The organism is Flavobacterium aquidurense (genome assembly GCF_031458035.1).
Classification (GTDB): Bacteria; Bacteroidota; Bacteroidia; order Flavobacteriales; family Flavobacteriaceae; genus Flavobacterium; species Flavobacterium aquidurense_C.
Window position 1 is genome coordinate 519,043 of sequence record NZ_JAVDXR010000001.1, and the last position, 230,686, is coordinate 749,728.

Below are 230,686 nucleotides of genomic sequence, written 5' to 3' on the forward strand. Positions count from 1 at the left end.
GAAACAAAAATTTTCTTAACATTCTGTTGTATTTCTCAAAATTAACTAATAAATAACCGGACTATAGTAATTATGAGGTTTGACATTGTTTCATTTTATAAAATGGAACGTTAAATATGTTTTATTTTGCTCCACAGTGTTTCATTTTATAAAATGAACCTCGTAAAAAACATGGAACCAGTGAGTTATATTTAAAATTTTATTCTGTTATATTGATGATTTTGGAATAAAATTCTTTGTTTAAAAAGTTATTTTTTAATTTTTCAAAAATGATATCATTTTTTGACCATTTATTGCTCCAAAAATCAAATTTGTTTAAGGTTTAGATGGTAAATTTGAACACATTGCGCCAATAAAACAGGAAAATACTTATTTTATGTAGTTACTTAAAACCCATTTTAATTTAAAGGATTTTTAAACTGAAAGAGAAAAAAACCGTTTTTCAGATTTTCAGAAGAAGAAATATTTGGACAAAAAAAAGCCGTCAAATTATTTTGACGGCTTTCAATTTTATAGTAAAAAAGAAACTATTCTATCTCAGAAACTCTCATGGTGTTTACCATTCCTTTATCTTTAATTGGCATAGCTGCAAGGTTGATCAAATAATCCCCTTTTTCAACATATCCTTTTTGTTTTGCAATTTCGTTAACATCAGTTACTGTATCATCAGTACTTTCGTCTTTATCATAGAAGTAAGATTTAACTCCCCATAATAAATTCAATTGTGTTAAGATTCTTTTGTTTGAAGTAAATACCAAAATATGCGATGATGGTCTCCAAGCCGAAATTTGGAAAGCTGTATATCCGCTATTTGTTAAAGTACAAATTGCTTTTGCTTTGATTTCGTTCGCCAATAAAGCTGCCTGATGACAAACTGTTTTAGTAACAAAACGCTTCGTTTTAATTTGTGGTGTATTTTGTGGAACCTGAATAAGCGGAGAATCCTCAACAGCCTCACAAATTTGAGTCATTTTTTGGATAACCTGTACCGGATAATTTCCTGTAGCCGTTTCTCCAGACAACATTACAGCATCAGCTCCATCCATTACAGAGTTGGCAACGTCATTTACTTCAGCTCTTGTTGGAGTTAAACTTGTAATCATTGTCTCCATCATTTGTGTTGCAACGATAACCGGAATTCTAGCCGTTTTAGCTCTGCGAATCAAATCTTTTTGTACCAATGGTACTTCGTGTGCAGGAAGTTCAACCCCTAAATCTCCACGAGCCACCATAAGACCATCACAATATGCAATAATTTTATCGATGTTCTCCAAAGCTTCCGGCATCTCAATTTTAGCAACGATTGGAATTTTATAATCAGAATGCTTAGCAATCAATTCTTGTAAATCCTGTAAATCGCGAGGTGTTTTTACAAACGAAAGTGCGATCCAGTCTACTTTTTGTTCGATAGCAAAAATAGCATCTGCAATATCTTTTTCAGTTAAAGCCGGTAAAGAAATTTTTGTGTTTGGAAGATTAACCCCTTTTTTAGATTTTAATTCTCCACCCTGAATAACCTTAGCAACAACTTCTGTCTTTTTATCAGTAGAAATAATTTCGAAAATAAGTTTACCGTCATCAAGCAAAATACGCTCTCCAACATTTACATCATTTGGAAAATTTTGATATTTCATGAATGCTTTTTGAGCTGTTCCGATAATATCTTCTGCAGTTGTAAATGTAATTAAATCACCATCGTTCACTACAGTTCCTTCTTCCATTACACCCACTCTAAGTTTTGGTCCCTGCAAATCGCCAAGGATTGCAGTTGTATAACCAAACTCTTCGTTTAGATCTCTAATAATATTTATTTTTTCTTTTACTCCTTCGTAATCAGCATGCGAAAAATTGATTCTAAACACATTAACCCCAGCTTCGATCATATCTTTGATAATCTCTCTCGTACTACATGCGGGACCTAGCGTAGCAACAATTTTGGTTTTCTTGTTTGTTAGCATTTTTTTTAAAAAATTAGATTGTTTTTTGATTTTATTTTGTTGGTATCGACAGCATATATTGCTGCAATACTTTCTATTGAATTTAGTTTTTGCTGAATTTCTGAAAAATCGACAGCCTCATCGCTATTGTCTATTTTCAGGAAAAAATCTACCTTTTTGAATTCAGGAAGTAAATGAATTGCTGTTGAAACCTCACTTGTTTCATTAGAAAACAAATTCTGGAAATCATTCGTACTCACAGAAATGATCTCATTTTTATTCTGAATCAAATTCCAGGAAATGGCTTTTTCGGAATCATAATAATAAAACCTGGAAAAATTTGCTTCGCCTTCCTTAGTTTGAGCATGGATCTCGTTTTTGCTCTTACTTAAGTTGATCGGAAGGTTTTTATTGATAAAATAGGCTAGTCTGTAATCTTCTAAAGAAGTATGAATTGCCATTAAATAATAATCAATCTCGTCAAATTCGTCTAAATCCAATCTATGAATAGCCATATCATGAAAAATCAAGTTGTAAATATACTATTTCTAACGGAGCATCAATAATTAAGATGTGGTTGTTTTTGTTAATTTATAAACGAAAACGTTATAGCTTTAAGAAAGGAACCGTATTTTTGTAGTTATTTCTTATCTATTTTTTCCTGAAATGCAAAATAAGCTCGTTGTGATGCTTTTTCTTCTGCCTTCTTTTTTGAAGTTGCTCGCGCTCTTGCGATTACTTTATCGTCTATACTTAATTTGACACCAAACAGGCGTTGTCCATCAATACCGTTATCTTCAAAAATATCATAATGAAATACTCTCTTCTCTTTCTGACACCATTCGATAACCAAACTTTTGTAACTAATTACCTTTCCTTCAAGTCGTGCAATATCGACGTAAGGGATAATAACTCTTTTTTGTATAAATTTTTCGCAAAATGAATAACCCTTATCCAGGTAAATAGCGCCAATAAGCGATTCGAAAATATTACCATGAATATTTTCTCCAAAATGCTGAATAGGCACTTTACTCTCGACAAAGCGCACTAAATTTAAATCTTTACCTAATTCATTCAAATGCTCACGGCTTACAATTTTTGAGCGCATTTTTGTTAAGTAACCTTCATCTCCGTTTGGTGCTTTGTTAAACAAATGTGCAGCAATTACGGCACTTAACATAGCATCACCTAAAAACTCTAATCGTTCATAATTAATTGGATGTCCTGCTTCATCAAGCTTGTTTGAAGATCGGTGGGTAAATGCTTTCTTATAAAAATCAACATTTGCAGGCGAAAAACCAAGTATTTTCTGAATAGTGTCAAAAAAAATCCCGTCTTCTAGAGAACGGGATTTAGAAAATATTTTTTTGATAATATTCATATACAGAAATTAGTCAACTAATTTTTTAAACAATACACAAGCATTGTGACCTCCAAAACCAAATGTATTACTCATAGCAACATTTACCTCTCTTTTTTGAGGTTTGTTTAAAGTAAGATTTAAGGCTGGATCAATTTTCTCATCAACAACTGTGTGGTTAATCGTTGGAGGAACAATTCCGTGTTGCATTGCCAGGATAGAAGCAATTGCTTCAATAGCTCCGGCAGCACCAAGTAAGTGGCCTGTCATAGATTTTGTTGAGTTGATATTGATGTTTTTTGCATGATCTCCAAAAACAGCACTAATAGCTTTCAATTCAGCTACATCTCCTAGTGGAGTAGAAGTTCCGTGAGTATTGATATGATCAATATCTTCAGGATTCATTCCTGCATCTCTCAATGTATTTTTCATTACTGCAATAACACCAATTCCTTCCGGATGTGGAGCTGTTAAATGGTAAGCATCAGATGACATTCCGCCACCACCAATTTCGCAATAAATTTTTGCGCCTCTGGCTTTAGCATGTTCATAATCTTCAAGAACTAAAGCTCCTGCTCCTTCTCCTAATACGAAACCATCTCTGGTTCCATCAAAAGGTCTTGAAGCTGTTTCCGGACTTTCATTTCTTGTTGATAAAGCGTGCATAGAGTTAAAACCTCCCATACCAGCAATGGTAATAGCAGCTTCTGAACCACCTGATACAATAACATCACACATTCCTAAACGAATGTAGTTGAAAGCATCGATTAATGCATTTGCAGAAGATGCACATGCAGAAACTGTAGTATAATTTGGACCCATATAGCCATTACGCATCGAAATGTGCGCAGGAGCAATATCGGCAATCATTTTAGGTATAAAAAACGGATTGAATTTTGGAGTTCCGTCACCTTTAGCGTAGTAAATTACCTCTTCCTGAAAAGTTTCTAAACCACCAATTCCTGCTCCCCAGATAACACCAACTCTTGTTTTATCGATATTATCGTTTGTAAGTCCGGCATCTTTAATAGCTTCATCACTGGCAGCAATTGCATATTGAGCGAATTTATCTAATCTACGAGATTCCTTGCGATCCATGTAATCTTCAATGTTGAAGTTTTTTACTTCGCAGGCAAATTTCGTTTTATGCTTCTCTGTATCATAATATGTAATAGGAGCCGCTCCGCTAACCCCATTCACAAGTGCATCCCAATATTCCTGGATATTATTCCCGATAGGAGTAAGAGCACCTAGTCCTGTTACAACAACTCGCCTTAATGCCATAAATATGTATTTTGTACTTTAAACAAATAAAACCCACGCTTTCTTAACAGTATTGTTACTTAAGAGCCATGGGCATTACAATATAAATATATCTTTTTGATTGAAAATCAATCGAAATTTAAATTTTAAAAAAATAATAACACCCGATCCTTAGAAATTACAAAAATCAAAAGTCAAATTCCAATTGGAATTTGGAATTTCAAAAATTGGCATTTTTAGAAACCGGGTGCAGTATTATTATTTTTTAGCTTCTTCGATATAAGAAATAGCTTGACCAACAGTAGCAATGTTTTCTGCTTGATCGTCTGGAATTTGAATATCAAATTCTTTTTCGAATTCCATAATAAGCTCAACAGTGTCTAATGAGTCAGCTCCTAAATCATTAGTGAAGCTTGCTTCTGTTACAACTTCGTTTTCGTCAACACCTAATTTGTCTACGATAATCGCTTTTACTCTTGATGCAATGTCTGACATAATCTTTAATTTTAGAATTTAATTTGTTGGCAAAAATAAAAAACTTTATTTTAAAACAACGATTTAGTTTATAAATGTAACACTAATTTATAAAATTAATTTCAAGAAAGCCCTTTTAATACTATTTATTTTCGATTTTTATTCCGTTTTTTGCATTCTCAAAATAAATTCGATTATGAAAAAAATTATTGTTTTTGCCTCAGGATCAGGAACTAATGCTGAAAACATCATAAAATATTTTGCAAAAACCAAAATTGCGACCGTTGTTTCCGTGTTTACAAATAATGCAGCAGCAAAAGTGATCGAAAGGGCAAAAAATCATCAAATTCCAGTCGAAATCTTCTCAAAAAACGAACTTTTAGAGCGAAATGTATTACAAAAAATACAAAAAATCGACCCGGATCTAATCGTTCTTGCCGGTTTTTTGCTGAAATTCCCCGAAAATATAATCGAGAAATATCCTAACAAAATAATCAACATCCATCCGGCACTTTTACCTAATTATGGAGGAAAAGGAATGTACGGAATGCACATACACAGGGCTATAATCAACAATAAGGAAAAAGAAACCGGAATTTCTATTCATTATGTAAATGAAAATTATGATGAAGGCGGTATTATTTTCCAGAAAAATGTGGCCCTCACAGAAGAAGACACCCCGGAAACTGTAGCCGAAAAGATCCATGAACTGGAACAAAAGTATTTTCCGGAAATTATAGCTAGATTATTAGATTGTTAGATATAAGACTTCTTAGACATAAGACTTTTTAGATTCTGGATTTATATTTTAAATAATTAGAATCTTGAATTTAAATAATTTTGAATTTAAAAATCTAAGAAGTTATAATATCTATTATCTAAGAAGTCTTATGTCTAACAATCTAATATCTAAGAAGTCTAACGTCCAAAAATCTAAGAAGTCTAAATGAATCACGAAGTACACATATATACAGATGGCGCTGCAAAAGGGAATCCCGGAAACGGCGGTTATGGTGTTGTGATGGAATTGGTAGGGACTCCGCATAAAAAAGAATTCTACGAAGGTTTTCGCCTGACGACTAATAACAGGATGGAACTTTTGGCTGTAATTGTTGGTTTAGAGAAATTAAAAAACCCAAATATGAAGGTTTTAGTTATTTCGGATTCTAAATACGTTGTCGATTCTGTTGAGAAAAAATGGGTTTTAGGCTGGGAGAAAAAGAAATTTGCCGGCAGAAAAAATGCCGATTTATGGCAACGCTTTTTAATTGTTTACCGTAAACACCAAGTCAATTTTAAATGGATTAAAGGTCACAATAATCATCCTCAAAACGAACGTTGTGATCAATTGGCCGTTATGGCATCCATGCAGCCCAAACTATCGGTTGATGTTTATTACGAAACTATCGGCTCAAAAATGGAATAAAAAAATAACGCATCAGGAAAATTCCCGATACGTTATTAAAGTTACTAACTTAAAAAATCTTTATTCTTTATCTAAATCTTTGGCAGTTCTAAATCCAGCCAATAATCCAGCTCCGGCCATTATGAAAATAATAGAAGGATAAACCGCATCATCGTCTAAAGAAGTATAGGTTGTAATTAATAAGGCTAGAAAAATACCAATGCCGCTTCCTATTAATAAGAAAGCTAAATTCACAACGAAAACTTTCCACGCAGAGCCTTTTCCGGCTCCCTTTAAAAAGATGCTGGCATCAACGCCTTTTTCTATTAGAGCCATACGCTCCCTGTTTCTGGTGGAGAAAAAAAGATAGACAATCCCGAAGATCATCAGAAATAGACTAACTGGTATTAAAACTTGTGGTCCCATAATTTCATTTTATTTAATTGATTGATACTCCATATGACGAGAGGTTTTTTATTTAGGTTACAAGAATTTGAAAATAAATTCCAAATTTTTTAAACTCCAAATTCCAATTGCATTGATTATCAGTTAATTTTGAGTATTAAATTTCTTTTTATAAACTACAAACTTTGTCAAAGCTGAAATTACTTATCTGAAAATTGGAATTTGCATTTTTTTTATTGGAATTTAATTTTTTTAAAATTCCTTGTAACCTAAACCGTATAACTTTCGTCCTATATAATATGAGTGCAATCAGTGATCAACATTATATCGATAAAATTCTGCAGGGCGAGACTAATTCTTTTGCCGTGCTGGTAGATCGTTATAAGGATATGATTTTTACATTGGCACTGAAAATGATTAAAAACAGAGAAGAAGCAGAAGAAGTTGCACAGGATACTTTTATTAAAATTTACAGTTCACTGAGCAAGTTTAAGGGCGATTCAAAATTTTCGACCTGGATTTATAAGATTGCTTATAATACGTGTTTAGATCGTTTGAAGAAAAATAAAAAAGAAGACCTTAATATATCGATAGACGAATTTTCGGCACATTTAATTAAAACGATGGACAACGCTTTGAGTGCTTTGGAAGATAAAGAACGAAAGCAAACGATTCAGAATTGTTTGAATTTATTACCGAGTGATGAGAATTTCCTGCTCACTTTATTTTATTTTGAAGATCAGAGTTTAGAAGAAATCGGGAAGATTATGAGCATTAATGCTAACAATGTCAAAGTAAAATTATTTAGAAGCCGACAGAAATTAGCCGTAATTTTGAGAAAGCAATTAGAACCAGAAACAGTAGAGAGTTATGAAAGAGGAAGATAAAAATATCGAAAAACTTATTGATAAAATGATGGCCGAAAACACTTTGGAGTCGCCATCTTTTGACTTTACTTCAAAAATAATGACGCAGGTTTTAGTGGCTGAACAAAGCAAAATTAAAACCTACAAACCTTTAATTTCTAAATCAATATGGATTATTATTGGTTTGGGCTTAATTGGTTTAGCAGTTTACGCATCACTTTTTTCAGGAAATGAATATAATCTGGGAATTGATAAATCGTATACAGAAAAATTCTCAGCTGTATTTTCAGGAATTCATTTTTCTAAAAACATTTTATACGCGATTTTAATTGTTCCTTTTATGATTCTGATTCAGATTGGGTTATTGAAGAATTATTTTGATAAGAAATATCAGTTGTAAAATTTACTAAAAAAAAACTAATTATGATTGAAGATGAAAGTGAACAAATTGGAAGAGATTTATCCGAAGAAGAATTTACACGTTGGATTGAAATTGCTGAAAAATCCCCAACAATGTCTTTAGAAATGTTTAATAAAAAATGGGAAGAGAAAAAGCTGAAAATCTTCGAATTCTATCAACTATAATTTATTTAAAAGAATCTTCTCTTTTCCAAATATAATATGCAGCGTTGTAATCATCAAAACCAACATCATATCTATTTTTATATAAAAGGTATTTTATTGTTGAAAGCTCATTTTTCTGAATAATTGATTTGTTAAGTCTAAGCTTTTCTTTTCCAACATTATCTTCTGAATACTTTTTTAAAAATTTATCAAATCCTAAACTGATATATTCTTTCTGTATTTTTTGATCTAATTTAAAAGAATATGAGTCGTCTAAATTTTCATCTAAAAGATAATCTTGATTTAAGACGACATTTAAAAACTTTTCAAATGAAATAAATTCTTCAACATAATCCTTTTTATAATAAGAGAACAAATCATGATTGTTTGTTTTATAAATTTCTTTGCCACTTTTCCAAACGTATAAATCAAGCCCTAAATATCTAGATGGCAATAAACCTAATTTTGGATCTTCTTGCATATACGCCAATTTCTCAATCATTTCTTTAGAAAAGTTTGGTTCTTTTCTTTCACAAGAAATCAAAAAACAAAACAACAATAATAAGGTAAGGATTTTCTTCATGAATTAGATTTTGATATTGAGACAAATCTAACGAAAAACATTCAAAGCTTTTTTCGAAAATAAATCTTGCACTTTAAATCCAAAAAACCTATTTTAATCCTTCAAAAGATTCAAATATAAATCTCTCATTTACAATAGTTTTAGCCCCGCAAACGTTATTGTTTTTTTATGAAAATTTTGAGAACTTAAACCATTGCAATATTGCAACTTATGAAGTATCTTTGCACCCTAATTCGAAATTCATAAAATGAATAAATTATTGATTGTTGGAACGGTTGCTTTCGACGCGATTGAAACTCCTTTCGGAAAAACAGATAAAATATTAGGTGGTGCTGCAACGTACATTGGTTTATCAGCATCCTTTTTTAACTTGCAATCGGCCATTGTTTCTGTAGTTGGCGACGATTTTCCTCAAGAACATTTAGATTTATTGACTTCAAAAAATATTGATATCTCTGGTATCGAAATTGTAAAAGGCGGAAAAACCTTTTTCTGGAGCGGTTTATACCACAACGATCTAAACTCAAGAGATACTTTGGTTACTGAACTAAACGTTTTGGCAGATTTTCAGCCAAAAGTTCCTCAAAACTTTAAAGATGCTGATGTTGTGATGTTAGGAAACTTACATCCGTTAGTACAAAGCAGTGTTTTGGATCAAATGGAAAAGAAACCAAAATTAGTAGTTTTAGACACTATGAATTTTTGGATGGACTGTGCTCTTCCTGAATTATTGGACGTAATTAAACGTGTAGACGTAATTACTATCAACGATGAAGAAGCAAGACAACTTTCAGGAGAATATTCATTAGTAAGAGCTGCAAACAGAATTCAGGAAATGGGACCAAAATACGTGGTGATCAAAAAAGGAGAACACGGCGCACTTTTATTCCACAATAGAGAAGTATTCTTTGCACCAGCTTTACCGTTAGAAGATGTTTTTGATCCGACAGGAGCCGGAGACACTTTCGCAGGAGGTTTTTCTGGATTCATTGCGCAAAGTGAAAACATATCATTTGGCAACATGAAAAATGCAATTATTTATGGTTCTAATTTAGCTTCATTCTGTGTAGAGAAATTTGGAACTGAAAGGATGGAAACATTAAGCAAAGCTGAAGTAGCGATTCGATTACAGCAATTTAAGTCGTTAACTCAGTTTGACATAGAAATATAATGCCCTAAAGCCTCGATAACACGGGGCTTTTTTATTACGTTAATACACACAACTTACAACAACACAAAATACAAAACACAATGAGCGACGCGTTAAAACACGAATGTGGTATAGCCTTAGTTAGACTTCTTAAACCGCTTGAATATTACAAAGAGAAATACGGAACTGCTTTTTACGGGATACAAAAAATGTATCTGATGATGGAGAAGCAGCACAACCGTGGTCAGGATGGTGCTGGTTTTGCGAGCATCAAATTTGATGTTGAGCCTGGTGAGCGTTATATCAGCAGAGTTCGTTCGAATCATGCACAGCCAATTCAGGACGTTTTCAAACAAATCAATGAGCGTATTAATGAGGAAATGACAAGTCATCCTGAATACGCAAATGATGTTGCAGCTCAAAAAGCGAACATACCTTATATAGGTGAATTATTTTTAGGACACGTTCGTTACGGAACTTTCGGAAAAAACAGTATTGAAAGCGTTCACCCATTTTTACGTCAGAGTAACTGGATGCACCGTAATTTGATTTTGGCCGGAAACTTCAATATGACGAATGTTAAAGAGCTTTTCGAAAATTTAGTAGAGCTTGGACAGCATCCAAAAGAAATGGCGGATACTGTTACCGTAATGGAAAAAATTGGTCACTTCTTAGATAAAGAGGTGATGTCATTGTATCAGGATTGCAAAGAAGAAGGCTATTCTAAAAGAGAAGCTTCTCCAGTAATCGCTGACCGTTTGGATATCGCAAAAATACTAACACGCTCAGCAAAGAATTTAGACGGAGGTTATGCAATGGCCGGATTATTAGGTCATGGTGATGCTTTCGTTTTTAGAGATCCTGCCGGAATTCGTCCAGCTTATTTCTACCAAGATGACGAAGTGGTTGTTGTAGCTTCTGAAAGACCTGTTATTCAAACTGTATTTAATGTACCATTTGAAAGTGTTCAGGAAATTGAACCAGGAAATGCTTTGATCATCAAAAAAGACGGAAAAGTTTCTATGAATCAGATTTTGGAACCAACCGTTAAGAAAGCTTGTTCATTCGAAAGAATTTATTTCTCAAGAGGGAGTGATGCTGAAATTTATCAGGAACGTAAAAATTTAGGAAAATTAATTTTACCTGCCGTTCTTAAATCAATTGACAGCGATACAGATAACACCGTATTCTCTTACATCCCGAATACTGCCGAAACTTCTTTTTATGGTTTAGTGGAAGCTGCTCAGGACTTCTTAAACCAAAGAAAAAACAATTATATTTTAGAAAACAGAAATACACTTACGGCTGAAACTTTACAAGAATTATTAGCTGTAAAAATCCGTACGGAAAAAGTTGCTATTAAAGATGCTAAACTTAGAACCTTTATTACTGAAGACAGCAGCCGTGATGATTTAGTAGCTCACGTTTACGACGTAACGTACGGAGTAATCAAACCAACTGATAATCTGGTTATTATTGATGACAGTATTGTTCGTGGTACTACTCTTAAAATGAGTATCATTAAAATGATGGATCGTTTGAAACCAAAACGTATTGTAATCGTTTCTTCGGCACCGCAAATTCGTTACCCTGATTGTTACGGAATTGACATGGCGAAGCTTGAAGGTCTTGTTGCTTTTAGAGCAGCATTAGCTTTATTGAAAGAAAGAAATTTATATCATATCGTAGACGAAGTTTATGCAAAATGTAAAGCTCAGGAAAATTATGTTGACACTGATGTTGTTAATTACGTAACAGCAATTTATGATCAATTTACTCCAGAGGAAATTTCAGATAAAATTGCAGAAATGTTAAGTTCACCTGAAATTAATGCCGAGGTAAAAATAATTTTCCAAAAGGTAGAAGATTTACATATTGCGTGTCCTAAGAACTTGGGTGACTGGTACTTTACAGGAGATTATCCTACCCCTGGAGGGAATCGTGTAGTGAACCGTGCATTCATGAATTTTTACGAAGGAAAAGACGCCAGAGCGTACTAAAAGTATTAACAAAAGGTTAAATTATGCATTTCATCGGTTTTTTTTGCCGTTAATCCTATATGTTTGGCAAAACCGAAAAGCTAAATTACTTTTGGAAGACCATAACATTAGTAGGTTAAGTTTATGGTAGATTTGGGGCAAAAAGGGTGGGAGAAATTCCACCTTTTTTATTGGAATAAAGTCAAGGATTTCAAAAACAAGAAATTACCGTCACTTAATCGGATATATTTGCCATTCATCTAAAAAGTTTTTTTCATTAAAATAGCTGTCTTACATTTACAGAACCATAACATTAGTAGGTTAAGTTTATGGTAGATTTGGGGCAAAAAAGGCAGAAGAGATTCTGCCTTTTTTATTTTTATTTCTAGAGGATAGAAGAAAGAGAATAGAGCAAAGAATAAAGATTGTTGAACATAGCCTCTACAGATTACAACAAAAGATCAAAGAAGAAAGAATAAAGATTGTTGAACATACTTTTATAGACGACAACAAAAGACGGACAGCCTATCAGGCCATCCGTCTTTTTTATTTTCCCTTTATATTCTATCCTCTATATTCTATCCTCTATATTCTATCCTCTATTCTCTATTCTCTATTCTCTATTCTCTATATTCTATTCTCTATTCTCTATATTCTATTCTCTATATTCTATTCTCTATATTCTATTCTCTTCCATCTTTGCTCTTTCATCTTTGCTCTTGATTCTATCTTCATACTTACTTCATCGGATATATTTACCTTTCATCTAAAAAGTTTTTTTCATTAAAATTGCTGTCTTACATTTACAGAACCATAACATTAGTAGGTTAAGTTTATGGTAGATTTGGGGCAAAAAAGATAAAAGAACAAAGATTATAGAATAAAGATTAAAAGTATAGGCAAAAAAAATAGACGAATAACCTTAAGTCATCCGTCTATTCTCTATATTCTTTATTTTATTATCTCTTAAAAAGACTATTTGTCTAAAGCATATCTTCTTGCAACTTCTGTCCAGTTAATGACGCTGAAGAAAGCTTCGATATAATCTGGTCTTCTGTTTTGGTAGTTTAAATAGTAAGCATGCTCCCAAACATCCATTCCTAAGATTGGAGTTCCACCGTTACCAGCAACTTCTGGCATTAATGGATTATCCTGGTTTGGAGTACCTACAACTTCTAATTTTCCTCCTTTTTGTACTGTTAACCAAGCCCATCCTGAACCAAATTGTGTAGCACCGGCTTTAGCAAATTTTGCTTTAAATTCTTCAAAAGTTCCAAAAGAAGACTCAATTGCAGCTAATAAATCACCTGTTGGTAATCCGCCACCGTTTGGAGACATTACAGTCCAGAATAAATTGTGGTTGTAGAAACCTCCACCATTGTTACGAACTGCAGCGTTTGATTTATCTAAGTTGATTAAAATGTTTTCGATTGTTTTCCCCTCTAAATCTGTTCCTGCAATAGCAGCGTTAAGATTTGTTGTATATGCATTATGATGTTTAGAATGGTGAATTTCCATTGTACGGGCATCAATATGTGGTTCTAATGCATCATATGCATAAGGTAATTGTGGTAATTCAAAAGCCATGATATTATGATTTTATGATTTATAATAATTTATTCCAAATTTAAACATTTAACTTTGGAATAGAAAATACTATTTCGTTATAATTGAATTAAATTAATTAATAAATTGATTATTTAATAGCTAAATAGCTGAAAATCTTTATTTTCCATTAAAAGTAGTCATTGTATTTTCTAATCCGGCCGTTCCGAATGATCTGATAATTTCTGAAGATATTTCTAAGCGTTCCGGTAATTTTGCTTTTTCTTCTTCATCCCAATCTCCCAAAACATAATCAATCTGTTGTCCTTTTTTGAACTGATCACTGATTCCGAATCTGAAACGGGTGTATTGCTGCGTATTTAAAACAAGATTAATATTTTTTAATCCGTTATGACCTCCGTCGCTTCCTTTTGGTTTGATTCGAATGGTTCCGAAAGACAGGTTTAAATCGTCCGTAATTACCAGAATGTTTTCTAAAGGAATATTTTCTTTGTCCATCCAGTATTTTACAGCTTTCCCGCTTAGGTTCATGTATGTGTTTGGTTTGAGCAGTAAAAAGGTTCTTCCTTTGAATTTATATTCGGCAAGCGCTCCCAGTTTTACGGTTTCGAAAGAAAGGCTTTCTTTTTTAGCCAAAAAATCAAGGACTTTAAATCCGATGTTATGTCTTGTGTTTACGTATTCAGCTCCAATATTGCCCAGTCCTACGATTAAATATTTTTTACTCACGCTTTTTATATTGTTTTTTGGCTGTTCGTGAACCTCCGGTTTCATATTGTCTGTGTTCTCTTCTTTTTGTGTTGATGAAAACAGTTTTGTAATCCATTTTATCATGATGCAAAAATAGGGTTAATGTTGGTAATTAGAAAATGTGGCAATTAGATAATTAGGAAATGTGTTAATTAGATAATTTGATTTATATTGTCATTAACCGCAAAGAACGCAATCCCGATAGCTATCGAGATACGCAAGGTGCGCTAAGAATGGAACGCGGATGACACGGATTTAAACTGATTCACGCCGATTTTTTATTACAATTTATCCCATTGACGCTAGAGTACTTTGTCCTTTGAACCTTTGAACCTCTTTCTTATAGAAATGAATCATTCTTGCTAGCCCTGACAGCAGCGGTATCCTTTTTCTTGCTCCTTTAGCAAGGAAAAGATATAGCGGATGGCAGGAAGGTCACGTCTTGAAAAACCTGAAACTTCTGCTCCCGAAAAATTAGAAAATTAGAAAATGTGGCAATTAGATCATTACTTTTAACCGCAATGTGGTGTAAGAATGGCACACGGATGATGCGGATTTAAACTGATTAACACGGATTTCATTTATACTTTGTGTTCGCTTGGTTTGAGTTAAAGTAAAAGCACTTTGTCCCTTTGCAACTTTGAACCTTTGTACTTTTTCTCAGAACCTTAGCATCTTAGAACCTCAGAACCTTTAAAAGCAAAAAAAAGCACCAATCTTTCGATTGATGCTTTTTGTATTGATTTGAAAAAAATTATTTTTTCTTTCCTTTTGCAGGAGCTTTTGCAGCTTTTGCAGCTTCTTGAGCAGCTTTCATAGCAGCACGAGAAATTCTTACCTGAGCAACAACTGTATTCTCTGGGTGCATCACTTTGTATTCTGGAGCACCAACTTTAGTAACGTATAATTTGTTACCCATTTCAAGTGGAGTAATGTCAGCTTCAACAAAATCAGGAAGATTTTTAGGTAAAGCTTTAACTTTTAATTTACGAGTGTTTAAACGTAAAACACCACCTGCAAGAACACCTTTAGATGTACCAACAACTTTTACAGGAACTTCCATAGTGATTTCTTTGTCATCAAATAACTGGAAGAAGTCAATGTGTAAAATTTTGTCAGATACAGGGTGTACTTGAATGTCTTGCAAAATTGCATTGAATGATTTTCCTTTTCCAAGTTCGATCACAACTGTGTGAGCGTTTGGAGTGTAAACCAAGTTTTTGAATGCCGCAGCGTCCGCTGAGAAATGTACTGCCTGATTTCCTCCGTATAACACGCAAGGAACCGCTCCAGCATTACGTAAGGCTTTAGTTGACACTTTGCCCACGCTTTCTCTTTCTGATCCTTTAATTGTAATCGATTTCATTGTAAAAAAATATAGTTATTAATAAATATTCTAATTTGCTTTAAGCTTTAGGCCATAGGCTTTAGGCTTTTTCTGCACTAAGTAATAAAGCTTATAGCCTAAGGCTTAAAGCTTACTGCTTCTTACATTATAAATTTTCCACTGATGGAATTGTTGTGGTGCACCATGTGCATAACTTCAGCAAAAAGAGGTGCACAACTCACTACTCTAATTTTGTTTGATTCTTTCTTTAATGGGATTGAATCGGTAACTATTAATTCGCTTAATTTTGAATTTTCAATTTTTTCGTAAGCGCCACCTGATAAAATAGCGTGTGTACAAATTGCTCTAACGCTTAATGCTCCTTTTTCGATCATTAAATCGGCAGCTTTTGCTAATGTTCCACCCGTATCGATCATGTCGTCTACTAATATTACGTTACGCCCTTTTACTTCACCAATAAGCTCCATAGTGTCGATAACGTTGGCTGCTTTTCTTTGTTTGTAACAGATTACTACATCTGATTCTAGAAACTTAGAGTAAGCATATGCTCTTTTTGAACCACCCATGTCCGGAGATGCAATAGTCAAATTTTCCAATTTTAAACTCTGCACGTATGGCAAAAAGATTGTAGATGCAAATAAATGATCTACTGGTTTTTCAAAGAATCCCTGAATTTGATCTGCGTGCAAATCCATTGTCATGATTCTCGTTGCTCCGGCTGCAGTTAATAAGTTAGCTACTAACTTTGCTCCAATCGGAACTCTTGGTTTGTCTTTTCTATCCTGTCTTGCCCAACCAAAATAAGGCATAACAGCTGTAATATGTCTTGCTGATGCGCGTTTTGCTGCATCGATCATTAGTAACAATTCCATCAAATTATCGGCCGAAGGGAAAGTTGAGCACACGATAAAAACGCGTAATCCTCTTATTGATTCTTCGTAAGATGGTTGAAATTCTCCATCACTATACGTTGACATCGTTACTTTGCCTAACGGAATTCCGTATTGTTCGGCAATTTTTTCTGCAAGATAGACACTTTGTGAACAAGCAAAAATTTTAGCTTCTGGTTCTAGGTGCGACATTATAATTTGTTGTTTTTGCTCCGTTGCGCCTGTACAATTTGGCTTGACCTTTTTTGGTAAAACAAAACGTGTATAAATGCCTCGGGTGTAGTTAGTTGTGTGTGCGTCGTTTTAACGAGGTGCAAATTTAGAAAATTTATTGGACACTGAAAGGAAAAATTTAAGTATTTTTAGTAGAACATTTAATTTAATTTTTTACATTTGCACCGTGTTAAAGGAATAAGCACAGTTATGACATCATAATTTCTTATTCTATTGCGTTAAAATAACTGATTTATTGGTTGTTTTTTCGTCTGCTAAGCCCGGATGGCGGAATTGGTAGACGCGCTGGTCTCAAACACCTGTGGGAAACCGTGCCGGTTCGACTCCGGCTCCGGGTACTTAAAACCTCTTCGAAAGAAGAGGTTTTTTTGGTTTTAGGAAAAAAGATCGAGCCTAAAGTTTTAATTTTTTAGGATTTTGATAGGTATTCCAGAATCTTAAAAGTTCAATGTCATTGCTTTTTAAAACTTTATAATACAATGTTATCTGCTTAGAAACAGGAACCTGAAATACATTTTTGTAGTTTGTCAGTTTAAAAATTAAATTTTCCTTTGATAACAACTCTATTAAAGACTCTGTTTTGTCAATAAAATTATAGACATCTTGCAAAGTCCATTCATTTTCTAAATATTCAATATTTTTCCAATAGTCATTTTTTGCAGCCTGAGTCCAAATTATTTGGGCCATAAATTATCTATTGAATAAGTGAGGAAAACGCTTTTTAGTTTCATCCATAACATCTTGATGAGATTGCACTCTCCCGTTTGCTACATCATCCAAAGCTTTATCTATTGCTTGTTTTTGCTCATTACTTAGTAAAGAGTTATCATCTTCATCATCTAAAGGAATAATTACAAAGGATTTTCCTTTACCTCTATGTATGACAAGTTTCTCAGATTCAGCAATATCAAGATATTTTTTAATATTTCCTCTAAACTCTGTTACACTAACTGTTTTCATAATAATAAATTTTTACAAATGTACGCTTTTCTGTACATGTGTAAGCAATTCGCTCATTTTTCATGCTAAAACAGCCTCACAACTCGCCTCATGCAAAACAGGAAAATTGCACGAATTAGCAATAAAACACAATTGATTTGCTTTTTTATGAAACTCGATTGCCAATTCAATTTTATCCGAATTTGAGATTTTCACTTTAGGTTTCAATCTAACCTCAACAAAACGCCCGCTTCCATCAGGAGAAACTTCCAGTGTAGCTTCGGCATTGTCTGAATATTCGAGAACTTCTATTCCGTTTTGAGCGCATACATATATATAGGACATCATGTGACAGGAAACCAAACTGCTCAACAATAAATCTTCAGGATTGTATAATTCCGGATCCCCTTTGAAAGCTTTCGCTGCGGAAACATTTAAAACAGGCTTCCCTTCAATTATAATTTTATGGCTTTTGCTGTAAAATCTCTTCGTTGAATCTTCCTGAATTTGGTTTAAAGTCCATTTTGCTTCTGCTTTAAAAAGATGTTTCATTTTGCTTTCGTTTTACCTTGCAAAATTAAGCTTTTTAAAGAGTTGTAAATGAATTAATCGCGCAAAGCCGCAGAGTCGCAAAGTTTATGAACAAAGCTTAAAAAACTTTGCGACTCTGCGGCTTTGCGTGCAATTCTTTCCAGTTTCCTCATAAAAAAACCTCGAAAGCATAACTTTCGAGGTTTCTCAGAGAATTACTAACTAATAAACATAATTCCAAAACTATTTTTTCACAGAAAATTTAAAAGTAGTTTTAGTTTTATAATTTTCTCCCGGGTTTAAAACCGTTGTTGGGAAGTTTTTCTGGTTTGGAGAATCAGGATAATGTTCTGTTTCTAAACATAAAGCAGATCTGTGAGCGTATGTTCCGCCGTTGCGCATTGGCAAAGTTCCGTCAAGGAAATTTCCAGAGTAAAACTGAATTCCAGGTTCATCCGTAGTCATTTCCATAACTCTTCCGCTTGATGCGTGATATACTTTTGCAATAATTGTTTTTCCTTTTTCAGGATTATTCAGCACCCAGCAGTGATCATAACCTTTTCCTCTTTCTAATTGTTCGTTTTTAACTTCGATATCTTTTCCAATTAATTTTGGAGTTCTGAAATCGAAAGGCGTATTGGCAACATCTTCTAATTTTCCAGTCGGAATTAAAGTTGCATCAACCGGAACTAATTTGTCTGCATTTAAGGTCAATTCGTGATCTAAGATTGTTTTAGAAAAATCTCCTGATAAATTGAAGTACGTGTGTTGTGTTAAATTAACCACAGTTTTCTTATCTGTAGTCGCTTCATATAAAACTTCTAACTGATTGTCATTTGTCAAAGTATAAGTAACAATAACCTTTAAGTTTCCAGGATAACCTTCTTCCATATCTTTACTTAAATAAGATAATTTCAAAGATGCTGAATCTTCAGATTTTACTTCTTCGGCTTTCCACACAACATTAAAAAAACCTTGTGGCCCACCGTGCAAAGCATTTGGAGCATTATTGATAGCCAATTGATATTCTTTTTCGTCTAAAGTAAATTTTCCTTTCGCAATTCGGTTTCCATATCTTCCAATCAAAGCTCCAAAAAATGGATTCTCTTTTTCGTATTGTGCCAAAGAATTAAATCCGGTTACTACATTTTCAGAAACACCTTCTTTATTCGGTACTTTCAAATCTGTAATTCTTCCGCCAAAAGTGATGATATCAACTTCCATCCCATTTTGGTTTTTCAATTTATAACTGTCGACTTTTTCTCCTTTTGCAGTTGTTCCGTATGCTGATTTTTCGATAGAAACAACATCTTTTTTATCTGAAGCAACTGTTTCTGTATCTGCTTTTTTATCGCTTTTACACTGAACTGAAATCATAGCCAAACTCATTAGGCTCATTCCGAAAACGCAACGTTTTAATACATTCATAATTGGTTATTTTTTAGTTAGTAAAGTCTTAAAGTCAAAAGTCTTAAAGCCTTTTCTCCAAAGTAACTAAAACTTTCGGACTTTATGACTTTCGACTTTTGACTAATTTATAGTCCGTGTTGAAACAAATGATAATATGCTTCATTCGCATTAATCTTATCTTTAAAGTCTCTAACGGTAGTTTTTTCATCAATCACTAATAATTCGATTCCGGCGATATCAGCAAAATCTTCCATATATTCTGTTGTTAACGACTGGCTGTAAACTGTGTGATGCGCTCCTCCGGCTAAAATCCAGGCAGTTGCAGCAATGTCAAGGTTTGGTTTACAATCCCATAAAACTCTGGCAACCGGTAATTTTGGCAACTCAGCCATTGGTTTAATCGCTGTAACTTCGTTTACGATTAAACGGAAACGCGTTCCCATATCTACCAAAGAAACATTGATTGCTTCTCCAGCTGGTGAATTAAATACCAAACGAGCCGGATCTTCTTTTCCTCCAATTCCTAAAGGATGTACTTCACAAGAAGGTTTTCCGTCAGCAATTGATGGACAAATTTCCAACATATGCGATCCTAAAACATATGATTTTTGAGGTGTAAAATGATAAGTGTAATCTTCCATGAAAGAAGTTCCTCCTTCAAGACCAACGTTCATTACTTTTAAAGCACGAACCATTGCAGCTGTTTTCCAGTCTCCTTCTCCACCAAAACCGTAACCATCAGCCATTAATCTTTGTGTTGCAATTCCAGGTAACTGTTTCCAAGCACCTAAATTTTCAAACGTATCTGTAAAAGCGCCAAAACCTCCTTCTTCAAGGAAAGCTCTTAAACCTAATTCTATTTTTGCCGCTTCCGCTAATGAACTTCTTTGCGCTCCGCCTTCTTTTAAAGCATCAGTCAAAGTATAAGATTGTTCGTAAACAGCCAATAAATCATTTAATTCTTTGTCTGTAACTTTCTCAATATACTTCGTAACATCTGATGAATCGAATCCGTTCACTGACATTCCGAAACGAATTTGAGCCTCAACCTTATCACCTTCTGTAACGGCAACTTCACGCATATTGTCTCCAATACGGGCCACTTTTAAGTTTTGAAGTTCATCCCATCCTAAAGCTACTCTTGTCCAGATACCTAATTTTTTCTGAACTCTTTCGTCTTCCCAGTGTCCAACAACCACTTTGCGTTTTTTTCGCATTCTAGACATGATAAAACCAAATTCACGATCTCCGTGAGCTGATTGATTCAGGTTCATGAAATCCATGTCGATTGATCCCCACGGAATTTCAGCGTTGTATTGTGTATGTAAATGACATAATGGTTTTTTCAAAATACTTAATCCGCCGATCCACATTTTTGCTGGTGAAAAAGTATGCATCCAGGCAATAATTCCGATACAGTTTTTAGCAGAATTTGCAGCCAAACAAACATCTAAGATTTGAGACGGTGATTTTACCACATCTTTGTAAACCACTTTCACTGGAATTTGAGATGATGCATCAAGTCCTTTTGCAATTATTTGTGAATGCTCGGCTACTTTTCTAAGTGTTTCTTCACCGTATAATTCCTGGCTTCCTACTACAAACCATACTTCTTTTTGAGCGATATCTATCATTTTTTTTATTTTGTTTCAGGTTTTCTTTGTTTCAAGTTTTTGAAATTTCGAAAATCTTTGTTCTTTATTCTTTCTTCTTTCCTCTAAAATTATTGTCCGTAATACGAATCTTTTCCGTGCTTGCGGTTGTAATGTTTCTTTATTAAGGAATCTTTTAATCTTGGTGCGTTCGGGTTTATTTGTAAAGTTAGATAGGCCATTTCGGCTACGACTTCTAAAACCTTGCTGTTGTAAACTGCTTTTGCGGCATTTTTCCCCCAGGCAAACGGACCGTGATTTCCAATCAGAATCATTTCTACTTCTTCATAAGAAAGGTTTTTTTCTTTGAAGCAATCCAAAATCTGAATACCTGTATTGTGTTCGTAGTTCCCTTCAATAAGCGAATCTGCCATTGGCGGAGCACATGGAATATCCGCAGTTAAATGATCCGCATGTGTTGTTCCAAAAATTGGAATATCTTGCTGCGACTGCGCCCAGGCAACCGAATAGGTTGCGTGCGTATGCGCCACACCACCGATATTTGGCCAGTTTTTATATAAGTATGCGTGTGTTTTTGTGTCTGATGACGGACGCATTGTTCCTTCAATAACATTATTATCAAAATCAACAATTACGATGTCTTCCGGTTTTAAATCTTCATAAGGAACGCCGCTTGGTTTGATGGCAAAAACACCATTTTTTCTGTCCACAGCACTCACATTTCCAAAAGTATATACGACCAAATTCAATGCATTTAACTGCATGTTGGCTTCGTAACATTCTTGTTTTAAATCTTTATAAAGAGAGCTCATGTTGTGATGTTTTAATTGTTGGATCTTCAAAAGCACTTAATTGATCGTAAGCAATCAGCAATTTATTGTAAGCTGCTACTTTGTCTAATTGAGGGAAATATTCTCCGTCGAAATCACTTCCGATTTTCTGACTTGCTTCAATTACATTTGGATAAATTCCGGCTGCCACTGCTGCATAAATCGCTGCTCCTAAAGCAGGAGTCTGATCTGAAGCTGCAATTTTAATCGGCTTATTTAAAACATTAGCCAAAGTCTGCATGATAAAAGGTGATTTTCTGGCAACGCCGCCAATTCCGATAACGCTGTCAATTTTTACTCCTTCTTCTTCAAAACGATCTACAATTTTCTTTGCTCCAAAACAGATGGCGTTTACCAAAGCTTTAAAAATATGAGGCGCTTTTGTTCCTAAAGATAAATTAGAAATGGCACTTTTTAATTCCTGATTGGCATCCGGAGTTCTTCTTCCGTTGATCCAGTCCAACGCAATTGGAAGGCTTTCTGAAACCGGAATTTTCTCCGCTTCTTTTGTCAATTCCACAATTAATTTATCGCTGAATTCTTCTCTCAATTGTTCTTTTTGAGCATCATTTAAAACAGTAGAAGCTGTTAATAAATGATCAGTCGGCCACATTAGAAGTTCTTTGTACCAGGCTAATAAATCTCCAAAAGCAGATTGCCCTGCTTCAAGACCAATAAAGCCCGGAATTACAGATCCATCAACTTGTCCGCAAATTCCGCGAACTGTTTTTGTTCCAACTTCATCATAAGAACCAACCAAAATATCGCAGGTTGAAGTTCCCATAACGCGAACCAAAGTATTTTCTCCAATTTTAGCTCCAACCGCTCCAGAGTGTGCATCGAAAGTTCCAACTGCTACAACTGTATCTGTAGAAAGTCCTAAACGATCTGCCCATTCCTTGCTTAAATTTCCGGCAACTAAATCAGAAGTATACGTTTCATCGTATAAATTTCCGCGAAGCGTTGCCAAATACGGATGCAGTTTTTCTAAGAATTCAACTGGAGGAAGTCCGTTCCAGTCTGCATGCCACATTGCTTTGTGACCCGCTGCGCAACGGCTTCTTTTAAATGATTTTAAATCTTTATCTTCAATTAATAAATACGTCATTAAATCGCAGTGCTCCATCCAGGTGTGCGCAGCATTTCGAACGGCTTCATCTTCTCTTGCAATGTGCAGGATTTTTGCCCAAAACCATTCTGATGAATAAATGCCGCCCACATATTTTGTTACGTTTTCGCCGCCCCAGCTTACCGCCAATTCGTTGATTTCATTTGCTTCGTTGATAGAAGTATGATCTTTCCAAAGTACCATCATCGCATTTGGATTCTCTTCAAAACCTTTTGTCAAAGCCAATGGAATTCCGTCTTTCGTTACAGGAACCGGCGAAGAACCAGTGGTATCAATACAGATTCCGCGCACTTGCGAAGGATCTACTTTGCTTTCTTTTATAACGGTTTTAATCGTAATTTCCAGACCCTCAATGTGGTCTAAAGGATGCTGACGAAACTGATTTATAGATGCGTCACAATATTGTTTGTTTTTCCATCTTTTGTAATGAGAAACATTTGATGCCAATTCCTGCCCATTTTCAGTATCTATTAGCACCGCCCGAACAGAATCTGTTCCGTAGTCCAATCCTATAACGTAATTTTTCATTTCGAAATTCATTTTAAATAGTGACAAATATAAATATAATTAATTCATAAGTGTATAAAAAACACTTAACAAAAAGCGACTCTTGAATTTTTGCAGATAATGCATCAAAACAATGGTTTGCAAACAAAACAGAAAATAAACGTAGGTTATACATTTATTCTGTTGCGATTATTTCATCTTTATTTTTAAAACAGTAACCGAGTACGCCGGAAAATCATATTGAACCTGACTTCCTTTCACTTTAAATTCGCTTTCTTTCGGACTGATTTTCATCGGAGCATCAAAAGAATTCTCATCATTTATTCCATCTCCTTTTAGGATTATTGCTGTTCCTTTTGTGTCTAATTTTGCTCCTTTTACATCAATGGAAACATTTTGTGCCGATGAAGAAGTGTTCACAATTTTCAGAATTACTTCTTTCGAATTCACATCTTTCACTGCCGATGCAAACAAATCATTTTGACCCGTAACTGCTTTTCCGTCTTTCGTAATCGTGATTAAATCGGTTCCTTTATTGTTTGAGAATAACTTCTGAACATAATAATTTGGCGTTCCGTATGATTGTAAATTATTGAACCAAATCATGTCCGGTGTCCATTGCCAACCCTCTACGTGAGCCAATAATGGCGCATAAGAAGTCAACTGAACAACCTCAGCATTACGCTCCATTCCGGTCATGAAAGCGGCTTCAGAAAAAGCACATTCCCAGTTGTTTTTGTTTAACGGACTTGCAATTGCAACACTTTGCGCCGCATATTCCCCAGCAAAAATCTTTGGTCCTTTACGATCGTAATTGTCGTAGCGCGTTACATTTTTACGAAACCATGCCGGATCTTTATAATAATGTTCGTCAATAATTTCGGCGTTCAATTTTTTAAGTTCGGCTGTTCCATAATCAAAGAAATCTCCTTCTGGAAATGGCCCTGAACCTGAAACAATGGTAATGTTTGGATATTTTGCTTTGATTGCTTTTTGAAACACTTTGAAACGCTCAATATAATCTGGTCCCCATTGCTCATTTCCAACTCCGATGAATTTTAAATTGAATGGTTTTGGATGGCCCATATCTGATCTCATTCTTCCCCAAGCTGTTGTAGCATCGCCATTTGCGAATTCAATTAAATCTAAAGCGTCCTGAACATACGGATCGATTTGGTCCATCGGAACTAATTCTCCTGTGTTGAACTGACAAGCCATTCCACAGCTTAAAATTGGCAGTGGAGAAGCTCCAATATCTTCAGAAAGCTGGAAATATTCGAAAAATCCTAAACCAAAACTCTGAAAATAATCCGGTGCCGGTTTATGATCAAACTCGGTATTCCAACGGTTGATCATCGTTTCTCTGTCTTCTACATTTCCAATCGATTTTTTCCATTGATAACGCAATGCCAGCGTTTTTCCTTCCACAATACATCCTCCCGGAAAACGTAAAAACCCCGGTTTCAAATCGTATAATAATTGTACTAAATCAGAACGAAGTCCATTTTTTCTTCCTTTCCATGTGTCTTCCGGAAAAAGTGAAATAACATCTAAATCGATCACTCCGCTTCCTTCAAAAGTGATTCTGATTTTCGCTTTTGCTTCGGTTGCTGTTGCCGTTAATTGAGCAGTATAATTGGTCCACTCTTTTGAGGCTGGCGTAATGGAAGTTTCGCCTAAAACCTTTTTATTTTTATCAATAAACTGAATCTTGATTTTAGAAATATTCCCGGATTCTTTTAACGCTTTTAAAGACAAATTGTATTTCAGGTCTTTTTTAATTCCCATTCCCCTGAAACCTTCATTGATCATTTCGTAACCATTTGGATCGTTTACCGAAACTCTGCAATAATTGTGGTTGGTTCCTTTTTGAGAATATTGAACAATTTTTGCGATTCCGGATTGCTCGTTTAATTTATGTCGGTCGCTGTTTGGTTCGCTCCAGCCCATCATCGGAAGTTCAAATTCAAACGATCTGTTTTTAATCATTTCAGCATATAAACCACCATCGGCAGCAAAATTGATGTCTTCGAAAAATACTCCGTACATCGTAGGCTGAATTTTGGTTACTGTTTTTGCAACATCAACCTGAAGATTATTTTTTTGTGCCGAAGCATAAATGCCGTTAAGCAATAAACCGCAAAGGGTAATTTTGGTAATTAAATTGGACTTCATTTTTTTTATAATTAATGTGTTTTATAGCACGCGGATTACACTGATTCACTAAAGTGAAAACGCGGATAAAAACGGATTTTTATTTGTTTTTCTCGCAGATTCCGCAGATTGAGCAGATTTTTTTCTAATACTTTTAATCTTTAATCCAGGGAAAATCTTGATTCTTTCTTCTTGACTCTATTTTCTATTTTCTATGTTCTATTTTCTATGTTCTATGTTCTATTCTCTATATTCTATTCTCTACTTATAATCCAGCCAAACTTTCATTTTCCCCACTCCTCTGTTTGACCAGCTGTAATAGGGAATCGCTTTGAATTTTGAGTTTTCGATTACGTTAACACCCTGCAATAAATTGGCTTCTTTTTTTACTTTAAAAGTATCTGTTGAAGTCACGTCGATTTTATCGAAATTGGTTTTGTTGTCAATTTCTTCAACCGCATAAACTATTGGTCCATATTCTAAAGAGACTTTATTTTTATTGGTTTCTACTTTCGAATTCGTTTCTACTTCCTGAACTTCCATGGGGAAATTAAGGTTGATTTTATCGCCCTTTTTCCAGTTTCTGCTAATGATGAAATATCCATTTTCCGGTTGAATCGCTAATTTTTCTCCGTTAAGAGTAATAGTTGCTTTTTGAGTCGAAGCTTTTTTATAAGTGTATAAATCGCCCGGCAACACTTCATTTCTTGCCCAACCCGGAACACGGAGTTTAATCGTGAATTTGCTCTCTTTTTTCGGATTAACACCGATGGCAACTTTTCCGTTCCAAGGATAACCGGTTTGTTGAGAAATCTGTAAATCGGTTTTTCCGACTGTGAAAGATGCGTTGTTTGAAGCATATAAATTGACATATAAAACATCATTCGATTTAGAGTAAATCAACCCTGGAATCGAAGGCACAAAACGAATTAAATTCGTCGGACAACAAGAACAATCAAACCATGCTTGTCTTGTGCAAGAACCTCGGTTCGATTTAAAAACACCATCAGCTTCTAAGGCATTTGGGTAGAAAAATTGTTTACCGTCTAATGAAATTCCGGAGATTAATCCGTTGTACATCGTTCTTTCGATCACATCAAAATACTTTGAATCTCCCGATAAATTATGCAATCTGTGATTCCAATATACATCTCCAATCGCAGCACAAGTTTCGTTGTAAGCGGTTAAATTTGGTAATTCGTAATTTTTCCCGAATGCTTCTCCGTCATGTCTTGAACCAATTCCGCCTGTGATGTACATTTTCTTGTTCACCATATTCGTCCACAAATTATTTATGGCGTCGGTATAACCTTTATCTTTTGTCATGGCGGCAATATCGGTCATCCCTGCATACATATAAACCGCTCTCACGGCGTGACCAACCACTTCATTTTGCTGAATTACCGGAATATGATCCTGCGCATATTCGCCATATAATTTATGATTGTTCGGATTTCCGCGATTGTCCAAATAATATTTTGCGAGTTTTAAATAACTTTTGTTATCTGTTATCTGATACAATTTAATCAAACCAGTTTCTACAATCTGATGTCCCGGAACACCTTTTACCTGACCCGGTTCATCACCAAAAGTACGCACTAACATATCGGCATTTTTGATGGCGATGTCAAGGAAATTTCTTTTTCCTGTTGCTTCGTAATGCACGACAGCAGCTTCGATTAAATGTCCTGAATTGTATAGCTCGTGACTAATTTGAAGTGATTCCCAACGTTTTCCTTCAATAACCGGAACCCATGTACAAGGCGGTTTTGCCGGATTTATAGTTCTCCACGTTGTTAAGTAACCGTCTTTTTCCTGACCAATTTTTACAATTGCAATCAAAGAATCTAAAACACGTTCTAATTTTGGATTTGGTGCGCTGATCAAAGTATTTGAAGCACCTTCGATAATTTTGTAAACATCGGTATCGTCAAAAGGCATTTGACCTTTTACTGTTCCGGTTTTTTGTTTTCCTGCGATTAAAAAATTCTCGAAACGGCCTTCTTCATTACATTTCTGAATCGCATAAGCAATCGTAACTTCCTGCACTCTTTTGATAATTGGAAGCCAAAAAGAATCTGATAATTTTACATTTTGAATGTTTACAGGCTCAATTTCATAGCCCGCTTTTACTGCAGATGTCTTATTGGATTGTACTGCATCATTTTTGGTTTCTTTACAGGAAATCAAAATCAGAAGTGACATGAAAATCGTTACAATATGGAAAGTGTATTTTTTCATTATTAAGAATGTTCTATTTTAAAACGGGCCATAAATCGGCATCCCATTGCATTTCTTTAATTACTAATCTTGGCGTTCCATTGGTTTTCTTTTCATATGCGTGGTAAAAAATATAATCTTTCCCGTCAAAAGTGTAGGCGCTGTTATGGCCTACGCCAAAGTAATTTTCGTCACCCTGAACCACTATGCTCCCGCCGCCTTCGGTTAATAATTTCCCTTCTTTGTCAACGTACGGTCCGGTTACATTTTTTGATCTTCCCACCACAACTTTATAAGTGCTTTTTTCTCCGCGACAGCATAAATCCCAAGAAAGAAATTGATAATAATAACCGTTTTTCTTAAAAATAAAAGGAGCTTCAAGTGCGCCGTCGCCCGGATCAGAATCCGCTAATTCAAAACTTCTTTTGCGTTTTGCAATCGTATGCCATTCCTGAGGCTGTGCAATCGATTTTAAATCGGCGTTTAATTTTACCATTTTCAATCCTTCCCAAAAAGAACCAAATGATAACCAAGGCGTATTGTTTTCATCAAAAATTAAATTCGGATCAATGGCATTCCACATATCACGATTGGGTTGCGACTGGATAACAATTCCCTGATCGACCCATTTGTAATTTTTGTCTTTTGGATCTAAAGTAGTATTCGTCGCGACGCCAATTGCCGAAGTATTTTTGGCGAAAGCCGAAACCGAATAATAAAGATAGTAAGTATTGTTGTGAAATGAAATATCCGGTGCCCAAATGTGGTTTTTGAAATCAGCCGCAACGCCATCTGCCCAAACAGGTTTTTCAGCAAAAACGGGTGCTTCTTTATTCCAGTTTTTTGAATCTTTAGAACTGAAAACGCTGATTCCTTTTCCGGTGCAAAACAAATAATAGGTATCTTTTTGCTTGATGACAACCGGATCGTGTACGACAATTTCCTGTGCAAATGACGCTGAAACAGTCAGCATCATTAAAACAGAAAGGATATATTTTATGTTTTTGTAAACCATATAAGTGATATAAGAAAATTTAAGTTTGGTCTATGAACTTGCTCATTATTTAAACACATAATCTAGCTTTGTGTGAGAAACTTGTTTCTTTTTGTATTCTTTTTTCATAGCCAAATCTATGTTTCTATGTGTTTAAATTTGAGTCTGAAAGCTGTGACTGCGACTGAAAACTTTTTACTGAATTCCTTCAGAAGTCATTACGACACGTTTCATTGTTCCGTCTTTATTGTAATATAATTTATCGACACAAACCGATCGTCTAAAACTTCCTCCGTCTGGTATCGTTGCTCCGTTGTGATAAATAAAATAGGATTGTCCTTTAAAATCAATTATTGATTGATGATTTGTGTTGCTGTTTCCGGCCAATTCATTCAAAATTCCTTTAAACTCCCACGGACCTGTAATGGACTTGCTCATGGCGTAGGCGATTTTCTCCGGAAATTCATAAGCATACGATAAATAATACCAGCCTTTGTGCTTGTGAATCCAAGGTGCTTCGGTAAAATGAGGCAAATCTATGGTTTGGATTGGTCCGTCTAATTCGAGCATATTTTCTTTTAATTTAGCGTAATGACAAACGGTGTTTCCCCAAATTAAATACGCCTGACCATCATCATCAATATAAACTGTCGGGTCAATGTCGTCCCAGCTAATTTTGGTTTGCGTGGTCATATCATTAGTTACTAACGCTTTTCCTAACGCATCTTTAAAAGGCCCGGTTGGACTGTCTGACACTGCTACGCCAATTGATTTTCCTGGAATAGTTCCATGCGAAACCGTTACATACCAATAAAATTTTCCGCTTCTTTCAATCACCTGCGAAGCCCACGCATCGTTTTTTGCCCAAACAAAATCGGTTACTTTTAACGGCACCGGATGCGACTCCCACTTTTTCATATCCGAAGAAGAATAGACTACCCATTCGTTCATCTTATAAAAATTAAAATCTTTGGCAGCTTCGTCATGACCGGCATACAAATACACTTTGTCTTTGTAAACCAAGGCAGCAGGATCGCCGGTATACTGATCTTTAATTATTGGATTATTGAATTTCGCCGGATCAATTTGAGTTGATGATTGCGCTACAGCTGTTGAGCAGTACGCGATCAGAACTAAAAGTGAAAGGCTTGTAATTAGGTTTTTCATTATGGTTTCTTTTAAGACATAATTTCTATGCGTTAAATGTTTTTCACACAGATTTTTATCTTTTAATTTCGTATTTTTTTAATCTTCATAAATAAGTCCCAACGGGACGGAATGTTTATAGAAATTATATTTGTTTTTTCACAAGAACCCCATCGGGGTGACATATTAGCAATCTAAAAAGAACTTACATATCGCTCCGCTGGAGCTTTTATTCAACGACAATAATAATTGGCTATAAACATTATGCTCCTCTGGAGCTTTTATCAATCCAAGCCAGTTTCTTAAAATCTGTGCTATTGTTTATTTTTGGAATTTGGAATTTGGAATTTAAAAAAATTTGGAATTTTAATTCTTTTCCTAATTCACTTTTTTACCCCAAACCGGTAAGCCAGAAGCGGTCAAACCAGAATAGCCCAGCGTTACTTTTCGCGTTGCCAATTCCCAATCCCAGGCATCAGACACATTACATTTTACCCCATTTACGGTTAAGATTTTTTTGGCACTGTCATACGACCATGTTCCCGTTGCATCACCGCTCACTTTTTTATCGGCAGTTAAATAAATTGTTACTGCTTTTTGAATGGTCTTGTATTGATAATTCATTGTGATCTGTTCCCATGTTCCAATGAAATTTGCCTCTGTAATTGTAGTTGTCGGTACTCCGGCGTAACGCTCAGATTCAACAACTGGCCAGCCATCTTCCGTCCATTGAATTCCGCGAACATGTCCCATCATTACTGCATTTGACGCGTTAATTCCCGGAACTCCTTCTGGCAAACGCGCCTGCGAAGCATAATACCATTGTTTAGTTGTTGGGTTTTGAAAAATTCCACAATGCGAAAATCCAACCCAGCCTGTATGATTTTTGAATGAATATGGATGCGTCAACATTGGAAAACATTCTGCTCCGGTTGTAATACTGCTTCCGCTGCTAGTAAGATAGGGTCCTAAAATATTTTTAGAACGAGCTACACGTGTGTTATAAGCCACCGATAATTCATCATAAGCCAAAAACAAATAATAATATTGCGTGTCCGGATTGTAGATAATTTCAGGTCCTTCAAGGGCTTGCCAACGATTGCTACCAACATTTCCACGTCCGGCGATACGAACTCCGTAATCATCAATTGTTTTTAATTTATCCGGTTTTCCGGTTGTCGGATTTAGTTTTAAGGCTGCAATTCCGGAATGCCATGAACCGTAAATCAGGTATTGCTCACCTTCTGGAGTTTCGATGAAACTCGGGTCGATTGCATTGAATTTAAAATATGCATCCCAATCGTTTCCTCCGTTTCGAACATAACTTTTTACACCATCCGGTTCAGAACAAACCACCATTCCTTTATCAACCCAATTGTTTGAAGCCAAATCATCCGTTTCGGCAAGACCTATAAAAGCACGCTCGCTCCATGATGTATTGGTGTCTGTTCCTACAATTGGATTTGTAACCACAATGCTGTAATACATTCTGAATTTATTTCCCACTTTGCGAACGCATGGCGCCCAATATCCGTAATTCGGATTTGTAATTGGAGGCAAAGCCGGTGACATTCTGGCTCTTTTATTGTTCAAAGAATCTTTTACCCAAGCCGGAGCCTGAGTCATTGAAGATCCCATGAATTCCCAATTGATTAAATCTTTTGATCTTCTATAGAAAAAATGCCCGTTTCCTTCGTGCGCATTTCCGTAAGAGGCATCGGTTTGATACATATAATAGTATTCTCCGGATTTTTCTACGGATGGATCATGAACGTTGGCCAAATTCCATTGCGATCTGCTTCCCCAAGATGCAATTGATGTATAATTATCAGCATACGTTGGCCCCGGGAAATCTGGTATAACCACAACTGGAGGCACAACCACCGGCGGATCCGGAGTTACAGGTGTTGCAGGATCATCACTTGAACAACTAGTTGAGGCAAGCGCAACTAAAAAGATTCCGAAGTACGAAACTGTTTTTAAAATGGAAATTGATTTTTTCATTTTGTGTTATTTTTATTTTCCTTCTAAAACAACAACTGAGAAAGGAGGAATAGTGATTTCAAGTTTTCCTTTTTTGTTTTCGAAACCTTTATAAACTGTTGGTACAATTTTATTTGGTGTGTCAAATGAATTGTAATCCTGCAATTTTGCCGCTGTTAAAATCGTTGCTGTGAAACTTTTCACTCCAAGATCTTTTACATCAATTTCTATTTTGTTTTTATTTTTTGCGTCAACATTTACTACTGAAATATGCACCGCACCACTATTATCTTTTGAAGCCGAAGCCGATACCGCAGGAAGTGTTTCTCCGTTAAAAGTATAGTTTGGCGACTGGAAACTTACAGGCAATAATTTAGCATCCTGATGCACACTGTACATTTTCATTACATGATAAGTTGGCGTCGTAATCATTTTCGCTTTATCAGTAAGGATAACTGCTTGTAAAACATTAACACATTGTGCCAGGTTTGCCATACGAACCCTGTCTGCATGATTATTGAAAATATTAAGGGTAGTTCCGGCCAAAACCGCATCTCTCATTGTATTTTGCTGATATAAAAATCCAGGGTTTGATCCTTGTTCTACTTCATACCAACCTCCCCATTCGTCAACCATCATTGCCACTTTTTTCTTTGGATCGTATTTGTCCATAATCGCGCTGTGTTTGGTCACCAGCTCTTCCATTTTTAATGCTGACTGCATGGTTTTGAAATAGCCTTCTTCTGTATAATTAACAGCATCGCCTTTTTTACCCCAGTCGATTACGGCATAATGATGTACTCCAACTCCGCCTAACATATTTAGCGGAATATTTTTCATTAAAACTTCTGTCCAGTTATAATCGGCACTGTTTGATCCTGAAGCGATGCGGGTTAATCCACCTGTATTTTCCCAATCTGACATGAAGGTTGCAAATTTGCGGTATTCTCCGGCGTAATATTCAGCCGTCATATTTCCTCCGCATCCCCAGGCTTCATTTCCGATTCCCCAGAATTTAACTTTCCACGGTTCTGTTCTTCCGTTCTTTTTACGCAAATCACTCATCGGGCTTTTGCCTCCAAAATTGGTGTACTGAACCCAGTCCGCCAATTCCTGAACAGTACCGCTTCCTACGTTTCCTGACAAATAAGGTTCTGCGCCAAGCAATTCACACATGTTTAAGAAATCATGTGTTCCGAAGCTGTTATCTTCAGTAACTCCGCCCCACCATTTGTTTACGATAGTTGGTCTTTGTTCTTTTGGTCCAATTCCATCTTTCCAGTGGTAAGTATCAGCAAAACATCCTCCTGGCCATCTTAAATTTGGAATTTTTAATTCTTTTAAAGCAGCAACAATATCATTTCTCACTCCATTTGTATTTGGAATTTTTGAAGTATCTCCCACAAAAAAACCTCCGTAAATACAGCGTCCTAAATGTTCTGCAAAATGTCCGTAGATATTTTTGTTGATGGTTGGAGCATCGACAGTATTTTTTATAGTAATAACTGTCGTTTCATTTTGAGCGAAACTTGCCTGATTACAAAGGGTGACAAGAAATGTAATTAAAAGTGCTTTTTTCATAAGTGGTTAATATTTGTTTTTTTATTGGAATATGGAATCGTCATTCTTTATTATTATTTTTTATTTGGATCATGGCGATTTCATAATGTTTTAATGTTATAATATCATGTGAAGGTTTTTAAGCCCTCACATGATATTAAGAATTCTAACTAACTCAAATAAAATTTTAGTCTCGGTTTTTTAGTCACAGCCTACACTGAGACTGGGACTGAAAAATTTTTAAACAGCTATTTTTAGTAACTATCATTTTGAACTGTTCCCGGATTGTTGTCCATTTCTAATTGCGGAATTGGGAAATATTCTCTTCCAGGAGCATATGAATTAAATTCAACATCTCTTGATTTCAGCCATGCTAATTTTGTAGCATCCTGTAACCAACCCCAACGACGGATATCATCAAAACGATGTCCTTCAAGAGGGAATTCCAAAAATCTTTCATGTCCAATCTGATCTCTCATTTGTGCTTGTGTCATTCCTGGTTTCGTCGTTGCTAAATCTGGTAAATTAACTCTGTCTCTAACCTTTTGGATATAAGTATAAGCACCCGGAGTATCACCAGTTTCATTTAAACATTCAGCATACATTAACAAGATATCAGCATAGCGTAACAAACGCTCGTTAATTCCTGAACGCCAATCGTATTCGTCTGCAAACTGACCATCAGAGTTTTCATATTTTCTACAAAATATATCATTTAAATCGGCTGGACTTGTAGCATAAAATGTTGCAAAATCTTTTCCGTACAATTGCATTCCACCTGGTTTATTATAGAAGATAGTAGCATCTAAACGAGGATCTACATCTCCTGTTTTTGTTTTTTCCTGTTGAAATTCATTAAACAATGTCCATGAAGGCTGTACGTCTGTCCATCCAAAAGCTCTTGGTGCATAAGTAATTGCTCTTGCAGATGTTTTCCCCCAGCCTGAAGCCGGAACTCCACCCCATCCTAAATCAACACCACCTGCATCTCTGCTGAATTGTACTTCAAATAGAGATTCTGAATTGTTTTCATTTGCTGTAGTAAAGTTATCACGATAGTTTGAAACTAAAGCGTAAACACCTAAATCTATTACTTGTTTAAAAGTTGTTTTCGCATTGGCAAAATCTTTAGTAAACAAATATGCTTTTCCTAAATATCCTAATGCTGCTCCTTTTGTAGCACGACCTTTTTGACCTGCATCAAGTCCTGCAATACCATTATATGTCGTTGGTAATAATTCAGCTGCTTTCTTAAAATCTGCAATAACCTGTGCCCAGCCTTCAGCCTCTGTTTTTTGTGGCGTATAAAGCACAACTTCTGTTGGCAAAGGAACTTTTTTAAACATATTTACCGCATGGAAAAAATACAATCCTCTTAAAAAATAAGCTTGCCCTAAAATTCTGTTTTTAAGTGCTGCATCGGTCATTTCTATGTTTGGAACATTTGCCAAAACCTGATTTGCACGATAAATTCCCTGATAGTAAGTCTCAAAAGCCCATCCGTAAATTGCCGGATCTGTTGGGTTTGAGTTGAAACGCCCCACATTGTACATTGCTCCCCAAGGGCTGTTACTACGTGTATCGTCTGCTTTTAAATCTAACAGAAGCGGCGTACTTCTCATGTAAGTTCCATCTGTCAATAAACTACCGTAAACTGAGTTTACACCTTCAATAGCATCCTGATCTGTTTTCCAAAATGACGCTGCAGTTTCAACATTAGGGTCAACTTGATGCAAGTCTTCATTATCAACGCAGCTTGTAGTTACTACCGCAAGTGAAAAGAAAACTGTTATATAATTAAATATTTTATATTTCATTTTAATTCGTTTTTAATTGGTTAGGCTAGTTTAAAAAGTCACTTCAACACCCAAAGAAACTGTTCTCGGATTTGGAAAAGATCCAGCATCATATCCTCGAGAAAATAATCCGTCATTGTAATTGAAATCAGGATCATACCCTTTATATTTACTGATAATCAGTAAATTTTGACCATTTACATACAATTTTGCATTTTTAATGAATAGATCTTTTGGTACCGGAATCTGGTATCCAATTTCCATAGTTTGTAATTTGATGTAATCTCCACTTTCGATGAATCTGTCAGAATCTCTTGCATTACCATTTGGATCTCCAATAATCGGACGAGGAACGTTTGTATTTGTGTTTGTTGGCGTCCAATAGTTTAATGCATCAACACTGCTGTTTCCGTATTGCTCCGTCATTAAATTACGGTACAATCCGTTAAATACTTTGTTTCCGCCTGCACCTTGCCAAAACATTGAGAAATCCCAATTTTTATAATTTGCACTAAAATTAAATCCGTAGCTGTATTTAGGAATCGCAACTCCCATATACTGTCTGTCTGCATCTGTAATAGCACCGTCACCGTTTAAATCTTTGAATTTAACATCACCAACACCTGCATTTGTTTGTGTTGGAGAAGAAGCTAAATCAGCTGCGTTTTGAAAAATCCCTGCTGTTTGATAGGCATAGATTTCCCCAATAGATCTTCCTACTTCCGTTTTTGAAGCTGCACCATAAATTGGATTTCCGTTTAATCCAATTTGTAAAACCTCATTTTTCAAAGTTCCTAAATTGGCAGAGATGTTGTATTTAAATTCATGATGATTATTGTTATACGTTGCTGTAAACTCTAAACCATTGTTTTTTACAGCCCCCGCATTTGTTGTAATACTTGCAGGAAATGCTCCTGTTGAGTATGGCAATGGAACACCAATTAATAAATCGGTAGATTTTTTTTGATAGTATTCAGCAGTAATTTGTAAATCATTATCTAAGAAACCTAACTCCACTGCAATGTTTGAAGTTGCTGTTTTTTCCCAATGCACATTAGGATCAATTGCACTAATTACTGTTGTTCCAGGTGCCAATGCATTGTTGAAATCGTAACCCGCAAAAGCATTAATTGTAGGAGAATAAGCGTAAGTTCCGATTGTGTTATTACCTAATTCACCATAACCTCCTCTTATTTTAATCGTATTCCACCAGTCTGGTAAATGCAAAAACTTCTCATTGCTTAATTTCCATGCTCCGGAAAAAGAGTAGAAGTTCCCCGTGTTATTTTCTTCACTAAAAAGAGATGTTTTATCTTGTCTGAAGTTTCCGGTAATAAAATAACGGTCATCATAAGCGTAATTCAAACGGCTTAAGTACGAGATATTGGTAACTGTATTTTTATATTCTCCTGCACTTGTAGCGTCAGCATATTGAATCTGGCTGATTTCTCCCGGCATATAACCAACACCTCTTGACCAGTGTCTGTAATAATCATTTCTTTCCTGAATCCATCCTGCCAAAGCATCGATCTTATGTTTCCCTAATGAAATTTCGTATGTCAATAAATTATTTACGAATGTTCTGGATTGGTTTCCATTATCAACATCTAAAGAAGCTTCATCATTTGTTGTGATATAATACCATCCTAAATCACTTGGCGGAATAAATTTTCTGTTTTGAAAATCCAATCTGTCATAACTTAAATCTAATTTATATTTTAAGCCCTGAACAATTTCAAGTTCTCCCCAGATATCACCAATAAAACGGTTTCTTTTTCCATTATTGGTAATCAAATTATTGTACCCAATAACGTTCATCGAAATAGCTCGTTGCGTTAAGTTATCGGTTCCGCCATATCCTCCAAGTCTTTTTGGATCGTAAACCGGCATTGTTGGAACAGCACCTAATAAATCTACAATTGCAGATTCTCCTGCATTATATTCATTAAAGTTTTCTTTGTCTGATTTTGTGTAACCAAGTTTAGAACCGTATTTAAATTTTCCTTTTTTTCCGTATAAATTCAAATTAGAAGAGAATCTTTCGTAATCCTGAGGCGAATTCAAATAACTTGTATTTTTGAAATAATCCACATTCATATTATAACCCAGACTTTCTGCACCTCCGTTAAAAGTTAAAGATTGATTTTGTACAATTCCTGTCTGGAAAGCTTCATTTTGCCAGTTTGTATCTACATTACTTATGTAAGATGGACTTTTTGGATCATTTCCCGGAGCCACTGTTAATCCAGCATTTAACTCCGCAGCGGTAGTGATTTTTTGATATCCTACACGGTCTGTTAAGTCCCATTTTCTTGCTACATTCTGGAAACCTACAAGCGACTTGAATTTAATGTCTAATTTTCCGCTTTTACCTTTTTTAGTAGTAATAATTACAACTCCATTTGCTCCCTGAACCCCATAAATCGCAGCCGAAGATGCATCTTTTAAAACCTGCATCGATTCAATATCTCCCGGCGCAAAATCATTAGGATTAGAAACAATCATTCCGTCTATAACAAAAAGAGGATTATTATTCGTGAATGAATTTATACCTCTAATCTTAACATTTACAAATCCTCCAGGCTCACCTGATGATTGTACTGTTACCCCCGCAACCTGACCCTGAAGCATTTTTGCAGGATCGTAAGTCACCGTTTTTTTAGCAGCTTCCATATCAACCACACTAATAGAACCTGTAAGATCAGATTTCTTTTGTGTACCGTAACCTACAACTACTACTTCATCTAATTTATTAGCGTCTTCGCTTAATGTTGCATCAATTCTGGATTGGTTTCCTATTGTTATTTCCTGATTTTTAAATCCTATAAATGAAAAAACTAAAACATCATTTGCAGATGCTTTAATCGTATACTCTCCATCAAAACCAGTTGTAGTAACTGTTTTGGTTCCTTTTATCATAATATTTACTCCTGGCAAAGGCAATTTATCCTGAGCCGAAGTAACAACTCCATTAATAACTTTGTCCTGAGCGGACATTGTATTAACAGAAAATAATAGCATTAATAATGCTAAAAGCCATTCTTTTTTTGGCAATAAAAAATTGCAATAAAAAAATAATTTTTGGTTTGTTATCATACTGGTTTTTTTAAGGTTGGTTAGTGTGCAATTATAAGTGTTATTTTTACATTTGTAAATTTAACTAAAAAAAAACCTTAAAAACAAATTAAAATCATAAAAAAAGTAGTGAAAAAAAATACATATCATAAATTAAGTGTAAAACCAACATTAATAAATTAATGTTTTTTTCAAAAAAAAGACCTTTTTTGAATGTTATTTGTGTAAAATTTACACTTTTTGCAAAAAAGCAACTTTTTAAGCAAAAAAAGAGGTCTGAAAAAATTTCGAAAACGATGTAATTTGGAATCAACTCACGCGAGAAAAAATATTATTTTTGTAAAAAAAATCCTGTTTTGGACTTTCTTTCTTTGATTGAAATTAGCTTCTTTTTTTCAAAAATCAACTCATTTTAATTCCGAAAACGTTTGAAAATCTAAAATGTATGTTAAATTTGATGTTGGAGAACTAATTCCTTTAACTTTCATTTCAATCCAATTATTCGGTTTAAGTGTTCAAACTACATTAATAAATTATGAAACGTATTAGGAAGTTTATATATTTACCAATAAAATATTTAATATGCTAAACAGTTATAGCTCTGCCGATAAAGTTCTCTTAGCAGTAGATTGTATCATTTTTGGATTTGACCATGAGGGATTAAAAATACTTTTAATTAAAAGGGATTTTGAGCCTGAAAAAGGAAAATGGTCTCTAATTGGAGGGTTTTTAAAACGCGATGAAATACTGGATAACGCCGCAATCAGAATATTGCACACCTACACCGGGCTAAACGATATTTACATGGAGCAGTTATATGCCTATAGCGAAATTGATCGTGACCCAGTCGAAAGAACCATATCAGTATCCTATTATGCTTTAATTAATATTGAAAACCACAATACGGAATTGATCAAAAACTATCATGCACAGTGGTTTAGCATCACCGACGCTCCGAACTTAATTTTTGACCACAACCAAATGGTACAGCACGCCATTAAAAGATTACGTTACAGAACTTCGATAAAACCAATTGGTTTTGAATTACTGCCTGAAAAATTCACCATGCGCCAATTATTAGAATTATACGAAGCAATTTTGAGTAAAGAACTAGACAAACGAAACTTCATCAGTAAAATTAATTCATTAGAAATTCTGAATAAATTAGATGAAAAAGACATGCAGTCGTCCCGTAAAGGATCTTACCTCTACACATTCAACAAAGAAAAATACGAAGAAAAATTACTTAACGATTTTGTTCTGAATTTATAAAAATTTTTAGCCACAGATTAAAGGATTAACACCGATTTTTAAAAATCATTTTAATCCTGTAATCTGTGGCTATTTTTTCTTTTAAAATAAAAAACCCTGAAAACTTCACACTTTCAGGGTTTTTACTTCAATAAAACTACTATTAAAAACTAAACAAATTTTCTTTTTGAAAAAAAATAATCCCCCGCAGATTTGGCAGATCGAGCACATTTACTTTAGTTTAGAATCTGCGAGAAAAAAAAATCTTAGCTATTTCCTTTTTGATAATCTGCAAGGAAAGTAGCCAGTCCAATATCCGTTAATGGATGTTTCAGTAAACCTTCAATTGCGCTTAAAGGCCCTGTAATAACATCAGATCCTGTTTTTGCACAATTAATAATATGCATTACATTTCGAACTGAAGCCGCCAAAATTTGCGTTTCAAAACCATAATTGTCATAAATCAATCTGATTTCTTCGATCAAATTCATTCCGTCCGTCGAAACATCATCAAGACGACCAATAAAAGGCGAAACATAAGTCGCTCCGGCTTTTGCAGCCAATAACGCCTGACCTGAAGAAAACACCAACGTACAATTCGTCTTAATTCCTTTGTTTGCAAAATATCTAATTGCTTTTACACCATCTTTTATCATCGGAATTTTTACAACAATCTGCGGATGCAAGGCAGCTAATTTCTCTCCTTCGGCAATCATGCCTTCAAAATCTGTCGAAATTACCTCAGCACTTACATCTCCATCTACTAAATCACAGATTTTTATATAATGATCCAGGATATTTTGCGCTCCCGTAATTCCTTCTTTTGCCATTAATGACGGGTTTGTGGTTACGCCATCTAAAACTCCTAAATCATTGGCTTCTTTAATATCTTTTAAATTTGCTGTATCTATAAAAAATTTCATATTTCTCTTTTTTTGATATTTTAATAATTTGATTCTGTCGACTTTTTTTACTTCAAATGAAATGATTTTGCAATTCTGAAGTAAAGCAAAAAATAATAAGTGTAAAAATTACATTTGCAAATGTAGATAAAATAATTTCACATAAACAAGAAAAATTTCTTATTTTTTTAATTAATAATTTGTCGATTTATTAAACAAAAATAGATTTGATTGTGATATGACTAATATCGAAAGAAAAACAGTTTTAAACTTCTACAAAGAATTTCGCATAATAAGAGACGATTTGTTTTCGATTTTTTCGTTTCTTCCTTTGATGACCATCTCGGCCAAAATTTTTCCCATCATTTCAAAATGAGTTGAAATTGTTGTAATTCCGCTTGCCACAACTTTTTTCAGCGGCGTTTCATTGTAGGATATAATTCCGAAATCTGATCCCAATTTCAGGTTTTGATTGCTCGCATTTTCTATTACACGAACCAAGTCACGGTCGTTCGGAATAATATATAGATCACCAAGCGTAATTTCACGATCACCGAATTCCGTAATAATTTCAGACTCAAAATGATATTCGGAACAAAAAGCTTCAAAACCTAATTTCATTCCGAGCGGCTCTCTGAATCCAGGGAAAATTAAAATTAGTTTTTGGTATTTGCTTAATCGGGCTTTCCCTTTAACCAATCCTTCAAAAATATCTTTTTTATGATTTTGATAAATCGCCGGATACGATTTTAAGTCCGGATTGGTCTGGTCCAAGATAATTACATCGTTTACTGGTAGGGTTTTTATCAAATTGACTATATCGTTTAAGTCGGTCGGCATGATAATGTATTTCGTGTAATTTCCGTTGCTGTCATTTATCAGTTTTTGAAAAACCTGAACATTAAAATGGTGAAAGAAAATATCTACCTGAACATTTTTTCCAATGTTATTTAAAAATGAATTATAAATATCTTCCTTAAAAATATTCAACTCGTCAAAAAGTAAAAATATCTTCTGTTTTATTGCAATTTCAACGCTTTTCACGTAATAGCCTTTTCCGGGAATAGCGTAAATAATTCCTCTTTTTTTGAGTTCATCGTATCCTAACAAAACCGTATCGCGTGATAATGAAAACGCCAAACAAACTTTATTTACTGACGGAAGACGGTCTCCTTTTACCAGTTTTCCTTCTTCGATTGCTTTTTCTATTGAAAGAATTATCTGCTTATATTTTGGTAAACCGAGATTGTTCTGAATTGAAATGATATTCATAAAAATAGAATTTTGATGCAATATACAAAAAACTGGTAGGTACTGGTATGCAAACCTCAATAATGTTTTTACTTTTGAATTTCACATTTTGTAAAAATATTATGGAAATAAAACATATATCTCATTTTCAAGACCAGTCTAATTATAAATTGTTTGGTTTAATGCCTGACAACGAAGAAATTCACTCTTTTGAACTGACCAATAAAAACGGAATGAAAGTTCAGTTTATCAATTATGGCGCAACGGTAACTTCCTTACAAATTCCGCTTGTTTCAGGAAAACTAGTCGATGTTGTTTTAGGTTTTGATACTTTAGAATCTTACTTGTCATCTTATAATTTACCAAGTGCTCCTTATTTTGGAACTACTGTTGGGCGTTATGCAGGAAGAATCAGCAAAGGAAAATTTACCTTAAATGATGAAACTTTTCAGCTAGTGGGCAATAATAATGGCAATACTTTGCATGGCGGAAATATTGGTTTTGGAAGAAGAGTATGGAATGTAACTGACATCACAAACGGAGAAAATCCATCAATAACTTTTGGACTTTTAAGCGAAGACGGAGATGAAAATTTCCCGGGAGAAATGCACGTTTACCTGACGTATACTTTAACTGAGGCAAACGAATTAAAATTAGATTACAAGGCGACAACGACAAAAGACACGGTTATTAATTTGACACATCACAGTTATTTTAACCTTGACGGACATGACGCTTCAGTATTAAATCAGCAAATGTTTATCGATGCTTCTAAAATGGTAGAAACGGATGCTGATAATATTCCGACCGGAAAATTTACGGATCTTTCTAATCATGATTTTGATTTTAGAACGGTTAAAAATTGTCCTTTTCCAATTGATAATTCTTTTGTAATTGATTCTAACGATAAAGTTGCCGCGCAATTATTCAGTGAGAAAAATAACTTAAAAATGAGTGTTTACACAGATCAGCCGAGCGTTCATATCTATGTGGGAGGAAATTGTTTTGATATTCTGAAAGGAAAAGAAAATGCAGTTTACCATCCAAACAGCGGAATTTGTTTTGAAACTCAAAATTTTCCGGATGCTCCAAATCAGGCGCATTTCCCGAATTCAGTTTTGAAAAAAGACGAAGAATATAATCAGACGACTGTTTACAAATTTGAAAAATTAAAGTAAATTATAATATTAAGTAATAATGAAAATTTTACCATTAAGAAATTAAGAAAGTTAAGCTTAATGAAACTTAATCTCTTAATGGTTAAAAAGATAAAAATGAAATTAATTTTTAAAAATATATTCTTCTTATTCCTTATCACTTTTTCTTTTGGAAAAGCACAGGCACAATCGCGTACGAAAGTAAATTTTGGTGCTGATTGGGAATTTAAAAGAGAAGAAACCTCAACATCAGATTGGAAAAAAGTAACAATTCCGCACACAGCACGACTTGAAAAATTAGTTGTCATCAAACAGTTTCAGGGAACTTCTTGGTATCAGAAGAAATTCAGTATTACAGCATCAAAAGACCAAAAAACCTTTATTTATTTTGAAGGTGTAATGCAGGAAGCTGATGTTTGGATCAACGATAAAAAAATCACCAATCATAAAGGTGGTTATTTGCCCTTTACGGTTGATGTGACACCTTATTTAAATGCAAATAACGAAAACACCATTAAAGTAAAAGTCAACAATGAAGACAATCCGGATTTCTTGCCGGGGAAACCTTTGAAGGATTTAGACTTTAATTATTACGGCGGAATTTACAGAAATGTTTATTTGCTTACCACTTCAAAACTTCATATAACCGATGCTGTTAATGCGAACAAAGTAGCAAGTGGCGGAATTTATGCAAACTTCAGCAACATCAACAAAAATGAAGCTTTAGGAACTGTTCAGGTTCATGTTAAAAATGAATTTGAAAGTGATAAAACTGCTTCCCTGAAATTTATTCTGACGGATAATAAAGGCAAAAAAACCGAATTTAAATCGGAGAATTTTACGGTAAAAGCGAATGCTGATTTTGCTTTAACGCAGAAAATTTCGATAAAAAATCCAAAATTATGGTCAATTTATAATCCGAATTTATATCGTTTAGAAGTTCAGATTATTTCTGATAAAAAAGCGATTGATTCTTATTCAGAAAAAATCGGAATCAGAAAATCAGAATTAAGAGCGGACGGTTATTATTTGAATGACGAAAAAATTTACCTCAACGGAACCAACGAGCATCAGGAATATCCTTATTTGGGTTATGCACTTTCAGACGAAGCGCAATATCGTGATGCCGTAAAAATTAAAAATGCCGGTTTTGATTTTGTGCGTATGTCACATTATCCGCATGCAGAAGCTTTCTTAAATGCTTGCGACGAACTTGGAATTTTAGTGATGAACAGCTTAACGGGCTGGCAGTTTTTTGGAGGTGAAACCTTCCAGAAAAATGCATATCAGGACATTCGCGATATGGCAAGAAGAGACCGAAATCATCCGAGTATTATTTTTTGGGAAGCTTCGCTAAACGAAACTAACATGAGCAAAGAGTTCATGAAAGAAGCGACAAAAACGCTTAAAGAAGAATTACCTTTTGAACATAATTATACAGCAAGCTGGATCGATAACGAAAATTATGATTTGTTTATTCCGGCACGTCAACATGGAAAAGCACCGGATTACTGGACAAAGTACAACAAAGGAAATCGTAAAATTTTCATCGCAGAATATGGTGACTGGGAATATTATGCTCAAAACGCGGGTTTCAACCAAACGGAATTTGCGAACTTAAAAGAGGAAGAAAGAACGTCCCGCCAGTTAAGAAGCGCAGGAGAAAAAAGGCTTTTACAACAAGCTTACAATTTTCAGGAAGCTTCTAACTCAAACCGAAAAGGAGCATCAACAATTGGAGAGGCAAATTGGGTAATGTTCGATTATAATCGTGGTTACAGCCCGGATTTAGAGAGTTCAGGAATCAGTGATATTTTCAGAATTCCGAAATTTGCTAACTATTTTTATCAAAGCCAGCGCGATGCGAATGTAGTTTTGGATAAAAAATTATTCTCTGGACCAATGGTTACTATTGCGAATTTCTGGACTCCGGAATCGCCATTAAATGTTACCGTTTACAGCAATTGTGACGAAGTAGCTTTATACTTAAATGATGTTTTGGTTTCGAAAGAAAAACCATTAATCAATACTAACAGTGATAAGCTGGAACATGCTCCGTTTATTTTCAAAATGGCGGCATTCAAAGCCGGAACTTTACGTGCAGAAGGATTTATCAACGGAAAAAAAGTGGCTTCAAACAGTGTCAAAACTCCTGAAACAGCTTCGAAAATTGAATTGAGTTATGATCTTTCATCAAAACAAATCAATCCTGATTTTCCGGATATGGTTTTCGTTTATGCTAAAATCACAGACGCAAATGGAACGGTTATTCCAACGGCGACAAACGAAGTAACTTTCGCTTTAAGCGGAGGGAATGCTGAAATTATCGGAGAAAATCCTGTAAAAGCCGAAGCCGGAATTGCGACTATTATTCTGAAAACAAAAAATTTAAAAAGCAAAATAATACTAAAAGCGACATCAGATAAATTACAAGACAACACTATTACAATTACAAAATAATGAATGACATTTTAATAAAAGACACCACGGCATTTTTTGAGAAATCTTTCGGATCAGCTCCCCAGAAAATTGTACTTTCTCCAGGAAGAATCAACATCATTGGAGAACATATCGATTACAACGACGGTTACGTTTTACCGGCTGCAATTGACAAAGTAATTTGTTTTGCTTTCGAAAAAAGCAACAGCAAAAAATCTAAAGTAATCGCCATTGATTTAAATGAAGAATTTGAAATTGATTTGACTGATAAGGTTGAATTAAGCGATGTTGTCTGGACAAATTATATTCGTGGCGTTATCAAACAGCTTCAGGACAACGGATTTTCTTTTGAAGGTTTCAACTGTGTTTTCAGCAGTAATATTCCGGTTGGTTCTGGTTTGTCGTCTTCGGCAGCCTTGGAATGCGGAATGCTTTTCGGAATTAAGGAACTATTCGATTTGAAAATTGAGAAGGTTGATGTTGCTTTGATGGGACAAAAAGCGGAACATTGGGTTGGTATCAACTGCGGAATCATGGACCAGTTTTCGAGCGTTCACGGACTTGAAAATAAAGTAATCAAATTGGATTGCAATACTTTGGATTTTGAATATCACGATGCTGATTTCAAAGATTATTCGTTGATTTTATTTGATAGTAACGTAAAACATTCACTGTTTACATCTGAATATAACAATAGAAGAATAGAGTGCGAACAAGGTTTGGCAATCATAAAAAATCATTTTCCTGAAGTTAAAAGTTTCAGAGACTGTTCTGAAGAACAACTTTTAAGCATTCAGGATCAATTTACTCCTGTTGTTTTTAAAAGAGTACATTTTGTAGTGAAAGAAATTAACCGTGTTATAAAAGCCTGTGTAGCTTTAGACAACGGAAATATAGAACTTTTAGGACAATTGCTTTTTGAAACACATTATGGTTTATCACAAGAATATGAAGTAAGCTGTGAAGAATTAGATATGCTGGTAGACACTGCAAAAGCTGATGATGCCATTATTGGTTCGCGTGTAATGGGAGGTGGTTTTGGTGGCTGCACTATAAATTTGGTTAAAAAAGGAAATGAAAATGAGGTTAAACGTAAATTTTCAAAACTTTATTTAGATACATTTGGAATTGAATTAAAATTCTATGATGTAAAAATCTCAAACGGAACCACACTACTTTAATACCAGACAATTATTACAATGAAAAATTTTGACATTAACGAAGATCCACACAGACGTTTCAATCCTTTAATTAACGAATGGGTATTAGTTTCACCGCACCGTGCAAAACGCCCGTGGCAGGGACAAAATGAAACTGTTGCCACCGAAGCGTTACCAAAATATGATTCAACTTGTTATTTATGCCCGGGCAATGTTCGCGCCAACGGAGCAAATAATCCTAAATACGAAAGCAGTTTTGTTTTTGAAAATGATTTTGCTGCCATGAAACAGGAAGAAATTATTTTTGAAGAAGATATTAAACACACGTTTTTTAAAGCAAAACCGGAACAGGGAATTTCAAGAGTGGTTTGCTTTTCGCCACGACACGATCTTACATTACCGGAAATGGATCTTGGCGGAATTGAAAATATTATAAGAACCTGGCAAAAAGAATACACTGATTTAGGAAGTATCAAATACATCAATCACGTTCAGATTTTTGAAAATAAAGGAAGTGTAATGGGATGCAGTAATCCGCATCCGCATGGACAAATCTGGGCACAATCATCACTGCCAACTCAGGTTGAAAAAACACACAATAGTCTGAAATCATACTTCGATAAAAATAAAAGAACACTTCTTGAAGATTATCTTCAGGCCGAATTAAAATCGGGACATCGCATCGTTATCGAAAATGATCATTTTGTGGCTTTAGTTCCGTTTTGGGCAATCTGGCCTTACGAAACGATGATTTTGAGCAAAAGAGCGATTTCAAAAATCACTGATTTTACAGCTGATGAAGTCAGTTCTTATGCTGTGATTTTAAAAGAACTTACTACGAAATACGATAATTTATTCAGCACTTCGTTTCCATATTCTTCAGGAATTCATCAGGCACCAACTGATGGCTTCGATCATCCGGAATGGCATTTTCACATGCATTTTTATCCGCCTTTGCTTCGATCTGCAACGGTTAAAAAATTCATGGTTGGCTATGAAATGCTTGGCGAATCGCAACGTGACATCACACCTGAAAAAAGCGCCGAAATTTTAAGACAGCAATCAGTTGTGCATTACAAAAGCAAAGAAACTATCAGCGATAAAGTGGCATCAAAATAAAAAAACGATTAAAATTTAACATTACAAGCCGTTTATAAATGTAAAAAACACATTTGTGCGTAGTGTTAATATCAATTTTTATTATACTTTTGGCTTTCGTTCTTATTTTGACAAAAAAATAACATAAATAAAACACATATCGTATTTTTAGTCAGACAAAACAATCAAAAAGCTGATTTTTAAATTTAAAAAACAAACAATCACCTATAATTAATTTTAAAATACTACTAACAATGAACCAGAACCTCGCTTTCGCAGATTATGCGGTTTTTATCATCTATTTTATCGTGGTCTCGGCCTACGGTTACTCCGTTTACAGTAAGCGTAAAAAAGACGAGCACGATGCAAAAGCTTACTTTTTAGCTGAAGGAAATTTAACTTGGTGGGCTATTGGAGCTTCATTGATTGCCTCAAATATTTCAGCAGAACAATTTATTGGAATGAGCGGTGAAGGTTTCTTTTTAGGAATTGCCGTTGCTGCATACGAGTGGCTTGCTGCTGTTGCTTTAATTATTGTAGCCGTTTGGTTTATTCCTGTATATCTTAAAAACAAGATTTACACGATGCCTCAATTCTTAAAAACACGTTACAACGAATCTACTGCATTGATTATGGCAGTTTTCTGGTTGTTTTTATATGTTTTTGTAAACTTAACTTCAATCTTATATTTAGGAGCTGTCGCTATTAATGGTCTTGCTGGTGGAGAATATCTTCACGTAATCATGGTGGGCTTGGCCGTTTTTGCTTTAATTATCTCTCTTGGAGGTATGAAAGTTGTTGCTTATACTGACGTTATTCAGGTTGCTGTTTTAATAATCGGTGGTCTTGTAACTTCTTATATTGCATTAACTACTGTAGGTCAATATTTTGGAGTGGGTGAAAATGCCATTGCTGGTTTCAAAGTATTAATGAAAGAAGCTCCTGAGCATTTCAAAATGATTATCCCAAGACCAACGGCTACTTCATCTCAGCTTGAAATCGATAAATATTTAACTTTCCCGGGTTTGATGTCTTATGTTGCCGGTATCTGGATCATCAACTTAAACTACTGGGGATGTAACCAATATATCACTCAAAGAGCTTTAGGTGCTGACTTGCAAACGGCTCGTACAGGTATTTTATTTGCCGGTATGTTAAAATTATTAATGCCTTTAATCGTAATGTTACCTGGTATTGCTGCTTTTGTTTTATACCAAAACGGACATTTACCACAATTAGTTGGAGGAAAAGATGGCGCTTATTCTGCTGTGTTGACATTCTTGCCAACAGGTTTAAAAGGACTTTCTGTAGCTGCATTGACTGCTGCAATCGTAGCTTCATTAGCTGGAAAAGTAAACAGTATTTCTACTATTTATACTTTAGATATTCATAAAAAATACATCCAAAAAGAAGCTGGTGAAAAACAACAGGTAAATATTGGTAGAATTGCCGTCTTTGCTGCAATGCTTCTAGCTGTTTTATTTACTTGGAATGATGTTTTAGGAATTGGCGGAGTGGGTGGATTCACTTACATCCAAAAATATACAGGTTTCATTAGCCCTGGAGTTTTCGCAATGTTCTTCCTTGGTATGTTTTGGAAAAGAACAACTGGATCTGCTGCAATCGTGGGTGTAATTTTAGGTTTTGTATTATCCGTATTATTCAACGAATATGCGCCAATGTTATTCGGAAACGAAACATTGTTATACACTGCTTATCCTAACGGAAAAGGTGCTTTCGAAATTCCTTTCCACATTTGTATGGGATTATCATTCTTCTTTACAATGTTAGCGATGATCGGAATCAGTTTCGCTGGTCCTAAAGTGAATCCAAAAGCGTTTGAAATTGACTCTGAAATGTTCAAAGTAAAACCACAAACTACAGTTTTAATCGTAATTACATTATTAGTTATTGTAGCTTTATATGTAAAATTCTGGTAGTATAATTTTTTACTATATTATTTTTTGAAGAAAAAAAGAGGATGCCATTTGGTATCCTCTTTTTGTATTTTAAAACTAAAAGTTGTCACGTTTTTATTATTGACTAGCCTCCTGCTTTAGCTGGAGGAATTTAATAAGTGGCATAATATGGCTTTAGCCAAATCATGTGTTTTTGGCTAAAGCCATTCAAACTGATTTATATAAACTCTCCAGCTAAAGCTGGAGTCTATTCAAAAAAGGTGAAGCTCTTTACAAGAAGTTTGTTCAATACAGTATTCAAGAAATGCTCCTTAACTTAATAATATTGCACTAACGCCAGCATTCTTAAATTTAAAAACCTTGATTTTCTTTTTCTTCTTTTTGCATATTCAGTAGATAGGCCATATTCTGAATCACATGATCGTGTTTTTTTACAAAAGGGTTTTCTTCATTCCAAACATATCCAGCTAATACCGAACAAATTTTCTCTTTCACATCCAGATTTTCAGGTTGATGAAAAAACAAAGTCTGAAGGTTTCCGGTGTACCATTCTTTCACGTAAGTGGTAAAAACCGCAATTCCTTTTTTCATGTAAGCTGTAAATTCAGTTTCCCAATCAACTTCAATTCCCTGCGATTCTTTGATATATAATTTTGCGGCCAACATTCCTGATTCCGTAGCAAAAGCAACTCCCGACGAAAAAACCGGATCTAAAAATTCAGAACTGTTTCCCGTCAACGCAAAACCGTCGCCGTACATTCTTTTTACCGCTCTCGAATAATTTTCCAGTTTCACCGGTTCAAACAAAAACTCGGTTCCTTTAAATCTTTTAATATAATAATCCGATTGCTGAATCGCATTTCGCAAAGCCTCGGCATTGTCTTTATTTTCGGATAATGAATTGATAAAATCAGTCGGGCCGACAACACCTAAACTTGTATTTCCATTCGAAAACGGAATTACCCACAGCCAAACTTCGGTTTCCAGAATATCAAATGAAATTTGAGTTCCTTCTTCGCCTTCTGGTCGGTTAATATCTTTTACGTGTGTGAATATCGAAGAATGCGGATCTAATTTTGAAGGCGTATCCAAATCCAAAAGTCTTGGCAAAACACGCCCGTATCCGCTGGAATCAATGATAAATTTCGCGTGAATTTCTTTTAAATTTCCAGCTGCATCTTTTACAATGGTTTTCGAATTTTTTCCTTCAAAAGAAACCTCCAAAACCTCTGTTTCAAATTCTAAGTCAATTCCTTTTCTAATAACCTCCTGCGCCATCGTGTTGTCAAAATCAGCGCGCGGTACTTGCCACGTCCAATCCCAGCCTTCACCAAATTTCTGACTGAAGTCAAAAACACAGATTTCTTCTCCTCTGATAAAACGAGCGCCGAGCTTTTTTTCAAAATTCATCGCATCGAGACATTCAAAAAGTTCAGCTTCGGCAAAATGATCCATCACTCGCGGAATAAGGCTTTCGCCGACCACCAGTCTGGGGAATTTTGCTTTTTCCACCACTTTTATCTTGATATTATTTTTATGAAGATATGATGCCGAAACGCATCCTGAAGGTCCTGCACCAATCACTAAAACATCAACAAACTCCTTTGTCATATTAAAAATGTTATTGATTATTAACTTACATTTGCCTTCATCAAAATAACTACATTTATTTTGATAAATAAAATTAAATTAGCACAATCAAAACCGATTTAATGAATACAATTAATGAATATTTAAGTTTAGCCGAATTCGAATCCATCATTTTTGGAAATAATAAAGTTGCTATCAGTGATGTCGTTCTAAATCGGGTTAACGAAAGCTTTAACTTTCTGAAAGAATTTTCAGGAAATAAAATCATATATGGTGTAAATACTGGTTTTGGACCGATGGCTCAATATAGAATTAAAGAGTCAGACCAAATTCAGCTGCAATATAATTTAATCAGAAGCCACTCATCAGGAACCGGAAAACCATTAAGTCCGGTTTGTGCAAAAGCAGCTATTTTAGCTCGACTAAACACGCTTTCATTAGGAAATTCAGGAGTTCATCCTTCTGTTATCCACTTGATGGCTGAATTAATTAATCGTGATATTACGCCTCTAATTTTTGAACATGGCGGTGTTGGAGCGAGCGGCGATTTAGTACAATTATCACACTTGGCTTTGGTCTTAATTGGAGAAGGCGAAGTTTTTTATAAAGGCGAAAGAAGACCCACTCCGGAGGTTTTCGAAATTGAAGGTTTAAAACCCATTCAGGTAGAAATTAGAGAAGGTCTGGCTTTGATTAACGGAACTTCGGTTATGACTGGAATTGGCGTTGTCAATGTGCATCATGCCAACAAATTATTAGACTGGTCTTTAAAATGTTCTTGCGCCATCAACGAATTGGTTCAGGCATATGACGATCATTTCTCTGCAGAATTAAACCAAACCAAACGTCATAAAGGACAGCAGGAAGTAGCGGAAAGAATGCGAAAAAATCTTTCTGACAGTACCTTAATCCGTAAAAGAGAAGACCATTTATATTCTGGAGAAAACACCGAAGAAATCTTCAAGGAAAAAGTTCAGGAATATTATTCTTTAAGATGTGTGCCTCAAATTTTAGGTCCGGTTTTAGAAACGATCAACAATGTTGCTTCTATTTTGGAAGACGAATTTAACTCGGCAAACGACAACCCGATTATCGACGTAAAAAACAAACATGTTTATCACGGAGGTAATTTTCACGGCGATTATATTTCGCTTGAAATGGACAAACTAAAAATCGTAATTACCAAATTAACAATGCTGGCAGAACGTCAATTGAATTATTTACTGAATTCAAAAATCAACGAAATTCTTCCTCCATTTGTCAATTTAGGAACATTAGGATTTAATTTCGGAATGCAGGGTGTACAGTTCACAGCAACCTCAACAACTGCCGAAAGCCAGATGTTATCCAACCCAATGTACGTTCACAGTATCCCGAACAACAATGACAATCAGGATATTGTAAGCATGGGAACAAATGCAGCGGTGATTACCTCAAAAGTAATCGAAAATGCTTTTGAAGTTTTAAGCATCGAAATGATCACGATTGTTCAGGCGATTGATTATTTAAATCAAAAAAATAAAATTTCATCAGTTACCAAAAAATGGTACGATGATGTTCGAAATATAATTCCGGAATTTAAGGAAGATCAGGTAATGTATCCGTTTGTGCAACAAGTAAAAGATTATCTGATAAACAGTTAAATTATGAAATGTGTATTAGTAACAGGCGGTTCAAGAGGAATTGGAAGTGCTATTTGTAAAAAATTAGCCGTTGAATCCGATTATCATATTCTGATTAATTATCATTCGAATAAAACAGCTGCCGAAGCAACACTTTTGGAAGTACAAAAATTAGGAGCAACCGGAGAAATTTTAGGTTTTGATGTTTCTAATTTTGAAGAAGTTCAAAATGTTTTAACAAAATGGCAGGAATCCAATCCAGAAGCTCTTGTTGAAGCCATTGTAAATAACGCCGGAATTACAAAAGACGGCCTTTTTATGTGGATGACTCCCGAAGACTGGAACGGCGTTGTGAATACAAGTTTAAACGGATTTTTTAATGTGACGCAATTTTTCATTCAAAAAATGCTTCGCAATAAATATGGCCGAATTGTTAATATGGTTTCGGTTTCAGGTGTAAAAGGAACGGCTGGACAAACCAATTATTCGGCTGCAAAAGGCGCGATTGTTGCCGCTACAAAAGCATTGGCACAAGAAGTTGCGAAACGAAATATTACGGTAAACGCTGTGGCCCCGGGTTTTATAAGAACCGACATGACGAGCCAGTTAGACGAAAAAGAACTGCTAAAACTTATTCCAGTGAATCGTTTTGGCGAAGCCGAAGAAGTAGCAGATTTAGTGAGTTTTTTGATTTCGAAGAAAGCCAGTTATATTACCGGGGAAATTATCAACATAAACGGAGGAATATATTCTTAAAAAAGATTTTAAACACATAGAAACATAGATTTTATGTGCAAAAAGAATACAAAAAAAGAAATATATTTCTTTCACATAGCCAGCTATGTTTTTTCAAGGAAGTGAAACGCCTTTTTGAGTTTACAAAAGCTATGTTTCTATGTGTTAAAAACATTTAAACTTAAGGACTAAAAATTACTTTAAAACACCATGAATAAGAGAGTTGTAATTACTGGAATGGGAATTTATTCTTGTATCGGAACTTCTTTAGATGAAGTAAAGGAATCTTTATACAACGGAAAATCTGGTATTCAGTTTGATGCTGACAGAAAAGAATTTGGTTTTCAATCGGCTTTAACGGGCGTGGTTCCAAAAGCAGATTTGAAAAATTTACTGACCCGAAGACAGCGTATGAGCATTGGTGAAGAAACCGAATATGCTTATATGGCTACTATTGAAGCATTGAAAAATGCTAACATTGACGATGCTTTTTTTGAGGAACGAGAAGTGGGAATCATGTACGGAAACGACAGCGTTTCTAAAGCTATTATTGATGCCACAGACATTGTCCGCGAGAAAAAAGATACGGCATTAATAGGTTCCGGAGCGATTTTCAAATCGATGAATTCGACGGTAACCATGAATCTTTCTACCATTTTTAAACTTCGAGGCATTAATCTAACGGTAAGTGCGGCCTGCGCGAGCGGTTCACATGCTATCGGATTGGCTTATTTTTTAATAAAAAGCGGTTTTCAGGATATAATTATTACAGGTGGAGCTCAGGAAATCAACAAATATGCGATGAGCAGTTTTGATGGTTTGGGCGTTTTTTCAAACAGAGAAAATGAGCCTGAAAAAGCTTCAAGACCTTTTGATGCTGATCGCGATGGATTAATTCCGTCAGGCGGAGGAGCCACTTTAATTCTTGAAAGCTACGAATCGGCAATTGCCAGAGGCGCTAACATTATTGCCGAAGTTGTAGGGTACGGATTCTCATCAAACGGTGGACATATTTCGACCCCAAATGTCGAAGGACCCTCGATAGCCATGCAACGCGCACTTGACGATGCTCAGTTAAAAGCTACAGATATCGAATATATTAATGCGCATGCCACTTCAACTCCTGTTGGAGACGGAAATGAAGCTAAAGCAATTTTTGAAGTTTTTGGAGAAAAAAATCCATATGTAAGCTCCACAAAATCAATGACTGGCCACGAATGTTGGATGGCCGGAGCAAGCGAAGTGATCTATTCTATCATCATGATGCAAAATGATTTCATTGCGCCAAACATCAATTTAGAAAATCCTGATGAAGATGCTTCTAAATTAAATTTGGTCAAAACTACTTTAAACAAAAAATTTGACATATTTTTGTCCAATTCTTTCGGTTTCGGAGGAACCAACTCTGCGTTGGTGGTTAAAAAGTTTAAATTAAACAATGAATAAAGAAGAGATTATAACAAGAATTAATGGTTTTTTGGTTGATGAATTTGAAGTAGATAATGATGAAATTGAACCAGATGCTAATTTAAAAGATACACTTGGGTTAGACAGTTTAGATTATGTTGATTTAGTAGTTTCAATTGAATCTAATTTTGGTGTAAAACTGGTTGAAGCTGATTTTGTTGGAATCGCGACTTTTCAAAACTTCTATGACCTTATCGAAACCAAATTAAAAGCTAAAACTGCTTAATGAGTCAATGGGATGGCAAATCAAAAGGAACAGTTTTAGGCTATAGAATATTCGTTTTTTTGATACAAAAAGCGGGTGTCAAGGCTGCTTATGTCGTACTTTATTTTGTCGCTTCTTATTACTTTCTGTTTCTAAAAAAAAGCAATCGCGCTATTTTTTATTACTTTAAAGAAAGACTTAATTTTTCCTATATCAAATCCAAAAAAATGGTTTTCAAAAGTTACTATACTTTTGGACAGACTATTATTGATAAAATTTCGATTTCTGCAGGAATGCGAAACAAATTCACTTACGAATTTGACGGCGTTGAAATATTGAAAAAACTTTTGGCCGAGAAAAAAGGCGGCGTTTTAATTAGCGCGCACGTTGGAAATTTTGAAATCGCCGAACATTTTTTCGGTGAAATCGATCTTGATTTTCAAATCAATTTGGTCACTACTGACTTAGAACATTCGGCCATAAAAAATTATCTGGAGAGTGTTTCACAAAAACCGACTATAAAATTCATCATTATCAAAGACGATTTGACTCATATTTTTGAGATCAATGCGGCGCTGGCAAATAATGAATTAGTCTGCTTTACCGGAGACCGCTATTTTGAAGGCGTCAAATTTCTTTCTGCAGAAATTCTGGGCAAAGAAGCCAACTTTCCGGCTGGTCCGTTTTTAATTGCTTCAAGATTGAAAGTTCCGGTTGTGTTTGTTTATGTAATGAAAGAACCTAATCTACATTACCACTTATACGCCAGAGAAGCAACCGTTAAACATCGGGATGAAAAAGGGTTATTACAAGAATATGTAAAAAGTGTCGAAAGTATTCTGAAAAAATATCCCTTGCAATGGTTCAATTATTTCGATTTCTGGAATGATTTGAAATTCTAAAAAATTCGCCACGAATTCACGAATTTATTTTTTTAATAGCTATGAGAATTTGAGCCTCTTTTTTTATAAAAATTCGTGAATTCGTGGCGAAAAACTTTTTCAACATTCCACTATAAAACGAATTAATAAACAAGAAAATTCGTTTAAATAAATTTACTTATTTTTGTTTTCAACCAAAGCCTTCAAACCAAATGAAAAATGTGCTCGTTATTTTTTATTCTCAATCCGGGCAACTAGAATCGATTGCACGAAATATTTCAAAACCCTTTTTAAACGCTGAGGATATAAAGGTAACTTTTCACGAAATTGAATTAGAAAAACCATTTCCTTTTCCTTGGAATAAAACTACTTTTTTTGATGCTTTCCCAGAATCTTTTCTACAAATTCCGACAGCCTTGAAACCGGTTTCTGAAGAAATCCTAAACACAAAATACGATCTTGTGCTGCTGCATTATCAGGTTTGGTATTTGTCGCCTTCGATCCCGATGAACTCTTTTCTAAAAAGTGATGCTGCAAAAACCATTCTGAATAATACGCCTGTCATTACAATAAATGGTTCCCGAAACATGTGGATTATGGCGCAGGAAAAAGTCAAAGTTTTATTGCGTGATGTAAATGCAGAATTGGTTGGAAATGTCGCTTTAGTTGATCGTGTTGGAAATTTAATCAGTGTGATTACGATTGTACACTGGATGTTTTCCGGAGTGAAGAAAAGATATTTAGGTTTTTTTCCGTTGCCGGGAGTTTCTGACGAGGATATTAAGGAATCAGATAAATTTGGAAAAATCATGCTTTCGGAATTCAATCAGAATAAATTAGATGAATTACAACCGAAATTAGCCAAAATCGGTGCTGTAAAAATCAGCTCGTATTTGGTTACCGTCGATAAAACAGCGAATAAAATTTTTAATAAATGGTCTAACTTCATTCATAAAAATCAAAAAAATAGAAAAACACTTCTTAAAATATTTTATGTTTATTTATTCTTAGCTATATGGCTAATCTCGCCAATAGTCTATATATTGCATATTATTACTTATCCATTTAAGTTTAAAAAAATAAAAAAAGAAACTCAATATTATCAGGGAGTTTAGAAGAGGAAATTAAATTATGTTTGACGTATATATTACCAAAGCCGCAAAATATTTGCCAAATGAAGCTGTTTCAAATGATGAAATGGAAAACTATTTGGGACTTATAAACGATACTGCCTCAAAAGCAAGACGCATTATTTTACGTAATAATAAAATTACAAGCCGATATTACGCTGTTGACAAAGAAGGTAAAAGTACACACAGTAATGCCGAATTAACCCGAAATGCTGTCGTACAATTATTTGATGCAAAGTTTTCAGACCAGGATGTAGAAGTACTTTCCTGCGGAACTTCATCACCTGATCTTTTTGCGCCTTCACACGCCGCAATGGTTCACGGTTTGCTGAAAAATAAATCGGTAGAATTGAATTCTTCAACTGGAATCTGCTGTTCCGGAATGAATGCCCTGAAATATGGTTTTCTTTCGGTAAGATCCGGGAATTCTCAAAATGCCATTTGTACAGGTTCTGAAAAAGTTTCAACCTGGCTTTCGGCTCAAAAATACAATCACGAAATCATCAATTTAAAAAATCTGGAAGAACAGCCTATTATTGCTTTCAAAAAAGATTTTTTACGTTGGATGTTATCTGACGGAGCCGGTGCTTTTTTATTGGAAAATAAACCAAGCGGAGACATTTCATTAAAAATCGAATGGATGGAATCGTATTCTTATGCATACGAATTAGAAGCCTGCATGTACGCTGGGGGTGATAAACTAGAAAATGGCGATATCAAACCATGGAGCGATTACAAACCTGATGAATGGTTAAACGAATCGGTTTTTGCTGTAAAACAGGATGTAAAATTACTCGATCAATTTATTTTGCCAAAAGGTGTTGAAAGCATGAGCGATGCCATGGCAAAGCATAATGTTACAGCTGAAGAAGTTGATTATTTTTTACCACATGTTTCTTCTCACTTTTTTGTCGAAGGATTAAAAAATGGTTTAAACGAAAAAGGAATTGTAATTGCCGACGAAAAATGGTTTATGAACCTTTTAAGAGTTGGAAATGTCGGATCGGCCTCAATTTATATTGCCCTTGAAGAATTAATGTACTCCGGAAAATTAAAAAAAGGAGATCGTATTTTATTGTCGGTTCCTGAAAGCGGCAGATTCTCATTTGCATACGCGTATTTAACTGTTCACTGATGGAAACAACTATTGTTTTAGAAAAAGAAGCTGTTGAAAACCTGTTGCCGCAAAAGTTCCCTTTTGTAATGGTCGATCGCATGTTTGCTTATTCTGAAACATCATTAATTTCTGGACTGAACATCAAAAAAGACAATATTTTCGTTGACCAAAATATTTTTTTAGAAGCCGGATTAATCGAACACATGGCGCAATCTGTGGCTTTGCACACGAGTTATCAGTTTTTTTTGAAAAACGAAACAGCACCAACTGGTTATATTGGTTCTCTTAAAGATATTGAAATAAAAAAATTGCCTGAAATTACCGATACGATTCAATCAACGATAACAATTTTACAGGAATTTGCCGGCATTACTATGGTAAATATTGTAACTACTTTGAATGATGAAGAGATTGCTAAAGGGCAAATGAAAACAGTTTTGGCTAAATAATATGATAATGAAAACTGAAGTTGACATCCAAAATTATTTACCTCATCGGGCTCCGATGCTTATGGTTGATTTGATTTTAGACATCGATGCCAATTTCGTAGAAACCATATTTTTGATTAAAGAAGACAATGTTTTCGTTGACAACAAAACTTTCATAGAAGCCGGATTAATCGAAAACACCGCACAAACCTGTTCTGCAATTGTTGGAAAAAAGTATTTTTTTGAGGAAGATGGTACAGAAAATGAAAATGTCAACGTTATAGGTTTTATAAGCGCCATTAAAAATTTAAAAATACATTCGCTTCCAAAAGTGGGTCACACGATTATTACCAAAGCAAATTTAGTGTCAAAATTTGTTGGCGAAGATTATACTTTATGCACGATGAGCTGTGAAAGCGCACTCGGAGACAAAATACTTTTAGAAGGTGAAATCAATTTGTTTATTCAAAAAATAATTTCCGCAACAACATAATTCTAATCGAAATTTAACCGTCATGGAAAAAGAAAATGTACCTCAGCACGATGGAAATTTAAGCAAAAAGAACCTCAAAGAACTCGTTTATGCTACCGATGAAAACGGCAATTATACCACCGCTTTAAGTACGGGCTGGGAACCAAAAGCAATTGCACTTTCGAACGCGATCGACGATATAAAGGAACGTGCCGAAGAAGCAAAACTAAAAGTTCAGATTGGTGAAGTGAGTCCGATTTGTTATTATATGGAACTCAATAAAATGGATCTTACGATTCTTGCAGGTTATGTTGACATGTGGAAATGGCGTGTAAAAAGACATTTTAAACCAACTATTTTCGCTAAACTAAACGACAAGACTTTACAAAAATATGCCGACGCTTTTGACATTTCAATAGCCGAATTAAAAAACTTTAAAACAGATTAATGCAAGTTACATTTACACACCATCAATCTGCTCATTGTGAAAATGGAGTAGCGTCAAATTTGCTAAAAAACAGCGGACTGAACATCAGCGAACCGATGGTTTTCGGAATTGGTTCCGGACTTTTGTTCGTGTATTTGCCTTTTATAAAAGTAAATCATGCGCCGGCCATCAGTTACAGAACTTTGCCTGGACAAATTTTTAATAAAGTTGCAAGCCGTCTAAATCTTAAAATAAAAAGACAAAAATTTTCTTCTGTTTCAAATGCCGCTCAGGCTTTAGACGAAAATTTAAAAAATAATATTCCAACCGGATTGCAAGTTGGCGTTTACAACCTTACTTATTTTCCGGATGAATACCGTTTTCATTTCAACGCACACAATTTAGTCGTTTACGGAAAAACCGAAACCGATTATTTAATCAGCGATCCTGTGATGGAAACCGTTACAACTTTAACCCATGATGAATTAGATAAAGTACGTTTTGCCAAAGGGGCGTTTGCGCCAAGAGGACAAATGTATTATCCAATTCAGGTTCCGAGTGAAGTTGATTTTAAAAGTGCCATCATCAAAGGAATCAAAGATACGTGCCGCACTATGTTGGCGCCAATGCCAATTGTCGGTGTTCGCGGAATTAAATTTGTTTCGCGCCGAATCAGAAAATGGCCTGCAAAACACGGTGTCAGAAAAGCCAATCATTACCTGGCGCAAATGGTGCGCATGCAGGAAGAAATTGGAACCGGAGGCGGTGGTTTCCGTTTTATTTATGCCGCATTTTTACAAGAAGCTTCAGTTATTCTTGGGAATGAAGAATTGAAAAATCTTTCGAAAGAAATGACCAAAATTGGAGATTCCTGGAGAGATTTTGCCGTAGAAGCTTCCCGAATTTACAAAAACAGAAGCGCTAAAGAAGACGCTTACAACGCCATCGCCAATGAGCTTTTGGACATTGCGAATCGCGAAGAAATCTTTTTCAAAAAACTAAAAAAAGCGATCAGCTAAAAGTTTAGTATATTTAGTTTCATTTTTAAAATCCAGAAATTAAATAACAAAAAACTACATTTGTACAATGTCTGATTTGAGCAAAATTTATTTATATAGAATGACTCATATTGAGAATATCTCACATATTCTTGAATATGGAATTACACATATCCGTTCTCAAAATGCAAATTTAGATTATGTTGCTATTGGTGATAGTACTTTAATAAGTACTCGTAACGAGTTTTTATTAGAAAACGGCAACAAACTTGGAGATTACATTCCTTTTTATTTTTGCATCCTCACACCAATGTTATATGTAATTCAAAAGGGATACAATGTAAAGAAGATTAATCCTGAAGACATTGTATATTGTGTTTCATCAGTTCAAAAAATTATAGACTCCAATATTGGTTATATCTTTACGGATGGACATGCGATTGAAACTATAAGTACTCAATTTAATTCTGAAAACATAGAAGATATTGAAAATCTGGTTGACCTTAAAATTTCTAAAGATCCTAATTTTAAGGATCTTAATGATTTAGATAAGAAAAGGAGAAAACAAGCCGAGTTTTTAGTTGATAATGACATTCCAACTAATGCGATATTAGGATTTGTAGTTTTTAATGAAAATGCAAAGAATAAATTACTCGGTTTAGGAATTGAAGAACGAAAAATAAAAGTCATTAACCGTTACTATTTTTAAAACATGATACAATATAAAAACGATAATTTATTAGAAAGCGAAGCAGAAGCTTTAGTAAATACAGTAAATACCGTAGGTATTATGGGTAAAGGAATTGCATTGCAATTTAAAAATCAATATCCTAACAACTATAAATTGTATAAACAAGCATGCAAACTAAATGAAGTTAAAGTAGGGAAAATGTTTGTTACTGAAGAATCTTCATTATTAGGAGGAAAGAAAATAATTATTAATTTCCCAACCAAAACAGACTGGAGAAAACCTTCTGAATATGAATATATTGAGTTAGGTTTAAGGGATTTAGTTGAAATTATTAAAGAAAAAAAAATAAAGTCCGTTGCCATTCCACCTCTTGGTGCAGGTAATGGTGGATTAGATTGGAATAGGGTAAAAAATTTAATGGAGCAATATTTAAAAGATATCGATTCTACAATATTTATCTATCAACCAAATTCAACAGTTTTGGAGGTATTAAAAAAGGAAAGAGTAAAATTAACACCCGCAAGAGCAATGCTTTTGTCTGTTTTATTTGATCTAGTAAAAAATGGCGAATTTGTTTCTGAATTCACATCTGAAAAAATTGCATATTTTTTACAAAGATTTGGAGCCAAAGAAGAATTCAAATTAGAATTTCAACCAAATTTTTATGGCCCTTATTCTGGAAAAGTAAAACATGTTTTATACTATTTGAATGGCAGTTATATTTCGGGATATAGTTCAAAAGATAAGAAACCATTTGATGAATTGGAAATAATGTTGGATGCAGAAAAAGATGTAAATGAGTATTTGGAAAACAATGACAATAAAAAATATAATGATATTGTAAAAAATACAAAAGCTTTTTTATCTGGTTTTTATGCTGATTTTGGCTTAGAATTACTCTCTACAATTGATTTTATAATGATGGACAAAAATACTAAATCTATAAATGAAATTGTTTCCTATCTGGAAAAATGGAGTGATCGAAAAAAGACAATGTTTACCAATCCTAAATTCATTACTATAGCCATGCAAAATATTGAAAAACATCTTGCTTAGCCATAAATGAATATTCCCATTATAAAAATAGAATCCCTATCAAAAAAGTACAAAGACGCAGAAATGTTTTCTTTGAACGACGTTTCGCTGGACATAAATGAAGGTCAGATTTTTGGTTTACTTGGACCGAACGGCGCCGGAAAAACCACTTTAATTTCGATGCTCTGCGGATTGATCAAACCAACTTCAGGGCATTTTACGATTAATGATCTGGATTATTCGCATCATTCTTCCAAAATCAAAAAAATAATTGGTGTTGTTCCACAGGAATATGCGCTTTATCCAACCTTAACGGCGCGCGAAAACCTGCATTATTTTGGAAGTATGTACGGTTTGAAAGGTTCCGATTTAAAAGATAAAGTAATCGAAGCTTTAGATCTTTTGGGACTTTTAAAATTCGCCGATAAACGCATTGAAACCTTTTCGGGCGGAATGAAACGAAGAGTCAATTTGATTGCGGGAATTCTGCACAATCCGAAGGTTTTATTTTTAGATGAACCAACGGTTGGTGTTGATGTGCAATCTAAAAATGCCATTTTGGATTATCTAAAAGTATTAAACCAAAACGGAACTACGATTATTTATACCTCGCATCATTTGGCGGAAGCCGAAGATTTCTGCGACACGATTGCCATTTTAGACCGCGGCCAAATTTATGCCCAAGGCACGCCTTCAAATTTGATTGCGTCTGTTGAAGAAGCCAGAAATCTCGAAGAAGTTTTTATTTCATTAACCGGTAAAGACTTTAGAGATGCTATATAAAATTTGGATGTCGATAGTAAAAGAATTTTTACTACTTAAACGTGATTTAGGCGGTTTGATCATTCTGTTCATCATGCCTCTGATCCTTGTAATCACCGTTACTATCATTCAGGATAGTACCTTTAAAACCGTAAGCGACAATAAAATTCAGATTTTATTGGTGGATAACGACAAAGGTTCAGTTTCAAAAACGGTTTTTGATAATCTGCAAAAAAATGATGCATTCGATGTTGTAACACAAATCGACAATCAACCCATTACGGAAGAAGTTGCCAAAGAAAATGTTTACAAAGGAAAATTTAAATTAGCGATTGTAATTCCGAAATATTTAAGTGTTGATTTACAGGCCAAAATTGATCAGAATGTACAAAACATTGTGAGTAAAATGGGTTTTACCGATTCTGTTGCCAAACCGGAAACTTCAAAAATAATTCAGCAAAAAGAAGTCAAATTGTATTTTGATCCGGCCGTTCAAATGAGTTTCAAAACTTCGGTAATGAACGCTATCGACAAAATGATTTCTCAAATTGAAACCAAGTCCATTTACACGACTTTCCAAAATCAATTAGGAGAAGAAAATACCCAATTTGAACAAAAGAGTTTCATCACTTTCAAGGAGATTATTCCGAGAATAAACAACAAAGAAGTATTACCGAATTCGGTTCAGCACAACGTTCCGGCCTGGACACTTTTTGCGATATTTTTTATTGTGATTCCGTTGTCTATCAATATTGTAAAAGAAAAATCACAGGGAACATTTGTACGTTTATTGACCAATCCAACTTCGAATTTAATTATCATCATCGGAAAAACCATTACGTATTTACTGATTTGTATGATTCAGTTTTATATGATGGTGGCGGTGGCGATTTTCCTTTTTCCGCATATTGGCTTGCCATCCTTAAATGTTGAAGGGCATTTGTTTTTAATGAGTGTTGTGGCTTTATTTTCAGGTTTTGGTGCCATTGGTTTCGGAATATTATTGGGAACTATTGCGAGTACTCAGGAACAATCAGCTCCGTTTGGCGCAACGAGTGTAATCATTTTAGCCGCCGTTGGTGGTGTTTGGGTTCCCGTTTTTGCGATGCCAAAAATTATGCAGATTATCGCCAAATCATCACCTATGAATTGGGGATTGGAAGCTTTTTATGATGTGTTATTGCGCAACGGATCATTCGTCGAAATCATCCCAAAAATAAGTTTGCTATTTTTGTTCTTTATAATCACAACTTCCATTGCCTTATTTTATGACAAAAAGAAAAGAACAGTATAACGAAGCCACTTCCCTAACCGTTTCGCACGAAATCAGAATTCGTTTTAACGAAACTGATCCGCTTGGAATCGTTTGGCACGGCAATTATATTACCTATTTTGAAGATGGAAGAGAAGCCTTTGGACGCGAACACGGACTTACCTATTTAGATATTGCTGCAACAGGTTATACAACACCAATTGTAAAATCAAAATGCGAGCACAAATTGTCTTTGCGTTACGGCGATGTTGTAACGATTGAAACAACCGTTGTCGATACACCGGCCGCAAAAATGATTTACCGTTTTAAAATCATAGATGAAAAAGGCGAAGTGGCCTGCACCGGAGAAACTGTTCAGGTATTTTTAGATAAAGAAGGAAACTTAATGCTAACCAATCCTCCTTTTTATGAGGAATGGAAACGTAAAGTGGGATTGTTGTTGTAAACACGAATTACACCAATTTACACAAATTAAAAAAATCCGCGTTAATCTGCTTTAATCTATTTAAATCTGCGTGCAATAAAATCATGCAGAAATAAAATCACAAAATGACAAGAGAAGTATATATAAATGAAACCAATTGTATCACGCCTTTAGGTTTTGATGTTGACTCCAACATCGAAGCGATTTTGCGTGGCGATTCCGGAATTCAGTTGCATCAGGATATTTCCTTGATGCCGAATCCGTTTTATGCTTCTGTAATTGCTGATGAAAAATTAAACAGTGCTTTTGAAAAAATCAGCACTGACACCAAATATTCCCGTCTAGAGAAAATGATGATTTTGGCTTTAGAGCCGATGATCAAAAATTCCGGAGTTGAATTAAATTCGAAAACCGCTTTTATACTTTCAACTACAAAAGGAAATGTTACCGCTTTAAAAGAGAATTCTGAAGCCAGTTTTCAAAACGCACATTTAGATGTTTTGGCTCAAAATATTGTCAATTTCTTCGAATTTCAAACAACACCAATCGTAGTTTCGAATGCTTGTGTTTCTGGAATTTTAGCGATTTCAGTTGCTAAAAGAATGATTCAGTCGGAGCTTTACGATAACATTTTCGTCGTTGCCGGCGACGAAGTTTCAGAATTTGTTTTGTCTGGTTTTAATGCTTTTCAGGCGATGAGCGATTTGCCTTGTAAACCCTATTCTAAAAACAGAACCGGCGTAAGTTTGGGCGAAGCAACAGCAGCAGTTTTAGTTTCGGCGGAAGCCAGAAATGCTAAAATAAAAGTTATTGGCGACAGTTCGATAAACGATGCCAATCATATTTCGGGTCCTTCAAGAACAGGCGAAGGTTTGTTCCGAAGTATTCAGAATGCGATGAAAGAAGCGAAAATCAATTCCAATCAAATCGATTATATTTCAGCGCACGGAACCGCAACTCCGTTCAATGACGAAATGGAAGCGATTGCCTTAAATCGTTTAGATTTACAAAACGTTCCTGTCAATAGTTTGAAAGGATTTTATGGTCATACTTTAGGGGCTTCAGGATTATTAGAAACGGTAATTGCGATTGAATCAGCCAATCAAAATACACTTTTTGAATCGAAAGGTTTTGATGAAATCGGCGTAAGCGAAAAGATTAATGTTATAGAGAAAAATGAAGACGCAAATATTGGAATATTTTTGAAGACGGCTTCTGGGTTTGGGGGTTGTAATACGGCTGTGATTTTTGAGAAGATGAAATAAAATTGAAAATTATTCTTCTATGAAAAATTCTTTTCCTTCTATTTCTTTTTCTTCTAAAATAGTCTCGACAATTTTAATAATTTTTATTTTTGAAACCTGTTGATCTTCTAAAGACATTGTAGAAAATACTGTATTGACAAGAATTCTTGACAAAAAGTTCTTGTCTTTTAATTGCGGATATTTTTCATAGAATTTCATGAGATATCAAATCTATAAAATTTAATTCTAACTTGTAAGGAAAATTTACAAGTTCAATTTTTATATTTAAAAAATGAGTTTTTCTAATACGAAAGAAATAGATATTTTAATAGATGGACACTTTAGTGAATTTACATCAGCTAAAGCTGTTTTAGATCTAATGACTAAATGTCAAAATTTAATCTTTGAAAAAAAACAACTAAAACCATTTGAAAGCAAAATATCTCAACTAAAACTTCTTTGTTTTCTATCTGCATCATTTAATGATCTTTTGTGTACTCTTAAAGGGTTTTATAATTCAAGCACTGAATGGGAAAAAATTCATTTTTCGAAAACTGGTTATCTTCTTATTTATGAAATAATTAAAAATTATGAAACCAATAAAAGACCATTATTCGATAGTGTAAAAAATGACATGCCTTCTTTACTTCCTATCTTTAACAAAAGTGCTGAACTACTTAAAGATTTCAAAAAAGAATTTAACTACGAAGGTAAAATAAAAAATATAAGACATAAATCTTCCGGTCATATTGATAAAGATTTTTTGGAATATTACAATGCTATTTCTTTAATAAGCTCCGAAGAATGTAAATTAGCAATTGATAAATGCTTAAACTTTCTCAAATTATTAATGATGATTTTACATGATTTGGCTTTGGTAACAACAGAAGAAGAAGTTATCAATCCCAATAATCCGAATTTAGAATATTGGGAAATGGTAAGAGAAGAAATGATAAAAGATCCTCTCCTTAGTAAGTATGTATAAATTTATTCCGTATTGAATGAAAAAATGATTAAAAAAACACACATACAATCCTACATCACCATCCAAAACAACGAAATTGTTTTGAACGGAACTTCTGTATTCAAAATAGAACCGACCAATTTTGCTGATTTCTCCAAACAAGCGTATCGCAATTTTGACATTCAATATCCGAAATTTTTTAAAATGGATGCTTTGAGCAAATTGGCTTTTTTAGGTGCCGAATTGCTTTTGAGTCCGATTACTTCTTCTGAGGAAGAAAATAATATTGCTTTGGTTTTGGCCAATAAATCATCGAGTTTAGATACCGATGTAAAATATCAGGAATCCATTTCAGACAAAGAAAACTATTATCCGAGTCCGGCAGTTTTTGTTTATACGCTGCCAAATATTTGTCTGGGCGAAATAAGTATCCGACATCAGTTGAAAAGCGAGAATTCTTTCTTTATATTTGATGTTTTCAACACCGAATTTATGTCGAATTATTCGAATATTCTACTAAATTCAGATAAAGCAGATGTTGTGCTTTGCGGTTGGGTAGAATTTTTTAATGACAATTACAAAGCGTTTATTTGCACGATAAGCAAGGAAGAAAACACAAAATATACGAACGAGACTATCAATACATTATATAATAACTCATCATGGAAGCATTAAAAGAAGAATTAAAAAATAAAATTATAACGACTTTAAACTTAGAAGATATCGCAATCGAAGACATTGCTGATAACGATCCTTTGTTTGGAGACGGTTTAGGTTTAGACTCGATTGATGCACTTGAATTAATCGTGATTTTAGATAAAGATTACGGAATTAAACTGGTTGATCCGAAAGAAGGAAAATCAATTTTCCAGTCGATTGAAACTATGGCCGCTTATATTAGCGCGAACAGAACAAAATAGACTTGCTTAGACTTGCTTAGACTTACTTAGATTTGTAGACTACTTAGACAATGCTTTCCAAAAATCTAAGAAGTCTAATGTCTAAAATTCTAAGCAAGTCTAAAAGGAAAAATCTAAGAAGTCTAATATCTAATAATCTAAGCAAGTCTAAAATGAAAGGTGTCGCAATAACCGGAATGGGAATTATCTCTTCGATTGGAAATTCAGTCGAAGAAAATTATATTTCGTTGATCGAAAATAAAATTGGTATTTCCAAAATCCAAAATATTCCGACTGTTCATGCTGATGTGATTAAAGTTGGCGAGATCAAAAAAACCAACGAAGAATTGGTTGCCGAATTACAGCTTTCTGAAAATAACAATTTTTCGAGAACGGCTATGATCGGAACTTTGGCAGCTAAACAAGCGGTTGAAAATGCCGGAATTACCTCGATAAACGAATTTAGAACCGGATTGATTTCGGCTACAAGCGTTGGCGGTATGGACATGACTGAAAAACATTATTACGATTATTTCGAAAATCCTGATCTTGTAAAATACATTGCGTGTCATGACGGCGGCGACGTTGCTGAAAAAATCGCTTCAGAATTAGGTTTAAAAGGAATGGTAACTACAATCAGTACAGCCTGTTCATCGGCAGCGAATGCGATTATGCTGGGTGCGAGATTGATTAAAACCGGAAAATTAGATCGCGTTATTGTGGGTGGAACTGATGCTTTGGCAAAATTTACCATCAACGGATTTAAGACTTTGATGATTTTATCTGACGATTACAACAAACCTTTTGACAATACCCGAAAAGGATTAAACTTAGGCGAAGCGGCTGCTTTTTTAGTTTTAGAATCAGATGAAATGGTTCAGAAATATGACAAAAAAGTGCTGGCAAGAGTTTCAGGTTACGGAAATGCAAACGACGCTTTTCACCAAACTGCTTCTTCAGAAAATGGCGATGGCGCTTATTTGGCGATGAAAAAAGCTTTTGAAGTTTCGGGCTTAAAACCGTGTGAAATTGACTATATCAACGTTCACGGAACAGCCACTCCCAATAATGATCTATCTGAAGGAAGAGCTCTACTCCGAATTTATGAAGATGGAAATGTGCCAGATTTTAGTTCGACCAAACCTTTTACAGGTCACACTTTAGCGGCAGCAGCAGCAATTGAAGCCGTTTACAGCGTTTTGGCGATTCAGAATAGTGTGGTTTATCCAAATTTGAATTACGAAATCCCGATGGAAGAATTTGAATTGAAACCTCAAACTTCCCTAAAAATGAAAAATATCGAACACGTTTTATCAAACTCTTTTGGTTTTGGAGGAAATTGTTCAACCCTTATATTCTCTAAAAGCTAATGAAATCGTCATGATTCCAATAAAAACTAAACTATTTAAGACGTAAAGTCGATGGTACAGTCGGAGGACTTAAAGTCTGCAATACTAAGTAAAAAAGCTTAATTTTAACCACAAATTACACAGATTTACACAAATTAATTGGCGAAAATTTGTGTAATTTGTGGTTAAAAAATTTTTAGAAGCTGAAAACAAAATCCGCTAAAGTACATAGTTTAAACTATTTTCGAACCAATAATAAGAATGACGATACCACATTCCTTTAAAAAAACAAATATAATCTTCGTATGAAAAAAACATATATAAATGGAGTAGGCTGTATTTCGACTCAAAAAACATTTGATACTGTTTTTTTAGAAGAAGCTGTTTACAATCAAAATGAAACAATACTTTCAATCATTCCTCCGGTTTACAAAGATTATATTTCTCCTGCTGCGATTCGCCGAATGGCAAAAGGAGTAAAAAACGGAATCGTAGCTTCCGCTTTGGCTTTAAAAGATGCGAATCTCGAAAATGTAGATGCAATCATTACCGGAACTAGTTTAGGATGTATTGAAGATTCTGAAAAATTCCTAAAAAACATTCTCGATAATAATGAAGAATTTTTAACGCCAACATCCTTTATTCAATCAACACACAATACGGTAGGCGCCCAAATTGCTTTATCACTGCAATGCAAAGGTTATAATTTCACGTATGTAAATGGAGCTGTTTCTTTTGAGTCGGCACTTTTAGATGCTAAAATGCAGATCGAAGAAAACGAAGCCAATTCGATTTTAGTTGGCGGCGTTGATGAAACCGGCGAATATACCATGTCGCTTTTTAAATTAGAAGGCCGTATCAAAAAAGAAAATGACGAGCCTTTTGATCTTTTAAATTCAACTTCAACAGGTGTTGTTTATGGCGAAGGTGCTGGATTTTTCGTTTTAGAAAATGAAAAAAAAGACAACACTTACGCTGAAATTCTTGATGTTGAAATTATTAATTCATTAGAAGAAAACGAAATTCAAACTTCAACAATCAATTTTCTAAAAACAAATAATTTACAGATTTCAGATCTTGATGCCGTAGTATTAGGTTTCGGAGGAAACACAAAATCTGATGTTTATTTCAAAAATCTGGCGGAAAATGCTTTCGCAGAAACACCTCAATTCTACTACAAACATTTGAGCGGAGAATACGATACAGCTTCGGCTTTTGCTTTGTGGATGGCGTCAAAAATTATCAAAACTCAGGAAATTCCTGAAATTATAAAAGTAAATTCGGTTACAAAACCATCTTATAATACCATTTTATTATACAATCAGGTAAATGGAAAAAATCATAGTTTTACGTTACTTTCAAAATGATAACGCATAAAAACATATCTCAGGTTTTTATTTTTTTATTGCTTTTATTGTTTCTTCTGAATCTTTATATGGCAATAAATTTTTGGTGGTTTGTTTTGATTGTTTTGATTTGGATGGGAATAAATGCTTTCGGTTCTGCCCGAATTTCTTCCAATTATCATGTAAAAGCTTTCTGCAATAATCCGGTAGAAACTGAAAAAAAAATTGCCTTAACTTTTGATGACGGCCCGAGCATTTTTACTTTAGAAGTTTTAGAACTTCTGAAAAAATACAACGCAAAAGCGACTTTCTTCTGCATCGGAAAAAATATCGAAACACATCCCGAAATTCTAAAACAAGTTATTGCTGAAGGTCATTTGGTTGGGAATCATTCCTACAGCCATTCAAAGTTTTTCGATTTTTATCATGAAGACAAAATAACGGATGAACTTCGAAAAACAGATGAACTTCTTGAAAAATTTACTTCAAAAAAAATAAACTTCTTTCGTCCACCTTATGGAGTTACGACGCCTTCAATTCGCAGGGCTTTAAAAATTACCGGACATAAAGTAATTGGTTGGAATATCCGTTCGCTTGACGGAGGAACAAAAGACCAAAATTTAATTTTCAATCGCATAATAAAACGGGTTTCTCCCGGCGGAATTGTACTTTTGCACGACACAGGATCACACTCTGTTTCAGTATTGGAACAGTTTTTGCAATTTTTACAGCAAAACAATTACAAAGTGATTTCTCTGGAAGAACTTTTGAATCTTAAAGCTTATGAAAATTGAACGCGGATGAAACGGATTAGCTAATGCGAAAACGCGGATAAAAACGGATTTTTCTAATCATTTTAATCTGTGGAATCTGTGGCAAAAAAATTTCAAAGCATAATCTTAACAAAATATGAAAACTAAAATAGCACTACTAATTCTATTTATTTCTGCCAATTTGTTCGCACAAGAACAAAAAATGACGGATGCCGAAATTGCCACTTTCAAACAGGACGTAAATGTTGTCTCTAAAAAAATCAAAACTTTAAGTACTGATTTCGTTCAATATAAACATATGGATTTCTTATCCAAAGACATTGAAACATCCGGGAAAATGATTTTTAAAGAACCGAATCTTTTGCAATGGCAATACAAAAAACCATACAATTACAGCATCGTTTTTAAAAACGGAAAAATCCTGATTAACGACGAAGGAAAGAAAAGCGCGGTTGATATTGGCAACAGCAAAATCTTTGGACGCATCAATAAATTAATTGTGGGGAGTGTGAGCGGCAATATGTTTGACGACAAAGAGTTTGCCATTTCGTACTTCAAATCAAAAGGACAGAATATCGCCAAATTTGTTCCGAAAGATGCTACACTGAAAAAATACATCAAACAAATCGAATTAACTTTCGACAAGGAAGAAGCAACAGTCGTTCAGGTAAAACTCCTGGAATCATCTGAAGATTATACCCGAATTGTACTTAAAAATAAAGTAATCAATGCAAAAATCGACGATTCAGTTTTTACTAATTAATTGCATTTTAGCAATGGTTTTGGTTTCCTGTGGTTCGGTGACCAAAAATTATACGCCCAAAAAATTAGACAAAACCGTTATAGAAGTTCCTTATTTTAAAGATTCCAAAACCGACTATGTTTATAAAACCAACATTAAAGTTTATGGTCACGAAATGTCCGGAATTTTTATCGCCAAGAAAATAAATGACACCACACACCGCGTAGTTTTCACAACTGAATTTGGTAACAAATTGTTAGATTTTGAGATTTCTGAAACCACGTTCAAAGTCAATTCTATTGTTTCGGAACTGGATAAAAAAATCCTGATCAATACTTTAAAAGAAGATTTTCGACTGCTTCTTAAAAAAGATTATTTGATTCAGGAGCAATTCGAAAACGAATCGGATAACATTTATAAATCGGCAGACGGGAATCGTGACAACTATCTTTTCATCTCCAAAAAAGATCAGAAATTAGAAAAGGTTGTTCATTCTTCTAAGACAAAAGAAAAAATAACACTTACATTTGATTCGGAAAACAATATTTTTGCTGAGAAAATTCAGATTAATCATCAAAATATCAAACTGAATATTGCGTTAAATTATTTTAAATCAGAATAGAAAACTTAAACTTAGCATAAAATTAAATCAAACTAAAAATGAGAAAATTAACCTTAATTGCATTTGTTTTATTTATCGGACTTGCAACGACACAAGCACAAGTATCAGTCAGTCCCGGAATTCGCGGCGGTTTAAATCTTACGAGCTTAACCAATATTGACAATAACAGCATGAAAAGTGATTATTATGTGGGTGGTTTAGTGGAGATCAAATTCAACAAATTTTTTACACTTCAGCCAGAAATAACATATTCAAGACAAGGTGCTAACGGACGTGAATATTTTAACCAGTCAAACACTTTTCAGGATACAAAATATGAATTGAATTACGTAACGTTTGGTGCTGTTGGAAAATTTTATTTTCACGGAAGTGGCTTCCATGTATTGGCTGGCCCATCTTTGGATATAAAAACAGACGATAATTTTGGGCAATTTGGTTACGACCCGATTGGTACAGATTTGGCTTTTGTTGGCGGACTTGGTTATACTTTACCAATCGGATTAACGTTTGAAGCCAGATTTAAACAAGGATTAATTGATATTTACGGTTATGACGGACTTGACTCCGGCGACTATAATTATTATAACGATATTATTTTAAATCAAGTGTTGCAGTTTGGTATCAGTTATACTTTTAAAGTAAAATAAATATTTTGAAGTACAGAAAATTGCTAATCGTTGCAATCGCTTTTTTGGGATTTCAACAAACTTGGTCGCAAGTATCATTTAACCCGGGTTTAAGGGGAGGTTTTTCATTTTCGACTATTTCAGAAACACGTTCCAGCTATAAAACTGATTTTTATGTTGGGGGATTTGGAGAAATAAACATTACAAAAAAATATGCCCTCCAACCTGAAATAACATATAGCAGACAAGGATCTAATAATGTTGGATATTATGTGAGTGATAACAATCAAAACAAAATAGTAAAATTTCGTGATTTGCAATTGGGTTATTTATCCTTTACACTACTTAATAAGTTGACATTTGGACCTGGAATTCAAATTCAATTTGGGCCGGCGATAGATGTTCTTGTAAATGATAATTTAGACAAAGTAGAAACATATAATGATTTGGCGCTTATAAGTGGTATTGCCTATCGGTTGTCTTCGGGGGTTACTATTGAAGCCAGATTAAAAAAAGGTGTACTTGATGTATTTGATAGCTCCTATTATAATGACCGAAATGATTATTATTTATTTGGAAGTTATAATACGAATGTCAATTTTCAAGTAGGTCTTTCTTATGCCTTTGGAGAAAAAAAATAGAAAAATGGTTTTAAAAGATTTTTACAAAGTTCTTTCAGAAGAAAAAACAGGTGATTCTAAATATACGATTACGATTTTGATCAATGAAAAACATGAAGTTTTCAAAGGTCATTTTCCGGGCAACCCGATTATGCCGGGCGTGTGTATGATTCAGATTATTAAAGAACTGACCGAAGCGATTACTAAAAGTACTTTAATGATTCAGACGCTTGCCAATGTAAAATTTATGGCGCTGATTAATCCGGAAGCAACTCCGGAACTGCGCTTAGAACTTGACGTTACAACAACTGATGAAGGTTTGGTAAAAGTAAAAAACACCACTTACTTTAACGATACCGTTGCCCTGAAATTGAATAATGTTTATAAAAAAATTGACCTATGAAACTGCTGTTAACATTATTATTGTGGATTAATTTTTCTGGCACTCCAGACTTGGCTACCATCAGAAAAATGTATACTGACGTTACAAAATCGGAAAGCAATGCCAAAGAATTTTCCCAAAAATTGGCAGATGTTTCTAATTCTGACGATAAAGTTTTAGTGGCCTACAAAGCAGCTTCAATACTACTAGATTCGAAGTTTCTGAAAAAATTACAGGACAAGATTGACCGTTTTAAAGAAGGCGCAAAATTGCTTGAATCAACCATAAAAAGCGAACCTAATAATATCGAAATCAGAATGATCCGACTGAGTATTCAGGAAAATGTTCCGGGAATTACGGGTTATAAAAAGAATATAAAAGAAGACAAAAAATATCTTACTGATCATTATGCAGAGCAAAATAATGCTCTGAAAGACTACTTAAAAGACTTTATTTTACAATCTAAAAGTTTCTCCGACAAAGAGAAACAATTCGTGAAGTAAGCGAAAGCCAGACTCCCAATGAAACCAGAAATACCACAGCACGATCTTCTAAATTCCACTTCTTTTTGTGTTATTGTACCCACGTACAACAATCACAAAACGCTGAAAAAAGTGCTGGATTCTGTTCTGGAATTCACTTCAAATGTGATTGTAGTTAATGACGGTTCAACGGATGAAACTTTCGAAATTCTAAAATCATATTCTGAGCTTACTCAAATTCATCATCCAAGAAATATTGGAAAAGGCCGCGCACTCAGGAACGGATTTCGCAAAGCCATCGAAATGAAATTCGAATATGCAATTACAATCGATTCGGACGGACAGCATTTCGCTACTGACATTCCGAAATTTATTGCCGAGATTCAAAACGAGCCGAATTCTTTGTTGATTGGAAGCCGAAATATGACACAGGAAAATGTGCCAAAGAAAAGCAGTTTTGGGAATAAATTCTCAAATTTTTGGTTCAAATTCGAAACAGGAATTAAACTTGACGACACACAATCTGGTTTTCGCCTGTATCCTTTGAATTTAATTCCGAAGCAATTTTACACCAACAAATTTGAGTTTGAAATTGAAGTTATTGTTAGATCTGCATGGAAAGGAATTACGGTAAAAAATATTCCGATTCAGATTTTGTACGATCCTGCAGAACGCGTTTCGCACTTTCGTCCTTTTAAAGATTTCACCCGAATCAGTATTTTAAATACGGTTTTGGTCACTAATGCTTTGTTGTACATCAAACCCAGGGATTTTTTCAGAAGAGCAAAAAAAAAAGGATTAAAAAAGTTTTTCCTAGAAGATATTTTAGAAAGCAAAGATTCTAATTTCAAAAAATCAGCTGCCATTGCGCTAGGCGTTTTCATTGGAATTTCTCCATTTTGGGGATTTCAAACTATTTTGCTTTTTACTTTTGCCGCTTTGTTCAGGCTCAATAAAGTCATTGCTTATCTCGCTTCAAATGTGACTTTTCCACCTTTTATTCCGTTTGTCATCTACGTTTCTTTGAAAGTGGGAAGCTATTTTGTGTCTAATGATGTTCCTTTAGTTTTAAACAGTTCGATTACACTTGATGATATTCAAAAAAATGCTACGCAATATATCGTCGGAAGTCTTATTTTAGCATCCGCTTCGGCACTGTTTTTTGGTCTGTTGAGTTATGTGCTTTTGACCGCTTTTAATAAAAAACATTCTGAATAAATATCTGACACCGATTACAGGATTAAAATGAATTTTTTTCGCCACGACCCGAGCGATAGCGAACTGGAGAAGCAATTCACGAATTATTATAAGCTAATTCGTGAATTCGTGGCAAACTGACAAAGTTTTTAAATCAATTTAATCCTGTAATCTGTGGCAAAAAACAATAACTAAATCATGCATCACTATTTCTACGCCATTCATTTATTTGTAAACCGACGAAAATCTTTATCGGTATTATTGGCTATTCTGATGCTTTTTGTGTTTGGATTTTTCGCTTCTCAAATTAAATTTGAAGAAGATATTACCAAATTAATTCCGACAAATGACAAAGCTGATGTCACAGCAAAAGTTTTAAAACAATTAAATTTTGCCGATAAAATTACCGTGATTTTCAAACTCGAAAAAAACGGTTCTGATGAAGATTTAAAAGAAATGGCAACTGCGTTTTCAGACAGCGTTGCCAAATCCTGTAAACCTTACGTTACTGGAATTCAGGGAAAAATTGACGAAGAAAATATTCAGGAAACCATTGATTTTGTTTACAATAATCTGCCTCTTTTTCTGGAAAATAAAGATTATGAAACGATCCAAACAAAACTGCAAAAAGACAGCATCGCGTCGACAGTTCAGGGAAATTACAAATCGATTATTTCGCCATCCGGATTTATTACCAAAGATTTCATACTTCAGGATCCGCTTGGAATTTCGTTTATCGCTTTAAAAAAATTGCAGCAATTAAATATTGGCGACGATTTTACGCTCGACAATGGCTTTGTCATGACGAAAGATAAAAAGAAATTATTGCTTTTTATAACATCCAATCTGCCTTCAAGCGAAACCGAAAAAAACACCATTTTTGCGGCAAAACTCAAATCGATTCAGGAAAATCTAAATCAGAAATTCAAAAGCAAAACTTCGATCAGTTATTTCGGCTCGGCTTTGATTGCCGTTGCCAATGCTAATCAGATTAAAAGCGATATTGTTTTAACAACAACAATCGCGATGATTACGCTAATGCTGATTTTGATTTTGTTTTACCGAAAAGTATTGATTCCGGTGATTATTTTTCTTCCAACAGTTTTTGGCGCTTTGTTTGCCGTGGCGTTTTTATATTTTGTAAAAGAACAAATCTCAGCCATTTCACTCGGAATTGGTTCTATTTTACTCGGAATTACAATTGATTATTCCATTCATATTCTCACGCATTACAAACACAACTCTGATGTAAAAACGTTATACAAAGACATTACGATGCCCGTAATCATGAGCAGTTCGACTACGGCTGTTGCCTTTTTATGTTTGCTTTTTGTAAAATCTGATGCGTTGAATGACTTGGGAATTTTCGCCGCCGTTATCGTAATGGCTTCAGCATTTTTTTCGCTTTTAATTGTGCCGCATTTGTACAAACCGAAGGAAAACAATTTTGAGCACAAGAAAAATGTGATCGATAAATTGGCTCATTTCTCGTTTCATAACAATAAAATTCTAATTGGTTTTTGCGTTTTAATTACCATCATTTGCTGTTTCACTTATAATAATGTTGGCTTCAATAATGATTTGTCACAGTTGAATTTTGTTCCGAAGGAAATTAAAGCCGCTGAAAAAGAACTTGAAGAAAGCTCGAGTTTAACTTCAAAGACCATTTATGTTGCTTCGTACGGAAATAGTATGGAAGAAGTTTTGCAAAACAACAGCCAGCTTTTCTCCGATTTATCGAAGGAAAAACAACAGCAAAAAATATTAAATTTTAGTTCGGTTGGAGGAATTATGCTTTCGCAGAAAGAGCAACAACAAAAGATTGAAAAATGGAATTCATTTTGGGATGCCAATAAAAAACAGCTTCTACAATCTGAATTAATTGCTGAAGGTTCAAAATTCGGTTTTAAGCCAACCACATATTCCGCATTTTTTGATCATTTGAATTTTAATTTCAAACCTATTTCAGCCCAGGAATATTTAAAAATTCAGGCGTTGCAACTGAAAGAATTTGTAACCGAGAAAAATGGTTTTTATACCATTTCTACTTTGGTAAAAGTAACTCCGGAACAACGCGATTCTTTTGTGAAATCGGCTTCAGCCAAAAATAATTTAATCGCAATTGATCGCCAGCAAATGAATGAAACGTTTTTCAGCACTTTGAAAACCGATTTTAATTCGCTTGTCAATTATTCATTTATAGCTGTCATTTTAATTCTCTTTTTCTTTTTCAGAAGAGTCGAATTGGTTATTGTAAGTTGTATTCCAATTGCCTTAACCGGAATCGTAACCGCAGGAATTATGGGGCTATTTGGTATTCAAATGAATATTTTCAGTATGATTGTGTGCACTTTGATTTTTGGTCACGGTGTCGATTTTAGTATTTTCATGACGAGTGCACTTCAAAAAGAATATTCGACCGGAAAGAATGAAATCGCAATTTACAGGACTTCGATTATTCTTGCAGTTATTACGACGATTCTAGGAATTGGCGCCATGATTTTTGCACAACATCCGGCTTTGAAATCGATTTCTTCCGTTTCATTGATAGGAGTTTTTGCCGCGCTGATTATAACGTTTATCTTCTACCCGATTCTTTTCAAATTGTTTTTATCGAATCGTCCTAAAAAAGGAAATGCACCTTTTGAGCTTCGAACGTTTTTTCATGGTGTGGTGTCGTTTTTCTATTACGGACTTGGTGGAGTTTTAATGTCGCTTTTCATCTTAATCATCATGCCGATTATTCCGATAAAAGCTGAAAAGAAAATGAAAGGTTTTCGATATGTGATTTCAAAATTCATGAAATCCGTATTGTATTCGAATCCGTTTATTCATAAAAAAGTCGTTAATAATTTTAATGAGAATTTCGAAAAACCAGCCATAATTATCGCCAACCATTCATCTTTTACAGACATTTTGGCGATGGGAATGCTGAGTCCAAAAATTATTTTTTTAGTGAATGATTGGGTTTACAACTCTCCTATTTTTGGTGCAACCGTTAGAAAAGCAGGTTTTTATCCAGTTTCAGAAGGTATCGAAAGCGGCGTTGAACATTTGCGGCAAAAAGTAAAAGAAGGCTACTCGCTAATGATTTTTCCGGAAGGAACGCGTTCCGAAAGCAATCAGGTGAGACGCTTTCATAAAGGTGCTTTTTATCTTGCCGAAGAATTTAATTTAGACATACTTCCGGTTTTGATTCATGGTGCATCAGAAGCCATTCCGAAAGGCGATTTTGTCATTCATCACAGTCATCTTACAGTTTCAATTTTAAAAAGAATTTTGCCTGAAGATCTTTCTTTTGGAAAAAATTATAGTGAAAGAACGAAATTGATAAGTACTTTTTTCAAAGCTGAATTTAGAAAAATCCGTCAGCAATTAGAAGGGCCCGATTACTTCAAACCGATGCTGATTCATAGTTACGATTATAAAGAAATCGAAATCATCAATAGTGTCAAAAGCGATATAAAAAATCATTTAGAAACCTACTTTCATCTCAACAAATATCTTTCGGCGAAAGCCAAAATTTTACATTTAGCCAATAATTACGGGCAATTAGATGTTCTGTTGACTTTGCAGGAACCACAGCGAAAAATACAATCGTACATTTTTGATGAAGAAAAACGAGACGTTGCCAAAACCAATTATCTTGCTAAAAAGAGAAAAATCGCTTATATCGAAAATCTAGAAAGTATTTCAGCAAATCAATATGACGCTGTTTTAATTTCGAGTGAAATTTATCAGGAAGAAATTGAAAAAATTATTGCCGTTACTTCCATTGTAATTTTAGTTGATTGTTCGCATTTAAAAAACACTTTGATTAACTTTGGCTTTGAGCCTGTTTTAGATGAAAACGGCTTAATTGTATTTAAGAAAAATTAAAATGAAGGAGCATTACGATGTAGTAATTGTCGGCAGTGGTTTGGGCGGATTGGTTTCGGCTATTATTCTGGCTAAAGAAGGCTACAGCGTTTGTGTGCTCGAAAAAAACAATCAATACGGCGGAAATCTACAGACTTTTGTTCGCGATAAAACCATTTTTGACACCGGAATTCATTACATCGGAGGTTTAGGCGAAGGCGAAAACCTGTATCAATATTTCAAATATTTAGGAATTATCGAGCAATTGAATCTCAAACAATTGGACGAAAATGGTTTTGATATTATTTCATTTGAAGATGATAAAACCGAATATCCGCATGCACAGGGTTATGAAAATTTTGTTCATCAACTCGAAAAATATTTTCCTGAAGAAAAAACAAATATTCAAAATTACTGCGAAAAATTAAAATCAATCTGCGACTCTTTTCCACTCTATAATTTAGAATGGGAAGGAAAATACGATAACGAAATTTTGACGCTCAACGCCAAAGAAACCATTGATGCCTTTACTCAAAATGACAAGCTAAAAGCCGTTTTGGCCGGCTCTAATTTTTTGTATGCAGGAATTCCTGACAAGTCACCGTTTTACGTTCATGCGCTTATTGTGAATTCTTATATCCAGAGTTCGTGGCGTTGCATTAATGGCGGAAGTCAGATTACGAAACAACTTTTGAAACAGCTTAAAAAACACGGCGGTGAATTTTATAAACATAAAGAAGTTACCCGTTTTGATGTTGAAAATCATAAAGTCAATTCGGTTCAGATGAAAGACGGATCTCAAGTTTCCGGAACGTATTTTATTTCGAACATTGAACCTAAAACTACTTTGAAAATGGCGGGTGAAGAAAACTTCAGAAAACCATTTTACAGCCGAATTCAAAGTCTGGAAGGTGTACTCTCCGCTTTTAGTTTGTACATTGTTTTTAAACCGGAAACTTTCAAATATATCAATCATAATTATTATCATTTTAAAAATAGTTCCGAGGTTTGGTCGGCACATGAATACGATGAAAGTTCCTGGCCAAAAATGTATATGGCTTCTATGAATGCTTCTAAAAAAGAGGAGATTTGGGCTGATGGAATGACTTTTATTACCTACATGAAATTCGACGATGTTTTGCCCTGGACGGAAACTTTTAATACAACCGTTCAAAAAAATGATCGCGGAGAAAGGTACGAGGAATTTAAATCTCGAAAATCTTCTAAATTTTTAGACGAAATTGAAATAAAATTTCCGGGCATTAAAGATTGTATTCAATCCATACATACTTCAACACCACTCTCTTATCGGGATTATATTGGCGGTGATAACGGTAATATGTATGGTTATGTTAAAGATTCAAACAACCCGCTGAAAACTTTAATTCCGTCCAAAACCAAATTAGAAAATCTATATCTTACAGGTCAAAGCATCAACATGCATGGAGTTTTAGGCGTTACGATTGGAGCCGTGGTAACTTGCTCAGAAATTGTTGGAAAAGAATATCTAATTACAAAAATCAATAAGGCATCTGAATAAATGGATTATGAAAAACCGAATTACATACCTTCTTTTCATCGGTTTTTTAGGAATTCTGTTTTCCTGTGGTACATCAAAACAAAAAAATCATCAGCCCGATATTTCCAGTTATAATGCGACACGACCTGTTGTGACAAAACTTTCAGACAGTGTTTTTATCTCTGGAAATAATTCGCTTTTAAAAAACAAACAGGGTCTTTGGGAATTATATGCGGAAGGCGATCCATTAGAAATTGGCCTTAATACCGGCGCTTTATCCGACTCCCTTTTAGAACGTCAACAGCAAATATTTTTCTCGAAAATTAAGGATTTGGTGCCATCAAAATTTGAGCAAAAAATACTTCGTCAATTTCTAAAATGGTACAATCGAAAATTATATTCGAATGTTGCTGCAGAATATCAAACGGAAATTTTTGGTATTTCGCAATATGCTTCACATGATTTTGATAACATTGCACCACAATATCAGCGCAGTTTATATTTGCATGCGGCGCATGATATTGGGCACGCCTTGCAGGATCTGGCTTTGGTTGGATGTTCGTCTTTTGCGGTCTGGGGAGAAAAATCTGAAGACGGAAATCTAATTCTGGGGCGCAATTTTGACTTTTATGTGAATGACGCTTTCGCGGAAAACAAAATAGTTGCCTTTATAAATCCGAAAGAAGGTCATCCGTTTATGACGATTACCTGGCCCGGAATGATTGGTGCCGTTTCCGGAATGAATTTAGAAGGTTTGACGGTAACAATTAATGCTAGTAAATCGAAAATTCCCATGAGCGCCAAAACCCCGATTTCGATTTTGACCAGAGAAATTTTACAGCACGCTTCAACTATTGACGAAGCCATCGCTATTGCAAAAAAAAGAAAAGTTTTTGTTTCTGAATCCATAATGGTGGGAAGCGCTCTGGATAATAAAGCCATTTTAATTGAGGTTTCTCCCGAAAAAATGGGCGTTTACGATCCAAACAGTAATCAATTAATTTGTTCGAATCATTTTCAAAGTGATGCTTTAAAAGATAATGAGCGTAATTTATCGCAAATTGCCAACAGCCATTCTAAATATCGATTTGAAAGAATGCAGGAACTTCTTTCTGAAAACAAAAAAATAAATCCAAAAATTGCTTCGGAAATTCTTCGTAATAAGGAAGGGCTGCAAAATATTTCCCTCGGTTTTGGCAACGAAAAAGCGCTCAATCAATTGCTGGCACATCATGGAATTATCTTTAAACCGAAAGAAAAATTAGTGTGGGTTTCGGCCAATCCGTATCAAATGGGCGAATTTGTCTGTTACAATTTAGATTCTATTTTTAAGGAAAGAAAATCTGATTTTGTAGTTTCATTTGAAGAAGAAAATTTAAATATTGCCAAAGATCCTTTTTTAGAAACTCCCGCTTTTAAAAACTATCAGAAATTTAAAATTGAAGACGACAAAATGGATTTGTACCTGAAAAACAAAGAGACCGTTTCTTTTGAATTTATTCAGCACTATCAATCTTTAAATCCTGATTATTGGGTTGTATATTATAAAGCAGGGTTGTACTTTTATCAAAAAAAATACTTTCAGCTGGCTCAATCGAACTTCGAAAAAGCATTAACGAAAGAAATTACAACTGTTCCTGAAAAAGAAACAATTGAAAAATATTTAAAAAAACTCAGAAGAAAATGAACATGATTCCATCAATAGAAAAAGATTCTTTAGCAGAAATTAAAGTTTTTCAGGAGCAAAAATTAGCAGAACTTTTAAAATATATCAGCGAGAATTCTCCTTTTTACAAACGTCTTTTTGCGGGAAGAAATATTGATATTTCGACAATAAGAACGCTTGAAGATTTACAATATTTACCTGTTACAACAAAAGAGGATTTACAGCAATATAACGATGACTTTTTGTGTGTTCCGCAACATAAAATTATTGATTACGCCTCAACTTCAGGAACTTTAGGTGATCCGGTAACTTTTGGTTTAACCGATTCTGATTTGGATCGACTGGCGTATAATGAAGCAATTTCATTCGCGTGCGCCGGAATTGAAGAAGGCGATGTCGTACAATTAATGACTACAATCGACCGAAAATTCATGGCTGGTTTGGCTTATTTTCTAGGATTACGAAAATTAAAAGTAGGCGTTATTCGCGTTGGTGCGGGAATTCCGGAATTGCAATGGGATTCGATTTTGAAATACAAACCTTCGTATTTAATTACGGTTCCGTCCTTTCTTCTGAAATTGATTGAATACGCTGAAATTCAAGGAATTGATTATAATAATTCGAGTATAAAAGGTGCAATTTGCATTGGAGAATCTTTGAGAAATCAGGATTTTACGATGAATACGCTTTCCAAAAAAATCACAGAAAAATGGAATATTAAGTTGTTTTCGACTTATGCTTCTACCGAAATGAGCACTGCTTTTACGGAATGTGAACACGAAATTGGAGGTCATCATCATCCCGAATTAATTATTGTGGAAGTCCTGGATGAAAATAATATGCCTGTAAAAAATGGCGAAGCCGGCGAATTGACTTTTACCACTTTGGGAATTGAAGCCATGCCGTTATTACGTTTTAAAACGGGTGATATTGTGCAGCTTCATGATGAACCTTGTTCTTGCGGCAGAAATACTTTGCGCGTTGGTCCCGTAATTGGCCGTAAAAAACAAATGATAAAATACAAAGGAACAACACTTTATCCGCCAGCGATGAATGATGTTCTGAGTGATTTTGACAATATCGAAAATCATATTATCGAAATCTCAACCAATGATTTGGGCACAGATGAAATTCTGATAAAAATTGCCGTAAAAAATCAAACTCCTGAATTTTTGCAGGAAATCAAAGATCATTTCAGAGCAAAATTACGAGTTACTCCAAAAATTGAATTCGCTTCAAAAGAAACTTTAAATCCGTTGGTTTTTAATCCGATGAGCCGAAAACCTATTCGGTTTTTTGACTATAGAACGTAGTAGAGGTACAAAGTTACAAAGGTTCAGAGGGACAAAGGCTTAGCTAATTGTCTGATAAAAAAACCTTTGAACCTTTGCCTCTCTGAACCTTTGCCCCTCAATTTGGTACAAATTGAACTAAAAAGTTGTAATTTTGCACAAAATATTGAAGATGGTCAAGATTGGCAACATAGAATTACCCGAATTTCCCTTATTATTAGCACCGATGGAAGACGTGAGCGATCCGCCGTTTCGCAGATTATGCAAAACGCACGGCGCTGACTTAATGTATTCTGAATTTATTTCGTCGGAAGGATTGATTCGTGATGCGATCAAAAGTAGAATGAAGTTGGATATTTTTGATTACGAACGTCCGGTTGGAATTCAGATTTTTGGTGGCGATGAAGAAGCAATGGCACTTTCGTCTAAAATTGTTTCTACTGTAAAACCAGATTTAGTGGATATCAATTTTGGATGTCCGGTAAAAAAAGTAGTTTGTAAAGGTGCAGGAGCCGGTGTTTTGAAAGATGTCGATTTGATGGTTCGTTTAACGAAAGCCGTAATCAGAAGTACAGATTTACCAGTTACCGTAAAAACACGTTTAGGCTGGGATGAAAGCTCTATTAATATTGATGAAGTTGCAGAAAGGCTGCAGGATATTGGAGTTCAGGCTTTGACAATTCACGCCAGAACCCGTGCACAAATGTACAAAGGCCATGCCGATTGGTCGCATATTGCACGTGTTAAAAACAACCCTAGAATTACAATGCCAATTTTTGGAAATGGTGATATCGACAGTCCTGAAAAAGCATTAAAATATAAAAATGAATACGGTATCGATGGTATCATGATTGGTCGTGCTGCGATTGGTTATCCGTGGATTTTTAACGAAATTAAACATTTCTTTAAAACCGGAGAACACTTGCCTGCACCAACGGTTATTGATCGTGTTGAAGCTGCCAGAAATCACTTAATGTGGTCTATGGAATGGAAAGGGGAGCGCTTAGGAATTGTTGAAATGCGTCGTCATTACACCAATTATTTCAAAGGAATTCACTCTTTTAAAGAATACAAACAAAAATTAGTTACCACAGATGCTCCTGAAGATTTATTCGCGATTATGAAAGAAATCGAACAGGTTTATGCTGGATATGAGTTTGTTTAAAACGTAAAAAAAGACCTCCAATTGAAGGTCTTTTTTTATGTTAGTCGTCATAATGAAATCGACATTGTATTATAATACATTTTTGATCAGCACCTTTCGTTCCTGAAACTTTGTAAACCAGACGATGTTCGCCATTAATTCGTCTTGACCAAAAACTTTTTAGATCATGTCTCAAAGGTTCCGGTTTTCCAATTCCCTTAAAAGGATTTTCTCTTATTGATTTTATTAATTCTTTTATTTTTATCGCAGTTTCTTTATCATTTTCAAGCCAATATTCAAATTCTTCCCAACCATTTTTTGTAAAACAAATATCCATACAATCTAAAGCTCATCTAAATTAAAATTTACAAGATTTCCTTTTTCCATTTGTTCTATAGATTCTGAAAGTCTTTTTCTATTTTGTTTAGTTGATAACAAATGCTGGGTTTCTAATATAGAATTATATTCTTTCATTGAAATTATTACAACGGCATCTTCTTCTGTGTTTCTGGGAACAACAATTATTTCTGATGATTCTGATACTTCATCGAAATAGTTTTTTATATTTTTTCTTAATGTAGAAATTGTAACGGCTTTCATAATCAATGTTTTTACGTACTTCAAATTGTACGCTCAAAAGTACAATATTTTACAATAAATAAATGTACTTATAAAATATTTAACTTTTAAACATAAAAAAAGACCTCCTATTGAAGGTCTTTTTTACTTTAAATTCTCTTTCTTTATTTTACAGCTTCCAAAATTTTGGCAGCAATTTCGTCTTGCCCTTTTTCACTGGTAATATAGTTTCTGTCATTTTGATTCGATAAATATCCAACTTCTAAAGTCATTGCGGGAAAGTTGGAATTTTTCAAGATATAAAAAGGTGCTTCACTTATATTTCGTTTTTTAAGATTTCCTGTCGAAGCCAACTTATCAACTACAATCTCAGCAATTTCTTTTGATTGATCATAAAGTTTTTTGTTAGATGGAACATAGGCTCCTACTCCATTAGCTTTGATGTTACTATTAGAATTAACATGTAATGAAATAACTAAATTTGGCTTTAAATTGTTGATGATTGAAACTCGTTCGCTTAATTCCATAAAATGATCACCTTCGCGAAGCAAAACAATTTCTAAATTGCCGCCTTTATTCTGACTTTTAATTTTTCTAGCAATGGTTTCAGTAATTATTTTTTCCTGTAAACCTTCGATATTTGCTCCCAAATCATCTCCGCCGTGACCAGCGTCAATAACAATTACTTTTTTAGTTTCTAATGACTTAAAAGCAAAAAGTCCAAATAATACAAAGCTTAAAACTACTAAAATTTTAATGTTGGTTTTCATGTGAATCTGTTTTTGGTTATTAAGAATCAACGGAAATATTTAAGAAATATTGTACGAAATAAAACCCTAAACCTGAATACGTTTCCACTTTCCTCTTTTATAAAGCATAATTCCTGCTAAAGTAATGGCAGTTTATTCAATTATCATCTTTTACCAATTCTTGTGGCAGTATGTCAAAAATCTTGCAGATCTTTTTAATATGCCCTGCCCAAGACCCACTTTCTCCATTTTCTATACGAGCATAAGCTGATTGCGAAATTGCAAGCAAATTTGCCATTTGCTTTTGTGTTAATCCTCTTTGGTTACGCAATTTCTTTAGTTTATTACCAACAATTACATTCATGACTTTAAAGTTATTGAAATTATAAATTTAATAAAAAAAATGATAGTTTATAAGATATTACCTTTATTATGCAAAAATAGAGTAAGAATAATCTTTAAATTTAATTCAATACTTATATCTTCGCCATATTATTAACATATAAAATTTAATTATGAAAAAATTATTATTTGCATCAATACTGATGTCTGCATTAGGTTCTGCAGCCTTCGCAAATGATTGTTCGAAATTACTGAACGATTGTTCAGATTTAGCTTCGTCAGAAGCAAATTGGGATGAAGTTGATCACGGATGCCTAAGTGATGCTGAATGGCATCAAGCATATTGTGGTTATTATAATGACTGTATATCTCATTAATTACAATTAAAAACCTACGCTCCTTAATTGGAGCGTATAACTTAAAAAATTATGAAACACAAAATATCCATTTTATTCCTTTTACTTTTTGTCAATTTACATTCTCAAAGCATGCAAGATTCAATATCATGTGTAACCTATAAAATGGGATTAATACCAAATGAAACTATCGACAACAAAGTTAGAAGTATTGAAGAAAAAAAAAGATTCGAAGAGCGCAAAGCTGCGAGCGAACTAATAGAATGCAAACTATATTTCACTAAAGACAAGAGTATTTCCTCAATGGTAGAAAAATTAGATGTTGAAAACCCGTTTGTTTATAAAATAATGGCAATCAGAGCACAAGGGGTTTACTTCAAAGATATTACTACAAAAGAAAAAATTGAACAAACAAGTTTTGGTGGAATGCTAAATATTATTCATCCTTACGATGAATATAAATGGGAAATAACCAATGAAACCAAAATGATCAGTGGATACAAATGTTATAAAGCTATTTGTACCTATCAAGAATTTAGTATTAAAAGGAATAAAATGCTCACTTTTAATCCGGAGGTCTGGTTTGCTCCAGAACTTTCATTCCCTTTTGGACCTAAAGGGCTTGATGGTGTACCGGGCTTAGTTTTAGAAGCCAGTTTCAATTCCAGAACATATTTTTATGCTTCTAAAATTGAATTTAATATTAAAGGTGCACCCATAAAAATTGAAAAACCAAAGAACGGACGATACATTACACAAGAAGAATATAATAGACAGCTTTAATTTTTGTCGATGAATTTAAATAATAAAACAAAAATATAAGTGCGATTCTATATTCCTATTCTTCTATTACTTATGCCTGTTTTTTGTTTTTCGCAGGCAAAGAAAATAAACGGCATCGTTTTATCAGATGACAATATATCTTTAGAACATGCAAATATTATTGCTGTTCCTAGAGCAAAAAATAACGGAATAAAATTTACAATCACTGATAATAAGGGGCGATTTAAATTAGAATTGGAAAGCAACGAAGGATATGAAATAACAATTTCTTATTTAGGTTTCACAGAAAAAGTCCTTACAATAGAACCCGATTCAAAATTAGATTATTATCAAATTAACTTAAAACGAAAAGAAGAAAATTTAAAAGAAATTATAATAAAACATACTCCAATAACCATAAAAAAAGACACACTAACTTATTCTGTTAAAAGTTTTGCAAATGGACGTGAACGGAAAATGAAAGAATTACTGGAAAAATTACCCGGTGTAGAAGTAGACAAAAATGGCGAAGTAACTGTACAAGGAAAAAAAGTAACACAAATGTTAGTAGAAGGTAAACCATTTTTTGGCGGTGGGTCAAAACTAGCTGTAGAAAATATTCCTGCAGATGCACTTGATAAAATAGAGGTTATTGACCATTTTAATCAAGTTGGGTTACTTAAACAAGTTTCTGACAGTGATGAATTAGCTATGAATGTGAAATTAAAAGAAGATAAAAAAAAATTCGTTTTTGGAGATATTGAAGCTGGTGTCGAAGCTGGTAATGATGACAATAACTTTTATTTAGGTCATGCAGCGTTATTTTACTACAGTCCTAAAACAAATATTAGTTTTATTGGAGACTTAAATAATGTGGGGAAAAGAGTATTCACTTACCAGGATTTAACTAGATTTCAAGGTGGGGCCAGTACTTTTATAGAAAAGAGAAAACCATTAACCAATCTATTCTCTTTTACTAGAACAGACAATGATGTTATTTTAAACAAATCACAATTTGGTGCTTTTAATTTTAGCCATGATTTTTCTTCTAAATTAAATGTCTCTTCGTTTGGAATTTTTTCAAAAATTTTCACAAACTCAAAATCTGAAATCAATAATCAATATTTGGAGAATAATAATTCCTCGTTTGAAAATAAATTGCAAAAAGGAAATAATGAATCCATTCTTGCTATTTATAATCTAAAATTGGATTATTTACCAAATAAAAAAAATAATTGGTTTTATAATATTCAGTATCAAACTAGTACAAACAATTTAACACAAGTAATAAATTCTATTACAACTTCAAACTCAACCCTCTTTGAAACTATTCAAAAAGCCGATAATAAATCTTTTAAACAATATTTGGAATGGCATAAAAAATATAACACATCTCATACTACAACATTAGCTATAAATCAACAATACGAACATAATACTCCTATAAGTAATTGGATAACAAACCAGCCATTTTTTCAAGGTATTATTCCAATTGAAAAAGACAGTATATACTCAATTAAACAACTCAAAAGAATTCAAAATAATAATGTCGATGTTTTATTTAAACATTATTGGATTTTGAATGATTTCAATCATATATATACTTCCATAGGAAACAATTTTGAAACTTCTCATTTTCTGACCAATGAGATGCAAAATCTTACCAATGGAACAAACAAGAATTTTTCTCAGAATAGTTTTGAAAACGATATAGAATATAAAATGAATGATAGCTATTTAGGAATAGAATATAAAAACAAAATAGGAAAACTTAAAAATAGAATTGGTCTATTTTTACATCATTATCAATTAATTACTGATCAATTCTCTGGTGAATCGGCATATTCACAAACTAAACTTCTTCCGCAATTAAATAGTGAGTATCAATTTAATAATTCAGAATCATTATCTCTTACATACAAATTAGCTAATAATTTTCCTACTGTAAACCAGCTTGCGGATCAATATACTTTACAATCTTACAACTTGATTTACAGGGGTAATGCCGATTTAAAATATGAGCAATATCATTTTGGAACTTTGAGGTATAGCAAAATGGACACCTACAGAAAAATCACATTGGATGCAGGATTAAGTTTTAATCAAAAAATAAAAACAATTCGTAACGAAGTTGTAATAAATGGGATAAATCAATACAACACTCCTATTCTAACTAACAATCCAGAAACTAATTATAGTTTCAACGCTTCTTTTGGAAAAGACATCTATCGCTTTAATATCAAATTAATATCCAATATCAACTGGTTTAATTATTTGCAAACATTAAACAAAATTACCTCGTCAAATAATAGAAACAATCAAAAAATTGGAATCTGGTTTAAAACTACATATAAAAAATGGCCCGATTTTAAATTAGGATATACTAAGGGATTTGGTCAATTTTTAGGATTAACAAATTCTAGTTTTAAAACAACATCTATAAATTCAGATTTAAATTTTCAATTACTCCCATCATTGAATTATCGTTTTTCTTACGATAGCCAAAAAAACATTAATAGCAATCACCAAAATAGTTTTTATAACATTATCAATACCTCATTAAGTTATCAAAAGAAGAACAGCCCTCTTTCCTTTGAACTTTCAATTAATAATTTTTTCAATAATAAAACTAAAAATGAATTTTCATTTTTAGATTATGCTGTAAGTGAACGAATCACTTATATTATGCCACGAGTAATATTATTCACATTAAATTATAAGTTATAATAACATATGAAAAATTTATATATGCTCTTTTATGCCTTCATTTTTGTATTGATAAGTTGTGAAGATGAACCAAAACCAAAAGCTTCTTTCTATTATTGGAAAACCATTTTCAATTTAAATAATGAGGAAAAGATTATGTTAAAAGAAAATAATATCAACAAAATCTATATACGATATTTCGATGTCGCTTTAAAAGACAATAGTCCTTTACCTCTCTTACCTATAATATTTAAAGAAAAACCAGAAAATTTAGAAATTGTTCCCGTCGTTTTTGTAAAAAATGAAGTTATGCTTAATCAATCTTTAAATATATCTGACTTAGCAGATAAAATTCAAAATTTGATTGAACAAATAAACAAAAAGAACAACTTACATATAAAAGAAATTCAATTTGATTGTGACTGGTCAAAACAAAGCAGAGATAATTATTTTGCTTTCCTGTCACTTTTTAAAACAAATTTTAAAGGTAGCTTATCTGCAACGATTCGTTTACATCAAATAAAATTTTTAAAATTGGCAGGTATTCCAAATGTTGACAGAGGTGTCTTAATGTATTATAATATGAGTACTCTTGATTCTAATGACAATTTAATTTATGATAGAAACATTGCCAAAAAGTACATAAAAAATTTAAAAGATTACCCTTTGAAATTAGATTTAGCTCTTCCTGTTTATTCTTGGATTATTCATCGAAGAAATAATAAAGTACTTGCCTTATATAGCAAAACAGATACCGAACAATTCTATTTAGGAAACAACTTCAAAGTTGTTAGAAAAAACCAAGTTATTGCTAAAAACAATTTACTTAAAGATGGTATATTTTATAAAAAAGGAGACATTATACAAATTGATGCTGTTCAAAAAGAAGATTTATATGAAATCATTAAAGATCTAAGTCCTAAACTAAAAAACACTCCAAATGAATTAATATTTTACGACTTAGATCCCATAAATTTAAAACCCTTTTCAGATGAAAAAAGATTCTTTCAAAAAATATGCAATTCTTTTTAGTTTTATCAGCGTTATTACTGCGGTATTCTTTCTACATAATTCATCAAATACTAAAGCTCCGTTTTTAAATAATAAAATTTCCGAAAAATCATTATCTCCATTTTTATTCAGACAAGAAATTAAATATTATGATATTAATTTTAATACTAGTTATAATACTCGATATAATAAAATTATTTTAACTGAATGGTATAATTATCTGGAAGGCAAGGTAAAAGTCGATACAGTAGAATATTTTTTATTAAATGAAAATGCTGAAAAGAAGATAAAAGAAATTTATAGTTCAAATCAGCATAAAAGGAAAACTCAATTAAAATTCGACAAAAATTTTAACTTTTTTGAATTCATCTATTTTGCCAAGAAAATAGAGAAAAGCAGCGTTTCTTCCAAATATTCCTGGAATTATAATGATACAAGTATTCCTTTAGTCAATCATAAGGTTATAGATGAATTACTTTTAAAATACAAAAGTTTAGAAGATCCTTTTCTTAGAAACCGATATTGGTTTCAAATTATAAAAGCATACTTTTATAGTGACCAAAAAGATAATTTACTTTTGTTTTTTGATAATACTAAAAATTTAGAACCAAAAAATGAGCTTTATTATAGAGCATTATCATATTGTGCTGGTATATACAAACAACAAAATAATCAAGTAAAAGCAAATTATTTATATAGTATTATATTTGAAAATAATCTTGAAAATAGAGCTGAAATAGCAAACAATTTCCATATTAAAGATAACGAGTCTTTTAATGGTTCTTTGTCACTTGCAAAAACCAATAATGAAAAAATTGCATTATGGGCTTTATATGGTTTCACAGCAGATAAAAAAACAGCAATAGCAGAAATTTATAAACTCAATCCCAAAAGCCCTCATTTAGATTACCTATTACCAAAATTGATTGATGAAGAAGAAACAAGAATTAGTAGTTTAATGACTTATCCGATTTTATTAGATAAAAAGAAAACAAAAGAAAATATTGATATGGATGTTGTTTTTCTTGTCAACAAAATTGATAGTGAACAAAAAACATCAAATCCTTATCTATGGAAATTAGCTTCAGGTTATTTATCAATATTTTATAACCCTTCTCTTGCTAAAAGTCAATTCCATGCTCTGACCATACATAAAAATACTAAAGATGAAATACGAGCACTAAAATTACTGTGCAGAATTACCGAATTAGGGGCGGAGAAATCTTCTTATAAAACTATTTATTCAGAATTAGATTGGTTGTTTAACACAAAAAATAAATCACCTAATCTAAAATACATTGAAGAATATTGTTTAACGCACATGAATTATATTAACTATTCAAACAAAAAGACCTTCAATTGAAGGTCTTTTTTATTTTAATTATACCTGAATACGTTTCCACTTTCCTCTTTTATAAAGCACAATTCCGGCTAAAGTAATTGCGGTTTCTGCAACCGGAATTGCAATAAAAACGCCTGTTGGTCCCATATTAAAATGTTTCGCCAAAATATACGCTAACGGAATCTGGAACAGCCAAAAACCGAAGAAATTAATTCCGGTTGGTGTCCAGGTATCTCCTGCCCCATTGAAAGTATTGATCAAAACCATTCCGATTCCGTAAAAGACAAATCCTACACTCATAATCTGCAAAGCTTCAATCGCAACTGTTTTGACCATTTCATCATTGGTAAAAAATGAAATAATGTACTTTCCAAAAACTAAGGTAATGACCATAATTGTCGCCATGAAAATAACATTGTATTTTGCGGTTGTAAAAACCGATTTCTCGGCGCGATCTATTTGTTTAGCTCCTAAATTCTGACCCACCAAAGTTGCAGCGGCATTACTGAGTCCCCAAGCGGGAAGAATAAAAAACATCATTATTCGCAAAGCTGTCTGATAACCTGCCGAACCATGATCGCCACCCGTTGTCGCTACTAATTGCGCCAGAAAAATCCAGCTGCAAGACGCAATTACGAATTGCAAAATTCCTGGTGCAGCAATTTTAATTAAAGCTTTCATCTGTTTGAAGTCAGGAACCAAATAAGCGATTTTAATTTTTAAAACCCCGTTTCCAAAAAACAAATGATACACCTGATATAAAACCCCAATGCCTCGTCCCAACGTTGTTGCCAATGCCGCACCAATCAATCCAAACGCAGGAATTGGACCCAAACCATTAATCAAAATTGGGCATAAAATAATATTGCAAATATTAGCCAGCCAAAGACTTTTCATAGCAATTGCAGCATTTCCGGCTCCACGAAATATTCCGTTTACCAAAAATAAAAGCATAATGCACAAACTGCTTCCAATCATAATTTGTGTAAATCGGTAACCGTGTTCTGCGGCATCTGAGGAAGCGCCCATCAATAACAGAATATCTTTGGCATAAATAACGCCCAAAATACTCATCAAAGTGTTGACTGCAAATGCAATAATAATAGCCTGCATTCCGGCTTTCGCGGCAGCGACTGGATCTTTTTCTCCAATTCTGCGTGCCACAACTGCGGTGGCCGCCATACTCATTCCGATGGCGATCGAATAAATAATCGTCAATACAGATTCGGTTAAACCGACTGTCTGAATTGCAAAACTACTGTGCTCTAAATGTCCAACGAAATATAAATCGACCAAGGCAAAAACCGATTCCATCATCATTTCTAAAACCATCGGAATGGCTAATAGTATAACGGCTTTTTTAATGCTTCCGGCAGTATAATCGAAGGATTCATCACCTTTAACAGCTTGTTTTATTGTATTGAAAATTCGGGAAAGTAAACTTTTTTGTATTGTTGTTTCTGTCATGATATATTAGGATAAATGATAAAATTGATTCAGATTGAAGAATCTGAACGCGAGAAAAAAACTGAAGTATCCTAATTATTTGAAAAATAAAATAGGATTAGGCAGAAACAATCATATACTTAAAATTTTTAAGGAGATAAATATAAGTAATATTTTTTAGGAAGAAATATTAATCTAACAGCTTTTTACTCACTCGGCTGCTGGCAATTAAAGAAGCCACAAAACCAAGTGAAATAATAGTTCCCATCACGATAAGTACATTTTCTAGAGTGAAAACGACAGGATACGCTAAAGTTGGCGTTAACATAATCAGGTTGTATTCCTGTTGCAAAACAACCAAAATAATTCCGAGGACAAGACCAATAATTCCTCCAAAAACACTCAACAAAGTTCCCTGAAGCAGGAATATTTTTCGAAGACTGTTGATTTCTGTTCCAAGGTTAAAAAGGGTTTTCAGGTTTCCTTTTTTATCCAAAATCATCATAATCAACGCGCCAACCAAATTAAAAAGTGCTACAATTATCACCAAAGTAAAAATCAAATAAACCGCAATATTCTCGGTGTTGAGCATTTTATACAGAGATTCATTAAGCTGTGCCCTGTTCTTGATTGTCATTTTATTTTTGAAAATTTTTTCCAGTTGAGATCTGATGGTGCTTTCATTTGCATTGTCTTTCAACTTGAATTCTACACCAGAAATCTGGTTCGGTTTGTACATCAATAATTCCTGAGTCAATCCTAAATCGGCAAACACATATTTGGAATCTAAATCTTCACTGATCGAATAAATTCCGACAGGCAAAACATCGGTTTTATTAAAGGCATCTTCAGGATTTTCGATACCGCCTTTTCCGGGTTTTGGAGCGAATATCTGCAATGGGTTTTCGAAATCAAGAATCCCCATCGAAAAATCCCTCGCAATTCCGTACCCGACTACAACCTGATACGTATCCGGTTTAATCCATTGTCCGTTAAAAAGTTTTTTCTTGATATCGTTTACTACAGGATAAAGACTGTCAACTCCTTTTAAGTAAGTAACTTGCTGTTTGTCCCTGAATAAAAATAAAACACGCTCTTCGATAATTTTGGTGTACGAAGCAACGCCTTCCATTTTTTTAATCTGACTTTCCTGATCTGGTGTAATTAAAAATGATTTTCCGTAGGTACTCGTAATTTTTAAGTCCGGATCGATTTCATTGGTAAAAGAAAGACTGAACACTTTTAGTCCGCTAAAAACAGACAAAACCACAAACAAAGCCATCGTGCCAACAATAATTCCCATGCTGGCAATGCGATTAATAATATTGATAGCATTGTTTTTACTTCTGCTAAAAATGTAACGTTTGGCTATGTAAAGGGGGAAATTCAATTTATGATTTTCTTCTTTTTTCTAAAAGATCACGGTTTTCAATTGGGTTTTCTCTGTTTGATAAAGCGTTGTCAATTTTTTCGATATAATCTAATGAGTCATCGATAAAAAATACCAGGTTTGGTACACGACGCAATTGCAAACGAACACGCTGCGACAAGTCGTGTTTAATTAAGGTCGTATTAGATTTTATACCTTCTAAAGTTTCCTTTGCTTTTTCTTGCGGAAAAATACTTAAATATACTGTTGCCACAGATAAATCTGATGTAACGCTAACTTTGGATACGGAAATTACCAAGTTACTAACTCCGTTTTTTCGCACTTCACCTTGCAAAATATCAACCAAATCTTTTTGGATGACACCGCCTATTTTTTTCTGTCTATTTGTTTCCATAGTGCAAAAATACTATTTTTAAATTTCACTCGATACAATTTCAATTGAACAATGGAATGATTTTTACATTCTTACCTCTTTTTACTCCGATTTTGATTGTGATTTTGTAACTGGTAAATCAACAGAATTATAATCACGATAATAATTACAAGTAACTTTTGAAGATTAGGAGTAAGTCTCACAATAAGAAAAACTGCTGTTTTTATTGTAGCTGTGCAGTGTCTGTTAAATAGTTTCTTTCTCTAATAATTATATTCAAGGGTTTCTTTACTATCAAATACTCTTCAAAATCAAATATGTTTTTTTGAAAGGCACATATTTTAAATCATATTTTCTTGATAAAAAACCTATTCTCGTGTTAATATGCCTTATTGTGGTCATCTGGTTCTTTTTTTAGTGTTTATTTTTATTAAATTTTCTAAAATAGCCAAAGAATAACTTATTATGGGAATGACGTCCAATTATTATTTGATTGAAAACAAGACTAATCTATGCATAAATGGGATTGAGTTTAACTATAAAGGTGAATTTGAAATTTTTATAGACAAATATAAAAATAAGACCTATGACATTCTTATAAATAAATTTAACAGAGAAGCCTTCGGAACCCCAGTCGATTGTGAATTTAATCAATTGTCTAAGCAATCAACCAACACTTTGTTACCAATATCACTTTTAATAGAAGAAGATGCGCTACAAATAAAAAATGGGCGAAACCGGAGTATAAAAGCGCTGGATAAAAACCAGAATGTTGTGGATTGCCATGGTATTGACTTTGAGTATATCAAGCAACATTTTTCCAGTGAAGTAGATACGATCGAAAAAATATAAGAGTATGGGGCTTATTTAAACATCGTAAAAGCCCTAAGTATTTCATTGCAAAAACAAGAAGATTGCCAAAACCATAAAACCGACTGGGGCATGGCTCCAATTGCACATACCTATTGGAATGATGTGCAAACACGATATGACAAGGCGAAAAATAGTTTAAAATCGATTTCTCATAGTATAGATAAAGATAAATTAATCGAAGGTATAAATGTAAAATGTTTAAACAATCAACTGCCTATTACTGAAATATTAGAGAAAGATAAAATAAAATTGACGTCAACCTATGAGCATTTTGTCCAGTATAGAACGTCAGGGTTAGATTTTATCGATTCCAAAACCTCTGTAGAAATTGCAATTGATGATCTTATTCATTTTAAAGAAACAATTTCAATATACGCAAGATCAGAACCATGAATTCTAATATAATAATTATGAGTACAGAAGAACCAACTACGTAATAATGTAGTCTAATAATTATAATATGAATTTAAAAAAAGTAAAATTTAATACCAATTTCGATTTGGATTTTGGCGCATCAAATCAAACCAGAACTTACGGATTTACCTATGAAAATCTTGAAAATGATGTTCTTAAAGAACAAATTTTTTATGAAACAGAACTTAATTTCATGAGCGACCGATATGGTCATAATTGTGTTTTTGAAATTAACCGAAAACAAATTTTTATCAATAATAAATCATCTTATTCTAAAATAGAACAGATCGCAAATACTGCGGCTGAAACTATTTTTCCAATTAAAATAAAAACTAAAATAAATGGTGAGATTGAGAGTATTCTGAATCATGATGAGATTGTAAAACGTTGGTCTGATACAAGAAAAAATATTTTAGAATATTATAAAGGAGATAATATCCTAAAAGTTGTTGCCAAAATAGACGCATTAATGTTAAACAATAGAGTACTACAAAAATCAATTAATCAAAATTGGTTTTTCCACTTGTTTTTCAAACCTCTTTATGTGAGTTATTCTGAAAAATTAAGCTGCAATTTTATTTGGGAATCCCCAATATTTGGAAATCAATCCATAAAATACGGTGTTGTTCAGTCTATCGATCAGTTATGTTCATCTGATGATAAAATAAACATCACCGCTAATGGAATTGCTATTGACGAAAGAAACATTTCTGAAATAATAGCCGGATATAATTTGCCAAAATCCGAATCATTCGAATCTAAATCAGAATCTGTTGAATCTAAAATGAATGTAGATTATAAGCTATATAACGAAGATCGAAGCATTTTTTCTGTTTTAGGAACATTTGAAACCAAAATTGACGAAAAAACACAACAAAAAATTCAATTAGAAATATACCATCTTACACCAAGCAGTTCTTACCGCCCTTGGAGTGATGCTTCACATAAAGAAAACCAACGAATATTTGAATCATGGCAAAAGATAGAGAGAGATTATGGTAAATATGATTATTTCCACGATTTAAGTAAGGAAATTAAAAACAATCCTGTTCCAAAACTCCCGAAAAACCCTTTGTATACTGAAAAGATAATAGAATTGTTTGTTGAAGAAATTTTTCCGAAAAAGAAAATAAGTATCTGGAGCAGAATAAAATCAGTTTTCAAAAAAAATAAGGAAGTCTAAATAAAAAAATAAAGTGATGGCAGAAAAACATTTTGTTGTTCAGGGAGCAACGTGTCAATGTAAATTTAGTGAGGCACCAGAAACTGATATTTTATTGGTAAAAACACATTCAAAACATTATGCAAATGACAGTGATGGAAAAGAAAAATTAATTGCAACTGATAAAGAAGTCAAACAAACAATGCAGAAAAATACTTTTGGAAAATGCAAAAATCAGCCTTCGCCAAGTGGCCCGTTACCTTGCGTGATAGACATAACCCAGTGGTCTGGTGTTGACGAAAAAGCAACTTATTCGAATAAAGGTAAAGCATTGCTTGAAGATAGTAAAGCGACTTGTAAAATGGGAACTCCAGATTGTATAACGATTAAAAATCATGGCCAGACCGCAAATTTAACAGAAAAAAACATTAAAAATAGCTCGCCACAAATATTGGCTGAAATATTGCCGGGAGTAAATTTTCATGATTTGGATGATGAAGTATTAATGATTAATAATACACAAAATGAGTAAGAGTTTGCACATTAAACCAAAAGAGCCACTCGCCGAGGGGCAAAAATGGAATACGGGAGCAGGATGTTTAACACTTTCTAAAGCAGGAATGTTTACGGTTGAAATTGTACAGACAGATGATTTGTACAAAGATGGACCAAAAAAATTACCACCTTTTAACCGTTTAACTCAAGAACAGGTTTGGGAAATAAAAGATTACGATAATAGATATTGGGTCGTACAGGCACATAATAAAAGAGACAAAGAAGAAGCTGAATATAACAAACAGAAAGAAGTATTTAATAAAAAACTGGAAGCCGAATTAAATCGAATGAGTTGGTGTTGGCAAGCCGTTGGCAAAGGAATGGCAGGCAAAGCAATGACTCACAATGCCTCTTTTTCAATAGGACTGCCTCATAGTTTAAGCAAGCAAATACGTTTTCCAAAATTACTTGAAGGCCGAGGTCCTGCATGGCTCGAAGTTTTTACCCAAAATGACCCTGCAACAGGTGAAATCCCACACGGAATATTTGTAAATGCAATAGGAACACCAAAAGTTATTGCCGCAGAGTGGCGCGATTATACCGGCAGGAAAATAACCGAAGAAATTGCATTTGGCTCTACTGTTTATTTACACATTTATACAGAAGCTTTGTATGGGCAAAATATAAAAATACAACTAGCCGATGATGGCTTTTTTACAGATACAAACTTAACGCCAACGCCCAGTGACAAAGACGGCAACCCAATACAAAAACTTGACCCAAAGGCTTTAACCGAATTTACACGTCTAGTAAACATTCATAAATACAACACAATTACAAAACCTCCAGAAGGAGCAATTGTAGATGCCATTGTTACCGACAAAGGAAAAGAACAAACATCGAGTGCTAATGTGCAAAAATGTGTTTTCCCAATATTTATAGAACATGCCTGGCAGTTTCAGGCAGCGGGAAGTTTCAACAGTGGTACAAAACTGAGCCTAAAACCTATTATACACCACCCAAAAATTGAAAAACAAGAAAAAGATTTAGATAATTGCATTTTAAAAATATCCCGAAACGGAATTTTAATGCAAGGCGAACTCTCGGGCAATAACCCTTTGGTACTGGGAGAAAAAGAAGAAAAGACAGGTGTACCCGATGACCAAAAAAAAATTGATTTTACGTTTGGGGTTTTTATTGATGGAACAAACAATAACAGATACGATACCATTGCCCGTACCGATTGGGAAGAAAAACGTATTGGAAGAATTGCTACAGATAACAACCCATATACTAACGAAGAACGCTTAAATGTATATGCCAAAAGCAATGATGATTTAACTAAAAAAGATAAAATAAAATACAAATACGGTGAAGGAAGTTATGAAAATGATCTCTCTAACGTTGCTATTTTATTTGATAATTATATAGAAGATAAAGAGAGCAGAACTTTTAAAATTTATACTGAAGGAATGAACACTAATACTTTGGGCGATGAAAACCTAAATGTAAGTGAATATGAAACGGATGATTTTTTTATGGGAGGGGCTTTTGGTGCAGGCAACTCAGGTATTGTAGACAGGGTACGTCGAGCAATAGAACAGATGACGCAAAAAATTATGCCCATTATGGCGAAACAGGAGAACAAAAAAATAGACTCAATTACTATTGATGTTTTTGGCTTTAGCCGTGGGGCTGCATCAGCGCGTCATTTCGTCCATGAAATTACATTGCCATCGTATTATACCGAGGTAAATCGAGACCGCTATGGCCGTAACATAGATGTTAAATATGCAAATACCCGAATGCCTTCAAACGGTCATTTCGGTTATTTGCTTACCGAAAAAGGAATAACATTTAACCGATTAATAATTCGCTTTGCCGGATTGTATGATACTGTCGCGCATCATGGTTTGGTACAATTTAATGATATCAAAGATTTAGGACTCAACTCCATCAGTAAAGCCAAACATGTTATACACATGGTAGCAGCTGAGGAACATCGAAAAAACTTTAGTTTATCGCCCATTATCAAAAGTCAAAATCATGTAGAATTGTATATGCCCGGTGTACATTGCGATGTTGGTGGTAGTTATCCTGAAGGCAGACCCGAAGGCATAGCACATGGTGTCGCCCCAGATCCAGATGGCGAACATGTGCTGGCAACAGATTATTGTGATAACACATTTGCAAGTTCCAGATTAAGCAAGTTTAGAGATATTCTTATAGATGAAGGCTGGTTTACCAAAGATCAAATTACAATATGTGATGCCTATGGCAAACCTCATAAAACTAATTATAGCGCAAACTCTTTATATGACACACAAAAACTGATTTCACAAAGAGCTTACATTAGTAATCAGTACAGCTTTATACCCTTGCACATGATAAAACAATTTGCAGAAAAGCAAAACATTAAGTTTAACAATACAACCATGAGTAAATATGTTTTTACACAAAATATTTTTACAGACAATATTGATTTTTTAAATAAGATAAAAAAATATATAGAAGATTATGCTGCCGAAGCGATTGCTAATCCATTAGACGTAATCAATCATAAGATACCTGATGCCGATTTGAAACAACTGCGCAATCATTATTTGCACTACAATGCAACAGCTACTCTAGTAAATGCGCCAGAACCGGAACGAAAAAGGTTTATTGTAAAGCATTAATATTAAGATCATGAAAAATAAATTTAAACTAATTATACTATTTGCACTATTAGCCTGTAATAACAAAGAAGATATGAGTACAAAAACTGATTTTAGTTGGGGAGCCACAGTAGCCTCTGTAAAAGATTATCCTATAGAAGTCCATAAAGGTTATCTAGCCACGCAAGATAAATTTATTACAAATCTACATGGTGCCGGAATTGAAGATGATGGCTGGGGATATGACGGTACTGATATTGGAGCTGGTGGAAATATTATACCAACAATGCTGTCGCTTACATGGGTAAGTTATGCCGAGAAAAAATTCTGGAAGATCGACACAAACATAGATCAAACTACACAAAATAAAATGCTAGCCTTGTTTCGTGAAGGATTTTATAATTGGAATAGCGTAACCAATCTGCCTGAGCATGAAACGTATAATCATATTACTATTGCTGTTGTACCAGGTGGTATGGTTGTGCTTTTTATAACAGGTGCAGCACACCGTGTAGAAGTAGCAAGATACCAAGCGAAAGAAACTTATGTCGATTTAAATACTTTTCTTCCTGTACCGGGAGCTTTCAAAGACTTGGAAACTTTTTATGATATTTTTTACAAAGGCGCTGTTCCTAAATACCTTCAGCAAAAAATTTACAATTCTGGTATTCCTTATGGGATTTGGGATACGTATCGCGAAAAATACAACTGGCGTTTTCAAACTTCTTTTTATAAAGAAGACGATTCCCTTCACCACTATTCTATTATCTATATAAATGGAGAAGAAGATAATATTTATCAAGAGGTAATAGATAAAGCCTTATTCAATCATGTACCATTGCCTCTTACTATTTCTTTTTATTTTAAAATATACAATGGCGAAGCAAAATTTGATGAAGATGAAATTGTGGCCGCTTTTAAGAAAATGAAAAAAAATCATCCAGATGCAACCATTGAGATAGAAATTAGACCTGCCTTTATGTATAAAACCACAAGTTTTACTGTAAAATGTGGAGGAGAGGAAATTTTATTAGAAAAAACGATTGTAAAAATGTATAAGAATTAATGAGACAATATTATATCATAAGGATTTGTATTTTATTCCTTTTTGTTTCCTGTAATAACAAAGAAAATATGAGCAATAAAACTGATTTTAATTGGGGAACATCGGTAACCTCCGTGAAAGATTATCCTGTAGAAGTGTACAAGTTTTAGCATTATTGATTTTTATATACGAAAAAACAGATAACAAAAAGGGAGCTTCAAATAGCTCCCTTTTTGTTATCTGTTTTGCAACCATCCTTCCGGATTATTATTTGATGTATTTTGAAGAATCAAAAACTTAATGATTGTTTTTCCGGTATCTCCACTCGTTCTTACTTTTCCGATACTTTGTTTGATATTTACCTTATCTCCTTTTTCTACAAATACCTGACTTAGATTTTGGTACACGGTAAAATAATCTCCGTGCTGAATCATAACCGCTCTGTTGATTGGTGATAAAACGATTACACTCGAAACGACACCTTCAAATACTGCTCGTGCAGTTGCTCCGGCTTCTGTTGTAATCTCAACTCCAGAATTATGAACTGTTAAAGATGGATAAAGCGGGTGTGGCTGATCTCCGTAACCTAACGAAATAAATCCTTTTTCAACAGGCCAGGGTAATTTTCCTCGGTTGGCTTTAAAATCGGCAGCAAGAATTTTTCCTTCTGGTGTTAACGCAATTTTAGATGATGAAACCGGAGCAGTTGATGCTGTCGATCCTGGATTATCTTTTGCTCTTTCTGCAGCAGCTTTTCTATTTGCTTCAGCAATAGCTTCACGAATCAAACGATCGATTTGTCTGTCAATTCTTTTCGCTTCTGCTTGTTTGTTCCTGGTATCAGCAATGATTTTGTTTTTATCTTTTTTGATAGCATTCACCAATTTTTGCTGTTCTTTCTTTTCTACTTCTAAGCTTTGCTTTTCCTTTTGATTTTCAGCAATAATCTTTTTCTTAACCTGTCTTTGTCCATCTAATTTGGCATTAAAATCAACTAGTTGCGCCGTTTTAGATTGAATTTCTAAACCTTGATTTTTTCTGAAATTCGTATATTGTTTTAAATATTGTGCTCTTTTATACGCTTGTAAAAAACTTTCAGAAGATAAAATAAACATCGCTCTACTTTGTTCTGAACGGCTTTTATACGATTTCAGGATCATTTTAGCATAATCTTCTTTCAGAACTGCCAATTCTTTTTTTAGCTTATTAACCTGAACCTGATTAATATACATATCATTACTGATAAGCTTTTCTTGTTTTGCTGTTGTATTAATTAGTTTTTCTTTCAGTTTAATTTTATTAGCCTGAATTAAAAACACATTTACTGCCGATTTTTCTTTTTTCTTTACAGATTGCAACATTTTTTCGTTGTCTCTAATTTCCTGCTGAATCTGAGCTTTTCGCTGTTCAAGTTTTTCTTGCTGCGAATCTTGCGCCCACATAAATGTAGTGGCACATATAAAAATTAGGCTTAGTAGAAATTTCGGCATGTTTTTATTTTCTTTTTGCAAATTTACTTAATTATAACTTCCTTGTAACCACTCGGTACACTATATGGAAAAGAAAGTTCTTCGTTAAATGAAATATTATTATAATTTAAATTAATATCTGTCTTTCCTTTTGGCTGAATGGCATTAATTTCAATACTTGTCGGAAGTACACCCTGATCAAAAGTTTTGTTGTCAGAATATTTAATTTCTAACATTATATTTTCTTTTGTCTGTGAAATTTGTTCTTTTTGAAGCAAATATTTATCCGAATCTAAAAAGAAGCTTTTCTTAACATTCGTCTCTTTCTCCTCTTCCAGACGAATAAGATTTTCAACTATCGTTTGTGTATATTTTCCTTTTCTTAAATCGTCCAAAGCTTCACCAACCAATAAATTTTGAACTTTACTATAATCCAGTTCTGTTCCCAGCCATTTACTTAAACTTGTAAAATCACCCTCGTAATAACTGCCTTTTATTTTTTCGTAATAACTTACAGTTGTTGGCGTAATCAACGCTTTTGCCATTGTGATACCAAGAAAACGAACACTTACTAAAATCTGTTTATCCTTTTCAATTTTAATTTCTACAGAAACATTCTGACTCTGTTTTTCGTCAACATATTTAGCACTTGCTTTTATATATAATGTTTTAAAGTCTAGTTTATTATCGTAATGCTTTTGAATCGCTTTTTTGTCTTCTTTTGGCGCTTCCAGAGTTTTGTCCGTATTTTGTACTGCGACAGCTTTCGATTTACACGAAATCACAAAAACCGACATCACTATTAATGCTATATATTTTTTCATCTGAATTTAATCTTTACCTTTTCTTTTTTAATAATTCATTTGCCTTCAAAAAGTATTCCTCTTTTTTCTTTGCATCTCCTAACCCATTAGATGCCTCACCTAACTGAATATTAAAATTCGCCTCCAATGCCGTATCATCAACAACATAATCGAGCCCCATTTCTAAAACGGTTTTTGCGTTTTTAAATTGTTGTAACTGATTGTTTCCTAAACCTGCATAATAATAAAACTGAGGCTGGCTTGGATAAACTTCAATCATATTCATCGCTCGTTTAGTCATCGGCTCAAACTGTTTTGCCTGTGTATAAGCTTCAAGCAAAAGCAAATTCGTTTCGCGGTCGGTATCTGAGTTTGATTTTAAATCCTTTTCATAATACTTAATCGCATTCTCAAACTGATTTTTACTGTGATAAAATTTCCCCACTTCTTTCGCTACATCTACATTCGGATCGTTGTCAAAATAAGCAATTGCTTTTTCTAAATCCGGCGCATACTGCGGGTTTTTATTCACATAAATCAAAAACTCATTTAGCGTACGATGTTTTATTTTTGAATCGATTTTTGGGCTTGACAAAATCACATTCATCGATTTAATAGCTTTATCAGCCTGATTTGCATCTAAATACACTTTGAAAAGACTCACCTGAGCCCATTCTGAATTTGGAATTTCTTTCGCCAATTGTTTTGCAACTTCTAAAGCTTTATCCGTTTCTTCCGCTTTCGAATATAAAAAAATCAGATTTACATAATTTGATTCGTCTTTAGGATTTTGCTTAATCTGGTCAAGCAAATTAGTAATCTCAGCATTTTGATATTTTCCCTGTGATAAAATTTGCATTTTATAACGATCCCGATCTTCTGATTTTCCGAATTTATCGTTCATTTCATTAATCGTCGAAAGTGCTTTATCGTATTGATTCGTCAACATATACAACGAAATCAAATCGTCCTTATATTCTTCGTCAAACGAAATAATTTTCTGAATCGTTTCTATCGCCAAAGGATAATTTTTGGTTTCATAACTTACATCATAAATTCCCAACCAATACCATTTGTTTTTTGGATCTAACTGAGTTGCTTTTTCAAAAGAACTCTGAGCACTACTATATTGCTTTAAAGAAAAATAATTTTTTCCCAATTCAAAATAAGCAACTGCATCATTAGGTTTGAGCTTTATGCATTTCTCTAATGATACGATAGCCTTATCGTAATTTTCGATTCCTTTTTGTTTCAACGATTCATAAAAAGAGTCCTGATATTCATCGGTTGCCATAGCAATATCTTCCGGTTCAGTCTGAGCCATAACCGATGCAGCATTGCAAAGCCACGCGAAAAATAAAATTACTAAAACTCTTCTTTTCATCATTTACATAATTTCATTTTAAAATATAATTTTTATTCTAAAACAGAATAATCTCCAATGCTGATGCTTGTAAACTTACCATCATAACTAACGTGATTTCCAATCATCGCATTGTCTAAGGTAGCATTTTTTATTTGAGAATAAGTCTGCACCAAACTGTTTTTTATAACACTATCTGTTACATGACAACCTTTTCCTAAAGAAACATTTGGTCCAACTGTAGTGTTTTTCAGCACTACATTTTCTCCAATATAACAAGGCGGAATTATTACTGAATTTTCTAATGTGACACTGTAATCAACTAAATGCTCTCCATCATTATGTAAAAATCCAAGCATTCTTGAATTTGTTTCAACAGTAACATCTTTATTTCCGCAGTCCATCCATTCATCAACACTTCCGGTTTTGAAAACTTTTCCGTTGGCCATCATTGCTTTGATTCCGTCATTGATTTGATACTCTCCACCATTTTGAATATTATTATCCAAAACGCCTTGAAGTTCTTTCTTCAAATCACCAACCTCTTTAAAATAATAGATTCCGATAACTGCTAAATCACTCACGAATTCTTTTGGTTTTTCAACCAATTCTATAATTTCGTTATTAGCGTTTAATTTTACAACGCCAAATGCTTCCGGCTGATCTACTTGTTTTACCCATATTACAGCATCAGCAGCAGGATCTAATTCAAAATCAGCTCTGATTAAAGTATCTGCGTAAGCAATTACCGCTGGTCCTGATAAAGATTCTTTGGCACACATAATCGCGTGACCTGTTCCCAAAGGTAAATCCTGACGGTATATTGAGGCCTTTGCACCTAAACCTTTTGCTAAATCTTGCAGGCTCTCCACAACATCATCCCCAAAGAAGGCTTCATCACCTAAAATAAAGGCAACTTCTTCAATTGGTTCTTTTAATATTTTGGCAATATCTTCTACTAAACGATGAACGATAGATTTTCCTGCAACCGGAATTAATGGTTTAGGAACAGTTAAAGTATGTGGTCTAAGTCTTGATCCGCGACCCGCCATTGGAACGATTATTTTCATTTTTTTTATTGAAAAGATTAAAAGATTGCAAAATTAAAAGATCTCAAAAATCTTTAATTATTCAATCTTTAAATTATTAAATTTTCTATTTTACTCCCGTACTTCCAAACCCGCCTTCGCCTCTTGATGTTTCAGTTAATTCTTCCACTTCAATCCATTCAGCTCTTTCGTGTTTTGCGATAATTAATTGTGCAATTCGTTCTCCGTTTTCGATTACGAATTCCTCATTTGATAAATTTACTAAAATTACCCCTATTTCTCCTCTGTAATCAGCATCGACTGTTCCTGGTGAATTTAAAACTGTAACTCCTTTTTTTGCCGCCAAACCACTTCTTGGACGAACTTGCGCTTCGTAGCCAATTGGTAATTCAATAAAAAGTCCTGTTTTTACAATGGTTCTTTCTAATGGTTTTAGGGTTATTGACTCCGTTAAATTTGCACGTAAATCCATTCCTGCTGAAGCAATTGTTTCGTAGTTAGGTAATGCGTGCTGTGATTTATTGATAATTTGTATTTTCATTTTTTATTTTAAGGCTTAAAAAGCAGTATTATTTTCTATTCATTATTCCTTTTATAGTGTCTTTTTCGTTATGATAAACAAAATAGATGAAGCCTAAAAGTAGCGGAATTCCAACAAAATAATTTTCTCTAAATCCATAAAAAGAGATAGCCGAAAATACAATTGAAATTCCTAGATAAGCACCAATTTTATTCATATCATAAGGTATCGGGTAGTACTTATTTCCTAAAATATAAGATATTAACATCATACTTCCATACGCCGAAATAGTAGCAATTGCCGAACCGTAATAACTGTATTTTGGAATTAAAATATAATTTAAAACCAAAGTAACAATCGCTCCAACAATTGAAATATAAGCGCCTATTTTTGTTTTATCTGTTAGTTTATACCAAACCGAGAGGTTATTGTAAATTCCTAAAAAGAAGTTCGCCAGAATAATTAGCGGAACTACTTTCATAGCTTCCCAATAGGCTTTATCATGCAGTAATAAAAATTTCAAAATATCTGCAAAAACGATCACGCATAACAAAATTAAAGAGCCTAAAATGACAAAATATTTTGTGATAACGGCATAAGTCTGTGGTGCATTTTCATTTTTTGCATGGCTGAAAAAGAAAGGTTCGATACCTAATCTAAAAGCTGTTGCAAACAAAACCATAAAAAGCCCAAGTTTGTAACAGGCTGAATAAGCGCCCACTTCAGATTTAGCCAGATTTTCAGGTAATAAATACCCCAAAAGGATTTTATCAAAATGTTCATTAACCGCAAAAGCTAATCCGGCAATCAGGATTGGCAAACCGTATTTCATCATTTTCTTCCAAAGTACCGGGTCGAATTTTCTTCCTAGTGAAAGATAGTTTGGCGAAAGCACAACAAAAGTGGCCAAACTTGCCAGAAGATTTGCAATGAAAATATAAGCGATCTGAAAGTTTTCTACATATAAATTATCCCAAACTGAATTTGGGCTTGAAGCTGCAAGTTTTGGCAAATACATTAAAAAGAAAATATTCAGCAATAAGTTGATGAAAACATTTCCAATTTTAATTGCAGCATACACCATTGGTCGCTGATTCGCCCTCAGTTTAGAAAATGGCACCAAAACTAATGCGTCTAAAACTAAAATCCAAACCGAATAGGTAATGTATTGAACATCGACTTCTGCCCATGCAGCTAACGTGTTTCTAAAAATTAAAGCAACAAACAAGAAAATAATAGACGACCAAAATATCGATATTGTAGACGTGGCAATTACATTTTTCTTATCTTCTTCGGCACTGTAGAATCTAAAAAATGCTGTTTCCATTCCGTAAGAAAGTACAACATTGAAAAAAACCATCCAGGATAAAACAATCGAGACTTCTCCGTATTCTGCAGTCGGTAAAATATCCGTATATAATCTCACCAATAAAAAACTCAGCATTCGCGGTAAAACCGTAGCAAGTCCGTAAATCGCAGTTTGTTTGAATAGATTCTTATATAATCCCAAAATATATGTGTAATAAGGTTTGTAAAACAAAAATAACCATTTCTTTTGTTTAATATTGAATTTGTTGATTCAATCAGAAAACTTAGAAGCTATTTTATTGTGTTATTTTATTTTCGTCTAAAATTTTCACAAAATGAAATCCTTTCGGCCCATAGCCCTGATTATAATAAAATCGATGTGCAGAAAAATTTCCGGTAAAAGCATCCAAAACAATACTGCTGCACTCTAATCTCACTGCTTTTTCTTCAATGTGATCAGTAAGTAATTTTCCAATTCCTTTAGAACGATGATCTGGGTTTACTACAAAATTATCTATTTCAAGATACTTTCCTGTCCACAATTTTGTTGCGGACCAACAACCAGTTATTCCCAAACAAACATCGTCATCAAAAACACCAATCTGAATATAATTGTGCGGAACCATTTCTGATAGATAAGCTTCATATTTCTCAACTGAAAGGTTAGGATACAGAAATCGCATGGTGCCAATTTGAGCCACCATTTCTTCGATGGCTGTAAGTTCTTTTATTAGTAATTTCATTGGAAAAAAAATAGACTTCAAAAATACTCATTTTTTTCCATTGCCTGAAAATTACTTAAAAACTAAGCGCATGTGAAATCTATAATGATAGCATAAAAATTATGTAACGTTCAGTTAATAGTCTGTTCTTAAATTTGTTGCACAGGGATTGAGAAAAGCTAGAAATACAACCCGTATAAAAAAGAAAAGCATTGGGACTAATAAAGCTAGTTTGTTCCCACAAAAGACAAAGCAAAAGGGGATTGATTCTGCTGTATTGTAACCCTCAAAAAAACAGAGCACCGGGACCGATAAAGCTAGTTTGTTCCCATGAAAGACAAAGCACTGCAGATTACTTTCTGCCTACAATTTATAAAATGGTATTTGATTCTTGACTTTTGAATAACGTCAAGAATCACCATTTTATAACTTTCTTCTAAATTCTTACCGAACGAAAATTACATTATAAAAAAAGAGCCAACAAATATTTGTCGGCTCTTTTTTGTATGTCTAAAATAAATTATCCGTTCAAAGCTTCTGCTCCACCAACGATCTCTAAGATCTCGTTTGTAATAGCCGCCTGACGTGCTTTATTATATGTCAATTTCAATTGGTTTCTCAATTCAGTTGCGTTGTCAGTTGCTTTATGCATAGCTGTCATACGTGCTCCGTGTTCTGAAGCAAATGAATCACGAATACCTTTGTATAATTGTGTTTTCAATGATTTAGGAATCAATGTTAATACAATCTCTTCTTTTGATGGTTCGAAAATATAATCAGCAGCTGAAACTGGTACATCAGATTTAATTGGTGCTAATGGTAAAAATTGCTCTGTCTGAACAATTTGAGTTGCAGCATTTTTAAACTGATTGTAGATCAATTCGATTCTGTCATATTCTCCAGATAAGAATTTTTGAGTCAAATTATCAGCAATTGCAGCAACATTCTCAAAAGTCAAATGATCAAAAATTGCATTATGATGACCGTGAACTGTGTGAGTTTTACATAAAGCATCATTTCCTTTTTTACCTATAGGAAAAACATCTACTTGTTTTCCAGCATAAAAAGCAGAACGATTTTTAACTTCTTTAATAATATTTGAATTGAATGCGCCACATAAACCTCTGTTAGAAGTTATAGCCACAAGCAATACCTTTTTAACTTCACGTTGTGTTGTATAATCTCCTCCAACTTCACCATCAAGTGTAGCAGAAAGATTTTGCAACAACTCCGTTAATTTCTCGGCATAAGGGCGCATCGCAGTGATTGCATCTTGTGCTTTCTTAAGCTTTGCAGCAGAAACCATTTTCATAGCCGATGTAATCTGCATCGTCGATGAAACGGAAGTAATTCTATTACGGATTTCCTTTAAATTTGCCATCTTTTCTAATTAGAAAATTTGATAATTAGTCAATTAGATAATTGGGGAATCTTAAGATATCTCCAATTATCTAATTATCTAATCGTCTTATTAGTTATATTTTGCTGAAATTTCTTTTGCTGCTTTTTCGATAACATCAGTAATATTGTCATCTAACTTACCAGCTTTCAACGCATTAAGCGTATCTTTATGTTTGCTGTTTAAGTAAGCTAAGAAATCAGCTTCAAATTCTTTTACTTTATTTACTGGAACACTTTTCAATAAGTTTTTAGAACCAGCGTAAATAATAGCTACTTGATTTTCCACAGGATAAGGGTCGTTCAAACCTTGTTTCAAGATTTCAACATTTCTTTTTCCTTTTTCAATTACATTTAAAGTAACTGAATCAAGGTCAGAACCAAATTTAGCGAAAGCTTCTAATTCACGGAATTGAGCCTGGTCTAATTTTAAAGTTCCAGAAACTTTTTTCATTGATTTAATTTGAGCATTACCCCCAACACGAGATACAGAGATACCTACGTTGATCGCAGGACGAACTCCAGAGTTGAACAAATCTCCATCAAGGAAAATCTGACCATCTGTAATCGAAATTACGTTTGTTGGGATATATGCAGAAACGTCACCAGCCTGAGTTTCGATAATTGGTAAAGCAGTTAATGAACCACCACCTTTTACGATAGACTTGATAGAATCTGGTAAATCGTTCATGTTTTTAGCAATTCCATCATCAGCAATTACTTTACAAGCACGCTCTAATAAACGAGAGTGTAAGTAGAAAACGTCTCCAGGATAAGCCTCACGTCCCGGTGGTCTTCTTAATAAAAGAGAAACCTCACGGTAAGCAACAGCTTGTTTAGATAAATCATCATACACAATAAGTGCAGGACGACCTGAATCTCTAAAGTACTCTCCAATTGCAGCACCTGCGAAAGGAGCATAAACTTGCATTGGAGCTGGATCAGAAGCATTAGCTGCAACAATAACTGTATAAGCCATTGCACCTTTTTCTTCTAACATTTTAGCGATTCCTGCTACAGTTGATGCTTTTTGCCCAATTGCAACATATATACAGAATACAGGTTTTCCTGCATCGTAAAATTCTTTTTGATTTAAGATTGTATCGATACAAACAGTTGATTTACCTGTTTGACGGTCACCAATAACAAGCTCACGTTGTCCACGACCAACCGGGATCATAGCATCTACCGCTTTCACTCCTGTTTGTAATGGCTCAGTAACTGGCTGACGGAAGATAACTCCAGGAGCTTTTCTTTCTAAAGGCATTTCGTATAAGTCTCCCCCAATTGGTCCTTTTCCATCAATTGGAAAACCAAGAGTGTTTACTACACGTCCTACCATTTGCTCACCTACTTTAAGAGAAGCGATACGTTGTGTTCTTTTTGCTGTTGATCCTTCTTTGATTCCTGTTGATGGACCTAAAAGTACCACACCAACATTGTCTTCTTCAAGGTTCAATACAATAGCTTCAAGTCCGTTTTCAAATTCAACTAACTCACCATATTGTACATTCGATAGCCCGTAAATACGAGCAATACCATCTCCAACTTGAAGTACCGTTCCTACTTCCTCTAGCGTAGCACCAGATTCAAAACCTTCTACTTGCTTTCTTAATATTGCTGAAATTTCAGCAGGTTTGATTTCCGCCATCTTAATTTATAATTTAGACACTTTTATGTGTAATAAAACTAATTACTTAACTCTCTTTTTAATACTTGTAATCTGTTTGCAACAGAAGCGTTGTATTGTTGATCACCTATTGTTAAAATAAATCCTCCAATGATTGATGGATCTACTATATTTTCAATTGTTATTTTCTTATCTGATAAAGTAGCCACTTTTGCCAAAACTTTAGCTTCTAAAGCTGCATCCATTGGAATAGCTGTTGTAACTTTCGCTACTTCAACACCATTGCTTTCGTCAAATAATCTTTTATATTCTAATGCAATTCCTTCTAAAATTTCGAATCTTTTGTTTTCGAATAATAAATGAAATAAACCTTTAGTTACACCATTTACATCTGTAAAAACTTCTAAAAGAGCACTTTCTTTAACTTCAACTTTTGTAGTTGGGTTTTGGATAAAGGTACTCAATTCCAAATTGCTTTCAATTGTAGAAGCAATTGATTTCATATCGTTGTTTACAGCTTCGGCAACACCTTTAGAGTTTGCTAAGTCTAGAATTGCTTTTGCATAACGAATTGCTGCTCTTGTACTTGCCATAATCTTAGTTTAACTTTACGTCACCTAACATTTTCTCTACTAATTTAGTTTGAGATTCTTTGTTAGATAATTCTTCTTTCAATAATTTTTCAGCAATGCTTAATGATAAAGTTGAAACTTGTAATTTCAATTCAGCCATAGCAGCATTTTTTTCACTTTCGATTGCTGCTTTAGCCTGCTCGATCATTTTTAGACCTTGCTCTTGTGCTTCGTTTTTAGAATCAGCAATCATTTTCTCTTTCATTTCACGAGCTTCTTTCAACATCGCGTCACGTTCTGCACGAGCTTCATTCAAAATTCTTTGATTGTCAGCTTGTAGGTTTTCCATTTCTCTCTTTGCATTTTCAGCAGAAAGTAATGCATCCTTAATACCCTCTTCTCTTGCAGTGATAGATTCCATAATTGGTTTCCATGCGAATTTTACTAAAAGTAAAATCAAAACCAACAAGATTAAAGCTTGCCAAAAGAATAAACCGAATGAAAAATCGTTAATTAACTTATCCATTTTATAACTATATTAAAATATTTAATTTCTTTGTTTAAAAGTAACAACACCTTTAACCAACCGTTAAAGATGTTGTTATTTTTCTCTTTATTATTTTCCTAAGATTAAAGCAGCAAATGCTAAACCTTCTAATAAAGCCGCGATAATAATCATCGCAGTTTGAATTTTACCAGCAGCTTCTGGCTGACGAGCAATCGCGTCCATAGCAGATCCACCGATTTTACCTAAACCTAAACCTGCACCGATTACTACTAAACCTGCACCTACTAAAGTTGGAATTGTTCCCATAACTATTTATATATATAAAATTAAACTTCTAAATTAGATAATTGCTGTTTCATCTTCGTGGTGGTGCGCATGATCATGATCCTGAACTGCCATACCAATAAACAATGATGATAACATTGTAAAAATGAAAGCCTGTAAAAATGCAACTAAAACTTCGATAACCGAAATAAATAATGTTAATCCTAAAGAGATTGGCAAATCTGCAGCTAAATTTTTACCCACAAAAATCATCGCGATCAAACTCATGATTACTACGTGACCCGCAGTGATGTTTGCATACAAACGAATTAATAAAGCGAATGGTTTTGTTAACGTACCAAGGATCTCAATTGGAGCTAAGATAATTTTCATTGGAACTGGAACTCCCGGCATCCAGAAGATGTGCCCCCAATAATCTTTGTTTGCACTAAATTGTGTAATGATAAATGTAAAGGCTGCCAAACAAACTGTAATAGCAATGTTTCCTGTAACGTTAATTCCTAGTGGAGTCATACCTAAAAGATTTAACAACCATATAAAGAAAAATACAGTTAAAAGATAACCCATATATTTTCTGTATTTTTTCTCGCCAATATTTGGAACAGCGATTTCATCTCTGATAAAAATAATAAGTGGCTCTAATATTCTACCAAATCCAGTTGGGATTGGTCCTTTTTTATATGACTTGGCTAATCCAGTAAACATTAAAAATAATAATACTGAAACGAAAAGCATTGACACTACATTTTTTGTAATAGAAAAATCTAATGGCTTTTCATTTTCAGGATGTCCTTCCTCATTAAAATTAATTGTTCCGGCTGCATCTGTTTTATAGATTTTACCGTGAACCAATTTGTAAAAGTTTCCGTCAACTTCTGCAACTGCTTCACCATGGTGTAATTTTGAAGAGGAGAAAATTTTCAAACCTCCGTCGATAAGAATTACTGGTAATGGGAAACCATAGTGTTTGTTTTCCTTCTCATCAGAAAAGAAAACAAAATCATGAGAATCCTGTAAGTGATGATCAATAAAAGCATCCACTTTTGCTTTTGGATCAAGAGCTACATGCTCTCCTTCCGCAGGGGCATCGTGTGAAATTACTTTCTCTTCATGAGCTACCTCAGTTTGTACATGAGTTGAATCGTTCTCTGAATTTGCAAAACTCATTACTGGAGAACAAGCAACTAAAGCTGCAAGAATAAATTTGAGTGGTTTGTTTGAAATCACCATATTGTTGAAAATCTTATTTTTTACGTTTCTAAAATTTGGTGCAAAGGTACATTTTTTATTAATATTCAAAAGGATATGAAAAATTATTTTTGAACCTTGTTTTACAGAATCCTTATTTTAACGCTTTTCGTTTAATAATCGGACAGTTAAAAGCGTTTCAAATAACAAAAACAAAATAAATGTTATAAAAAAATTCACTTTTTCAACCATACCCTCTCCAGACTTGTTTTCTAAAATTGGCCTTAAAATTAAATATGCTATTAACATTTGCGTGAAGGTTCCGAATAAGAAAGCCATCCCGACGATTTCAAAATTCTTCTTTTTTACTATTAATAATATAAGGTATAACAATGCGGATATTCCGAAAAACACTAAATACAAAAATTCTATACTGTAATAAAAGTTCTGGGGATTAACTTCTAAAACTAAAAAAGCTGCTTTGTGCAAAATATAAACAGCCAAAGCAAATATGAATAATTGTAAAAAGGGTTTGTAATTTTTTAAAAGCATTTGAAATAATTTTTATGCAAAGATGCAACTTTTATTTAAAGCTGTTTAAAACATAAACTTACTTCGTTTTATTGATTTCGTTAACCTGACGAATTACATTGTATAAAGCCAGACCAACACCAACCATTACAAAAATGGTATTATAATAAACTTTTGGACTGGGATGGTTCTCATCCAGCCAAGTACCAAAATAGGAAAACAAAAAAATAATGATCCCCATCTGAACAGGAATATTAATAAGCGGCATCCACTTATTTCTTCTATTTTTGTTCGGCTCCTTTTCCATTTTTTAAAGTTACATCTTTTGTGTTTGCAAGCATGGTGCAAGTTGCGGTAAATTCTGCTCCAGGTTCTATAGACAATTTTCCAACAGCTATTTCTCCATGAATATGTGCTGTGGCTTTTATATTAAGGACTTCTAAGACTTTTAATTTTCCTTGAAATTCGCCTTCAATATCAGCATTGTGGCAAATAATTTCGCCTTTCACTATTCCTGAGGGACCAATAACCAGTTTTCCCTGCGAAGTAAAGTTTCCAATCAGTTCCCCATCCAGTCTAAAATCGGCTTTAGAAACAATATCACCTATAATAGAGGTGCCTTCAACAATTCTGTTGGTTTTTCCTAAAAGTTCTGTGCCGTTATTTTTGACTTTTTCAAACATGATTATGGATTTTTAGGCGCTAAATAGGCTTCCAGATTTTTTTTAATTTGAATCACTTTATAATTATCACTTGATATAATAATTGCCGGATGCGTGATTTTATACTTTTTATCGTCTCTTAAAACTCCTGAAACATCTTTAGCATAAGCCTCCGATTTTACTCCATGAATAACTACAAAACTTTCTGTTTTATTGTACTTATCAAATGAAGTTGTCAGTTTTTCGAAGTTCTCAACTTCTAAAAATTTCTTGATCGCGTCTTCAATTTGTTTGGCTGTTTTTGTGTCTTCTTTTGGAATCGCATAAATGATTTTCCAGTTTTTACCGTCAACTGAAGTAAAGTCAAGCTTTTCTAATGCCGGAATTTGTTTTTCTAAAATTTCACGTGCATTTTTTCCTTCTTCACTATTAGGATAATTATCTGCAACAGATTCCAAGCCTTTTTTATAGGCCGCCAAACCATTTACTTTTCCTAATGTATTTGCTTTCAACAATTCATATTTAGAAACTATTTCGTCACCAGAATATTGATTAATTAAATTATCAATATTGTCTAAAACCACATCAAATTGCTCCTGCTCGTACAATTTATACCACTTCTGATATTCTTTTTCCGGCGAAGCCAAATCACCACCATTGGTATTGCTTAAAATTTGAGCATATCTCGACGTTGGATAATTTGAAGTAATATCAGACTTTATTTTTTCTGCTTTTGCAGGATCTGTAATTTGATATATTTTATACAAATTATACATTGTTGGCAAAACCAATTTTTCCTCAGGATTATTTTTTAATAATTGTTCAAGTTTATCACTTGCCAAATTATACTCCTTAAATTTTTCTTTATAAATAAGTCCTAACTGATAGTACGCAAAATTACGCTCTTTACCAATACTGTCCATAGCAACCTGAGTTGTCGGGAGCTGTTTTTCGTAGAACTCTGTGGTATATTTTTCAATAACAACAGAATTTTGTAATGCGTTTAGAGAATCCTGACGAATACTTAGTGAATCTTTTATTGCCGGATTAATAATGTTTTTTGAAGCACTAAGGCGCCAATTACCCCCTATAACCCGGGTACCCCACATTTTTCTGAATTGTACTTTTCCATAGGCAACTGTTGTTGGATTATAGAAATAAAAAGTACTCGCCTGATCATTTCCAGATGGAGGATTAATTCCACCAACTCCTGGCAAATCATTTGGCTGTGCCTGTGGATTTACTGCCGTTGGATTATTACTGGCTTTTGAGTTACGCTCTATATTTTCCAGTTGCTCTTGTTCTTTTTCTTCTAAAATACGTTTTGCATCATCCTTCTTCTTCAGTTCCGCAATGTAAATTTCAAAATATAATTTTCTTTCCGCTTCTGGCAAACCGTGAACCATAATAATACTGTCATTGCGTTTTGCAATTCCTTCGTATTTAATTACATTATCAAGATTTTTTCGGTTTTTTTCTATAAAAGCAAATTCCCTGCTTTTTGGATCTAATTTTACCAGGGTGCTATCATAATATTTGGCAGCCATTGTGTAATCTGCATTTTTAAAATACATATTTCCAATATTTCTGTAAGTTGAAGCAACCAAATAAGGGTCTTTGGATTTTCTGGCTAATGATCTGTTATAAAATTCCAATGCATTTTCCTGCTCTTTATAATGGTCGAAAAAGACCCCCATTTCATAAAAAAGAATATCGTAATAAGGTCTGTTTTCACGATCATCTACTAATCTGTTGTAGGTGTCGATAAACATATTCTGATCATCATTTTCATAATCAAACATCTGCGCTTTTTTGGCGTAAGCATGCATCATGTATTTTCGATCTGCCTTACGGTTCATGTCGATAACACCATTATAAAAATAAATGGCACTGTCTCTTTTTCCTGCTTCCTGATACATTTGTCCCAGAATAAAACGATACCTGGCTTTGTCTTCGTTTATTTTCGAATAATCTTCAGCAATTTTAAGTTTTGTAACTGCGCTGTCTCTTTGTTCTAAATTTAAAAATGCCGCTGCCAAAAGAGCATTAGCATCTGAAAATGTTTGTTTGTCCAGATCTGTGTTCTTCAATAACAGATTTATGTTTTTTACAACAATAGCATCATTTCCTAAGCGCATATTGGTTTTTTCACGCCAGATTTTGGCGGTATAAATATTACTGCTATTTGGATATTTGTATAAGATATAATTGAATGCTTCAAGAGCCGGAATAAAACGCTGATCGTAGTAACGGGCTTTTCCAAGCATTAAATAAGCTTCGTCAATTTGGGAGTTTTTTTCTCTTCCTCCAATATTCATGGAGTGTTTCTGAATCGCCTTTGTAGCTTTTGTTTCTGCCAATTCAAAGTCGGGGTTTTTTGCTTTTTCTTCTCCTGAATAGTTTTCGTCAACCTGCATTTTTTCAATTGGCAATATTTTCCAAAAATTATCCTGATCATTAGCATAAATAGATTTTAAGCCTTTATCAAGACCAATGCCGCCATTATACAAAATGTTATATTTTGTACTTAAGGCATGGGAATTTCTGGACACAAAAGTATTTTTTTTGGTAGAACAGGCTATCAAAAAGAATAAAAAAACGAACGGGAAACAATATTTTAGAGTATTCTTATTCAATAGAAATGAGTTTAAACCATTAACTTACAAAAAGGCCTTTTAGTATAATGACTTGTAAAAATACGCTTCTTTTTGAAATATATAAACTTATACGGCAAAAAACGATTCTAACTCCTGAAGAGTCTCCGTTGATGTCTGAATGTCTTTTACTATTTCTCCTTTATTCAGTGCTACAATTCGGTCACAAACTTCTACCGTATGCTGCAAATCATGGCTTGAAACCAGAACTGTCACATTTGGATTTTCTGCTAAATCTTTAATGATTTTTTTTAATCGACTAACGGTTGTCGGATCTAAATTAGCAAAAGGTTCATCTAAAATTACTACTTCCGGATTTCCAATAAGTGTGGCGATGATGCCCACTTTCTTTTGATTTCCTTTAGATAAATCACGCAAGTACTTTTTGTTGTTCAGAATTTCTCCATTAAAAAATTCTTCATGCTGCGCCAATAAGGCATCAATATCGGCTTTGTTTTGATGACGTAAATCACCAATAAAATAGAAATATTCTTCGGGAGTTAAATATCCGATCAAAAAACTTTCATCTAAAAAAGAACCTGTAAACGATTTCCACTTTTCATTGGTGTTTACCTGAATATTATTGCTTGTAATATGTCCTGTTGATGGCTGAATCAAATCTAATAATAAGCTGAAAAAAGTTGTTTTTCCTGCTCCGTTATTGCCCACTAATCCAAAACTTTGTCCTTTTGGAATTTCAAGATTATTGATGTTTAAAACTGTTGTGCCGTTATATTTTTTTGAAAGTTGATTTACTTGTATCATGGTAATTTTAGATTTTAGATTGTTGATTTTAGATTAAGTCAATTGATAAAAATTATCTTATTATCAAATTGGCATATTTTCTAATTTTAATTTTTCTGTTTGTAAGCACTTATTGTACTGTATTTTTCAAGCTTATATCTTTTTTCAATTAATGAAAAAACAGCATTTCTAAATACAAAACCTAAAACTCCTGCTCCGGCAACCAACAATAATCCCAGAGTTTTATCTCCTAAATAAAGTCCGATACCGTAGAGCGCCAAAGGCAATAATAATTTTGGCAAAGTCAATAACATTGCGCTTACATTGAATGCCTTTTTATCGCCAAAAGCCCCTCCAGCATTGCTTAAATCGATTGGGGTTTTGGTAAATGCGCCACCCAAAAGCACTAAATGTGAATTCACACCGATATTATAAATTGCTCCAACAACAATTGTCAGATAAACTTCCCAACCATAAAGAAGATAAAACGATGCTAAAATAGTCGACACAAATGTTGCAATTACAACTAGCCACCATTTTGAGGTAATGTAGCCGCGATACGGAATGTTTTGTGTCATCATCAATTGGTAATATGAACTGTCCCAGCTTGGTACAAATTGTCCGAAGACAAATAAAAATCCGCCCGAAACAAATATTCCTGCAAAAATATGCATCACAGCAGGCTGGTGTGCGTTTCCAAAAAAGATCAATCCGTAAAACAAAAAGAGAACACTCATGACAATGGTTGTTTTTGATCTTTTGTTTCTTTTGATCAATTTAATATCATTTTTAAGAAATGTTCCTAAAGTTCCAAATTGGTTTAACCATGAAAGATTTTCGGTTGTCGCAATATCTTCTTTTTTAGAAAGTCCTGCATCCAGAAACAAATTATTTTTAAAGTATTTAAAGGTAAACAGATACAATCCGATCAACACCAAAACCGGAATTAAAAATAATCCCTTTTTATCATAAAGTCCTTCAAAAAAAGGCGTTGTAAAAATCGTAATGTCAAACAATTTATAATATTGTGCAGCTCCTAAAGCCAATGCAATTCCAATAAAAACAACAAATAATTTATCGATATTACTCAAAATGATATTCAGAAAATTATTGATATAAACCAATGAAAAAATAGCTAAAAGCCAAGAAATAATTCCAAGTACGTCATAGCCTTCTATCGCCAATACAATCGAAAACGGCAAAAAGAAAAGAGCATGTACCCAATTAAAAAATGACAAAGCCGTTTTGCCTAATGAGAAATGAACAATAGTCGGTTTTTTGAATGGCAAGACTAACAGCGGCTTGATATTTAATACCGGAATTGCCTGCATCAGCAATCGAACCACCAAATCAAACAAAAAGTAATAAATCAAAAATTTATTAATGGTTATCAGAGGTTCCAAATTCATATCTTTTAGAATATAAAATGCTCCTACTCCTGTTCCAATAAAAATTATTGAAAAGTAAATCATTAGAAAACCAATTAAAATTTTCATTGCAAGATTAGCACCAAACGATGCAGATCTTGTAAAGGCTTTCCATTCGAGATAAATAAACTTTTTAATCATGGTTAATTGGTTTTGAGTTATGTAGTAAGAGATCAAATGTAAGAAAATGTTACAAAAAAAGTTAAAAAAAATAATTTAGTGTCTGTCGTTTAACTGCCGTTTGCTACTTTTGCATAAAATTTTAATATCATGCCTTCATTTTTAAAACTCATAATTAAAGAGGTAAAACGCGAAACTGCTGACGCTGTTTCTGTCCTTTTTAATGTTCCAGAAGAACTAAAATTAGATTATAAATTTATAGCAGGTCAATACATAAATTTAAAATTAACACTTGATAATCAAGAGATTCGTCGTGCTTACTCTCTTTGCTCAGCACCCGAAAGCGGAGAATTAAGAATTGCTGTGAAAGCGGTTAAAAATGGTTTATTCTCTCAATTTGCAAATACAAAACTTAAAGCTGGTGATGTCCTTGAAGTAGGTCATCCAGAAGGAAAATTTACTTTTGAACCGGATGCTGAAAGACAAAAAAATTATGCTGCTTTTGTAGCAGGGAGCGGAATTACTCCTGTTCTTTCTATCATAAAATCAGTTTTAAAAAGCGAACCAAAAAGTTCATTTGTATTGGTTTACGGAAATAAAACTCCTGAAGAAACTATTTTTTACCAGGAATTACACGATTTACAATTACAATATGTAGGACGTTTTTTCGTACATTATGTGTTTAGTCAGGCTAAAGCTGAAAACGCTTTGTTTGGAAGAATCGAAAAATCGGCCGTTAATTTTGTCTTGAACAACAAACACAAAGAACTTCAATTTGATAAGTTTTTCTTGTGCGGTCCGGAAGAAATGATCAATACTGTTTCTGGAATTTTGAAGGAAAAAAACGTGAAAGAATCAGCGATTAAGTTTGAGCTTTTCACTTCATCATCTCAGGAACATGAAATAAAAACTTCGTTAGAAGGGCATACAAAAATCACTGTATTAGTAGATGATGATGAAGTTTCTTTCGAAATGTCTCAAAAACAAACTATTCTTGACGCAGCTCTAAAACAAGGCATTGACGCTCCATATTCTTGCCAGGGCGGTATTTGCAGCAGCTGTTTAGCGCGTGTAACTTCAGGAAGTGCAGAAATGACCAAAAATTCTATTTTAACGGATAAGGAAATTGCTTCAGGATTGATTTTAACTTGTCAGGCGCACCCAACTTCAGAGTCGATTTATATTGATTTTGATGATGTATAGAGGTTAAATTCCAAAAAAATATAAAATTCCAAATTCCAATATTTTACAATTGGCATTTGGAATTTTTTTTATGAAATATTTCTTTATAAAAAACGCAAAATAAATAATAGGCAAATAAATATGCAACTTTGTGAGGATGTTTTAAAAAAAGTGCCAAAAATTTACTATATTAGTATTGTAATTAAATTGTCAACACTTTTAAAAAATAAATATTATGGCAATGCATCACTATCTTCGTCTAACTTTTATATTACTTTTTGTAATAACATCTTGTTTTTGTGTCTATTTTATAATTAAAAAAAGAAGAAGCAGAAAGAGTCCTAAGCTAATTTCAAAAGAAAAATACTACACATCAATGATCGGAGAAATGAAAGAAATATCAATCTCTAAGGATAGTTTCTTCAATATTTGGCCCTATATAAGTGAATTAAAAGCAGCCAAAATTTTATCGGATAAAGTTAAAGAATCAGAATTGATACATAAAGTTTACCGAAATTCAACCGAGAATTTTGAACACATTTTACTAGCTACTGAAAAAGAAAATCATTTTGTAAAAATTGTTGTTGATAGAAACAAAAAGAAACCAATGGGATTTCTTTTTCTTGAATTATAATAAAATTAAATTCCAATAAAAAATTCCAAATCCCAACTTTACAATTGGAATTTGGAATTTTTTTATTTAGACAGTTTTGGAATTTTTCCTATAAATACGACTGAATACTGTTAACTATTTTTTCGGGAGAAATTGTTCTCATAGCCTCTTCATAACCCTCCACAATCTTATTTCCATAAACGGAAGTGGGTAGTTTTGGATATTGATTTCTGTCTGAAGTTAAGGCGTTTTCTAAACTTTGATTAAACGGTAAAAATCCTGCGTACGGATGTGTTGCACCCCAAAGTGTTACGACTTTTACGCCTAACATTGCGGCAATATGCGCGTTTCCTGAATCCATCGAAAGCATGACATCGAGATTGCTAATTAAGTGTAATTCTTGTTGGAATTTTATTTTTCCAGCCATATTAATTACGTTTTTAAAAGGTTTTGAAAGCGAATCCAATACTTCAATCTCCTTCTTTCCTCCACCAAAAAGCAAAATTTTATTGTTTGGGTTTTGTGCCAAAGCTTCGATAACTTCCTGCATCAAATCGATTGGATACACTTTAGAATCATATTGAGCAAAAGGTGCAATTCCGATTAATTTTTGATTCTGATCTCCAATAATTTCTAAAATAGCTGAATCTAATTTTGCGTTATCAGGAAATATCGGATGCGATAAATCTAAAGGAAAACCAAGTTCTGCGAACACTTTGGCGTGTCTTTCGAACATTGTTGGCAATTGCTTGAAAATTTTATTTTCAGGTCTTGTTAATTCTTTTTTTCCGTCTCTTCCTTTATCAACTGTAGCTCTTTTTTTTCCGCTGAAAGCGAAAAGCTGACTCACAATTTTTGATCTTAAAACATTATGCAAATCGGCAAAAGCATCAATTTTGAATTTTTTTACGTCTTTGTATAATCGTAAAAGCCCTGGGAAACCTTTGTGTCTTTCTTTTTCATCAAAAGCAAAAAATTCAAGATTTGGGATTCCATCAAAAAAAGGTTTAAAAAAAGGACGCGAAATAACCGTCAATTTTACCTCTGGATATTGTTTTACAAATGCGCGCAAAACAGGAACCGTCATGGCGACATCTCCCATTGCGGATAGTCTCATGACGGCTATATGCTTAATTTTATTGGACAATTCTGCCAAATTATTTTTTGTTTTGATATAAAACCGGATTTAATTCATCGTCATTGTACATTTTCATTTGTTTGTACACTTTCATGAATTTATCTCCATTTTCAATGTCTGTCAATAAATCTTCAATTGCTGTAGATAAATCGCTTCTTTGCTCTAAAAGAACATTTAGTTTCTCCTGACATTTATCTCTATGCTCTTGCGAAGCCTCTGCACGAGTTGCTTCTTCCTGCATATGATAAATTTTTAATGCTAAAATAGATAATCTGTCAAAAGCCCATGCAGGACTTTCAGAGTTTATTTTTGCATCATTTTTTGGTTGTACAGTACTATATTTCTGTAAAAAGTAACTGTCAATATATTCCACCATATCCGTACGCTCCTGATTTGAAGCATCAATTCTTCTTTTTAAAGTCAAAGCTGCTACCGGATCAATTTGTGGATCACGAATAATATCTTCAAAATGCCATTGAACAGTGTCAATCCAGTTTTTTAGATATAATAAATGTTCAAATTTATCTTTTGGATAAGGATTATTTATGGGTTGATCAACATTATCAAATTGGTGATAATCTTTGATGCTTTGTTCGAAAACAGAATACGCTAATTTTGAAAACATGTCTTTAATTATTAGAGAGACAAAGATACTTTTTATACTTTTATAGTGTGAAAAAAACGGTTGTTTTTTCATTTTAGTATCGCAAATCTTTGATAATTCTAAAAAATCCATATGAAAATTCATTATATCTCTGAAAATAACAGCGTTTTAAATCATTTCTTAGGTCAAATCAGAAATATAAATGTTCAGAACGACAGTATGCGTTTTCGAAGAAATATCGAAAGAATTGGTGAAATTATGGCTTACGAATTAAGTAAGAATCTTTCGTATAAAAGTGTTGAAATTCAAACACCGCTTGGCATTAAAAAAACCACTGAAATAGAAAGTGATTTAGTTTTGTGTTCGATTTTACGAGCTGGATTACCACTTCATAACGGTTTTCTAAACTACTTTGATGCTGCTGAAAACAGCTTTGTTTCGGCTTGCAGATATCACCCAAATAACGATCATGAATTTGAAATTAGAGTTGAATATCAAGCTCTTTCGGACCTAAATGATAAAACGGTCTTACTTCTGGATCCAATGTTGGCAACAGGTCAATCAATAGTTGCTGTGCATGAAAAATTAGTTCAGAATGCTACTCCAAAAGAAATTCATATTGTTGTGGTCATTGCTGCTCCAGAAGGCGTGGCACATCTCGAAAAAAATCTTCCTGACAATTGTCACTTATGGGTTGCGGCTTTAGATGAGAAATTAAACGAGAAAAATTACATTGTTCCCGGACTTGGTGATGCTGGAGACCTTGCCTACGGAAGCAAATTATAATTGAGCAAAAAAGGTAAATAAACTGCAGCAAATCAGAACATAAAATACAATTTCGTTATTCAGTTTTTGTTGTACATATTCAACGTGACTTGATGCCATAATTGTTAAAGGCGTAATGCTAAACAGCAGTAAATCATTGCTTTTGTCAGGAGAAATAACATATACCACAGCCGCAATAAAGAAACAAGCCACAACTTTTTTATACGAAGTATGTACAATTTGAGGTCTGTTTGATAGGGTTGTAATCATAGAAACGACAAAAAATAAAGCGACCGCAACATATATTGAAAGGGCTCCATTCTCGTAATTATTCTTAAAATAATCAATTCTAAAATCAACCACGGCTCGTTTGTCGAAAAACTCAAAAGCATTAAAATGAAATACCAAAGACACTAATAAAAAGATCAAAGCAACTGCCAAAAGTGCTATAAAAGGCAAAACCCAGTTTCTATAATCGCGCGAAACGTGGAAAATTATTGATATAAAAACCAATATCAGGAAAAGAATACACCAAAATTGAAATAAAGAGGCTACTAAAATCCAGAAAGAAGCATCAAATATTTTTTCTTTGGAAGCTTTTAATGATTGCAATGAAATTAGTCTGCGAAGCGCCAACAATAGAAAAAAGTTAGCATATATAACATTTGAATTATTGAATATTGTGGGAAAAAATAAAATAAACAATAAGTAGAAAAATATCGTATATCCGTTGTCTTTACTAAGGCCGTTCTTTTTAACGATGAAATTTATGAGAAAAAAAGAAGCCAAAATAAAACACAGTAAACTCAGTTTTTGGAATCCCAAAAAATAAGAACTTATCCAAGATGGTTCTTGAATTTGAAACAGAAAAAAGAAAACCAGTATTAAAATTACGACCAAAGAATAATTTAATGGCGTAGATTTTTTAAAAACACTTGTTATCATAAGGATATTTTATACTTTTGTGATTGTAAATATAATACTTGTTTAAAAAGGAAAACCCAACAAGTTGAAAAAAGATTCTATTATCTGAATTTTGTCTTCAATGCGTTACAAAACAATAAATAACATATAATTTTATAAATTATGACAGCTTTTTTCGAAGGAATACAATACTTATTCGTTAACATTTTGTTTGCTCCTCTTGACTTTTTACGTCGTTTGGAACTAGTTAGCTGGTTTGCTGCAAGCACAATTAACTGGATTTTTATGATCATCTGCGCATGCGCAATCGGTTATTGGATTAAACAATTACGCATATTTGATGACGCCGGAACAGAAAACCAAGATACTACAGCTCACTCTTTCTTAAAGTAAGTCGAAGCCGATATCTTTTCTAAAATACATCTTATCAAAATTTAGTTTATCTATGTTTTGGTAAGATTTTTTTATGGCCTGTTGGAAATCGTCTCCGTATGATGTTACAGTTAATACACGTCCTCCATTACTAACGACATTTTCGTTATCTAATTTTGTTCCCGCGTGAAATACTATAGAATCTGTAATATTTTCTAAACCTGTAATTATTTTTCCTTTTTCAAATTCTTCCGGATATCCACCAGAAACGACCATAATTGTAGTCGCACTTCTTGGATCAACTTCTAATTCGAAAGTATCTAATTTTTGATCTGCAACAGACTGAAACAATGCAACTAAATCAGATTTTAATCTTGGCACTACAACTTCAGTTTCAGGATCTCCCATTCTCACATTGTATTCAATAACAATTGGTTCATTCTTTACATTGATCAAACCAATGAATACAAATCCTTTATATTCGATCCCGTCTTTTTGGAAACCTTCAATTGTTGGTTTTACGATACGTGTTTCAATTTTTTCCATCAAAACAGCGTCAACATAAGGAACTGGAGAAACTGCTCCCATTCCACCTGTATTTAATCCTGTGTCGCCTTCGCCAATTCTTTTGTAATCTTTAGCCGTTGGAAGGATTTTATAGCTTTTTCCGTCCGTCAAAACGAAACAGCTTAATTCTATTCCGTCCAAAAATTCTTCGATAACCACTTTTGAACTTGCTGCTCCAAATTTTTCGTGAACCAACATATTTCTTAATTCCGTTTTAGCTTCTTCAAGATCGTGGATAATCAAAACTCCTTTTCCAGCTGCTAAACCATCAGCTTTTAAAACGTAAGGTGGCTGTAACGTTTCTAAAAACTCACACCCTTTCTCTACTGTTTCAGCGGTAAAACTATCATAAGCTGCTGTCGGAATATTGTGTTTCATCAGAAATTCTTTAGCGAATTCCTTGCTTCCTTCTAATTGTGCACCTAATTTTGATGGGCCGATTACCGGAATATGATTTAAACTTTCGTCGTTTTTAAAATAATCGTAAATACCTTTTACCAATGGATCTTCAGGTCCAACGACTACCATTTTTACATTTTCTTTTAGTACAAATGCTTTTATGGCATCAAAATCGGTTGGAGACATTGCAACGTTTGTAGCAATTCCAGCCGTTCCCGCGTTTCCTGGTGCAACAAAAAGTTTTTCGCAAAGCGGACTCTGAATCATTTTCCACGCAAAAGCATGCTCTCTTCCGCCTGATCCCAATAGTAAAATTGTCATGGTATAGTTGTATTTAGTTGTGGTGCAAAAATAGTGGGTTTTAACCTTAAATAATAATTTTTTTTACTTACTTTTGACGTTAGTAATGTAAAAGGTATGATAATTTCATTTGGCTCAAAAGAAACTGAAAAAATTTGGAATGGTTTTGTTGTTAAAAAACCTTCTATTGAAATACAGCAAATTGGCAGAAGAAAACTTAGAATGTTACACAATTCATTAAATTTAATAGATTTAAGAATTCCTCCTTCAAACCGTTTAGAAAAACTAACAGGCAATTTAAAGGATTTTTATAGCATTAGAATTAACAATCAATGGCGAATAATTTTTTGTTGGGAAGATGGAAATGCTTCTGCTGTAGAAATTGTAGATTATCACTAAAGTGAACTAAAAATGGAAAAATTAAAAAACATACATCCCGGAGAAATTTTATTAGAGGAATTTTTGATTCCTTTGAATATAACCGCATATCGTTTGTCAAAAGATTTGAAAATTCCGCAAACCAGAATTTCAGAAATTACAAAAGGAAACCGCAGGATAACTGCCGACACTGCTTTACGTTTAAGCCAATATTTTGGAAATTCTGCTAAATTTTGGCTAGGTCTTCAAGACGATTTTGATATAGAAGAAGAAGAATCAAACAAAGGTCAGGAATTAAGATCGATCAAACGTTTTGATTTAAAAGAAGCAGTTTAATGATTTCTCTTTTTGATATTTCACTTCAACTAAATGGTTTTCCGATAAAGAAAGCTAAAGCTGAATTGAACCGAATTGTGAATTTATCCGAAGAAGATTATGCTGCTTTCCTTCAAAATAAAAAAGAAGAAATAGTTGATTTTCATTTAAAAAACAACGCTTTTTATCAGGAATTGGTTGGAAATAAAACTGCTCCAAAATGGGAAGATTTACCGATTCTGAATAAACAAAATTTACAAAAACCGCTTGAAGACCGGCTCTCAAAAGGGTATTCAAAAAAGAATATTTACCTCAACAAAACTTCCGGATCCAGCGGAACTCCATTTGTTTTTGCCAAAGACAAATATTCTCATGGCTTAACCTGGGCTTCGAATATTATGCGTTTTGGATGGTTCGGGATCGATTTTAATTATTCCTACCAAGCTCGTTTTTACGGCATTCCGATGGATTTTGTTGGCTATCAAAAAGAACGATTTAAAGATTTTTTGAGCCGCCGTTTTCGTTTTCGGGTTTTCGATTTGTCAGATGACGTTTTGGAGAAATTCCTAAAAAAATTCAAAACCAAAAAATTCGATTACCTCAACGGTTATACGAGTTCGATTGTTTTGTTTTCTAAATATTTAGAACAGAAAAATATCATTCTAATAGAAATCTGTCCGACATTAAAAGCTTGTTTTGTTACTTCGGAAATGCTTTTTGAATCGGATAAAAAACTTTTGGAAAAACAATTCGGTATTCCGATCATCAACGAATACGGTGCTTCAGAATTGGATTTAATTGCTTTTGAAAATCCAGAAGGTGAATGGCAAGTTAATGCCGAAACCCTTTTTGTAGAGATTTTAGATGAAAATAATAATGTTCTCCCTTATGGGGAAGAAGGCCGGATTGTGATCACTTCTCTCTTTAATAAAGCGCATCCTTTTATCAGATATGATATTGGCGACGTGGGAATTTTAGATGAAAAAAGTACCCCTAAAAAACCAATTTTAAAGAAATTAATTGGAAGAACAAACGATGTCGCGATTTTGCCAAGTGGCAAAAAATCACCCGGATTGACTTTTTATTATGTTACCAAAAGCATAGTTGAAGATGATGGAAACGTCAAAGAGTTTATCATCAAACAAACCAAATTAGATTGTTTCGAAATTGAATATGTTTCTGAAAATGAATTAGATTCGGAACAAATTCAAAAAATTGAAAATGCTATTTCATTGTATCTTGAACCGAATTTAAACTTCACTTTTACCCGAAAAGAGGTTTTAGAAAGAACTAATCGAGGTAAATTAAAGCAATTTAAATCTTTTTTATAATATAAATAAAATCTTACATTTGTTTTTTTACAATTAAAAACTTATGGACGATCAATCTTTACTTTCAGAAGAAACTATTTCAAACAAAATATATTTTATACGCGGTCAAAAAGTGATGCTAGATAGTGATTTGGCATTGCTGTACGGCATTGAGACAAAAGTTCTAAAACAATCAGTAAAAAGAAATTTATCCAGATTTCCAGAAGATTTCATGTTTGAACTTACTAAGATAGAATATGATTCTTCAAGGTCACAAATTGTGACCTTGAAGAATGGACGAGGATCTAATTTGAAATATCTTCCTTATGCATTTACTGAACATGGTATTTTAATGCTTTCAAGTATCTTGAAAAGCGACAAAGCCATTCAAACCAATATTCAAATCATGCGCATTTTCACGAAAGTGAGACAAATGCTTTTGGATACAACCGAAATTAAAGTTGATATTTTACAGATTCAGAAAAAGTTAGAAAATCATGATAAAAATATTGAGTTGGTCTTTTCCTACTTGGATGAATTGACAGAGAAAAAAGAAAACGAGAGTGAAAGAGTAAAAATTGGATATAAAAAATAATTGGAGGTCGCAAATTGTGATCTCCAATTTTTAAGTATGATTTCTAAGGTCAAGATTTAACAAGCCATATTAAAATTCTTTAAGATCACAATTTGTGACCTTAGAGAATTGAATTCGCAATCTTGAGGTCACAAATTGTGACCTCAAGATTTAACTATATCAAGAATTCTTCTTTATATATCGGGGTTTGATAATCAACTGTGTGAATAAAAATCGGACCATCAACAAAACTGAAAGCACAAAATTAAACCCGTGAAATTCTCTATAAACTCCAAAATTGTGTTTGATCAATTTAAATTTTGATGATGAAATCGAATTCTTTCTGATTCTATAAAATGCTAAAGTTTCCGGAACTGGTTTTGTAACCTGAATTTGTTTTAAAATCGTAAGCCACAAACGCCAATCCTGTCTTTTTTGTGTGGCTTCTAAAATGATTTTTCCAAAATAATCAACGTCATAAATGGCGGTCAAATTGCCAACGTAATTACAAAAGAATAATTGGTTGTAAGTTAGGTTTATTGGTGCTTCAACTCGTCTGTTAAAAGCGTTTCCTTCTTCATCAATACAATCGTAAAAGCTGAAAGTAAACGGCAAATTATTGGTTTTCAAAAACTGAATCTGCTTTTCAAGCTTCATAGGAAACCACAAATCATCGGCGTCTAAATAAGCAATATATTTTCCGACTGCTTTTTCTAAAGCGATATTTCGGGCAAAGCCATTTCCGGAATTTTTTTCTAATTTAAACAGTTTTATTCTACTGTCTTTTTCAGCAAAATCAGAAATAATTTTTACGGTTTCATCCGTCGAAGCATCATCAACCAAAATCATTTCCCAACTTTGGTACGTTTGATTTTGAACTGATTTTAAAGTTTCCCGAATGAACTTTTCAGCATTGTAAGTTGGCGTTATAATAGAAACTAATTCACTCATTAACGCTCGAGATTATTTTATATAACTTGAAAAGTCTTTATGTTCTTCTTTTGAAAGTTCTTCTTTTGAAAGGGATCTGAAATAATCATAAGTAATTTTCATTCCTGCAGAACGGCTTACTTTGGCTTCCCAACCTAATAATTCCTTTGCTTTTGTAGTATCTGGCTGACGCTGCAATGGATCATTTATTGGCAAAGGATGATACACCACTTTTTGGTTGATTCCTGTCAATTTAATGATTTCTTCTGCAAAATCTTTGATGGTTATTTCATCTGGATTACCAATATTTACAGGATAAACATAATCAGAATGCAATAATCTGAAGATACCTTCAACCTGATCGTCTACGTAACAAAATGAACGGGTTTGCATTCCGTCTCCAAAAATCGTTAAATCTTCTCCACGAAGTGCCTGACCAATAAAAGCCGGAATTACACGTCCGTCATTTAATCGCATTCTTGGTCCGTAAGTATTAAAAATACGGACGATCCTAGTTTCTACGCCGTGAAAAGTATGATACGCCATTGTAATAGATTCCTGAAAACGTTTGGCTTCGTCGTAAACGCCTCTTGGACCAATTGTATTTACATTTCCGTAATATTCTTCGGTTTGAGGATGAACCAGCGGATCTCCATAAACTTCAGATGTCGAAGCTATCAAAATTCTTGCTTTTTTAACTCTTGCCAATCCTAACAAATTATGTGTTCCTAATGAACCGACTTTTAAAGTCTGGATTGGGATTTTTAAATAATCGATTGGACTTGCAGGCGAAGCAAAATGCAAGATATAATCTAAATCACCTGGAACATGCACAAATTTGGTGATATCGTGATGGTAAAATTCGAAGTTTTCTAATTTAAATAAATGCTCAATATTTTTAAGATCTCCCGTAATTAAATTGTCCATTCCGATAACAAAATAGCCTTCTTTAATAAATCTGTCACACAAATGCGATCCTAAAAATCCTGCTGCTCCGGTAATAAGTATTCTTTTCATAACAATTGTCTATTCATCGCAAATGTAATTGATTTGAAAATTATAAAAACCATTCTTAAAAAAAAACTGCCCAAAATAAATCAGACCATTTTATAAATATTACAAAAGAAATTATTATTGGTAAACTATCATCAACAATTCAAATAAACTATCTGTTTTTTAATACTTCACACTTTTCGTTGACAAAGACTTCCATCTCATTTTCAAACCTTTCCCTAGAAAATTTAGTAGCATGTTCTCTAATCTTCTGAGGACTAAATATTATTTGTTCGAAAGTAATCACTGCTTCCTTTATTTTTTGGGATGTCTGCTCATAAAAGAAAATTCCCGTCTGGTTTTCGACAACCGTTTCAAGAGCACCACCCTTTCCAAAAGCAATAACCGGTGTTCCACAGGCTTGGGATTCAGCTGGAATAATTCCGAAATCTTCTTCCGCAGCAAAAACAAAACCCTTCGCTTTTTGAAGGAGCGACCTTAATCTTAAATTATCAATAAAACCAACACATTCTATGTTGGCGTTTGCCATTTTTTGCAGCTTTTGAAACTCAGGGCCGTCCCCTGCCACTATCAATTTTAAATGGGGCATTTGATTAAATGCCTCAACAATTAATTGTGTCTTTTTATACGAAACCAAACGGGAAGCAGTAAGATAATAATCTTCTTTTTCTTCTTCTAAAGTAAAAAAATTAACATCAACCGGTGGATAAATAACTGTAGAATCCCGATTATAAATTTTCCGGATTCTCTCGGCTATATGATTCGAATTTGCAATAAAAAAATCAACATTTTTTGAATTGGCAACATCCCATTTCCCTATTTTTTTCAAAACATATTTGGCATAAATCGCTTTCAAACCTGTATTTAGGCCAGCATCTTTCAAGTATTGCTCCTGAAGATCCCAGGCGTACCGCATAGGGGAATGGCAATAACAAATATGCAACTGATCTTTTCGAGTAAAAACACCTTTTGCCACTGATGAGGACGAACTGATAATTAAATCGTATTCATTTAAATCAAATCTTTCAATCGCTGATGGAAACAATTGCAGGTATTTCCGATGGTTCTGCTTCGATCCGGGCAGCATTTGAATGAAACTTGTTTTTACCTTTTTACCATTTAAAATAAAATCACGATCCGGCTTACTCAAAAAATCAATTAAAGCAAAATGATCAAAATCATCCCAAATTGAATTTATAGAATGAATTACTTTTTCAGCTCCACCATTTATATAATACCAATCGCTAATTAAGGCTTTTTTCAAAATAACTTGTTCGTTTTATAAAAAAAAGAGAATTAAAGAAAGTGAAAAATACGATCCCAACCTGTCTGTCAAGTATATTTTCGGTTAACATTGCCATTATTATTAAAAACAAAAAAATTAAATAGGAATAATTTGTATTGGAAATGCCCCAGAATAAAAAAACAAAAAACAAGGCTAAACCAAAAATACCATATTTAAGTAAAATGTCCAAATATTGGTTGTGGGAGTTGTAATCTATTTTAGAATAATCATCATAATTTTTATACGTATAACCACTATAACAAGTATTTAAATCTTTTTGTACGTTTCCCGGTCCAACTCCTGTAACCCAATTTTCTCTTAAGATTAAACTTGCACAATGATAAATTCCATATCTAAAATTAACTTCTTCTGATTTTTGATTTTTGTTAGGTAATATAAGCTTGGTGTTGCAAATTTCATCGATTCTCTTTTTAGAAGACGGAATTGCAAATGCTAAAAGAACAACGAATATCAAACATCCAATAAAAATGAACTTGCTCCAAACTGAAGTTGCCATTTTAAATAATAAAAAAAGCGAAATTAATAAAAATAAAATAAGAGCTAATCTTGCGGCAAAACTTATGACAGAGAAAATCAATAAACCAATACCAAAGCATCTGAGAATATTTAAATAAGTGATTTTTATGGTGCTGGAAAAAACATCTCGCAACAAGATCAAACTTGAAAAGACAAATAAAACACCCAAATAAGGCAAATGAATTTCGGAAATATCACTAAAAAAATTTCTAATAATTGGATTATAATAAGTGTCAGATTCCATTACTTTTAAGTATCCTTTAGAAAAAATGACAATCCAGATATAAATAGCTAAAATGATATTTGACAGAATAAAAACCTGTATTGCTTTTCTTAAAGTATCTTTATGAATCAAATTTTTATTTGCAATCATAAAAACAGGAAAAATCAAAAAAGAAATATTCTTTTCTAAAAATTTAGTCGCAAGAATTTTATCATCTATAAGGAAAAAACTAATTACAAATCCTAAAAAATAACTGGATAAAACTAACATATCAATTTTATCTTTTTTTTGAATCGATCGATATGTTTTTTCGGAAAATAAAATAATAAGCGAGAAAACCGACCATAATATAATGGCTAAAGACGTTTTTTTAAGCCCTAATATGGGAAACGATGCTAAAAACATCGTTGCATAGTTATAAAAGTCTACTTTACTTTTCTTCATCCTGAATTTCCTTTTTTAAAATAGACAAATAGCTATTTTGACTTAAAAAGTTTTGACCATTCTCAACAATGGTCATTTTGTCTTTAATTTTCATATTAAAAACTTCTTCGATAGCATTTGCAAAATCATTTGGGGTATTGGCCTCAAAATACATTTCATTTTTTATTAAACCAATACCTTCTACTCCTGTCTGTGAAGAAACCAAAATCAATCCGTTTTGGATTGCGTTTATCGTTTTTAGCTTTACTCCTGCTCCGTGTAACATCGGGTTAACAAAAACCGTTGCATCTGAATAATAGTTGCTTAATTCTTTTTGGTTTAAGTAAACCTCAACATTCGAATAGTTTGCAAATATTTTTTTATATTTTTCTGGTTCAAATTCGCCCGTACTTCCAACAATGATTAATTTATAATTTTTATTTTTTAGTAATAAAGAATGTACCTTTTTTAGATACCAGACAATAGCTTCCAAATTATTCGGAACAAATAAAGCACCTATGTAAAGTACAGTTTTTGTGGATAATTTCTGGTTTACAAATGTATGATCAACAGATGCCGGAAGATGTATTGATTTGTATAATAAATTCAAATCGATTGTATTGTTTATTTCTTCATTCGATATAAACCATAAACGATCAGATCGCTTAAAAATATTCATGGAATAACTTTTAAATTTTAACGATTCAAGATAATAGTATATTTTATTTTTGGTTTTTTTTGTGCTTTTTGATAATTCTTTAAAGTAATTTGATTCGTTGTTGTGAACTCTAACAATGATTCTTTTTGCTTTTAAACTTTTATTATCAAGTATTTTTCCAACGCTTTCAGATTCTAAAATGGCATAATCATATTGACTTTGAAATGTTATCTTTTTAAGTGATTTTCTGGAAACTGCCTGAAGTGGCTCAAAATAAAATATATAAACTGGTTTATTTTTTCTTAGAACAATTATGAGTTCATTTATGAACTGCTTCATAAAAAGAATACTTTTCTCGTCTGGATTTTCTTTACAAGTACAAACCAAATCTACATCATGGCCTAACAATTTTAATCCTTTGATTCGCTCCAAAACATCGTTAGCACCTCCAAAATAAGCCGGATAAGGAAAAAAACTAGCTACAACGACTATCTTCATCTTTATTCAGGTTTTTATTAATCATTTGACTCTGCAAAACATCTAAAAAGGCCATTAGAAACCAAACTTCATATTTTATATAATAAGTAATGTAAATAACTCCTGCCAAGATGCAAAATAATAAAGGAACTTTTACAAAAAATAGATTTTGCTGATTGAATTTTGAAAAGAAAAAATATCTTTTAATAAAAAATTGATAGTAAAAAATGACAAATGCGATACCTCCATACATTAAATTATCAAAAAAATCAGTTTTGGTAGATAATGCTTTTGTAGTGGTTAAATAGCCTTTTACTTCGGTTAAATCTAATGTACTTACCCATGATGTATTAATTACATCCCTAATTGCTTCAGGAAAATAATAAATAAATCCGCTGCAGCCAATTCCAAAAGGATGTGTTAAAAAGACTTCGATCGAAGAAATATATGATGTAAATCTTGTGCCAAACGTTATACTTGAATGTAATTGTGCGTCTATATTTTTTTGTAATATTATAGTTATAAAAATCATAGCTGCAGTAAGTATTGGAAACCCTATAATCAAAACTTTCCTGAGTTTACCATGTTTATACATAGAATGAATTGTCAAGGGTAAAACTGAAATAATTAGCAGTAATAAATATCCTTTTGACTCGCTAAATAAGGTGTAAAACAAAAATATAAAAGCCGAAATTATATACACACTACTTTTTGTTTTTTTAGGTTTATCTAAATAATTGACCAAAAATATAGGTACAAAAATTAGAAAAGTCAATATGGTACCAATCCAACTTTCCTCATATGTCAACAACCTGACTCTATAATATTTAATATTGTCTGAATGAAGAAATGAAGCGAAAATTGTGGTCTTTTTTAAAAAAAATATTTCGAAAATCAAGTAAATTCCAATTAAAATCTGAATACTAAAAACGGCATTAAAGAGAGAGTTAAAACTATTTTTTCCGTTGCTAAGTAATGTATAAACAAACTGATAAAAAATCAAAATTGAAATGGGATAAACGAATAGTTTGATAGATTTAATAACTATATTTTCTTTTAAAACTAAAAATGACCCATTAAAATAATAGACAATCGGAATGAATATTACTGTTATTATAATCAAGTATAACAAATAATAAATGAAATATCTGGTATACTTTGAAAGTATCAATTTTTGATTCATCAATAAGTATAACAACATTGGCAGCGTTAAAAAAACTATAGGCGAACGTGCAATTTCTCCAAAGACATTTACCAAAGGGAAATCCTGATATAAGGCCATTAGAAGAACAATAAAAAATACTATTGTTTTTACACTTATTTTCATTTTCCAAAAGTAATCTTTAACAATTCTAATCCCAATTTAAGTTTCCCTTTTCTGACTCTGTTTAAAATCAATAAAAAACTAGATAAATAAAATCGTGAACTCAATTTGTAATATTTTTTGACAAAAATTTTTCTGCTTTGAAAAATATTTATCTCTGAGAAAAAAGATTTCTGTTTTGACTTATAAGATGATCCTATGCTAGCACCCACTTTATGAAAAATAATGGAATCCTGACACCAGTCTATATTCCAATTATGTTTTTTTGCCCTTTTTGCCCAATCTAATTCTTCATAATAAAGAAAAAAATCTTCGCTTAAAGTGCCAACTTCTTTTAAAAACTGATTCCGCACTATCATTGAAGCTCCTATTACATAGTCAATTTCAGGAAATTCTTCTTTAGATTTAATTATTGACTCTTGCTCTCCAATATGTGTTGAGATATAAAATGTTTCATTGAACTTTCCTCCAATTGCCTGTATTTTATCCTGCTCGAAATAATAAATTAATTTACTTCCTAAAATTCCAATTCGTTCGTTTTGCTGTTTCAACAAATATGAAATCTGATTTTTTAAAGATTCTTTCTCAACAACAGTATCATTGTTTAGTAGCCAAACATAATAATCAAATCCAGAAACTTTTAAAATAGCATTAAGAGCAATATTATTTCCTGCTGCAAAGCCATTATTTTGTTGCGCTTTTACAAAAATAAATTGATTTTGAAATGCAATAAGATCAAACTCTGATTCTGTGGTTTGGTTAAATTTCATCTGTTTTAGAATTGCCCAATTTAACAACGTTTCAAAAGATGCGTTTGTCGGGCTATTATCAATAACTAAAACCTGATAATTTGGATAATTTAATTTTTGCAAACTTTCTAAACATTCTATCGTGTCCAGCGCTCCATTATAATTTAAGAGCACAATGTAAACCTTAGAATTCAAAAGAGCTGTATCTAAATTAACCGAATTCGTTGACTTATTCATTTTTTTTAAGTGATAAACTAGCTATTATAATACAAACTGTTATAAATGTTTCGACAATATATATTGAAATTATACTTCCTTTTAAATTAAAATTCAATGATAAAAAATAGCAGCTAACCAGCATTATAAGGGCACCCAAAAAAGAGATTCTTGCAATACTTTTTTGTCGGTTTTTTAGTATCAGTAACTGATAAAAAGGTATGTTTAATGCAATGATCAAAGAGATAAATAAAAAGTTTGTACAAAATAAAAATGATTCTTTGAGTTTGTCACTGATATCAAATCTATAAATGAAGAAAAATGAAACAAAGTATAAAACAATGATCATAAGTGTCAAAAGACTAATATTAACAATGTTTATTTTCTTCAAATACAAAATTGCATCTTTTTTGTTCATCGCATAGAGGTTGCAAAATTTAGGGAAACTTACGTTAAAAAAAACAACTAAATAACTTCTTAATATGCTCAAAAACATATCACCAACTTTATAAATTCCGGCATAAAAATCTCCTAAAAGAAATTTTATAATCAAAATTGGAAAATTTGTATAAACTGATATTGACAAATTTGAAATTACAATCGGAAATTCTTTTTTTACATTGACAATCAATTTATCCATAGAAACTGACAATAATGATATACCGTGGGTCTTGCTTATTTTAAAATAATAATAGGAATAAACCAGTGTATTTGATAATCCTAATAAAAAAACCACGTAAATATAATCTGATTTTTCCTTGATAATTAAATACACTAAGAGTATGTAAACTGCTTTGGATAAAACTATTATTTTATTTATCCGCTTAAAATTTTCAGTTCCGACATAAAACCAAATTGGATTAAAAAATTGCGCAATCAAACTCCATAAACCCAACGAATATAGCTTAAAATCTAAATTCGGACACACAATAAGAAACAAAACACAACTCGCAGAAATACACAATAAAACGATTAAACGAAATGCGTAAGTAATGTTTAGATAGTTTCGAATGTGTTCCTGATTATTTTTATTAGAGCTTATTTCTTTAACTCCCAAAAGCTGAGAGCCAAAATCAATAAAGATTCCCAGAATTATATAAACAGAAGTCGCCGCACCTATTTTTCCCCATTGCTCAATTCCACAAACTGAAATTACATAAGGAGCTATTAATAAAGGTGATAACAAATTAACAAACTGACCGGAGCCGTAAATAATGTAATTCCGAATCTCTTTAAATTCTATTTTTTTTAAATTCATTAGCTTTATTAATATACTCAAGCAATAAAATATGATTATATAATTAATCCTGTCTTTAAAGAGATCGAATGTAAACTAAACAACGGCTGTTTTACAAAAAAAAGTTAATTCTACAATATGTTTAAAAATTAACGTCATCGCTTATTTTAGCTAATTCTACTATCATTTCATCATTTCCCATTAAAAAAGGATCGTATTTATCATTTACTACACTTAATTTATATCCAAAATAATTAGGGTCCCAGGTTACAAACTCATTTGGGTAAAAGTATTTGGTATATTTTTCTAAATCACCATTAATCACTTTTGATTTATGTCTTATAGAAATGTTTTTAATGGTTACGTTTGATTGTGTAGGATTAAAACCTAAATCAACACGTACATTTTCAGGAACTATTTTTTCAGGAAAATGCAGTACAATTTTTTGCATTTCATTTGATGCATAAACAGGTTGTGAAACCGAATTTTTATCGTTCCATTCACCACCATTTAATAAATAAAAAACCTGAATTTTATCGTTTTTTAAAAATACCCCTTCGATTGTAACAGAATAATCATTCCTGACTACAGTCTTTTTTTCTTCTTTACAGGAAGAAAAAATTAACATTAAAATAAGTGTGGTAATTGCAATTTTTATTTTCATATTGATGTTTTTGATAAAATATTCTACAATGTTAAATACTCGTTAGTTGTTTTTGTTTTTTATAAAAAGAGTTAAAAAACTTTATAAATACAAAAAGGAGAATAAACAAAACCGGCAAAATAAATTTTAATTTTCCGTTGATGGATTGCGTGTTTTTTATGTTTAAACTCGAGTTAACTTCTTTAATAATCTGATCAGAAGTTAGTAATTGAAGTCTGTTTTTTCCTTGTTCATTCACAAGAAATTGTTTGGTTTTTATAATGTCATTTAGTTGTGTGTTTTCATTGTAATAAACCAATTTGTCATTTTTATTGGTGTTTTTTACCGTATTAGAAAAGCCATTTAAAACATTATCAATTTGAACTATAATAGTATCATTTTGGGAAATTTGCTGTTGCAGGTTTTTGATTACTGTTTTTTGTACTCCTTTAAAATAGTCTGAACTATTTAGGTAATTAAATAACGGTTCTATAACTGTTTTTTCGTCAACCAACTTGTTTGTAATAAAAGAAATATTATGGTGTGGATAATTTTTACTCGTAACATTATCAGCTAAAACCTTATTGACGTCGCCATCCTCAGCCATTAATTTTATAAGTTCAAAATTCAGTTCTTTATCTTCAACAAATCCAAAAGCATCAGAAATAGGTTTAATTTCAATTTTTTTTATCGTTTTTGGATGCGAAATTCCAACCACATCTTTTAAGAAAACAGTATCTCCGGAAATAATTTTCGCCTCAATTAAATCAATTTTTGAGTATAAATAATCAACGCTTCCAAAATTTGGTGTAACAATAATTTCATTGTTATATAATTTCTTGGCGGTATCTAAATACCATCCTAAACAAATACCAAATAAAATAATGCCTAGTGCCAAAATCCAGTTTTGAACAAAAAAATGAATTAATCTAAAAATAGAGGTGTTTATTCTATCAAAAAAACGACCAATAGCTTTAGAAATCTGAGCCAAATCAACTTCCTGATCGGTGGTATTTTGGGGTACTTTTGTACTCATTTAGGATTTATTTTACGTTGAAGATTTGCTCTAAAATTTTAATCGTAATCAAATACGTAGGTTTTACACCAGTTGTTCCCAAACCTCCAGAAGCCAATGTACTTCCTGTTTCTAAAGGATTATCTGATGCATAATAAGCATAACGAACCTTGATGTCGTGCGGCACGCTTTTTCTAATTTTTGATGCCGACTGAATTGCCTTTTGATAATAAGAACCTTCCATTTCCAGACCAATTACACCCCAGGTAGATTCATGAAAGAATTTCAGCAAATCTCTGTTTTGTAATGATGTTCCCAAAACGGTAACCATCGCCCCTTCAAAAACTGCAATGTCATTTCCTTCAAACATATTACCTGTTAATTCATTTTCGAAGAAATAGTTATCTGCGGTTCCTTCATTTATATGCGCGGTCGGAATCATAATATCGCCCTTTCCTCCTTCAAGAATTCCGGCTTTACCCATTATAGAAACGGACTGAACATTCAGTAGCGTTTCTTTTTTATATGGTTTCAAAAGTTCGTCGATAGTTTCATAAGCCTGCTCGCCGAAAGCATAATCCATTACAATAATAACCGGTTTTGCTTCGTCGGGTTTTGCTTTCGCGAAAGCGGTTTTTGCCCAGTCAATCTTGGCTGTATCAAAAATCTGAACGTCAATATTTGTTCCCGAAGTATCAGGAAGCGAAATCATTCCGTTTTTCAACGCTAATTCCTCAACAACACCTCTAATATCTTTTGCGCCAGATTTGCTTAATTCTTCATAAATAAAGAAATCCGATTTGTCTTTGAATTTCGTTTTCAACAACGGTGTTGCAAAAATCGAATTCATTACACTGTGCATGTTGGCACTTATCACGTGAATTGGTCGCTTTAAAAGATCATTTGCCTTTAAAACTTCCTTGATATTTGTTGCCCAGATTTCACCGTGAATATGGTGTCCTAAACGTTCTCTTAAAACCGGACTGAAAGTTATGGTACGTTTATTATTTTCGATTACTTCTTCAATCGCTAGTTTTCCTAACCAATAAATAACGTGCAGAAAACGATCAGGAGCATTTTCAGATCCGAAAGCATCATAAATATCTAAAACCTCTTCAAATGTTCTTCCTAAAATATTAGCAACATGCGAAATTGCTTTTTCTTTTTCGATTAGAGCCAGCTTTTTGGTTTGTGTTACGGCTTGTTCCAATTTCATCCAATCACGTGACACCTCACCCCCATCATCTAATAAAACCCTGTTTTTAATTTTATGCGATTCGATGAAAATAAAAGTCAAATGCGTCAAAATATCGTAGATGTCAGAACGTCCACGCGTGATTTCGACATTCATTTGTTCTTCGTCGATACGGTAACAATTTCTTCTTCTTTTTGGAGGAACAATCGGCTGAAAATGCGATTTAGAATATCCTTCATCTGAAGTTAAATTAATAAAACGACATTGTTCAATTCCTATCGGAAGGCGTTCTATAACGTATAAAAGTCCATTTAGTTCAACTTTTTCTTCTCCTATATTTCCGTAAATCTCCGGACGTAATGCCAATAATGATTCACGTAAGCCATCACCTGAAACTCCCATTGGTTTATAAAAACCTCGGTTGAATAAATGGCGCATTGTAATGTACATTCTTTCGATCGCTGCAGATGATTCCTGCGCTCTTGATCTTGATATATGTTTGGTTTCTTTCATTCTTTTTTATTTTGTAATTCAAATGTAAGGAAATACAAGGCGTGCCTTGTATCTACAGCATTATTTTTTAAAAAATCATTTTTATATATCTTCTCTTTTAAACTTATCCTTTGTCCAATTTTCCGGATTTGAAACAATATAATCAGAAATTCTTTGGTAATCATTATTGTTTCTAATGATGTTGTCATAAAATAATTTTTGCCATTGATGCGGATATCCTAATCTATTAGCATGTTTGGTTACCGCAGATTTATATGACCCAACAATTGACGAAATGGTATTTTTTCCAATATTTTGAAAACGTTGCGAACCTGGTTTTGATAACGACGGCGGGGGTGATGACGGTAGAGACAGGGCATGCCCTGTCTCTACACGCCCTGCCTCTACAATATTCACATTATCAACATCTATATTATCCAATTTTTTATCGATAATCAAAATTCCGTGAATATGATTTGGCATAACCACAAAATCACCCAATTCAACGTTTTTATGGTGTATTGGAATTTGATGCCACAATATATCGGCAATAATACCCACCTCTGACAAAACCATTTTATCATTTTGAATTTCTCCAAAATAATGTTCTCTGTCTTGTGTGCAAATTGTTATAAAATAGGCTCCGTTCCAACCATAATCCCACCATTGAGCTCTTATTGAAGAAGTACGGTATTTATTTTGAAACTTTCCTTGACTCATTAATTTTAATAACTATGCATCCTATTCATAAGGATAATAATGCTTTAACCTTGTAAATTATCAAAAGTTATTTCAAATTGTCCGCAATCTTTCTGTCATTCGACAATCTCGGAGTTTTATTCTGCCCACCCAATTTTCCCTGCGATTTCATATATTCCTGAAAACCATTTTTAGAAACTTTAGTGATAACGACTTTTCGCAAAACGCTTCCGGTAATCAAATCATCGTAATAAATGTTTTGTTTTCGCATTGAGTTGTCAATTGCCTCGGCAAAAACTTCCATGTTTTCTGGCTCCGTTTCAAATTCAACAAACCATTCATGATACGGCAATCCGCTTGACGGATTAATTTGTGGCGCAACTGTAAATTCGTTAATAACTATTGTAGTTCCTGCCGTGGCTTCCTTCATCGCGTTTTCTACTTCATTCGCAATTACATGTTCTCCAAAAGCAGAAATATAATGTTTGATTCGGCCCGAAACGATTAATCTATGCGGAAACAAAGAGGTGAACTGAACAGTATCTCCAATATTGTAACGCCAAAGTCCAGCATTCGTAGAAACGATCAAGGCATAATTTACACCTACCTCAACTTCGCCAATCGTATAGCTTTTTGGATTTTCTTCGAAGAATTCTTCTGTTTTGATGAACTCGTAGAAAATTCCCGAATTCAAAAGTAATAACATTCCTTCTTCATTTTTGATCCCGAAATTTCGGGACTGATAAGCAAAAAAACCTTCAGAAGCCGGAAACAATTCGATGCTGTCAACTTTTTTGCCAATCATTTGTTCAAATTTGGCGCGGTACGGTTCATAATTAACTCCGCCGTAAATAAACAAATTAAAGTTTTTAAATATTTCGCTTATTTTTTTTCCACCGCTTTTTTCCTGCAAACGCTCAAAATACATTTGTACCCAAGACGGAATTCCAGAAATAACCGACATATTTTCATTAATGGTTTCGCCAACAATTGCATTTACCTTAGTTTCCCAGTCTTCAATACAATTCGTTTCCCAGGATGGCATTCGGTTCTTTTGAAGATATTTAGGAACAAAATGAGCTACAATTCCGGATAGTCTGCCAAATTTAACTCCGTGTTTTTCAGTTAAAATTGGGCTTCCCTGCAGGAAAATCATTTTTCCGTCTACAAAATCGGCGTTTTTGGTTTCGTGAATATAATGCAGAATAGCGTTACGAGCCGCATTTACATGCGTAGGCATAGATTCTTTGGTAAGTGGAATATATTTTGCGCCAGATGTTGTTCCTGAAGTTTTAGCAAAGTAAAGCGGTTTTCCTTTCCAGAGAATATTTTCTTCACCTAACTTAACTTTTTCAATATAGGTTTTCAAATCCTCATAATCGCGAACAGGAACATTCTTTTGAAAATCTTCAACTGTTTTTATAGTGCCAAAATTATGATCTTTTCCGAATTCAGTATTTTTAGCGTCTTTAATTAAGCTCTTAAATACATGTTGTTGAGTTTCGACCGGTTTATTGGCCCAAGCCAAAGTTTCAGAATATATTTTGCTCGCAAATAATTTTGCTGCTACAGATTTAATAGACATTTTTTGTGTTATTTTTTCTTGTCACTTTTGTTTTTACTTTGGGTTTTTTCACCTGACTCCTGCTCCATTTTTGCCACTTCTTTCCTCAATTTTATTTCTTCTTCAGATGCTTTCATGTTTACTTCTTCCGGTTCATCAATATCTGCTAAAATAGAATCTTTGTTGAATTTAGCATATTCCAATTCGCCTCGTAATACCTTTTGAACACCTTTAATATAGACTTCGTTTTTCTTTAAAGCTCTTTCTAAAGAATCTGATTTTATCGCTAACTGAGTTGCATCTCTTTTTAATTTTGAAGAAGAATAACCTGGGATAAATTCGCGCAATGGCGTAAAGGCTATAATAAAAGTCGTAATTAAAATTAAGAATATACTTCCCAAAGATAAAACTACAAATACATTCATAAGATTGAGTTTGAATGAAAAAATTTCTTCAAAAGTATTTTCGTTCAAAATTACCAGTCGGTTTTTGATGAATAATTTTCTTCTGAGATCAGATTTTTTCTTAGTCATTTCGCTTCTTTATTGGAACAAATATAATAATTAATCGCCTTGTTGATGCTTGTCAAAACTGTACGGATTCACTTATTTTAAGATTTTATACAATATTTAACGTGGCCTGAAACAAATATTTTAATCCAAAAACACTTCTTGTTCGTATATTTCTATATACCTTTGCGGTAGAATTTAGAAAAACAATTTGCTTCGGCATTAAATATACAATCATGGGAAGATTAGGGCTTACAGAAATCCTTGTTATAGTAGGTATTGTGATTTTACTTTTTGGAGGTAAAAAAATTCCAGAATTAATGAAAGGTCTAGGAAGCGGAATTAAAGAATTCAAGAACGCTGCCAAAGACGATCAACCTGCTGCCAAAAAAGAAGAGGAAGAAGTAAAATAATAATTACAGCTTTTAAAATTTAAAATCCCAAATTACAATTGTAGTTTGGGATTTTTTTTGTTAGAAATTATCTATGTGTAATTTGGAATTTTATTTTTTTAGAATTTTACAAAACCATCGTCAACTGAATTCTCTTTCTGTCTTCGTCAACCTCAGTAACTTTTACATCAACATGCTGGTGTAATTTTACCACTTCGTTTACATCACTTACAAATCCGGCTTTCAATTGTGAAATGTGAACCAATCCACTTTCTTTGATTCCGATATCAACAAAACAGCCAAAATTGGTGATGTTATTTACAATTCCAGGTAAAATCATACCCGTTTTTAGATCTTTAATCGATTTTACATTTGCATCAAATTCGAAAACTTTAGCCGATTTCCTCGGGTCTAATCCTGGTTTTTCAAGCTCTTTAATGATGTCTTTTAACGTAAGTAAACCAATTTCAGGCGTAATATAGTTTTCGGCTTTAATAAGCGCTGTTTTCTCTTTGTTTGCAATCAAGTCGTTTACCGAAATTTTCAAATCTTTTGCCATTTTCTCCACAACCGGATAGGCTTCAGGATGTACTGCCGAATTATCCAATGGATTTTTAGCATTTGAAATTCTGATAAAAGCGGCACCTTGCTGATACGCTTTATCGCCCAAACGAGGCACTTTTTTCAGTTGTTTTCTGTCTTCAAAAGGACCGTTTTCTGAACGATATTGTACAATGTTTTCTGCCAGCTTCTCCCCGATTCCACTCACGTAACTTAGTAAATGTTTACTTGCCGTGTTGATATTGATTCCGACCGAGTTCACGCAGCGAATTACCGTGTTATCTAATTCTTCTTTTAATTTCGTCTGATCAACATCGTGTTGATATTGGCCTACGCCGATTGCTTTCGGGTCGATTTTAACCAATTCAGCCAAAGGATCTGAAAGTCTTCTTCCGATAGAAACCGAACCACGCACTGTAACATCATAATTAGGAAATTCTTCTCTCGCAATTTTTGATGCAGAATAAACCGAAGCTCCAGCCTCAGAAACAATAAAAACCTGCAAAGGTTTGTCGAAAGCGATTTTTTTGATGAAAAATTCTGTTTCTCTCGAAGCCGTTCCATTTCCAATAGAAATCGCATCAATTTGATAGGCATTTACCATCGAACGGATTTTTTTAATCGCCATTCCTTCCTCATTTTGAGGCGCGTGCGGATAAATCGTCTCGTTGTATAATAAATCGCCTTTTTCGTCCAGGCAAACTACTTTACAACCACTTCTGAATCCCGGGTCGATCGCTAAAATTCGTTTTTCTCCCAAAGGCGGAGCCAATAATAACTGTCCTAAATTGTTGGCAAAAACCTGAATAGAATTGGCATCAGCTTTTGCTTTTGCTTCCTGCAACGTTTCATTTCCAATCGCAGGATTCAGCAAACGTTTGTAACTGTCCTCAATCGCTAATTGCAAATGTGCCGTAGTGCTGTTTTGTTTTTTGATGATGATTTCGTCAATAATATCATACGCTTCATCTAAATCAACATCAACTTTCATCTTCACAAATCCTTCATTTTCTGCACGAAGCATTGCCAATAAACGGTGTGAAGGTGCTTTTGTCAAAGGCTCTTCCCAATCAAAATACTGACTGAATTTTTGTGCTCCTTCTTCTTCCGCTTTCTTTTTAACCACTTTGGTTCCAATAGTTGCTTTTCGCTGAAATAATCTTCGCAATTGCTTACGAACATAAATGTTTTCATTAATCCATTCCGCAACAATATCTCTTGCGCCTTGCATTGCGGCTTCTTCGTTAATTACATTCTCATTGATATATTGTGTCGAAACAAAATCGACATCAACATTACTTTCTGACATGATAATTTTTGCCAATGGCTCTAAACCAAATTCACGTGCAACATCGGCTTTTGTTTTTTTCTTCTTTTTAAAAGGCAGATAAAAATCTTCAATTTCCTGCAAGTCAAAACTTTGTTCTATTTTTTGCTTCAATTCCGGCGTAAGCGATTTTTGTTCTTCGATAGATTTTAGAACCGCTTCTTTACGTTTTACAATCGTTTCATATTCTTTTTGAAGTTTTGCAATTTGCTCAATCTGAACTTCATCCAGATTTCCGGTTGTATCTTTTCGGTAACGGGAAATAAACGGAATCGTACAATCTTCTTCTAATAATTGAACCGTTTTTTGAATGTTGATCGCTGCTGTTTGAACAGACTTGGCAATGAATTGTATGTTAGTCATTTTATTAATGAGATAATGTGTCAATTTGAAAATTAGGTAATTATATCCCTCTTTTGCACTTATTTAAACGGATTAATTATATCGCTAAAATAATATCTTTGTTTCTAATTTTAAGCCAATGGAAATTTTATTATTGTATTTTTTAGTTATAAGTATATTCGTTTTTATTCTTGCTGGCTATGATAAATATTTAGCCAGAAAAAATAAACGAAGAATTCCTGAAAACACGTTATTTTTCCTCGAAGCTTTTGGCGGAACAATTGGTTTATTACTCGCCATGTTGCTATTTAGACATAAAACGAGTAAAACCTCTTTTATTGTGAAGTTTTCTGGGATTTTTTTGATTCAGATTATGTTAATTTACCTAATACTAACTGATAAAATCTAAATAATTAACTTTATTAATAACATTAAAATCAGCTTCTGGATATGCTTTTGCAAAAGCAGTTGGAATTTTTGCTTTTTTCTTTTCATTCCATTTAAATTCAAATCCTTCAAGCTTATCTCCTTTTTCTTCTAACCAATCCAATTCTTGCTGATCGTATGTTCTCCAGAAATAATTATTAGTTTTTATTTTATTATAATGCTGTTTCTTAATTCGCTCACAGGCTAAATAATTCTCCCATAAATCTCCAATGTCATTTCTTAAATCTAAAGTATTGAAATTGTTAATAATGGCATTTCGAACACCATTATCATAAAAATACCATCGGCTTGATTTCACGATTTCTTTACGCAAATTTCGGCTAAAACCTTCAATTTTAAAAAGAATAAATACTTTAGAAAGTAGATCTAAATAATTTGAAACGGTATTTTTTGACAATTGCAATTGATTGGCCAATTCTTGTATAGAAACTTCTTTACCAACTTGATAAGCAATTAAACGAAGTAAATCGTAAATTTTATCAGCATGTTTGATTCCTTCAAAAATCAAGATATCTTTTAATAAATACGAATTAATAATTTCAAAAAGGTATTCTTTTTTATCCTCCCAATTATCATATTGAATTAGTTCTGGGTATCCTCCAAAAAGTAATCGTTCTTCTAAGTTTTCAAGCGTTTGTTTATGATTTTCATTTTCAGAAAATTCGATTTGCGCTAACGGAAACAAATAAATAGTGTTTTTTCTTCCTACTAAGGGTTCGCCTAGCTTATTACTCAAATCAAACATTGAAGATCCAGTAGCAATAACTCGAATTCCTTCGATTGTGTCTACAATTAATTTAAGAATTAAACCAATTTCAGGAACATTTTGAGCTTCATCAATTACCAGTAAATCAATACCTGAGAGTAATCTTTTATAGTTATTAACAGAACGTTCTTTTAATAAATTGATATCATTTATATCCTCTCCATTAAGTTGCAAATAACTTTCAGAGGAAACTTCGTTTAAGTAACTTTTTATTAATTCTGTTTTACCAACACGACGTGACCCAAGTAAAATTAAAACCTTATTTGGTACCAATTTCTTTCTAAACTCAGCTATTACAGCTCTTTTTAAATATTTTTTCATTCTAATTGGCTTAAAATTAGAATACAAATATACAGAAAAAACGTTAATTCAGTCAGTATGTTGACTAAATTTACATTAATTCAGTCATCGTGTTGACTAAATTTACATTAATTCAGTCACCCGAAAATATATTAAATCAAAAAACCGGACAAATTTAAAAATCCGCCCGGTGTGTTTATATTTTTTAGGTGCGCAGCACCCGATTTTTTTTTTACTTCTTATGAACAAGCGATTTTATTCACTCTGTTTTGGTGTCTTCCACCTTCAAATGCAGTTGTTAAAAAGGTTTCTACCATTTCTACCGCTTGCGGAATAGAGGTAAAACGCGCCGGAATACTTATAATATTAGCATCATTATGCAAACGAACTAAAGCTGCAATTTCTTTAGTCCAGCATAAACCAGCTCTCACTTTTGGGTGTTTGTTAACTGTCATTGCAATTCCGTTTCCGCTTCCACAGATTACGATTCCAAAATCAGCTTTTCCTTCAGATACATCATTCGCAACCGGATGACCAAAATCCGGATAATCAACAGAATCTTCAGAATCTGTTCCGTAATTCGTTACTTCATATCCTTTTGCTTTAAGCATCGCAACAATTGCTTTTTTATAATCTGGTCCTGCGTGGTCGTTTCCTATCGAAATTTTCATTGTAAAATACTATTAAGTTGTGTCCTGCAAATTTACTTAAAGAATTTTGTAGCGATGCATGAATTAAGAAAAAGTTAGCCACGAATTGCACTAATCTCCACGAATTGTATCTTTTCGAATAATTGCATTTTGAATTCGTGAAAATTAGTGCAATTCGTGGCCAAAACTTTGTGCACTTTTGCCACAGATTACGAGATTTAAAAGATTCAAACTTTATTAACTTCTCGTAAAAACTTTGTGTTCTTTGTGGTTATATAATCCTTATTTTTAAGTCACTTTGTATCAAAAACTTAGCGTTATTAACAATTTTAATATCTCTATAATAAGCTGAGGATCAATTAGAAATAAACAGTGTTTTTGTTAAAATTTTAGAATGTTAATACCAAAATGTAATTCATTGATATTCAGTTAACTTTAAATTAACATTATTTGTTAATAAGTTCAGAAAGAAAATTAGAAGTTTTTTTTGGTTGTGTTAAAAAAAAACCTAATCCAAAACCGGAATGAAATAACCTAATAAAGTTTGATGAATTTTTAGAAAAGTTATCAATATCAAAAATGCTATTTTTAACAAATATCAACATATGAACTTATCTACAAAATGAATCTATTTTTAGTTGTCAACCGTTGTTAATTAAAATACAAAAAGTCTTAAAAATTAATCTTTTAACTAAATATAAGTATGTTGATAACTCTATATAAATAAGCAAAACTTCATTTCAATGCATTTAAAAATAAAATTATTGCACATATTAACAAGCTATAATAACAACCATAAATTAATTTAAATTAAATTTTTCTTTTTGTTGTATTTAATATATGTTGACAACTTTGAAAGTTTAAAAAGGAAAAAAATTTTGAGATTGAAAAAAATAGAACGGTTTACACGATTTTGAGTGGACTATTTAGATTGTCCAGAATTTGTTGAACTTCTTCGAAATCGTTTGGATGTACTTTGAGTTTGATTCCACCCAGCGCTGCAGAATACATTGGAACGACAGAAAGTGTCATTTCGTTTTCAAAAAAATAAGGAATCTCCTCCTGGTCTAATAAGTGTTTCAGAACAACTGTTTCGTGCGTATAATTGAATACCGCAATGGTTTTAAAGCTTTCCATATTAGGTCTTTTTGTAAAGATACGAAGTTATATTTTTAATAATTTATTTGTTAAAATCTATAATCTGATATCTTATTTGTAATTTTAACTTTTTAAGAAAAGATATATGAGTAAGAAAATTAGAAAGCCGATAAAAAATGAGAAAGATTTCTCAAGCAAAATAGTAAAAATTTTATCACAAAGCCCTAATAAAGCATTTAATTACAAACAGATAGGAGCAAAACTTGAACTTGACGATACAAAAAGCAGAAACCAGATTATAAAAGATTTAAAAATTCTGGCTGCTTCAAAGAAAATTATAGAAACAGAACCTGGTAAATATTTAGTAAAAGCCGAAAGTCAGGATTACTACGAAGGAACGATTGATATGACCAGCAGAAAAACGGCCTATTTTATTTGTCCTGATTTTACTGAAGATGTTTTTATTCCGACAAATAATTTGAATCGCGCTTTAGATAAAGACAAGGTCAAAGTTTACGTTTATAACAGAAGAAAAGGAAAAAGACCTGAAGGAGAAGTAATTGAAGTTTTAGAAAGAAATAAAACAGAGTTTGTTGGAGTAATTGATATTCAGGCAAATTTTGCTTTTGTATCTACCGCAAATCCTAAAATGTATACCGATATTTTTATTCCGAAAGATAAAATAGGAGAAGCAGAAAATGGAGATGTTGTATTAGTTACGATCGAAGATTGGCCTAAAAGAGCTGATAGTCCGTTTGGATCTGTTACAAAAGTTTTAGGAAAACCTGGAGAACACAATACTGAGATTCATGCTATTTTGGCTGAATACGGTTTACCGGCAGATTTTCCGGTAGAAGTAGAGGTTTATGCACAAAAAATAGATACTTCCATTCAGGAAGCTGAAATTGCTAAACGTCGTGATATGCGTGATACGCTTACGTTTACGATAGATCCAAAAGATGCAAAAGATTTTGATGATGCCTTGTCTTTCAAAAAGTTAGAGAATGGAAATTACGAAATTGGAATTCATATTGCCGATGTTTCATATTATCTGGAGGAAGGAACAATTTTAGATGATGAAGCTTATCAGCGTGCCACTTCTGTTTATTTAGTAGATAGAGTAGTGCCAATGCTTCCGGAAGTTTTATCTAATTTTGCGTGTTCATTGCGTCCGAATGAAGAGAAATATACATTCTCTGCTGTTTTTGAGGTTTCTCCAACATCACAGGTTATTAACCAATGGTTTGGAAGAACAGTAATTTATTCAGATCAGCGATTTGCTTATGAAGAAGCGCAATATATCATTGAAACAAAAGACAATACGATTCCGGTTGATATTTCAATTACTGGAGAATCTTATGTAGTTTCAGATGAAATTGTCGAAGCTACTTTAAAATTAGATGAATTAGCTAAGATTCTAAGAAAGAAAAGAATGGCTAATGGCGCTATTTCTTTTGATAAAGTAGAAGTTAAATTCAACTTAGATGCTGAAGGTGAACCAGAAGGCGTTTACTTTAAAGTTTCAAAAGATGCCAATCACCTGATTGAAGAATTCATGCTTTTGGCTAATAGAAAAGTAGCGGAATACATTGGTAAACAAAAGAAAACTTTTGTTTACAGAATTCACGACGAACCAAATGAAGACAAATTAATTGCAATGGCAACAGTAATTGCTAAATTTGGATACAAAATAGATTTCAGAAACAAAGGCGATATTTCAAAATCATTAAACGCTTTAATGGAAGAAGTTAATGGTAAAAAAGAGCAGAATTTAATTGATACTCTTGCTATTAGAAGTATGAGTAAAGCCAAATATTCGACAGAAAATATTGGTCATTATGGTTTAGCTTTTGATTATTACAGCCATTTCACTTCGCCAATTCGTCGTTATCCTGACGTTATGGTACATAGATTACTGCAATATTATTTAGATGGAGGCAAATCTGTAGATGAAGAAGTTTATGAAACGAAATGTTTACATTGTTCCAATATGGAAAGTTTAGCCACAAATGCTGAACGTGACAGTATCAAGTACATGCAGGTTAAATACATGCAGGATCACCAGGACGAAGAGTTTTTGGGTGTTATTTCCGGTGTTACCGAATGGGGAATTTATGTTGAAATTGTTTCAAATAAATGCGAGGGAATGGTGAGAATCAGAGAGATAAAAGATGATTATTATACTTTTGATGAAAAACAATATGCTTTGGTCGGCGCGACTTCAAACAGCATATTGCAATTAGGAGACGAAATTTATGTTAAAGTAAAAAATGCCGATTTAGTTAAAAAACAACTGGATTTTCATTTTTTAAGAAGGGCAGAATAGTTGTTTAATTAAAAAATTAGAAATATGAAAAAGTTATTAATTGGAGTTGCATTGTTATTAGTACAGATGTCATTTGCGCAGATTACTAAAGAGTTAGGTGATTTTGATTCGGTTAAGGTTTTTGATAAACTGCATGTAAAATTAGTTCCGTCTTCAGACAATAAAATTGTTATAAAAGGAGCTCGTGAATCAGAAGTAGAGGTTATCAACAAAAAAGGTACTTTGAAAATAAGAATGAATGTATCTAAATTATTATCGGGAGATGATTTAGATGTTACTTTGTATTACAAACATATTGAACTTATAGATGTGAATGAAGGCGCTCTGGTTAGCAGCACAGAACCTATAAAATCGACAGTTTTTAAAGTAAGCGCTCAGGAAGGTGCTAAAATTAATGTAAATCTGGATGTTGATAAACTAAATGTAAGTTCAGTGTCAGGTGGCGAAATCACGTTAGCTGGTAAGGCTGCGAATCAGGATGCCGATTTAGGCGCTGGAGGATATCTTTTAGCAAGTAAATTAGTTACCTCTCAAACGAAAGTAAGCGTTTCTGCCGGAGGAAAAGCTGATGTTAATGCAACGACCCTTGTTGATGCAAAAGTTAGCGCAGGAGGCTCTATTTACATTTATGGTAAACCGAGACAAATTAATCAAAAAACTGTCCTTGGAGGTAAAATTGAGGAAGTAAAATAACAAAGTGAATTTGAATGATAAATGATATTTTAGCTGGACTGCCATGGGGACTTTTCTTAAGTTTTATGGTAGGTCCAGTATTTTTTATACTATTAGAAACCAGTATTACAAAAGGATTCAGAGCTGCTTTTGTTTTTGATTTGGGAGTAGTTCTGGGGGATATTTTTTTTATAGCAATTGCGTATTTAGGAAGTTACAGATTAATTCAGAGCTTAAAAGATAAACCGTCACTTTTTATTTTTGGCGGAATTATTATGCTTGCTTATGGTTTAATTTCTTTCGTGAAATTAAAAAAAGAAGAAAAAATAAATGACGAAGAAATAGATCGTGATATTATCAAAAGAAACTACGCCAGTTTATTCGGAAAGGGTTTTTTACTGAATGTAATTAACATTGGAGTATTAGGATTTTGGCTTGCCGTAATTATTTCTGTCGGACCAAAATTAGAAATGCAAAACTCAAGAATGATTACTTTTTTTGCATCAGTTATTATTACCTATTTGTTGGTTGATTGTATTAAAATTCTATTAGCCAAACAATTAAAATCTAAAATGACACCAACAAACATCTTAAAAATAAAAAAGATAATTAGCATTGTTTTGATGGTTTTTGGAGTTGCATTAATCATTCAGGGTTGGTTTCCAAAAGAAAAAGAAATGGTTAGAAATGCTTTTGAGAAGATTGAGAAGTAGTTGTTAATAACTAGAAAATATAATTTTAAGCCTTTGAATTTCAGAGGCTTTTTTATGTTTATAAGTTACATTAAACTTCTAGTTTGTCATTCCGAGGAACGAGGAATCCCCGCAAGTAACTCTACAATCAAAATCGTCAATCTTTGTCGAGCTTCTCGCGGGGATTCCTCGTTCCTCGGAATGACAAACTGCATGTTATAAAAATAAAAAGAGATGTATTTATGTAGATTTTTTAGAAGCATCATCAGGATTCGAACATAAACTTTATCTAATATTTTCTAAAAATTAACCATAAAAAAAACCTTCAAATTGCTTTGGAGGTTTTTAAAGGCATCGTCCGGATTCGAATATAAACTTTATCTAATATTTTCTAAAAATTAACCATAAAAAAAACCTTCAAATTGCTTTGGAGCTTTTTAAAGGCATCGTCCGGATTCGAACATAAACTTATCTAATATTTTCTAAAAATTAACCATAAAAAAAACCTTCAAATTGCTTTGAAGGTTTTGAGGCATCGTCCGGATTCGAACCGGAGTAGGAGCTTTTGCAGAGCCCAGCCTAGCCGCTCGGCCACGACGCCGTAGTTGAACGGACGGCAAAAGTAACTAAAATCTTTAAAATTCAAAAGTTTAAAGTAAAGTATTTTAAAAAATTAGTTTTTAAGCTTGAAAAAATTACTTTCTAATTTCCGTCATTTTTATAGTAACTGATTCAACATCACCACCAATAGGCGGATTTATTTTAGAAACCCAAACAGTTGTTTTTTCTATAGTTTCAATTTCTGCCAAAACACGAATGTTGATTCTTTTTGCCACATGTTCTAATAAATGCGAACGAATTGCCATTTCTTCGGTAACAATTTTGTTCAAATGTACATAATCAACCGTGTCAAGAAGATGATCTGATTGTGCTGATTTCTGTAAATTAGTTTTAATTTTTAGATCAACAGTATAATCTGATCCAATTTTTCCTTCTTCAATTAAACATCCATGGTAGGAAAAAGTACGGATGTTTTTAAGTTTTATAACTCCCATTTTTATAGTTTTATTCTTGTAGTGTTTGGATCTTGGTAATTTGATGTTACAGCATAAACAAAAACTTTTTTTTCGTTTTCGTCGACTGTAAAATGGATAGTGTAGGGAAACTTCTTTAGTGGTAAAGTGCGGACAGCATTATATTTTTCTTCAAAAAAAGGAATATTTTCTAATGTTTTGTGATAACTTTTAAATTCTAAATAGAATATTTTTCCTAATCCTTTGCTTTTAGATTCATAATAAGTTGCTGCCTCGTCAATTTCAAGTTTTGCCCGTGAAAGAATTTGAATTTTAAAATTATTTACAGCCATTTCTTATCCATTTCTTTTTCAAAATCTTCCCAGCTAATGAAATCTTCTGGTTTAGCATTTTTCATACGCTCTAAAACCATTTCCTGTTGCCATAGCGGAATTTCATTCGCTGAGTTTTCATCAATTGAAACATCAGGAACATGCTTGAAAAAACTAATAAAAGTTTCGTAAAAATCGTCTGGAATTGTAACAGTTAATTGTCTCATAACTTTCAATATTTATACAAAAATACTAATAAAAATTAAGTTCTAAGTTTCAGATTTACTTAGAAGTTTCCAAAGAAAACCATAAACTGTAAACCATAAACTATAAACTTTTTTATCTTTGCTAAAATTACTATAAAATAATGGCATCAGAAGAGAAATCACTCAATTTTATTGAACAAATCATAGAGGAAGATTTAAAATCAGGTCTTTCACAAACTAAACTTCATTTTCGTTTTCCACCAGAACCAAACGGTTATTTGCATATTGGACACGCGAGTTCTATTGCTTTAAATTTTGGTTTAGGTATTGATTATCAGTCACCTGTAAATTTACGTTTTGACGATACTAACCCAGAAAAAGAAGAACAGGAATTTGTTGACGCTATTAAAAAAGATGTAGAATGGCTAGGGTATACCTGGGCAGAAGAACGTTATGCTTCTGATTATTTTCAACAATTATACGATTGGGCCGTTTTATTAATTAAGAAAGATAAAGCCTATGTTGATAGTCAATCTTCTGAGGATATGGCGACTCAAAAAGGAACTCCATCGACAGTTGGTACTGATAGTCCATACAGAAATCGTTCTGTAGAAGAAAATTTGGATTTATTTGAAAGAATGAAAAACGGCGAATTTGAGGCTGGAACTCATATTCTTCGTGCCAAAATAGACATGAAATCTACCAATATGCTGATGCGTGATCCTATAATGTACAGGATTTTGCACAGACATCATCATAGAACAGGAGACGATTGGAAAATCTATCCAATGTACGATTGGGCACATGGACAAAGTGATTATTTAGAAGAAATCTCACACTCCTTTTGTACACTTGAATTCTTGCCTCACCGTGAATTATACGATTGGTTTTTAGACCAAATTATTGATGAAAATCAGATTCGTCCAAAGCAAAGAGAATTTGCAAGACGTAACTTATCACATACTGTTGTTAGTAAAAGAAAATTACAGCAACTAGTTAAAGAAAAGCATGTTAACGGTTGGGATGATCCCAGAATGTCAACAATTTCGGGCTTAAGAAGACGTGGTTATACGGCTGCTTCTTTGCGTAATTTTGCGAATACAATTGGTATTGCAAAACGTGATAATTTGATCAATGTATCAGTTTTAGAATTCTGTATTCGTGAAGATTTGAATAAAATTGCACCTCGTGTAATGGCCGTTTTAGATCCTGTAAAACTGGTAATTACAAATTATCCTGCAGGAAAAGAGGAGTGGTTGGAAGCAGAGAATAATCAGGAAGATGAGAATGCTGGTTTCAGAAAAGTTCCTTTTTCACGTGAACTATACATTGAAAGAGAAGACTTTTTAGAAGATGCTCCAGCGAAGTTTTTCCGTTTGACTTTAGGAAAAGAAGTACGCCTTAAAAATGCGTATATCATTAAAGGAGAAAGTGTTGTAAAAGATGCAGTAGGAAATATTACAGAAATTCATGTTACTTATGATACCGATTCTTTAAGCGGAAGCGGGACAGAAGCAAGTCAAAGAAAAGTATCCGGAACATTACATTGGGTTTCTATTCAGCATGCTGTTGAAGCAGAAGTTCGTATGTACGATCGTTTGTTTACAGATGAAGCGCCGGACAGTTATAAAGAGAAAAATTTCTTAGATTTTGTGAATCCAAATTCCTTGGAAATCATCAAAGGATTTGTTGAACCAAGTTTGGCAACAGCTCAAAATGAAGATAAATTTCAGTTTCAACGTTTGGGTTATTTTACTGTTGATAAGGATTCAACTCCTTCAAAATTAGTCTTTAACAAAACTGTTGGATTGAAAGATGCCTGGGAAGAAAAAGGTAAAAAAGAAGAAAACAGCATCAATAATTCTTTAAAAGATATTAATAAATATTTTAAAGTTGAAACTAAACCAGAACGTATTGCGATTGAAAGTGCGATAGGAGAGAGTATTAAAAATGTTTCTACTTTTTCATTGTTGCAAAATTCGTTAAAGAAAAACATCAACAATAATAAAGCTTCGTTATTGTTTGCTCAGTTTATTTTAAAATATTCTCATTTGAAATCTACTGATTTTGAAGAAGAGGATATCAAAAAATTATATACAATGTCATTAAGAAGTGAATCAACTTATGTTCGATCAAAAGCACTTTTAAATTTAAGAGATTTAGAAAATGAAAGTTTCAAAACTCAGTTTGAAGATGAAATTTTAAAATTATATTCAAATCCTCCAAAAAATGCTTCAGAGAGAGAAATTGAAATTCTTTCTGAAATGGTAAAGAAATAACATCATTAAAATCTATTGAAAAGCGCTTTTTATAAGCGCTTTTTTTATTATTTATATTTTCTATTAAAAATTAAGAGTTGATAAAAATTTTATATTAAAAGTGACCCGTATAAATTGATTTTAAACGGTTTTTTTACTTCTTCCGATACAGAATTCATCTTTTAAAAAACAATTAAAACAAGCGTCTTATTTTAGTTTTAGGTCTCGTTTTAGTCTTCCTTAGAGTTTATTAACAACAGAATGTTTATAAAGTTGCTATTTTAAAGCTTCTCTTAAAAAAGCTAATAATTTTGTAAAATTTAAAAAGCAAATTTAATTATATCAATTTTAACGATCATTAATTTAAATTTGCAAGATTATATTTATTATATATAAAAACTATTAAATTTAAAATTTTAATAGATATTTTAAACTAAAAGTGACCTTCATAATTTAATTTTAAGACCTTTTTTTACTTCTTCCATCTCGTAACTCATCTTTTGAATAATTGTTGATTTTTAAGCTTTATTTAAGTTTTAGACATCATTTTTGTGAGTTTAACGGGTTATTAACATACAATTGTTTATAAAGCCGCTATTTTTATCCAAAGGTCAAATCTGAAATTTTTTAATTTTAAAAATGACACTTTAGGAATCAAATCTGAGTTTATCTGAAAATTTAAAAATAACGTTTTTTGTTTTTAGATTTTATTCTAAGTCTGCATTTCGAAAATTGGTTTTATGGTCAATTCTAATTGTGTTTGTGTTTTGATAATACTTCAGTAAAAGTATTTTTCGATTCATTTCATAATTTTCAAATTTCATGAAATTGGTTTTGTGATTTATAAAATTTTGATTTTCATTTTGATCAAAGAAATTTTTTAATCCTTAAATTTAATTATCATGAAAAATGTATTTTTTATTCTGGCTATTTTATTTGCAAACATTGCAATTTCTCAAACACATCAAATTTCAAAACACAATGGGGAAGAATTGGATGTCAATTTTATCAAACATGAAAATGATTTAATTCATTATTCTTTTAACGGAAGCTCGGAAGAACATAAAATTAGTAAATATGCTGTTTCTCAAATTACAAATAAACAAACAAATCAAACTCAGAAAATTTCTGGTAAAGTTATAATCGATTCAAAATCAGATTTTAAATTAGTTACTGTTTTACCTCAGGAAAAGACAATAGGTTTAAAACAAGCTGCGAATTTTACAGGAGTCTCGACAAAGACAAAAGGAGAACCGCCAATTGCTAATATAAATCAGACTGTTATGAGAATTAAGACACAATCAGCAGTAAATGGTTATCCTTTTGTTAGTATAGTTGAAAAAGATAACGGAAAATATGAAGCGATTGCTTATACGTATTAAATTTAGTATTAAATTTGAGTATGTATCATTTAATCAATACATTATATTTTAAAAATGAGTATCTTTATTAATTATTAAAATTTTAATATTATGTCAAAGAATTTAAATACTATTGCTGCGATCCTGGCAGGGGCTGCAGCTGGAGCAGCGATTGGAATTTTATTTGCTCCGGATAAAGGATCTAAAACCCGCGCTAAATTGAAGGAAGGTTTAGATGATGTAAAGCATAATTTGAAAGATTCAATTGATGCTAGTTCAGAAGTTTTTCGTGGAAAATTTGCAGATGCAACACAAAATCTTGATGGAACTTTTGATGAATTATTATCGAAAGTCAGTCATAAAACGGAAGAAGTTATTACATTTTTAGAAACTAAATTGGCTGATTTGAAAGCGCAAAACGCTAAGCTTCAGAAATAATAATCCAGAAAGCACAGAACTTGCTTATTTTTATGAGTATTTTCTGTGCTTTTTTTTAAAATCAAATTACAATATGGCTTTTGAAGAATTAAGAGAAAATACCGAAAATATTCAGGACCAGGCTAAAGTTTATCTTGACAGTCACTTGGCGTATTATAAACTTTGGGGATTTAAAGTTGCCATGAAATCGACCACTTTAATTTTTAAGTTTACTTTGATCTTATTATGTTTTAGTATGGTTTTGCTTTTTGGATCTTTTGCTGCAGCTTATGCTTTTGGAGCATTATTCGAAAGTACAGCACTTGGATTTTTAGCAGTAGGAGGAATCTACCTTTTGTTTACCATTTTACTTTTCCTTATCAAAGACAAATTTGTTGAAGGTCCTATTTTAGAGAAATTTTCAGAAATCTTTTTTAATGATTAAGTAATTATGGAAACAAAAAAATACGCATCATACGCAGAAATCGAAAGAGATTTGGAGATTTTGAAATTAGAAAAGGATATTAATTATCAGAAGTTGGTATTAAGTTTTCAGAGAACCAAAGAAGGGATTACACCGCAAAAAATAGTAAACGGATTCTTTTCTTCGTATAAAGATTATCTTTCAGAGAACTATCCTAAAATTTTACAATCATTTTTGCCACATATTATCAGTTGGTTATTCAATAAAAAAAGAGGCAATTAAGCCTCTTTTTCGTTTTCAATATTATTTTGTTTCGGGTTGAACATCGTCTTCATAACCAGATTGAGGTTCAATTGGTTTTGGTTTCACGATTTTTTTATTGTTCTTTTTCATCATTTCGCCAACCTGATTTGAAGCTGTAAATGAAGCAACCATATTATTTAGCATATCACTTCCGGCTTGTGGAGAATTTGGCAGTAGGATTAAATTTGAATTGGCATCTGCACCGATAGCTTGTAAAGTATCATAATGTTGCGTAACAACAATTAGGGCAGAAGCTTCTTGAGAATTAATTCCAACATTGTTCAAAACTTCAACACTTTCTACTAAACCTCTTGCAATTTCACGACGCTGGTCTGCAATACCTTGTCCTTGTAAACGTTTACTTTCTGCTTCAGCTTTTGCTTTTGCAACAATTCTGATTCTTGAACTTTCAGCTTCAAATTCGGCAGCTGTTTTTTCTCTGTCAGCAGCGTTGATTCTGTTCATGGCATTTTTTACCTGGATATCCGGGTCAATATCAGTTACCAAAGTATTGATGATATCATATCCGTAAGTGGTCATTGCTTCATTTAATTCTCTTTTTACTGCAATAGCGATATCGTCTTTTCTTTCAAAAACATCATCCAATTTTAGTTTAGGAACTTCGGCACGAACGACATCAAATACATATGCTGTAATCTGATCGTGTGGATATTCCAGTTTATAAAAAGCATCGTATACTTTTTCCTGAATCACTTTAAACTGAACTGAAACTTTCATTTTGATAAAAACGTTGTCTTTCGTTTTGGTTTCAATAATAACATCTAACTGTTGAATCTTAAGATTTACACGTCCGGCAATTCTGTCGACAATCGGAATTTTAAGTTGTAATCCTGAATTTCTTACGCTTAAAAATTTACCAAATCTTTCAATTACAACAGAAGATTGTTGTTTCACGGTAAAAAAAGAAGACATTAAAATAAAGAATCCGAAGACTAAAAGGATAATTAATGCTGTGTTCATGGTGATATAGTTTAGTTTTTATGATTGGGTAAATTACGAATATTCTTCCAATTTAAATTTTTTAGACATTAAAAAAACGCTAAGAACATTTTATAGATGTTTCTTAGCGTTTGATATTTGTAAAGTAAATTATTTTATAAAGTACTTATAGCTTTCTGAATTCTCGAAATAGTTTCTTCTTTTCCGATGATTTCAACAATGTCAAATAGGTGTGGGCCTTTCAAAGCTCCAACCAAACTCAAGCGGAAAGGTTGCATAACTTTACCCATTCCAATTTCATTTTTAGTTAACCAATCTTTTACGATGGCTTCGATATTTGCTGAATCAAATCCATCAATATATTCAAGAGTCGAAATCAATTCCTGCATTAAAGCCGGAGTTTCTTCCTTCCAGTTTTTGCTTGCTTTTTCATCATAAGATGTTGGAGCCTGGAAAAAGAAATCGGTCAAATCCCAAAATTCAGAAACAAAATGCGCTCTTTCTTTAATCAAGGAAACAATTCTTGTAACGTCATATTTAGAAACATCAACACCTTTTTCAACCAAAATAGGAGTGAAGTCTTTCGCTAAATCAGCATCATTTTGTTTGATTAAATATTGGTGATTGAACCATTTGTTTTTCTCCGGATCAAATTTTGCTCCCGATTTATGAACTCTGTTCAAGTCAAAAGATTCTACTAATTCTTCTAAAGAAAATAATTCTTTGTCAGTGCCATCATTCCAGCCTAACAAAGCAAGGAAGTTTATAACGGCTTCCGGGAAAAATCCTTTTTCTCGGTAACCTGAAGAAACCCCTTCTTCGGTTTTCCATTCTAATGGAAACACAGGAAATCCTAATTTGTCTCCATCTCTTTTTGATAATTTTCCGTTTCCAACCGGTTTTAAGATCAAAGGTAAATGTGCAAATTCAGGGGCATCCCAACCAAAAGCTCTGTACAATAAAACGTGAAGTGGCATCGATGGCAACCATTCTTCTCCACGAATAACATGTGAAGTTTCCATCAAATGATCATCCACAATATTAGCCAAATGGTAAGTTGGCATGCCATCACTTTTGAATAATACTTTATCGTCAAGTAGATTCGTTTCAAATTTTACATCACCACGAATGATATCTTTCAAATGCAAAGTTTCATCAACCGGAGTTTTAAAACGGATTACATAATGCTCTCCATTAGCTATTCTTTTAGCAACTTCTTCTGCAGAAATTACCAATGACGTATCTAATTTTTCACGATTGTGATGATTGTAAATAAATGTTTTTCCTTCTGCTTCGTGCTGTTTTCTATGTGCATCTAAAGCTTCCGGAGTATCAAAAGCATAATAAGCCCAACCCGAATTGATCAATTGATCAGCATATTGTTGGTATATTTCTTTACGATCACTTTGTCTGTACGGACCAAATTTTTCATTTTTCCCAACGGTTTCTTCAGGAGCAATTCCCAACCATTCTAATGCTTCCATAATATAAGCTTCAGCACCAGGAACAAAACGAGTCTGGTCTGTATCTTCAATTCTTAAATAGAAAACACCATTATTTTTTTTGGCAAATAAATAATTAAATAGGGCAGTACGAACTCCGCCAATATGTAATGGTCCAGTCGGACTTGGTGCAAAACGCACGCGAACTTGCTTTGACATTTGTTTAAATTTTGATGCAAAGATACAACTTTACTTAAATTCCAATTTTTTAAATTCCAAATTCCAAGATGCTGTTCAAGTTGGAATTTGGAATTTATTTTTTAGAATTTGAATAACTATAATTACTACTTTTATAGGTTATAATCAAAAGAGATTTTATTTTGAAAACGACATCTGCTATATATCAAAAGTTAGAAGCTTTTATAAAGAAATATTACACCAATGAATTGATAAAAGGAGGACTTCTTTTTATTGGTTTTGGATTATTGTATTTTCTTTTTACGCTTTTTATTGAGTATTTTCTTTGGTTAAAACCAGTAGGAAGAACTATTTTGTTTTGGTTATTTGTTGGGGTAGAAGTATTCCTTTTGTTTCGATTCATTCTGTTTCCGATTTTCAAATTGTTCAAGCTTCAAAAAGGAATTGATTATAATCAGGCTTCCAAAATTATTGGAAATCATTTCACAGAAGTAAGTGATAAGTTAACAAACTTTTTACAATTATCATCTTCTGAAAATTCAGCAGAAAGTTCAGAATTAATGTTAGCTTCAATAGTGCAAAAAGCGAATTCGTTGCAACCAATTCCATTTGGAAACGCAATTAATTTTAAAACAAACAAGAAATATTTACCATTGGCAATCATCCCGATTTTGCTTTTTGCAGTGTTTTATATTTCTGGAAACAGTACTATTATTTCTCAAAGTTTAAATAGAGTAGTGCACTTCAATGCAACATTTTTACCTCCGGCTCCTTTCAAATTTGTGGTTTTAAATTCTAATTTACAAACAGAACAAAACAAAGATTTCGTTATCAAAATGGAATCGGTTGGAAAAATAGTTCCGGAGAATGTGATGATTCATATTGGAGATGAAAGTTATTTTATGGAATCTTCGCAACCAGGAAAGTTCGAATTCAGGATTGAAAAACCAGTTGATAATGTTCAATTTTCTTTTGAAGGAAATTCGGTTTCATCAGATGAATATGAATTAAAAGTTATTACAGTTCCATCAATTGCCAACTTCGAAATGGTATTGAATTTCCCATCTTATTTAAAAAAGAAATCTGAAATTATTCAGGGAACCGGAAATGCAGTTATACCAGAAGGTACTTTGGTAACCTGGAAAATGAATACACAATCGACTCAGGAAATTGTGTGGAAGGCTGAAAATGCAGTTTATAAGTTCAATAAAGCTGAAAATGAGTTCAAATTAGCTAAAAATATAGGTCAAAATACAGAATATCAAATTCTTACGTCAAATAATAAGGTTAAAAACTATGAAAAACTGGATTATCAGCTCTCAGTAATCAAAGATCAGCATCCAACCATCACCGTTTCGCCTGCGCCGGACAGTTTAAAGCTCGATAAAAATTATGTTTTAGGAAGATTGGGTGATGATTATGGTTTGTCAAAATTACAAGTTGTGTACTATGAGCATAATAAAAAAAATACTGCCAAACGTGGAACCATTCCTGTAAAGCAAGCTGTATTCGATCAGTTCGTTTTTAACTTTCCTGGTAATTTGCCTGTTGAAGAAGGGGTATCATATGAATACTATTTTGAGGTTTTTGATAACGATGCACCTCATGGTTTTAAGAGTACTAAGTCTTCTGTTTTTTCGGATAGAGTTTCTACGATAGATGAAGTTCATGATTTAGAATTGCAACAGCAAAACCAAAATATTAATAGTCTGGAAAAATCTTTAAAAAATCAGAACAAGCAAATTTCTGAAATGGATAAGATTCAAAATACCGGAAAAGAAAAGGATAATTTAGAATTTAAAGATCAGCAAAAAATCAATGATTTTATCAAACGTCAAAAACAACAAGACGAATTGATGAAGCAGTTTGCTGAGAAAATGAATCAGAATTTAGATAAATTTAAAGACGAGAAGAAAGACAAAACCGCTGAAGATTTACAAAAGCGTTTAGATAATGCAGAGAAAGATTTGGAGAAAAATCAAAAACTTTTAGATGAATTAAAGAACCTGAACGATAAATTGAATAGTGAAGATTTGTTTGATAAGATGGAAAAATTCAAACAGATTAGTAAGAACCAATCTCGCAACTTAGAACAATTAGTTGAGTTAACAAAACGTTTTTATGTGGAAAAGAAAGCAGATCAGGTTGCTGAAAAATTAAATAAGTTAGCAGAACAACAAGAGAAACTTTCTAATAAAGAAAGTGAAAACACAAAAGACAAACAAGATGAAATCAATAAATCTTTTGATAAAATTCAGGAAGATCTAAAAGATTTGAAAGAAGAAAATAAAACCTTAAAAGCACCTTTAGATATTCCTTCTGATGCTTCAAAAGAAAAAGATGTTGATTCCGATTTGCAAAAAGCTTCTGAAGAATTAGCTAAAAAGAATACTTCTTCGGCTAAGCCAAAACAAAAAAGTGCTGCTCAAAAAATGAAAAGCATGGCACAACAAATGCAGTCGAGTATGGAAGGTGGCGATCAGGAACAATTAGAAGAAGATGTTGCAATGCTTCGTCAGGTTTTGGATAATCTTTTAGCTTATTCTTTATCTCAGGAAGATGTGATGAAACAATTTAAGTCTATGAAATTAGGTTCTTCTGCTTATACCAAAAACATTAAAGTGCAACAGAATTTGAAACAACAGTTCAAACATGTTGATGATAGTTTGTTTGCTTTGTCTTTAAGAAACCCAAAAGTTGCTGAAGATGTAACGAAGGAAATTGGGAATGTACAATATAATGTAGATAAAGCTATTGAATCTTTGACAGACGTTCAGGTTCCAAAAGGAGTTTCACATCAGCAATATGCTGTTTCATCTGCAAATAAATTAGCTGACTTCTTAAGTGATTTATTAAACAACATGCAGATGTCAATGTCAAAACCAGGATCTGGAAAACCGAAACCAGGAGATGGACAGGGAATGCAATTGCCAGATATTATTCAAAAGCAAAAAGGTTTGGCTGATAAAATGAAGCAGGGAATGAAGGAAGGAAATAAACCTGGAGAAGGACAACAAGGACAAGGTCAAAGTGGAAATGGTAAACAAGGCCAGGGAAAAGATGGACAAGGTAAAGATGGAAAGGGAAATCAACCTGGTGGAAAAGGAAATGAAAATAAAGAGGGTAATGATGGAGAAGGAGATGCCGAAGCGATTATGGAAATATATAAAGAGCAGGTAAAACTTCGTGAAGCTTTGCAAAAGGAATTAGCGAAACAAGGTTTAGATTCTCAAGGTAAATCTGTAATTGATCAGATGAAACAATCTGAAAAGCAAATTTTAAACAAAGGTTTTAAGAATGAAAACCTTCAAAGAATTTTAAATATTCAACAGGAATTATTAAAACTAAATAACGCTGTTCAGCAACAAGGTCAGGATACGAAACGTCAATCTGAAACAAACAAGGCTGAATTTTCTAATCGTTCGAATGCTTTACCAAGTTCACTTTTGGAATATTTAAACAGTGTAGAGATTTTAAACAGACAATCACTACCTTTGCGCTCGAATTTTAATCAAAAGGTTCAAGAATATTTTAATACAAAATGATCAATTTTAATTACGAAACCGAATTTACTTTAGATAACGAACAAGCCTTTTCTGATTGGTTAAGTGCTGTAATCGTTTCTGAAAACAAAAACGAAGGAGAGATAAATTATATTTTCTGTGATGATGAATATCTTCATAAGATAAATGTAGAATATCTGGATCACGATACGTTAACAGATATTATTAGTTTTGATTACACAGTTGGTAACGAGTTAAACGGAGATATATTTGTTTCCGTAGAAAGAGTAGAAGATAACGCAAAAGATTTCAATGTTTCTTTTGAAGAAGAATTGAAACGTGTTTTGGCTCACGGTATATTACATTACTGTGGATACAAAGATAAGTCAGATAAAGACGCTGAACTAATGCGTTCGAAAGAAGATGAAAAGATCGCTATGTTTCACGTGGAACAGTAGATAAAATAAAATTCCAAATTTTAAATTCCAAATTCCAATTGTTTCACGTGAAACATATGATGAGTTTGAAATAACAAGATGTTTCACGTGGAACAGTTGATTTAAAGTTTAAAGTTTGAATTTGAAGTTTGAATTTGAAGTTTTTAAGACGTTCCACGTGGAACATTGGTAATTTAAAAAGTAAGTTTCTGAGTTAAATATTTACATTGTTTCACGTGGAACAGTTTTTTTTTCTGTGTGGAATTTGGAATTTGTCAAATTTGTAATTTGCGCGTTAGCGCCGTTCCACGTGGAACAAAAGAATAAAGAAGTTAATTCTGAGAACCGACTTAAACGGTTTCACAGAGAATAAAAAATAAAATGTTTTTAGAAGAATACGATGTTATAGTAGTTGGTGCAGGTCATGCTGGATCTGAAGCCGCGGCAGCGGCCGCAAATTTAGGATCGAAAACCTTATTGGTTACAATGAGCCTGCAGAACATTGCACAGATGTCTTGTAACCCGGCGATGGGTGGAATTGCAAAAGGACAAATTGTGCGTGAGATTGATGCACTTGGAGGGTACTCTGGAATCGTTTCAGACCGAACTGCAATTCAGTTCAAGATGTTAAACAAATCAAAAGGGCCTGCAATGTGGTCGCCGAGAGTTCAAAGTGATCGAATGCGTTTTGCTGAAGAATGGAGAATGATGTTGGAGGGAACTCCAAATTTGGATTTCTATCAGGAGATGGTAAAAGGTTTGATTATCGAGGACGGAAAGATTAAAGGAATCAGAACTTCGTTGGGCGTAGAGATTAGATCGAAATCTGTTGTGTTGACAAATGGAACTTTTTTAAATGGTTTGATTCATATTGGAGAAAAACAATTTGGAGGAGGAAGAGCTGGTGAAAGTGCCGCGACTGGAATTACCGAAGATTTGGTGAATGCCGGTTTTGAAGCTGGAAGAATGAAGACAGGAACACCTCCGAGAGTGGATGGACGTTCTTTGGATTATTCTAAAATGAACGAAGAAAAAGGAGATGCAAAACCGGATAAGTTTTCTTATTCTGATTTGACAACTCCATTGACGCATCAAAGATCTTGTCACATGACATACACGTCTTTGGATGTTCATGATATTTTGAGAGAGGGTTTTGACCGTTCGCCAATGTTCAACGGAAGAATCAAAAGTCTTGGGCCAAGATATTGCCCTTCGATAGAAGATAAAATTAATCGTTTCGCTGATAAAGAACGTCATCAACTTTTCGTTGAACCGGAAGGTTGGAATACTTGTGAAGTTTATGTAAACGGATTTTCAACTTCGCTTCCGGAGGATATTCAGTTTAAAGCATTACGTTCGGTTGCAGGATTTGAGAATGTGAAATTCTTCCGTCCAGGTTATGCGATCGAATATGATTATTTTCCGCCAACACAATTGAAACATACTTTGGAGACAAAGTTAGTAGAAGGTTTATATTTTGCGGGACAAATAAATGGAACGACCGGATATGAAGAAGCAGCTTCGCAAGGATTGATGGCCGGAATAAATGCGCACTTAAAAGTGCATGAAAAAGCACCATTAATTCTTAAACGTGATGAAGCGTATATTGGAGTATTGATTGACGACTTAATTACGAAAGGAACGGAAGAGCCTTATCGTATGTTTACATCAAGAGCAGAATACAGAACATTGTTGCGTCAGGATAATGCCGATTTCAGATTGACTCCAATGTCACATGAAATTGGTTTGGCTTCTGAAGCTCGTTTACGCCGAATGGAAAAGAAATTAAATGAGTCTGAAAAGATGGTTGCCTTCTTCAAAGAAACAAGTGTTTCGGTTGCGGAAACGAATCCAATTTTAGAAGCAAAAGAAACTGCTCCAATTACACAAGGTGATAAAATGTTTAAAGTATTCTCTCGTCCACAAATTGATTTGGAGGATATGATGAAATTTGAAAAAGTAAAAGAGTATATCGAAGCAAATGATGTTGATCAGGAAATTTTGGAGCAAGCCGAAATTCAGGTTAAATATTCTGGTTATATTGAAAAGGAAAGAAATAACGCTGATAAACTAACACGTTTAGAAGAAGTGAAAATTCCGGAGAATTTCGATTACAATAAAATCAAATCAATGTCGATTGAAGCAAAACAAAAATTGAGCAGAATTCGTCCCGTAACCATATCACAAGCTTCAAGAATTAGCGGAGTTTCTCCGAGTGATATTTCTGTGCTGTTGATTTACATGGGAAGATAGAAAAGTTTATTTTGTTTCAGGTTTCAAGTTTCAAGTTGTTGAAATGTGAAACCTGAAACTTTTTATTCGTTACATCAAACTTGAAACCTGAAACAAAGAAAACCTGAAACAAAAATAAATTGTTCCACGTGAAACTATTTACAAACCCAAATAATATATTTTACCAAATCCAATTAAAAAACCTATAATTATAAAATGAACGTTTTAAATAAAAAACATTTTCTTACTGTAAAAGACCATTCAGTTTCTAAAGAAATTTTCGAGTTGTATCATGATGAAACTTTAGATATGTTAATTACATCTCCGCAACCGGCTTTAGAAAATCTTGGAAGATATTACGAAAGCGAAGATTATATTTCGCACACAGACAACAAACGATCCTTGTTTGAAAAAGCGTATCATTTTGTAAAAAATATTGCGCTGAAAAACAAACTGAATTTGATTAATACAGAACAACCCCATAAGGGAAGAATTTTAGACATTGGTGCCGGAACAGGAGATTTTTTATTGACAGCTAAAAATGATGGTTGGGAAACTGTGGGAGTGGAACCAAGCGACCGAGCAAAAAGTATCGCAATACAAAAAGGGATTTCTTTTGTAGAAGAAATTAATGCTCTCGAAAATAATTCTTTTGATGTAATTACCATGTGGCATGTTTTAGAACATGTTCCGAATTTAGAATTACAGATTCAGGAATTGAAGCGCTTACTAAAGCCAACTGGAACATTAATTGTTGCGGTTCCAAATTTTAAATCATATGACGCAAATTATTACAATGAATTTTGGGCAGCTTATGATGTTCCAATTCACTTTTGGCATTTCTCAAAAAAAGCCATTCAATCCCTTTTTGAAAAAGTAGATATTAAATTGGAAAAAGTACTTCCTATGAAATTTGATTCTTTTTATGTGAGTTTATTGTCTGAAAAATATAAAACCGGAAAAATCAATTACATCAGAGCATTTTTTATCGGATTAATATCAAATTTAAAAGCGGGTAGTACAAAAGAGTATTCATCTCACATTTACGTCTTAAAAAACAAGTAAAACGCAATTTAAGCGCATTTAAGCTGTTTTTTTACCTCAAACGAGGTGAAATCATGGCTTTTTAGAGAAATTGTTTCTAATAAAAGCTATTGAAGTCGGTTTTAATAGCGTTAAATTATTGGCATTTTCTTTTTCATAAATAAAAACAATATCATAAAATTATAGCATTTTTTAAACTTTATGTCGGTGCTATTTATTTTTTTATATTTTTGTCTTCAATACTTAAAAAAAATTAGAAATTTAGAAAATGAAAAAAGCATTAGTAATTATCGCACTTTCAATTTTAGTTGTTTCGTGTAATAAAGCAACAGAGGTTAAGGAAGTAAAAACAGCATACGTTGATACTTCAGTTTTAATGAAAGAGTACACTGAAGCAAAAGATCTTGAAGCAAAATATAAAGCTCAGGCAGAAGAAAAAGGTAGACAACTACAAGCGGAAATTACTCGTTTTAAACAAGACGCTGCTAATTTTCAAAGTCAGGCACAAGCAAACGGTCAGGCTTGGGCACAACAAAGAGGTGCTGAGTTACAAAAAAGAGAGCAACAATTGGGTTATGCTCAACAAGCTTTGTCTCAACAATTGCAACAAGAAAGTGGAGCTGAAATGGATTCTCTAGTAAGTGGAGTAAAAAAATTCATTAAAGATTACGGTAAGAAAAATGGTTATTCTTATATCTACGGAACTGGTGATGCAGCTTCAATCTTATACGCTGAAGAAAAATATGATATCACTAAAGATGTCGTTAAAGCGTTGAACGATAAGTACAAAGCTGAGCCTAAGACAGACGATAAAGCTCCTGCTAAAGAAGAAGCTAAAAAATAATACCAAACAAACTAACTAAATTTTAAAACCTAAATCTTGTGAAAGATTTAGGTTTTTTCTTTTATAAAAATGAGATACTTTTAGTATTTTCAATACAAGCCCAATGCAAAACGTTTCAGAAGCAGCTGCTTACACTTTACAATTTATAAATCAAACGCAAAAATCTATTTTTCTGACCGGTAAAGCGGGTACAGGAAAAACGACACTTTTGCGCGAAATTATTGCGACTACACATAAAAATACCGTAGTTGTAGCACCTACCGGAATCGCTGCTTTGAATGCCGGCGGTGTTACGATTCATTCCATGTTTCAATTGCCGTTTTCAGCTTTTATTCCTTCTTACGAAAATAATTCTCAGTTTACTGAAACAGTAAAATTTGAAAATAAAGAAACGTTACGCCGTCATTTCAAAATGAATAATGTAAAGCGCAATGTGATCCGAAATATGGAGTTGCTGATTATTGATGAAGTTAGTATGTTACGTGCTGATTTACTGGATGCTATCGATTTTATGATGCAGACAGTTCGTAAGAACACACGTGCTTTTGGAGGTGTTCAGGTACTTTTTATTGGTGATTTATTGCAGTTGCCACCGGTAATTCGTGATGAAGAATGGCGAAGTTTGCGAAATTATTATAAGGGAAAATTCTTTTTTCATTCACATGTAATTCAGCAAAATCCTCCGTTATATATTGAGTTATCTAAGATTTACCGTCAGAGCGATGACAGATTTATATCGGTTTTGAATAATCTTAGAAATAACCAGATTACACCCCAGGATATTCAGGTATTAAACGAATATGTTAAGCCAGATTTTGATTTAAAGATGAATCCGGGTTATATTACACTAACAACACATAATGCCAAAGCAGATTCTATTAACGAACAGGCTATAAATGATTTAGCGGGAAATGAGTTTTCATATCAGCCTTTTGTAGTGAGCGATTTCCCTGAAAAAATTTATCCTGTTGAAGAAAATCTGAAACTGAAAGTTGGTGCCCAGGTTATGTTTGTAAAAAACGATTTATCTTTTGAAAAGCGATATTTTAATGGAAAAATGGGGGTTATCAAATCACTTTCTGCAGAAGAAATTTTCGTTCATTTTCCGGAAGAAAATAAAACCATTGAAGTTGAAAAATACGAATGGAAAAACATTCGATACAAAATAAACGAGCTGACCAAAGAGATCGAAGAGGAAGTTTTGGGCACATTTGCGCATTACCCGCTTAAATTGGCGTGGGCAATTACAGTACATAAAAGCCAGGGACTGACTTTTGAGAAAGCTGCGCTCGATGTATCGCAAGTTTTTCTGCCCGGACAAGCATACGTAGCATTGTCGCGTTTAACGTCCTTAAATGGGCTTATTTTGCTTTCTCCAATACAAATGAACGGTATTTCGAATGATCAGGATGTAATGGATTACGCTCTAAACAAAGCAACGGAAGAAGTTTTAAAACATTCACTACACTTTGAAACAAAGAATTTTATCCATAACTATTTGATTAACAGTTTTAACTGGACGGATTTAGCTCAGGAGTGGCGCAATCACAGATTTAGTTATAATGAAAACGCTGTAAATTCTGAAAAAGCCAAACATTCTGTCTGGGCGCACAAACGTTTAGAAACAATTGACGGTCTTGTTGATCCTTCCCAAAAATTCATTCAGCAATTGAATAAAATTTTCAATAAGGAAACGGTCGATTTGTTTTTTGTACAAGAAAGGGTAGTGGCAGCTTATGATTATTTTTTCAAGCCAATGGACAAGCTGGTAACTGATCTTTTGCAAAAAATGGCTGAGATTCAGAAGTTTAAAAAAGTGAAGGAATTCTATGAAGAATTGGCTTTTTTAGATGATCTGCAAACCAAGGCCGTTTTACGCTTAATGAAGGCCAAATTGCTAATAGAAATTGTAGTTGCAGGTGAAACCATCTGTAAAGAAAAATTAACGTCTACAGCGATTAAAAACTATAAAACAGATAAGATTGCCAAAATACGAGAAGAGTTTAATATGTCCAACACCGATATTTTTAAATTGGACGAACCTGTTGTTCGTTATACTGCGAAAAAACTGGAAAAAAACGAACCAAAAGCTGTAAAGAAAACTACTGTTGAAGAAACACACGATTTATGGCTTGAGAAAAATTCAATTCAGGATATTGCCCGTATTCGGAAACTAACAGTGCAAACGGTTGAAATGCATTTGGTTAAACTAATTCAGGCAAAGAAAGTTGATATTTCAGATGTATTGCCATACGATAAAATTCTGGCGCTGCGAGAGGCTTTTCAGTTTTATCAGGAAGAATCGCTGAATGGTTTGAAAGAAAAACATGGTGATGAATTTACATGGGATGAACTTAAAATGTTCAAAGCCAGCATCAATTAATTTTTTTCAGTTTTGAGCTGGGCGTTTTTAAGTATTGAAAAAACAAAACATTATGTAAAATAGAAAAGAATCCTATTCTGAATTCACGTTTAAAAAAATACGGAAGTCCTGTTCCACATGGAACGGGATTTTTTGGTTTTAAACATGTTCGATTTCGCATGACTTTGAAGAATTAAAACTTTGAATAAACTAAAATTTTCAAGGCAAGCATAAATTAATTACTTTTATAATTCCAAGGTAATAATCAGATTAATAATCAATTAAAATATTTTTAATATGAAAAAAGAGAATCTGTTTTTAATTTTTTTGGTTTTTTTCGCCAGTATCGTTTCTGCTCAGAACTTGAAACCAGAGTATCAAAGATGTGTAAAAAGTTTTGTTGACAATATAAAAAATGATAATAGAGAAGCTGTCGCAGACATGGTAGGTTATCCTCTAAAAAGAGAATATCCAATTCCGGATGTGGTTGATAAAGGAGATTTTATTACCCGATATGATGAAATTTTTGATAAAGCCCTGAAAAATGAAATTAGCAATTCTGATCCTGCAAAAGATTGGTCTGATATGGGTTGGCGCGGTATAATGCTGAATCAGGGAATTGTCTGGATGGATTTTGACGGTCGTTTGACAAGTATAAATTACCAATCACAAGCTGAAATTGATCACAAAAAGGAATTGATTGCCGAGCAAAAAAAACAATTGGATCCTAGCATCGCTTTTTTTCAAAAGCCAATCTGTATTTTAGAAACATCGAAATTCAGAATTAGAATTGATAATTTAGGAAACGAAAATTACCGATATGCCTCATGGTCAATTAATAAAGCTATGTCTGAAAAGCCAGATTTAATAATTATGGGCGGAAAATTAGTGGTGGAAGGAAGTGGCGGAAATCATCAGTATGAATTTACTAAAGAGAACTACGTTTATGAATGTGCGATCATTATTTTGGGTGAAAAAAATTCTCCTCCGGCGAAACTCACAATTTATCAAAGTGGTAAAGTAATTCTAACGCAAAATGCGACAATAATTGCGAAATAAAAAAAATCCTAATCATTGCGATTAGGATTTTTCAGTTTTATAGATTTTCGACTAAAATCCAGGCATCCGGATTTTCGCCTTTTTGTATTTCTTTTTGTGCTTTTTGTGCTTCAGCCATTGTGGCATAGCTTCCGTACAAAACCGGAAATAAACCGTGTTTGTTTTCGCCAAGCATGCGGGCTTCATAACCATCTTTAATTAATTGATTATAAGCTTTTCTTGCATTTTGTTCGCTTCTGTAAGCACCGGCCATAATATGATACGGCATTACTTTTACCACTTCAGTCTTTGCTGAATCTACAGATAAGGTTACAGCTGGCAACGGATTTTCAATAAAGAAAGTTGCTTCCTGAATTTTGTTTTGAACCTTTTTCTGAACAGCATTTTCTACAATAAGTGTTTTTGTATTGATTTGATTTTGGTATAACGGATAGCCAATGCTTCCTGTAATTCCAAGACCTAAAACGAAAATAGCGGCATATTTCAAGAATGAATTTGAAGATCTTGATTCTTCAGAATCGTATAATTCTAAAACTTTAGTTTCTTCAATTTCCTGTAATTTTTTCTCAAAATTTTCTCTTTTTACCATAGGTGAAACAAACGGAGTTAATCCGAAAGAGCCTGGCAGGTAATTTGCCTGATCGCTTGGAGTGAAAACCATATTATTATCAGCATTCAACTGAATGCTACCGACGTTTTTGATGTTTAAAACACCAAATTCCGCTAATGTTTTTTGCCAGCCTAAAACTTCAAATGCAATGGCACTTACAGCAAACCCGTATGATGTTTTTTGTGCGTGTGCAATATGATTTGCCAACAGACCATCATTGTTTTTCAAAAGACTGTTAAATGCGATCGTTTTCCTTGGAGGAGAGAACGAATTTGTACCTGAATTAAGCTGAGCCGATTGAATTTCGGTTAAAAATGCTCCAAACCCTGGAACCGTTACACACTGATAACGATACAATAACTGTGCTATGTAAGTTTCGATTTTCATAGTAACAAAGTTATACATCCAATATAGTTATCAAAATTTTATTCACAATTTTTATTAACAATTCGAATAATTTTATAGACAATTCGTTTTCAGATAGTTAAATAAATTTAGCTTTTTGCGAAAAGTCTTGCGAAATCTTTAACACTTTATTTTTTATCAGAATTTACTTGTAATTTATATATTTGCCGTTCTTTCAGTTTTTGTAAAAAGACCGTTTTTAATAATTTTTCAGCCTCGTAATTAACTATTTCAAGCCCATGTCAGATCAAGATTTATTTTATTTATTAGCCTTATTAAAAGTGGATGGTGTTGGTGATATTATGGCCAAAAAATTATTGACGCATTTTGGAAATGCCGAAACTGTTTTTAAATGTAAAAGCAATCAACTAACAGGTATTGATGGTGTTGGATCAGTTTTGTTGCGAAATATAAAAGATAAAACTGTTTTTGAAAAAGCCAATTGTGAGTTGGAATATATTAAATCGAACGCTATAAACATTTCTTTTTTTCAGGATGAAAATTATCCGGATCGCTTAAAACATTGTATTGATTCACCTGTTTTGATTTTTACTTCTGGAAACATTAATTTAAAAAACAAAAAATTAATAAGTATCGTCGGAACGCGACAGATTACATCGTATGGAATGGATTTTTGCAAAAAATTTATTGAACATTTGGCTCCTCTTGATCCTGTGATTGTTAGTGGTTTTGCTTATGGAGTTGATATTGTGGCACATCAATTGGCGATGGAAAATAATTTGCAGACGATTGGAGTTTTAGCGCATGGCTTAAATCAAATTTACCCAAAAACGCATAAAAAATATATCTCCAAAATGGAACAAAATGGCGGATTTATAACTGAATTTTGGAGTTCTTCAAATCCGGATAAAGAGAAATTTGTACGTCGAAACCGCATTGTCGCCGGTATGACCGAGGCCACAATTGTCATTGAATCTGCGGATAGGGGCGGATCTCTGATTACGGCAAATATGGCAAACGATTATAACCGCGATGTTTTTGCTGTTCCCGGCCGAGTGACGGACAAATATAGTCAGGGCTGTAATGACCTAATTAAAGCTCAAAAAGCAAACGTTTTGACTTGTGCTGCAGATTTAGTATATATGTTGAATTGGGACATTGAAAACAAGCCAAAACCGGTACAAAAACAATTGTTTGTAGAATTAGAAGCTGACGAACAAAAGATTTACGATTTCCTCCTGAAAAATGGAAAAGAATTGCTTGATGCGATTGCGCTGCAATGTGATTTTCCGGTTTATAAAATATCCGGAATCTTATTGAATATGGAGCTAAAAGGAGTTATTCGACCTTTGCCAGGGAAATTGTTTGAGGCGATTTGAAGTTATATGGTTTTATAACTTTTAAAAATAATTATAAAAAACAACGGTATCGATACCAAATACAAAAGACTACTAATTGCATAATAGTAAACTAAAGTTCCTGTAATTGATAATATAATCAAACTAAAATGAGTAATAGAAAGCAAGTAATTTGTTTTCCTTCGCAGTATCATTAGTAATAAATATCCAACCAGAAAAAGGATAAGGCAAAACGGAAAAAGTATTGCATTTAAATACATCTGGTTTGAAATATCGTATGCCCATCCAACAGTTTTATTTACGCCATATACACTAGTTTCTCCAAAGTTAATGAATAAAGTAAAAGTAACTAAGATCAGACCATAAGAGGCAAGAAGTACTAGAAACATGTATTGTGTAAATGTTTTTTTCAATATTAAGTGCGTATTAAAAGTTATATAGAACAAAACCCGACAGTTTTTAAAGCCTGTCGGGTTTAAAGATTTATTTTTCAAATCCAAGAACTTTACGAACTTTGGCTAAAACGCCATCTGCAACAACTGAAGCTTTTGCCGCGCCTTTTTTCAATAAGGCATCAACTTCTTCAAGGTTGTTTATGTAGTAATTGTATTTTTCTCTTTCGGTTTTAAATTTTTCTGTAATCAATTCAAACAAAGCTTGTTTGGCGTGACCGTAACCGTAATTTCCGCCTAAATAATTGGCTCTCATTTCGGCAATTTGAGTCTCACTTGCTAACAAAGAATAGATAGCAAAAGCATTACAAGTATCTGGATTTTTTGGTTCTTCAAGTGGCGTACTGTCAGTTTCAATACTCATTACTTGTTTGCGCAATACTTTGTCGTCAAGGAATATATTGATAATATTATTGGCTGATTTACTCATTTTTCCACCATTCGTTCCCGGAATCAACATGCTGTCTTCCTGAATTTTAGCTTCAGGAATTACAAATGTCTCGCCCATCTGATGGTTGAATCTTGACGCCACATCACGAGTGATTTCTAAATGCTGTAACTGGTCTTTTCCAACAGGTACAAATTCAGCATCATATAATAAAATGTCAGCCGCCATCAACATCGGATACGTAAAAAGTCCGGCGTTAACATCATCTAAACGGTCTGATTTATCTTTGAAAGAATGTGCCAGTGTCAATCTCTGAAATGGAAAAAAGCAACTTAAATACCATGTTAGTTCGGCTGTTTGAGTCACATCAGATTGTCTGTAAAAAGTAACTTTATCTGGGTTTAGACCGCAGGCAAGCCAAGCCGCTGCGGTGCTATAGGTATTTTCTCTTAATGTTTTACCGTCTTTAATTTGTGTAATCGAATGTAAATCAGCAATAAACAAATATGATTCGTTTGCAGGATTATTCGATAATTCAATTGCAGGAATAATTGCTCCTAATAAATTGCCCAAGTGTGGCGTTCCAGTACTCTGAACACCAGTTAGTATTTTTGCCATTCTAGTTTTTTATTTCTAATCGCAAAGTTCGTTTTTTTACTGCAAACGGCGCAATTTTTTGGCAGTGTTTTTTACCGCAAAGACGCAAAGTTTTTTCGCAAAGTTCGCTGAGTTTTAGAGGTTTTTGAAGTTCTCAAAGCTTTATCTATAAGTTATTTACGACTCTTCTGATCCCATTTTTTAGTAAAGATTCATTAAAATTTATAAGCAGACTTAGTTTATAATTTCCAAGTTTTAGATAAGTTAAAGTTTGCGCTAGATGATTTACGGTTAAGGATTCTACACTTTTTATTTCAATTATAAATTTATTTTCTACTAGCATATCAACACGATAGCCACAATCAAGTCGGACATTTTCAAAAATTAAAGGCATTACTTTCTCTTTTTCAACAAGAAGTCCACGTTGCTTAATTTTATAAAACAAGCATTCCTGATAAGCATTCTCTAGTAAACCTGGGCGAAGTTTTTTATGAATTTCTATCGCAAGGCCAATTATTATATTTGATATTTCGTTTTCTGTCATAATAAAAAACATCTAATTTAATAAATATTTTCTTATATAAGACTTAAATTTTTACTGCAAAGCTGATAAGTTTTTCGGAAACCTTCTAAAGATCTAGAAAGTTAAGTTGAAGCTTTGTGTTCTTATTGCATGCAATTATCGTAATCGACATCACTTCTTTTCTTTGCGAAAAAACTTTGCGCTCTTTGCGGTAAAATCTTAGTCAAGATTTAATTCTTTTATGTAAAATTCATTACGGTTTTATTACATTTGAAACTATGAAAGGAATTAAAATTGTTTTTTGGGTTGTGTGGCGTGTTTGGTTTTATATTGTGATGGCCATTCCGATATTAGTTATGCTGCCGTTTCTGATTGTTTCCATACTAACAGAAAGCGGATATCCCTATTTCTTTAAAATGGCCCGCATTTGGGCTAAATTCATCCTCATTGGAATGGGTTTTTACTATACTGTCGAACGTCTGCAGCAGCTTGAAAAAGGAAAAAGTTATATGATCGTTGCCAATCATACGTCGATGACAGATATTATGCTGACGTTGGCGATTGTTAGAAATCCGTTTGTATTTGTGGGGAAAAAAGAATTGGTTAAGATTCCTTTATTTGGATTTTTCTATAAGAGAACCTGTATTTTGGTAGATAGAAATTCATCTAAAAGCAAAAATGAAGTTTTCAAAAGAGCTCAGGACCGCTTGAATCAAGGATTAAGTATTTGTATTTTTCCCGAAGGCGGCGTTCCGGATGATGAAACGATTTTACTGGATGAGTTTAAGGATGGTGCTTTTCGTTTGGCTATAGAGCATCAAATTCCGATTGTTCCAATTGTATTTCCGGATAACAAAGAGCGATTCTCTTATACTTTTTTTAGCGGAAGTCCTGGAAAAATGCGTGCAAAAGTACTGCCGTTTATTGAAACAAGCGGATTAAAAGGTGAAAATCGAAAAGAGTTGCGAGATAAAGTAAGACAATTGATTTATAATGAATTACTCGAATTTCAGAAGAAGAAATAAAAAATAATTTACAAATATAAAACCCGACTAAATTATTCAATTAGTCAGGTTTTCTTTTGAATTAAAAACCCCATTTTATATTCAAAAATTTATCGATGGATAATTTTTTCTGAAATAAAGCGTAATACTTTTTTAAATTTTAGTCTGGTTTTTTTTCGGTTTTTATTCAGCAACACTTCTAATTTCTCTTTCATAGTCAAAGGATTTAAGGTTGTTAATAAAGAGTTTGGTTAAAACTCAAGTTAATGTCACACTATAATAGAGCGTTAAAAAAGAAAAAGGTTGCGTCGAAATGAAATTATTTTTCTGACAAAAACAATAAAAACCCGTTAGCACCAAAAAACTAACGGATTCTTATAAAAAACAATTGAACCAAATTTATTCTAAAACCTTCGAAATGGGTATTTATGGCAATACCTGTCAAAAATTTATATCTATTTATAAGATTGAGGTTTATTGAAAAGGTTGCGTCGATTTTCGTTTTTTTTAAATAAAAAACCCAACAAGTTTATAAAACCTGTCGGGTTGTGATTTAAATCCTTAATTATAAAAGTCTTTTATAAATTTTAAGCGTCTGCTAATTCTTTGATGTGCGCTTTAATTTTTACTTCTAATTCGTCCGCCAATTCAGGATTGTCCTTGATTAAAGCTTTAACTGCATCACGACCTTGTCCTAATTTAGTATCTCCGTAGCTGAACCAGGATCCTGCTTTTTTCACGATTTCGAATTCAACTGCTAAATCTAAAATTTCTCCTGTTTTAGAAACTCCTTCTCCGTACATAATGTCGAATTCGGCAGTTTTAAAAGGCGGAGCAACTTTGTTTTTTACAACTTTTACTTTTGTTCTGTTTCCAATAACATTCTCGCCATCTTTAATTTGAGAAGAACGACGAATATCTAAACGTACTGAGGCATAGAATTTTAAGGCGTTACCACCCGTTGTAGTTTCAGGATTTCCGAACATAACCCCAATTTTCTCTCTCAATTGGTTGATGAAGAAAACGGTACAATTGGTCTTACTGATCGTTCCTGTTAATTTTCTCAAAGCCTGAGACATCAAACGTGCATGAAGACCCATTTTAGAGTCACCCATTTCACCTTCAATTTCACTTTTTGGAGTCAAAGCGGCAACCGAGTCAATAACTACGATATCAATTGCTCCTGAACGAATTAGGTTTTCAGCAATTTCTAACGCTTGTTCCCCATTGTCTGGTTGAGAAATGATCAGGTTTTCGATATCAACACCTAATTTTTCAGCGTAATTTCTATCAAAAGCATGTTCAGCATCTATAAAGGCAGCAATTCCACCCGCTTTTTGAGCTTCAGCAATTGCGTGTAAAGTTAATGTGGTTTTACCAGAAGATTCCGGTCCGTATATTTCGATAATTCTTCCTTTTGGATAACCGTTTACTCCAAGCGCTAAATCAACACCAAGAGAACCAGAAGAAATTGTTTCAACTTCTACAATGGCTTTGTCGCCCATTTTCATTACGGTTCCTTTTCCGTAAGTCTTATCTAGTTTGTCAAGTGTAAGCTGTAACGCTTTTAATTTGGCTTCTTTTTCTGAACTCATCTCTTTTTTTTCTTTTTCTTTCATCTAAAATTTTATAATTCTTTCATACTCAAAACAAAATCAGAAATTAAATAACTTACTGATTTAGATTTGTATCAGGCTTGTAATTTTGTAAAAATACTTCTTTTTTCGAAGTTTGATTGTTCCAAATTGTATCAAAATTGCACTATAAAAACAAAGCCTTTAATTCTGTGGCATCAGAAGGTTTTAATTTTCCAGCTAAGACTAAACTCAGTTGTTTACGACGCAAAGCAGCATCAAAACGTTGAATTTCTAATTCTGTTTCCGGTATAATTGCAGGCACTTCAACAGGTCTTCCGCTATCATCCACAGCAACAAAAGTATAAATGGCTTCATTGGCTTTGGTTCTGCTTCCGGACTCACGGTCTTCTACCCAAACATCAATGAAAGCTTCCATCGAACTTTTGAAAGATCTGGAAACCTTTGCTTCTATTGTCACCACGGCTCCGAGGGGAATAGCCCTGTTAAAAGCAACATGATTCACTGAAGCAGTTACTACGATTCGGCGTGAATGTCTACGTGCTGCAATACTGGCAGCGCGATCCATACGAGCTAATAATTCGCCGCCAAAAAGGTTATTTAAAGGATTTGTTTCGCTCGGTAAAACTAAATCTGTTAAAATAGTCAGAGATTCTGAAGGATGTTTTGGATTCATTTTGTGTAGAAATAGTTTGTGCAATAAAATTACTTAATTATCATTTTGATTCTTTACCTTTTTTAAATTTCAAAAGGTTTTCTTTATTAATCTCTAAAATAGATTTTTTCGACTCATCTTCTAATTCTTCGCCAGTTTTATCTTTTGCATGAATATATGTAGTTTCGTTTTTTTTTCTTACGGATTTTATTATGTCTACTTTGGAAAGCTGTTCTAAATGCTCTTTTGCCATTTTTTGAAGTAAAGAAAATCTAATTTTTTTTTCAGTATTTAATTTGATCATTTCAGCATTCATAACTTCTAAGTTTGACATCACTAAAAGTTCATTTATGCTTGAAAAATCTCTCATGTTTTTTGTTTTTGCTAAATCTTGATTAGCTTCTTTCCACTCCTTAGATGTATAACCATAAAGAGCAAGGTTTAATATTTCGGCTTCATTAGCGTACTCAATTCCCCTTTTATCGAGAGGCAAACTGCTTTTTGGTATTATAAATTTTTGAACAGCATCTGTATGAATGGAATAATTAGCTTTACTAAGAATTCTTCTAACATCCCATTCTAAATTGTATTGATTTGTTTCAATTTCTTTTAAGCGTTGATATTCTGTTACAATATAAAGCTGAAAAACAGGACTTATCCACATTCCGAAATTGAATGCTATATCTTTATGTGCGTAAGTTCCACCATATCTGCCGGTAGTTGCAGTTATACCTATTGCATTTGTTTTCTCGCACCATTCTTTAACACTAACCTTGAAAGTGTTTAATCCGGCACCTTCTTTAATTATGGCGAATTCGCCATAATTAAAATTTGGGTTGTTTAAACTTTCCCAGGCAGCTAAGTACTCTAATGTGTTTCTATTTCTTAACCAATCACTTATAAAAAAATCTCCATCATTTGCTTTAATCATGTCAGTTAGACAGATATAATCACTTTTGTTAATGTTTAACATGGATATTTCGTGATCTTGAACTATAAGTTTTATGTGTTTTGACATGATTTTTAATTTAGAAGATTTTTAAAAATTTTACAAGGTCTGAAAGTTGTAAAATAAATGGTTAATTTAATGATTCATTAAGCCTAATGTTTTTTAATTCAACCAATAAACAGCCATAACAGCTGGAATAAAATAAATTACAATGGTTCTCGCACCGTCATAATCTTTGGCCAAACGCTGACCAAAAAGCATCATTAACAAAGAAATGCAGGAAAAAATTGCGCCGTAAAAACCAAATTCTCTACCACTATTTGTTAGTAACTGTATAGCGCCAACTACACATAAAATTCCTGAAATTAATTCTAAAACTAAAAGATGTGCTAAGGCAAGCGGCACTTGGTTTTTTAAAGGTGTTTTGGCAAAATGTCCCTTTAGCCAATCGATATTATCTTTCCAGTAAAAAATTTTCTCATAACCTGATTGTAAAAATGTTAAGGCTAAAAAAGCTAAAAGCAAAATAGAGGCAACATTATTCATTTTAAAATTATTTTTTATGAATTAAACGAGTCAGTTTTATAGATAAATCGGTCAAAATTATTTTTGCATTTCCGTTTCTTTCAATATGGTACATCGCATCTGAAAGTTCTTTGAAAATGTCGTGAATGTTATTTCCGTTTACAAAAGGGGCAAAATTTTCGAGTTTAAATTTATCAACTCGAGGTTCAATATAAACCAAAGTTGGCGCTTCATAATTAAGTAAAAGTGCTTGTCGGAACATTTCGATACAAAACTGAATGAATTTTTTCTGGCTTTCGCGTCCTAAACCTGCAATTTCTTCACTCCAGATAATTAAATCCTGAATAGCGGCGGCATTTCCTTTTGCTCTAAAAGCAGCCCGAACCCAATTAACAAACCATTGTTCAAAAGGATATTCAGAATCATCTTCATTGAGTAAAGAAAGTGCTTTGTTAAAATTGCCCTGCGCCTGATGTGCAATTTTTTTAGCTAAGTTTGAATCGATATTTTTTTGTGAAGCTAAAGCTTCGGCAATTGTTTTTTCCGGTAAACCATTAAAGTGAATTACCTGACAACGAGAGCGTATGGTTTGTATAATGTCTTCTTCATTTTCCGAAATCAGAATAAAAATGGTTTTATCTGATGGCTCTTCGAGAAGTTTTAATAATTTATTTGATGCGGCGATATTCATTTTATCAGCCATCCAGATGATCATGATTTTATAACCGCCTTCGTAGGATTTTAATGCAAGTGATTTTAAAACTTCCTGGGCATCTTCGACACGAATTTCGCCTTGTTTATTCTGAACACCAAGAATTTTATACCAGTCGAATAATCCTCCGTAGGGCATTTCCTGAATGAATGTTCGCCAGTCCTGAATGAAGTCTAAACTTTTTGGTTTTGTTTTTACGTCTTCGGTGGTAACCGTTGGATAAATAAAATGCAAATCGGGATGTGAAATATTCTGAAATTTTAAATTGCAGGAATCATTTCCATTTTCGTTTTCGTCGCCGGTATTATTACACAAAATATACTGCGCATAAGCGATAGCGGTAGATAATGTACCACTTCCTTCTGGCCCAATGAATAATTGTGCATGCGGAATTCGTCCGGAAGCTGCACTTTTTATCAAGTGACTTTTGATGTAATCCTGACCTAAAATTTGTGAAAATTGCATGAAGCAAAGATATAAGAAAATGATGTAGTCAAAAATTTTCGTGAAAAAGTTTATAATGAGACTTTTTATTTCTGTTTTTTAAACAGGTTTTTAACTTAATCTTTTTGTTTTTTGTTGTCAGCTTTTGTTAATAAAGGGATTATTTAAGAGAGATATTGACAATTTTTTGTTAATAGTTTTTTTGAAAAAACGATAATCGTAGGTTTTTTTTGGCTATTATTTTGTAAAAATGTTTTTTTTTAAGGCGTAATATCTTACAGTTTGCGCTTTAACAATTTTAACTAAAAACTCGGTAAAGCGCATATTTTCTCGACATAAGGTCGTTTTTTAAGGTTTTTTTAAGGAAATTTTTTGAAAAAACAAATCAATAAAGTTGCAATTTAAGTTAATTTATATATTTTTGTTTTCATCAACAACCAATTATAAATAAGAATCTATGAAAGGGAAAATTATTTTATTAAGTGCACTTTTTTTCTTGACAACTGGTGCTATTTCAGCCCAGGCAAAAAATGCTCCAAGAAGTATTATTAGTACAACAGCTCTTATCCGTAAATACCATGATCAGAAAGAATTAAGTGGTATGCAAAAAGGAGAATTGTTAGAATTATACATTGAGCGTATTAAAGTTTTAGTAAAAACACTCCCTTACATTGCATTGGTTACTAAACCAGGTGTTACTATGGCAGATTTGGGTATCCCAGACGATAGTGAACACAAAAAAGTGTTGGATAACCAGGCTGCTGGTACTACAACATTCTTAGATACAACAGTAGATTTTCAGAGAAAAATGATGCCTTATTCTGATAAAGGTAACCTGATCGCTGCAATTTTATTTTACGAAAGCACATTGAAATCTTTACATGAGTTCAACGATTTGAACGAAATGTAATTAAAAATAAATTTTTTAAAACCTTTTTCAAATTGTTTACGTAGATGAATTTGCTTTCGCAACGTCACATTTGTAAAAAGATATAAAAAAGCAACTCGTTCTCGATGTGTTCTGAATTTTTTTCAGAAAACTCGAGATGAGTTTTTTCATTTACGCATACCCAAATTTATTATTAACCCTAATACCCCCTTATCATGAAAAAAATTACTCAAATGATCTGCGTGCTTTTGACGGTAACAAGTATGAGTGCACAACAAGAGAAAGGAATTATGGGCTACAACAATTGGTTGAATAACTGGACCGAATTTAAGCCTAACAAAGTAGAGTATGGAGAAGCAAACCAAATTTTAGCAGGAAATATTTCTGTTAATACTAAATTGCTGAAGAGGAATATTTATGTTTTGCAAGGAAACGTTTATGTTACAAACAATGCTGTTTTAACAATTGAACCGGGAACTTTAATTATTGGTGATTTCGAAACTAAAGGAACATTGGTAGTTACAAAAGGCGCACAACTTGTTGCAGATGGTTTAGAAACTGACCCAATCGTATTTACATCTAACCGCAGCCAGAAAAAAGCTGGTGACTGGGGTGGAGTTGTAATTCTTGGTGATGCTCCAATCAATAAATTTGGAAATGTTGGTTCTTACAACATGGATCTTGATCCAACACTTACTACTTACGGTGGTGACAACGCTGCTGCAAATTCAGGAATTTTAAGATTTGTTAGAATCGAATTTGCTGGAAAAAAAGTAAAAGGACTTGATACTTTCAACGGATTAACGCTTGCGGGTGTTGGTAACAAAACAATACTTGATAACGTTATGGTAAGCTACTCTGGTGGTGATTCATTTGCCTTCTTTGGAGGAGATTTAAATGCTTCTAAGTTAGTTTCTTACAAATCAATCAATGACGATTATAAATTTACTCAGGGAACTCAATGTCGTTTATTCAACTCATTGGCAGTAAGATCATCTTACTTGTCTAGTAATAAAGACGGTTCTCGTTGTATGGAAGTAAAATCATTTGAAAAGAAAAATGAAACTGATTTTACTAAAAAACAAACTTTAGTTATTGCTACAAACATTACAATGCTTAACGACAGTGAAAATATTAAAGCGGACATTCAGGCTGGTTTAGTAAAAGAGGCAATTTATGTTGCTGAAACTGCTTCACTTGAAATGAAACGTACTGTAATCTCTGGATTTAATCCTGCTGTTTTATTAGATAGTAAAATAGAAATCAATGATGCCAATCTTAAAAAAATCAAGTTTGAGGAAATGTATTTTAACCTATGTAACGGAAACATCTTTACAGAATACAATGCCAACAACGAAGATTTAGAGAACTGGTACGGTAATACAGTGTTTTTCAATGTTATGGCACAAAGTGATAACAAAGAAACATTCATTGATATTTTCAATGCTAAAAAACCAGATTTCAGATTACAATTAGGAAAAATCACAGCGTCGAGCGGAAACAGATAGATTGATTTCGATTTTTATTTTAGAGCGTAAATTTTATTAATAAAGTCCCCAGACATAATTTATGTATTCGTCTTAAACCGGACTAAATAAAGATCAAAACATAATGGCCCCAACTATAAAAAAGTATTTTATTCATATAATATTTTTGGTTTCCCCTATTGCGTTAAGTTTACAAGCACAGAGCATAAAAGGTAATAATAGTGTTTCTTTTAATGCAAAATGCGAGTCTGCTTCGTTAAATACTTTGAACCAAAAGAATGATATAGCTGATAACCGTATCACCAAATTAGATGACAATTCTAATCAGTTAATAGCAGGGCTATCCATCCCCAAGGATAGCCTTTCTATAGCAGCTGAAATGAATAATCAGACTACTACAAAATGTCAGGAAGATTCATCAATAGCGGGTTCTTATTCTGTCCTTGCAAAGGATATTATTGAGAATTACAAGTATGACTTTTCTGAAACATTTATCGATATTTTGTTTTTTGAAGATATAGATCTTGCCAGAACACGTACTATATGATTCAAAAAACTACTTTATCTTTAATACGCTTTTTCCTTTTTTTTAGTATAATCCTATGTACTAAAACGAATTCTCATGCCCAGACCATAGTTCCGCAGCCATTTGATGGATTAGAGAAACTTTGCGCCGGTGCTGGTTTTAATGAATTTAATGCCACATTTGGTTATGTAGATTTTCCGGCAGGTACTAAGTTTGAAGTTGAACTTATCGATCCTAGCGGTACTATAATCCCTACTACATTTATAGATGCTTTTGATGTTTCTGCAACGCAAAAAACAATCAAATTTGCTGTTCCTACAAATCTTATAGGTTCGGATGCATATGGTTTAAGAGTAAAAAGTTCCACTGGAACAGCAAGTCCAAAGTTTAAAAATTCACTTGGTAATACATCTTTTGGTGCTTATTATAAACAATACGAAGGAGCCTATTTTATCAACAATAAGAGTGGTAACGCTACAATATGTTCAGGCGGAAATATTACGCTTAATGTAGTTAATGATGCTTCCTCTCCAATAAACTTTCCAAATCTTAAATACAGATGGTATAAAGATGGTGTGATTATCGCTGGACAAACAAACTCTTCTATTACAGTGAACGGCGTGGGTGAATATTATTCTCAAGTTGAATATGGTGTTTGTTCTGATCCAAATACTAGTTCAAATCGTGTTACTATCGTTTCTTCAAGTTCAGGAGCAGCGGTAACCATTGATTCGAGTTTAGGAAATCCTTTTTGTTCTAACGGAGTGGGAACGGTTTTAACAGCCACTCGTGGTAATACCTATTTATGGAAAAAAGACGGTAAAGATATTGAAGGCGGTACAACTCAAAGTATAAATGCAAAAGATTCCGGAGTTTACACTGTAGAAGTTGACTTTGGAGGGTGTAAAGCAACAGGAAGTATTAATCTTGTTAGTAGTGGTTTTAACGCTAGTCTTGACGTTCCAGAGAACAATACAATTGCTGAAGGCGGAACATTATTAGTTTCTGTAACTACTGATGCTACAAGTCCAAATTATGAATGGTTTTTAAATAACAACACTATTCCTGGAGAAAACACAAATTCATATTTAGTTAAAGCAGTAGGGAATTATTCAGTTAAAATTTCTCAGGTGTCAGGATGTATTGCGACAAGGGAATTAACTTTTAAAGTTACTGGTCCAGCCCCACCAGCAACAGTAATTCCTAACATTGTAAACTTAAGCGGAAGTTATCCATATTGGAATATTCCTGATGTATATAAAACCGCAACAACCAAGGTTATCATTTTAAGTTCAAATGGTGAAGTTATGTTCGATGATGTCGGAAGCAATTATAACCCTGAAGTTAATTCGTTTATTAAAGATTTTAAAAATGTAAATCCCGTTTATTACTATGTCATCCAATCAGACACAGGTGAAAAAAAAGGATCAATAACTGTGATAAAATAAGATGAAGAAAATCCTACTATTCATAACTTTATTTTACGGTTTTTCAAATGCACTCTATTCTCAGGAAGTTCCTGAGAATGGAGTTGTTTCGTTTTCATTACCTATCAGAAATTCATTAAAGTTTAATAGATATATAATCAACCCGACATTTAGTTTTGTTCGCGAATCAAATCCGTACGTAAGTTTTTATAATAAAAGACAATGGACTCAGTTTGATAATGCACCACAAACGTATTTATTTAATTATTCTGGCCGTTTTAGAGAGAATGATGCTTATGCAATTGGATTGTTTCAGCAAAATTATGGTCTGATGACTGTTTTTGGCGGAGTAGTCAATTTTGCTCATAACATCGTTTTACAAGAAGACAGCAACTTAACTTTTGGTTTAAATGTAGGTGCTTACCAAAGTGGGTTAGACAAAGGGAAAATAATATCTGACGACACAACTATTTTAAACGGAGATTATCCTTCAAATACTTTACTTACTGTAAATCCAGGTATCAATTACGGTACTGCTTTCCTTGATTTCGGATTATCAGTAAACAATCTTATTCTTTACAATTTCGGTTCCGGAATGGTAAAAGATGATCCGGAAAGGGCAATTGAACTTCACGCCATGTACACCGGTTACATCGACAGTTTTGGTTTCTTTGACGGAAGTAAATTCTCCGGAATTGTAAAAACTGAAATCAAACAAGAAAAAACGATACTTTCAGGACTTGCCATGATTACTATTCCGCAAGGAGTTTGGGCGCAGGCAGGTTACAACACTTTATACGGAGTATCAGCAGGACTTGGTGTGAACATTTCACCAAGCATTGCTATTGAATATAACTACGAAAGAGGAATGGGTAATTTCGCGAATTTAGGTGGTTCACATGAATTCGTAATTGCGTATAGATTCAAAAACAAAAGTTACTATTACGGAGATGACGAAGAAGGTTCTCTTATAGATCCATCTAAGCCAAAACCAGTAATGGCCAAACCTAGCACAGCACCAGTTACCAGAGTCGATGGCGCTTCTAAAGCATTATTAGCTGCTGAAGCAAAAGCAAAAGCGGATGCTGAAGCTAAGCAAGCACGATTGGCTGCAGCCGAAAAAGTGAAGGCTGATGCTGAAGCTGCAAGAGTAAAATTATTAGCTGACAACAAAGCTAAAGCGGATGCCGCGGAAGCACAAAAATTAAAATTAGCCGCGGAAGCAAAAGCAAAAGCGGATGCCGAGTCTACAGCAAAAGCTAAAACGGCAGTTGTTAATAAACCGGTACCTCAAAAAACTCAGGCTCAATTAGCTGCAGATAAAGCTAAAGCTGATGCAGAAGCAGCAGCAAAAGCTAAAGCAGCTGTTAGCAAACCAGCACCTCAAAAAACTCAGGCACAATTAGCCGCAGATAAAGCGAAGGCAGATGCAGAAGCCGCGGCAAAAGCAAAAGCTGCAGCAAATAAACCTGCACCACAAAAAACACCAACGCAATTAGCTGCTGATAAAGTGAAAGCAGATGCAGAGGCTGCAAAAGCAAAATTAGCTGCTGACGCGAAAGCCAAAGCAGACGCTGAAGCTGCAAAAGTAAAATTAGCTGCTGATACTAAAGCAAAAGCTGATGCTGCTGAAGCAAAAAGAAAAGCAGACGCTAAAGCAAAAGCTGAAGCGGCAGACTTACAATCCATTTTAGCTGCCGATGCGAAAGCAAAAGCCGATTCAGATGCATATCAGGCAAAACTAGCTGCTGATGCTAAAGCGAAAGCTGCTGCAGAAGCAAAAACTAAAGCCAGTATTGATGCTGCAAATAAAGCAAAATTAGACGCTGCGGCTAAAGCGAAAGCCGCAGAAGAAGCTGCCCTAAAAGAAAAATTAGCTGCCGATGCTAAAGCGAAAGCCGATGCAGAAGCAAGACAAGCATTAATAGCTGCAGAAGCAAAAGCGAAAGCTGACGCCGAAGCTGCGAAATTAAAACTTGCTGCTGATGCAAAAGCTAAAGCTGACGCAGAGGCACAAGCAAAACTTGCTGCTGACGCAAAAGCTAAAGCAGATGCAGAAGCACAACAGGCAAAAATAGCTGCTGATGCAAAAGCAAAAGCAGACGCAGAAGCGCAACAAGCAAAATTAGCTGCTGATGCTAAAGCGAAAGCAGATATGGAAGCTTTACAGGCAAAATTATTAGCGGATGCGAGAGTAAAAGCAGATGCTGAAGCAACTGCCAAAGCCAAAGCTGATGCTGAAGCGAAACAATTACAATTAGCCGAAGAGGCTCGTCAGGCGAAACTTGCTGCTGATGCAAAAGCAAAAGCTGATGCAGAAGCATTACAAGCGAAATTAGCTGCTGACACTAAGGCAAAAGCCGATGCAGAAGCTCTTAAAGCAAAACAAGCTGCTGACGCCAAAGTAAAAGCTGATGAAGAGGCCCGTCAGGCGAAACTTGCTGCTGATGCCAAAGCTAAAGCTGATGCAGAAGCATTACAAGCAAAATTAGCTGCGGATGCAAAAGCAAAAGCAGATATGGAAGCTTTACAGGCAAAATTATTAGCAGATGCAAAAGTAAAAGCCGATGCTGAGGCAACTGCCAAAGCGAAAGCAGATGCTGAAGCGAAACAATTACAATTGGCTGAAGAGGCACGTCAGGCGAAATTAGCTGCTGATGCTAAAGCGAAAGCTGACGCAGAAGCATTACAAGCAAAATTAGCTGCGGATGCAAAAGCAAAAGCCGATGCAGATGCCCTGAAAGCAAAACAAGCTGCTGACGCCAAAGCGAAAGCTGATGAAGAGGCACGTCAGGCGAAATTAGCTGCTGATGCTAAAGCGAAAGCTGACGCAGAAGCATTACAAGCAAAATTAGCTGCGGATGCTAAGGCTAAAGCCGATGCTGACGCTCTTAAAATAAAACTAGCCGCTGATGCCAAAGCTAAAGCTGATGCGGAAGCACTGCTGGCAAAACAAGCTGCTGAGGCTAAACTGAAAGCTGATGAAGAAGCGCGTCAGGCGAAATTAGCTGCAGATGCTAAAGCAAAAGCAGATGCAGAAGCATTACAGGCAAGACTTGCTGAAGATGCTGAATTAAAAGCAAAATTAGCTGCCGACGCTAAAGCTAAGGCCGATGCAGATGCAGCAGCAAAATTAGCCGCAGCACCAAAAGATGATTCGGCCAAAGAGATTGAGGCATTATCTAAAGCTATTGAAGCTGCTATTAAATCACAAAAAGAAGTATTTGCACAGTTTACTGCGACAGTAGCTAATAAACAAAAAGACCTTGATGATTTAAGAGAAGAGAATGATTTAAGTGAAAAAGGTGTTTACAGAGAACCAAAACCATTTAAAAGTGTTGCTTCAGAAAACAGTCAGTTAGAAGCGTTTAAATTACAGCTTGCTGAAGCGAATAAAAATTCAAAAGATGAGCTTAATAAGCTTACTAATTTATATAACGAAAGACTTAGAAAAGTACCAAATAAAAATGATGCTTTAAATAAGGCTTATCTTGAAAAAATAAATGAGTTAAAAGCGGCTCAGTTAAAAATGGAACAAGACAGTGCGGCATTACTTGCGAATTTAGAGCGTATTAAAGCTGAAACTGAAATTGAGAAAAAACGTAGAATCAAACGTGCTGCTTACGAAAATGATCAGGGAAGATATACACAAGATCTCGCTGCTCTTAAGCGTATAAAAGAGACGACAAAATTAAGCAGTACGCCATTAACAGCAAGCGATTTTGATTTTGGTGAAGATCAGTCAAATATGCAGATTATCAAGAATATCAAAAATTCTGATAACGGATATTATATGATCATCGCAGTTCATAGCAGTGTTCAAAAAAGGGATGAATTCTTAACTAAAGCTGTTGCAGCCGGACGTTCAGATATTAATTTCTTCTACAATATTGCAACAAGTAAATATTATATCTATTACGAAAAATTCGATGGTTTACCAGAAGCAACTAAGGCATTGGAAGCAAAAGGAAACAAACCTTACAACGGAAAAATGGCAATCGTAAAAGTGGAAAATTAAAAGAAAAAGTGATTTAAGCCGGTCCTTCTTAAAATTTTTGAGAAGGGCTTTAATAATAAATATTTTAGAATACTAATTGTTTTATTCGATAATGCCCCTTAGCGAATAAGATGTAAGTAAACAATAGAATGATTATGAGAAAACCTACTATTTTAAGAACGTTGATTTTTGTTTTGGCAATGCTGTTCAATTTTGCTTCTTATGCGCAAGATTTAATCGCATTTAACTCAAAGTTGAATAATAACTTGAGCGAGAATTTATTCTTGAACGCTTCTAATCAGTTTAATGGTGATGTAAGTGCAAATATTACAGAAACCGTTATGACCGGTGAGTTGGCTGCTCCAATAATTCCTAACCCAATTATTAAGTACGCTCAGGCTCCTTATGCAGGTGTGGTTTCGACTTGTCCCAACGATGGTGGATTGCTTCCAAAATTGTTTATTTGTGGAAGTAACGAAACAAGGGTTCTGGATTCTGGTATTACCAATGCCTCAAATATTTATTGGGAAAAACTTACAGGAGGCTGTACCTCTGTTCCAAACGTAAACTGTGCAAATACACTTGCATCATGTACGTGGGGGAATGTTGGTACCGGAAAAACGTATAATGCTAATATAGCAGGTGAATATAGATTGAGAGTAAGATATCCTGATGCGACGGAATCTATCTTTTATTTCAACGTATACACAAACGATTTAGATCCAACCGGAATTAGCAAAAGCAATATCCTAACTAGTAACGCTTGTACGGTTCCAGGAAAAATAACGATTGGAGGTTTTAATAATACTTTTGAATACGGCTATAGTAAAAGCACACTAACAGCACCTGCTTCCTGGCAAAATAGTAATGAATTTCCAATCACAGCTGCTGGTAAATACAATGTATATATTAGATTAAAAAATGTTCCCGGAACTTGTGTTTTTCAAGTAAAAAACATTGAAATTGAAAGTATTGCTTTTAATGGTTCTATTGTAGTTACACATCCAAAATGTTTTGGAGAAAAAGGAAATATTAGGGTAAATACTGGAGATTTAGGTCTTCAATATAAATTTGATCTTTATAAAGGAAATAATTTTCAGACAACTAGTGGAAACATCTCAATACCGGAATATAATTTTACAAATGTTGATCCTGCCTCAGACTATAAAGTTATTTCTACTATAGTAGGTTCTTGTCTATCAAATACTGATAGTAATATCATAGTAAATACGCCAAATGCTCAGTTAACCGCTGTACCTAGTATTACATCTCCTACATCATGTACGAGTGGAAATATTAAAGTTACAACAGGTGGCGGAACAGGTTCAGGAACATATCAATATTATTATAGTATTGGTGGCGGTGCCGAAGTATATAATGGCTACAATGATGTTATTGTGGTAACAACCGCCGGAAATTATAGTATTAGAGTAGTCGATGCTAATAATTGTACTGTTACTGCAACTACAAATATTGATACGCTGGCAAAACCAAACTATACAATTACACCGGTCAATCCAAATTGTAATTCGACAACAGGATCAATAGTAATCAATGTTAGTAATAGTAATGGCTATACATTAAACTATACTAAAAATAATTATACTAATACAGAAACGGGTCAAACAGGTTATACTTATGGCAGTCTTACCCCGGGAAGTTATACTATTAAAGTACGTTACAGAGTTGGAAACAAAGCATCATGGTGTGAAGATGTTCATACTATTGTAATTGATGAGCCTGCCAGCCCGGTAACAGCATCTGGTGGTGTTGCGAAATTATCAGGTTGTGGCGATGTTTCAAAAGGACTTGAAATTCAGGGTTTACTTAGAGTTACTAACCCGCAGGGAGGAACCCCTCCGTATGAATATAAATTCGGAACGAGTGGTACCTGGGGTCCGGTGCGTGAAAAATACATGAATCCGGGAACGTATACACTTTATATTAGAGATGCTAATCTTTGCGAATATGCAATGCCGGGTATTGTTTTAGAAGCGAAACCGGATGCTCCAAGAATTTCAAGTATAAATACAGCTTATAATTGTGATGGTTCGGCTTCGGCAACAGTAACGGTTACCAATCCTACAAGCTCAAACTATACTTATGAATATTATTTAGATGGAGTATTGAATACGAATGTTCCTTCTAATATATTTGTTAATGTACCATACGGAACAGACGGAAAACATAATGTGCAGGTTAAATATAACCTTGTAGATGCCAAAACGTATAGTAATTTATTGACTGAAGGTTTCGGAAAAGGGACACCTACAACTTCACCAGGTATTAATCCTGCGTATTGTTTCGAAACTCAATCAGGAACGCATGCTCCGGGTTATGCTTGTAATACGGATAATTATATTAATGATGGGGAATATGCTGTAACAAATAAAATCGAATACAGATTTGGAAGCTGGTTAGACATTAGAGATCATACTAGTAGTGTTGCTCCTGCGACGCAAGACCCACAAGGAAGATTTTTGGCAATCAACATTGGAGGATCAGCAGGTGAAGGTGGAATTATTTATAGAAAACCTATTTATGATGTAATTCCAAATCAGGATGTAAAAGTTTCGTTTTGGGTTCAAAACTTAATTAATAAAGATCCGGCTTATGCTGATAATGATGACCCGAATATTACCATAGAATTAATTGCGAATTACGGTTTACCTACTCAGCAAAGAGTTGCTTATCAGGCAACAGGAATTATTCCAAAAACAAATAAATGGGAGAATTACAACATGAGTTTGAATCCGGGAAATTATACTACACTTGATTTTGTGGTAAGATCTTATAGTATCGAATTTCACGGAAACGATTTAACCGTAGATGATATTAAAGTATTTCAAATACCGGAATCTTGTTTGTCTATAGCTGAATACCCTTTTGTTATGGATGCCAATAAAGCTTTTACAGGATCAGTTACCGGTATAAGCAATTTATTATGTTATGGTGATAATAGTGGTAAATTTCAAATTGTTGCAGAAAATTTTAACACTACTAATGGTTTTGACTATACAATAGATGGAGGAGCAAACTGGTTTAATTCTAAAGTTTCGCCGGTGAACGTTCCTGCTGATGTTCCAATCCCAGGTTTAAAATTAACTGGTAAAACGTATGATGTTCGTGTTCGTTACGATCAAGCGAACTCAGCATGTGCAAAAACAATTCCTACCGTAATAACTTCTCCTACAGCATTTGTTGTAGATGCATCTGCTTCTGTTGCAAATTGCGAAGACGGAGCGACAGTTACTGCAACAGCAGTTGGAGGAACTGCACCTTATAGATTAACGCTAACAAATGTTGCGGACGGAACAGTTACTAATTTTCCGACTACTGCACCATATGTATTATATAATGTTAAAAAAGGAACTTATAAAGTTTCTGGTACTGACTTGCACTGTTCTGACAATAAAGACACAGATTTAGTTATTGATTATCCGATTCCTCCAACGGTAACTATCGATAAAACGACAGGTCTTTGTTACGATGGAAATAAGGCTACTATTAAAGTAGATATTAGTGGAGGAGCTCCTCCATATAAATATGAAGTTGATTTTAACGGACAGGGATATGGACAGGCAAGTGCTGCCTTTACAGCGACCACTTTTAATTATAATGCAACTAAACCAGGAACATATACTTTTAGAATTACAGATAGCAATACTTGTAGTAATCAAGCAATAAGTCAAAAAATTGACGTTAAAATTTCTGCAACGACAGCAATTACAAATACGTTATCATGTAGTCCTACTGCACCAGAAGCAACGATTAAAGTTGACATTTATGACGGTACAGCACCATATACTTATCGAGTTAAATATAATACAGGTAATTATGGCGGTGTTCAAACGGTAACTGGCAGTACTTTTAATTATCCTGCAGACAAAGCAGGTCTTTACACTTTTGAAGTAAAAGACGTTAATGGCTGTCCAATCGAAACTTCAGCTACAGTTAACGCTATTACTAACCCGACAGTTACAGCAACTCCTACAAATCCTAAATGTTCAGGTGAATCAACAGGACAAATTATATTGCAAGGAAATGGTGGGTCAGGTGGTTATGAATACAATTTTAATAATCAAGGCTGGCAAACAAAAAGTACTTACACAGGATTAGCTGCAGCGCAATATTCTTACCGAGTAAGAGATAATAAAGGATGTATGTCTGCTGCTGTGGAATACGTTACTTTAACTAATCCGGCGGTTCTTGGAGGTTCGATCGATGCAACGTTTATAAAATGTGATGCAACTGGTACAGTACCTGCTGTAGTAACAGTTACTGCTACAGGTGGTACAGTTGGTACAGGTTATACTTATAGTTTCAACGGAAACATAGCAGCTAACTTTACAGCATCAAATAGTGTATCGACTACGACAGGTGGTTCATTTACAGCTTATGTAAAAGATGGTAATGGCTGTGTTGCTGGTCCATTTACTACTTCGGTTACTTCATTAGATCAGATTTCAGGTATCACAATAACAGATAGTGGTTATGATTGTTCGACTACTCCTCCAGGCGGACATGTTAACATTGCGGCTATAAAAATTGATATTTCGGCACCAATTCGCTTTCAAATTATTTCAGGTCCGGCAGGATATAATTCGGCTCAAAATTCAGATGGAGAATTCAAATCATTAAAACCGGGAGATTATATTTTTCAGGCTATTGATACTAAAACTGGTTGTTTTTTCAACAAGCCATATACAGTAAATGGAGCTCCGGATATTGTAGCAGGTGGTTCTGTTGTAACTCCTATTAAATGTTTTGGAGATAAAGGAAAAATAGAATTTACAGTAAACGGTGTTAAAGACAGAGGTTATGATTATGAAATAACAGATGCTTCAGGAAACCTTATTCAAGATGCCAAAAATGTTCCGGAAACGACAACAACTATTTCGGTTGTTGCTTCTTTACCTTTTGGTACTTATACCATCAAAGCCACTGACAGAAAAACTAAATGTGAGGCTTTTTATTCAGTGACATTGTCACAACCAGCTTTACCATTGAGTGTTACAGCAACTGCTCCAAAAGTTTATTGCGGTAAATACACTGTAATTATTGATGCTGATGCTCTTGGAGGAACTTTAAACTACAGCTACGCAATTGGACAAGGATCTGTTGTACCAACAACATTTGGTCCAAGCGATAAATTAACTGTTGATACTGTAAATGGTACACAGCTTAATTGGGTTGTTTATGTAAAAGATGCAAACGATTGTACAGCTAAGTATCCAATTTCAATTATTGAAGAAAAAGGACCGGTTATTAGTTCTATAGATTTTAATAATCAGTGTACAGCAACATCTTCAAGTAAATTTTTAATTACTGTAAATGCTACAGGTTTAGCTCCATTAACATATAGTATCGACGGAAATAATTTCCAAACCGATAATTTCTTTAATGTAATTCCGGGTAGTTATACCGTAACGGTAAAAGATAAAAATGGTTGTCCTGCAGTTGCTACGACACCAATAACTGTTTACCGAAAATTAACAGCTATACTTGATGTAAAAGAATTAGATTGCTCGCCAACAACTCCGGATGCTACAGTTACAATTGATGCAGATGGTGGGAAACCTGGCTATACATATGCGTATTCTACAAACGGAGGAACATCATATTCAACAATGCCTTCAAATGTTTATACAACATCGACACCGGGTACTTTCTTCTTTAAAGTAACAGATGCCAACGGTTGTACTTTTGAAACATCTACAACAATTAATTCAAAATCTAATCCATCACTTACGTTTAATAAATCACAAATTACTTGTAATGGAGGAACTGGTTCCGTACAATTATTTGCTGCAGGCGGAGTACCGGGTTATACTTTTAGTGATGATGGTGTTTTATATACAGGTATTTCTTCATACGATAATTTAGCAGCAGGAGATCATACCTTCTATGTAAAAGATTCAAAACAATGTGTCGGAAGCGTTCTAATAAACTTCGCTAACCCAGCACCTGTAAATGCTACTGTAACTGAAACTCCTTTTAGCTGTAGCCTAACGAATACAAAAGTTCAGGGAAAAGTTACTATTAATCCGCCAACAGGAGGAATTATTCCAAACACCTATACCTATAGTTTTAACGGATCATCAGTTTATACAAGTAATAACGTTTTACTTTTTGACGACAACGGATCAGACCAACCGTATACCTATTCAGTAAAAGATGCAAATGGTTGTTTGTTCTCAGGTTCAGGTACATTACATGCGTTGAACCCTCCTAAAATTGTATCGATTGTGAGCTCGCCTATTTTATGTTTACCAACTGCAAGTCAAAACAGTACAATAACAGTTACGGCTAGTAATGGAGTAGGAACGTTAGCTTATGAAATTCTTTCAGGACCAGTAATAAATACTACCGGAGCTGCAGATGGAAAATTTACAGGTTTAACGCCAGGTTCTTATAGTTTTAAGGTTACAGACGACAATGATTGTTTTGTTATTGGAAGTGGAACAGTGTTAAATAAATCGCAAATTGCAGTTACAGCTACTAAAGTAAATGATATAGATTGTAATGCAAATTCTAATGGAGCTATTAAATATGAAGTAAGTGGTTTTACTACAACATATAGCTACACCGTAAACGGAGCAGCTGGTGGTACCGCACAGAATGCGACCTCATTTACATTATCAAATTTACCTGGTACAACTACTTATAATGTAGTATTTACAGATGATTTTACAAAATGTGTTGTGCCAACTTCGATTACAATTACAAAACCAGCGTCTTTGACATTAAACATTGTATCTAATGTTAATGCAAATTGTGGTAAAGCTACTTCTACAGTAACAGTAGTTGCAGGAGGAGGAACTGGAACATATCAATATGCAATATTAGATAAGGATTTTGAATTCACCGGAACGCCAGTTTACGGTGGCAGTGCTACATTCAATATTAACTCTAACAATGGTGCAAACCCTGACTGGGTGATTTTTGTAAAAGATGCAAATGGATGTACAGCTAAGTTAAATGTAACGGTTGCAACTGATCCTTTACCATCAGTTAATGCGACAGTAAACAATCAATGTGGTGTTACAGGAAATAATTTCAAAATAGTAGCATCAGGAAGTGGTGGGGTAGCTCCTTACACTTACACAATTAATACTGGCGTTGCACCTAGTCCTGCTGATACTTTTACAGTAGGTCCGGGTACTTATATTATTACAGTTAAAGATGCTAATAATTGCCCGGCTACAGTTTCAGTTACTGTAAATGAACCTATGAGTGCAGGTGCAGTTAAAAAGAAAGATATTACTTGTGCTGCACCAGCCGAAGCATTGATTGAAGTATCAGTGTTAGGAGGTAAAGCACCTTATAGCTATAGAGTAAAAATTGGCGCAGGAACTTATTCAGGTGTACCAATTCCTTTTCCGGTCGCAGGAAATAAATTTACTTATACAACACCGTCTACACCATTACCATTAACAGGAACTACATATGAATTTGAAATTTCAGATTCTAACGGAACTGTTTGTACAACAGTAACGAATGTTATTACTACAACTACGCCAGCTACTGTAACAGCTACTGCGACAAAAGTTGAGCCAACTTGTAATGGTTTTGATGATGGTTCGGTTGAAGTAAATGGTACAGCAGGAGTTTCTCCTTTTACCTATGCGCTGGTTCCAAATGGTACTGCAATTGCTGATACTGATTTTGATACAAATAATCAATTTGGAATGTTAACTGCTGGTAAATATGATTACCAGGTTAAAGATGCCAAAGGTTGTGTTTCTGCACTTCAAAGCATAACTTTAATTGATCCTGTTAAAATTGACGTTGATATTTTTTCAAATCCAATTGTTTGTGATGTGAATACTCTTGGTAGTTTTGACATAAAAGTACTTCAAGGAGGAACAGCGCCATATACTTATACATTGTATGATGATGCTTTTGTTCAAATTAATCCTGCAACTTATACGTATGTTGAAACAGGTGTTGCACCAACAGCTGTTAAAAGATTTTCTGGTTTGAATTTTGGTTATTATTATATTATAGTTAAAGATTCAAAAGGTTGTGAATTCAGAAGTCCAAGATTAACAATCAAAACACCTCCATATTTAGCTATGACTGCCACAGTTGATAGTAACAATTGTACTGCAGGTGTTAGTGTTACAGTGACTACATCTGGAGGAGTACCAAATTATACTTATTCTCTTTTAGGACAAGCACCGGTAGACCCTGCTACATCTAGTAATACCTATACTTTTTTAAAACTACAACACAATACAACTTACTATTTGCAAGTAAAAGATGTTAATAATTGTGTTTCTATTTTAGAATTTCTAACTCCTCCTGCGCCATCTGCAATTGCAATTACTGGTACAACAGTTAAAGATGCTTTGTGTAACGGTGATGATAGTGGTACCTTAACTTTTACAGTTACAGGATATGATGCTGGTGCTACAGGATTAAAATATCAAGTTTTAAATGCTTTAACTTTGGCAGGAGTTACAGCGGAAGTCACTATCCCAATATCAACAGCATTTCCAATTACAATATCAAATTTAAAAGCTGGAAACTATGTTTTAAGAGTAACTGAAGTAGGAGGAACAGAATGTTCTAATTCGTATACATTTGGAATTTCTCAGCCAATTCTGAAACTTGATTCAAGTGTTTTTTCTAATAAAAATGCAAATTGTAATGACCCTGCACAGGTTACTTTAAGAACAACAGGAGGAACGCCACAATATACTTATTCTTATGGTTTTGTGCCACCACTACCAGCATTACCTGTTATGTCGGTATTTAAACCTGGTAATGTATTAGCATTAGATCCAGGTCTTGCAGGAGATCATTTAGATTGGAAAATTATTGTTAAAGATGCAAATGGTTGTACATTTCCTCTTGATGTAACAATTGCTGTAGATAAAAGCCCTGTAATTACTGCAAAAGTTCTAGATAAATGTGTGGCTCAAGATGCTTATGTTATACAAGTTGATGGTACACTTGGTACGGGAGCTAATTTAATTAGTGTTGACAATAAAACATCTTTTGTAAGTTTGCCAGGCTTGCCTTATAATGTAACTGGATTACATTCAGGTGATCATACAATTTATGTACAAGATGCTAATGGTTGTATTGCAGAACAAACAATCACTATTGATCCGCCTCTAGGTTTAACTCCGATTGGTACAACTTTACCAACTTGTGCTGATGATGACGGAGTGGTAACAGTTACGCCAATTGGTGGTTCAGGAACTTTTACATATAGCATTTCACCATCACCTGCTACAGTATCAATTGTAGGAAATGTTATTTCTGGTTTATCAGCTGGTTCATACACCGTTACGATTACGGATACTAATACTTCATGTACAGTAGATGCTCCGGTAACACTTTTAGCTCCAACACCGGTAACTTTTAATGCAGATGCAATTGCTGCTTCATGTTTTGGCGCGAGCGATGGTTCTATTACAGTAAACTTGCTTCCAGGAAATGACAATCCGGTATATACTTACTCAATTACACCGAGTCCATTAGGAATGGTGCAGGTTGATAATATATTCTCTAACCTTCCACAAGGAACTTACGATATTACGGTAACTTCAGGCAGAAATTGTCCTGTAACAAAACCTTTCACGGTTACTGAACCAAAAAAATTAAAGGCAAGTGCAACTGTAAAAGATTTTGCTTGTGATGTAAATAATGCAGGACAAGTGGCAGTTGTAACGATAGTTCCTGATGCAACAACAGGAACAGGACCTTACAAATACAGATTCGGAACAACTTCGACAACATATAATGATGTAAGTACACTTGATGTTCATGATGATCTTCCTGCTGGAGTAAAACATACGATTACATATTCTATTCAGGATGCACATGGTTGTACTACGCCTGATCAGACAATAGATGTAAATCCGTTCTTAAAAATTGATGGTCTAAGTTTTGTGGCAGCGCCAATTACTTGTAACGATCAAAAAACAGACGTACAGGTTAACGTCTCAGGTGGTTCTACAATTACTAATTACGCGATTATTGCCCCTGCTTCGGCAATAACAAATACATCAGGAGCAACAACTGGATTATTTACAGATTTAGATCCGGGAACTTATACTTTTGAAGTAACAAATGCTACGGGTTGTAAATACCAGGACTTCCTAGAGATTAAACCAGTAAATAATATTACGGTTTCAGGTCGTACGGTTAAGAACGTTAGTTGTAATGAAACTCCTGCCTTAAAAAATGGATCAGTTGAATTTACAGTGGCTAATTTTAGTACAGTATACAGCTATACAATTACTCCTGCACCTGTACCAGCTGATGTATCAATAGTTCACAATACAGGTTATGATGTAATAACAATTAATAATTTAGGAGTAATATCATATCAAATTGATGTTAATGACACGGCAACAGGTTGCGTTGCATCTGCAACAGCTGCAACTACACAGCCAGCAATCCCATTAACGTTAGATTTAATTTCAAATATTAATGCAAATTGCAATTACGGTGCCCAAGTAACCGTTAAAGGGAAAGATGGATCAGGTTCAGGTTACACGTATGCTTTCTTAGACAGAAATGTTAGTCCGGCACCTGCAACACCGCTAGCGACAGCTTACAAAGCATCAGGTTATAAAGTTTTAGATGCAGATCCTGCTAAAAAATGGTCTGCTTTTGTAAAAGATAGTAATGGTTGTATCGCTGAGCTTCCTCTTACGCTTAATACAGATCCATTGCCAACAATAAATCCTATTACCGGGGTTTGTTATACGGGAGATCCGGTAGATGTTACTTTAACAGGAACAGGAGTTGGACCTTTACAATTTAACATAGGTAATGGTTATACAACTAATCCGAATTTCAGATTAAACGCTCCGGGAACATATACTTTCTATGTAAAAGATGCGAACGATTGTGTTGTTACAACACCTTATGTTTATGAACTTGAACAAGAATTATTATTAAAAGTAGACGTTAAAGATTTAACTTGTAGTGCACCGGCTTCTGTTGTATTAACAGCCCTTCAGGGAACTAGTTCTTATACCGGTGGCTATGAGGTTTCTACAGATGGTGTGAATTTTGGTCCGGTAACCTTTGTGACAGGAACGACATTTGAAACAACTACTGCGGGAACGTATACTTTCAGAGTAACGGATAGTCAAAATTGTAGTGCTGTTTCGGTACCAGTTGTAATTACGCCAAATGTTACTCCTACGTTTACCTATGATAAGACAGCTATTAGTTGTAATAATGGAAGCAACGGTAGTTTTACTATCATTCCAGGTTTAGGAACTGCACCATTTGAATATAGTGTAAATGGCGGTGGTTATCAAAGTACTGATGTCCCTTATTCAGGATTAACATCAGGAGTAACTTATACTGTTACAGTAAGAGATGCTAAACTTTGTCCATCAGCTACGCAGGATATTACTTTTATTAATCCTCCTGCTTTAGCAGTTCTTCCAGATCTTACTCCGTTTAAATGTAATACTTCGAATGTACCAACAGATGCAATACTTACATTAACAACATCTGGCGGAACTCCAAGTACTACAGGTGAGTATAGCTATAGTTTTGATAATGGAACTACCTTTGGAGCTTCTCCTTCAAAAACATTTAATACAGACAAAGTTGTTGATTATGTTGTAATTGACGCGAATGGTTGTCGAGTTTCAGGTTCAATTACGATACCTAAATACACTCGTCCAACAGATATTGATGTTACGACTACTCCAATTTACTGTAAAACTGCCGGAGGTTTATCTACGGCTACGGTTAATGGTGTAACAGGTGGTGTAGGACCGTATAAATATGAAATTATTTATCCTGTTGCTTCAGCAGTTGTTTCAACAAACGGTGTATTCAGTAATTTAATAGCTGGTACTTACAAAATTCAGGTAACAGATTACAATGGTACTGGTTGTAGTACTGTTAAAACGATTGTTATCGAAGAAGAAGATAAAATAACAGTTACTACTCAATCGGTAATTGATGTAGCATGTAATGGTGACGCAACAGGTACTGTTTCGTTTCATATAGCGAATTATATCAACCCGGCTCCGGCAGGATTTACCGCAGGATTTACATATAGTTTAACACCCGCAGGCGGAACAGCTACTCAAAATGGTGATGTAGTTACATACACTGGTTTAAAAAAGGGTAGTTATACATTTACTGTAAAAGATAACGTGTCAGATTGTACGGCTTCAGCAACTAATGTTGTTATTAATGAGCCGGCAAATCCTTTAACATTTACAACAACTAAAACAAATATTAATTGTAATGATAAAGAAGCTACAATTACCGTTAATGCTTCAGGAGGAACACTGAATTATGAATATGCTGCAGTGCCTTCAGGTACAGGAACGCCAACAACTTTTGGTGGCAGTAAAGACCTTGTAGTTGATACTGTTAATGGTACCGTATTATCTTGGGATGTTTATGTGAAAGATCAAAAAGGTTGTTCACCAGCTTACCAAACAGTACTAATAACAACAGATCCATTGCCAAGTGGTGCAGTAGTTGCTCCTTATTCTCAATGTCCTGATCCGTTAAACAATAATAAATATACTTTCAGAATTATTAATGTAACTGGTGTAGGTCCTTTCCAATATAGCATTGGAAGTGGCTTCCAGGATAGTGATACATTCGTGGTTTCAAATACAGGTAGCTATACACTTACTGTTAAAGACGCTAATCAATGTGAAGTACAATTCCCTGCATTAGTAAATATTTTACCAGTTTTGGATTTACAAGTTAAAGTAACCACATTACCTAATTGTACTACAAATAACGGAGTTATTAAAGCAACCGCTACAGGTGGTGCAACTCCGGCGAATTTTGAGTTCAGTTTAGATGGAAATTTCCCAAATACAACGGGTGATTTTACATTAGTAGCGGCAGGAGATCACTCTATCACCGTAACTGATTTAACAACAGGTTGTGAGGATAAAGTTGATTTCAATATTCCTGATGCAAGACCAATAACAGGTTTTACTTTAGTATCTTCAGATGTTAATTGTAAAGGTGCTTCAGACGGAACTATTATCGCAACTATTAATCCGACTTCTCCTGGTGTCAACGACAATCCTGATTATATGTACAGTATAACTGCAGGACCAGTTCTTAGAGGGTTTCAATTGTCTAATGTGTTCACAGGATTACCTCCTGGAGATTATACAGTAACAGTTAGATCTTCCAGAGGATGTTTAGATTTAGAAGATATTTCAATTAAAGAGCTAGCTCCAATTGTGGTGAATGCCCCACTTATAACTCAATTCAGTTGTACAGCAGGAACTAACGGAACTAATTCTGCTATTATTACAGTAAATTCTGTAACAGGTGGTTCTTCGAATTATGTTCTATACAGTTTCTTTAGAAATGGAATTTTAGTACAAGAAGGGGATTCTAATGTATATACTGAAACCAATGTTTTGGGAGGTAATTATACAGTAACAGTATATGATAGTAAAGGATGTTCTGCGTCGTCGACGGGAACTATCGTTATCGATCCTTTCATCAGTTTAGATGATATCGCTGTAAATATCGACAAAGAAATTATTTGTGGTAGTAACGAAGATATTACAGTAAGTGCAGTTACAACTGGAGGAACACCAGCTCAATTATTATATAGCCTTGAAGGTACTGGAACTACTGTTTATTCAGTTATTGATCAGCCTACTGGAGATTTCAAAAACTTACCAATTGGTAATTACTTAATTACAGTTAAAAATCCAGTAACAAAATGTAGCATTCAAAGAGTTCATTATGTTTTTGATCCAAATACATTTGAAATTGTAGCTGCGCCTGTTAAGACTGAAATTTGTTATGGAACTTCAGATGGTGCGGTGGACTTAACTTTTGTTGACAAACAATTACTACCTGCAAATGAAGCTGGAATTTTTGACTACGTTATTAGTGGTCCGGTACCAAGTTCTGGTAGAACAACTGATGCGGGTCCGTTTAGAATTGCTAACCTAATTGCTGGTAAGTATGATGTTAAGGCTACATTAGTTGGCAAGCCAGGATGTACCGTAGAAACATCGTTTGACATAGAACAACCTCTAACCGAATTAACAGTTAGCACTTCGAAATCAGACATTACTTGTAATGCTGGTAGTAATGATGGAGCTATTACGGCTCTTGCAGCTGGTGGTTGGGACGATATCTATCAATATCAATTGCTTCTAAATGGTGCAATTCTGAAAGATTATGATACTGAGTTTAATTTTACAGGTTTATCCAGAGGCACTTATACTGTAAATGTTAAAGATGGAAGAGGATGTATTGCTACAGCTACAGTTGTTTTAGATCTGCCAACTCCAATCTTAGTTAACGCAGTGCCAAGTGCTACATTATTATCATGTAATGGTGACAAGAGCGCTACAATCACAGTTGACCCTCCAACAGGTGGTCAAGGAAGTGGTTATTTGTATACTTTAAATTACGTTTCGGTAACGCCTACAGTTTCGTCTGGTCCTCAAGACTCGCCAATTTTTACAGGATTAGGCGCTGGAACTTATACAGTTACAGTTACAGACGGATTTAATTGCGCGAGTACATCAGCTACAATTATAATTACTGAGCCTGGAATAATACAACCTAGTTTAGTTCAGGAAACTGATGTAACTTGTTTCAATGATGCAACGCTTAGATTAAGTGCAACAGGAGGTTCTAGTCCTTATACATATAGTGAAGACGGAATTAACTTTAGTACAACACCTTTCAACTCATCAGTTGTTTTCCCTGTATCAGTTGGTGTTCACCGTTACTATGTGAAGGATGCAAATGGATGTACAAGCTTGATTTCTAGCGATGTAAATATTAATCCAGTTACGCCTTTAACAATTGAATTAGACCTTAGAAATACAAAGGTTAATTGTACAGGTGATTACAGTGCTATGATTGTTGCAAATGCAATAGGAGGATTAGGTAATTACGAATATTCATTATTGAATAACCTTGGGGTGGAAATTAGACCAGCTCAGCCTGATGGAACTTTTAAAGATCTTAATGCAGGTGTATATAAAGTTCATGTTAAGAGTGGTGATTGTGAGAAAGATGCTGACTTTACTGTAATTGAATCACCAAATCCTCTGATTACTTCTTATGAAGCTTTCCCGGTAAAATGTTACGGTGAGAAAAACGGAAGCATTGTGGTAACAGCTTCAGGAGGTACAGGAGCTATTAAATATGCGATTTCGCCTAATTTAGATCAGTTTGTTGATAACGGTACTTTCACAGGTTTAGAAGCAGGAACATATACTGTATTAGTTCAGGATATCTTGGGTTGTATAGGAACATCTCCTTTCACAGTAGTTATTGAACAGCCAAGTATTTTGAGAGCTAATCTATTAGGACCTATTATGCAGGAAATATGTGATGGAGATAGAGATGGATCATTTAGTATAGAAATTTTAGGTGGAACACCTCCATATAGCATAAGTCTGGATGATGAAAAAGGAACTTACATTCCTGTTAATGGTTCTCAATACACATTCAGTAAGCTTAGAGGTGGTACACATACAGTGTTTATAAAAGATGCAACTTGTACGGCTGAGCGTGAGGTGAATATGGATAAATCTATACTTCTTAACCCAACGGCAGAAGTAATGTATGACTGTATTGATAACAAACAGGCAAACATGGTTACAATTATGGTTGATGACAGTAATACGAATCCAGCGGATATCGATTATTCACTAGATAACCATACAGATTGGCAGCCAAGCAACATCTTTACAAATGTGGCTCCTGGAACTCACTATGTAGCGGTAAGACATACTAATACTTGTGAAGCTCAAACAGCTAATTTTACAATCGATGCAGTTGGTGAAGTAGAACTTGTAGATATTACAGGTAACAAAACTGAAATCAACTATATCGAAGTTAAAGCCGTAGGTGGTATTGCTCCTTACGAATATAGTTTCAACGACGAACCATTTACATCATCAAGTAAATACAGAATTTACAAGACTGATAATTATAAAGTTAAAGTTAGAGACAAAAATGGTTGTGAGGATGAAATAATGGTACCGGGTACATTTATCGATACCTGTATGCCAAACTACTTCACACCAGATGGTGACGGACAACAAGATGAAATTGGTCCTGATTGTGGTGCTTTAGCTTATAAAGATTTGACATTTGATATTTTTGACAGATACGGTCGAGTAGTTGCAAAATATCACGTTAATGAAAAATGGAACGGTAAATACAACGGTGAAGATTTACCAACAGGTGATTACTGGTATGTTCTAAAACTAAATGACGAGAAAGATGCAAGAGAGTTTGTTGGACATTTCACTTTATACAGATAACAAAATAATGCCCCTTATGATGTTGTCTAAAAAAATTATTACAAAATGAAAAAATTATTTTTATCCTTAGTACTCATGGCTGTAACAACAGGTTACAGCCAAGAGTTAAACCTACCAGTGTTTACCCAGTATCTTGCTGATAACCCTTTTGTAATTTCGCCTGCCTTTGCGGGTATTGGTGACAATCTTAGAATTCGTGCCAACGGACTTACACAGTGGGTCGGAATCAAAGACGCGCCAGAAAATCAATCCCTTTACGCTGATTTCCGCGTTTTAGACCGTTCAGGTGTTGGTCTTTCGTTGTACAATGATAGCAATGGTAATACCAGACAAACAGGTGCAAAAGTGTCGTTTGCGCACCATCTTATTTTAGATTATTATTCGAAACAGTATTTGTCATTAGGTATCTCTTACAACTTTAATACTTTCCGTATTGATATTGATAAGTTTACTGATGATGTAAACGGGGGTAATTCACCAATTAATAATCCTAACATCAGAGATGATCGTTATACATCAAATAACAACTTTGACATTAGTGCCTTATATCGAAACAAAAATTTTTATGTGAGTTTTAATGCAAATAACGTTTTACAAAAGAATGTAGAAAAATACAGAGGAGTTGAGCCAAGTTTGCTTTCAAACTATCAGGTATACTCTGGATTTACTTTTAAAGACGGTGAAAACAATCGTATAGAATACGAACCATCTGTTTATTTTCAATATTTTGCGAGTGATAAACGTTCGTCTACCGATTTAAACTTCAAGTACAGACGTTACAATCGTTACGAAGATTATTATTGGATTGGAGTTTCTTACCGTTTCCTGAACGACCAGTTTCCAAAACCATTATCTGTTGGTCCTATGGTTGGTTTCATGAAGTCTAAATTTTATTTTGCTTACTCATATCAGGTAATGTTCAATGATCTTGGATATTACAACACAGGAACTCACTCGATCACTATCGGATTTGATTTCTTACAGGCAATTAGTGACTGTCCTTGTACACAAGGTCCCGTTCACGACTAATATTTAAAGATAAAATTACTGCAGTCTGAATTTTTAGTTTTTGAGGAATATTAAAAACGAATTTTTACTGCAGTAGCTTTTATCCTGAAATGGTATACTCAGCCATTTTTATCTTTTTTAATTATAAATTTGTTTTTTTTCATAATTTACATCGTTTTCGTTGTTATAGATAGGTTATTTTTACATATTTCAAATTTAATACTACTTTAAAAGTTCTATATTTGTTATTCTTTCAAAAAATTAAAAAATTATCAAATGAAAACTTTAAACGATTTCGATTTTAAAAATAAAAAAGCAATTATCCGTGTTGACTTCAATGTACCACTGGATGAAAATTTTAATGTAACAGATGCAACTCGTATTGAAGCTGCAAAACCAACGATAGACACCATCTTAGCGCAAGGCGGAAGTGTTATTTTAATGTCACATTTAGGAAGACCAAAAGGAGCTGAAGAAAAATATTCATTAAAGCATATTTTAAAAACAGCTTCTGAAATTTTGGGAGTTGAGGTTAAGTTTGCAACTGATTCTGTCGGAGAACCGGCTCAAACTGCTGCTGCAGCTTTAAAACCAGGTGAAGTTTTATTACTTGAAAATTTACGTTTTCATGCTGAAGAAGAAGCGGGTGATGTTGATTTCGCAAAACAATTGGCATCTCTGGGAGATATCTATGTAAACGATGCTTTTGGAACGGCACACAGAGCGCATGCTTCAACAACGATTATTGCACAGTTTTTTCCAACAGAAAAATGTTTCGGAACATTATTGGCAAAAGAAATCGAAAGTTTAAATAAAGTACTTAAAAATAGCGAAAAACCGGTAACAGCTGTTCTTGGAGGTTCTAAAGTTTCTTCAAAAATCACGGTTATCGAAAATATCTTAGACAAAGTAGATCACATGATTATCGGCGGAGGTATGACTTTTACTTTCGTGAAAGCACTAGGCGGTAAAATTGGTGATTCTATTTGTGAAGATGATAAACAGGAATTAGCTCTTGAAATTTTAAGACTAGCTAAAGAAAAAGGGGTTCAGATTCATATTCCGGTTGATGTTATTGCTGCAGATGATTTTTCAAACACGGCAAATACTCAGGTGGTAGATGTAAAAGAAATTCCGGACGGGTGGCAAGGTCTTGATGCAGGTCCTAAATCATTGGAAAATTTCAAAAAAGTAATTTTAGAGTCTAAAACTATTTTATGGAATGGCCCATTAGGAGTTTTTGAAATGGAAACATTCTCAAAAGGAACGATCGCTTTGGGTGATTATATCGCCGAAGCTACACAAAATGGTGCATTTTCATTAGTTGGAGGTGGTGACTCTGTTGCTGCTGTAAAACAATTCGGTTTCGAAGACAAAATGAGCTATGTATCAACTGGTGGTGGAGCAATGCTTGAAATGTTAGAAGGAAAAGTTTTGCCTGGAATCGCTGCGATTTTGGACTAAAAAATCACAATTAACATTTTTTTGCATATTTTTCATTGGTAATCTATTTAAGTTTGCAAAAATAGAGTTACTATAATAGTTTGAATTATAGGATTTTAAAAAAATGTTATATGATTGTAAAAAAAATCTCCTTAGTGGTTTCGGTCTTTTGTTCGCTTTCGATTTTTGCACAAGATGTTGCTAAAAACGATCTCGGGATAAAACAGGAAGTAAAGTTATCCTATTTAGATTCTGTAAAAAACACCTTCAAAAAAGATGAAGTGGCTACACGTGTAGACAGTCTTTGGATGAATGAGTTAGTAAGTTTGGATATTTATAATGATTTTTCAAAAGATATTCAAACCGTTAATACAGATCAAAGTGTAGATGCTGAATTGCCAACAGAGCTTTTAAAGCAGCGCTTGCAGGCAATGAATGAGAAATCACCTTTTGATATTGAATACAATCAGGGTTTAGAAAATATAATAAAGTCATTTCTTAAGAATCGTAAAAAATCGTTTTCGCGATTAATGGCTTTATCAGAATATTATTTCCCAATCTTTGAGGAAGCTTTTGCAAGACAAAACATTCCTTTGGAAATAAAATATTTAGCTATTGTAGAATCTGCTTTAAATCCTAAAGCAGTTTCTAGAATGGGCGCTACGGGTCTTTGGCAATTTATGTACGGGACCGGTAAACAATACTCTCTTAAAATCGATTCTTATATCGATGAACGCAGTGATCCGTTGAAAGCGACTGCTGCGGCCTCAGATTATTTTTCTAAAATGTTTACTATTTTCGGTGACTGGGAGCTTGTTTTGGCTTCTTATAATTCAGGTCCGGGAAATGTTACGAAAGCAATTCGTCGCTCTGGCGGAAAAACTAAGTATTGGGACATCAGAGAACATCTTCCAAAAGAAACTCAAGGTTATGTTCCTGCTTTTTTAGCAACAATGTATCTTTTCGAATATCATAAAGAACACGGAATTAACCCTGAAAGAGCTCTTGTTAAAAACTTTGAAACGGATACCGTAAATATTAAAAAAGAAATGACTTTCAAACAAATTGCCGATTTGTTAGATATGCCACAGTCTCAAATTCAGCTTTTAAATCCTTCTTATAAATTAAATGTTGTTCCTTTTTATCAGGGAGAAGCGCATTGCTTGCGTTTACCAAAGGATAAAATCGCAACTTTTGTTTCAAACGAAGATAAAATTTACGCCTACGTTAAACATCAGTCTGAAAATAAAATGATGCCAACACAATTGGCTTTAAAAGTTACCCCTAAAGCAAAAGCAAAACTGGAGAATACAATCGATTCAGATATTCAGCTTTATAAAGTTAAAAAGGGTGATAACCTGGGTGCGATTGCTGATAAGTACAATGTTAATATAAGTGATTTAAAGAAATGGAATAATCTTAAATCAAATTCGGTTGCTCTTGGAAGAACATTAAAAATCAAATCAGCGGTTGATTCAATTGTCAAAAATCCAAAAGAAATTAAAACTACTCCGGTTTTAGATAGAAAACCAGAAGAAGCGATTGCTGCTGTTGACAATAAAGATAAATCAAATGCTCAACCGCAAGAATATGTAGTTGTAGCCGGAGACAATTTGGGCAACATTGCGAAAAAGTTTGGTATGACTGTTGCTGAACTAAAAGAGCTTAATAATTTAGCTTCAAACAATATTGGTTTAGGAAAAACTTTAGTGATTTCTAAAGAAGTTCCTGTAATCGAAGAAGCTACTGTATCAAATACTGCGATTGCTTCAAATTCTATTGATTCTTTCAAAAAGAAAACAGCTTTGACAAAAAATATAAGCGAAGATTATTACGTTAAAAAAGGAGATTCGTTATACAGCATTTCAAAAAAATATCCGGGAGTTACAATTTCTGATATTAAAAAGTGGAATGGAATTCAAAACGAAGAATTAAAACCGGGAATGAAACTCAAAATAAACGGATAATAAAAAATCTTAACTAAATTTGGGTTTTATTTCATAAATTAAAAAAATGAATAAAACCCATTTTTTATTATTAATACTTCCATTTCTGTTGGTTTCGTGTCTAAAAAACGAAAAACAACAAGAGCCAGTTTCTGGTAAAACCAATACTATTTCTGTCATTATCGACGATCAGTTATGGTACGGAGAAGTGGGCGACAGTATTCGAAATAAATTTGCCTCGCCAGTTTGGGGCCTTACTCAGGAGGAACCTCTTTTTACCATCAATCAATATCCCGCACGTTTACTCGAAGGTTTTGTAACCGATAGCCGAAGCATTATCGTCGTTAAAAAGGCGGCAACAGATAAATTCGAAATCATTCGTAGCAGGGCGTTGCCACACAACACATTTCGCATTTACGGAAAATCAGTAGATGATATAATTTGCAGCATTGAAATGAATGCAGGGCAAATTATAAAGCTCATTCGTGATGCTGAAATAGAAAAAATCCAGCAAGACAACAGCAAAGCCCTATTAAATCCAGCCCTGCTCAAAAACAAATTTCATATCGATCTTCAAATTCCTGTAGGTTACGAATATGTTTTGCACAAGAAGAATTTCATTTGGCTGAAGAAAGAAATCATTAGCGGCAATACAAGTTTGCTTATTTATGAGGTTCCAATAAAGCAGCTTACTAAAAGCAGTGATATTGTTGGGAATATTGTAAAAATGCGAGATTCAGTCGGACTTTATATCAAAGGCCGTGAACCTAATACAGAAATGATTACCGGCGAAGCTTACGCCCCTTATTTCTCAACTATTTCATTAGATGACAAAAAAACTTTTGAAACAAAAGGTACGTGGGAACTTAGAAATGATTTCATGACCGGACCATTCATCAATTATGCAATTGTCGACGAAGCGCACAAGCGTATTTTAGTAATCGAAGGTTTTTGTTATTCACCATCAAATCAGGAAAGGGATTTGATGCTCGATTTAGAAGCAATCATAAAATCGGTTAAAATTGCAAAGAAATAGTTTGCTTTATTTTTCATACTTTTGTTTGTAACAAACATTAAATGAGATAATTATGAAAAAATTATTTGCAGTATTATCGATATTAATTTTGTTTTTTGCTTCTTGTAAAAAAGAAGTGAAAACAGAAACGGAAGCCACTCCGGTTGTCGATAGTGTAAAAACCGAAGAACCGATTGCAGAAGCGCCTTTAGATTCTGCAGCACAAATGAAGGCATGGCAGGCATATGCTACTCCCGGAGCCCCACATAAAATGATGGCGGATGAAACAGGAACGTGGAATTGCGATATGACTTTTTGGGAAGAACCAAACGGAAAACCTAGTAAAGCAACTTCTACAGCAAATGTAAAAATGGTTTTGGGTGGTCGTTATCAGGAAACGAATTATCAGGGAACTTTGATGGGACAGCCGTTTGAAGGAAAAAGCACATTGGCCTACAACAATGCCAGTAAAGAATATACCACGACTTTTATAGATAATATGGGAACTGGTATGATGGTGGCAATTGGTAAATATGATGAAGCAACTAAAAGTATGGATCTGAAAGGCGATATGGTGAGTCCGTTAAACGGAAAAAAAGCACCGTATCGTGAAGTTTACACTTATGTTGATGAGAAAACGAGAAAAATGGAAATGTACGACACAAAAAATGGATCAGAATATAAAAGTATGGAAATCATTATGACGAAGAAATAAAAATTTGCTCTCAATCGAATTTAATGGTTATTAAAAATCCCGATTGCTATCAGCAATCGGGATTTGTTTTTTATAAATGGACAGATGTTCTGGCAAGGCTTAAATTTTTAAATTAATTTTGCTCTTCATTGACAACAATACAGAAGAATGGAATTAAAATGGAAAATAAAGCCGTTTGAGGCATTAACAGTTCATGAGTTATATGATTTGCTTAAAGTGCGAAGTGAGATCTTTGTAGTGGAGCAAAATTGCGTTTATTTAGATCTTGACGGCAAAGACAAGAAAGCATTACATTTAATTGGCGAATATGATGGAAAAATTGTTGCTTATTCCCGTTTGTTCGATGCTGGAATTAGTTTTGATAATGCGTCAATAGGAAGAGTAGTGGTGGATGCCAATTACCGTGATAAAAAATGGGGACACGATTTAATGCGCGAAGCCATTGCCGGAATAAAGGAAAATTTTGGAAAAGATAAAATTACAATCGGAGCACAACTATATCTAAAGAAATTCTACGAAAGCCACGGTTTTGTTCAGACTAGCGAAATGTATCTGGAAGATGATATTCCGCACATCGAAATGATTAGAGGTTAATTATACTTTTTTAATCACAAATTCTACACGGCGATCTAAGGCATCGCCTCGTCCTAAAGGATATTTGTTGCCACATCCCAGATAAGTCATGCGGTTTTTAGAAACTTTTTTAGTGGCCAAATAATTAAAAACGGTTTTGGCACGGTTCCATGAGAGTCTTCTCTCATTGGTAGCTTTGTCAATTCCGTCACTGTAGATGTCGGGAGTACAGCAAACGTGGCCTCTAATTTCAAATTGAATGTTTTTTTGATGCTGAAGTGTTTCGGCAATTTTGTCCAGTTCTTTTTGGGAAGCCGTAGTTAGTTTTGAACTTCCAATGTCGAATAAAATATTTTCTAAGTAAATTTTATCGCCCACTTTCAGATTGTCTTTAAACGAAGTGTAAACTCCTTTGCCAAAACTGTTTCGTTTTACAACAATTAAATCAACACGTCGGTTTTTGGAACGTGTTTCATGCAGATTTTCTACCGTATCAGGTTTTAAAACCACACGGCCTTTTCCTTCTAAAATGACAATTTTGCTTTGGTTGAAACCGGCCGAAATGATGAGGTTCTGAATCGTATTGGCACGGTTATTTGATAATTTAAAATTATAGTCGTCGTTACCACGATCATCGCAGTAGCCGTAAATTTGTATTGATTCGACTTTCGTGGTGTCAATACTTTTAATGAAATTAGTTACAACTTCGGTTTGGTTAGGAGTAAGATCATATTTATCAAACTCAAAATAAATGGTTTCAATAGGTTTTTGCTGCGCCGATAAATTGTAAATGAAAAACAGAAATAGGGCTTTACAAATTTTCATTTCATCTTTAAATTTTTAAAATCGTTTTGTACTCAGTTTGATTATTTAAAACGCTGACCGCTTTTTTAATTTCTGAATTGTTTCTAATATAAAATTGATATAAACCTTCCTGATATTGGTATCTTTTGATGAGTTCTTCCTGAATCAAACCTTTTATCTCCTTTTGGTTTTTATCAAGCAATGTACTTTCGCTTTTTTCAAGAGCTGCCAATAATAGTTGGTATTCCGGAGCAATGGTCTCGTCGATTTTTTCATTTTTGGCTGCTGTCAAAGTATTTCGCAAAGCCACTTCGGTTTCAGTATCAAAACTGATTTTATTCGTTTTCAGATATTGTTTAAAGCTCGTATAATCTGCATCTGAAACCACCGGAATTTTATCTCCTAAATTTGGGTTTTTGTAATAATACGTTGTGGCATAATCGAAGATTCCGTCGTTTTTCAATAACGCAGTCGTAATCGGACTCACTTTGGCTTCGTCTAATTCAATATCTGGCAAAACACCGCCGCCATCATAAACGGTTCTTCCTTTTCTGGTTTTAAAAGCATTAAAGTTTTTGGCATCGGTTTTTTGAGCAACGCCATTTTTGTCTTTGTGCGCATAATCCAACGCCTGAATACAACGACCCGAAGGCGTATAATAACGGGAAATTGTCACTTTTAACTGCGTTCCGTAAGTAAGATCTACCGAACGCTGTACCAAACCTTTACCAAAACTGCGGCTTCCTAAAATCACGGCACGGTCTAAATCCTGCAAAGCGCCCGAAACAATTTCTGAGGCTGAAGCACTTCTGCCGTTTACTAAAATCGCAAGCGGAATTTCAGTGTCAACGGGATCTTTAGTGGTTTTATAAGTGTTATTGTGTTTTTCAATTCTTGATTTTGTCGTTACGATAACTTCGTTTTTCGGAACGAATAAATTACAGATATCGATAGCTTCATTCAACAAACCGCCCGGATTTCCTCTTAAATCAAGAACAATCTGAGTTGCTCCGTCAGATTTTAATTTTTCAAGAGCTTCTTTGACTTCAGCGGCAGCTTTTCGGCTAAAATGTGCCAAAACAATGTAACCGGTTTTTTCATCAATCTTCCCATAGAATGGAACGGATTTAATATCAACCTCATCCAAAATCAACTCAGTTGTAAAAGATTTTCCCTGACGAAGATATTTTATCTGAATTTTAGTGTTTTTGGTTCCCTTTAATAATTGCGAGGCATCATCTTTAAAATCGGCAATTAAAACATCGCCAATCTGAATAATTTGATCGCCGGCTTTTAGCCCGGCTTTGTCTGCAGGATAATTTTTATAAGGCTCGCGAACAATCAAACGATCATTTTTTCTTGAAATTAATGCGCCGATTCCCGTATATTCTCCGGTATTGTTAATTTTAAAATTTACAACATCCTGCTCGTTAAAGTAAACAGTATAAGGATCTAAACTTCCCAGCATGCTTTTAATGGCCTTATCCATCAAATCACCAGGATTTGTTTCGTCGACATAATTGGTGTTGACTGCTTTGAACAAAGTCGTGAAGATTTCTATTTGCTTGGCTATTTCAAAAAAATCATCCTTGAAACTGGTTCCAATAAATAAAAACCCCGCTGCAACAGCTGGTATAACGAACTTCTTTTTAAAATAAGGAGCCATAATTGTGAAATATCTTAAATTATAAAGTACTAAAATAAGAATAATTCAGTAATTACTGCGATTCCGTTGCGCTAATCTCAATTCGTCTTTTGAAAACGATTGATTACAAAGGATTTCCTGATTCTGTTTTAATTTCAGATTCTGGAGTTTTGTTTATTTGAAGAAGAAATTTTTCAAATAACTGAACCGTTTTGGTATTGATTTCTTCGTAAGATAATTTGTCTTTCGTCTGATAAAAAAACATCAGAGAATATGGTTCCTGAATGTTATCCAAAAGCAAATGTTTGTTTAATCGATAGGTTTCTCTTAAAACACGTTTGAAATAATTTCTGTCAACGGCTCTTTTGAAGTATTTTTTTGAAACCGAAACGCCAATTTTTATTTTTTCTTCTGAATCTGCTTCCGCCTGACGGTAAACCAAACGCAATGGATATTTAGAAACCGATTTCCCTTCAGAAAACAGTAAACCAATTGTCGTTTTGCTCTTTAAGCGTTCATTTTTAGGGTAAGTGAAGTTCATTTAGTTCAGAAAAAATTTGCAATTTCAGTGGCAAAGGTACAATTAAACCAGAAAAGCGGTTATTGTTTTCAATTTTTATACCGCTAAAAATTTATTTATTACTTTTGGCAATTAATTTTTTTAAGCATGCAAAAGATAATTTCGTATCCCATATCCGTAATTTACTATTTATGTTTTGGTTTGTGTCTGGTTGTTTTTCACCCAATACAATGGATTTGCCTAAATGTTTTTGGTTATCAGGCTCATAAAAAAAGTGTTGATTTTTTAAATTTTTTCCTTTTAAGATGTACAAATCTTGTAGGAACCAGATATACAATTGAAAATAGAGAGACAATTCCCACGGGAGTTCCTTTGATTTTTGTTTCAAATCACCAAAGTATGTACGATATCATAGCAATGATTTGGTACTTTAGACGTTTTCATTGTAAATTTGTAAGTAAGAAGGAGTTAGGTAGCGGAATCCCAAGTGTATCATTCAATTTACGCCACGGAGGATCAGTGCTAATTGACCGAAAAGACCCAAAACAAGCCATACCTGTTATCAAAGGCTTGTCTGAATATATTGAAAAAAATACCAGATCGGCCGTGATTTTCCCTGAAGGCACAAGAAGTAAAACTGGAAAACCAAAAGAATTTGCCCAAAGCGGTTTAAAAATATTATGTAAATATGCGCCATCAGCGTATGTTGTTCCGGTAAGCATCAACAATTCATGGAAAATGGTAAAATATGGTTTTTTTCCTGTTGGTTTAGGAAATCATCTTACCTTTACCGCGCATCCGGCAATGGCTGTAAAAGATTATGATTTTGCCGAGTTAATGAAATTGACAGAAAAGGCAGTAGTAGAAGGAGTAAACGAGTATAAATAGATTTTTGTTTTGAGAATTATTCTGAAACAGAAATCCAAATCTTAAATAAATAAGTAATGTCTATAAAAAACATTAGATTAGAAGTTATGCAGTTTTTAGAAAAAAACGTGGATAGCTTCGTAGAACAGTATTTAATTCCAGTAGAAAAAATTTGGCAGCCGTCTGATTTTTTGCCTAATTCTGAAGGAGATAATTTCTTTGAGGAGGTTAAAGAATTACGTGAAATTGCTAAAGAATTGCCGTACGATTTTTGGGTAACTTTAGTAGGTGATACCATCACTGAGGAAGCCTTGCCAACGTATGAATCCTGGTTGATGGATGTTGAAGGGATAAATCAGGTTGAAAACGGTGGAAATGGCTGGTCTAAATGGATCAGGCAATGGACCGGAGAAGAAAACCGCCATGGAGATTTATTAAATAAATACTTGTATTTGTCTGGTCGTGTGAACATGCGTGAAATCGAAATGACAACACAGCATTTAATCAACGACGGATTTGATATCGGAACTGGATCTGACCCGTACAAAAACTTTGTATACACGAGTTTCCAGGAATTAGCAACATATGTTTCGCACAATAGAGTAGCTCAAATGGCTAAGAAATTTGGTGATAACAAGTTGTCTAAAATGTGTAAAATGATTGCTGGTGACGAAATGCGTCATCACCATGCTTACAGCGAATTTGTTACGCGTATTTTTGCCGTTGATCCAAGCGAAATGATGTTGGCGTTTCAATACATGATGAAACAAAAAATCGTAATGCCGGCTCATTTCTTGAGAGAATCTGGTCAAAAAATCAGTTCGGCTTTCGAACAATTTTCTGATTCTGCACAACGTATTGGTGTTTACACTGCAAACGATTATGTAGATATCATGCAAAAATTAATTGACAAATGGGAAATTGACAAAGTTTCTAATTTGACTGATGAAGCGGAAAAAGCACGTGATTATCTAATGAAATTGCCAGCGCGTATGGCCAGAATTTCTGAAAGATTAGTAATCCCCCAAGAATCTCATATTTTTAAATGGGTGGAGCCTGCTAGACTTTAATAATTTTAGATTGCAGATTTTAGATTTTAGATTGTTGATTAACGATTTTTAAATTGATTTTTGCAATTGATATCGATATTGAAAAAATTGTTGATTGTTGAAGTGTAAAACTTTGACAATCAACATTTTTATTTAAAATAGAAAAGAATCCGAGTAAATCCGTTTAATCAGCGTCATACGCGTGCCATTAGCATCAAAAGAAAATACTACTATGAATAATCCCGAATTAATAAATAAAACAATTGCTTTCGTAAAAGAAAAATTAAATGATGCCGAAGGCGGACATGATTGGTTTCACATTGAACGTGTTTATAAAAATGCCCTTTTGATTGCCAAAGAAACAAAATGCGACTTGGTTGTAGTACAATTAGGAGCTTTGCTTCATGATATTGCCGATAGTAAATTTCATAACGGAGATGAAAGTATCGGACCAAAAACGGCACGTATATTTCTGGAATCTGAAGATGTTTCAGAGGAAATTATTCAACATGTGGTTAATATCATCGAAAACATCTCTTACAAAGGCGGAAATTTTGAAAAGAGTTTCTCTTCTGTCGAATTGGATATCGTTCAGGATGCGGACCGTTTAGACGCTATCGGAGCAATTGGAGTAGCAAGAGCGTTCAATTATGGCGGATTTAAAAACAGAGCGTTATATAACCCTGAAATTGGGCCTAATACCTCTATGACCAAAGAAGAATATAAAAAGAATAATGCGCCAACGATAAATCATTTTTACGAGAAACTTTTACTCTTAACAGATAAAATGAATACTGAAACCGGAAAAAAAATTGCAGCAGAAAGGCATCGATTTATGGAAACATTTCTGGCGCAATTTTATGCAGAGTGGGAAGGAGTGAAATAAATATAACTCCAAATGTTTATATTTTTACAATAAAACTGATTAGCAAAGCACAAAAGAAACCTAGTGTGAACCATAATAATCTTGTAACTCTATTGTCTCTTATTATTTCTGAGTTTTCTTCTTTTTTCATTTTAGCGAATTTAAGTTTGATAAAATTAATTCTTACGAAGGCCAAAGACATACCAAAATCGGGCTTTTAAGTATCAAAAAAAGACAAATTTCGATTTTTATTCCACAAAGATTCGCCAAGAAAACACAAAGCTTCACAAAGAAATTTAAATCTCTGTGAAGCTTTGTGTTTTTAACTCTGTGTATCTCTGCGAAATTATTTCTAAAACCTTAGTATCTTAGAACCTCAGCACCTTAGTACCTTTTCTCTACGAACACCCGCAATTTCCATCACCGCAATCTTTTTTCTTTTTCGATTTCCAAAAGAATTTTTTAATCAAAAAAGCAATAGCGATAAGTAATATTCCAAAGGCAATAATTTCTTGTATCATGGCCGTTTATTTTAAAAGTTGATAAGCTAGCAAGGCAACGAAATAAGCCAGTCCGCTCATAAGAACGAGTTGCATTGCAGGCCATTTCCACGAATTGGTTTCTTTTTTGGTAATGGCTAATGTACTGGCACACTGCATTGCGAAGGCATAAAATAACAACAACGAAATTCCTGAAGCAAAATTGAAAATCTTCTGACCCGTTTCCGGATTGATTTCCTCCTGCATTTTACTTTTTATGGTCGCTTCATTATCACTGTTTCCAACGCTGTAAATGGTGGCCAGAGTTCCAACGAAAACTTCACGCGCTGCAAACGAACTGATAATCGCAATTCCGATTTTCCAGTCATAACCCAAAGGTGCAATGGCAGGTTCAATTACGCGACCCATAATTCCGATATATGAATTCTCTAATTTTTGAGAAGCGACTTCATTTTCAAACTGAATTTCGTTTAGTGGTTTGTCGGCAAATCTTTCTTTAACGATAGTTTCGGCTTCATTGAAATTTTTGCCTGGTCCAAAAGAAGCTAAAAACCACAAAATCACAGATATCGCCAAAATGATTTTACCCGCACCAACAACAAATGCTTTGGTTTTTTCAACAACATTAATTCCGACATTCTTTAATAACGGCATTTTATAACTTGGCATTTCAACAACGAAATAAGTTTTGTTATTAAACTTCAGAATTTTATTCAAAATATAAGCCGATAGAATTGCAGTTCCAAAACCTAATAAATACAACAACATCAACGACAATCCCTGTAAATTCAGGATTCCCAAAACACGTTTGTCAGGAATTACCAATGAAATTATAATAGCGTAAACCGGAAGCCTTGCCGAACAAGTTGTGAACGGTGTTACTAAAATAGTAATTAAGCGTTCTTTCCAGTTTTCGATATTTCTTGTCGCCATAATGGCCGGAATTGCACAGGCAGTTCCTGAAATCAATGGCACAACACTTTTTCCTGAAAGCCCAAACTTACGCATGATTTTATCCATCAAAAACACAACCCGGCTCATGTATCCGCTTTCTTCCAAAATAGAAATAAATAGAAATAGAAATGCAATTTGCGGAATGAAAATCAGAATTCCGCCAATTCCCGGAATAATTCCCTGTGAAAGTAAATCAGTTAAAATTCCGCTTGGTAGTTTTGCAGAAGCCCAACTGCTCAAAGAAGCAAAAGTGCTGTCAATGAAGTCCATCGGGATGGTTGACCAACTAAAAATAGATTGAAAAATAACAAACAATATTCCAAGGAAAATAAAATAACCCCAAAATTTGTGTGTTAAAACACGGTCAATTTTGGCTCTGATATCTTTTGCCATCGAGGCATCGACTTTTAAACCTTCTTTCAAAACATCATTGATAAACTGATATCTTTTGATAGTTTCTTTTTGCTGTAAACGTTTTAATTCCGAATGCGATTTGGTAAAAGTGCTTCTGATTTCATTACGCTCCAGATTCAAAAAATTCACATCCTGCGTGATAACCAACCATAATTTATACAATAATTGATTTGGAAAAGCGTGTTGTAATTTTTTAAAATATTCAGTATCAATAACTGAAGCATTTAAACATGGTTCATGCGGAATCGTTTTGTATGAAACAATTAGTTCTTTTAGTTCCTCGATTCCATGACCTTTACGCGAACTGACTAAAGCAATTTTAGTTTTTAGTTTTTCTTCTAAAAAAGGAATATCAAGCGTAATCCCTTTACTTTCCATACGATCAGACATATTAATAACTAAAATCGTCGGAATTTCAAGGTCTTTTATTTGAGTGTAGATCAGTAAATTTCTTTTCAGATTTTCAACATCCGTTACAACTACTGCAACATCAGGATATAGTTTGTCGTTTTTGTTTAATAAAAGTTCAATTACAACACTTTCATCCATCGAACTGGCATTCAGACTGTAAGTCCCAGGTAAATCAAGAATATTAGCTTTGATGTTGTGTGGTAATTTACAGAAACCCATTTTTTTCTCAACAGTAATTCCCGGATAATTCCCAACCTGCTGATTAAGGCCAGTAAGCTGATTGAAAACGGAAGTTTTTCCTGTATTTGGATTCCCGATAAGGGCAACATTAATATTTTGAACGCTCATTACAAATTGGTTTTGATAAGTTCCACTTCAATTTCACGAGCGGTTTCTATACGAATGGCAACATGCGAGCCATTAATATCCAAATACAAAGGATCTCCAAAAGGAGCAATTTGAAGTAATTCGACCAAGTTGCCCGGCAAACAACCCATTTCTAATAACTTTAGAGGAATAAGATCGATATCAAAATCTTTGATAATGGCTTTTTCGCCTTTTTTCAGAGTGTGAATTGTATTTTGCAAGCTTATTTAGATTGAATTTAGATTGCAAAAGTAGGCAATAATTCTTTATTTCAAGGCATTTAACCCTTTTGATTGTCCCAAAATTTCCTTAAATAAGACAATTTTACTCTTGTGATAAAAAATTGATGTCGTCAATTAAACGTTTAATTTCTTCTTTGTTTGTTCCGTCATAAAAACCACGAACGCGGCGTTTTTGATCTACCAAGACAAAATTCTCCGTATGAACCATATCATACAACTGATCTGGTCTTCCTAATTTCACTGCCAAATACGATTTTCTCGCCATGGTGTAAATCTCTTTTTTGTCGCCGGTAACCAAATTCCATTTGCTGTCTACCACATGATGTTTTATAGCATATTCCTTTAAAACCGGAATGCTGTCCACTTCTGGAAAAACAGTGTGAGAAAGCAACATCACTTTCGGATTGTTTAAAACCGCTTTTTGAACATCTTCAAGATTAGTTGTCATTTTTGGACAAATTGATCCACAAGTGGTGAAGAAGAAATCGGCAACATATATTTTTCCTTCGTAATTTTTCTGTGTAATGGTATCACCATTTTGGTTTACAAACGAAAAATCTGCAATGGTATGGTATTTACTTTTGTATTGAATAGTACTGTCCACCAGCTCCGGATTTACGTCGGCAGGATTGTAAATTGGCAACGTTTTTTGTGGCTTTAAAGCCGAATAAAATAGGGATATTGTAACTATCGAAAATACTATTAAAACAATAAAGAATTTGCGGTATTTATAGAGTAACGATTTCATAAACGGAATTTGGCGCAAAAATACGAAAAGCAGTTTTCAAAAAACTAATTCTGTGTTGTTTTTAACAGGCTTTTGACTCTCATTAAAAGTAATATATTAGAAATGTTTTAATCACACAAAGACGCGAAGTTGCAAAGTAAAACTTAAAAAATAAAACTTTGCGACTTCGCGTCTTTGCGAGAGATAAAAAGAAAGCAAATAATTCTTTAATTTTTAGTCTTTCTAATAGATTTGTTAACCAGATACAATCCAACTAAAGTTACGGCTGCTCCAATGGCAATGGCCTGAGTAAGTGTTTCTTCAAAAATGAAAGCTCCCAAAACCATCGCGACTATTGGATTTATATAAACGTAAATACTGCTGATTTCAGTTGGAAGATGTTGTAAAGTATAAATAAAAGCGATGAAAGTTAATACCGAACCAATAATGATTAAATAGATAATTGCCCACCACGAATTCATAGAGATTTCACTCAACGGAATATTAGTTCCGGCGGCTTCGGTAATTCCAAATAATAAGACACTCGAAATCAACATCTGCAATCCTAAACTAAAATACGGATTAAAACTGGATGCTTTTTTCTTAGTTTCCAAAATTCCGAAGGCCCATGTAATAGTTGATGCGACCATTAAAATGATTCCGAATTGAAAATCAGGTCTTAAAAAATCAGATAAGTAATCCATGAAAATAATGCAGATTCCACCAAAACTGACCAGGATTCCGAATAAAGCTACTCTGGCGATTTTTATGCCATTAAAAAAATTGATAATAATAATCCAGATCGGGAAGAGCGCACTAATAATGGCGCCTAATCCACTGCTGATATATTTTACTCCCCAGGTACTTAACCCGTTGCTTAAGGCAAAATTCAAAATAGATAAAATAATAATCGTTTTCCATTGTTTGCCTTTGGGCCAAGGCTCTTTTTTTATAAGAAAGTAACCAACATACAGCAGGCCGCCCAAAAACTGACGGATAGTGGCTACCTGAAGCCCCGGCATATGTCTAACCGCTTCTTTTGATGCCAGCCACGTTGTCCCCCAAAAGAAACTTACCCAGCATAAAGCCAAAATTGGAAATCCGATAGCTTCAATCTTTCCTGAAAATGCATTCTGAATTTTTACTCTCACTTCAATAAATTGTTTTAACAAATATTCCAAAAACAATTTGAATTAAAGACTACATAATCAAACATATATTTATGAAATTTTTAGTTGCTTATGATCGATTTTTTGCATTAAAAATCTCACTTGAAATTATTGCGATAATTTTAACATAGAGTTCCGAAGAATAACAATATGTTTGTATATATACTAAAACTATAAAGAAAAATGATTAAAAAGCTTACTAAACCTATGTTTTGTGTAGTTTCTTCAATGTTTATATTCAGCGCAGTTGAAGCTCAAGATGCAAAACCAAAAGAACCGGGTATCAATGTTTCTTACATGAATACAAAAATTAGTCCGAGTCAGGATTTTTTTCAATATGTAAACGGAACATGGTTAGATAAAACCGAAATTCCAAGTGATCGTACCACTTGGGGAAGTTTTAATGAATTAATCAAAAAGACCGATAAAGATGCAATGGCAATTTTGAAAGAAGCTTCAAAAAATCCAAAGTATAAATCGGATACAGATCAGGGGAAAGCAGTAAATTTATTTAATACTGTTTTAGACACGGTAGGCAGAAACAAAAGAGGAATTGAGCCTTTGAAGCCATACCTGAAAAAAATTGATGCTATTAAAAATGTAGCTGATCTTCAAAAGTATTTGGTAGAAATGGAACCTCAGGGCGGAAATGATTTCTTCGGAATTTACATTGGAGCTGATGAAAAAAACAGTTCTAAAAATTCTGTAAGTCTTGGTGTAAGCCGATTGGGTTTATCTGATAAAGATTATTACATTTCTGAAGATAAAGATTCAAAAGAAAAACGTGCAAAATATGAGCTTCACGTAGCAAGAATGATGCAGTTTATTGGAGAATCTCCTGAAAAAGCAAAACAGAGCGCAGCAGAAATCCTGGCTTTAGAAACTGCTTTGTCAAGCCCAAGATTAAATCGTGTTGAGAGTAGAGACAGTCGTCTTCAATACAACCCGATGACGGTTGCGGATCTTCAAAAACTTACTCCGGCAATTAAATGGGATGCTTATTTTACAGGGCTTGGTTTGGCTAAACTGGATACAGTTGTGGTTGTTGAACCACGTTATATGAAAGCTTTACAAACTGTTTTCACTGAAAATAAAGTGGCAGAATGGAAAGAATACCTTAAATGGACTTTGTTAAACCGTTCAACTTCACAATTAACAACTGAAATTGAAACGGCAAATTTTGACTTTTACAGTAAAACTTTAAGAGGAGCAATTAAACAATTACCTCGCGAAGAAACAGCTTTGCAAGTGGTAAACAGAAGTATTGGAGAAGCACTTGGAAAATTGTATGTAGAGAAAGTTTTCCCAGCTGAAGCAAAGACCAAAGCGATTGATATGATTCACAATGTGATTTTGGCTTACCAAAACCGTATTAATAATTTAACATGGATGTCGGATGTTACAAAAGCAAAAGCGATTGAGAAATTGAATAAAATCACTATAAAAGTGGGTTATCCGGATAAGTGGAAAGATTATTCCGCTTTAGAAATTAAAAGTGTTGCGGAAGGTGGAAGCTATTTTGAGAATGCGCACAATTTATCAAAATGGAATTTCAAGAAAGGTTTAGAAAAATTAAATAAGCCAGTGGATAAAACAGA

At 33.7% G+C, this 230,686-nt stretch carries 201 protein-coding genes and 2 tRNA genes (1 of these 203 cut by a window edge); 103 read left to right on the forward strand and 100 right to left on the reverse strand.

The genetic code is table 11. From position 1 onward, the window contains the following. Window positions 1-527 precede the first annotated feature (527 nt). The 5 genes from pyk to J2X17_RS02200 form a co-directional block, all read right to left on the reverse strand. The gene (gene pyk / locus J2X17_RS02180) at window positions 528-1,958 is read right to left on the reverse strand and encodes a pyruvate kinase (protein ID WP_310294240.1); all 1,431 of its coding nucleotides are present in this window, start codon (window positions 1,956-1,958) and stop codon (window positions 528-530) included. A 5-nt stretch (window positions 1,959-1,963) separates the two neighbouring features. Next, window positions 1,964-2,452, reverse strand: coding sequence for an IPExxxVDY family protein (locus tag J2X17_RS02185; protein WP_310294242.1), 489 nt, complete (start codon window positions 2,450-2,452; stop codon window positions 1,964-1,966). A 125-nt stretch (window positions 2,453-2,577) separates the two neighbouring features. After that, complete coding sequence (gene rnc, locus J2X17_RS02190; protein WP_310294244.1) at window positions 2,578-3,318, reverse strand: ribonuclease III; 741 nt, start codon at window positions 3,316-3,318, stop codon at window positions 2,578-2,580. A 9-nt stretch (window positions 3,319-3,327) separates the two neighbouring features. Continuing rightward, window positions 3,328-4,581 (reverse strand): beta-ketoacyl-ACP synthase II, encoded by a 1,254-nt coding sequence (fabF, locus tag J2X17_RS02195; protein ID WP_310294246.1) that lies wholly within the window; start codon window positions 4,579-4,581, stop codon window positions 3,328-3,330. A gap of 237 nt (window positions 4,582-4,818) precedes the next feature. Beyond that, window positions 4,819-5,055 carry an acyl carrier protein gene (locus tag J2X17_RS02200; protein ID WP_007137004.1) on the reverse strand — a complete coding sequence of 79 codons (237 nt, stop codon included), beginning with the start codon at window positions 5,053-5,055 and terminating at the stop codon, window positions 4,819-4,821. 175 nt (window positions 5,056-5,230) lie between these two features. On the opposite strand from J2X17_RS02200, the gene purN reads away from it, so the two are divergent. Both purN and rnhA read left to right on the forward strand, forming a co-directional pair. Then, complete coding sequence (gene purN / locus J2X17_RS02205) at window positions 5,231-5,794, forward strand: phosphoribosylglycinamide formyltransferase (RefSeq protein WP_310294248.1); 564 nt, start codon at window positions 5,231-5,233, stop codon at window positions 5,792-5,794. A gap of 186 nt (window positions 5,795-5,980) precedes the next feature. Beyond that, on the forward strand, window positions 5,981-6,460 hold the full coding sequence (rnhA, locus tag J2X17_RS02210) for a ribonuclease HI (RefSeq protein WP_310294250.1): 480 nt from the start codon (window positions 5,981-5,983) through the stop codon (window positions 6,458-6,460). Between the two features lie 60 nt (window positions 6,461-6,520). On the opposite strand, the gene J2X17_RS02215 is transcribed toward rnhA, so the two are convergent. Then, window positions 6,521-6,865, reverse strand: a complete 345-nt coding sequence (locus J2X17_RS02215) for a DUF6249 domain-containing protein (protein WP_310294252.1) — start codon at window positions 6,863-6,865, stop codon at window positions 6,521-6,523. A 278-nt stretch (window positions 6,866-7,143) separates the two neighbouring features. On the opposite strand from J2X17_RS02215, the gene J2X17_RS02220 reads away from it, so the two are divergent. From J2X17_RS02220 to J2X17_RS02230, 3 genes are read left to right on the forward strand one after another with little or no spacing between them, the layout of a single operon-like run. Further along, a complete protein-coding gene (locus J2X17_RS02220; protein ID WP_310294253.1) occupies window positions 7,144-7,731 on the forward strand; it encodes an RNA polymerase sigma factor in 588 nt (195 codons plus the stop codon). Continuing rightward, a complete protein-coding gene (locus tag J2X17_RS02225; protein WP_310294254.1) occupies window positions 7,715-8,110 on the forward strand; it encodes a hypothetical protein in 396 nt (131 codons plus the stop codon). The genes J2X17_RS02220 and J2X17_RS02225 overlap by 17 nt, the downstream gene beginning before the upstream one ends. A gap of 23 nt (window positions 8,111-8,133) precedes the next feature. Further along, window positions 8,134-8,295, forward strand: a complete 162-nt coding sequence (locus J2X17_RS02230) for a hypothetical protein (protein WP_310294256.1) — start codon at window positions 8,134-8,136, stop codon at window positions 8,293-8,295. Between the two features lies 1 nt (window position 8,296). Here the strand turns inward: J2X17_RS02230 and J2X17_RS02235 are convergent, their stop codons facing one another. Next, window positions 8,297-8,857 (reverse strand): hypothetical protein, encoded by a 561-nt coding sequence (locus J2X17_RS02235; RefSeq protein WP_310294257.1) that lies wholly within the window; start codon window positions 8,855-8,857, stop codon window positions 8,297-8,299. A gap of 247 nt (window positions 8,858-9,104) precedes the next feature. Between J2X17_RS02235 and J2X17_RS02240 the strand changes: the two genes are divergently transcribed. Both J2X17_RS02240 and J2X17_RS02245 read left to right on the forward strand, forming a co-directional pair. Continuing rightward, window positions 9,105-10,028: a PfkB family carbohydrate kinase gene (locus J2X17_RS02240; protein WP_310294258.1), complete on the forward strand. Its 924-nt coding sequence runs from the start codon at window positions 9,105-9,107 to the stop codon at window positions 10,026-10,028. An 80-nt stretch (window positions 10,029-10,108) separates the two neighbouring features. Then, a complete protein-coding gene (locus J2X17_RS02245) occupies window positions 10,109-12,007 on the forward strand; it encodes an amidophosphoribosyltransferase (protein ID WP_310294259.1) in 1,899 nt (632 codons plus the stop codon). Window positions 12,008-12,961: 954 nt separating this feature from the next. Here the strand turns inward: J2X17_RS02245 and J2X17_RS02250 are convergent. The 4 genes from J2X17_RS02250 to J2X17_RS02265 all read right to left on the reverse strand — a co-directional run bounded on the left by J2X17_RS02250 (window position 12,962) and on the right by J2X17_RS02265 (window position 16,732). Beyond that, complete coding sequence (locus J2X17_RS02250; RefSeq protein WP_310294263.1) at window positions 12,962-13,573, reverse strand: superoxide dismutase; 612 nt, start codon at window positions 13,571-13,573, stop codon at window positions 12,962-12,964. A gap of 138 nt (window positions 13,574-13,711) precedes the next feature. Then, entirely contained in the window at window positions 13,712-14,386 is a 675-nt protein-coding gene (gene pth, locus J2X17_RS02255; RefSeq protein ID WP_310294266.1) for an aminoacyl-tRNA hydrolase, read from the reverse strand. A 670-nt stretch (window positions 14,387-15,056) separates the two neighbouring features. Continuing rightward, window positions 15,057-15,668, reverse strand: a complete 612-nt coding sequence (locus tag J2X17_RS02260) for a 50S ribosomal protein L25/general stress protein Ctc (RefSeq protein ID WP_310294269.1) — start codon at window positions 15,666-15,668, stop codon at window positions 15,057-15,059. Window positions 15,669-15,790: 122 nt separating this feature from the next. Further along, complete coding sequence (locus J2X17_RS02265) at window positions 15,791-16,732, reverse strand: ribose-phosphate pyrophosphokinase (protein WP_310294270.1); 942 nt, start codon at window positions 16,730-16,732, stop codon at window positions 15,791-15,793. Window positions 16,733-17,032: 300 nt separating this feature from the next. On the opposite strand from J2X17_RS02265, the gene J2X17_RS02270 reads away from it, so the two are divergent. Beyond that, a tRNA-Leu gene (locus J2X17_RS02270) sits at window positions 17,033-17,112 on the forward strand. Between the two features lie 55 nt (window positions 17,113-17,167). Here J2X17_RS02270 and J2X17_RS02275 read toward each other — a convergent pair. The 15 genes from J2X17_RS02275 to J2X17_RS02345 form a co-directional block, all read right to left on the reverse strand. Beyond that, complete coding sequence (locus J2X17_RS02275; protein ID WP_310294271.1) at window positions 17,168-17,461, reverse strand: type II toxin-antitoxin system RelE/ParE family toxin; 294 nt, start codon at window positions 17,459-17,461, stop codon at window positions 17,168-17,170. A gap of 3 nt (window positions 17,462-17,464) precedes the next feature. Further along, window positions 17,465-17,734 carry a type II toxin-antitoxin system Phd/YefM family antitoxin gene (locus J2X17_RS02280; protein WP_310294272.1) on the reverse strand — a complete coding sequence of 90 codons (270 nt, stop codon included), beginning with the start codon at window positions 17,732-17,734 and terminating at the stop codon, window positions 17,465-17,467. A gap of 60 nt (window positions 17,735-17,794) precedes the next feature. Further along, entirely contained in the window at window positions 17,795-18,265 is a 471-nt protein-coding gene (locus tag J2X17_RS02285; protein ID WP_310294274.1) for an OsmC family protein, read from the reverse strand. Between the two features lie 222 nt (window positions 18,266-18,487). Continuing rightward, window positions 18,488-19,672 (reverse strand): aldose epimerase family protein, encoded by a 1,185-nt coding sequence (locus tag J2X17_RS02290; RefSeq protein WP_310294275.1) that lies wholly within the window; start codon window positions 19,670-19,672, stop codon window positions 18,488-18,490. A gap of 107 nt (window positions 19,673-19,779) precedes the next feature. Next, window positions 19,780-21,288: an L-arabinose isomerase gene (araA, locus tag J2X17_RS02295; RefSeq protein ID WP_310294276.1), complete on the reverse strand. Its 1,509-nt coding sequence runs from the start codon at window positions 21,286-21,288 to the stop codon at window positions 19,780-19,782. 89 nt (window positions 21,289-21,377) lie between these two features. Further along, the gene (locus J2X17_RS02300; protein ID WP_026982501.1) at window positions 21,378-22,079 is read right to left on the reverse strand and encodes an L-ribulose-5-phosphate 4-epimerase; all 702 of its coding nucleotides are present in this window, start codon (window positions 22,077-22,079) and stop codon (window positions 21,378-21,380) included. Next, a complete protein-coding gene (locus J2X17_RS02305; protein ID WP_310294277.1) occupies window positions 22,063-23,754 on the reverse strand; it encodes a ribulokinase in 1,692 nt (563 codons plus the stop codon). The genes J2X17_RS02300 and J2X17_RS02305 overlap by 17 nt, the downstream gene beginning before the upstream one ends. Before the next feature lie 168 nt (window positions 23,755-23,922). Next, window positions 23,923-25,908 (reverse strand): alpha-L-arabinofuranosidase C-terminal domain-containing protein, encoded by a 1,986-nt coding sequence (locus J2X17_RS02310; RefSeq protein ID WP_310294280.1) that lies wholly within the window; start codon window positions 25,906-25,908, stop codon window positions 23,923-23,925. Window positions 25,909-26,148: 240 nt separating this feature from the next. Continuing rightward, window positions 26,149-28,128, reverse strand: a complete 1,980-nt coding sequence (locus J2X17_RS02315) for a glycoside hydrolase family 127 protein (RefSeq protein WP_310294282.1) — start codon at window positions 28,126-28,128, stop codon at window positions 26,149-26,151. Between the two features lie 13 nt (window positions 28,129-28,141). Next, window positions 28,142-29,122 (reverse strand): arabinan endo-1,5-alpha-L-arabinosidase, encoded by a 981-nt coding sequence (locus J2X17_RS02320; protein ID WP_310294284.1) that lies wholly within the window; start codon window positions 29,120-29,122, stop codon window positions 28,142-28,144. Between the two features lie 174 nt (window positions 29,123-29,296). Further along, window positions 29,297-30,268 (reverse strand): glycoside hydrolase family 43 protein, encoded by a 972-nt coding sequence (locus J2X17_RS02325; protein WP_310294286.1) that lies wholly within the window; start codon window positions 30,266-30,268, stop codon window positions 29,297-29,299. A 357-nt stretch (window positions 30,269-30,625) separates the two neighbouring features. Continuing rightward, complete coding sequence (locus J2X17_RS02330; protein WP_310294288.1) at window positions 30,626-32,251, reverse strand: arabinan endo-1,5-alpha-L-arabinosidase; 1,626 nt, start codon at window positions 32,249-32,251, stop codon at window positions 30,626-30,628. A gap of 12 nt (window positions 32,252-32,263) precedes the next feature. Beyond that, window positions 32,264-33,811: an alpha-N-arabinofuranosidase gene (locus tag J2X17_RS02335; RefSeq protein WP_310294289.1), complete on the reverse strand. Its 1,548-nt coding sequence runs from the start codon at window positions 33,809-33,811 to the stop codon at window positions 32,264-32,266. Window positions 33,812-34,044: 233 nt separating this feature from the next. Beyond that, complete coding sequence (locus tag J2X17_RS02340) at window positions 34,045-35,607, reverse strand: RagB/SusD family nutrient uptake outer membrane protein (RefSeq protein ID WP_310294291.1); 1,563 nt, start codon at window positions 35,605-35,607, stop codon at window positions 34,045-34,047. A gap of 30 nt (window positions 35,608-35,637) precedes the next feature. Beyond that, on the reverse strand, window positions 35,638-38,682 hold the full coding sequence (locus tag J2X17_RS02345; protein ID WP_310294293.1) for a SusC/RagA family TonB-linked outer membrane protein: 3,045 nt from the start codon (window positions 38,680-38,682) through the stop codon (window positions 35,638-35,640). A gap of 561 nt (window positions 38,683-39,243) precedes the next feature. Here J2X17_RS02345 and J2X17_RS02350 point away from each other — a divergent pair. Then, window positions 39,244-39,933 carry an NUDIX hydrolase gene (locus J2X17_RS02350; protein ID WP_310294295.1) on the forward strand — a complete coding sequence of 230 codons (690 nt, stop codon included), beginning with the start codon at window positions 39,244-39,246 and terminating at the stop codon, window positions 39,931-39,933. A 245-nt stretch (window positions 39,934-40,178) separates the two neighbouring features. On the opposite strand, the gene fsa is transcribed toward J2X17_RS02350, so the two are convergent. Together fsa and J2X17_RS02360 are read right to left on the reverse strand one after the other, a co-directional pair. Next, a complete protein-coding gene (fsa, locus tag J2X17_RS02355; protein ID WP_310294297.1) occupies window positions 40,179-40,835 on the reverse strand; it encodes a fructose-6-phosphate aldolase in 657 nt (218 codons plus the stop codon). 252 nt (window positions 40,836-41,087) lie between these two features. After that, window positions 41,088-42,086, reverse strand: coding sequence for a GntR family transcriptional regulator (locus tag J2X17_RS02360; protein ID WP_310294299.1), 999 nt, complete (start codon window positions 42,084-42,086; stop codon window positions 41,088-41,090). Between the two features lie 101 nt (window positions 42,087-42,187). Between J2X17_RS02360 and J2X17_RS02365 the strand changes: the two genes are divergently transcribed. The 5 genes from J2X17_RS02365 to J2X17_RS02385 all read left to right on the forward strand — a co-directional run bounded on the left by J2X17_RS02365 (window position 42,188) and on the right by J2X17_RS02385 (window position 49,859). After that, window positions 42,188-43,243, forward strand: coding sequence for an aldose epimerase family protein (locus J2X17_RS02365; RefSeq protein WP_310294302.1), 1,056 nt, complete (start codon window positions 42,188-42,190; stop codon window positions 43,241-43,243). A 96-nt stretch (window positions 43,244-43,339) separates the two neighbouring features. After that, the gene (locus J2X17_RS02370; protein WP_310294305.1) at window positions 43,340-45,682 is read left to right on the forward strand and encodes a glycoside hydrolase family 2 protein; all 2,343 of its coding nucleotides are present in this window, start codon (window positions 43,340-43,342) and stop codon (window positions 45,680-45,682) included. Then, complete coding sequence (galK, locus tag J2X17_RS02375; RefSeq protein WP_310294307.1) at window positions 45,682-46,842, forward strand: galactokinase; 1,161 nt, start codon at window positions 45,682-45,684, stop codon at window positions 46,840-46,842. Before J2X17_RS02370 ends, galK begins: the two co-directional genes overlap by 1 nt. 18 nt (window positions 46,843-46,860) lie before the next feature. Beyond that, window positions 46,861-47,940 (forward strand): UDP-glucose--hexose-1-phosphate uridylyltransferase, encoded by a 1,080-nt coding sequence (locus J2X17_RS02380; protein WP_310294308.1) that lies wholly within the window; start codon window positions 46,861-46,863, stop codon window positions 47,938-47,940. Window positions 47,941-48,173: 233 nt separating this feature from the next. Continuing rightward, window positions 48,174-49,859, forward strand: a complete 1,686-nt coding sequence (locus J2X17_RS02385) for a sodium/sugar symporter (protein WP_310294310.1) — start codon at window positions 48,174-48,176, stop codon at window positions 49,857-49,859. 330 nt (window positions 49,860-50,189) lie between these two features. Here the strand turns inward: J2X17_RS02385 and J2X17_RS02390 are convergent, their stop codons facing one another. Continuing rightward, window positions 50,190-51,449 (reverse strand): NAD(P)/FAD-dependent oxidoreductase, encoded by a 1,260-nt coding sequence (locus J2X17_RS02390; protein ID WP_310294313.1) that lies wholly within the window; start codon window positions 51,447-51,449, stop codon window positions 50,190-50,192. 101 nt (window positions 51,450-51,550) lie between these two features. Here J2X17_RS02390 and flxA point away from each other — a divergent pair, with 101 nt between their 5' ends. The 17 genes from flxA to J2X17_RS02475 all read left to right on the forward strand — a co-directional run bounded on the left by flxA (window position 51,551) and on the right by J2X17_RS02475 (window position 66,360). Beyond that, a complete protein-coding gene (gene flxA, locus J2X17_RS02395; RefSeq protein WP_310294315.1) occupies window positions 51,551-53,071 on the forward strand; it encodes a flexirubin biosynthesis tyrosine ammonia-lyase FlxA in 1,521 nt (506 codons plus the stop codon). Between the two features lie 3 nt (window positions 53,072-53,074). Next, window positions 53,075-53,806, forward strand: a complete 732-nt coding sequence (gene flxB / locus J2X17_RS02400) for a flexirubin biosynthesis SDR family reductase FlxB (protein ID WP_310294317.1) — start codon at window positions 53,075-53,077, stop codon at window positions 53,804-53,806. Between the two features lie 189 nt (window positions 53,807-53,995). After that, a complete protein-coding gene (locus J2X17_RS02405; protein WP_310294319.1) occupies window positions 53,996-55,231 on the forward strand; it encodes a beta-ketoacyl-[acyl-carrier-protein] synthase family protein in 1,236 nt (411 codons plus the stop codon). Beyond that, window positions 55,224-55,478 (forward strand): acyl carrier protein, encoded by a 255-nt coding sequence (locus J2X17_RS02410; RefSeq protein WP_310294321.1) that lies wholly within the window; start codon window positions 55,224-55,226, stop codon window positions 55,476-55,478. The genes J2X17_RS02405 and J2X17_RS02410 overlap by 8 nt, the downstream gene beginning before the upstream one ends. Continuing rightward, a complete protein-coding gene (locus J2X17_RS02415; protein ID WP_310294323.1) occupies window positions 55,478-56,359 on the forward strand; it encodes an LpxL/LpxP family acyltransferase in 882 nt (293 codons plus the stop codon). The genes J2X17_RS02410 and J2X17_RS02415 overlap by 1 nt, the downstream gene beginning before the upstream one ends. Window positions 56,360-56,550: 191 nt before the next feature. Next, complete coding sequence (locus tag J2X17_RS02420; protein ID WP_310294325.1) at window positions 56,551-57,453, forward strand: NADPH-dependent FMN reductase family protein; 903 nt, start codon at window positions 56,551-56,553, stop codon at window positions 57,451-57,453. Window positions 57,454-57,469: 16 nt separating this feature from the next. Beyond that, a complete protein-coding gene (gene darB, locus J2X17_RS02425) occupies window positions 57,470-58,603 on the forward strand; it encodes a dialkylresorcinol biosynthesis protein DarB (protein ID WP_310294327.1) in 1,134 nt (377 codons plus the stop codon). Beyond that, window positions 58,603-59,034 carry a hotdog family protein gene (locus J2X17_RS02430; RefSeq protein WP_310294329.1) on the forward strand — a complete coding sequence of 144 codons (432 nt, stop codon included), beginning with the start codon at window positions 58,603-58,605 and terminating at the stop codon, window positions 59,032-59,034. The genes darB and J2X17_RS02430 overlap by 1 nt, the downstream gene beginning before the upstream one ends. Window positions 59,035-59,041: 7 nt before the next feature. Further along, window positions 59,042-59,506, forward strand: coding sequence for a hotdog family protein (locus tag J2X17_RS02435; protein WP_310294331.1), 465 nt, complete (start codon window positions 59,042-59,044; stop codon window positions 59,504-59,506). Between the two features lie 22 nt (window positions 59,507-59,528). Then, window positions 59,529-59,933: a flexirubin biosynthesis protein DarG gene (gene DarG / locus J2X17_RS02440; protein WP_310294333.1), complete on the forward strand. Its 405-nt coding sequence runs from the start codon at window positions 59,529-59,531 to the stop codon at window positions 59,931-59,933. Continuing rightward, window positions 59,933-60,931, forward strand: coding sequence for a BtrH-related acyltransferase DarH (gene darH / locus J2X17_RS02445; RefSeq protein ID WP_310294336.1), 999 nt, complete (start codon window positions 59,933-59,935; stop codon window positions 60,929-60,931). The genes DarG and darH overlap by 1 nt, the downstream gene beginning before the upstream one ends. A 67-nt stretch (window positions 60,932-60,998) precedes the next feature. After that, window positions 60,999-61,619, forward strand: coding sequence for a type II toxin-antitoxin system toxin DNA ADP-ribosyl transferase DarT (gene darT, locus J2X17_RS02450; RefSeq protein ID WP_310294337.1), 621 nt, complete (start codon window positions 60,999-61,001; stop codon window positions 61,617-61,619). 3 nt (window positions 61,620-61,622) lie between these two features. Further along, window positions 61,623-62,657 carry a type II toxin-antitoxin system antitoxin DNA ADP-ribosyl glycohydrolase DarG gene (gene darG, locus J2X17_RS02455; protein WP_310294340.1) on the forward strand — a complete coding sequence of 345 codons (1,035 nt, stop codon included), beginning with the start codon at window positions 61,623-61,625 and terminating at the stop codon, window positions 62,655-62,657. 63 nt (window positions 62,658-62,720) lie between these two features. Continuing rightward, window positions 62,721-63,419: an ABC transporter ATP-binding protein gene (locus J2X17_RS02460; RefSeq protein WP_409025235.1), complete on the forward strand. Its 699-nt coding sequence runs from the start codon at window positions 62,721-62,723 to the stop codon at window positions 63,417-63,419. Window positions 63,420-63,426: 7 nt separating this feature from the next. After that, window positions 63,427-64,692, forward strand: coding sequence for an ABC transporter permease (locus J2X17_RS02465; RefSeq protein WP_310294344.1), 1,266 nt, complete (start codon window positions 63,427-63,429; stop codon window positions 64,690-64,692). After that, window positions 64,667-65,116, forward strand: coding sequence for an acyl-CoA thioesterase (locus tag J2X17_RS02470; protein WP_310294345.1), 450 nt, complete (start codon window positions 64,667-64,669; stop codon window positions 65,114-65,116). The genes J2X17_RS02465 and J2X17_RS02470 overlap by 26 nt, the downstream gene beginning before the upstream one ends. A gap of 104 nt (window positions 65,117-65,220) precedes the next feature. Then, complete coding sequence (locus J2X17_RS02475) at window positions 65,221-66,360, forward strand: beta-ketoacyl-[acyl-carrier-protein] synthase family protein (protein WP_310294346.1); 1,140 nt, start codon at window positions 65,221-65,223, stop codon at window positions 66,358-66,360. A gap of 9 nt (window positions 66,361-66,369) precedes the next feature. Here the strand turns inward: J2X17_RS02475 and J2X17_RS02480 are convergent, their stop codons facing one another. Then, window positions 66,370-66,558, reverse strand: coding sequence for a hypothetical protein (locus J2X17_RS02480; RefSeq protein WP_310294347.1), 189 nt, complete (start codon window positions 66,556-66,558; stop codon window positions 66,370-66,372). Window positions 66,559-66,631: 73 nt separating this feature from the next. On the opposite strand from J2X17_RS02480, the gene J2X17_RS02485 reads away from it, so the two are divergent. The 18 genes from J2X17_RS02485 to dusB all read left to right on the forward strand — a co-directional run bounded on the left by J2X17_RS02485 (window position 66,632) and on the right by dusB (window position 85,841). Next, window positions 66,632-67,324, forward strand: a complete 693-nt coding sequence (locus tag J2X17_RS02485) for a hypothetical protein (protein WP_310294349.1) — start codon at window positions 66,632-66,634, stop codon at window positions 67,322-67,324. A gap of 24 nt (window positions 67,325-67,348) precedes the next feature. After that, complete coding sequence (locus J2X17_RS02490; protein ID WP_310294350.1) at window positions 67,349-67,978, forward strand: 3-oxoacyl-ACP synthase; 630 nt, start codon at window positions 67,349-67,351, stop codon at window positions 67,976-67,978. Next, complete coding sequence (locus J2X17_RS02495; RefSeq protein ID WP_026727250.1) at window positions 67,966-68,223, forward strand: phosphopantetheine-binding protein; 258 nt, start codon at window positions 67,966-67,968, stop codon at window positions 68,221-68,223. Before J2X17_RS02490 ends, J2X17_RS02495 begins: the two co-directional genes overlap by 13 nt. 152 nt (window positions 68,224-68,375) lie before the next feature. Further along, complete coding sequence (locus tag J2X17_RS02500; RefSeq protein WP_310294357.1) at window positions 68,376-69,572, forward strand: beta-ketoacyl-[acyl-carrier-protein] synthase family protein; 1,197 nt, start codon at window positions 68,376-68,378, stop codon at window positions 69,570-69,572. Window positions 69,573-69,856: 284 nt separating this feature from the next. After that, window positions 69,857-70,918 carry a beta-ketoacyl synthase N-terminal-like domain-containing protein gene (locus tag J2X17_RS02505; protein ID WP_310294360.1) on the forward strand — a complete coding sequence of 354 codons (1,062 nt, stop codon included), beginning with the start codon at window positions 69,857-69,859 and terminating at the stop codon, window positions 70,916-70,918. 68 nt (window positions 70,919-70,986) lie between these two features. Next, window positions 70,987-71,691: a polysaccharide deacetylase family protein gene (locus J2X17_RS02510; RefSeq protein ID WP_310294362.1), complete on the forward strand. Its 705-nt coding sequence runs from the start codon at window positions 70,987-70,989 to the stop codon at window positions 71,689-71,691. A gap of 115 nt (window positions 71,692-71,806) precedes the next feature. Beyond that, window positions 71,807-72,433 carry a flexirubin biosynthesis/transport protein LolA2 gene (gene lolA2 / locus J2X17_RS02515; protein ID WP_310294364.1) on the forward strand — a complete coding sequence of 209 codons (627 nt, stop codon included), beginning with the start codon at window positions 71,807-71,809 and terminating at the stop codon, window positions 72,431-72,433. Beyond that, complete coding sequence (gene lolB2 / locus J2X17_RS02520; RefSeq protein WP_310294367.1) at window positions 72,399-73,034, forward strand: flexirubin biosynthesis protein LolB2; 636 nt, start codon at window positions 72,399-72,401, stop codon at window positions 73,032-73,034. The genes lolA2 and lolB2 overlap by 35 nt, the downstream gene beginning before the upstream one ends. Before the next feature lie 38 nt (window positions 73,035-73,072). Next, window positions 73,073-73,681 (forward strand): porin family protein, encoded by a 609-nt coding sequence (locus J2X17_RS02525; protein WP_310294368.1) that lies wholly within the window; start codon window positions 73,073-73,075, stop codon window positions 73,679-73,681. 5 nt (window positions 73,682-73,686) lie between these two features. Next, window positions 73,687-74,301 carry an outer membrane beta-barrel protein gene (locus J2X17_RS02530; protein WP_310294369.1) on the forward strand — a complete coding sequence of 205 codons (615 nt, stop codon included), beginning with the start codon at window positions 73,687-73,689 and terminating at the stop codon, window positions 74,299-74,301. Window positions 74,302-74,305: 4 nt separating this feature from the next. Then, window positions 74,306-74,683 carry an ApeI family dehydratase gene (locus J2X17_RS02535; RefSeq protein ID WP_310294371.1) on the forward strand — a complete coding sequence of 126 codons (378 nt, stop codon included), beginning with the start codon at window positions 74,306-74,308 and terminating at the stop codon, window positions 74,681-74,683. Continuing rightward, on the forward strand, window positions 74,680-75,165 hold the full coding sequence (locus tag J2X17_RS02540; RefSeq protein ID WP_310294373.1) for a hypothetical protein: 486 nt from the start codon (window positions 74,680-74,682) through the stop codon (window positions 75,163-75,165). The genes J2X17_RS02535 and J2X17_RS02540 overlap by 4 nt, the downstream gene beginning before the upstream one ends. An 18-nt stretch (window positions 75,166-75,183) precedes the next feature. Then, complete coding sequence (locus J2X17_RS02545; protein WP_310294375.1) at window positions 75,184-76,362, forward strand: DUF2062 domain-containing protein; 1,179 nt, start codon at window positions 75,184-75,186, stop codon at window positions 76,360-76,362. A gap of 177 nt (window positions 76,363-76,539) precedes the next feature. Continuing rightward, window positions 76,540-80,220, forward strand: a complete 3,681-nt coding sequence (locus tag J2X17_RS02550) for a 1-acyl-sn-glycerol-3-phosphate acyltransferase (RefSeq protein ID WP_310294377.1) — start codon at window positions 76,540-76,542, stop codon at window positions 80,218-80,220. A 1-nt stretch (window position 80,221) separates the two neighbouring features. After that, entirely contained in the window at window positions 80,222-81,739 is a 1,518-nt protein-coding gene (locus J2X17_RS02555; protein WP_310294379.1) for a phytoene desaturase family protein, read from the forward strand. Between the two features lie 7 nt (window positions 81,740-81,746). Next, window positions 81,747-83,405, forward strand: a complete 1,659-nt coding sequence (locus tag J2X17_RS02560; RefSeq protein WP_310294381.1) for a C45 family autoproteolytic acyltransferase/hydrolase — start codon at window positions 81,747-81,749, stop codon at window positions 83,403-83,405. A 2-nt stretch (window positions 83,406-83,407) separates the two neighbouring features. Then, the gene (gene flxY, locus J2X17_RS02565) at window positions 83,408-84,697 is read left to right on the forward strand and encodes a flexirubin biosynthesis putative acyl-CoA ligase FlxY (RefSeq protein ID WP_310294382.1); all 1,290 of its coding nucleotides are present in this window, start codon (window positions 83,408-83,410) and stop codon (window positions 84,695-84,697) included. Between the two features lie 151 nt (window positions 84,698-84,848). Next, entirely contained in the window at window positions 84,849-85,841 is a 993-nt protein-coding gene (gene dusB / locus J2X17_RS02570) for a tRNA dihydrouridine synthase DusB (protein ID WP_310294384.1), read from the forward strand. A gap of 40 nt (window positions 85,842-85,881) precedes the next feature. Here dusB and J2X17_RS02575 read toward each other — a convergent pair whose 3' ends face one another. From J2X17_RS02575 to J2X17_RS02590, 4 genes are all read right to left on the reverse strand, one after another. Beyond that, window positions 85,882-86,157 (reverse strand): Txe/YoeB family addiction module toxin, encoded by a 276-nt coding sequence (locus J2X17_RS02575; RefSeq protein ID WP_310294386.1) that lies wholly within the window; start codon window positions 86,155-86,157, stop codon window positions 85,882-85,884. A gap of 5 nt (window positions 86,158-86,162) precedes the next feature. Continuing rightward, on the reverse strand, window positions 86,163-86,420 hold the full coding sequence (locus J2X17_RS02580; protein WP_310294388.1) for a type II toxin-antitoxin system Phd/YefM family antitoxin: 258 nt from the start codon (window positions 86,418-86,420) through the stop codon (window positions 86,163-86,165). Between the two features lie 143 nt (window positions 86,421-86,563). Then, complete coding sequence (locus J2X17_RS02585) at window positions 86,564-87,169, reverse strand: N-acetylmuramoyl-L-alanine amidase family protein (protein WP_310294390.1); 606 nt, start codon at window positions 87,167-87,169, stop codon at window positions 86,564-86,566. A 136-nt stretch (window positions 87,170-87,305) separates the two neighbouring features. Next, window positions 87,306-87,512: a helix-turn-helix transcriptional regulator gene (locus J2X17_RS02590; protein WP_310294391.1), complete on the reverse strand. Its 207-nt coding sequence runs from the start codon at window positions 87,510-87,512 to the stop codon at window positions 87,306-87,308. Window positions 87,513-87,693: 181 nt separating this feature from the next. Here J2X17_RS02590 and J2X17_RS02595 point away from each other — a divergent pair, with 181 nt between their 5' ends. From J2X17_RS02595 to J2X17_RS02615, 5 genes are read left to right on the forward strand one after another with little or no spacing between them, the layout of a single operon-like run. Beyond that, window positions 87,694-87,867 carry a hypothetical protein gene (locus J2X17_RS02595; protein WP_310294393.1) on the forward strand — a complete coding sequence of 58 codons (174 nt, stop codon included), beginning with the start codon at window positions 87,694-87,696 and terminating at the stop codon, window positions 87,865-87,867. Between the two features lie 51 nt (window positions 87,868-87,918). Further along, window positions 87,919-88,629: a GLPGLI family protein gene (locus tag J2X17_RS02600; protein WP_310294395.1), complete on the forward strand. Its 711-nt coding sequence runs from the start codon at window positions 87,919-87,921 to the stop codon at window positions 88,627-88,629. Between the two features lie 39 nt (window positions 88,630-88,668). Continuing rightward, a complete protein-coding gene (locus tag J2X17_RS02605; protein WP_310294397.1) occupies window positions 88,669-91,335 on the forward strand; it encodes a TonB-dependent receptor in 2,667 nt (888 codons plus the stop codon). 6 nt (window positions 91,336-91,341) lie between these two features. Further along, window positions 91,342-92,346: a hypothetical protein gene (locus J2X17_RS02610; protein ID WP_310294400.1), complete on the forward strand. Its 1,005-nt coding sequence runs from the start codon at window positions 91,342-91,344 to the stop codon at window positions 92,344-92,346. After that, window positions 92,306-93,688 (forward strand): hypothetical protein, encoded by a 1,383-nt coding sequence (locus J2X17_RS02615; protein ID WP_310294404.1) that lies wholly within the window; start codon window positions 92,306-92,308, stop codon window positions 93,686-93,688. Before J2X17_RS02610 ends, J2X17_RS02615 begins: the two co-directional genes overlap by 41 nt. An 18-nt stretch (window positions 93,689-93,706) precedes the next feature. Here the strand turns inward: J2X17_RS02615 and J2X17_RS02620 are convergent, their stop codons facing one another. From J2X17_RS02620 to rbfA, 3 genes are all read right to left on the reverse strand, one after another. After that, window positions 93,707-95,134, reverse strand: a complete 1,428-nt coding sequence (locus J2X17_RS02620; protein WP_310294405.1) for an MATE family efflux transporter — start codon at window positions 95,132-95,134, stop codon at window positions 93,707-93,709. 169 nt (window positions 95,135-95,303) lie between these two features. Then, entirely contained in the window at window positions 95,304-96,503 is a 1,200-nt protein-coding gene (locus J2X17_RS02625; RefSeq protein WP_310294407.1) for an ABC transporter permease, read from the reverse strand. A gap of 1 nt (window position 96,504) precedes the next feature. Then, window positions 96,505-96,897, reverse strand: a complete 393-nt coding sequence (rbfA, locus tag J2X17_RS02630) for a 30S ribosome-binding factor RbfA (RefSeq protein ID WP_160373763.1) — start codon at window positions 96,895-96,897, stop codon at window positions 96,505-96,507. 444 nt (window positions 96,898-97,341) lie between these two features. Between rbfA and J2X17_RS02635 the strand changes: the two genes are divergently transcribed. From J2X17_RS02635 to J2X17_RS02660, 6 genes are all read left to right on the forward strand, one after another. Continuing rightward, window positions 97,342-97,728 (forward strand): hypothetical protein, encoded by a 387-nt coding sequence (locus J2X17_RS02635; protein ID WP_310294409.1) that lies wholly within the window; start codon window positions 97,342-97,344, stop codon window positions 97,726-97,728. 90 nt (window positions 97,729-97,818) lie between these two features. Further along, a complete protein-coding gene (locus tag J2X17_RS02640) occupies window positions 97,819-98,142 on the forward strand; it encodes a hypothetical protein (protein WP_310294411.1) in 324 nt (107 codons plus the stop codon). A gap of 67 nt (window positions 98,143-98,209) precedes the next feature. Next, a complete protein-coding gene (locus J2X17_RS02645; protein WP_310294412.1) occupies window positions 98,210-99,346 on the forward strand; it encodes a hypothetical protein in 1,137 nt (378 codons plus the stop codon). A gap of 16 nt (window positions 99,347-99,362) precedes the next feature. Further along, window positions 99,363-99,857, forward strand: coding sequence for a DUF4280 domain-containing protein (locus tag J2X17_RS02650; RefSeq protein WP_310294413.1), 495 nt, complete (start codon window positions 99,363-99,365; stop codon window positions 99,855-99,857). After that, on the forward strand, window positions 99,850-102,498 hold the full coding sequence (locus tag J2X17_RS02655) for a phospholipase effector Tle1 domain-containing protein (protein ID WP_310294415.1): 2,649 nt from the start codon (window positions 99,850-99,852) through the stop codon (window positions 102,496-102,498). Before J2X17_RS02650 ends, J2X17_RS02655 begins: the two co-directional genes overlap by 8 nt. Window positions 102,499-102,508: 10 nt before the next feature. After that, entirely contained in the window at window positions 102,509-103,543 is a 1,035-nt protein-coding gene (locus J2X17_RS02660) for a DUF2931 family protein (protein ID WP_310294417.1), read from the forward strand. Window positions 103,544-103,758: 215 nt separating this feature from the next. Here the strand turns inward: J2X17_RS02660 and J2X17_RS02665 are convergent, their stop codons facing one another. The 19 genes from J2X17_RS02665 to J2X17_RS02755 form a co-directional block, all read right to left on the reverse strand. Further along, on the reverse strand, window positions 103,759-105,012 hold the full coding sequence (locus J2X17_RS02665; RefSeq protein WP_310294419.1) for a murein hydrolase activator EnvC family protein: 1,254 nt from the start codon (window positions 105,010-105,012) through the stop codon (window positions 103,759-103,761). A gap of 23 nt (window positions 105,013-105,035) precedes the next feature. After that, the gene (gene lolB1, locus J2X17_RS02670) at window positions 105,036-105,815 is read right to left on the reverse strand and encodes a lipoprotein insertase outer membrane protein LolB1 (RefSeq protein WP_310294421.1); all 780 of its coding nucleotides are present in this window, start codon (window positions 105,813-105,815) and stop codon (window positions 105,036-105,038) included. A 13-nt stretch (window positions 105,816-105,828) separates the two neighbouring features. Further along, window positions 105,829-107,178: a tetratricopeptide repeat protein gene (locus J2X17_RS02675; protein WP_310294684.1), complete on the reverse strand. Its 1,350-nt coding sequence runs from the start codon at window positions 107,176-107,178 to the stop codon at window positions 105,829-105,831. Window positions 107,179-107,210: 32 nt separating this feature from the next. Next, window positions 107,211-108,227, reverse strand: coding sequence for a sugar phosphate nucleotidyltransferase (locus tag J2X17_RS02680; protein ID WP_310294423.1), 1,017 nt, complete (start codon window positions 108,225-108,227; stop codon window positions 107,211-107,213). An 85-nt stretch (window positions 108,228-108,312) separates the two neighbouring features. Beyond that, window positions 108,313-108,747 carry a dUTP diphosphatase gene (gene dut / locus J2X17_RS02685; protein WP_310294426.1) on the reverse strand — a complete coding sequence of 145 codons (435 nt, stop codon included), beginning with the start codon at window positions 108,745-108,747 and terminating at the stop codon, window positions 108,313-108,315. A gap of 28 nt (window positions 108,748-108,775) precedes the next feature. Continuing rightward, complete coding sequence (locus J2X17_RS02690) at window positions 108,776-110,236, reverse strand: lipopolysaccharide biosynthesis protein (RefSeq protein WP_310294428.1); 1,461 nt, start codon at window positions 110,234-110,236, stop codon at window positions 108,776-108,778. 94 nt (window positions 110,237-110,330) lie between these two features. Further along, window positions 110,331-110,777, reverse strand: a complete 447-nt coding sequence (locus tag J2X17_RS02695; RefSeq protein ID WP_310294429.1) for a GNAT family N-acetyltransferase — start codon at window positions 110,775-110,777, stop codon at window positions 110,331-110,333. Window positions 110,778-111,276: 499 nt separating this feature from the next. Beyond that, window positions 111,277-112,137 carry an ATP synthase F1 subunit gamma gene (gene atpG, locus J2X17_RS02700; RefSeq protein ID WP_310294431.1) on the reverse strand — a complete coding sequence of 287 codons (861 nt, stop codon included), beginning with the start codon at window positions 112,135-112,137 and terminating at the stop codon, window positions 111,277-111,279. A 90-nt stretch (window positions 112,138-112,227) separates the two neighbouring features. Continuing rightward, window positions 112,228-113,805: a F0F1 ATP synthase subunit alpha gene (gene atpA / locus J2X17_RS02705; protein WP_310294433.1), complete on the reverse strand. Its 1,578-nt coding sequence runs from the start codon at window positions 113,803-113,805 to the stop codon at window positions 112,228-112,230. Between the two features lie 38 nt (window positions 113,806-113,843). Beyond that, complete coding sequence (gene atpH / locus J2X17_RS02710) at window positions 113,844-114,377, reverse strand: ATP synthase F1 subunit delta (RefSeq protein ID WP_310294435.1); 534 nt, start codon at window positions 114,375-114,377, stop codon at window positions 113,844-113,846. Window positions 114,378-114,381: 4 nt separating this feature from the next. Further along, entirely contained in the window at window positions 114,382-114,882 is a 501-nt protein-coding gene (locus J2X17_RS02715) for a F0F1 ATP synthase subunit B (protein ID WP_310294437.1), read from the reverse strand. Window positions 114,883-114,972: 90 nt separating this feature from the next. Beyond that, window positions 114,973-115,170 carry an ATP synthase F0 subunit C gene (gene atpE, locus J2X17_RS02720; protein WP_008465835.1) on the reverse strand — a complete coding sequence of 66 codons (198 nt, stop codon included), beginning with the start codon at window positions 115,168-115,170 and terminating at the stop codon, window positions 114,973-114,975. A gap of 33 nt (window positions 115,171-115,203) precedes the next feature. Continuing rightward, window positions 115,204-116,379: a F0F1 ATP synthase subunit A gene (gene atpB, locus J2X17_RS02725; RefSeq protein WP_310294444.1), complete on the reverse strand. Its 1,176-nt coding sequence runs from the start codon at window positions 116,377-116,379 to the stop codon at window positions 115,204-115,206. Between the two features lie 117 nt (window positions 116,380-116,496). Next, window positions 116,497-116,889 carry a hypothetical protein gene (locus tag J2X17_RS02730; protein WP_310294446.1) on the reverse strand — a complete coding sequence of 131 codons (393 nt, stop codon included), beginning with the start codon at window positions 116,887-116,889 and terminating at the stop codon, window positions 116,497-116,499. A 58-nt stretch (window positions 116,890-116,947) separates the two neighbouring features. After that, complete coding sequence (locus J2X17_RS02735) at window positions 116,948-117,175, reverse strand: AtpZ/AtpI family protein (protein ID WP_310294448.1); 228 nt, start codon at window positions 117,173-117,175, stop codon at window positions 116,948-116,950. After that, window positions 117,150-117,551: a bactofilin family protein gene (locus J2X17_RS02740; RefSeq protein ID WP_310294450.1), complete on the reverse strand. Its 402-nt coding sequence runs from the start codon at window positions 117,549-117,551 to the stop codon at window positions 117,150-117,152. Before J2X17_RS02740 ends, J2X17_RS02735 begins: the two co-directional genes overlap by 26 nt. A 2-nt stretch (window positions 117,552-117,553) precedes the next feature. Beyond that, window positions 117,554-120,166: a type IX secretion system periplasmic lipoprotein PorW/SprE gene (gene porW / locus J2X17_RS02745; protein ID WP_310294452.1), complete on the reverse strand. Its 2,613-nt coding sequence runs from the start codon at window positions 120,164-120,166 to the stop codon at window positions 117,554-117,556. Between the two features lie 87 nt (window positions 120,167-120,253). After that, window positions 120,254-120,949 carry an ABC transporter ATP-binding protein gene (locus J2X17_RS02750; protein WP_310294454.1) on the reverse strand — a complete coding sequence of 232 codons (696 nt, stop codon included), beginning with the start codon at window positions 120,947-120,949 and terminating at the stop codon, window positions 120,254-120,256. A gap of 86 nt (window positions 120,950-121,035) precedes the next feature. Beyond that, a complete protein-coding gene (locus J2X17_RS02755) occupies window positions 121,036-122,496 on the reverse strand; it encodes a DUF5687 family protein (protein ID WP_310294456.1) in 1,461 nt (486 codons plus the stop codon). 129 nt (window positions 122,497-122,625) lie between these two features. On the opposite strand from J2X17_RS02755, the gene J2X17_RS02760 reads away from it, so the two are divergent. Both J2X17_RS02760 and J2X17_RS02765 read left to right on the forward strand, forming a co-directional pair. Then, window positions 122,626-123,678 carry a 2Fe-2S iron-sulfur cluster-binding protein gene (locus tag J2X17_RS02760; RefSeq protein ID WP_310294458.1) on the forward strand — a complete coding sequence of 351 codons (1,053 nt, stop codon included), beginning with the start codon at window positions 122,626-122,628 and terminating at the stop codon, window positions 123,676-123,678. 367 nt (window positions 123,679-124,045) lie between these two features. Beyond that, window positions 124,046-124,291 carry a hypothetical protein gene (locus tag J2X17_RS02765; RefSeq protein ID WP_310294461.1) on the forward strand — a complete coding sequence of 82 codons (246 nt, stop codon included), beginning with the start codon at window positions 124,046-124,048 and terminating at the stop codon, window positions 124,289-124,291. 88 nt (window positions 124,292-124,379) lie between these two features. On the opposite strand, the gene J2X17_RS02770 is transcribed toward J2X17_RS02765, so the two are convergent. Both J2X17_RS02770 and J2X17_RS02775 read right to left on the reverse strand, forming a co-directional pair. Further along, window positions 124,380-125,387, reverse strand: a complete 1,008-nt coding sequence (locus tag J2X17_RS02770; protein ID WP_310294462.1) for a glycosyltransferase family 9 protein — start codon at window positions 125,385-125,387, stop codon at window positions 124,380-124,382. Window positions 125,388-125,427: 40 nt separating this feature from the next. Next, window positions 125,428-126,033, reverse strand: coding sequence for a DUF4254 domain-containing protein (locus tag J2X17_RS02775; RefSeq protein ID WP_310294463.1), 606 nt, complete (start codon window positions 126,031-126,033; stop codon window positions 125,428-125,430). Window positions 126,034-126,144: 111 nt separating this feature from the next. Here J2X17_RS02775 and upp point away from each other — a divergent pair, with 111 nt between their 5' ends. Then, a complete protein-coding gene (gene upp, locus J2X17_RS02780; RefSeq protein ID WP_310294465.1) occupies window positions 126,145-126,798 on the forward strand; it encodes a uracil phosphoribosyltransferase in 654 nt (217 codons plus the stop codon). Here upp and J2X17_RS02785 read toward each other — a convergent pair. Continuing rightward, window positions 126,793-127,722 (reverse strand): DUF6427 family protein, encoded by a 930-nt coding sequence (locus tag J2X17_RS02785; protein WP_310294468.1) that lies wholly within the window; start codon window positions 127,720-127,722, stop codon window positions 126,793-126,795. The genes upp and J2X17_RS02785 overlap by 6 nt on opposite strands. Before the next feature lie 141 nt (window positions 127,723-127,863). On the opposite strand from J2X17_RS02785, the gene J2X17_RS02790 reads away from it, so the two are divergent. After that, entirely contained in the window at window positions 127,864-128,094 is a 231-nt protein-coding gene (locus J2X17_RS02790; RefSeq protein ID WP_074660106.1) for a DUF6341 family protein, read from the forward strand. On the opposite strand, the gene purD is transcribed toward J2X17_RS02790, so the two are convergent. Further along, window positions 128,086-129,360 (reverse strand): phosphoribosylamine--glycine ligase, encoded by a 1,275-nt coding sequence (purD, locus tag J2X17_RS02795; protein ID WP_310294471.1) that lies wholly within the window; start codon window positions 129,358-129,360, stop codon window positions 128,086-128,088. The two genes, J2X17_RS02790 and purD, sit on opposite strands and share 9 nt — an antisense overlap. Window positions 129,361-129,456: 96 nt before the next feature. Here purD and J2X17_RS02800 point away from each other — a divergent pair, with 96 nt between their 5' ends. The 4 genes from J2X17_RS02800 to J2X17_RS02815 are packed head-to-tail and all read left to right on the forward strand — an operon-like array spanning window position 129,457 to window position 131,937. After that, window positions 129,457-129,738: a type II toxin-antitoxin system RelE/ParE family toxin gene (locus J2X17_RS02800; protein ID WP_310294472.1), complete on the forward strand. Its 282-nt coding sequence runs from the start codon at window positions 129,457-129,459 to the stop codon at window positions 129,736-129,738. A gap of 12 nt (window positions 129,739-129,750) precedes the next feature. After that, window positions 129,751-130,053 (forward strand): HigA family addiction module antitoxin, encoded by a 303-nt coding sequence (locus J2X17_RS02805; protein WP_310294474.1) that lies wholly within the window; start codon window positions 129,751-129,753, stop codon window positions 130,051-130,053. Then, complete coding sequence (locus J2X17_RS02810) at window positions 130,053-131,363, forward strand: phenylacetate--CoA ligase family protein (RefSeq protein ID WP_310294476.1); 1,311 nt, start codon at window positions 130,053-130,055, stop codon at window positions 131,361-131,363. The genes J2X17_RS02805 and J2X17_RS02810 overlap by 1 nt, the downstream gene beginning before the upstream one ends. Window positions 131,364-131,406: 43 nt before the next feature. Beyond that, window positions 131,407-131,937, forward strand: coding sequence for an ORF6N domain-containing protein (locus J2X17_RS02815; protein ID WP_074660108.1), 531 nt, complete (start codon window positions 131,407-131,409; stop codon window positions 131,935-131,937). Between the two features lie 159 nt (window positions 131,938-132,096). On the opposite strand, the gene J2X17_RS02820 is transcribed toward J2X17_RS02815, so the two are convergent. The 14 genes from J2X17_RS02820 to J2X17_RS02885 form a co-directional block, all read right to left on the reverse strand. Beyond that, window positions 132,097-132,867 carry a glycosyltransferase family 2 protein gene (locus J2X17_RS02820; protein WP_310294478.1) on the reverse strand — a complete coding sequence of 257 codons (771 nt, stop codon included), beginning with the start codon at window positions 132,865-132,867 and terminating at the stop codon, window positions 132,097-132,099. A 12-nt stretch (window positions 132,868-132,879) separates the two neighbouring features. After that, window positions 132,880-133,863 (reverse strand): UDP-glucuronic acid decarboxylase family protein, encoded by a 984-nt coding sequence (locus tag J2X17_RS02825; protein WP_310294480.1) that lies wholly within the window; start codon window positions 133,861-133,863, stop codon window positions 132,880-132,882. Window positions 133,864-134,011: 148 nt separating this feature from the next. Beyond that, window positions 134,012-135,124, reverse strand: coding sequence for a glycosyltransferase (locus tag J2X17_RS02830; RefSeq protein WP_310294481.1), 1,113 nt, complete (start codon window positions 135,122-135,124; stop codon window positions 134,012-134,014). Beyond that, on the reverse strand, window positions 135,105-136,349 hold the full coding sequence (locus J2X17_RS02835) for an O-antigen ligase family protein (protein ID WP_310294483.1): 1,245 nt from the start codon (window positions 136,347-136,349) through the stop codon (window positions 135,105-135,107). Before J2X17_RS02835 ends, J2X17_RS02830 begins: the two co-directional genes overlap by 20 nt. Continuing rightward, window positions 136,336-137,484, reverse strand: coding sequence for a glycosyltransferase (locus tag J2X17_RS02840; RefSeq protein ID WP_310294485.1), 1,149 nt, complete (start codon window positions 137,482-137,484; stop codon window positions 136,336-136,338). The genes J2X17_RS02835 and J2X17_RS02840 overlap by 14 nt, the downstream gene beginning before the upstream one ends. After that, window positions 137,462-137,995, reverse strand: coding sequence for a hypothetical protein (locus J2X17_RS02845; RefSeq protein WP_310294487.1), 534 nt, complete (start codon window positions 137,993-137,995; stop codon window positions 137,462-137,464). The genes J2X17_RS02840 and J2X17_RS02845 overlap by 23 nt, the downstream gene beginning before the upstream one ends. Window positions 137,996-138,786: 791 nt before the next feature. Beyond that, window positions 138,787-139,773, reverse strand: coding sequence for a glycosyltransferase family 2 protein (locus J2X17_RS02850; protein WP_310294489.1), 987 nt, complete (start codon window positions 139,771-139,773; stop codon window positions 138,787-138,789). Further along, window positions 139,766-141,010: a lipopolysaccharide biosynthesis protein gene (locus tag J2X17_RS02855; RefSeq protein WP_310294491.1), complete on the reverse strand. Its 1,245-nt coding sequence runs from the start codon at window positions 141,008-141,010 to the stop codon at window positions 139,766-139,768. Before J2X17_RS02855 ends, J2X17_RS02850 begins: the two co-directional genes overlap by 8 nt. Before the next feature lie 121 nt (window positions 141,011-141,131). Next, on the reverse strand, window positions 141,132-141,653 hold the full coding sequence (locus tag J2X17_RS02860; RefSeq protein WP_310294493.1) for a hypothetical protein: 522 nt from the start codon (window positions 141,651-141,653) through the stop codon (window positions 141,132-141,134). A 31-nt stretch (window positions 141,654-141,684) separates the two neighbouring features. Further along, window positions 141,685-142,668, reverse strand: coding sequence for a hypothetical protein (locus tag J2X17_RS02865; protein ID WP_310294495.1), 984 nt, complete (start codon window positions 142,666-142,668; stop codon window positions 141,685-141,687). 7 nt (window positions 142,669-142,675) lie between these two features. After that, window positions 142,676-144,355 (reverse strand): DUF6909 family protein, encoded by a 1,680-nt coding sequence (locus tag J2X17_RS02870; RefSeq protein ID WP_310294497.1) that lies wholly within the window; start codon window positions 144,353-144,355, stop codon window positions 142,676-142,678. 81 nt (window positions 144,356-144,436) lie between these two features. Next, a complete protein-coding gene (locus J2X17_RS02875; RefSeq protein ID WP_310294498.1) occupies window positions 144,437-145,054 on the reverse strand; it encodes a transposase in 618 nt (205 codons plus the stop codon). A 67-nt stretch (window positions 145,055-145,121) separates the two neighbouring features. Continuing rightward, the gene (locus J2X17_RS02880; RefSeq protein WP_310294500.1) at window positions 145,122-146,618 is read right to left on the reverse strand and encodes a GH3 auxin-responsive promoter family protein; all 1,497 of its coding nucleotides are present in this window, start codon (window positions 146,616-146,618) and stop codon (window positions 145,122-145,124) included. An 8-nt stretch (window positions 146,619-146,626) separates the two neighbouring features. After that, complete coding sequence (locus J2X17_RS02885) at window positions 146,627-147,130, reverse strand: peptidase (RefSeq protein WP_310294502.1); 504 nt, start codon at window positions 147,128-147,130, stop codon at window positions 146,627-146,629. A gap of 212 nt (window positions 147,131-147,342) precedes the next feature. Between J2X17_RS02885 and J2X17_RS02890 the strand changes: the two genes are divergently transcribed. Next, entirely contained in the window at window positions 147,343-147,519 is a 177-nt protein-coding gene (locus J2X17_RS02890) for a Sec-independent protein translocase subunit TatA/TatB (RefSeq protein WP_310294503.1), read from the forward strand. Between the two features lie 106 nt (window positions 147,520-147,625). Here J2X17_RS02890 and J2X17_RS02895 read toward each other — a convergent pair whose 3' ends face one another. Then, window positions 147,626-149,749 carry a Tex family protein gene (locus J2X17_RS02895; RefSeq protein ID WP_310294504.1) on the reverse strand — a complete coding sequence of 708 codons (2,124 nt, stop codon included), beginning with the start codon at window positions 149,747-149,749 and terminating at the stop codon, window positions 147,626-147,628. Window positions 149,750-149,867: 118 nt separating this feature from the next. Between J2X17_RS02895 and J2X17_RS02900 the strand changes: the two genes are divergently transcribed. Then, entirely contained in the window at window positions 149,868-150,137 is a 270-nt protein-coding gene (locus J2X17_RS02900; RefSeq protein ID WP_310294505.1) for a DUF1294 domain-containing protein, read from the forward strand. Here J2X17_RS02900 and J2X17_RS02905 read toward each other — a convergent pair. From J2X17_RS02905 to J2X17_RS02915, 3 genes are all read right to left on the reverse strand, one after another. Then, window positions 150,120-151,262 (reverse strand): ATP-binding protein, encoded by a 1,143-nt coding sequence (locus tag J2X17_RS02905; protein ID WP_310294507.1) that lies wholly within the window; start codon window positions 151,260-151,262, stop codon window positions 150,120-150,122. The two genes, J2X17_RS02900 and J2X17_RS02905, sit on opposite strands and share 18 nt — an antisense overlap. A 218-nt stretch (window positions 151,263-151,480) precedes the next feature. After that, entirely contained in the window at window positions 151,481-151,912 is a 432-nt protein-coding gene (locus J2X17_RS02910) for an RpiB/LacA/LacB family sugar-phosphate isomerase (protein ID WP_310294509.1), read from the reverse strand. Between the two features lie 882 nt (window positions 151,913-152,794). Next, a complete protein-coding gene (locus J2X17_RS02915; RefSeq protein ID WP_310294512.1) occupies window positions 152,795-153,028 on the reverse strand; it encodes a putative signal transducing protein in 234 nt (77 codons plus the stop codon). Between the two features lie 106 nt (window positions 153,029-153,134). On the opposite strand from J2X17_RS02915, the gene rnr reads away from it, so the two are divergent. Genes rnr through J2X17_RS02930 form a run of 3 tightly spaced genes read left to right on the forward strand, consistent with a single transcriptional unit; the run spans window position 153,135 to window position 156,700 of the window. After that, complete coding sequence (gene rnr, locus J2X17_RS02920; protein WP_310294513.1) at window positions 153,135-155,315, forward strand: ribonuclease R; 2,181 nt, start codon at window positions 153,135-153,137, stop codon at window positions 155,313-155,315. 24 nt (window positions 155,316-155,339) lie between these two features. After that, window positions 155,340-156,008: a head GIN domain-containing protein gene (locus J2X17_RS02925; protein WP_310294515.1), complete on the forward strand. Its 669-nt coding sequence runs from the start codon at window positions 155,340-155,342 to the stop codon at window positions 156,006-156,008. 14 nt (window positions 156,009-156,022) lie between these two features. Further along, on the forward strand, window positions 156,023-156,700 hold the full coding sequence (locus J2X17_RS02930; RefSeq protein WP_310294516.1) for a LysE family translocator: 678 nt from the start codon (window positions 156,023-156,025) through the stop codon (window positions 156,698-156,700). Between the two features lie 509 nt (window positions 156,701-157,209). Here J2X17_RS02930 and J2X17_RS02935 read toward each other — a convergent pair. The 4 genes from J2X17_RS02935 to J2X17_RS02950 all read right to left on the reverse strand — a co-directional run bounded on the left by J2X17_RS02935 (window position 157,210) and on the right by J2X17_RS02950 (window position 158,251). After that, window positions 157,210-157,280, reverse strand: a tRNA-Cys gene (locus tag J2X17_RS02935). 94 nt (window positions 157,281-157,374) lie between these two features. Then, window positions 157,375-157,734 (reverse strand): dihydroneopterin aldolase, encoded by a 360-nt coding sequence (folB, locus tag J2X17_RS02940; RefSeq protein WP_310294518.1) that lies wholly within the window; start codon window positions 157,732-157,734, stop codon window positions 157,375-157,377. A 2-nt stretch (window positions 157,735-157,736) separates the two neighbouring features. Further along, entirely contained in the window at window positions 157,737-158,045 is a 309-nt protein-coding gene (locus J2X17_RS02945) for a hypothetical protein (RefSeq protein WP_310294520.1), read from the reverse strand. Further along, window positions 158,036-158,251, reverse strand: a complete 216-nt coding sequence (locus J2X17_RS02950) for a hypothetical protein (RefSeq protein WP_310294522.1) — start codon at window positions 158,249-158,251, stop codon at window positions 158,036-158,038. Before J2X17_RS02950 ends, J2X17_RS02945 begins: the two co-directional genes overlap by 10 nt. Window positions 158,252-158,391: 140 nt before the next feature. Between J2X17_RS02950 and J2X17_RS02955 the strand changes: the two genes are divergently transcribed. From J2X17_RS02955 to J2X17_RS02975, 5 genes are all read left to right on the forward strand, one after another. Further along, window positions 158,392-160,509: a glutamine--tRNA ligase/YqeY domain fusion protein gene (locus J2X17_RS02955; protein WP_310294524.1), complete on the forward strand. Its 2,118-nt coding sequence runs from the start codon at window positions 158,392-158,394 to the stop codon at window positions 160,507-160,509. Window positions 160,510-161,390: 881 nt separating this feature from the next. Then, window positions 161,391-161,870, forward strand: a complete 480-nt coding sequence (locus tag J2X17_RS02960) for a hypothetical protein (RefSeq protein WP_310294526.1) — start codon at window positions 161,391-161,393, stop codon at window positions 161,868-161,870. 90 nt (window positions 161,871-161,960) lie between these two features. Next, on the forward strand, window positions 161,961-162,287 hold the full coding sequence (locus tag J2X17_RS02965; protein ID WP_310294528.1) for a YtxH domain-containing protein: 327 nt from the start codon (window positions 161,961-161,963) through the stop codon (window positions 162,285-162,287). Window positions 162,288-162,360: 73 nt separating this feature from the next. Further along, entirely contained in the window at window positions 162,361-162,711 is a 351-nt protein-coding gene (locus J2X17_RS02970; protein WP_310294531.1) for a competence protein, read from the forward strand. A gap of 6 nt (window positions 162,712-162,717) precedes the next feature. Then, on the forward strand, window positions 162,718-162,972 hold the full coding sequence (locus J2X17_RS02975; protein ID WP_310294533.1) for a DUF6327 family protein: 255 nt from the start codon (window positions 162,718-162,720) through the stop codon (window positions 162,970-162,972). Window positions 162,973-162,993: 21 nt separating this feature from the next. Here J2X17_RS02975 and J2X17_RS02980 read toward each other — a convergent pair whose 3' ends face one another. Together J2X17_RS02980 and gltX are read right to left on the reverse strand one after the other, a co-directional pair. Further along, window positions 162,994-163,974, reverse strand: coding sequence for an SPFH domain-containing protein (locus J2X17_RS02980; RefSeq protein WP_310294534.1), 981 nt, complete (start codon window positions 163,972-163,974; stop codon window positions 162,994-162,996). A gap of 134 nt (window positions 163,975-164,108) precedes the next feature. Next, window positions 164,109-165,614, reverse strand: a complete 1,506-nt coding sequence (gltX, locus tag J2X17_RS02985; RefSeq protein WP_310294535.1) for a glutamate--tRNA ligase — start codon at window positions 165,612-165,614, stop codon at window positions 164,109-164,111. 161 nt (window positions 165,615-165,775) lie between these two features. On the opposite strand from gltX, the gene J2X17_RS02990 reads away from it, so the two are divergent. From J2X17_RS02990 to J2X17_RS03020, 7 genes are all read left to right on the forward strand, one after another. Continuing rightward, entirely contained in the window at window positions 165,776-169,138 is a 3,363-nt protein-coding gene (locus tag J2X17_RS02990) for a coiled-coil domain-containing protein (protein ID WP_310294537.1), read from the forward strand. After that, complete coding sequence (ybeY, locus tag J2X17_RS02995) at window positions 169,135-169,554, forward strand: rRNA maturation RNase YbeY (RefSeq protein WP_072970009.1); 420 nt, start codon at window positions 169,135-169,137, stop codon at window positions 169,552-169,554. Before J2X17_RS02990 ends, ybeY begins: the two co-directional genes overlap by 4 nt. 360 nt (window positions 169,555-169,914) lie before the next feature. Then, window positions 169,915-171,786, forward strand: a complete 1,872-nt coding sequence (gene mnmG / locus J2X17_RS03000) for a tRNA uridine-5-carboxymethylaminomethyl(34) synthesis enzyme MnmG (protein ID WP_310294540.1) — start codon at window positions 169,915-169,917, stop codon at window positions 171,784-171,786. Window positions 171,787-171,981: 195 nt separating this feature from the next. Next, complete coding sequence (locus tag J2X17_RS03005; protein WP_310294542.1) at window positions 171,982-172,830, forward strand: class I SAM-dependent methyltransferase; 849 nt, start codon at window positions 171,982-171,984, stop codon at window positions 172,828-172,830. 247 nt (window positions 172,831-173,077) lie between these two features. Then, window positions 173,078-173,653: an OmpH/Skp family outer membrane protein gene (locus J2X17_RS03010; protein ID WP_310294544.1), complete on the forward strand. Its 576-nt coding sequence runs from the start codon at window positions 173,078-173,080 to the stop codon at window positions 173,651-173,653. 103 nt (window positions 173,654-173,756) lie between these two features. After that, window positions 173,757-176,036: a helix-turn-helix domain-containing protein gene (locus tag J2X17_RS03015; protein WP_310294546.1), complete on the forward strand. Its 2,280-nt coding sequence runs from the start codon at window positions 173,757-173,759 to the stop codon at window positions 176,034-176,036. 276 nt (window positions 176,037-176,312) lie between these two features. Then, the gene (locus tag J2X17_RS03020) at window positions 176,313-177,074 is read left to right on the forward strand and encodes a hypothetical protein (protein ID WP_310294548.1); all 762 of its coding nucleotides are present in this window, start codon (window positions 176,313-176,315) and stop codon (window positions 177,072-177,074) included. A 37-nt stretch (window positions 177,075-177,111) separates the two neighbouring features. Here J2X17_RS03020 and J2X17_RS03025 read toward each other — a convergent pair whose 3' ends face one another. Next, the gene (locus tag J2X17_RS03025; protein ID WP_310294550.1) at window positions 177,112-178,071 is read right to left on the reverse strand and encodes an HU domain-containing protein; all 960 of its coding nucleotides are present in this window, start codon (window positions 178,069-178,071) and stop codon (window positions 177,112-177,114) included. Between the two features lie 257 nt (window positions 178,072-178,328). Between J2X17_RS03025 and dprA the strand changes: the two genes are divergently transcribed. After that, window positions 178,329-179,429, forward strand: a complete 1,101-nt coding sequence (gene dprA, locus J2X17_RS03030) for a DNA-processing protein DprA (protein ID WP_310294552.1) — start codon at window positions 178,329-178,331, stop codon at window positions 179,427-179,429. 462 nt (window positions 179,430-179,891) lie between these two features. Here the strand turns inward: dprA and trpS are convergent, their stop codons facing one another. After that, a complete protein-coding gene (gene trpS, locus J2X17_RS03035; protein ID WP_310294554.1) occupies window positions 179,892-180,866 on the reverse strand; it encodes a tryptophan--tRNA ligase in 975 nt (324 codons plus the stop codon). 145 nt (window positions 180,867-181,011) lie between these two features. After that, window positions 181,012-181,389, reverse strand: a complete 378-nt coding sequence (locus J2X17_RS03040) for a GxxExxY protein (RefSeq protein WP_310294555.1) — start codon at window positions 181,387-181,389, stop codon at window positions 181,012-181,014. A 257-nt stretch (window positions 181,390-181,646) separates the two neighbouring features. Between J2X17_RS03040 and J2X17_RS03045 the strand changes: the two genes are divergently transcribed. Then, a complete protein-coding gene (locus J2X17_RS03045; RefSeq protein WP_310294557.1) occupies window positions 181,647-182,393 on the forward strand; it encodes a lysophospholipid acyltransferase family protein in 747 nt (248 codons plus the stop codon). A 566-nt stretch (window positions 182,394-182,959) separates the two neighbouring features. Here J2X17_RS03045 and recA read toward each other — a convergent pair. From recA to J2X17_RS03070, 5 genes are all read right to left on the reverse strand, one after another. Continuing rightward, entirely contained in the window at window positions 182,960-183,967 is a 1,008-nt protein-coding gene (gene recA, locus J2X17_RS03050; protein WP_310294685.1) for a recombinase RecA, read from the reverse strand. 166 nt (window positions 183,968-184,133) lie between these two features. Then, complete coding sequence (locus tag J2X17_RS03055) at window positions 184,134-184,643, reverse strand: acyl-CoA thioesterase (protein WP_310294559.1); 510 nt, start codon at window positions 184,641-184,643, stop codon at window positions 184,134-184,136. 40 nt (window positions 184,644-184,683) lie between these two features. Beyond that, window positions 184,684-185,640: a KilA-N domain-containing protein gene (locus J2X17_RS03060; RefSeq protein WP_310294562.1), complete on the reverse strand. Its 957-nt coding sequence runs from the start codon at window positions 185,638-185,640 to the stop codon at window positions 184,684-184,686. Window positions 185,641-185,733: 93 nt separating this feature from the next. After that, window positions 185,734-186,117 carry a DoxX family protein gene (locus tag J2X17_RS03065; protein ID WP_310294563.1) on the reverse strand — a complete coding sequence of 128 codons (384 nt, stop codon included), beginning with the start codon at window positions 186,115-186,117 and terminating at the stop codon, window positions 185,734-185,736. A gap of 7 nt (window positions 186,118-186,124) precedes the next feature. Next, window positions 186,125-187,273, reverse strand: a complete 1,149-nt coding sequence (locus J2X17_RS03070; RefSeq protein WP_310294565.1) for a DNA polymerase III subunit — start codon at window positions 187,271-187,273, stop codon at window positions 186,125-186,127. Between the two features lie 436 nt (window positions 187,274-187,709). Here J2X17_RS03070 and J2X17_RS03075 point away from each other — a divergent pair, with 436 nt between their 5' ends. The 12 genes from J2X17_RS03075 to J2X17_RS03130 all read left to right on the forward strand — a co-directional run bounded on the left by J2X17_RS03075 (window position 187,710) and on the right by J2X17_RS03130 (window position 218,576). After that, entirely contained in the window at window positions 187,710-188,162 is a 453-nt protein-coding gene (locus tag J2X17_RS03075; protein WP_310294567.1) for a hypothetical protein, read from the forward strand. A 194-nt stretch (window positions 188,163-188,356) separates the two neighbouring features. Then, window positions 188,357-189,649 (forward strand): hypothetical protein, encoded by a 1,293-nt coding sequence (locus tag J2X17_RS03080; protein ID WP_310294570.1) that lies wholly within the window; start codon window positions 188,357-188,359, stop codon window positions 189,647-189,649. Window positions 189,650-189,752: 103 nt separating this feature from the next. Then, the gene (locus J2X17_RS03085; protein WP_310294572.1) at window positions 189,753-190,175 is read left to right on the forward strand and encodes a hypothetical protein; all 423 of its coding nucleotides are present in this window, start codon (window positions 189,753-189,755) and stop codon (window positions 190,173-190,175) included. Further along, the gene (gene sprC, locus J2X17_RS03090) at window positions 190,172-191,602 is read left to right on the forward strand and encodes a gliding motility protein SprC (protein WP_310294573.1); all 1,431 of its coding nucleotides are present in this window, start codon (window positions 190,172-190,174) and stop codon (window positions 191,600-191,602) included. The genes J2X17_RS03085 and sprC overlap by 4 nt, the downstream gene beginning before the upstream one ends. Window position 191,603: 1 nt before the next feature. After that, entirely contained in the window at window positions 191,604-195,599 is a 3,996-nt protein-coding gene (locus J2X17_RS03095; RefSeq protein WP_310294575.1) for a PorP/SprF family type IX secretion system membrane protein, read from the forward strand. 134 nt (window positions 195,600-195,733) lie between these two features. Next, a complete protein-coding gene (locus J2X17_RS03100) occupies window positions 195,734-211,855 on the forward strand; it encodes a T9SS type B sorting domain-containing protein (RefSeq protein ID WP_310294577.1) in 16,122 nt (5,373 codons plus the stop codon). Between the two features lie 45 nt (window positions 211,856-211,900). Then, the gene (locus tag J2X17_RS03105; protein WP_310294579.1) at window positions 211,901-212,884 is read left to right on the forward strand and encodes a PorP/SprF family type IX secretion system membrane protein; all 984 of its coding nucleotides are present in this window, start codon (window positions 211,901-211,903) and stop codon (window positions 212,882-212,884) included. Window positions 212,885-213,139: 255 nt separating this feature from the next. Next, window positions 213,140-214,327: a phosphoglycerate kinase gene (locus J2X17_RS03110; protein WP_310294582.1), complete on the forward strand. Its 1,188-nt coding sequence runs from the start codon at window positions 213,140-213,142 to the stop codon at window positions 214,325-214,327. Between the two features lie 110 nt (window positions 214,328-214,437). Beyond that, window positions 214,438-216,273 carry a LysM peptidoglycan-binding domain-containing protein gene (locus tag J2X17_RS03115; protein WP_310294584.1) on the forward strand — a complete coding sequence of 612 codons (1,836 nt, stop codon included), beginning with the start codon at window positions 214,438-214,440 and terminating at the stop codon, window positions 216,271-216,273. Window positions 216,274-216,319: 46 nt separating this feature from the next. Beyond that, window positions 216,320-217,288: a DUF4837 family protein gene (locus J2X17_RS03120; protein WP_310294585.1), complete on the forward strand. Its 969-nt coding sequence runs from the start codon at window positions 216,320-216,322 to the stop codon at window positions 217,286-217,288. A 52-nt stretch (window positions 217,289-217,340) separates the two neighbouring features. Then, window positions 217,341-217,982, forward strand: a complete 642-nt coding sequence (locus tag J2X17_RS03125) for a DUF1579 domain-containing protein (RefSeq protein WP_310294587.1) — start codon at window positions 217,341-217,343, stop codon at window positions 217,980-217,982. Between the two features lie 147 nt (window positions 217,983-218,129). Continuing rightward, a complete protein-coding gene (locus tag J2X17_RS03130; protein WP_310294589.1) occupies window positions 218,130-218,576 on the forward strand; it encodes a GNAT family N-acetyltransferase in 447 nt (148 codons plus the stop codon). Here J2X17_RS03130 and J2X17_RS03135 read toward each other — a convergent pair whose 3' ends face one another. From J2X17_RS03135 to rnpA, 3 genes are all read right to left on the reverse strand, one after another. Further along, a complete protein-coding gene (locus J2X17_RS03135) occupies window positions 218,577-219,380 on the reverse strand; it encodes an OmpA family protein (RefSeq protein WP_310294591.1) in 804 nt (267 codons plus the stop codon). Window positions 219,381-219,387: 7 nt separating this feature from the next. After that, window positions 219,388-221,025 carry a S41 family peptidase gene (locus tag J2X17_RS03140; protein ID WP_310294593.1) on the reverse strand — a complete coding sequence of 546 codons (1,638 nt, stop codon included), beginning with the start codon at window positions 221,023-221,025 and terminating at the stop codon, window positions 219,388-219,390. 103 nt (window positions 221,026-221,128) lie between these two features. Continuing rightward, on the reverse strand, window positions 221,129-221,545 hold the full coding sequence (gene rnpA / locus J2X17_RS03145) for a ribonuclease P protein component (protein WP_310294595.1): 417 nt from the start codon (window positions 221,543-221,545) through the stop codon (window positions 221,129-221,131). Between the two features lie 126 nt (window positions 221,546-221,671). On the opposite strand from rnpA, the gene J2X17_RS03150 reads away from it, so the two are divergent. The 3 genes from J2X17_RS03150 to J2X17_RS03160 all read left to right on the forward strand — a co-directional run bounded on the left by J2X17_RS03150 (window position 221,672) and on the right by J2X17_RS03160 (window position 224,326). After that, window positions 221,672-222,412, forward strand: a complete 741-nt coding sequence (locus J2X17_RS03150; protein WP_310294598.1) for a lysophospholipid acyltransferase family protein — start codon at window positions 221,672-221,674, stop codon at window positions 222,410-222,412. Between the two features lie 56 nt (window positions 222,413-222,468). Continuing rightward, entirely contained in the window at window positions 222,469-223,461 is a 993-nt protein-coding gene (locus J2X17_RS03155) for an acyl-ACP desaturase (RefSeq protein WP_310294600.1), read from the forward strand. 211 nt (window positions 223,462-223,672) lie between these two features. Beyond that, window positions 223,673-224,326: an HD domain-containing protein gene (locus tag J2X17_RS03160; protein ID WP_310294602.1), complete on the forward strand. Its 654-nt coding sequence runs from the start codon at window positions 223,673-223,675 to the stop codon at window positions 224,324-224,326. A 377-nt stretch (window positions 224,327-224,703) separates the two neighbouring features. On the opposite strand, the gene J2X17_RS03165 is transcribed toward J2X17_RS03160, so the two are convergent. From J2X17_RS03165 to J2X17_RS03185, 5 genes are all read right to left on the reverse strand, one after another. After that, window positions 224,704-224,826: a FeoB-associated Cys-rich membrane protein gene (locus J2X17_RS03165; protein ID WP_310294604.1), complete on the reverse strand. Its 123-nt coding sequence runs from the start codon at window positions 224,824-224,826 to the stop codon at window positions 224,704-224,706. Window positions 224,827-224,832: 6 nt separating this feature from the next. Next, complete coding sequence (feoB, locus tag J2X17_RS03170) at window positions 224,833-226,932, reverse strand: ferrous iron transport protein B (protein ID WP_310294606.1); 2,100 nt, start codon at window positions 226,930-226,932, stop codon at window positions 224,833-224,835. Further along, the gene (locus tag J2X17_RS03175) at window positions 226,932-227,171 is read right to left on the reverse strand and encodes a FeoA family protein (protein ID WP_056196581.1); all 240 of its coding nucleotides are present in this window, start codon (window positions 227,169-227,171) and stop codon (window positions 226,932-226,934) included. The genes feoB and J2X17_RS03175 overlap by 1 nt, the downstream gene beginning before the upstream one ends. 103 nt (window positions 227,172-227,274) lie before the next feature. Then, complete coding sequence (locus J2X17_RS03180; RefSeq protein WP_310294609.1) at window positions 227,275-227,940, reverse strand: SCO family protein; 666 nt, start codon at window positions 227,938-227,940, stop codon at window positions 227,275-227,277. A gap of 206 nt (window positions 227,941-228,146) precedes the next feature. Next, the gene (locus tag J2X17_RS03185) at window positions 228,147-229,070 is read right to left on the reverse strand and encodes a DMT family transporter (RefSeq protein WP_310294611.1); all 924 of its coding nucleotides are present in this window, start codon (window positions 229,068-229,070) and stop codon (window positions 228,147-228,149) included. 201 nt (window positions 229,071-229,271) lie between these two features. Here J2X17_RS03185 and J2X17_RS03190 point away from each other — a divergent pair, with 201 nt between their 5' ends. Beyond that, window positions 229,272-230,686, forward strand: the 5' portion of a protein-coding gene (locus J2X17_RS03190; protein ID WP_310294612.1) for a M13 family metallopeptidase. The gene runs 646 nt beyond the window's last position; the window shows 1,415 of its 2,061 coding nt (coding positions 1-1,415); it begins with the start codon at window positions 229,272-229,274; the stop codon falls past the right edge of the window.

What these genes read in the sequence shown, in the direction of transcription:
- pyk (WP_310294240.1), bottom strand. Translation starts at nt 1,958, where the DNA reads ATGCTAACAAACAAGAAAACCAAAATTGTTGCTACGCTAGGTCCCGCA.
- J2X17_RS02185 (WP_310294242.1), bottom strand. Translation starts at nt 2,452, where the DNA reads ATGGCTATTCATAGATTGGATTTAGACGAATTTGACGAGATTGATTAT.
- rnc (WP_310294244.1), bottom strand. Translation starts at nt 3,318, where the DNA reads ATGAATATTATCAAAAAAATATTTTCTAAATCCCGTTCTCTAGAAGAC.
- fabF (WP_310294246.1), bottom strand. Translation starts at nt 4,581, where the DNA reads ATGGCATTAAGGCGAGTTGTTGTAACAGGACTAGGTGCTCTTACTCCT.
- J2X17_RS02200 (WP_007137004.1), bottom strand. Translation starts at nt 5,055, where the DNA reads ATGTCAGACATTGCATCAAGAGTAAAAGCGATTATCGTAGACAAATTA.
- purN (WP_310294248.1), top strand. Translation starts at nt 5,231, where the DNA reads ATGAAAAAAATTATTGTTTTTGCCTCAGGATCAGGAACTAATGCTGAA.
- rnhA (WP_310294250.1), top strand. Translation starts at nt 5,981, where the DNA reads ATGAATCACGAAGTACACATATATACAGATGGCGCTGCAAAAGGGAAT.
- J2X17_RS02215 (WP_310294252.1), bottom strand. Translation starts at nt 6,865, where the DNA reads ATGGGACCACAAGTTTTAATACCAGTTAGTCTATTTCTGATGATCTTC.
- J2X17_RS02220 (WP_310294253.1), top strand. Translation starts at nt 7,144, where the DNA reads ATGAGTGCAATCAGTGATCAACATTATATCGATAAAATTCTGCAGGGC.
- J2X17_RS02225 (WP_310294254.1), top strand. Translation starts at nt 7,715, where the DNA reads ATGAAAGAGGAAGATAAAAATATCGAAAAACTTATTGATAAAATGATG.
- J2X17_RS02230 (WP_310294256.1), top strand. Translation starts at nt 8,134, where the DNA reads ATGATTGAAGATGAAAGTGAACAAATTGGAAGAGATTTATCCGAAGAA.
- J2X17_RS02235 (WP_310294257.1), bottom strand. Translation starts at nt 8,857, where the DNA reads ATGAAGAAAATCCTTACCTTATTATTGTTGTTTTGTTTTTTGATTTCT.
- J2X17_RS02240 (WP_310294258.1), top strand. Translation starts at nt 9,105, where the DNA reads ATGAATAAATTATTGATTGTTGGAACGGTTGCTTTCGACGCGATTGAA.
- J2X17_RS02245 (WP_310294259.1), top strand. Translation starts at nt 10,109, where the DNA reads ATGAGCGACGCGTTAAAACACGAATGTGGTATAGCCTTAGTTAGACTT.
- J2X17_RS02250 (WP_310294263.1), bottom strand. Translation starts at nt 13,573, where the DNA reads ATGGCTTTTGAATTACCACAATTACCTTATGCATATGATGCATTAGAA.
- pth (WP_310294266.1), bottom strand. Translation starts at nt 14,386, where the DNA reads ATGATAAAATGGATTACAAAACTGTTTTCATCAACACAAAAAGAAGAG.
- J2X17_RS02260 (WP_310294269.1), bottom strand. Translation starts at nt 15,668, where the DNA reads ATGAAATCGATTACAATTAAAGGATCAGAAAGAGAAAGCGTGGGCAAA.
- J2X17_RS02265 (WP_310294270.1), bottom strand. Translation starts at nt 16,732, where the DNA reads ATGTCGCACCTAGAACCAGAAGCTAAAATTTTTGCTTGTTCACAAAGT.
- J2X17_RS02275 (WP_310294271.1), bottom strand. Translation starts at nt 17,461, where the DNA reads ATGGCCCAAATAATTTGGACTCAGGCTGCAAAAAATGACTATTGGAAA.
- J2X17_RS02280 (WP_310294272.1), bottom strand. Translation starts at nt 17,734, where the DNA reads ATGAAAACAGTTAGTGTAACAGAGTTTAGAGGAAATATTAAAAAATAT.
- J2X17_RS02285 (WP_310294274.1), bottom strand. Translation starts at nt 18,265, where the DNA reads ATGAAACATCTTTTTAAAGCAGAAGCAAAATGGACTTTAAACCAAATT.
- J2X17_RS02290 (WP_310294275.1), bottom strand. Translation starts at nt 19,672, where the DNA reads ATGAATGTATTAAAACGTTGCGTTTTCGGAATGAGCCTAATGAGTTTG.
- araA (WP_310294276.1), bottom strand. Translation starts at nt 21,288, where the DNA reads ATGATAGATATCGCTCAAAAAGAAGTATGGTTTGTAGTAGGAAGCCAG.
- J2X17_RS02300 (WP_026982501.1), bottom strand. Translation starts at nt 22,079, where the DNA reads ATGAGCTCTCTTTATAAAGATTTAAAACAAGAATGTTACGAAGCCAAC.
- J2X17_RS02305 (WP_310294277.1), bottom strand. Translation starts at nt 23,754, where the DNA reads ATGAAAAATTACGTTATAGGATTGGACTACGGAACAGATTCTGTTCGG.
- J2X17_RS02310 (WP_310294280.1), bottom strand. Translation starts at nt 25,908, where the DNA reads ATGAAGTCCAATTTAATTACCAAAATTACCCTTTGCGGTTTATTGCTT.
- J2X17_RS02315 (WP_310294282.1), bottom strand. Translation starts at nt 28,128, where the DNA reads ATGAAAAAATACACTTTCCATATTGTAACGATTTTCATGTCACTTCTG.
- J2X17_RS02320 (WP_310294284.1), bottom strand. Translation starts at nt 29,122, where the DNA reads ATGGTTTACAAAAACATAAAATATATCCTTTCTGTTTTAATGATGCTG.
- J2X17_RS02325 (WP_310294286.1), bottom strand. Translation starts at nt 30,268, where the DNA reads ATGAAAAACCTAATTACAAGCCTTTCACTTTTAGTTCTGATCGCGTAC.
- J2X17_RS02330 (WP_310294288.1), bottom strand. Translation starts at nt 32,251, where the DNA reads ATGAAAAAATCAATTTCCATTTTAAAAACAGTTTCGTACTTCGGAATC.
- J2X17_RS02335 (WP_310294289.1), bottom strand. Translation starts at nt 33,811, where the DNA reads ATGAAAAAAGCACTTTTAATTACATTTCTTGTCACCCTTTGTAATCAG.
- J2X17_RS02340 (WP_310294291.1), bottom strand. Translation starts at nt 35,607, where the DNA reads ATGAAATATAAAATATTTAATTATATAACAGTTTTCTTTTCACTTGCG.
- J2X17_RS02345 (WP_310294293.1), bottom strand. Translation starts at nt 38,682, where the DNA reads ATGATAACAAACCAAAAATTATTTTTTTATTGCAATTTTTTATTGCCA.
- J2X17_RS02350 (WP_310294295.1), top strand. Translation starts at nt 39,244, where the DNA reads ATGCTAAACAGTTATAGCTCTGCCGATAAAGTTCTCTTAGCAGTAGAT.
- fsa (WP_310294297.1), bottom strand. Translation starts at nt 40,835, where the DNA reads ATGAAATTTTTTATAGATACAGCAAATTTAAAAGATATTAAAGAAGCC.
- J2X17_RS02360 (WP_310294299.1), bottom strand. Translation starts at nt 42,086, where the DNA reads ATGAATATCATTTCAATTCAGAACAATCTCGGTTTACCAAAATATAAG.
- J2X17_RS02365 (WP_310294302.1), top strand. Translation starts at nt 42,188, where the DNA reads ATGGAAATAAAACATATATCTCATTTTCAAGACCAGTCTAATTATAAA.
- J2X17_RS02370 (WP_310294305.1), top strand. Translation starts at nt 43,340, where the DNA reads ATGAAATTAATTTTTAAAAATATATTCTTCTTATTCCTTATCACTTTT.
- galK (WP_310294307.1), top strand. Translation starts at nt 45,682, where the DNA reads ATGAATGACATTTTAATAAAAGACACCACGGCATTTTTTGAGAAATCT.
- J2X17_RS02380 (WP_310294308.1), top strand. Translation starts at nt 46,861, where the DNA reads ATGAAAAATTTTGACATTAACGAAGATCCACACAGACGTTTCAATCCT.
- J2X17_RS02385 (WP_310294310.1), top strand. Translation starts at nt 48,174, where the DNA reads ATGAACCAGAACCTCGCTTTCGCAGATTATGCGGTTTTTATCATCTAT.
- J2X17_RS02390 (WP_310294313.1), bottom strand. Translation starts at nt 51,449, where the DNA reads ATGACAAAGGAGTTTGTTGATGTTTTAGTGATTGGTGCAGGACCTTCA.
- flxA (WP_310294315.1), top strand. Translation starts at nt 51,551, where the DNA reads ATGAATACAATTAATGAATATTTAAGTTTAGCCGAATTCGAATCCATC.
- flxB (WP_310294317.1), top strand. Translation starts at nt 53,075, where the DNA reads ATGAAATGTGTATTAGTAACAGGCGGTTCAAGAGGAATTGGAAGTGCT.
- J2X17_RS02405 (WP_310294319.1), top strand. Translation starts at nt 53,996, where the DNA reads ATGAATAAGAGAGTTGTAATTACTGGAATGGGAATTTATTCTTGTATC.
- J2X17_RS02410 (WP_310294321.1), top strand. Translation starts at nt 55,224, where the DNA reads ATGAATAAAGAAGAGATTATAACAAGAATTAATGGTTTTTTGGTTGAT.
- J2X17_RS02415 (WP_310294323.1), top strand. Translation starts at nt 55,478, where the DNA reads ATGAGTCAATGGGATGGCAAATCAAAAGGAACAGTTTTAGGCTATAGA.
- J2X17_RS02420 (WP_310294325.1), top strand. Translation starts at nt 56,551, where the DNA reads ATGAAAAATGTGCTCGTTATTTTTTATTCTCAATCCGGGCAACTAGAA.
- darB (WP_310294327.1), top strand. Translation starts at nt 57,470, where the DNA reads ATGTTTGACGTATATATTACCAAAGCCGCAAAATATTTGCCAAATGAA.
- J2X17_RS02430 (WP_310294329.1), top strand. Translation starts at nt 58,603, where the DNA reads ATGGAAACAACTATTGTTTTAGAAAAAGAAGCTGTTGAAAACCTGTTG.
- J2X17_RS02435 (WP_310294331.1), top strand. Translation starts at nt 59,042, where the DNA reads ATGAAAACTGAAGTTGACATCCAAAATTATTTACCTCATCGGGCTCCG.
- DarG (WP_310294333.1), top strand. Translation starts at nt 59,529, where the DNA reads ATGGAAAAAGAAAATGTACCTCAGCACGATGGAAATTTAAGCAAAAAG.
- darH (WP_310294336.1), top strand. Translation starts at nt 59,933, where the DNA reads ATGCAAGTTACATTTACACACCATCAATCTGCTCATTGTGAAAATGGA.
- darT (WP_310294337.1), top strand. Translation starts at nt 60,999, where the DNA reads ATGTCTGATTTGAGCAAAATTTATTTATATAGAATGACTCATATTGAG.
- darG (WP_310294340.1), top strand. Translation starts at nt 61,623, where the DNA reads ATGATACAATATAAAAACGATAATTTATTAGAAAGCGAAGCAGAAGCT.
- J2X17_RS02460 (WP_409025235.1), top strand. Translation starts at nt 62,721, where the DNA reads ATGTTTTCTTTGAACGACGTTTCGCTGGACATAAATGAAGGTCAGATT.
- J2X17_RS02465 (WP_310294344.1), top strand. Translation starts at nt 63,427, where the DNA reads ATGTCGATAGTAAAAGAATTTTTACTACTTAAACGTGATTTAGGCGGT.
- J2X17_RS02470 (WP_310294345.1), top strand. Translation starts at nt 64,667, where the DNA reads ATGACAAAAAGAAAAGAACAGTATAACGAAGCCACTTCCCTAACCGTT.
- J2X17_RS02475 (WP_310294346.1), top strand. Translation starts at nt 65,221, where the DNA reads ATGACAAGAGAAGTATATATAAATGAAACCAATTGTATCACGCCTTTA.
- J2X17_RS02480 (WP_310294347.1), bottom strand. Translation starts at nt 66,558, where the DNA reads ATGAAATTCTATGAAAAATATCCGCAATTAAAAGACAAGAACTTTTTG.
- J2X17_RS02485 (WP_310294349.1), top strand. Translation starts at nt 66,632, where the DNA reads ATGAGTTTTTCTAATACGAAAGAAATAGATATTTTAATAGATGGACAC.
- J2X17_RS02490 (WP_310294350.1), top strand. Translation starts at nt 67,349, where the DNA reads ATGATTAAAAAAACACACATACAATCCTACATCACCATCCAAAACAAC.
- J2X17_RS02495 (WP_026727250.1), top strand. Translation starts at nt 67,966, where the DNA reads ATGGAAGCATTAAAAGAAGAATTAAAAAATAAAATTATAACGACTTTA.
- J2X17_RS02500 (WP_310294357.1), top strand. Translation starts at nt 68,376, where the DNA reads ATGAAAGGTGTCGCAATAACCGGAATGGGAATTATCTCTTCGATTGGA.
- J2X17_RS02505 (WP_310294360.1), top strand. Translation starts at nt 69,857, where the DNA reads ATGAAAAAAACATATATAAATGGAGTAGGCTGTATTTCGACTCAAAAA.
- J2X17_RS02510 (WP_310294362.1), top strand. Translation starts at nt 70,987, where the DNA reads ATGGCAATAAATTTTTGGTGGTTTGTTTTGATTGTTTTGATTTGGATG.
- lolA2 (WP_310294364.1), top strand. Translation starts at nt 71,807, where the DNA reads ATGAAAACTAAAATAGCACTACTAATTCTATTTATTTCTGCCAATTTG.
- lolB2 (WP_310294367.1), top strand. Translation starts at nt 72,399, where the DNA reads ATGCAAAAATCGACGATTCAGTTTTTACTAATTAATTGCATTTTAGCA.
- J2X17_RS02525 (WP_310294368.1), top strand. Translation starts at nt 73,073, where the DNA reads ATGAGAAAATTAACCTTAATTGCATTTGTTTTATTTATCGGACTTGCA.
- J2X17_RS02535 (WP_310294371.1), top strand. Translation starts at nt 74,306, where the DNA reads ATGGTTTTAAAAGATTTTTACAAAGTTCTTTCAGAAGAAAAAACAGGT.
- J2X17_RS02540 (WP_310294373.1), top strand. Translation starts at nt 74,680, where the DNA reads ATGAAACTGCTGTTAACATTATTATTGTGGATTAATTTTTCTGGCACT.
- J2X17_RS02545 (WP_310294375.1), top strand. Translation starts at nt 75,184, where the DNA reads ATGAAACCAGAAATACCACAGCACGATCTTCTAAATTCCACTTCTTTT.
- J2X17_RS02550 (WP_310294377.1), top strand. Translation starts at nt 76,540, where the DNA reads ATGCATCACTATTTCTACGCCATTCATTTATTTGTAAACCGACGAAAA.
- J2X17_RS02555 (WP_310294379.1), top strand. Translation starts at nt 80,222, where the DNA reads ATGAAGGAGCATTACGATGTAGTAATTGTCGGCAGTGGTTTGGGCGGA.
- J2X17_RS02560 (WP_310294381.1), top strand. Translation starts at nt 81,747, where the DNA reads ATGAAAAACCGAATTACATACCTTCTTTTCATCGGTTTTTTAGGAATT.
- flxY (WP_310294382.1), top strand. Translation starts at nt 83,408, where the DNA reads ATGATTCCATCAATAGAAAAAGATTCTTTAGCAGAAATTAAAGTTTTT.
- dusB (WP_310294384.1), top strand. Translation starts at nt 84,849, where the DNA reads ATGGTCAAGATTGGCAACATAGAATTACCCGAATTTCCCTTATTATTA.
- J2X17_RS02575 (WP_310294386.1), bottom strand. Translation starts at nt 86,157, where the DNA reads ATGGATATTTGTTTTACAAAAAATGGTTGGGAAGAATTTGAATATTGG.
- J2X17_RS02580 (WP_310294388.1), bottom strand. Translation starts at nt 86,420, where the DNA reads ATGAAAGCCGTTACAATTTCTACATTAAGAAAAAATATAAAAAACTAT.
- J2X17_RS02585 (WP_310294390.1), bottom strand. Translation starts at nt 87,169, where the DNA reads ATGAAAACCAACATTAAAATTTTAGTAGTTTTAAGCTTTGTATTATTT.
- J2X17_RS02590 (WP_310294391.1), bottom strand. Translation starts at nt 87,512, where the DNA reads ATGAATGTAATTGTTGGTAATAAACTAAAGAAATTGCGTAACCAAAGA.
- J2X17_RS02595 (WP_310294393.1), top strand. Translation starts at nt 87,694, where the DNA reads ATGTCTGCATTAGGTTCTGCAGCCTTCGCAAATGATTGTTCGAAATTA.
- J2X17_RS02600 (WP_310294395.1), top strand. Translation starts at nt 87,919, where the DNA reads ATGAAACACAAAATATCCATTTTATTCCTTTTACTTTTTGTCAATTTA.
- J2X17_RS02610 (WP_310294400.1), top strand. Translation starts at nt 91,342, where the DNA reads ATGAAAAATTTATATATGCTCTTTTATGCCTTCATTTTTGTATTGATA.
- J2X17_RS02615 (WP_310294404.1), top strand. Translation starts at nt 92,306, where the DNA reads ATGAAAAAAGATTCTTTCAAAAAATATGCAATTCTTTTTAGTTTTATC.
- J2X17_RS02620 (WP_310294405.1), bottom strand. Translation starts at nt 95,134, where the DNA reads ATGACAGAAACAACAATACAAAAAAGTTTACTTTCCCGAATTTTCAAT.
- rbfA (WP_160373763.1), bottom strand. Translation starts at nt 96,897, where the DNA reads ATGGAAACAAATAGACAGAAAAAAATAGGCGGTGTCATCCAAAAAGAT.
- J2X17_RS02635 (WP_310294409.1), top strand. Translation starts at nt 97,342, where the DNA reads ATGGGAATGACGTCCAATTATTATTTGATTGAAAACAAGACTAATCTA.
- J2X17_RS02640 (WP_310294411.1), top strand. Translation starts at nt 97,819, where the DNA reads ATGGCTCCAATTGCACATACCTATTGGAATGATGTGCAAACACGATAT.
- J2X17_RS02645 (WP_310294412.1), top strand. Translation starts at nt 98,210, where the DNA reads ATGAATTTAAAAAAAGTAAAATTTAATACCAATTTCGATTTGGATTTT.
- J2X17_RS02650 (WP_310294413.1), top strand. Translation starts at nt 99,363, where the DNA reads ATGGCAGAAAAACATTTTGTTGTTCAGGGAGCAACGTGTCAATGTAAA.
- J2X17_RS02655 (WP_310294415.1), top strand. Translation starts at nt 99,850, where the DNA reads ATGAGTAAGAGTTTGCACATTAAACCAAAAGAGCCACTCGCCGAGGGG.
- J2X17_RS02660 (WP_310294417.1), top strand. Translation starts at nt 102,509, where the DNA reads ATGAAAAATAAATTTAAACTAATTATACTATTTGCACTATTAGCCTGT.
- J2X17_RS02665 (WP_310294419.1), bottom strand. Translation starts at nt 105,012, where the DNA reads ATGCCGAAATTTCTACTAAGCCTAATTTTTATATGTGCCACTACATTT.
- lolB1 (WP_310294421.1), bottom strand. Translation starts at nt 105,815, where the DNA reads ATGAAAAAATATATAGCATTAATAGTGATGTCGGTTTTTGTGATTTCG.
- J2X17_RS02675 (WP_310294684.1), bottom strand. Translation starts at nt 107,178, where the DNA reads ATGAAAAGAAGAGTTTTAGTAATTTTATTTTTCGCGTGGCTTTGCAAT.
- J2X17_RS02680 (WP_310294423.1), bottom strand. Translation starts at nt 108,227, where the DNA reads ATGAAAATAATCGTTCCAATGGCGGGTCGCGGATCAAGACTTAGACCA.
- dut (WP_310294426.1), bottom strand. Translation starts at nt 108,747, where the DNA reads ATGAAAATACAAATTATCAATAAATCACAGCACGCATTACCTAACTAC.
- J2X17_RS02695 (WP_310294429.1), bottom strand. Translation starts at nt 110,777, where the DNA reads ATGAAATTACTAATAAAAGAACTTACAGCCATCGAAGAAATGGTGGCT.
- atpG (WP_310294431.1), bottom strand. Translation starts at nt 112,137, where the DNA reads ATGGCAAATTTAAAGGAAATCCGTAATAGAATTACTTCCGTTTCATCG.
- atpA (WP_310294433.1), bottom strand. Translation starts at nt 113,805, where the DNA reads ATGGCGGAAATCAAACCTGCTGAAATTTCAGCAATATTAAGAAAGCAA.
- atpH (WP_310294435.1), bottom strand. Translation starts at nt 114,377, where the DNA reads ATGGCAAGTACAAGAGCAGCAATTCGTTATGCAAAAGCAATTCTAGAC.
- J2X17_RS02715 (WP_310294437.1), bottom strand. Translation starts at nt 114,882, where the DNA reads ATGGATAAGTTAATTAACGATTTTTCATTCGGTTTATTCTTTTGGCAA.
- atpE (WP_008465835.1), bottom strand. Translation starts at nt 115,170, where the DNA reads ATGGGAACAATTCCAACTTTAGTAGGTGCAGGTTTAGTAGTAATCGGT.
- atpB (WP_310294444.1), bottom strand. Translation starts at nt 116,379, where the DNA reads ATGGTGATTTCAAACAAACCACTCAAATTTATTCTTGCAGCTTTAGTT.
- J2X17_RS02730 (WP_310294446.1), bottom strand. Translation starts at nt 116,889, where the DNA reads ATGCTTTTAAAAAATTACAAACCCTTTTTACAATTATTCATATTTGCT.
- J2X17_RS02735 (WP_310294448.1), bottom strand. Translation starts at nt 117,175, where the DNA reads ATGGAAAAGGAGCCGAACAAAAATAGAAGAAATAAGTGGATGCCGCTT.
- J2X17_RS02740 (WP_310294450.1), bottom strand. Translation starts at nt 117,551, where the DNA reads ATGTTTGAAAAAGTCAAAAATAACGGCACAGAACTTTTAGGAAAAACC.
- J2X17_RS02750 (WP_310294454.1), bottom strand. Translation starts at nt 120,949, where the DNA reads ATGATACAAGTAAATCAACTTTCAAAAAAATATAACGGCACAACAGTT.
- J2X17_RS02755 (WP_310294456.1), bottom strand. Translation starts at nt 122,496, where the DNA reads ATGATTAAAAAGTTTATTTATCTCGAATGGAAAGCCTTTACAAGATCT.
- J2X17_RS02760 (WP_310294458.1), top strand. Translation starts at nt 122,626, where the DNA reads ATGCCTTCATTTTTAAAACTCATAATTAAAGAGGTAAAACGCGAAACT.
- J2X17_RS02765 (WP_310294461.1), top strand. Translation starts at nt 124,046, where the DNA reads ATGAAAGAAATATCAATCTCTAAGGATAGTTTCTTCAATATTTGGCCC.
- J2X17_RS02770 (WP_310294462.1), bottom strand. Translation starts at nt 125,387, where the DNA reads ATGAGACTATCCGCAATGGGAGATGTCGCCATGACGGTTCCTGTTTTG.
- J2X17_RS02775 (WP_310294463.1), bottom strand. Translation starts at nt 126,033, where the DNA reads ATGTTTTCAAAATTAGCGTATTCTGTTTTCGAACAAAGCATCAAAGAT.
- upp (WP_310294465.1), top strand. Translation starts at nt 126,145, where the DNA reads ATGAAAATTCATTATATCTCTGAAAATAACAGCGTTTTAAATCATTTC.
- J2X17_RS02785 (WP_310294468.1), bottom strand. Translation starts at nt 127,722, where the DNA reads ATGATAACAAGTGTTTTTAAAAAATCTACGCCATTAAATTATTCTTTG.
- J2X17_RS02790 (WP_074660106.1), top strand. Translation starts at nt 127,864, where the DNA reads ATGACAGCTTTTTTCGAAGGAATACAATACTTATTCGTTAACATTTTG.
- purD (WP_310294471.1), bottom strand. Translation starts at nt 129,360, where the DNA reads ATGACAATTTTACTATTGGGATCAGGCGGAAGAGAGCATGCTTTTGCG.
- J2X17_RS02800 (WP_310294472.1), top strand. Translation starts at nt 129,457, where the DNA reads ATGATAATTTCATTTGGCTCAAAAGAAACTGAAAAAATTTGGAATGGT.
- J2X17_RS02805 (WP_310294474.1), top strand. Translation starts at nt 129,751, where the DNA reads ATGGAAAAATTAAAAAACATACATCCCGGAGAAATTTTATTAGAGGAA.
- J2X17_RS02810 (WP_310294476.1), top strand. Translation starts at nt 130,053, where the DNA reads ATGATTTCTCTTTTTGATATTTCACTTCAACTAAATGGTTTTCCGATA.
- J2X17_RS02815 (WP_074660108.1), top strand. Translation starts at nt 131,407, where the DNA reads ATGGACGATCAATCTTTACTTTCAGAAGAAACTATTTCAAACAAAATA.
- J2X17_RS02820 (WP_310294478.1), bottom strand. Translation starts at nt 132,867, where the DNA reads ATGAGTGAATTAGTTTCTATTATAACGCCAACTTACAATGCTGAAAAG.
- J2X17_RS02825 (WP_310294480.1), bottom strand. Translation starts at nt 133,863, where the DNA reads ATGAAAAGAATACTTATTACCGGAGCAGCAGGATTTTTAGGATCGCAT.
- J2X17_RS02835 (WP_310294483.1), bottom strand. Translation starts at nt 136,349, where the DNA reads ATGAAGAAAAGTAAAGTAGACTTTTATAACTATGCAACGATGTTTTTA.
- J2X17_RS02840 (WP_310294485.1), bottom strand. Translation starts at nt 137,484, where the DNA reads ATGAAGATAGTCGTTGTAGCTAGTTTTTTTCCTTATCCGGCTTATTTT.
- J2X17_RS02845 (WP_310294487.1), bottom strand. Translation starts at nt 137,995, where the DNA reads ATGATTTTTATAACTATAATATTACAAAAAAATATAGACGCACAATTA.
- J2X17_RS02850 (WP_310294489.1), bottom strand. Translation starts at nt 139,773, where the DNA reads ATGAATAAGTCAACGAATTCGGTTAATTTAGATACAGCTCTTTTGAAT.
- J2X17_RS02855 (WP_310294491.1), bottom strand. Translation starts at nt 141,010, where the DNA reads ATGAATTTAAAAAAAATAGAATTTAAAGAGATTCGGAATTACATTATT.
- J2X17_RS02860 (WP_310294493.1), bottom strand. Translation starts at nt 141,653, where the DNA reads ATGAAAATAAAAATTGCAATTACCACACTTATTTTAATGTTAATTTTT.
- J2X17_RS02865 (WP_310294495.1), bottom strand. Translation starts at nt 142,668, where the DNA reads ATGAGTACAAAAGTACCCCAAAATACCACCGATCAGGAAGTTGATTTG.
- J2X17_RS02870 (WP_310294497.1), bottom strand. Translation starts at nt 144,355, where the DNA reads ATGAAAGAAACCAAACATATATCAAGATCAAGAGCGCAGGAATCATCT.
- J2X17_RS02875 (WP_310294498.1), bottom strand. Translation starts at nt 145,054, where the DNA reads ATGAGTCAAGGAAAGTTTCAAAATAAATACCGTACTTCTTCAATAAGA.
- J2X17_RS02880 (WP_310294500.1), bottom strand. Translation starts at nt 146,618, where the DNA reads ATGTCTATTAAATCTGTAGCAGCAAAATTATTTGCGAGCAAAATATAT.
- J2X17_RS02885 (WP_310294502.1), bottom strand. Translation starts at nt 147,130, where the DNA reads ATGACTAAGAAAAAATCTGATCTCAGAAGAAAATTATTCATCAAAAAC.
- J2X17_RS02890 (WP_310294503.1), top strand. Translation starts at nt 147,343, where the DNA reads ATGGGAAGATTAGGGCTTACAGAAATCCTTGTTATAGTAGGTATTGTG.
- J2X17_RS02895 (WP_310294504.1), bottom strand. Translation starts at nt 149,749, where the DNA reads ATGACTAACATACAATTCATTGCCAAGTCTGTTCAAACAGCAGCGATC.
- J2X17_RS02900 (WP_310294505.1), top strand. Translation starts at nt 149,868, where the DNA reads ATGGAAATTTTATTATTGTATTTTTTAGTTATAAGTATATTCGTTTTT.
- J2X17_RS02905 (WP_310294507.1), bottom strand. Translation starts at nt 151,262, where the DNA reads ATGAAAAAATATTTAAAAAGAGCTGTAATAGCTGAGTTTAGAAAGAAA.
- J2X17_RS02910 (WP_310294509.1), bottom strand. Translation starts at nt 151,912, where the DNA reads ATGAAAATTTCGATAGGAAACGACCACGCAGGACCAGATTATAAAAAA.
- J2X17_RS02915 (WP_310294512.1), bottom strand. Translation starts at nt 153,028, where the DNA reads ATGGAAAGCTTTAAAACCATTGCGGTATTCAATTATACGCACGAAACA.
- rnr (WP_310294513.1), top strand. Translation starts at nt 153,135, where the DNA reads ATGAGTAAGAAAATTAGAAAGCCGATAAAAAATGAGAAAGATTTCTCA.
- J2X17_RS02925 (WP_310294515.1), top strand. Translation starts at nt 155,340, where the DNA reads ATGAAAAAGTTATTAATTGGAGTTGCATTGTTATTAGTACAGATGTCA.
- J2X17_RS02930 (WP_310294516.1), top strand. Translation starts at nt 156,023, where the DNA reads ATGATAAATGATATTTTAGCTGGACTGCCATGGGGACTTTTCTTAAGT.
- folB (WP_310294518.1), bottom strand. Translation starts at nt 157,734, where the DNA reads ATGGGAGTTATAAAACTTAAAAACATCCGTACTTTTTCCTACCATGGA.
- J2X17_RS02945 (WP_310294520.1), bottom strand. Translation starts at nt 158,045, where the DNA reads ATGGCTGTAAATAATTTTAAAATTCAAATTCTTTCACGGGCAAAACTT.
- J2X17_RS02950 (WP_310294522.1), bottom strand. Translation starts at nt 158,251, where the DNA reads ATGAGACAATTAACTGTTACAATTCCAGACGATTTTTACGAAACTTTT.
- J2X17_RS02955 (WP_310294524.1), top strand. Translation starts at nt 158,392, where the DNA reads ATGGCATCAGAAGAGAAATCACTCAATTTTATTGAACAAATCATAGAG.
- J2X17_RS02960 (WP_310294526.1), top strand. Translation starts at nt 161,391, where the DNA reads ATGAAAAATGTATTTTTTATTCTGGCTATTTTATTTGCAAACATTGCA.
- J2X17_RS02965 (WP_310294528.1), top strand. Translation starts at nt 161,961, where the DNA reads ATGTCAAAGAATTTAAATACTATTGCTGCGATCCTGGCAGGGGCTGCA.
- J2X17_RS02970 (WP_310294531.1), top strand. Translation starts at nt 162,361, where the DNA reads ATGGCTTTTGAAGAATTAAGAGAAAATACCGAAAATATTCAGGACCAG.
- J2X17_RS02975 (WP_310294533.1), top strand. Translation starts at nt 162,718, where the DNA reads ATGGAAACAAAAAAATACGCATCATACGCAGAAATCGAAAGAGATTTG.
- J2X17_RS02980 (WP_310294534.1), bottom strand. Translation starts at nt 163,974, where the DNA reads ATGAACACAGCATTAATTATCCTTTTAGTCTTCGGATTCTTTATTTTA.
- gltX (WP_310294535.1), bottom strand. Translation starts at nt 165,614, where the DNA reads ATGTCAAAGCAAGTTCGCGTGCGTTTTGCACCAAGTCCGACTGGACCA.
- ybeY (WP_072970009.1), top strand. Translation starts at nt 169,135, where the DNA reads ATGATCAATTTTAATTACGAAACCGAATTTACTTTAGATAACGAACAA.
- mnmG (WP_310294540.1), top strand. Translation starts at nt 169,915, where the DNA reads ATGTTTTTAGAAGAATACGATGTTATAGTAGTTGGTGCAGGTCATGCT.
- J2X17_RS03005 (WP_310294542.1), top strand. Translation starts at nt 171,982, where the DNA reads ATGAACGTTTTAAATAAAAAACATTTTCTTACTGTAAAAGACCATTCA.
- J2X17_RS03010 (WP_310294544.1), top strand. Translation starts at nt 173,078, where the DNA reads ATGAAAAAAGCATTAGTAATTATCGCACTTTCAATTTTAGTTGTTTCG.
- J2X17_RS03015 (WP_310294546.1), top strand. Translation starts at nt 173,757, where the DNA reads ATGCAAAACGTTTCAGAAGCAGCTGCTTACACTTTACAATTTATAAAT.
- J2X17_RS03020 (WP_310294548.1), top strand. Translation starts at nt 176,313, where the DNA reads ATGAAAAAAGAGAATCTGTTTTTAATTTTTTTGGTTTTTTTCGCCAGT.
- J2X17_RS03025 (WP_310294550.1), bottom strand. Translation starts at nt 178,071, where the DNA reads ATGAAAATCGAAACTTACATAGCACAGTTATTGTATCGTTATCAGTGT.
- dprA (WP_310294552.1), top strand. Translation starts at nt 178,329, where the DNA reads ATGTCAGATCAAGATTTATTTTATTTATTAGCCTTATTAAAAGTGGAT.
- trpS (WP_310294554.1), bottom strand. Translation starts at nt 180,866, where the DNA reads ATGGCAAAAATACTAACTGGTGTTCAGAGTACTGGAACGCCACACTTG.
- J2X17_RS03040 (WP_310294555.1), bottom strand. Translation starts at nt 181,389, where the DNA reads ATGACAGAAAACGAAATATCAAATATAATAATTGGCCTTGCGATAGAA.
- J2X17_RS03045 (WP_310294557.1), top strand. Translation starts at nt 181,647, where the DNA reads ATGAAAGGAATTAAAATTGTTTTTTGGGTTGTGTGGCGTGTTTGGTTT.
- recA (WP_310294685.1), bottom strand. Translation starts at nt 183,967, where the DNA reads ATGAGTTCAGAAAAAGAAGCCAAATTAAAAGCGTTACAGCTTACACTT.
- J2X17_RS03055 (WP_310294559.1), bottom strand. Translation starts at nt 184,643, where the DNA reads ATGAATCCAAAACATCCTTCAGAATCTCTGACTATTTTAACAGATTTA.
- J2X17_RS03060 (WP_310294562.1), bottom strand. Translation starts at nt 185,640, where the DNA reads ATGTCAAAACACATAAAACTTATAGTTCAAGATCACGAAATATCCATG.
- J2X17_RS03065 (WP_310294563.1), bottom strand. Translation starts at nt 186,117, where the DNA reads ATGAATAATGTTGCCTCTATTTTGCTTTTAGCTTTTTTAGCCTTAACA.
- J2X17_RS03070 (WP_310294565.1), bottom strand. Translation starts at nt 187,273, where the DNA reads ATGCAATTTTCACAAATTTTAGGTCAGGATTACATCAAAAGTCACTTG.
- J2X17_RS03075 (WP_310294567.1), top strand. Translation starts at nt 187,710, where the DNA reads ATGAAAGGGAAAATTATTTTATTAAGTGCACTTTTTTTCTTGACAACT.
- J2X17_RS03080 (WP_310294570.1), top strand. Translation starts at nt 188,357, where the DNA reads ATGAAAAAAATTACTCAAATGATCTGCGTGCTTTTGACGGTAACAAGT.
- J2X17_RS03085 (WP_310294572.1), top strand. Translation starts at nt 189,753, where the DNA reads ATGGCCCCAACTATAAAAAAGTATTTTATTCATATAATATTTTTGGTT.
- sprC (WP_310294573.1), top strand. Translation starts at nt 190,172, where the DNA reads ATGATTCAAAAAACTACTTTATCTTTAATACGCTTTTTCCTTTTTTTT.
- J2X17_RS03095 (WP_310294575.1), top strand. Translation starts at nt 191,604, where the DNA reads ATGAAGAAAATCCTACTATTCATAACTTTATTTTACGGTTTTTCAAAT.
- J2X17_RS03100 (WP_310294577.1), top strand. Translation starts at nt 195,734, where the DNA reads ATGAGAAAACCTACTATTTTAAGAACGTTGATTTTTGTTTTGGCAATG.
- J2X17_RS03105 (WP_310294579.1), top strand. Translation starts at nt 211,901, where the DNA reads ATGAAAAAATTATTTTTATCCTTAGTACTCATGGCTGTAACAACAGGT.
- J2X17_RS03110 (WP_310294582.1), top strand. Translation starts at nt 213,140, where the DNA reads ATGAAAACTTTAAACGATTTCGATTTTAAAAATAAAAAAGCAATTATC.
- J2X17_RS03115 (WP_310294584.1), top strand. Translation starts at nt 214,438, where the DNA reads ATGATTGTAAAAAAAATCTCCTTAGTGGTTTCGGTCTTTTGTTCGCTT.
- J2X17_RS03120 (WP_310294585.1), top strand. Translation starts at nt 216,320, where the DNA reads ATGAATAAAACCCATTTTTTATTATTAATACTTCCATTTCTGTTGGTT.
- J2X17_RS03125 (WP_310294587.1), top strand. Translation starts at nt 217,341, where the DNA reads ATGAAAAAATTATTTGCAGTATTATCGATATTAATTTTGTTTTTTGCT.
- J2X17_RS03130 (WP_310294589.1), top strand. Translation starts at nt 218,130, where the DNA reads ATGGAATTAAAATGGAAAATAAAGCCGTTTGAGGCATTAACAGTTCAT.
- J2X17_RS03135 (WP_310294591.1), bottom strand. Translation starts at nt 219,380, where the DNA reads ATGAAAATTTGTAAAGCCCTATTTCTGTTTTTCATTTACAATTTATCG.
- J2X17_RS03140 (WP_310294593.1), bottom strand. Translation starts at nt 221,025, where the DNA reads ATGGCTCCTTATTTTAAAAAGAAGTTCGTTATACCAGCTGTTGCAGCG.
- rnpA (WP_310294595.1), bottom strand. Translation starts at nt 221,545, where the DNA reads ATGAACTTCACTTACCCTAAAAATGAACGCTTAAAGAGCAAAACGACA.
- J2X17_RS03150 (WP_310294598.1), top strand. Translation starts at nt 221,672, where the DNA reads ATGCAAAAGATAATTTCGTATCCCATATCCGTAATTTACTATTTATGT.
- J2X17_RS03155 (WP_310294600.1), top strand. Translation starts at nt 222,469, where the DNA reads ATGTCTATAAAAAACATTAGATTAGAAGTTATGCAGTTTTTAGAAAAA.
- J2X17_RS03160 (WP_310294602.1), top strand. Translation starts at nt 223,673, where the DNA reads ATGAATAATCCCGAATTAATAAATAAAACAATTGCTTTCGTAAAAGAA.
- J2X17_RS03165 (WP_310294604.1), bottom strand. Translation starts at nt 224,826, where the DNA reads ATGATACAAGAAATTATTGCCTTTGGAATATTACTTATCGCTATTGCT.
- feoB (WP_310294606.1), bottom strand. Translation starts at nt 226,932, where the DNA reads ATGAGCGTTCAAAATATTAATGTTGCCCTTATCGGGAATCCAAATACA.
- J2X17_RS03180 (WP_310294609.1), bottom strand. Translation starts at nt 227,940, where the DNA reads ATGAAATCGTTACTCTATAAATACCGCAAATTCTTTATTGTTTTAATA.